Here is a 230,686-nt window from a genome sequence, read left to right as displayed (position 1 = left end):
ATAATACCAACTCCATTTACGAAAGATCGGTCGCCAGCCGGTATAACACCTACATTAAAACGTATCCCCTGCCTATGGATGTTGCCCTGCCCATATTTTCCTGGGGACAAACCATCCGGAACGGCAAAGTGGTGGAATTGCTGAACAAAACCAATATCACGCAGTTTGAAAATGACTCTAATTTCACCCGCCTTAATAAAACCCGCTTTATAACAAAGCATGCCTGTTTTAACGGGGGGTATTATTTTAAAGAAAAAGATGAAATTAAACTGGAGCAGGTATCGGCTGACGACCTGCTCGATATAACAACCCAGATCAACCAAAACACCAATCATCGCATTGGCAAGTTGATATTTTATGACCTCGACAGCACTAACCTCGTTCAATATGAAAAAGATATTTTCAAAAAAGTACTTAACCACTTTAATTAGTTCCTTCACCGTAGGTACCGGCATTATACTGGCTTGCGCCGGTGGCGACTGGGATGATGAATATGGCACCTCCAACTTTGCTCCTGAAGCATTTGTTGACAGCAGCTACCGGCCTTTCTTTTATTCGGGCTATAATTTTTATTATGGAATTGGGTACGACATGCAGCATGACTCCCGTTTTAATGGGTCGAATGTTGACGACTGGTCGTTATACCTGGGTAAAGAGGCACCTGCCACCGAGGTGGAATTCCTGTTGAAAACCGCTTCTGCTTCATCTATCGACAGTGCTAACCGGTTCCTGGCCGGAAAAGTAAAAACATTGCCTGCTGCCCTGCAAGCATTCCGCTTATTCAAAAATGCCAGTAAACAAACAACGGCATTTATTAATTATTTGTCACTCGCCAAAGCCTGTGAAGATTTTGCTACCAACAATTTCGAATACGCCTGGGATTACGATTCAAAGAAAAGCAAGACCCTGACCGTAAATACAAAACAGGTAAATGAAGTATTAGGGAAAGAATATAACCAAACAAAAGATCCTTTTTTAAAACAACGTTACTGGTTTCAGCTGGTTCGCTCTTATTTCTACAATGAACCGCCGCAAACAGCCATTGACTTTTTCGAGCGCAATCAGCAGTCGTTCCCCAAAAACGAACTGTATTATCGTACGATTGCCTACACCGCCGGCGCTTATTATAAATTAAAAAATTACAGCAAAGCCAACTATTACTACAGCAAGGTATATGATGGGTGTAATGCATTAAAGACGGTGGCCCATTACAGTTTTCACCCACAGGAAGAAAATGACTGGAAGGCTACACTGGCCCTTTGCGCTAATAACGAAGAAAAAATAACCCTTTGGCAAATGCTGGGTGTTTTTTACTCTGATGAAACCAGGGCCATGAAAGAGATCTACGCCCTGAACCCACGCAGTGAGAAACTGAACCTGTTGTTAACCAGAGCTATCAATAAAGAAGAGGTCCGCTTCAGTGGCTGGGAGCCCTATATGGGCGACAGTAAATTTTCAATAAAGAAAGACACCCTGAAAAGCGACCTGTACACCCTGAGTACCCGTATTGCACAGGCTGGCAACACCAGCGAGCCCTGGATGTGGTATATGGCAGCCGGTTACCTCGACATGCTGACCGGGAATACCCAAAAGGCTGCCGCCTCCTATAAACTGGCTGAAAAAAAATTACCCAAAGAGCAACTGGCACAAGCGCAACTGAGGTTGCTAAAACTGATAAACACCATCGCCGGCACACCAAAAGCAGATAGCAAATTCGAAAAACAGGTATTGACAGATCTTGAATGGATAACGAACGGAACATTTCCGCCTGATTTCAGACGCAACACTGCACTTAGCTGGATAAGAGAAACTTTGTCGAAAAGATACAAAGCGCAAAAGGAGTTGATAAAAGCGGTATGTTTCCGCGATTACAATGAATTTTATGCCAGTAATAACAACGTAGAGGCGATGAAAAGCTTTTTAAATAAAGCTGATAAAACGCCCTATGAATTGTATTACGCCAAATTATATGCTTTAACAACCTACGATCTGCTCGAATACCAGGCTGTTAACCTGGCCATGGAAGATAAACTGGAAGAAGCCATAAAAAAGCTGGAAGGCATCCCAGCCGCTGAACATGTATTGCCTGGCAATCCATTTAATGGCCGCCTGCAGGATTGCCACGACTGCGACCATGAAGCTGCTCAAAAAATAAAATACACCAAACTTTCATTGCTTAAAAAAATGAAAGACATGGAAGATAAAATAAAGACAGGTACGGAAGCATACAGTAATGCCATGCTGGTTGCCAACGCATTTTATAACATCACACATTACGGCAATGCCCGCGCATTTTATGAGGGCAGGATATTGGGTGAATTTCATTATTCCCCATTTTCAATTGACAGTTTATTCAGGGGTATGCTAACGGATATGAAAATGGCTACAAAGTATTATACCCTGGCGCTTGCTGCCGCCAAAACAGATGAGCAAAAAGCTAAATGCCATTTCATGCTGGCAAAATGTGAACGCAATCAATGGTACAATCAAACTTTTTATAACAATAGCAGCAATGAATATGGCGACCTGCAGGGGCAGGCTTTTTTACCCTGGAACGGTTTTAAATCTTTAAAACAATATTCCAACACGCAATTTTATAAAGAGGCTATCAAAGAGTGTGGATATTTCAAAAGTTTTACGGAAAAGTAATTGATCCTGACAGGTGTGGCCTCCCGCAGTGGACGCCACACTTGTTTTACTTTATTGACTTTCGCCCTTCGTACGAACTTTTATAGCCTTAACAGCCGCTATTACCTCAGCATAAAATATCGGCGGCAGCTTTCCTAATTGAATAAGCCGGTCATCCATTTCAGTATTTGAAACCCCGGCTTTATATGCCTTTTTAACGGTGGTATCAACAAAATACAATTGTTCCAGCTTCGCTTCATTATCAAAGCCATAAGCAAATACCCCTTCCACCTCAAGCACCGCTTCTATTTTATTGGCATTGTCTAAATAATGAAAAGAGCTGATATCACCCCCATCACCCGCTCCGCCTCTTCGCCAGCCATATTTTTCGAGGGTACTTTTTACAGAACCGGAGTCTGTTGACACATCAATATGTATTATTCTTCTTGCTTGATCTTCTTCTGTTACCGTGTAAACCGGGCGTTCGAGCTGTATACATTAGCAGTACTACTTTTTCAACACCAGGTCTTCTTTGGCTGCCCACAATGCAATATCCTGTTTGCTGAGGGCGGCGGCCATCATATCAGGGAATTTATCGGGCGTACAGGCAAATACCGGTATGCCGAGGGCCGAGAGAAATTGTGCATTCCGATGGTCGTAAGACGGTGCGCCGTCATCGTTCAATGCAAGCAGCACTATTACCTGTACGCCTGCAGCTACCAGTTCAACAGCACGTTTGCGCATCTTCTCCTGATCGCCGCCTTCGTATAAGTCGGTGATCAATACCAGTACCGTATCATTTGGCCTGGTGATGATCTGTTTACAATAAGTGAGCGCCAGGTTGATATCTGTTCCGCCACCCAATTGCACCCCGAATAATAATTCAACCGGGTCGGTCAGTTCTTCTGTAAGGTCAGATACAGCCGTATCAAACACCACCATCTTTGTTTTAATAGCGGGGATAGATGCCATCACCGATCCAAAAATACCGGAGTAAACTACTGATGCACCCATCGATCCGCTTTGATCGAGGCAAAGCACCACATCTTTTAAGGAAGTACGTTTGCGGCCATAACCGATCCTTGTTTCGGGAATAACCGTTTTATATTCGGGCTGATAATGTTTCAGGTTTTTGAGAATGGTAGCATGCCAGTTGATCTCATTATGCCGTGGCCGGCGGTTCCTGGCGCTTCTGTTCAAACTGCCGTTAATTGCCTGTTGTGTTGGCTGCGACAGCTTGCGCAACAATTCATCAACCACTTTGCGCACCACCATGCGGGCCGTTGCTTTCGTTTTGTCGGGTATCACCTTGCTCAGCGTCATTAAGGTTGCCACCAGATGCACATCGGGTTCTACATTTTCCAGCATTTCCTTTTCAAGCAACATCTGGGTCAGGCTCAGGCGGCTCAATGCATCCTGTTGCATCACCTGCACAACAGAAGAGGGAAAAAACGTACGGATGTCGCCCAGCCAGCGCGCCACATTGGGAGAAGAAGCCCCTAACCCACCCTGGCGGTCACTGTCGTACAATGCTTCGAGGGTATTATCCATTTGTTTATCACGGTCACTTAACGACATACCGGTGCCGTCGTTTTCCTGTCCACCCAATATCAGACGCCACTTGCGTATATGTTGTTCGTTGTTGTTCATTGCTTAACTTTTAATACCTAACAATTGCAGAATGACTGGTATACCCTGCTTCGCTCTTTCTTCCTGTATGCCGCTTTCGGCAACCCGTTTAACTGATATGCCACCGCCACCGCCGCCTTTAACTTTCTCGCCCAGCTTTTTTCTTTCGGGTGATGAAAAGCCGGCAAAGGTCCTGCGTAGCAAGGGCAATACCCGGGTAAAGGTTTCTTCATCAAGCGTGCCCACCCAATTGTTAACAAGGCCCCACAGGTCGTTATCAATTAACAAAATAGTTCCGCTGCCTTTCAAAAATCCTTCCAGCCAGGCAGCTGCCTTATCGGGTTCTGTTGCCGAAGACATGGCAAAATGAAATACACGCACCAACGCATCGCCCTCCAGCAATTTATAATCGGCCAGCAACCGGGTTGCATAACCGGCGATCACTGGCGTGGTATTACCCGCCGCAGTAATTGCCTGTAAGGTTTGCTGCCACTGCCGGGTAATATCGGATTGTTGTAAAACGTTGACTGCATCGTTCAGTTTAAAGAACAGACCAAGCAGTTTTTGGGCGGCATCATCACTCACTGCAATACAGGCGGCAGGCAGGCTTACGCAAATACGGGTAAGCATGCTGTTTACAATACCCAGCACCAGGTCGGCATCGGTCTTGCGCACGCTGCCATACCGGGTTGCCTGCACCAGTCCGGGCACTACTTCCATTAACTGTATCACATCGCCACTGGCGGCGGCCAAATTGTTAATGCATTGTATGCACACTTCCACCGCCTGGTGTAATTCGGCCGGAATGGTATTTTCGAGCAAACTGGTGACCGTACTTAATGAATCTGCTTTACTGGCTTTGTCAATCACAAATTTCTCAGCAGCTTCGCCCACCGTGTTACCCCAGTTCCCTTTTTCAATGATATTGATCGACAACTCGGGGTTCCATTGCAGGCGCCACAATTCTTTAAAGGTACCTTTACCCGACACATCCTGCCGTTCGCCCCATTCTATTTCGAGTAATTGCAACCGGTGAAGGAAAATACTTCGCTCCAGATCATTTTCCTTGCGCAGGTCAAGGGTGTAATCCTTCCAGTCGGCAGTTGCTGGTAAGCGTAATTTCTTTTGTATTTTTTCAATATCCAGCTGCAATGGTGGTTTGGGAATTTCCACCGGCACTTCTCCAATGCGGTTGCTGACGATGAGTTCATCGTGGATCAACTGCATCAAAATGTTTTCGCCGTTGCACAACACAGTACGGGCGGCTTCATTCAGTTCTTCCAGTCCGGCCTTGTACAGGTTGCGCATACTGGCCAGCGATTCTGCCAGGCGAACTGCCTCTATTACATGCGCCACGGAAGTATCCATTTGTTTTGTTCTGAACAGTTGCGCAACTTTTGCCATCCAGCGCGTGCCATCATCTTTAGGGAAATGCCAAATATGATCGTACCAGCCGGGTGATCCAATACCGGCGCCATAGCCGCTAAAATAACTCAGGCGGCTGAACGTCCACGGTATCCAGGTGCATTCAACTTTTACTTTGGGCAATCCTTTCAGCAGGTCATTGTCTTCTTTTTGTTTGGGCATTGAAACCAGGGCGGGCGCATGCCAGGCGCCGCAGATCACAGCAATGTTTTGAAACATTTCTTTTTCGGCCTGTCTGATGGTCTTACGCATCCAGGCTTCGCGCAACTGTTCTATCCGGTCTTCTTTTCCTGGATAAGTATCGCGCAATACCTGCATGGCCTCTGTTACTGCTTCAAATACCTGTTCATTATCCTGGCGGTGCTCAAACATATGTTCCCACCACTTCTCCCCATCTTCGTAACCGGCCGCTTCTGCCAGGTACGAGATCGGATCTTTTCTGAACGCTACTGCTTCCACCACTTCATTGTTTCGGAATGCATTATTATTAACCGATGGATCAGCAGCAGCAGGTGGCGGTTCCTGTTGTTCCTTCATTTCCTTCCACACGCCGATCTGATGGCCCATGGGAAGGTCCATAAACCGCACAGGAATATTGTTCCTGCGCGCGTAAGCGATCGCCTGCCATTCGGGCGAGAATTCTGCAAACGGATAGAAGGACGATTGCTGCGGATTATCGGGCTGATACACCAGTATGGCTACCGGTGGTTTTAATTCGGAATGATTTACCCATTGCAATAACGGGTCTGCTTCGGGCGGTCCCTCTACCAGTACAATATCCGGCTTCACTGATTCCAGGAACGCCGCAACGTTCCGTGCCGAACCGGGACCATGGTGCCGTATGCCTAATATGTGAATCATTGGTTGGTCAATGGTGAATGGTCAATGGTGAATAGGGCAACAATAAATTTTAGCCCCCTTACAAAATTCAGCCTCGCTTACATCAGGTCTCTGCAGGCACGATAGATATCTTTCCACTCATCTCTCGGCTTAACGACTGTTTCCAGGTATTCCTGCCATACGAGCTTATCCTGCACCGGATCTTTTACCACAGAACCAATAATACCGGCTGCCAGGTCCGCAGCTTTTAACTGGCCATCACCAAAATAGGCTGCCATTGCCAATCCATTATTTACCACCGAGATCGCCTCAGCAGTACTGAGGGTCCCACTCGGTATTTTGATCTTTGTTTTTCCATCGATGGTAACGCCGCTGCGCAATTCGCGGAAAATGGTCACAATACGACGGATCTCCTGCAAGGCCGGTGGCTCGGCAGGCAATTCCATCACTTTCTCAAAACTTTCCACCCTGCGTTTTACGATGTCAATTTCTTCATCCATTGAATCGGGCACGGGTAATATAACAGTATTGAACCGGCGCTTGAGTGCGCTTGACAATTCATTCACCCCTTTATCGCGGTTATTGGCAGTAGCAATTACGTTGAACCCTTTTACAGCCTGTACTTCCGTATTCAACTCAGGAATAGGCAGCGTTTTTTCACTCAGAATGGTAATGAGCGTATCCTGCACATCGGCGCCAATACGGGTAAGCTCCTCAATGCGAACGATCTTACCTTCTTTCATGGAACGCATAACCGGTGTTTCAACCAATGCATTCAGGGATGGACCTTCGGCGAGTAAGCGGGCATAGTTCCAGCCATACCGAATGGATTCTTCGCTGGTACCGGCAGTTCCCTGTACAATCATGGTTGAATCGCCGCTAACCGCCGCCGACAAATGTTCACTTACCCAACTTTTGGCCGTACCAGGCAATCCATATAATAACAAAGCGCGGTCGGTTGTAAGCGTAGCAACGGCAATTTCCATCAACCGTTTGTTACCGATGTATTTAGGCGACACTTCAAAACCATTCTTCAGTTTGCCGCCGGTAAGATAAGTCACTACCGACTGCGGTGTTAGCTTCCAGTTTTGCGGCCGCTTTCCCGAATCCTGCTTTTGCAATTCTTCCAGTTCCTGGGCAAATAATTGTTCGGCGTGCTGGCGTAATAAGGCAGACATATTGATAATAGTATTTAATCGTTAAAGGATTGTATGGTTTGTTTTTTCAGGTTAATGAGCTTTGTGATGTACTCGCTGGTATTGTTCCAGGTTGCTTTCAGGTGATCTTCAGCCGGTGCGCATTTATAGAGCTCGGTAACAATACCAACCGGTATGCAATGGATATAACGGCTGTAAAACGACCGGTTATACTGGTAAATGCTTTTGGCAGTATGAATAAATATTGCCCGGGCCAGATCGATGCTCCAGGTATCTTCGCGCTTAATAGCATGTTCAATAATGTTATCGGCAAACTGCGCTATAAACTTTATACTGTAATGCTCCTGTTCTTTAACCGGTAGCAAAGGAATGATATCTATGTAAAAAACATGGCTGTTCTGCATGAATGCCGTAGCCCAGCGCTGGTCTTTGAATGCCACCACCGCCTGAACGAGGGCCGGCAATAATTTTTTACCGGTAACATCCTTCTGCCATGCCTTGATAATTACATCTGGCGTACTTTGTAATTGCGTTTCCCAGAAAGAAGGGGGCGCCGCCTGCATCAATTGCATTACGATAAACTCTTCATCGGTATATTCCTTGTTATTGCTTAATTTCTCGATGCCGGTCTTGAAAATTGCCTCATCGATATCTGCCGGCAATTGTACCTGCAACCCTTTTTTGCCAACCGTTACCGAACGTTGCAGCACCTGCTGATATTGTTGTACAAGGGGCGCCTCAGGGATCTGCTTCAATAACCACCATGCAATGTCCTTTACCTTTTTACTTTTTTCTTTGGCGAGACTTTCCAGAAATTCAATATCGGCAGAACCGATATTTATTGCCAGCAGCAACAACAGTTCGATCTTCATATTCACATCTTCCTGCTGCCAGGTTTGCTGAACCCAACCTCTCGCCGCCGCCGCATCATCCTTGCGCAATTGCTCCAGCACCATTTTGCGTTGTTCGGGAGAACCGGTTTGCCATAATTCTTCATTTGTTGAAGCCGTTGAAAAGTTCCATTCATTATTGAAGCGGCTCAACCACTCGCCCCGCTTGCCACAACAGGCAACCACTGCATTTTGCAGCTTCTTTTGTTGAACACCTATATCAAGCAACAGTGGAACAAGATCAGGTGTTACAATGCGGCTTTTTTCATTGCATTGTTGCAGCCAGAACTGTAGCAGCGAATTACTTTCAGAATCGAGGATGTCTTTCAGCGTATGCATGGCCAGTACCGAACAGTATTGTTTTTCTTCAGCAGCTGCTTTGTCAATGGTGACGCCCTCCTTCTTCAATGGCTGTACGCCGCACTGCCGGTAATTAAATACCAGGGCGGCTGTTTGTAAAAACTGTTCTTCCTTATCCGTTGTATGGTGCTGGATCACGGCAGCTGCTTCCCCCAGCTCAGTAGGCAGGTCACTGGCAGCAAGCGGCCGTTTATCGGTACCCAGTAAGGCTGTATTTATAATTTGATCCCAGGTTTGCATATGCCCCGATTTGAATAGCAAAGCTATCCGTTATAAAATTTTATATTCCTGCTGGTACCAAACCCCAAAAGGCTCGTACACATTTTCTTTCCCAACCACGGCCATATTCAGTGCTTCGCCACCGCTTAATGACAATAGTTTCCAAATGCTTTTAAAACCGCTTTTAATACCCATGAGGGCATTGTTATTATCCTGCAGCCACCATTGCTGATCATAATAAACAGGGCGTACCTGCTCAATGATGAAGGGCCGTTCACTGCGGAACGGCAATGTACTGCTGTACGAAGTTTCCGCTTCCGCCACCTGTTGCCAGTTGGCAAAGCCTTTATACTGCTGCACTTTTTCTGTATTGAGCTGCTTTTTTACAATGGCGCGCAAAGGAAGAACGGAAGGATAAAAGACCAGTTCGGCCTGAATAAATAAACCGGGTGTAAAGGCCAGCTGCGCTCCCTGGCCACGCACCATAAATTGCAGCACCAGCGCATACTGATCGCTGCCTACACCATACAACCAGTTTCGTTCAACGGTTAAATTATCATCTTCCGTAACCTGTTTGCCCAGCACCAGCCAGGTATCGGTTATGCCTGATTGCTCTTTTAACTCCTCCTGATTTTGGGTAAACCCGATCCACGTGCGAAGGTCCTGTTGTAATAAAGGCGGGAGTGTATCATTGTTTTTAAACCCTGTTGTAACGAGGTACAGGCGCAGTAACTGGTCCATGAATTCAGTTTGCCAGCCATCGCGATAAAAGTTTATTTCAGAAAGATTCCTGATCATGCCGGCCAAACCGGGGGCCTGTGCATCTACCATGCGGCGCGCCATATTCCCGAACCAGGCAGATCCTTTTTCAGGTATGCTGATGATGCCGTTGCGGATAATATCTTTAACCCATTGTAATAATTCTTCGATGCCATCACTCACTTTTTGCTCGCGGGCCTGGCGGCGTTTGGCCTGTGCAGCCTCATCAACCGGTTTCTCTTTTTGGGTAGCTTGTTTTTCCTGCCGCTCAGATCGTTTGCTGATCCATTCTGCTACCCAGGCGGGCATATCCCTGTTGGTAAAATCAGCTTTATTGCGGGCATATAATAATAACAAACCAATTCCATGTTTGCAGGGGAACTTGCGGCTGGGACAACTGCATTTAAAAGCAATATTCACCAGGTCAACCTGGGCCTGATAAGGTTTACTACCGCTGCCCTGGCATTCACCCCAGAGGGCCAGTTCATTTACTCCTTTGCTTACCCATTTGGCCGGATTGGCGAGCTCCCTGCCTGACTTTTTGGACGATTCATCAGGCGCCAGGGCAAACACTTGTTCTTCGGATAATTGCAAGCGTAATTATTTAAGAATAAAGTTATCAATAAAATAAACGCCGGAAACATGGTTTCCTGACTGATGCACTTTTCACGCCATTGCCCTTATGCTGATTCCCTGAAATTATGCCAGGTTATTAATCCATTGGCTTCCAGTATCCCCAATTGATTACGGTTGGAACCGGAAAATACAGCGACCACGTCATTTTCCGTTTCAATTTCCCAATGTATAACTGACGGAGCGTTCTCTTCCAGATTATATACCTGTACTTTTTGCTTGTAGGCTACAACATACCAGACATCATCTAAAATAATAACGTCCTGAGGCAGCGTTTCATTAAATTCAATACGTTTTGGCGTGCGATCAAAACGATCAGCCGGCAAGTCGGCAAATAAAACGCGATCCTCAAAAGTCATAGCAATAGTTACACCACTCTCTTTAACGTTTACTGCAAATTTCCGAACAGGCTTCTCCGCATAATGCAGTACTCCCATTTTACCTTCTGCTGAGATCCGAAGCAGCATTTTATCACAGGCCAGAAAATATTCCTCCTCGCTACAGAGCATTTCATTTATTGTTACTGCCGGGATAAAATAGGCTTTATCGTTAAATGTACAACGAACCGATTTTAATAACTCTCCCTGCAGTGAATATGTGTTAAGAAAAGATTCTTCCAATTCATTGTGCAATGTAATGACCGCGCCTTTATGCATACAGCCCCCAATCAGGACTTGTGGCAAAAAGCCCGGACTGTAAACAAGCAATTCATCCTGGAAATGTTTATTCGCGGGCAGCTGTTTAGCGGTAAAAACCTGCTGTTCATTATATACCAACACCAGGTTGGTGTTAAAAGAGTCTGCCAGGGTTATAAGTGGCAAATTCGCTTCCATAGGTACATTCCAGCTAAAATACTCCACCTGCCTGTCGCCATTGATCCTCGCCAGTATAAGTCCCGACGATTTCATGCCAAATACCAGCAGCTGATTTTGCCAGGTAAGCGTTTGTTTCCAAATCACATCCTTTATTAATTGCAACTGACTGGCAGCCGGTTTTTGTTCGGGAACATGTTTAAAGGTATGAATGAACCGGTAGCAATCGGGCGTAAGCAACTGATCGCCCGGAACAAAATTCCGCAGTGAATGCAAGCTGCCTGCATTGCCTGCATTTACTTGTTCACTCACCACCTCATAGGCAATTTCTTTACAGGTATTTTCCATTTCAGGTGAATAGTATTTCTTGTTCACCTTATCAATTACATTCAGAAAGCTGAGTTCATTTTTGACGGGCACATGCTCCCTATAGAACGATAGTACAGCTGCATGAAAATGGGCATTGTTCTCATCGCTTACCAGGTCAAAATATTTTAACAGGCAGGCTTCCGGTTGTTTTACATCCTGCCAGCCATTCAACAAAACCTTTTTTGCGCGGGAACGATCGCCGATCTTATCGGTTATTATTCTTGCTTCTTCCAGGTAATCTTTGCTAACAGCAGCCCTATCAACACATTTCTCATAACATTGCAGGGCCGGCTCTTTGCGATCGAGCAGCATATACAGATCACCGGCCTTTTCATGCTGGTTCAAATCAGTATACAGTTCAATAGCTTCTATGTATATTCCGCCTTCTTCCAGGCAGGCTGCTGCCAGCGACATATTTTTCACATGCTCCTTATATAAAACGGCTGCTTCCCGGTAATGCTTTCCCTGCCGTAATGCAGCTGCCGCAGAAGCATAATCGCCCAGCAAATGGGCATACACATAAGCGGCCTTTTTAAAATCTTTTCTGCTAATAGCATCCTGGGCGGCTTTTAGGTATTTAGTCCGTAATTCATTGTAATAATTATCTACATTCCATCCATCTACAGCATAGCCACCGCCCAGGCGGCCCAAATTAAATTGCAGGGGATTTCTTGTTAAGCGCGCCGAAGGCTTTGACGTTGTTCCCCGGTTTAAATAAGGACTGTTTAACGGAATGGCGTATTGCAAAGCCTCGTCACTGTTCTTTTCAAACATATCTGTGAGCCGCTTCAGTTCATTGTCACGCTGCTTTTCCAGGTCCTCAATTTTTTCTTCCATCCAGTTAATGATACTGCTGAACCAACCTGAACCTGACCTTCCAGTACCTGCGCCATTCGATACATTGCCAGCATTAAAACCACCCGCCCCAAACAAACCGAACGGTATAAGTGCAAATAATCTGCTCAATAGCTTGTAGAGGCCTTTAAAAAGTGCTTCTGCAACCCGGTTATTTAACCAGCCGGGAACATCCTTTTTATTGGATTTCGGGATCTCGGTAAGAGGTTTATTGCTGATTGACTCTTTCACCGATTCAAACACCTGTTCCGTTGACAATTGTTGTATGCCTACCTGGTGTAAAGGGACCCAGGGTTGCTGCCCTGCATGCGCATATTCCCAGTTGACGGGTGAAGGTTCTAGGTATTGCAACAGATCGGCCAATACAATACGGTCTGATCTTTCAAAGCCAATAAACCCGATGGTTGGGTGAAACACCTGGCAATCCCATATCAGCAAAGATTGCAATTCCGGCTCGCTGATGGCAGGCGACAATTCCGCATCAATGGGAATATAAAGCTTACCACCCATAACGGTATAAGGATGCCGCACCTGGAACAGACCAGGCATTTGTTCTTTTTTGAAAATAACAAACAAACCGGCCGCTTCAAGCGGGTTATTGTTTTGTGAAATGATGAAACACACCAGTTGCTGCAAAGGAATATGCCAGGCATTCATTTCCTGCAGCCAAACATCCGGGGCACTACCCCGCACAAAAGCAGCGCTCAATGGATGCGTTGCACGCTCATTATATTTCAGTGACAGTCGCATACTTTTTTATCCTATCAATAAACCGTTGAATATAGTTGTAATAAAATCCGGTAATATCCCCGCTTTCCGCTGTATCTACTCCGGTAAAATAAATGGCCCCGCAAACCCGGCCATCGGCGGCCCAACAGGCAGCCGGCTTACCCATTACCATAACGATCGTTATTTCAGGGATCGTTTTATCGGCACTTCGCAAATGCAGCAGGCCCCTTGAATCTGCCAGTACTTCACTCCCATCATTCCAGACAAATTTTGAGAATTTAAGCGTTGTATTGGCCAGGCCCATATAGGGCACTTCCATATCATTCGCCCGCAGAATCCGCTCATTTTTAGTTTTCATCTCCCGATTATGATCAATGGAGATCACAATACACCCATTGTTCGAATTGAGACCAAGATGCCTGTCATCAAAACCTAATTCGCCGTCTCCATTTATATATACCTGCTTCACCGAATTGAGGGTTGTATACCCATCATTTATATACTTTTTAACGAAGTGTAAATTTGTAAACCTTTTCCTGTACCGGTCGATAATATTATCAAAACCAGCCTTACCATTACCCTCATTAACCTTACCGGTAGCAGCCTCTACGACAAACGGATTACCATAAGATTTAATATAAAAACACCCGGCGTCAAAACCCATGTCTGTTATCCCCTCCAGGTTCTCTGTTAATTTAGTGATTTCTGTATAATTTAAATCAGGGCTCACTTTGTACAACCGGAGCATTTTTGTAACGGCTGCATAGGCAAGAATGTAAAAAGACGATTCACTGGCTGCACCAAAGCAAAAGCGGCCCGGCTCCAACCAGGCAATGATCTCCTGCGCCCCCCTGGTTTTGCTGTTCCAGTATAAAACCCGCTGATCGATGGTAATACAGATCAAATGATCTTTCTTCAGCTCAAAAAAAGAATCTACATTGAATTTAATTTTTGAAGCCGGGAAAAACAAGGGGCAGGGTGTTTGCTTCATGATAGCAGGTACATTGCCCAATGGCTTGCTCGTATCTGTGCTCTTCTCTTTTTTATTCGTGTTGAACAATAACTCCTGCAAATTGAACCTGGCCTCACTTAACAATTTTCGTCGGCCATTGATAAATTCATAGAATTGCAGCTGTCCGGCCCTGTTAACCGTGACCAGAAAATTTACTGGCTTTTTTAATGAAGACAGGATCGACTGGAACAATACGTTGTGGATTGATTCTTCACCGGTCACTAAAAAAACTTCGTCGTCTGCTTTCACTACCGGCTGACCCATAAACAAAGTAAGCGCCCGGCCGCAATGGAGCGCAGCATCCAGTTGTTCCAGGGAATTGACCACTCCATTTTTGGTTAACAGATCAATTTCTGCAAAACTGTTCCCTGATAAAGCGTAAGAAAGGATGCGTGCTTTTGCTTTATTGTTATGGGCACAGGCCAGGGCCGCCGACACGGCAAACACGCGGGGCAGTCCCCACATTCTTAAGGTGATATCAATTAATAAGATCCGTTGCTTTTCAGGATTTGAGGGCAATTCTTCGCGGCGCAGGTACAATGCTTCATTATTAGCCAGCCGCGCCATTAGCGACAGGTCATCATGTGCCAGCTCGCTCAACAACAGGCGATCGAAATTTCCCCGGTTGGTAATGTCACTCACGCCGCCAAACAACTGATCGCTGCTGCCATGGGCATGCATGGGAATGTTCAGGGCGGCAATAAGGCGTTGCGTCAATTGCGCCAGGCCGGTAGTAGTGGGGTCCTGTTGTAATTGTTGCAGCAGATCGCCTGATTCCTGGGTTGGCACTTCGAGTTCGGGGGAGTTTGGCAATTCCTTCAGGCCGGTGCGCACGGCCAGCTCCAGTTCCTGAGCAGAAGGGAACACTTCACCTGCTTTTTGCAACCACTGCATGTCATCTTTAAAGATGCGGGCAGTAAAAGCGGGGCTATCCATTAAAGATGCACTGAAACGGTACCCCGAAGGTGGAGTATACGATTGATCTTTGAAAACGAAATGATCAACATTGCCTCTACTAAAAAAATCGATCATACTGGTAGCCTCGTCGCCCGAAAACTTGCTTTCAATTTTCGTAAAGATGACGTACAACAGCCAAACCCTATTGTTTCCCGAACGGAATTCCGTAGGCAAAGCAGCCACTATTTGCAGAAAACGTATAGCCGCAAGCATCATTTCCCTGAACTCCTTTAGATCCGGGCTGTTCTTTTCATAGAAATCGAGCAGCCGGAGCATTGGGTATAGAATGCCTTCTTTAGCAGCCGGCGTATTCAACTTTTCCCTGCAAGCACTAAAGACCAGCAGTATTGAACCAAATGCCGGGAGTCCTTCCGGAGATAATTTCTTTAAAATAGCCATCAACTCATCGCGGTAACAAATAGTATCTCCATCGCGCCACTCAATTACATTGCCTTTATCGGCCCACCGCCAGAAATAATTTCCCGGCGCCCTTAAACTATGCAATGTATTACTGAAAGCGCTATTCATAATTCCCTCCTTTTGTGAACCTGATCGCACTTCTGGTAGTATATACAAAAGCTGTCTTTGGAATTTTTTCCCAGGTACCATTGCTATCAAACAGCAACAATGCTTCTTTTGAAGGATCGAGCCGGATTATTACCAGGTTACTGATAGCCGGTGGATCAAATTCGTAACCACATGGCAACAGCAGAGTATCCTGCAGCACATATTCCTTTCCCGGCAGGGCCGGTAAGGGCGAACCAATGATCAATACTTTATTGTTTGCTGAAACGGCAAAACGGGTTTGCTGTAACCGTACCAATGGCGCCTGTTCGCCATAAGCCTTCCAGGTGTCCAGGTCAGTGAGCAAAGCATTACCTGCCTGTGACTGCCGGGAAGGTACCAGCCTGATGGTATGTTGTTGATTTATTTTACCCGGAAGCGCCGACACCGGCAGTTCTACCGTAATAAAAGCCGGCAGGGGAACCCAATTCAGCAATTGTAACCTGCCAACCGGTGTTAATGCACCCGGTGGAAATAAATGGTTGTCTGCATCCAGCAAATAGGTATGCACACCGGGCAATTGCCGTATGCGGATGTCAATATTTTCCTGAGCAGCAATACCCCGCACCCAAATGAACTCTTCAGCTTCGGCGGCCTGCAAACCGGGCAGGCAGCGTACTGTGCCCAGCGCTGCTTTATCGGCTTTCGACAGAACCATGATCATCTCCTTCATTCCCTATGCATTATTTGTTGCCACAATTCATCAATGGGTTTCAATAAAAAATTCTTTTGATCGGCATTCCTGATCCATTCACAACGGCCATTCAGGTAACGCAACCTGTCTTTAATGACCGAACGCTCGGCGCCGGTTGTTTCAGCATCTTTCCACTGCTCAGTCATTTGCATCACTTCTTTATAAATATCATCTGCATTGGGTGCGCTATTTATAGCAGCCCGCGGATGCAATTGTTCCTGTTCTTTTTCTTCCTGTAATGCGGCGTTCACGATACCGGCAATTACTTCCCGTTGTTCATCGGTATCCCAGATATAACGCAACACCCACATATCGCTGCGGTACGCTTTTGTTCGTTTACACAATAAAGCGCTGGCAGCGATCAACCGTTGCAGTTTTACTGCCCGTCGGTCACTCACCTGTACGCCGGCATTTCGTAATTGCTCAATAAGGTCAATATAGCAGGGGCGTATCTCCTGCATATCAACGATAGTTATCAAACTTTGCAACTGGCGGATCTCTTCGGTCTCAATACCAGGGATTTCGCCCGTCTTTTTTTGTTCCAGCAACCAACCGGCATCCAGCACATCATTCAGGTGATGCGGGTCAACATAATCGCAGCGTACCCGTATTAAAAAACGGTCGAACAAGGCCTGCAGCGCCTCTTCTTCGGGCAGGTGGTTACTGGCGCCTACGATCATCAGTGCAGGCAGGTTTTTCGATTCGCGTCCACGGCGGAAAATGCGTTCGTTCAGTACCATCAGCAAACTGTTCAGGATGGCGCTGTTCGCATTCAGCAGTTCATCTAAAAATATCAGGTGCGCTTCAGGCAACATGCCCTCGGTATTGGTCACCAGATCGCCATCACGTAAACGCCGGATGTCAAAAGGACCAAACAGCTCGTTCGGTTCGGTGAAACGGGTGAGCAGGTATTCAAATGTTTTTCCGTGCAGCAGCCGCGCCAGCTCGCGTACCAGGGCGCTTTTGGCGGTTCCGGGCGGACCTAACAGAAATAAATTCTCACGGCCTGCCAGGCAAATCCCCATCAGATCAATGATATCATCTTTACCAACAAAGGTGCTTTTAATGTGCTGCAGCACCGCATTCACCTTATCGACCAGTTGAAAATCGATAACCGTCTTGTTTTCCATGCTTACATTTCTTTTACTTCGGGCTCCCAACCTGGCCATAGCAGCTGGCCATGGTCGCCCAACGCTTCTTTTATATATTCGTTTACCTGAACATTGTTACATCGCCTGCTATCGCGCGCTTCAATTATGCGATCGATATAGGCGCGCCGTAAACAGGCATTATTCATAATGGCATCCATATTCATGATTCCTTCGACCTTCATGCCCACCGATGAAAAGGGCCATTCTGTGGCAGCTGCCTGTAACCGTTTTACAAGCACATCTTCCGGCGCCAGGCCTTTTGCCAACCCTAACAGGTTGGGCAAATTGCGAAAGCTAATATCAACCGACAAAATGGTTTCGGGTGAAACAGGGCCATTAAAAGGGAGAAGTAATCCATTTACCACATCTTCGCCCAGGTCGCGCAGCATGGTGAGCTGCACGGCACGGTACAAAAAGCCCGCCGCCCAAATGGCTGCCCCGGCATGAAAAGCCGGTATGGGCCCGGTTAGCTCCTGTGCCTGGTAGTTATACTGTTGGTGCAGGCATTGTGTGGCTGCTTCAATATCTTCTGCTGAAAATGGAATGACCTGGCCACCCACTATAACCTTTCCACGCTGAAAAATGTCCTGTATAAATTGAACTAGTTGCACCTTTCCAAAATACGCAGTGAAAGCGAAGACTGGAAATGAAAATGGGAATTATATTATTAATATTTGGTCACGACTTGCTTACCGTATTTAATTTTCTCATTTCGTCCTTTGCTTTATTGATCCACGCCTGGTTGGCCCTGCGTTCGCGCGAGCTTAAATGTCCGCCTTCATAAACGATCGCTTCCAGCAACTGCTTTGCCTCGTCGTAGCGGCCGGCCCTTAACAAAAAGAGGGTATATTGGTAGCGTGCTTCAAAATAAGCAAACCGGCCATTCATGGTTTTGAATTCTTTCTCGGCCTCCTCCTGCTTACCCGTTTGCTCAAGAGCCATGGCATACAAGATGTGCACCCGCGATTTGGCAAACTGGGGCGACCCATAGATCTTTTTTGCGAGCGGAAGAATATCGGCATAGCGGCCCACATTATAATAGGCAACGATCAGCTGTTTCAGCACATGTTCGTTCTCGGTAAAAACACCGGTAAGGCTTTGTTCATACAGGGCGATGGCCTCATTGGTGTTGCCCGCAGCCAGGTACCCATCGGCCAGGGCAACGCGATTATGAAACGTATCTGAAAAGCGCAATTGCTCTTCCAGTTTTCTGATGCTTCCACCGGGATTAAATACCGATCCCACACCCGATGTTACATTGTCGATCTCCCTTCCGGTAATCATTTCAGAAAAAATATACATCAGGCTTCCTATCACCGGCAGGAATACAATGATCCAGATCCATTTATTCTGATTGCCCTTTCTCATACAATGAATAACACAAATGGCCTGCAGGGCAATGGGAATGTAGTAATAATAGCTATTGGCAAAAAACATATGCAGTACGGGGTCGTTTCGTTTACTAGATTGCCAAAAATATAATTCTTTCCCGTTTATGCATAGTTTTTTAAGATAGTCACGTTACCTGCCTCAAAAAGAACATGTTACATTTTTTCGACATTCGTTTATGAGGGCTGCGGTTTTCTGCTGCCCGGTTCCGGTTACCTTTCAATTGACGAGGCAAATTTCATATTCACATAATATGCGGGGTCAATGCACTGTACACGGGCATTTTATGTAAAAACAGGGCACGCTCACCGGTAGTTCGTTTGCTATTTTTATAGATTTTCTATAACTATGAAAAGAAGGACCGGAAAGGCTTTCAGCAAATCATTTTTACTCTGTTAACTAATCAACAATATTCATTTAACCAAAAAAACAATCCTATGTATTTACGTAATTACTGTATTGCTGCAATCGCAGTACTGACATTGCATGCCTGCAAAAAACAAACGCAGCCTGCTTCTTCTGAAGAAAATAATTCAAATCGCACTCCGGTAGAAAATTCCATAGCCACCAACGTAACTGTAACCTATACTGATGAAAGCAGTTTTGTTAGCAGTCTGTCATCATATGGGTACAAAACCCCTGACCAGTTAAGTCTTAACCGGGTTGCAACCAGTAGCGGCTATACCGGCGTATACGGTTTTAATATTCCCAGCGCCAACCAGGTGAAAGGTTTTAAATGGAATAGCAGCGATGAATCAACCATTGAATGGCGTCCGCAGGGTATAACGGGTTTTACCTGGAGCGGAAGGAACTTCCTGCTGGTGACCTGGTATGCTATTGGTCCTTCTGATATTGATGGCGTAAACAATCAACACAAAGGTGTGCGGGTTTCGCTGGTTGATATTACCAGCATGAGCAATATTACCTACCGGCATATTCTGCTGGTGCAAAACAAGGCAAACATGTTGAACAGCGATCTGTACAAATCATCCAACCCGTACGTTCAGCTTGATTCCTATGCCCCGGTGACCATACATGCGGGTGGTATTGCCTGCTATGCCGGTAAAGTGTATGTAGCCGATACCAAACTGGGCATCCGGGTCTTTGACCTTTCCAAATTCATTGCTGCAGCCGGCGACGATACCGAAACCCGCATTGGTGAGGAAACTGATGGTACGCTGAAGGCCTTCAACTACGCATACATTTTACCGCAAACCGGTTATTACAAGATCACCAATGCCTCTCCTTTTTCGTGCATAGAGCTGGGCGAAGGTGCAACTGCCAGTGATAAAATGCTTTGGACAGGACAGTACATTGAATCTACAGAGACCACCGTTCCTAAAGTATATGGCTTTCATTTAAACGCATCGGGACAAATTGTAACCAGTCCGCAACCGGAAGTAATTACACCTATCGATAATGACAATACCAATGTGAATGGCATTCAGGGCGTATACCGCGCCGGTACAAAAACCTTTATGACCACTACCGGCAATTCAAGCTATGAAGGTTCAACCGCCAGGCTGGTACGGTATAACGATGGCGCTACAGCCGGTGTTCGTTATCGCTGGCCACATGGGGCCGAAGACCTGTATCTTGAACAAAGCACAGGTTATTTATGGAATTTAACCGAGTATGAAACACAGAAATACAGCACAGATAATCGTTGTGTGTTTGCCGTTCGGCTCACTGACTATGATTAATGGTTGCTGCTTCAATATTAGTAAAAGCCTCCCTGGCAACAGAGAGGCTTTTGCTATAACAATAGATCTTGTTACTTCATTTATCGTAAATGCGATCTTAACATCCAGGCCATTTTCTCGTGTTCTTCCATAAGACCGGTAATAAAATCGCTGGTACCTGCATCTTTGAATTCATTGGCAAAGCGATCGACATTTTCGCGCATGGCAATTATGATCGTTTCATGATCGGCCAGTAATTCCCTGATGAAACCGGCGCTGTCGTTCTTCTCCCGCATTTGTTCTGTTAAATGGGTAAGCTTCAGAAAATCTTTCAGGGTAGCCGGCGCATAATGTCCCAGCATGCGGATACGTTCAGCCACTTCATCCATGATCTCATCAAGTTGCTCATACTGCCCTTCAAAGAATTTGTGTTTGTCATGAAAGTCGGGGCCTTCTACATTCCAGTGTGCATTGCGGGTTTTGGTATACAGCAAAAATTCATCTGCCAGTATTCCACTAAGGATGTGCGATACAGCACTGAGACTTTCCGGTTTAATGCCAATGTTTGGTTGCATATGTATAATGGTTTTAATAACTTAAACTTCCGAACACGCCTTGTTTATAATCATTTATGGCCTGTTCCACTTCTTCTGCAGTGTTCATCACAAAATTATCCTTCGCCGCTACGGGTTCATCAATAGGTTCGGCACTTAAAAATAAAAGCTGCGCATCTTCTGTTGCCGAGATCAATATTGCTGACCCATCTTTTTCAAATACCACCAGGTTATGCTTTTCTACCGGTTCATCGTTCACAACAATTCTTCCTTTTGCCACATACAATAAGGTCCAGTAACCGGGTGTAGCCATTAATTCAATTTCCCTGCCGGCTGCCATTTCACCGATCATGGAGATCACGGGAGTGAAATTTTGAATGGGACCAGTTTGCCTGTCATACTCCCCGCTGGCCAGCCTGAACTGAACGCCCTCCTGATCAATGACCCGGGGCAATTGTTCGGCACTGGCCGACTGGTAAAAAGGTTTATCCCATTTGTTGGCGCGGGGTGCATTGATCCAGAGTTGTATGAATTCCTGCACACCGCCCTGCTGTAACAGCTCATTAGTTGGCCCTTCACTATGTAAAATGCCGCGGCCGGCAAACATCCATTGTACACCGCCTGCTTTTATCGTTTCATCGTTCCCAGCATTATCACGGTGAAAGCCTTCACCCTGCAGCATGAAGGTATATGGACTGAATCCCCGGTGTGGATGTGGATGGATGCGCGCATGCTGACCCGCCTGGTAATAAGTGGGGCCGCCGTGATGGATAACTATGAAGGGGTTGGCAAAACGGAAGTCCATATGCGGCAGCGGTTGCCGTACAGTCTCCTCTTCGGTGATCTTCTTTTCCCGGGCATACAGAATATGATCAATCTTCTTTTTCATCAGCAGTATTACTTCATTTTTATTTGGCCGGAAATAAGTCCACACCAACCTGCTAACATTAAAGCCAACGGGTTGATGTGGTTTTGGGCATTCAAGTTAGGAATAAAACAAAAGCATCCGGTTAACGGATTGCAAAGACCTCAAAAAATAATATGCCAAATAATTTACTGGTTAGCTTTAGCTTTCAAATAAATGAGCTGGCCGTAATGCGTGCTTTGATGATTGGTGCGGTTAATAAGAACGTTCAATTTGTTGCGTTGCGGCTCTTTGGCAAAATCTTCTGCCGAAACGGCCGTATGTTTCGATAACCATTCGTCGGGCGTAGTTTTCGCTATGCTTTCTGATAACCTTTTGTTTGCTTCTTTCCAATTCTTTTTCAATTCGGCCAGCGGGGGCATTTCCAAACCCGATTTATCGGGACTGGTTAAAAATACGGGGTCCAATTGGGGATATAAACGCTCGCCAAAACCCAGCAGTGGCATCATTCTGTCGGTAACAGCAGTCAGATGCCCCAATAAATAAATGCCGGTATTTCTTCCCGGGGCAGTTTCGGCAGCGAATTGCGCATCGGACAATTCATCAAACAATTTATTAACCTGGCCGGTAGAAGCATCCCAGGCGGCCACCACCATTTTAATGAACAGTTCTTTTACCGGTGTTTCGGTTGTTATGGCTACATCACTCATAGTTGTATTTTTTTGTTGTAAAATAACAATAACCAACTACGCGGCGATTTTGTTTAGAATTTTCAGCTTTACGCTTCAACACGTACAATCAACACATTTCAGCAGGAATGCAAAACGCTTCTCAATCAATTCCCAGGTCGTAGGCCAACCTTTTTTCGGGCGATATTTCATGCAGCTCAAGACCAATAGTTTCGGCGATAACATTATTAATGATCAGTTCAACCTCCTTCCTGTTGGTCCCATTCTGCTGAATAAGCGTGGCATAATTGAGCGACAGCACCTGTTGGGTATAAGCTTTTAAGGTGGCGGGGGTAAAAACAGTCCTTACTCCGTCGAGGACATTTGAAAAAAATATGGTTAACACGATGCCCAAACCCGGAAGTAAATACAGCCAACTGGTATAATGAAACATTCTTACCATTACCAACGAACAGGCGAGCGTTCCTGCAATGAGCACAAAACCAGTGATCCGTAAGGTATTTTCCCAAACTGGCGGCAGCACCAGCGGCGGTAACTTCAGCTGCACTTCTTTTTCCAGTTTGCGGTACAGCAAACGCCTGTTCATCAGGGGGAAGATCTCATTCAACGAAGCATTCAGCTCAATGGTATCTTTATGAACTCTGAATTTAGTAATGAGTATATGGCGAAGTTTATAATACAGTTGCTGCGATTTGCACCGCATGCTCTGCCTGCCCTGCACACTGCGCCACACGATGGAATGAATGTCGCCAACAGTGGCTATTTTTTCTGCTTCAAAATTGGAAATGGTGATGCCAAATGCATTTTCTACATTCACCAGAATTTCTACGGAATCGAGCCCCATGAAAAGTTTTGGTTGTTTAAGGTCTTAGGTGCTACCGTTTTTTAAGGGTCGGGGGCATTAAAGATAAAAAAATAACTGTGCTGTAAAGGAGGGGGCTAATTTTTTTTATAAATTTAATTTTCAATCTACACTTAACAACCTGCCTCGTTTTTTAACAGGAATTGCATTCCATTTCTGCCCTCCTGTAGTACGCGAAAACCTGCTGTAATATTTCCTGACAGATTATCTATGATCTGACATGGCAATTTATTCATTAAACTAAAGGTCATGCCCTCATTTTGCAAACGCCCCTGGTTCGCGACCCTATTGATTGGTATATGTATATGCCTGGTTTCCTGTAATCAGCACAAACAACCAGCGCCTTTACCACCGGGCGATCCGGATAATGGCGGCCTGTTCTTACCGGGCAATTTTGAGGCCGTTGTAGTTGCCGACAGCCTTGGCCGGGCCAGGCATCTTACGGTAAATACCAACGGGGATATATATGTTAAATTAACTTACAATGATATTATGCATGGCAGTGGAGGAACCGTAGGGCTCAGGGATGCTGATAACGATGGCAAGGCTGATATCATTACCTATTTTGGCAATTATAAAGATGAAGGCGGCTTACCGGCTGGTATTGCCGTGCATAATGGCTACCTGTATACAGCTACCGTAAAATATATTTTCAGGAATAAACTAAAACCGGGTGAGCTATTGCCCGAACGTGGAACCGATACCATTTTGATCGATGATGATGAAAATTTGAGAAAACACTGGCATACCGCTAAACCATTTGCGTTTGACCGGCATGGTAATATGTACGTGCCCTTTGGTGCGCCTTCCGATGCCGCGCAGGACATTAACGTGGCCGGTCCGGCCGGTATTCCCGGTGGCAAGGGGCTTGATCCCGCACCCGACCTGGAAAGGCATGCGGGCATCTGGCGATTTGATGAAAACAAAAATGGCCAAACACAAAAAGACGGTTATAAATATGCTACCGGTATTCGCAGTGTGCTGGCGATAGACTGGAATACCATGGACGATTGTTTATATGTTGCCATGAACGGGATGGATAATTTTCATACCCGCTATCCGCAAGTATATTCCGCCTGGCAGGCGGCGATGCTTCCCTCAGAACCTTTATTAAAAGTTACCGAGCATGCCAACTTCGGCTGGCCTTATGCTTATTATGACCATCTGCAACGAAAGAATGTTTTACAACCCGGTTATGGTGGCGATGGAAAGGTCATTGGCCGGGCATCCAAATTCAATATACCGGTAATGGGCTTCCCCGGTCATTGGGCGCCAATGGACCTGTTATTTTATACCGGCGATCAATTTCCCGAACGCTATAAGCAGGGCGCATTTGTCGCCTTTCATGGTTCTACAGATCGCTCGCCATACCCACAGGCAGGTTATATAGTATGCTTTGTTCCTTTTTCAAAAGGAAAACCAGCCGGTGACTGGGAGGTGTTTGCCGATGGTTTTACCGGGGTAGATACGGTGTTCAATACCAGCGATGCAAAGTACCGCCCCATGGGACTTGCTATGGGCCCCGATGGATCATTATATATTTCAGAATCGAACAAGGGAAGAATATGGCGGGTCATGTACAAAGGCGATAAAAATACGTTCAGGCCGGCACAGCTGACTGCCATGGAAAGCCGCAAATCGCGCACTTATATTAAAACACCCGATGAAGTGAAAGATAACCTGGGCCTGGGCGGCGTAATGAACGGACTCATTCTTTATAACAGTTATTGCGCCGGCTGCCACCAGCGCGATGGCAAAGGCGATAATAACCGCTATCCGCCTTTAGCCGCTTCCGACTGGATCGTTGGTAACAGGGAACGGCTGATAAGGGTAATGCTGCAGGGTTTGCAGGGAGAAATAAAAGTGAACGGCAAAACCTTCAATGGCGTAATGCCCGCCCATGGCAGTTTCCTCGATGACCACGCCATTGCCTCCATTGCTACCTATATCAATAAGGCATTCAATAAAGAAAACAGCCTGGTTTCTTCGGCCGAAGTAACCAAACTCAGGAATGCACCAACGGGCAATGCGGGCTCCATGGTGAGAACAAAACCCGTGAATTAAGTGAACAGGAAGATCAAACTTTATCTATCTTACTTATTATGAAGCTGTCCGTTTTTCTGATAACCCTCTTTTTTCTTTTGAAAATAGCGCCTGTACCGGCACAAACTTATATGGTAAAAAAAATACCGGGCAAGGTGATGCAGATTACCGGCAGGGGCGATAACCCAGCCTGGAAGAAGGCTGTTAACCTTACTGATTTTTCTTATCCCTGGGAAAAAGAAAAAGCGCCGGCCACTTCTTTCTCGGCATTGTGGGATGGGGACTGGCTGTATTGTTTATACCAGGCAAAAGACGATTCGGTGATCACAGTAATAAACAAAAACGATAAGCTGGAAATAGGCGCCTGTGACCGGGTTGAAATATTTATGATGCGCGATTCAACCATGCTGCCTTATTATTATTGTCTTGAAATGGATGCCACTGCCCGGGTGCTCGATTACCGGGCATCGTTTTACCGTAAAATGGATTATAGCTGGAAATGGCCCGGCGATCAGTTTATCATAAAAACAGCTGCTGTACCCGGTGGTTATATCGTTGAAATCGCCATCAGCATACAATCACTTACTGAATTGGGTCTTTTACAAAACAAACAGCTACTGGCTGGCTTATTCAGGGCCGAACGGAAGAGTATGAAAGAAGGAACGGCCGGTTTACACTGGATCAGCTGGGTGAAGCCCAATTCGGCAAAACCCGATTTCCATATTCCATCTGCATTTGGGATTTTGGCGCTGGAATAAGCGGTCAAATAAGTGTGTGTATTATTGTACCACTGCTGTTTACATGGCGGGCGTATTCGATCTTGTCGGTATAACCTATATATACTTTTGTGCCATCCTTCAGGTCATAGTAATAAATATGGATACCGCTGCCCAGATCTCCATCTGGTTGACCAAATGTATTTACAATATCTGTGTAGGTCATGCTCGCCTTCAGATTTGTCATAAAGTATCCAATGGTGTCCGGGTCCGAATTGTTATCGGTACCTTTTGAACAGCCCATCAGCACCGTTCCGGTAAACAGTATGGCAAAAAGGAATTTACTCATAAAGCGTTTATTGAAAGGAGAAAAGTAGCCATCCAAATTTACTAAAATAAAAGAACCGGCGCAATGGCTGCATTGCAATGTGGGACCACTCTTTATATTATAAATTATCGGCATACCGCCCTATACCTTACTTGCAGCAATAGCCTCGCTAATATGCCTCAGCCCCTGTTCAAAAGCAGCTTTATTTGGCCAGCCAAAACCAATACGCATATACGCATCGGGCATGGCAAACCAATGGCCGGGGCCAACCATGGTCTTGTATTCCTGCAAAAGGATGTTGTAAAAACGGGCAGCATCAATTGTTGCGGGCTGTTTAAACCTTGGAAAACATACAACCCCGCCTTGCGGCAATACATATTCAAGGTTGGTTTCCTGTTGCAACCAGGTTTTCAGTAACTGGAAATTCTCCAGGGCTTTTTGATTGATCGCCTGTGCAAAGCTTTCTTTCTGCCGGTAAAATTGCAGGGCCACTTCTTCGTCGAGCGCCGAATTGCTGATGTACATCATTTCCTTGGCAGCCAGCAATTGCTCCATGAGGTTGGTATCCTGCGTTATGAGCCAGCCCATTCGTAAGCCGGGCAGGCCAAATGCTTTTGATAACGACGATACACTGATGACCTTTTTACTGAAAGCGGCTGTTACATTGTATGGTGTTTTAAAACAGGTATCGCGGTAGGTTTCGTCAACCAGCAGGTAAAGATCATTCTTTTCTGCAATGGCTATCAGCGCATCGATCTCTTCCTGGGTTATTACCATACCGGTAGGATTATGCGGCGTGGTTATGCTAATGAGCCGGGTTGCGGGGGTAATCGCCGCTTCAATGGCCTTCGTATTCACGCGCCAGTTTTCCTCAAACTGCAGGTCGATGTAGCTGATTGAACAACCAATGGTAACCGGCACTTCAATATTGGTAGCATAATTGGGCCGAACCACTATTAAATGGTCCCGGCTGGTAAGCAGGGCGGTGTTTATGATGAACAGGGCGCCGGCCGCGCCATTGGTGAGCAATACCTGCTCACTATGCAAACCGCCGGCATCGGCAGCTATTAATTGTCTGAGGGTGGTATTTCCGCGGTGGGGGATGTATTCGAGTTTCAGATCCCCCAGCTGTATATTCAGTTCGTTAAAACGCAGATCGCTCACCGAACTTTCGGCCAGGTTATACAAAATGGTATCATAACCCTTTTCTTCAGGCGATTCCTTTTCTATAGGCATTCGTTTGTACAACATAGGCAGGGAATTTCTTCCCTGCTAAAATACCACAAAGGAATGCGGCAACTATGGTTTTCTTACACGTTAACCAGTTTTTCGCTGATATTTTTAACCTGGTTGGTATGGCGCAGGGTATGAAAAATGATGAACGCGATCAATTCCAGCCGGGTGGGTTCACCAAAAATGGGCAGGTGGCAGGTTGCGGTAAGGTCCAGTGTTTTTATGGCTTTACCTATTTGTTCGCGGCCAGCCTTGAAAAAGCTGATCAGGTCATCCTTATCGTGCGTGCCGGCATCGGGAATTATAAATTCGGGCGATGGCAATTTGGTGCTGAAATCAAGGAATATTGCCCGCAGGTTATTGACCATATCATCGGCCGGTCTGCTGGTTGGCTGAACCGGACCGTTGAGTGCCTGTATCATGGCATTGTCGCTCTTGCAAAGATGTTCCGTAACCTGGGCAGCTGTCCAGCTGCCCGGGAACGGAACGGTATTTATTTCATCCTGGCTTAAAGCCGCTACTAAGTCGAGGTAACCATTGGTAGCCGCTTCAAATTCCTGATATAATTCATTGGGTGTTTTCATGTTCCAGGTGTTACCGTTTATTTGTGTGAATAGCGATCGGTTTATCTCGGATTTTGATCAAAGTTGATCATCCAGTGAATGCCAAATTTATCAACGAACATTCCAAAATAGGCGCCCCAGAAAGCATCTGACATGGGCATTACCACATTTCCGCCGGCCGATAAGCCGTTGAATAATTTATCAGCTTCTTCCTTACTGGCAGGGCTAAGGCTGATCTGTACATTGGTACCTGTTACCACTTTGCCCATTTGTTCGGGCACATCGCTGCCCATTAACGTGTTACCGCCGCCAATAGGCAGGGCAATATGCATGATCTTGTTATCCTCATGATCGGGCCCTTTGAACTCTTTGGGAATATCCTTAAACTTCATTACCATGGCAAATTCACCGCCAAATACCGACTTGTAAAAATTGAATGCTTCTTCGGTTTGACCGTTGAAATTCAAATAAGGATTCATTGCAGGCATGTTCATTAATTTTAATTGTTTAAGAATAATTTGTTGATAGCGATTTGCGGAAATAAGCTATTTCATTTCCCGTGCAAAACAATTGCCAGGGCCTGGAATTCATTATTACTTAATCTAACACGGTGCACAAAAAGCCCTTTTCCATGACCAGCATCATTACTTTTTCAATCCGCAGGTTGCTGCCTTCTACCCGCAACACTTTATCACAATCATCCAGGTCAAAATTTATTTTGGTGCCGGGAAAGTGGCGCCTTAATAAAACGACCAGCTTTTGTGCCTCTGAAAACTCCTGCACATTTGTTTTGAAAACCTCAACCATAGTGCTTTAGTTTATAGTTTAACCGGTTGCCATTCGTAACCACTAACAGCCTGCTTCAATCGTATTTCAAAAGTACAGGGATGCCCTCACTTGAAAAGGGTGTAAATGCGACCAATTAAGGGGCCGATTGCGACCATCACTTCATTCCATAATTACGCTGCCGGTCAATTTGCTGCTTTATGCGGCATCTTTATTGCGGCAATGTTGTTTATCTTTATCGAGTGGGGAAGCTAGTATAAAACCGGGTGATACTATCCTGCAATTTTCATCCTTTATCGGGGTATTCTCCCTCTTAGTCGGTGGCAGCCGGCAGCAGGTCAAAAAATAGGCATAATTTACAAAAATGAAACACGTTTCGATACTTATTCCGCAAGGTCATACCAGCCTGGTGAATATAGAAGGAACGCACCAGATACTTTCCGAAGTGAACAACCTGCGGATGGGCATGGGCAAGGCCCCTCTATTTGACATTCAGCTGGTTGGCTTATCGAAGGAAACTACCCAGCGTGACGGGCTTTTCACCATTAAACCCGATTGTTTACTGAAGGAGGTTGTTAAAACCGATCTTATCATTATTCCTGCCATTCACGGCCAGTTCCCCAAAGTAGTGGAGGCTAACCGGGTCTTTATTCCATGGATCGTTGAGCAATTTAATAACGGCGCCGAGGTGGCCAGTCTTTGCATCGGGTCTTTCTTTCTGGCTGCAACCGGATTGTTAAAAGGGAAACAATGCGCCACGCATTGGCGTTTCGCCAATGAATTCAGGGCCCTGTATCCCGATGTGTTGCTGGTTGATGATAAAATAATAACCGATGATGAGGGCATTTATACAAGCGGCGGGGCTTATTCATACCTGAACCTGCTGGTGTATATGATCGAAAAAATGGCGGGGCGCGAAGTGGCTATCCTTATTGCCAAGGCATTCAGTATAGATTTTGACCGTACTGTACAGTCGCCGTTTATCATTTTCCAGGGACAAAAAGCCCATGAAGATGAAACTGTAAAGAAAGCCCAGGAGTATATTGAAAAGAATTTCGAAGAGAAAATAACGGTCGATCACCTGGCCGATACTTTTGCTGTAGGCCGCCGCAGCCTTGAACGCCGGTTCAAAAAAGCCACCTGCAATACGGTGTCGGAATACATTCAACGGGTTAAAATAGAAGCAGCCAAAAAAGACCTTGAGTCGGGCAGGAAGAATGTGCTCGAGGTTATGTATGATGTGGGCTATAGCGATGTAAAAGCCTTCCGGTCGATCTTTAAAAAGATCACCGGGCTTTCTCCCATTGAATATCGTAACAAGTACAACAAGGAGCTGGTGGTGCTGGATTAAAGTGAGTTTGCTCCCCATTCACCTCTACAGTGACCATTGCCAAATGCGTTAACCCAACACAGCAAATGTTATTCCCCAATAGCGCTCACTTCCTTTTACCCGGTCTTTTCTTTGGGGCATCCCCCTCACCGAGGTAATTTCCGAGGCTGTCGAAGCGTTCGGTCCAGATCTTTCGGTATTGTTCTACCCAGTCAGAAACCTCGTTCAGCCTATCGAGGCGGGCCTCACAATAGCGCTCCCGGCCAAATTGTGTAATTACCACCAACCCGCATTCAGTAAGCATTTTAATGTGTTTGTAGATGGCCGTACGGCTTACTTCGAAGTTCTCGGCCACGGCATTTACATTCAATGGATGGTGGGCTATCATGTTGATAATCTCCCGCCTTGTTGGGTCGGCTATCGCCTGAAATACGTCTCTGCGCATAGTTTTAAATAGGAAACCTTTAGGTTGCAAATATAATGCAACCCAAAGGTTGCACAAAAATTTTATCACAAATAGCTGGGGAAAATGGGGGTAATCATAAAAAAAGCGTCTTATGTTTGCAGCGGCTTAGTTAATTTCACTTAGGAAAATGGGCCAGTACAGGCGAGGAACGGAAAGATTTTAACAGCTGATATTTCGTTAATTCGTATTGTTATTTATAAATTTGATATATTCACAAATAAGTTTGGTGCCATTGGATACTTCAGGCACCCAATAAAATCAAACAAAACGCTTCATTATTCACTTTTTAAATTTTAAAACACTATGGCAAAAACAGCTAAGAAAGCTGCTAAGAAAGCAGTAAAAAAAGCAGCAAAGAAAGCCGCTCCTAAAAAAGCAGCAAAGAAAGTAGCTAAGAAAGCTGCTCCTAAAAAGAAATCTGCAAGAAAACCAAATGCAGCCTTCATGGCGCCGCTGACAGCCAGCCCTGCTTTAGCTGAAGTTATTGGCAGCAAACCTTTACCAAGAACAGAGATCGTTAAGAAGATCTGGGATTATATCAGAAAGAACAACCTGCAGGACAAAAAGAACAGAAGAATGATCAATGCCGACAGCAAACTGAAACCATTGTTCGGAAAAGATCAGATCTCCATGTTTGAACTGGCTAAAGTGGTTAACAAACACGTGAAGTAGTTCGTATATGCGAATTGAAGGAATTAAAGCTTTTGCAGAAGTTCAGATGGGTTTCAAAATCTGTAAAAGCCCGGGTTAGTAAGTACCTTCTTTTTCACATTTTTGTTCCTTCATTTCTAAAGTGGATATGGCCCTTCAGGCATCAACAGGGCCCGCAGACTTATACTTCAACCGAAATCATTAAGAATCCTGGTTACATAGGAACATACGATTGCTTTCTCCAGGTTTAACTGTCCGGGTCATTGCAACGTATGAAAATCACCTTCCATATACGTTTATAACGTACTATTGCGGGGTTTACGGGTATAACTGGCAGTTAACTTAAACTACGAGAGAGAATACACCAGTCATATTCATGAACCCCATTTTTATTGTAGCTACCCCATTCGAGTAACCTTTTATGCAAAAAACTATTTGTTTCATTGTCCTGGTAGGTATCTGGGGTTGCAGGGAATCAAATAACCGGTCAACTATCAACCGCAAAAAAGACTCCATCAGTAAAGTAGTGAGCGATGCGGCCCGCGACATTGCCGGTAATTTCAGCGACCAGAATACCCTGCATTTTTCTCCCGGTCAGCTCAGTGCATTCTTTACCAGGTACGATTCCCTTCGCCTTTTCCAAAACGACCTGAACAAATTTTACACAACCCGTAATTACGCTTTTGCCTGGTATAACGATACCGGCGCACTTACCGAACAGGCCAGCCACCTGTATATGCGGCTAGAGAACCTGCCCGAAGAAGGACTGAATGTGGTGCTGCCCTATAAGCGAACACTCGACAGCCTCATCAATATCAATAATGGCCAGGCCATTGAGCAAAAAAGCGAGACCGAGCTGCTGCTAACGTCCCTGTACTTCTTCTTTGCGCAAAAGGTTTGGGGCGGCCTTGAAGAAAACGCCACCCAGCAAATTGACTGGCTGATGCCGCGCAAAAAGCTTTCTTACAGCGCCCTGCTCGATTCTATGTTGAAACCGGGCAACAACACCTCCACGGTAAAAGAACCGGTTTACCGGCAATACAATCTGCTGAAGGAGTATTTGAAAAAATACAAGGCATTGCCCCCTGATAATATTACCATCAACCTTCCCGGCAATAAAGCTGTTCGTCCCGGCGATACTTCGCCCATGATCGGCCAGCTGCGCAAAAAGCTGTTCCTCCTGGGCGATCTTCCCAGTGCGCAGGACACGGCATCCACTACATACGATTCTACCTTATTGACCGCCGTTAAACGATTTCAGCGAAGACATGGCATGACCCCTGATGGCATTGCCGGTGGCGCCATGGTGCGGGAACTGAACATACCCTTGCAGCAACGAATTGAAAAAATTATGGTGAATATGGAGCGGAACCGCTGGCTACCCACCGACGTACGCGGCAGATACCTGGCGGTGAATATTCCCGAGTTTGTGCTGCACGCTTATAACGACGATTCGCTTTTATGGAATATGAATGTGGTGGTAGGTAAAGACGTGAACAAAACGGTGATCTTCGCCGGCACCATCAGCCAGATCGTGTTCAGTCCATACTGGAACGTACCCGCCAGCATCCTGAAAAAAGAGATCCTGCCCGGTATTCAAAAGAACCCGAATTACCTGGAATCGCATCATATGGAAAAGTTTGGCACCGGGGTACGTCAGAAACCCGGCCCCTGGAATTCCCTGGGCGCTGTGAAATTCTTATTTCCCAACAGCCATAGCATTTATTTGCACGATACGCCTTCCAAAAGCCTTTTCCAGGAAAGCAAAAGGGCGTTCAGCCATGGCTGTATACGGGTTGCCGAACCAAAGAACCTGGCCATGTACATGCTGCGCGAAGACCCTACCTGGACGGAAGCGCGCATCACCAATGCCATGAAAAGTGAAAAGGAACAATACGTTGCCATTAAAAATCCCATGCCGGTTTACATCACTTATTTTACTGCCTGGGTTGACCGGCAGGGTGACCTCAATTTCAGAGAAGATATTTATAAAAGAGACGCGCAGCTGGCAAACCTGCTCATGAAGCATTAGAAGGCCAGGAGGCGCATAAAAAAGGGCGGACGGCAATTTATGCGGTTCGCCCTTTTTCATTAAAGATCCGTTCTATAGCGGCTTTACGATAGCGGAACAGGGCCTCGATCTTTTTACGCACCAGCAAAGCATGGGTGAAGTTTCCCAAAACACCCATTGGTAATTCATACTTCACCACATCCTGCATCAGCACCCCATTCTCCTGTTGGGTAAATGTGTGGGTATGTTCCCAGCAGCGGTATGGCCCTTTTAGCTGTACATCGGTAAAGGCAAAAGGCTTTTGTGCATTCCTGATCTCTGTTTTCCAATTCATGGGAATGCCCCATAAGGGCTTCACCTTATAATCGATAAGCAGGCCATTGTAAATTTCACCGGCATCCAGGGCGGTCAGGGTTTTAAAATCCATTTCCGGCGGGGTTATCAACGCCAGGTTACCGGGAGTTGAAAAGAATGACCAGGCCGTTTGCAGATCAACCGGCAGTAACTGTTCTGTTTTAAAATAGAAAACACCCATTGCTATTAATTAAGAACTGGCGTTATTAATATAATAAATATTCAATGCCACATAGATCAGCAACAATACCTGGGCCATGATCATATCAAACCGGTTGGCTTCTTTTACCTTGCCTTTTTTAACAAGCTGCAATGACCAGGCAGTTGAGGAGATCACTGAAAAAATGAAGAACAGGGTAAGCCCGTGCAGGGTATCAACCAGCGTAAAGGAATTGGATTCGGGCAGCGAGGAATCGATGATATACTTATTACCGATCACCGCAAAAAGCGAACCTACACTAAGACCAAAACGCGAATCCATCCCATCGGAATGAATATAAAAACATACATAGGCGATGAGGAAGGCAATATACATGCCGAGGAACAGCTTCCAGAACATATCCATAGCATCGCGGTGTACGCTCAGCCGCACTTTGAAATTGCCATATTCAGTATGAGGTTTTTGAAATCTTTCATCGCCAAAAGCCGTTTCATACTTTTTGATGCCGGTGGCAATAATGCAGCTGTCGATCGCCCAGCCGCTCATGGCAAACTTTTTATCATAATGGTCGCCCACTGTGTCGGCTACAAAGACCAGGTACCGGCTATCGAATTGTGAGTTTTCAATGGAGAACCGCAGCTTTTGAACATCGAAAGGGAAGTTGCCGATCTTCCAGTTGTCTTTCATTACACACTGCAATTTCATTTGCATATATATTTTGTCGCCTGAACTATCAACGGTCACAAATGATTTGGTGACTTCTTTGGCGCCCGGTACTTCGAGGTTATCATAGAAGTTGAAATCCCGGTTGCGGTATTTCAGCCACAGCCATAAATTAACGGTGTATTCTTTTTGCTTGAAGTCGATATCGTGAATACTGGTGATATAAATGCCCGCCTTAACGGTATCGGGTTTTATATCGGGTGCATCTTTGGCCGAAGCGCATAAAGATGCAAAGCACAGGCTAACCAATAACAGGGAGTATGAGAACAAACGGTCTTTCATCAGAACATTTTTTCCTGGCCGAAGGTAAAAAATCAATCAGGAATATGCAAGGCACGCCCCGCATCTGTTCAACAACCACTATGTAGCAACGCTTTCTTTCAGGTAGTTGATGACCGTTCCCAAATCACTTTCTACGTATTTGTGGTTGTATTTTTCAATCCCGTGCCCATAAAAGCCAAGCGCGATAGGAATAACAGCTGATACAGGGGCGCCTTTGTCAACAAAATCGCCCATAGTTGAGATGTGTACATTCGATACCCACATAAAAGCACTGAATTGTGTCCATTTTTGCTCATACACCGTTCCGCAATGCGCACACCTGAACCGGTCGGTTTCCAGTTGCTGCAGCTTTTGCCTGAATGCTGCAAACAATAATTCCTGGTCAACAAAACCCACCGGGTTACTCCATTGAACGAGGTCCCTGAACCGTTCGTACCCGCAGGGGCAACCAGATTGATACATTTCTTCCACCAACTGTTCGCAAGCCACGGCGAATTCTTTTTTCAGGCGGTTGAATGCATTCAGGTGATCGAGGTTATTATTCCATACCACTCCGCCACCAATGGTGAGTTCACCTTCTCTATATTCTTCCCCTTCCAGCACCTGAACGGTTACGGTATTCCGGAATACCGGGCCTATGAAAACGTATTGCTGCGGAACAACGATGATTCCGGACTTATCGATCAAACCCCAGGTTTTGAGATCGCCGAATTTGGCATAGCCCCTTTCAAAATTGGTGAGAACCGGAAACCAGTAATCGATGACCAGATTGCCCTGTTCGTCGATTGCGCCATGCAGGTCGTTTTCATTTCGAACGATCGCCCGGCCATTGGCAAATTCCTCTGTGTAGTGAAACTGCAGCGGAATTACTTCCTCGCCGGCTTTATTGATGAAACCCCATTTTTCATGGGCCATTACCCGCGCCAGTCCTTCGGTAAACGCACCGTACGATTCGTATTTATTACTAAATGGCAGTACAATATTCCCCGCTTCATCGAAATAAGCAGTATACCCGCTTTCAGTAACCGTAAACAACCCGTCGGAAGGATGGGCAACAAAATCATAAACGGCGGGAATAATGATATGTCCGTCAACGGTTTTGACACCCATTTTATGGCCTTCGTAAAATTGAAGATATTCGGCTGGATCCATAAGTTTTCTGTTCTGGAGTCTGATACCAGTTTCCTGCCACAAGTTACAGGTTTCACTTTTCACCCCTTAAAACCACCTGAAAAAAGGCCGGCGGGTAAATGGCGAAAATGGCCAGGGTATAGATGTTAATATAACAACGAGGGCAATGGTGAACCAGATGGCCATTGTTTTAAATTTCTGTTGGCTCGCAGCCTGTTTTTTGGTTTTTACAGCGCCGATGGTGATCAGTACAATAGCGATCACCATCATGGTAACATGCTCCATACCAAAAAACCTGGTGGCTCGCTCGTGCACCGCCTTTTTGAAATAATTCAGAAAATACCGGATTACCGGACTGAGACAATACAGGCTGATGCCCAAAATAAGTTGAATATGCGCAATGGTAACCGTGGCAATCCGCAGGGAATTATCGGGTTTCGAAAAGGGTTTATTTCCCAGCCAGCCCTGATATGCCCTGAAAACAGCCATAAGCAAACTTATTAATACCAGCCAGCGGAACAGGGAGTGGAGCGTTAATAATATTGAAAACATGGATACTTCTTTTTTACAACAGGACCGGAGTAATAAAAGGTTAAAAATAAGCAATACCATTTTTTTAACCATCCCGATCAATTTTTAAACCCGGGGTACACTTTCAAAACAATAAATTTGTACTACTTCGAATCTGTTAAACTGTTACAAATGGCCAGGAATTGCATTGCCGGTAAATGGACCTCAATTTGCACAGGCGTGCTATCACTTTTTATTTCATTTGCTGCCTATACCCAGGCGAAGCATGTAGATGGCTTTTCGGCCTACCCCGACACGTCGTACACTACCTGGAGCGCCTTTGTGAGTACCCGCAAAACGCACCCGGAAATTCAAATAATTCCAGAGCTCAATTCAAAAAAGATAGTCAAAAAATGGTTTGAATATGGCGAATTACTGGGGGGAAAAATTGTGCTGAGTATGGAGGCCTTCTACCCGGCTCAGCAGTCATCGCAAAAACGTGCAGCGATCGTGATCATCCATGGCGGCGGCTGGCGTTCGGGCAACCCTTTTCAACATAATCCGCTTGCCCAACACCTGGCAGCCCGCGGCTATATTTGTTTTACGCCCGAATACAGTTTATCGACCCATTATCAATACCCGCAAGCTATATACGATTTGAAAAAGGCCCTGCGCTGGGTGGTGCAACACGCGGGTAAATACAATATTGATACTGCTAAAATTGCCGTGTTGGGTTTTTCAGCCGGCGGTGAGCTGGCAGCATTTCTGGGTACTACAGTGGGTGATCCAAAGTTTGAAGGTTACTTAAGACGTAAAGAAAAACCGGCGCCCGTTCATGCTGTAGTTGATATTGATGGAACACTTTCTTTTACCCACCCCGAAAGCGGGGAGGGCGACGACAGCAAAAAGATCTCTGCGGCTACCTATTGGCTGGGGTATTCGAAAAAGGATAGCCTGGCGTTGTGGGAAGAAGCTTCCCCGCTTACCCACGTTGGCCCGCATACGCCGCCTACCCTGTTCATCAACAGCAGCGTTGCCCGCATGCATGCCGGCCGCGAAGATTTTATCAGGGTGCTGAACCAGTACAAGATCTATTCGGAAATAAAGACCTTTGAAAACGCACCGCATTCTTTTTGCCTGTTCGATCCCTGGTTTCAGCCAACCGTAACCTATATTGACGATTTCCTAAAAAGAGTATTTAAATAATTTATGAAACAGCCTGCACTTTTCATTGCCATCGTCTTAGCCAGCATTACCTTTTCCTATGCCCAAACGGCCAATCCGCAACAGTATAAATATGTTTTCACGGTTGCCAAAGATGGTTCGGGCGATTATAAATACATTCAGGACGCCATCGATGCCATGCGGGTATACCCACTGGCGCCCATCACCCTGTACATAAAGAATGGCGTATACAATGAGAAAATTGACCTGCCTGCTACCAATACTGATGTGACCTTTATTGGAGAAAGCGCTGAAAAAACCATTATCGTATTCAACGACTATTCAGGCCGCGGCAAACTCAATACCTTTAACTCTTTCACCGCAAAGATCTCGGGCAACCGCTTCAGGGCCGAGAACATTACGTTTTCCAATGCTGCCGGTGCGGTAGGGCAAGCCGTAGCCCTGCATGTGGAAAGCGATCAGGCGATATTTGTAAACTGCCGTTTTCTGGGCAATCAGGATACTATTTTTACCGGTGGCGAAACAGCCCGCCAATTGTTCGTGAACTGCTATATTGAAGGTACAACCGATTTCATCTTTGGCCCGGCCACAGCGGTATTCCAGAACTGCGAAATACACAGCAAAACCAACTCATTCGTAACTGCCGCCAGCACCACGCAAGGCAAAAAATTCGGGTATGTATTTATGGATTGCAGGCTTACGGCCGACAGCGGGGTTAATAAAGTATACCTGGGACGGCCCTGGCGTGCCAATGCAAAAACAGTGTTCATTCGTTGTACTATGGATAAACATATTACGCCCGAAGGTTGGAACAACTGGAGTAACCCCGCCAATGAACAAACCACCTTTTACGCAGAATACAAAAACAGCGGCCCTGGCGCCGATATCACCAACCGGGTTAAATGGGGCCATCAGTTGACTGAGAAAGAAGCAGCGGGTTATTCGCTGACCACCATTTTTAACAATGAAGGATCGGCATTACCGGTGAACCCGAAATGGTACCAGGAACAAACCATGCGGGCTTTTCAGTGGCCTGAGAAGAGGTGAATGGTCAATGGTGAATGGTGAATTGCTCGCGATATTTGAGATTAATAATCGATCTTACGCAGCCTAAAATTCATTGACCATTGACCATTGACCATTGACCATTTCATTTATTCAACCAGTTCTTGAAATCACCCGCCTTGAGACGGCTGATGATGATCTCTTCGAAAGGGTCGGGTTTAATGATGAGCTTCAGCTTACCATCGAACCAGGTGATCACTTCTTTTACAGAAGTATAGTTTACGATGAACTGCCGGTTCACGCGGAAAAAGGTTTCGGGCGATAGCTGTTGTTCCAGCACATCGAGGTTGTTCTCGATAATATAATCGGCGCCATCGAAAGTTTTAATGTAATGCACCCGTTCGCGGGTGTACACATGGGCCACATTTTTGGCTTCAATGGAAAAATAGCGGCTTCCTTTTTTAACCAGGAAACGGGTCTTGTATTCCTTTTCTGCTTTGGGTTGCAGCTGTTCTATGAGGGCAGTGAGATCGACCGGTTTTATGGCGTTGGCCTGGGACTTATACTTATCCAGCGCAAAATATAGTTCTTCCTTTACCAGCGGTTTTAATAAATAGTCTACACTGTTGTATTTAAAGGCCTGAATGGCATATTCATTAAAGGCGGTCACAAAAATAATATGGCTTGTTACCTCCACTTCTTTGAAGATTTCGAAGCTCTTTCCATCGCCCAATTCAATATCAAGCAACACGAGATCGGGCGAGCCGTTCTCATCAAAATATTTTACCGCGCCTTTTACCGTATCGAGCCAGGCTTTTATTTCTATACCGGCATCATATTCCTTTACAAAGCGGGTAAGCCGTTCGGCAGCTAAAGCTTCATCTTCAATAATAACAACAGTCATACAAATTACACTTAATGGCCAAAGATAGCACCTATTCGTTTTTTATTTCATGCCATTCAACTAATCGGGTAACGCCACTGCTTTATACACGCTGGTCTCTATCAATGGCAAAATAATTTTAAACACCTGCCCATCATCGGTAATGCAAAGCTGCTCTTCTTTTTTGAGCAGCTGATACCGCGTGATCAAATTGGTAAGTCCCGTTTTCTCCGACGGCTCGGGTTGTCGTTTGCGCTGAATATTATTGGTGATAATGAGGTTGTGCTGTGCATCGTTCGTTATGGATACATACAGCGGCATTTCGCGCGAGACCACGTTGTGTTTTACCGCATTTTCAACCAGCAATTGCAATACAAAGGGCGGCAGCAGAAAGTCGAATTCCTTTTCATCAATATCGATCGTCATTTGCAGGGAATCGGCAAAACGGGTTTTTAACATCAGTACATAGGAGTTCAAAAAACGCAGTTCATCCCGCAAAAGGGCCAGCTCGGTTTCTTTTTTACTGAGCAGGTAGCGATACACGGCCGACATTTCCATCACAAACTTCTCGGCGCGTTCGGCATCGGTTCCAATCAATGAGGCCAATGTATTGAGGCTGTTAAATAAAAAGTGCGGTTTTACCTGGTCTTTTAAGAACTGGTATTGGCTGTTGACGTTTATGCGTTTGAGGCGTTCCGATTCTGCATATAGTACTTTCCAGTTCTGGATATAATATAGCCCTTCGAACAAACCCACCACAATGGCCGTACCCAGTACATTTAAACCAACCATAAACAGGTAATCTCCAAAAAGAGCGCCCCATTTGATTTTATAGGACGGAAAATAACCAATGAGGATGGTAAAGGCTTCTTCGAGCACAGGGACCAGGATCAAAAACGGGATACCAATCTTTAGCTCGTATAGCACGCGGCGCTTTGCATTCGTTAAGCCGGGATTTTTTTTACGCCCGAAAATAAAGATCAGCCGGGCGCTTTCACTGGTGAGCATGCAATAGAAAGCGCTCATCACCAGCACCAGGATGGCAGTACGCATATCACGAATGAACATGCCCATGAAGAACACGAGCGTAAATACAAAGAGAAAAACGGGCGTATACAACCTGATCTTTTTTTCGTTCATACTATAACTGAATATTGAGTTTGCAAACCGGCTTTCGTTCTGCAAATGTAGGCATACACTTCCACTACGCTCCCTGCGAGCCGTTCAGCGAAATGTTACCATGCATGCCCTTCGATCTTTCAACTGCACTCACATCGCTCCCGGTGCAAGCCTCATTACCGGGGCCATTTCAATACCTGCAACAGCAATTTCCAGCCATCGGGTTGATAGCCCCAAACGCGCAGGTAATTTTCTTTATTGCCGTTGTGGGTCACCAGCCCGTATACATAGAACAGATCACCGGAAGCAGCTATACCACCGCCCATAATGCTGAATTGCAGACCGGCCGGAATTTGCGCCAGCCCCGCTTCTATTTCTTTTACCGAATGCCAGGGTTGCCGGTCCTGCACATTGAACCAGGTATTATTGGTAACATATTGCAGAAATGCACGGTTACCTTTTTGCTTATGCTGATCAATGAAATCAAGTTCTGTTTTTTGCCAGTCGCATTTACCGGTAACAGGGATCAACTTCCCATTAACAGGCTGCTCCCATTGTTGTTGAAACAGGGAAGGTTTATAGGATACCGAAATATCGATCACCACCTTCCATTGGCCCTGTTTGTTTTTTGCCCAAATACTGTTGTAATTACCGCTTTCGCCAATGGGGCCGGCCGGTTGTAACCTTTGTTCAAAAGGACCGGTTGAAAAGCCTATTTCGCCTGAGCTGGCTACGCCTGTATATACCGGTTTCCAGAGCAAAAGGGTGGTTCTTTCGGGCACACTTTTCCAGTATGGCATGGCAGCATAGGAGTCGCCTTTATAGAAAATGAAGCTGCTATCTGCTAAAAAATGAAGGAATGCTTTTTTGGTGCCGCTGTCTGCTGCCATTTGGGCAAATGCCCGTTCGGCCTGCGCTACTTCATCGCGTTGCGCCGCGGCAAGCAGCCAGCAACAAGCCATTGGCAATAGCAAAATTCTTCTCATGTAGTTGGTTTTAACAACCAATGCTACAACAAAATGCAGGTTATTGCCTTTGCTTCTGACCGAAATGTAGAAACAGCGTATTGAAATGCAGATACCGGCAGCGCGTTATGCATCTGCCGAAGCGTCGAGCACCGGTTTAATATCCACTATTGGCGTACCGTCAATGGCTTCGAGCGGCCCAACCTGTAGCCTGTTTTTATCTATTTTCTTTACGGTGACCCTGTGCAAACCTAACGGATTGGGCCGGTCGGGCGAGCGGGTAGCAAAGACCCCGGTGATGGGGTTTTTGAGCTCACCCCGGGGATGTACCTGCAGCACATCGCGTTTTGACTGGTGGAACCAGGTGATAAGAATAATATCATCACCCACCGCCAAACCATGCAGGGCAGCTATATAATCAGCATTGAGCTCAATCCATACATCGGGTGCCCCTTCATACCCCTGCCGGGGCGCATCAGAACGATTGGTAATGGTTGACTGAACAAGGCCTATGGGTTGCAATGAAAAACCGGTTGTTGTTGTTGTCATGATGGTTACCTCCATATCAAAAATAAGGCAATAGCCAGAATGTCGCGATTCCCCCTGTTTTTGTCATTATCTCACCCCATGGACAAAAACCAATACCGGTACTTTTGGGACAACAAACCAATGGTCAAAAACAAAAACACATTATATGCAAAAGATCACGCCATTCTTATGGTTTAACGACAATGCAGAAGAAGCTGCCAACTTCTATACGGCTATCTTTAAAAATTCTAAAATAAAGCATATTGCCCGCTATGGCGAGGCAGGCCCCGGCCCAAAAGGGAGCGTTATGACCGTTAGTTTCGAACTCAACGGCAATCCATTTATAGCCCTGAACGGCGGGCCGCATTTTAAATTCAATGAATCCATTTCATTTGTGATTGACTGTGACAGCCAGGAGGAGATAGACCATTTATGGAATGCGCTGCTGGCTGATGGCGGACAACCCAGTCATTGCGGATGGCTGAAAGACAGGTTCGGTTTATCATGGCAGGTCGTTCCGCCAGTTTTAGGCGAAATGTTAAGCAATCAATCGGGCAAATCGGTTAAGGTTATGGAAGCCATGCTCAGGATGGACAAATTGGATATTGCTACGCTGAAGCAGGCTTACGATGAAGCATAATTACTCTGTAAAGTGTGGTGTGGAAGGAGTTTGAAATGGGGAGCCGGTTCCACAAATTAAAATAGCTTTTCTACAATCAATAATCATCAAATAAATAATAACACTTAGTTTTTCAAATAAACAAACCACTTACGGCCAGAACTATATGAAAAAATAAACGGGGGCATTGATGCCTCCTTTTTTTATAAACACCACCCTTATGCGGTACTTTTTTCATGGGTACAGGATTTGTAATATGTTTATAAATAATTGTGTACCTAGAGAATCTGTGAGCATGAAAGATAGTACGACCGATTATCTCATGCTTCTGCACAAACAATACATGGCAGAAGTTGGAAAGTTCCTGAAGGCATTGAAAGAAAATGCCCCTCGTAATGAACTTGTTATCATAAGGGCAAACGTTAAAAAATTACTGGCCGAGATCAGGCGATACGCGCCCCCCATCCCCTGAAGGTGGGGATAAAATAAAAATGGCTAAACATCATCTTGCTTTATCAATTCACTAAAGACATACTCCCACCCATAAGTAATATTATTTACCGGCTTGCCGGTAAGTATTCATTTACAACTCAAAAGCCAGTTACGTGTAGTAAAAAGGGGCCATGAATTGGTTTTAATTGTATAAATCTATTCCAACCACTTACCCTTTCCTACCATAAACCAGTGTGGCTGGCCCCAAATTTTCAATAATTCCCCTGGTTTATTAATCCTGACCGCTTTATTGGGCCGATGGGTTGTAAATACCGGAAAGTGGATGTTCCGGTGATCATTAAAAATTCTCCCGCCTTGCGGGATGGAATTTCTACCATTATTAACCCATAACTATTAATGAAGGAATCTATGAAAAATCAATCAACTATTGCAGTAGTAGACGATCATGCATTGTTACGTAAAGCAGTAAATTTCCGGTTAACCGGCATGGGGTACAAAGTAATAATTGAAGCCGAAAACGGTAAACAATTCCTCGACAAACTGGAAGATGCACCCTCTCCCGATCTTTGCCTCCTCGATATCAATATGCCAATAATGAACGGTTTTGAAACGGCTGTTCAGCTTAAGAAGAAATGGCCCGCGATCAAGATCCTTTTCTTTTCCATGCAAAACGGAAGCGTATATATGAACCGTGCCCGGGAACTGGGTGCCGATGGATATATTTGCAAGGACGCTTCTTCTGAAGAATTTAATAAAGCACTATACGCCTTACTTCCTCCTGTATACGAAGTATAATTATTTTTACTTCTTCTCAATCAGCCATTCAAAATAAACATGGGGCACTTTTTTATAAGATATGTGCCCCATTTCGGTGAATCCGCATTTTTCGTAGAACCCGCAGGCGCCGGCCACGCCTTCATAGGCATCGAGCCTGATAGAATCGCCAGCCAGTGCAGTGGCCAGGGCTTTTGCTTCTTCTATCAACGCCCGGCCAACACCCATCCGCTGATAACCTGGCCGTATGGCCATATCAACCAGATATATGGGGCGGGGAACCGGGGTAAAATAGGCAGGATCTATGACCCAGGGTCTTGAAGGGGTAAGGCGCACCGTGCCTACTACCTCCACTTCGCTTCGAACAACCAGCACTTTTGCTTTGCTCATGCCATTCAGCACACCTTTTTCAGAAGCTACGGCGCTCCAATGCCCCGTGCCAAATTTAGTCGTGAGGTCGTGGGCGGCTTCGCTGATCACATCGGCAATGGCCCATGCATCACCAGGCGTTGCCAGTGATATGGTAATATTTATATTCACCCAATAAAAATACGCAATCCCCTTCATTACAGTTTCTTGCAACCTGCATTCCTCAATTACTTAAATTACAGTAAAATGCCGCCAATGCCCGCTAACGATACGTTCAAAATAATGGTCAACGGGTTCGAATTTTATTTTTCCCAAACCGACCTGGAAACCCTTGACCTGGTTGCCCTGTCGCCCTCTGAATTCAATGTCATAAAGGACCACCAGAGCGCCAATGCCCGGCTGTTAAGCGCCAACGGACACACCAAAACATTTACCATTGAAACAGGCGGCGAAACCTTTGAGGTGGTCATCAAGGACGCACTTGACCAAAAACTTGAACAAATGGGTTTTGGCACCGCCAGCAGCAAACAGGTAAAAGAAATAAAAGCACCCATGCCCGGGCTGGTCCTTGAAATTGCCGTTACCGACGGACAACCCGTAAAAGAAGGAGACCGGATACTGATACTGGAAGCCATGAAAATGGAGAACAGCATTCTTATACATGCCGATGCTACCATCAAAAAGGTGACCGTGGTAGCCGGACAGGCCGTTGAAAAAGGACAGGTACTTGTAACGCTGGAATAACCATATACCAAAAGAAAGACGAACGATGCAAAAAATATTAGTTGCCAATCGCGGAGAAATAGCCTTACGGATCATGCATACGATACACAGAATGGGCATTCAATCGGTGGCAGTATATTCAGAAGCCGACCGGCAGGCGCCGCACGTATTATTTGCCCATGAAGCCGTTTGCCTGGGGCCGGCGCCAAGCAGCCAGAGCTACCTGAACGGCGATGCCATCATTGCCTTTGCCAAACAATTGGGTGTAGACGGTATACATCCCGGTTATGGTTTTTTGAGCGAAAACGCCGGGTTTGCCAAAAAGGTGGAGAAAGCCGGCATTACGTTCATTGGCCCCGGCGCCGAAGCCATGCGCATCATGGGCAGCAAGCTGGCCGCCAAGGAATGCGTAAAGAAATACAATATTCCCATGGTGCCCGGTATCGATAAAGCCATTGACAATATTGACGTGGCAAAAAAGATAGCGGGTGAAATCGGTTATCCGGTGCTTATAAAAGCATCAGCCGGCGGCGGCGGAAAAGGCATGCGTGTAGCCGCCAGGGAAAGTGAGCTGGGCGAACAAATAGAAAGAGCCACCAGCGAAGCCCTGTCGTCATTTGGTGATGGATCGGTGTTCATTGAAAAATACATCAATTCACCCCGGCATATTGAAATACAGGTACTGGCCGATAATTATGGCAACACCATTCATTTGTTTGAACGCGAATGCAGTATACAACGGCGGCACCAGAAAGTAGTGGAAGAATCTCCTTCAGCCATTTTAACCCCCGACGTACGAAAAAAGATGGGGGAAGCGGCCGTACTGGTTGCCAAATCGTGCAATTACAGAAGCACCGGTACGGTAGAATTCCTGGTCGATGAACAGCTCAATTTTTATTTCCTTGAAATGAACACCCGGTTACAGGTAGAGCACCCCGTTACGGAGATGATCACCGGCATTGACCTGGTTGAAGAACAGATCAGGATTGCCCGGGGCGAAAAGCTGCGGTACCAGCAGGAAGCCATTACCATCAACGGACATGCGCTGGAACTGAGGGTGTACGCAGAAGACCCGTTGAATGATTTTTTGCCCGCCACCGGCACGCTTACGAAATATCAAACGCCAGCCGGCGAAGGCATACGGGTAGATGGCGGGTATACCGAAGGAATGACCATACCGGTATATTATGACCCCATGATCGCCAAACTGATAACGCATGGAAACAACCGAACCGAAGCCATTCAGAAAATGAAAGGGGCCATCGCCGATTATAAGGTAGAAGGCGTACTAACCACCTTACCCTTTGGCCAGTTTGTTATGGACCACGAAGCATTTATAACCGGCCGGTTCGACACGCAATTTGTTCAAAAATATTATTCACCCGAAAAACTGTTAGTCCGGCAAAAAACCAAAGCCGAGCTGGCAGCGCTTGTGGCCTTACGATACTGGTTAGAAAAGCAAAAAGAAGTGCATGCTGTGGAACCGGTTGCAACCAACTGGACAAAAAGATCATAATAAAACGATCCCTGATGAAAAAAACAAAATCGGAAATATTACAACAGAAAATTGAGAAAGGTAAACTGGGCGGTGGGGCACACAGAAATGAAGCGCAGCATAAAAAAGGAAAACTTACGGCCCGCGAACGCATTACCCTGTTGATGGACCCCGGATCATTTGAAGAGATCGGCGCCCTGGTGCTGCATCGCACCAAGGACTTCGGTATGGATAGCCAGCAGTTTTATGGCGATGGAGTAATTACCGGCTATGGCACCATCAACGGACGCCTGGCCTATGTGTTTGCGCAGGACTTTACCGTATTTGGCGGCGCCCTGTCAGAAACCCATGCCGAGAAAATTTGCAAGGTAATGGACCTGGCCATGAAAACCGGTGCCCCCATGATCGGACTGAATGATTCAGGCGGCGCCCGCATACAGGAAGGCGTTCGCTCCTTAGGCGGTTATGCCGATATCTTTTACCGCAATGTACTGGCATCGGGTGTAATACCACAACTATCAGCCATTATGGGGCCCTGCGCCGGCGGCGCAGTGTACTCACCGGCCATGACCGATTTTACCCTGATGGTTGAGAACACCAGTTATATGTTTGTAACCGGGCCCAACGTAGTGAAAACGGTTACCAATGAAGAAGTAAGTCCGGAAGAACTGGGCGGCGCTTCGGCCCATTCAACCAAATCGGGTGTTACGCACCTTACGGCGGCCAATGATATGGAATGCATTGCCGAGATAAAAAAATTATTAAGTTATATACCGCAGAATTGTGAAGACACCACACCTAAAGTGCCCTACACGTTAGGCGATGAAACAAGACCCGCGCTGGAAACCATTATTCCCGAAAGCAGCAACCAACCATATGATATGCGGTCGGTGATAGAAGGAATTTGTGATGAAGGCTCTTACTTTGAAATACATCCCGATTATGCCACCAACATTGTTATCGGATTTGCGCGGCTGGCGGGAAGAAGCATTGGTATTGTCGCCAATCAACCCATGAGCCTGGCAGGCGTACTGGATATTGATAGTTCAAAAAAGGCCGCCCGGTTCACGCGCTTTTGCGATTGTTTCAATATTCCCTTACTGGTGCTGGTTGATGTGCCGGGTTTTTTACCGGGCACCGATCAGGAGTGGCATGGCATTATTACCAATGGCGCCAAGTTGTTGTATGCATTCAGCGAAGCTACGGTGCCCCGCGTTACGGTCATTACCAGAAAGGCCTATGGCGGCGCGTATGATGTAATGAACTCAAAACATATTGGCGCCGATATCAATTACGCATGGCCAACGGCAGAAATTGCGGTAATGGGCGCCAAAGGCGCCAGTGAGATCATTTTCAAGAAAGAGATTGCCGAAGCGGCTGACCCCGCCAGTAAGCTGGCCGAAAAAGAAGCGGAGTATGCCGCTAAATTCGCCACCCCCTACCTGGCAGCCGAAAGGGGTTTTGTAGATGAAGTAATAGAACCGAAATATACCCGCGCCAGGCTCATCAAGGCGTTTGCCATGTTAGAAAACAAAGTAGCGAAGCTTCCGAAGAAGAAGCATGGGAATATACCGTTGTAAGTGACAGTTATGGCTCTGGTTTCAGGCTTAATGCAAAAGGCTGCCTCAAAGATGAGGCAGCCTTTTGCTGATCGGTTTCTTTTATTACTTTTTATTATTTACTTCTTTTTTCAAGGCATCTATTTGTTGCTGCTGCGATTCCAGTTTTTTATTCTGTTCAATTACATACAAGGTTAACTCTTCAATCTTCTTCAGCAAGGTAGCCTGGTTATCACCAACATCCAGTCCATTCTTTTCCACTTCTTCAGTAGAAGGTACTTCGGGTAAATGATGGTTTTGATTAATATATTGTTCCACTTCAGAAAGCGGGCGCAAGCGGTAACCGGTATTAAAAACGTAATCGGCCCAGCAACCTGTTTGCGCAACCCTTACTTTGGTAGCGCAGATAGTACCATTTACGGCCAGTTTTGCCTGTGGATTGGTTGTACCAATACCGACATTATCTCCCAATACCGTCATGACAATATTTGCAGCCCCCGTCCCAAAATCGAGGCGGTTTGAAACATTTGCCGGCTGACCGATAAATGCCTGCTGCAAATTGTCACCATTAAAGGCAAAATAAAACTGTTTAGAAGCTGGCCCTTTATCAAAAATAACAGAAGCGCCGGACATCGGTTGCATACCACCGCTTATATGCAGTCGTGCCAGCGGAACACCCACTCCACCGATTCCTACATTACCCGATCCATCGATCCTGAAAGTTTCATTACCGGCAAGTTTAAATGAGTAGTAAGGACTGTTATTAGAATTAAATGTAAGTCCGTAGTATGAGGAAATGGAGGAGTATGCACTTCCATCCGCTGCTAACGAAAGCAAAGGGGTGCCATCGCCATTTCTAAGGGCCATATTAACTGCATTATTACCTGCAGCAGCCTGAATAGATAATTTTTCCGTTGGATTGTTAGTTCCTATCCCTACATTCCCATCTGAACTGATCCGCATTCTTTCAACACCGTCTACTCCGGAAATATCTGAGCCTGAAATGGTGTGAAAAACCATACCGGCACCCGATGTCCACGCCGTTTTGTCATATACGCCGGCAATAAAAGCACTGTTACCTCCGTAAGCTTGCCCATGTGCGAAGATCAGTTTACCCATCAGACTGTTATTAGCTCCGGCCGTGGAAGCCCTTATAGCTACAGCATCTTTAACCGTGGCGTTCCACCTAACCCCACTGGTTAGGCCAATACCTACAGTGCCGCCTTTAGGGTTGAGCACTAAGGGATTATCTTCGCTCGCCCCCCAATACACCGAACTAATATAACCGTAACCATTATTATTGCCACCAGCAGCTATATTACTTACACCTAATTGCAGACATTGCGAATTGCCAGCAGTTGCTGTATGCCGCAGCCGGATACAATTTTCTTCACCAACGCTTCCATCACCAATGCCCGTCACAATATCAAGTTTTGATATCGGAGCAGTGGTACCAATACCTAACAGACCTGCACTCGTTATTCGCATTTTTTCGGACCAACCGGCGGCTGATAAATTGGTGGCTGTTCCAAAACGCAATCCGTTCGAATTACCTTCCCTATAAACGATGGCATTGTCGCCCCACAACATTGTAAAACCACTTAAACCGCCGTATGAAGCTGCAATGTTTCCGTTAACATGAAGATCTGTTTCAGGAGTGGAGGTGTTAATTCCAACTCGTCCATTATAATAAGCATTGCCGTTGAGATACTGCCAGGTTTGCGCATGCAGTTGAAACGACTGGAACAAATTTAACAGAATGATGGCCGGTAAAATAAGAGCCCTTTTTCTTTTGGACAGGATGCTATTTTTACACATGAAGAGTACCAGAAGGGGGAATTTATCTTTTCTCATAGACGGGTCTGTGTTTGGTTTGGGCACGAAATTATAACTCAATCAATACGTAAAAAAGAATTGTTGGTCACATTTGATAGATGCGCATTTTTGCCAATAAGCGTGTTGATTTAGCCGATAAGTGTGCAGGAAAATCTGGTTTTTCAGGGGTACCACGCCGTTTGGGACAAAACTAAAGGGCCGCCCCTGATCTTGAGGCAGCCCTTCACAGCATTAAATTTCCGTATACTTAATCGTTACTACCGGCGTTGTTTGTGTTACTTTTTTCAAATAAGACTGATAAGTTAAAATATCAGTCGAATCCTTATAAGCAAAATCAAACTCCTGGATGTAACCCTGCGGAAAATTGCCAGACCTGTTCAGCAACTCGCTGAAGCGTTCTTTGTATTCCCGGCGTTCCTTTTCTTTCAATACTGTTTTCCAGTATTTCATGGCATCAAAGCGCGACAACCTTCTGCCAGCGCCGTGCGCACAGGAATTCAGTGCGTTTTTAGCAGCTTCTGCTGAAACAGCCTGAACCAGTAAGCTACCTCTCGACATCGAAAGGGGAATAACTAACAGAGTCCCTGTTTGGGTCGCCGACTCCCCACTGACCGCAATCAGCCTGTTCACCAACCAATATCAGTAACATTAACAAACTGTGCTTTTAGCTTTGTATGCAGTTAATCCTTACACTAAACATTAATAAAATGGATACTGCCCATTACTACGAAGTAAAGCTCAACTGGGAGGCCGATAGAAAGGGATTGATAAGCTCGCCCGTTTTACAATCGAACATAGAAGTAGCCACCCCGCCCGAATTTCCTAAAGGAATACCCGGCATTTGGTCGCCGGAACATTTACTGGTGGCCGCGGTGAACAGCTGCCTTATGACCACCTTTCTTGCCATTGCAGAAAACTCAAAATTTGAGTTTATAAGCTTTACAAGCAACGCTACCGGCAAGCTGGAAAAAGTAGATGGAAAATATATGATCAGTGAAATTGCCCTGTCGCCTGTATTAACTATTAAAAACAATGCTGAAAAAGAGAAAGCGCTGAAGCTGCTTGAAAAATCTGAAGCCGCCTGCCTCATCTCCAATTCAGTGAAGTCAACAATAGTTTTTAATGCAACAATCAATATTCAGAATAGTTGAAGATATTTCCGAACAAGCATCATTTCTCCTTCCGGTTTTTTTACCATTAATCCAATCCGTGAGACCGAAAGCTGCCTGTGACCGACCGGGTAGCTTTTTTTATTTATCTCATGACTGAACCTGGATTGCCCTTCCTCATTTATCAAAACAAATTTGCCCATACCACCTCGCTCCGCGCACGAAAAGGTATGGGCATTTGTACGGCATTGTTGCGGCATTTGCCAAAAACCCGTCATTAATGGCCTCTTTTAATCATGCGTTTGGGTATATATACCCCGGTCCATGGTAATATTTAGTCTTTTCATCATGGCTGGCGCATCAAAACCCGTTTTCTTATATTCAGCCTGTACCACTTCTTTGGCTGTGTTCAAAGCTTCCTGGTTTTTCCACAAGGCAACAGTTACCAAAATCAAATTCCCATCGTTATCGGTATACTCATATTCGACATCTTCTATAAAGCCGGGCAGGTTTTTGATAAAGTCACGGTTTATCTTCACTCGTTCCTTAAACTCTTTTATGGCAGGCGCCGGCACCAGGAACCTGTCGATGAAATTAACCTGTCCGTTCTGTGCTTTTTTACCCACCACTTTGTTTATATCAGCTGGCAAAATATTCATCGACTGTAAAAAACCCAGCCTGTCTGTCAACACCTGAATATGTGTGACCTTACTATTTGCAAGCGTAAATATGGCCATTCCATCATTGGTGATCGCTTTGCCTGTAGCTGGAATATTTTCATAATAAGGAGCCGTTTCGGTTCCTTTCCATTTCCAGCTCAATACCACTTTATCACCTTCTGCAATCGACTCCGTTATATTCCATTGAATATCAGGAAATGCTTTGATCAGTGGCTGCACTGGTTCCAGGAAGCCGGCAGCTCCTTTTTTACCCAGGAACCCTACATAATCATCAGCAATCAGTTCTTTTAACAGATCGGGGTTCCGTTTATTAATGCCTTCTTCAAAGATCTTTCTTACTACGTCCTTGTTTTGTTGTGTGGTGTTCATGATTATCTCCTTGTTTTTATAATTTTTTGTGATATTATTTGTTGCCTGGGCGTTAACCATGCCGGGGATGATCAGCATGCTCAACAGGTATGTTCTCGTATTTACTTTACTCATTGTTATTTGTTTCACACAAAACTATAACCCCCGGCACGCGGAGAATTGTAAAAAATCATTGATTTTGGACAGTAGAAAGCCTGGCCGTACAGATGGCCATTTCAAAATGGCAGAAATATAAATAGCAGAATTAAATACTCTAGAACGTTTTGTTGAGGCGTAATTGAACCAGCCTGATCTCTTCTGTTATACCATAGGTAGCAGAAACATTATATTTATTAAACGGCGCCAGCATGATGCCCGGCCCCCAGGAGATATGCATTTTGTTCGACTTTTCATCGGGCATCCATACGCGTCCCTGATCAAAGAAGGCGAAGGCGCCGATCTTGCCGGTCATGAGGTAAGAGCGGAAAGGAATAATATATCGCAATTCATTACTGTTGTAGAAAGCTGTTTTTCCCCAGAACCGTTCGCGCCGGTATCCACGTAATGTACGGGGACCACCAATGATAGCATGTTCATATGGCTGGCCCGAATTCAACACATCGTCATTTACAATTGTTTCACCACCCAGCCGCACAGCCAGCGACACATGTTGTACCAACGGGAACCAGGCAAACAATTGGGCATTGTAGCGCTGAAAAAATTCATTTTGTTTGAAGTTGTTTGCATAAATGGCATTCGCCAAAAAAGTAAAGCCTTTTTCGGGCACCACTGAATCTTTCAGCCTCACATACGAGTAAGTTAGCTGCAGTCCGGCATAAGGGTTTATTTCAAACACTTCGTCATTATGAGAAAACACTTTTGAAAAATACCGGTCGCTGTTGTATAGGGTCCTTACCTGCTGGTAATAACCTGTTACCTGTACCGCACTTCTTCCAAAATTCCGGTTCAACCCCGCACTGGCAAACCATTCTTCGCTTTGCATACGGTAATAATTGACATTGGTCGTCAACGATTTGGTTTCATTACCGGTGCCATAGAAGTTCGTCCAGCGGATGGCATCATAGTCTGCACGTATGGCCAGGTTCCACCTGCCTATTACATTTGGATACAGGCCTTCCCAAAAAACACTCATGGCATTCTGGGAAATAGAATACCGAACACCGAATGTATTTCTTGATGCATAAGGTTCATGCCGCCATTTATTCTTCAGGATCCTGTAGTTCAGGCCCACAAAGATCCTGTCGGCGTTATTATAAAATAATACTGGCTTAAACCCTTTCTTATTATAATTAAACCATTTGTAATCCCAGTTGTGAATGGAAGTATCCTTAGACAAATGCATGTGCGCTGCAGTGGTGTGAAATACATTATCAGCATCATCGTAAATATGCACCGGCCGTTTTGATTGAACAATGGAATCCTTGCCGGGACCGCCAATAATGCGAATAGTTATATCCTTTACCCTGTTATTCACCTCATATACGTCTTCTCCATTTATGCCAAACAACCTGATCTCTTTTGTTTCCGTTGGCTTAAAGCTTCTTTTATAGTATGGTGTTTTAGCTTTATCTCCGTGGTTGCTTATGCGAAACACGGTCACCACCGTTTCTTCACCTTTGCCGGTAACCTCAAAATACTCCCGTTCATTACTGCCAATCACCTCTACTTCTTTTGCAATAAAAAGGTAATGCTTTTTTGTAAAGGCGGGGATCTGTTCGCGCCGCGCCTTTAACCTGTCTACGATTTCCTCTCCTTTTAACGCGTACACTTCGGGCGGCAATTGCGCCACCGAATGCACGATCACTGAATCAGTTAACTCTTTTTGCAGCGCTTCTCCTTCGCGCAGCCAATCCTCCAGCGTAAGGGCATTGGTAAAGGCCCTGTCGATATACCTCGCCGAAGAGCTTAAGACATAAGGCTTCTCCAACTCATCATCAAAATGCTGCATAAAGCTTAATCCTGAACCCTGTATAATGCGGTCAATGATGAGGCCGTTATGATAAAAGAACGACTGATCGCGGTCCTTTGGAATTGGTTTGAATTGCGTGCCACCCCGAACCGTAACTTCACCCCAACTCCAGTTGCCTTCATGCCGGTCCCAATCACCGATCAGGATATCGAATAATCTTGCTTTTACAAAAGCACGCTGATCTACAGAATAGGTATTGCTCATCTTCAGTTTTGCCAATACTTCCTCGGTACTGTAAAAGGCGCGGAAATTACCCAGGTTACCGGCTTCATGCCAGTCGCCTTCCGGCTTTTGTTCCAGCATATACAGATCGTTCGCAAATTTCGTATTGAAGGTATCGAGGGCCTTTTGTTCGGGCAGATAAACGAGCTTTGGCCAGGTATGGTATAGACCCGCATGCTTCATCATGACAGGGACGGCAAAACCGCCGTAGGGATGCGACATGGAAATACCGTCATTGACAATATCTTCGAGGAAAGTGCCTTTGAAACCGGGTGGTATTACTTCTGTTCTTGATTTATTGATTGATCGAAGTACATATTCCTTCCCCTCTTTTGTATGCAGCCGGAGTGATTTGGATTCATTGCCGCCGCCAATTTTATAAGGTATTAAACCACCATATGCCGTATCTAACTTCAAAATGGGAACACAAACAGGTGTTGCCCATTCAACGCGGTGATTGCGGCCCCAAAGCTTTTGGAAAAGGGGTGGCCGTTGGTAGACAGGGCTGGCGGCAATGAGTTTATGAGTTGCAGTATCTGCTGCTAATTGCTGAGCTGTAGAGTTAAGGGATACAAGTATCAGCCAAAGATGTATGTATGACCTCACATGGCGGGGCATATATACTTTTAATATAAAATTATGCCACGGGGTAATACAGGGGTTTCGGGTAAAAAGCTGCCTAAAGACTTAATCTTCAGGCAGCTTCAGGGGTACTTTTCAGTACTCCTGCAATTAAAACCGAATTTGTTTGGCAGCGCCAGCCAAAGCTTTAAAGTTGGCCCTCACATTCACGAACCCGAATAAATTTCCATTCTTAGGGTCATACTTTATTTCGATCGGGATCCAGATATCATTAAATACTCTCAGCCGTACGGTAGCATTTGCCATTATCCTGTCACGTTCTTCATTAACATACAGGTAGCTGAAGTTGTGATACCAGGCGCCGCTGAATTTTATTTCGAGATAACTCTTCTTACTATACTTCGTTTTAAACGCAAGGTTAACGCCCGGCTCGAAGTTGAATACAGCCCGCTTTAGATCATGGCCGGCTTTAAGCGTATCATCAACCAGTTGCAATTGCGAGTGAATATTCAACTCCAGCTCGTTTTTGGCCCTGCTGTATTTATTCAACCCTTTTACCAGGTCTGAGCTGAATACTACGTTTGAAAAAATAAACTGGTCCTTGTAAGTGGTATCGGTAACCCCGGCGGTCCACAATAAGTTGCGATTGAAATTTTCCCTGAAATCCCTGTAAATACTATCGGCGGTTTTTTTCATATTAAATTGATCGTTGCCCTTCAGGTAATCATACAATCTTTTCGTTGAATCATTTCTGTTTAACACTGCCAGAATAGTATCTTTTGTAGCCTTACTAAGCTCGCCGAAATCTTTGATACCCTTTCTGAAATCGGTGTATTCGAGCATTGCGGCGTTTTGTTCTGCAGAACCGGGGGCGCCTATGTTCGAGATATTTGCCGAGATCAGCAGGTTAAGCATAGTAAGCTGTTTTACCAGGGTATCGTTTACTACCATCCCCAGAAATGTCTTCGACACTGTTTCATCTCTTCTATTGATAATGGCGTATTTGATAGTGGATGAAAAGCCATTGAACCGGTAATTGGTATCGAGTTTTAGCCCTACTGCATAATTCAAATTCCTTAATCCTGCGTAATGCCTGTAGATAGTATCTACCAGTAATGTGGTATCGAGTTTGGCCATTACGGCAAAAGGAGAACCGGTGAATTTAATTTCCTTATTAGGGCCGGCCAGATTTTCAAATGCCAACTGGAAGAAATTATTCAGCACATCTTTATAATTTCCGGTAACCAATGAATCGGCAGTTATAACAGGGTTGGGAGCAGTTTTCTTTTGCGCAAACACGGGTACTGATAAACATAGTAGTAATAGGATCCCGATTATAGAGATCTTGCCCATCTGGATTTCAGTTTAATTATTTTATTAAATAGGATGCAATGATCAAACCGGCAGTAAATTCTTCCGGGCTGTCAGGTACAGTATCGGTGTTAATGGCAACTACTGCTTTCCCGGCGCACACGCCGTTAACAGCAACCACATCTCCGGTTTGCACATTTGAAAAGTTTATATTTCCGCTGTTGCTAACACTTTGCATATTGATCAATACGCCTCGCCTGAAGAGCACTGCGGTGGCCTGTCCTAAACCACCAGTGAAAGTAAAGGCAATGTTTACCTGCTGCGAATGGGGGGCTTCTGTTGCAACCAGCGAACTGGCAGTGAGCGCTTGCGGTTTCACGGTCTCCCCTTTGGTTTTTATGGAAGGTTTAGGCTTTGGTTTTGCTTTTTTTGCACTTTTAGCCATGGATTGGTATTTAATGGGCTTAAAGCTACAAAAGATAGCAGGTATGAATGGCCGTTAACACGCCTATTTTTTCAATTTTTCTTCACAAGCCACGTAGTATAATTAACCATTATTTCATATAGAAAAGGAGCTGAACGGTAATTGTCACCGGGACAATCATTCCGTTCAGCTCCTTTGTAGTTTGGGTGTAACTTATACCCGTTATTGTTGTGCCAGTAACTCAAACTCCCCCTCAAACTATCCATGTGAAGGCTCTATTCCTTATTTACCATCCTTAAACAATAAACTACTTCAATTAAACGATAAAGAGCAACCTGTTAACGAATAGTAATACCCGAAAAATTATTACTATTTACATTACAGGATTGTCAAAGCCTTTTATACTTCATTAACCCCTAAAACAGTACCATGAAAAGATTTTCATTTCTGCCAGCCCTTATCATGATAACCTTATTTATTACTTCCTGCGGTAGCAGCCCACTGAATCGCAAGTACAGCGACGATAAATTCATGATGGATGTTAAAGCGATCAAAGAAAGCAAAAAACTGAGCGATGAAGACATGAGGCTTTTAGCTGGTTACATCATCAGGGCAAAGATCAGCGGCGAAAAACTGGAAACCATGACCTATGCCGAAATGCTCAAAAAAGCCCAGGACGCCGTGGCCGGGCAAAAAGCCCTGGCCGATAAAACCGCCAAAGAAGAAGCTGAAAAACGAACACGCCTCGGTGCTGCGGTAAACGTGGCCCTGTATAACATTGGTTATGTAAAAGGAGATTTTCAGGACCATATTCAATACGATCTTGCCTTTGAGAATAAAAGCGGAAAAGATATCAAAGCCGTTAAAGGATCGTTGTTAATTACAGATCTTTTCGATAAGAAGATAAAAGAACTGGATATCGTTTTTGACAATGGCGTAAAAGCCAGTGAAACATTTAAAAACAGCTATTCCACCGACTATAACCAGTTTATGGATGAAGACAAAGAATTAAGAGCCAAATCAATTAAAGAAGTAAAGTTTGTCTTCACCCCCGAAAAAGTATTGTTCAACGACGGCACCAGCCTGGAATAAAAAGCAGGAGGTATGAGGTAAGCAACCCGCTTACTTCATACCTCATCCTTAAGTATCTCTCTTCGGTTTCTCTTCATACCATTCCTTCGCCTTGCTCAACCGCGCTTTTATCTTTGATGCCAGCAGTCGTGGCGCCAATACCTTCATGCATTCGCCAAAACCCAGGATCTCCCTTTCCAGTTCAAAATTCATTACTACATCTATTCGAATTATAATACCGTTCTCTTCTTCTTTTAGCACCCTTTGCGAATGATGTAATGGTTTGGTAAGCACATAGGGCGCATTGTATTTGTCAACAAACAACACCACCTTATGAGCACGGTCTTTGACCGTTTTGGTTACCCCTATCAGGTCATCAAAATACTGATCAAAATCCAGTCCTCCATACTCTAAAAAGGGTTCTTTTATGAGCTCCTGAAATTCAATGATGCGGTCGAGTGCCATGGTAAGCAACAATTTTTTATTCTTTGTCTGGGCTATCAGGAACCAGCGGTTGCGGTATTCTTTCAGTAAATAAGGATAGCAGATCAACTGTTGCGAAGCGGCTGCTTTGAACGATTTGTATTCTATCAGCAATGATCGTTTGTTCAAAATAGATTGGTACAGGGGGTTGATATGCTGTAACCCTTTCACCAGCCTGTTATTTTCAAACTGAATATAATTGCGGCCCTGATGAGTTGAACGATATACGTTATTCTCCAACCGCGCGATCATCTCGCTCATTTCATCAAAATAGGTAAACCCGTTAAATTGTTTCAGCACCCCTACGATCTCCTTCATTTTCTCCACATCGGCTTTATTCACCGGGGCATTGGTGATACTGTAATCATTTTCGCTGTAGCAATAAAATTTGCGGTCAACTACAATGATCGGCGCATTGTAACCCAATTTGTCACTGCGCATTACCTGTATATCGGCCTGAATGGTACGCTTGCTTACGCCGGTGGTAATACCTTCGAGCTCGTACAGTACATCCGCTACTTTTTCTATCAGGTCGTCCAGGGTCCATTTACGATACCTGTTTCGCAAACAGTCATCGATGGTTTTATAACGAATAAGGGCCAGTTTATTTACAGACATATAAGGTTTTCGATGCGTAAAAATAGCACGCTAAATCTTGCTACGCAATAGAACTGCGCAGCAAGACAATATTTTTTATGGGAAGAAATTATTTCAGCGGCTAATAAACTGTGCACCAAACAATTAAAAACATGTTACAAAATAATTCATCGCTGCGCAAGTGTGCTGCGCAGTCGTATGTGCATATTTGCTGTATCAAAAACAGGTCAAGAATAAGTTACTTCAAAATCTTAAAGTTTACTTTTTCAATTACCGTTTTTGTCACGAAGCAGTAGCTCAGTGGTAGAGCACCGGAAGAGAGTATTAACGTGGGCGCGAAATACAGCGGCTGTAACATCGTTGTTGATAGATTAATTAAATTTTATAATAACCTCAAAGTAAAACAAGTGAAGTAAGATGCAGGAAGTAAAAGATTATGGAATAATCCTACTTCTTACATCTTACTTCCTAACCAGCCCCTGTAGCTTAAAAGGAAAAGCCTGCGGCAAAATTAGCTTACCGCAGCGTGTATGGAAATTCCCGTAATATCTGCGCGAAATTATGGGTAGAGTTTACAGTGCACCGAAATACCCTGTCGTAAAGTAGGGAAGCGTATTTACAGCCATACAGCTCAGTGATGGGTTTGTGAGTTCGAATCTCACCAGGGGAACCTTTTGTATTTTTTAATCAGAAAGGAAATGAACAAATATGAACGGCTAAAAAACGATTTGGATATAGCCGGAACCGGAAAACTAAAAGCATTCGGCAACTCCATGTTGCCCATCCTGAAAAATGGAAGCCTGTTAACTTTTGTAAAAGCAGCCAACTATGATATTGGCGATATTGTTTTTTGCAAAGTAAAGGGCAGGTATATCGATGCACATAAAGTAATAAAAAAAGACACCAACAAAGGATTCCTTATTGCCAATAACCATGGTTTTGAAAACGGGTGGACGAAAATAATCTATGGCAGGGTAGTGGAAGCAGAACACCAGAACAGGATCATTTATAAAGTGGAATAACATGCAACAAACAATAATCAACAAACTGGCAGCAATAGAACAGGAACAGCACATAAAGATCCTGTTTGCCTGCGAATCGGGCAGCAGGGGATGGGAATTTCCGTCGCCGGATAGCGATTATGATGTACGCTTTATTTATGTGCGTCCCTACCGGTTCTATCTTTCCGTGCTCGACCGCAAATACGATCTGAACTTTCCCATAAACGGGGACCTGGATATGTACGGCTGGGACATACGCAAGGTGTTGCAATTGATGCGAAAATCAAACACCACGCCTTTTGAGTGGTTGCAGTCCCCTATCATTTACAGGCAGGACGATGATTTTAGAAATGCCCTTTGGTCGCTGAGTCAGGCTTTTTTTGGCCAGCGATCGAATATTCATCACTACCTTGGTATTGCGCAGGGTGCGCTGGAAACCATGGCCAACGACAGCGAAATAAAGATCAAAAAGCTGTTCTATGTGCTACGGCCCCTGCTGGCAGCCAAATGGTGTTTGGAAAAAGAAAGCATTGCGCCTATGACCATTGGCCCTTTAATGACAGCACTGCCCGCCCACCTGCAAAAACAGGTACGCGAATTGATCACTTTAAAATCAACCGCGGCGGAAAGCTTTGTGATAAAAGTAAGTGCCGAACTGAAAACCTATATTGATAACGAATTCGCCCGCATCAGCGAAGCATCGACTCAATTGAAAAGAGATCATTTTGACGCTGATAAACTGGATGAATTCTTTGTAACAACCATTAAGCAGTATGACCATTAAGGAGATAAAAGAAAAAGGGTTGTTGCTCTTCGAGTGCATAAGCGGCAGTAAAGCGTATGGTTTGAACACCGCCAAAAGCGACACAGACCTGAAAGGCGTTTACTACCTGCCCAAAGCGCAATTCTATGGACTGGAATATATTTCGCAAATAAGCAACGAAACCAGTGATGAGGTGTACTATGAACTGGGGCGCTTTGTGGAATTGCTGATAAAGAACAACCCCAATATACTTGAACTACTGGCATCACCCGATGATTGCATACTGTACAGGCATGCCATCATGAGCAGGCTGCCTATCAGTATGTTCCTGAGCAAACTTTGTAAAGAAACCTTTGCCGGCTATGCCCTCACGCAAATAAAAAAAGCAAGAGGCTACAAAAAGAAGATCATAAACCCGGTTGAGGCCGAAAGGAAAACGGTACCTGATTTCTGTTTCATACTGCAGGGCCACAGCTCAATTCCTTTGAATGAATGGCTGGCGCAAAACCATTTTGTACAGGAACAATGCGGGCTTACCAGCATTCCCCATTCAAAAGGTTTATACGCCCTGTTCTATGATAAGGAAGCCAGGCATCACTACCGGGGCATCATGAGCAGCGAACTGGCCAATGATGTTTCCTTATCATCCATACCCAAAGGTGAAAAAGAAATGGCTTACCTCTATTTCAATATAGAAAGCTATTCTTCTTATTGCAAGGATTATAAGGAGTATTGGGAATGGGTTCAAAAACGTAACGAAGACCGTTACCTGGGCAATGCAGAACATGGTAAAGGTTACGATGCCAAAAACATGATGCATACCATAAGGCTACTGCAGGTAGCAGAAGAGATCCTGGCAACCGGAACATTGAACGTTAAACGGCAAAACCGGGAAGAACTGCTTTCCATTAAAGCAGGCGGGTTTCAATACGACGAACTGCTGGCGATGGCCAATGCGCTTATGGAGCGCATTGAAAAAGCGGAACTGAGCAGTTCCTTACCATCACTTCCTGATAAAGAACTGGTTGAAGGAATATTAGTACAAATGCGAGCCGAATTATACGGGTAAACACGTATTTATAAAAAGGCGCCCCTGGTATTTTTTGCCAGGTGGCGCCTTTCCTTTTTATCTCGATAACTATCCGTTAGTGCTAAACGCATTGACATAACACTTAGCGGGTATTTTTAATGAAAATAGGTTACTTTCCTGTAGTTTGCGGAATAAAGAAAGATCAATAACCTGTTTCCACATGAGGAAATTCCTGAAATACACTGGTTACACCCTTTTAACCATCATCCTTCTATTACTCGTGTACGTTGCTTCTGCATGGGCATTATCCCGGTTAACCGTAGCTGCTGAACCGAATACCGCACACCAGGTTGCCATCTATATTAAAACAAACCCGGTTCATACAGACCTCATTCTGCCTGTTAAAACAGCAACGAAGGATTGGAGCCAAAGCTTGTTGTATAAGAACACCAAAACCGGCGACAGCGCATTTAACTATATAGCAATAGGCTGGGGCGATAAAGGATTTTACCTGCATACCCAACACCTGTCCGATCTTACTGCAAGTACCGCCTTTAAAGCCGCATTCTGGCTAAGCAGCTCTGCGGTTCATGCCACTTACTACACCAAAGTAAAAGAAAGCAAGACCTGCGTACGGCTCAACCTCTCCACTGAACAATACCAACGGCTGATCAAATTCATTGAAAACAGTTTGCAAACAACTACTACCGGCAATCCGATAATGATTGAAGCACAACCCTACGGCGATCACGACGCTTTTTATGAAGCAAGAGGCCGGTACAGCTTATTTCATACCTGTAATACCTGGGCAAACAATGCATTAAAAGCATGTGGGCAAAAAGCCTGTTGGTGGACACCTTTTGCAAACGGCATACAGTATCAGTACCAACAATAAAAAACCCGGCAACAGCAACATTGGCTATCACCGGGCTATTATCATAAACCTTCAAACAACTATTTCGATTACCACTCCACGTCGTCGACCAGGGTTGTCCAGGTTCCCGAGCGGTTGGGCGAATTCGATGATAGTTAGGCCGTATTATTTTTTTAGGTATATCCTGGTCAAATTAATTGGCAGCAAAGATCTGGGTGAAATAGAGCGCACCCCTTCTGTCGGCGGCAATGCCAATACCAGTCACATTATACGGCCCCACAATATTTTCGCGGTGCATAGAACTTTCCAACCACTCTTCCACTACCTGCCTGGCAGTCATGTTACCATAAGCAACGTTCTCTGACATGGAACCGTTCCCGTTTATTTGAGGAATGATCCTTTTCATGCGGGTTTTGAAACCACTATGACCAAAATCGGTACGGTTCGAGGCCATATTTTCGCTGTGCTTTTGCGCTTCCGCGGTTATGACCGCATTCATTGCCAGGGCCGGCAATCTTTTTTTTCTGCGATATTCATTGATGTACTTCAGGATCTCATTGGCCATATTTGCATGCTGCAACGGCGCTTTTACATATACATGTGATGTGGGAGAGGAAACCGGTACAAACGCAGGACTGGCTTCAATAACAACACAAAACAACAGGGCGGGGGCAAGGGATAATAACTGCTTCATACTAATAGGGTTGATTGCTGGCCATTTATGCCAATTTCAAGCCATAAAAATATAAAGGATTACTAATATTTATGTTATCGACTTGTCAATTCCAGCTGTTAAGCACATTCTGTCTGTTCTTGAACCGGTCTTTAATACAGGTGATCAGCCAGTCGCCACCAAACGTAATTGTTTCTTCATGCGAACCGTAAATAGCCCATTTATAAGTTTCATCAACATAAATAACCTCATGGTTGCTATAGGACGACTCAAAACCTTCGAGGTCGGTTTCATAATCATCGCCCGTTTCATTGATCTCGTACAAATGGCTGATGCCTTTTTTGGCCAGCAATTGTTTTATAAAAACACTATCGTCATCCGTAATATGCTTTCTTAATATGAAAACCGTTTCGCGCTGGCATTTTTCCAACAGCGGTTCCCAATAATCGCCATCATACCCCCATGCATTCTGCAGCATATGACGAACAGATTGCTTTTCCTCAATTTTCAATCTGCGCCGTAAGGGTAATGGTTCCACATTTTTTACTTCCTTTTCTGTTATAGCTTCCACATGCGCCCTGAATTTTTTCCGCTCTTCCTGTATGGCTCTTGCTTCAATGTCGTTGTCGGGGTTGGAAATGGCGGCGGTTTCATTCTCTAAGCCAAATTGAATGATATCCTTTTTCAGAACATTAAAATCAGTATAATCGGCCGGAATAATTGTTTCAATGCCTTTTAATATAGCATCAATGGCATTGTACCGGGGGAATAAATTATAATCGCTATCAGAATAGGTGTACTCAGGAAAGTCGGAACCAGTCCGTTTTTCGGCATATTCTTTCTTCCAGAAATTGAACTCTTCTATACAATATTTTCTAACTAAAGTATGCAGCGCCTCTACTATTGTCATGGCCAGGATTTTAGGTTGCAAAGGTTATCCTACCCTTTACAACGAAAAATCAGTGAAAATTATTGAGGCAACCACCCCTCACATTAACAAATTGTTACCAAAACCTGACCCTCCCGCAAGCTTTTCATCCCGTTTTGGCAGCATCTCCGCAAGAAGTTCACCAAAGGTTACTCGCTTCTTAATGCTGCTACAGGGTTGGTGATGGCCGCTTTTATGGTTTGAAAGCTTATGACCACAAAAGTGATCGCTAATGTGCCCAATCCGGCTGCGGCAAAGATCCACCAGCTAATGGTGGTGCGGTATTGAAAATTCTGCAACCAGGTATGCATACAATACCAGGCAATGGGTGAGGCTATTAACAGGGAAATGCAAACAAGCAATACAAAATCTGCCGATAACAACTGCCAAACATTCAGTACCGATGCGCCCAGTATTTTTCGAATGCCTATTTCTTTGGTCCTTTGTTCGGCCAAAAACGAAGCCATTCCCAACAGCCCAAGGCAACTGATAAAAATAGCCAGCGCGGTAAAAGAAAAGGCCAGTTTGCCAATGCGTTCTTCCACAGCGAACTTCCCGGCAAAATCCTCATCTACAAATTTGTAATCGAATGGTGCGGCCGGCACATACTTTTTAAACACTTCCTGCACCTTATCCAGGGCTTCATTAACGCCCATGGCGGGATTTATTTTTATAAACAGGAACAACAGTTTTTCATTTTTCAGGGAATAAACGATCTGACTTACCGGCTCATAAGGCGACTCCATCAACATATCCTTTATTACACCAACTACCGTATAATTTCCATGGTCCCATTTTATTGTTGAACCAACAGGGTCCTTCAGTTTCATGAATTTTACTGCCGCTTCATTGAGCACCAGGGCAGAAGAATCCGTAGTAAACGCCCTTGAAAAATCTCTTCCTGCTTTGAACTGCCAGCCCATTGTTTTACCATACTCAGGCGTTACTGCCACAACCCCAAAATCGGGTTGCAGGGAAGGATCTTTACCCGGCCAGTCAAATCCTCCACGAAACACCCAAATTCCTGTTGCAGGACTCGAAGACTCTGCTACTTCCACAACGGCACCGGTCTTCAACAAATCGTTTCTCAATGCGGCCTCATGTTCATAAAACCCGGGCGTATTCATTTGCAACTGGATCAATCCATCCCGGCTGTAACCTACCGGGCGGTTCCTGGCATATTGAATTTGTTGAAAAACTATAATAGTTCCAATGACCAGTATAACCGAAACCGAGAACTGCAAAACCACTAACACCCTTCTTGGCACGGAGGTATAGCGGCCTGCTTTAAAAGTACCTTTCAATACTTTCACCGGTTGAAAAGAAGATAAATAAAAGGCCGGGTAGCTACCGGCAATAATTCCGGTAAAAACACTAAACCCTATAGCAGCCATCCAGAAATAAACATTGGTCCAGGGGATAGATAATCTTTTATCGGCAACCTGGTTAAAAACAGGAAGCGCCAATTGTATCAATAAAAGGGAAAGTGCAAACGCCAGCACAACAATCAACAATGATTCGGTAAAGAACCGGATAACCAGTTGTTTTCTCATTGAACCAATGGCTTTACGAATGCCTGCCTCGCGGGCGCGTTTTTCGGCGCGTGCCGTTGACAGGTTCATAAAGTTGATGCAGGCCAGCAGTAATACCAGTAACCCGATCAATGCAAATAACCTTACAAATAGAATGCTGCCACCCGTGTTTACGCCGTTTTTCCATTCCGCAAACAAATGCCACCGGCTCATAGGTTGCAACAGGATCCTGGGTTTATAAACAGATAATCCGGCATCGTTTTTAACTCTTTCCAACTTACTGTTCTTAATGCTTGCAGATGCCTTGTCCATATCAACCTTATCTGCAAGCTGCACAAATATCTCAGCCATCTCGAATCCCCAGTTATTTTTATGGGTTTTAGCAAGCTCATCATTGTTAACAAACAGTTGCCAGGGTGCAATAAACATAACATCTTTAAAACGGGAAGCATGGGGCAGGTCTTCATAAACACCGGTAACCTTTACAGGCAGCCGGTTATCGATCAACATCATTTTTCCCAGCGGGTCAGCATTTCCAAAAACTGCTTTCGCCACTGTAGCAGACAGTAGAATGGAGGAGGGGTCTTTCAACCCATCATGATCGCCTTTCAGCATATTCAATGAAAGCAGCCTGGTCGCTTCCGGTTCCATGAATTTCCCTATACGGGTGAATTTTGCATTACCGAAAGAAAGAATATGATCGCGGTTCCACCAGGATAGCACAACACGCTTGAATTCGCTACCATAATTATTACGCAATTCATCGGCTAATGGAATAGGACAGGAATAGCTGGTACCCACTTCTCCATTGAAAGTTATTTGCTCCATCACGGAAGCTATTCGGTCATAATTTTTATTATACTTATCGTAAAAAAGCTCGTCCCATATCCATAACCCAATCAGTATGGCAATAGCCATACCGGCAGCCAGTCCGGTTATATTAATAAAAGAATGCAACTTGCTTCTGAGTAATTGCCGGCCGGCGATCTTGAGATAACTTTTAAACATACCTGAATTTCGGATTAAAAAATATGCCAGTAATTAACCGTAAGATCCACAAATAAATACAATGAAAAAAACGGCGCCGCTTGTTCGCTTTTGATACAATCACCGGTCAGTTTTGAACAGATCACAAAAAATATCGCCTGTTTAACCACCATTATGTTCAAATGAATATTATGATTATTTTGCACGAAAATACCAATATGAACCCCGAAATGCCCGCACCCGCCTTTAGCCTGAAAGGAATGAAAAGAGCCTTCTACGTTTTTGTTACGTTCAATGTTATCATTGCTATTACGGCACTCGTTATGTATTTCGTGTTTGAGCCAACGGGCAATTACAACGTACTGGGCGCCACCAACCCCTGGTACCTGGTTGTTATGTATGCCGCTTTCGGTATTATCAATTATTTCAGCAGTAAAAAGGTCACTAAATTCATTCGCGAAACGGCCGATCCGATTAAACGGTTTTCGAAATACGAAAGCTTTTATAAAAAGAAAACGATCGCGAATGCATTCGCCTGCGCTACCACCCTGGTGCTGTTTATTATAACCGGCAAATACACTTTCCTTTATTTATTGGGCCTTCAAATGATCATCCCGGTTATGCTGTATCCGCGTAAAAAAATGTTGTCGGCCCTGTTTGAAGAAGGCGTTCAATTCTCCTGATAATAGCACAGCAACCTCTATAAATTATAAAAAACTCCCCCTGGCTAAGCCGGGGGGAGTTTTTTTATGTAGAAGCATATTGCTTTATGCCGCAACGGAGGCTTGCACCGGGCGTTCTTCCTTTTTGGCAGCCGCCTCTTCACTCACTTTCCATTTTGCTTTTACTATAATCGCCATCGTCCCAATTGCCAGCACCGCATAACCAATACCTAATACAGTTTGATTGGTTATGGTTAAAGTATTTACCAGCACTGAGCTTAAGATGGAAGTTACTACCGAGAACCCACCGCCTACCAAACCGGCCGCTTTTCCTGCATACTCCGGAAAACGGATCAACGTATACGACATCAGGTTATTAAATATAAACCCGGCCGTACTGTGCAACAGGAAAACATACAACAACAGGGTGGGCAGGCTTTGGTAAAAGAAGGTGAGGGTTATCAATAAAGATACCGCTACCAGTTGCAGACTCGAAGCCAGGACCAGTTTCTTTACAAAAGGCTTTTTGATCATTATTCTTGAAAGGGTGCCACCTGTTAAGACCGACACACCCGAAAACAGCGCACAGTAGCCGGTAACGTGTGGCGACAGGTGCAGGCGGTGCTCTATCAAAAACGGACTGGCCATTCCATACAATAAGACCATGGCATAGGCTAAACCAAGGATGACCATGCCAGCCGTAAAATCAGGCGTTTTCACCATTTTGCTGTAAGCGCTGGCAACCTGCCTTACGCTGAATGGCTGCCTGGCCTTTTGCGATTCACCGCCGATCATCAATTCTATCAGGAAAAAGATCAGACTGAAAAAGCCAAGGAAGATAAAATTTGAGGTCCAGCCCCAGGTTGTCTGGAAAAAGCCGCCGAGGAAAGGCGCCACAATAGGACCGATGGCCCAAATGACAGAGAAAAGACTGGTATATTTTTTCAGCTGTTCGCCCTTGTACATATCAACAAAGAACGATCGTTTGCCTACCACAATAACTGCTACGGTAAATCCCTGTACAACCCGCATGGCATAGATCACCTGCATATTTTGTGACCAGGCAATGGCAAAGCTGGCAGCACTGAATGACAACATCGCGAACAGCGTAGGCCAGTAACGGCCATAACTGTCGAGCAATCCGCCAACGATCAGCTGGGATATTCCATAACTGATAATGAAAAAAGAAAGGGTTAATTGAATTGCAGCCGGTGTTGTATGCAACTGCGTGGCCATATCGGGCAACGATGGAATGTATACATCCATTGCAAAACCGGAAAGTGGAATTAAACCCAGCGCAACAATAGTGTTTGAACGTATCTGTGATTCTTTAATATTCCTCATTGGTAAAGCCTTTAAAAATTGGCTTTGTAAAGGTAAACCGGCCCAACGGTATCAGAATTATACCTTTCAAAGGTATACTTATACAAATCAAAGGTGAACGGCAAGAGCGGTATTGCTCAGCCTGAACTCCACCGGCGTAACCGATGCAAACTGTTTAAAGTATTTGTTAAAGTGGGAAGGGTACTCAAACCCAAGTGAGTAAGCAATTTCGGCAATATTCCAGTTGGTGTTCCGCAGCAGTGTTTTGGCTTCGGCTACAATACGTTCGTGAATAATGACGCGGGTAGTTTTGCCGGAATATTTTTTCACCACGCTGTTGAGGTGGTTTACATGCACATGCAACAGATCGGCAAAATGGGCAGGTGTCAGCAGCTTCAGGGAATGCTCGGGCGAATCAACCGGAAATTGCTGGTTCAGCAGGGAAAAGAACTCATTTACCAGCCTGTCGCGCACCGCAGCCGTTTGCAGGAACTGTTTTTGCTGCAGCCTGATCCCTTCATGGATCAACAGCTGTAATATATTCCGCACCATATCCCATTTAAACGGGTAATCCGACTCCTGTAATACCTGCATTTCATTGAAGTAAACATGCAGGCGCTCCCTTTCTTCTTCAGTAAGCGCTACCACCGGGTATACCTGCGGATTGAACAGGGGGCTGGCATACTGCACATCGGGCGGAATGATGCTTTCTATAAATTCCTTATTAAATAAACAGGCAACACGGTTAACATTGCAATAGGTAACCTCAATAGAAGCCGGAACTGAAGGATTGGTAAAAATAAGACAGGGCCGGGGCAGATTTATTTCCTGGTCGTTGTAAATAAGGGTGCCATGTCCCTTGCCCGAACCGCTGCTTAAACAGATCTTGAAATAATCGCGGCGGTTAAAAGGTGATTTACGAATGGGAACAGTGGCCTTTCGTACACTGAAATGACCGTTGCCGCCAGTAAGCAGGCTCCTGGGCACCTCGTAACCTATTCGCTCATAGTACTGGATAAGACTTTCAGTGGGGATCTTCTTTTCCATTGTAATATTACAATTGAAATACGATAAATGTTGGTCTTATATAATTCAAAGGTAGTATATTTTACCGCAAAGATCAGCCAGGGTTCTTCCGGTAGCCTCATTCAATTTTCACAACTCCTTCTTTTACAGCGTGGAACTTTGTAAATATGGCGGCATCATGGCCGGGGATAATGTATTTTGGATCGGAGACCAGTGTTTTCATTCTCCGCATGGCATTTACATAACCTGCCGGGTCAAAAGTACCGCCGGCCGAAGCAGGCAGCAGATGTTCCAGGCTATAATACACCCAGATATTATCTGAGGCAAGGACTATTTTTTTCTTACCCGTTTCAACCAACACATATTGCGATTCGAAGGTGTGTTTTGAACCGGTAAAAACTTTTATACCGGGCATTATTTCCTGGTTATCGCCATCAACCAACGATAATTTGCCCGCCATGTTCTTATCGAGGATCTTATGTACATCTCTTTTATTAAACCCGCCATTAACGCCGCCCTTTTGCCAGGCAACGCCAATGAAGTAATAGAAATCCGTCTGTTGCATCCATACCTGTGCATTGGGGAACAGATCGATTCCATCTATATGGCCCCAATGCGGATGGCTTAATATAATGTCGGTAATATCTGTAGCTTTCAAGCCTAATGGTAGCAGTGCTGAATCGGGTCGCACATATTTCACCACGTCGAATTCCTTTGCATCGGGAATATCATTTAAAAACCCGGCATCTACCAGAATGTTCCTGCCATTCCCCTTGATAAGCCAGACCATGAAATTGATGTTTACACTATCCTTCTGAGGTCCTTTGTCGACCCACATAGAAATTGGCCATGCTGTATCTGATGAGGCAAATCTCACTGTATACACTTCATACTTTTCCGGTTGCGACCAGGCATTTATAGAAGCGATCAGAAATATTAATACAAACAGGATGACGTTTTTCATTAATGTATTTTAAAGGTTACAGGCGGTTAATATTACCTGTAACCGATAAATATACAAAACTGGTCATCTTATTTTAGCGAAATATTATGCATTATTATGGCTGGCCCGGCACAACGGTTTGCAGTTCGGTTGCTCCCGGTAATAATCCCGCTCCTGTTGCTTCAAACGTTACTGTGCCGCTGTGTTTGCCAGCCTGCATATCCCTTTTAATATGCTTACCGCAAAAAGTGCGGTGAAGTCGCAGGTAGAAGGGTTAGACTCCGGCGCCGATTATTATTTTTCGAAACCGCTGAAGCAATAGAATTTATTTATACAACCCTAAACAATGGTGCATAAGTGTTGTGCCAAGGCCGTAGATTTGCATTACCATAAAATCATATATTATGAGCGAATTAATTAACCAGATAGTAGAGAAAACAGGCATCCCTGCCGAACAGGCGCAACAGGTATTAGGGGTAGTGGCCGGTTTTATTAAACAAAAATTTCCGCAATTTGGCGGGCAGATCGATTCTGTATTAGGGACCAGCGGCGATGCATCAGACAAAAACACCGGCAGCAATATACTGGGCGACCTGGGAAGCAAACTTGGATTTTAACTTGATAACCTTTTTTACAAAAACCCGTTCAGGCTGAGCCGGAACGGGTTTTTGTTTTATTGGGGGAACAATTTTAATTCTTTTCTTCTTTTTCAGCAAAATGCTTCAGGAGAGAAAGCGCCCCTTTTGCTAAAAAGCTGGAGCCAAATCGAATACACGCCTCGTTTATGACCACTTTGGGATGATGCACAAAAAAACAATCGTCTGCCGTATCACGTGCACCCAAAAAATAGAACATAGACGGCACCGTACGTGAGAAAAAAGCAAAATCTTCGCCACCCATCAGGGCTTCGGTTTCTATAACGTTCTCTTTGCCAAATGCAGATGCCAATGCAGGAAGCAGTTGCTTATGAACTTCTTTATCATTCAGCAGACTGGGATAATCTAAAAGATATTCGATTTCAATAGTGGCCCCAAAAGTGACAGCTATGCCGTTGGAGATTGATTGAATTCTCTGTTTTAATTGTTGGTAGGTTTCCAGATCGATGGCTCTTAGCGTACCTTCAATTACAACTTTATCAGCTATAATATTAGGTGCATAGCCCCCATTTATCTGGGTAAACGAAAGCACTACCGGTTGCACAGGATCGGTATACCGCGATACAGTTGACTGTAAGGCCTGGATCAAACTGCTGGCAATATAAATGGCATCAATAGCTAAATGAGGTGCTGCTCCGGCATGCCCGGCTTTACCTTTTATCGTGATCTTTATAAAACCTGTACAAGCCAGCGCCTGCCCTAATTTGTAAGCGATTTTGCCTGCCGGAAGAAGCGGATGTACATGTAATCCTACAGCTGCCTGTACCCCTTGAAGAATATTTAACTCAACCATTCTTTCGCCGCCCGATTTCTTTTCAGGATCGTTATAACATCCTTCTTCTGAAGGTTGAAAGATGAACTTAACGGTTCCGTTAAAATTTTCGTGCGCCAGCAAATGTGCCGCCCCAATCAACATAGTAGTATGAACATCGTGACCGCATGCATGCATTTTACCATCGACCGTTGATTTAAAATCAAGGTCTGCTTCTTCCTGTATGGGCAGCGCGTCCATATCGGCCCTGAGCGCAACGCCAGGGCCATTGCCTTTGGTAAGGGATGCCACCACGCCAGTTTTGGCAACGTTATTTTGATAAGGTATTTTCAAAAGATCCAACTGTTCACACACGATCGCGGCCGTATTAAATTCCTGGTAACCCAATTCGGGATGTTGATGAATTCTTCTTCTTATCTCTATTAATTTTTGCAGCAGTTCGTCATTCATAACATTACAGTTTAAATTAATTGCAGGGTTTAAAATAAAGACAATATGCAATTATCCAACGAAATAAAAAACCGTTCTTTCACTGAAATTAAGAACAACAGGCTTACCTTAATAGTATTTTCTGGCATATTGCATCGCTTGCTCCAGGATGTAATCCCTTCTTTGCATGATGCCAGCCTGGTCAAGCGTGACCGGTATATCGAGTTGAACGCCTTTTACCTCGCGAAAACTCCGCTGCGCACCTGCTACCCCCACACCCGTATAACTTACTTCTATACCGCCGGGTAAAGTTAGCCAGGTGATATTACCTGTGGTGCCTGCTGTTTGCCGGCCCATGGTAATGGTATTAGTCCGCACTTTCAAAGCCGAGGCTACTGATTCAGCGAGGCTCTGCGTATGTTCATCTATTAAAACGATCAATGGTCCGTTATAGATCAGTTCCTCCCTACCTTCAGGTATAAAGTGCATGGGGCTTTTAACAAAAGTTCCCGGATAATAATCCCACGAATTCCTTAATTCAGCAAAAAGGGTTTTTGCCGGAAAGAAGTACTTATATAATTCTGTGGTAACCTTAAAATTGGGATAATCACGCATATCCCAGATAACCGCCTTTGCCTGGCGGATATCACTGAATAATTGACGTAAAGTATCGGCATTGGTGATGCGACAAAAACGCACGTACCAGATCCCTTTATCCAATTGCTGCCACAAAGGTTTTTCAGCTAATTTCGCGATCTGCAGGTACGCATCAAACCCCAGCATACCAACAGTTTTGGTAAAAACGTTACCGTTCCTTTTGAAGCCTACCTGCACAACAGAATCTTCACCCCTTAACAATTCATAGGCAATATTGCGGTATAATGAAAGCGAATTGGTGCCCGTTGTGACCGCTAACAACTCTTTTTCCCTTTGCCGGCAGTCTTTTCCATTAACAGCAATTATTTCATCACCAGGCCGATAATCCCATTTTTTTGCAATGCTGTCATTACAATCGGTGATGAGGTATTTTCTTTCAATATAATCAACATGGAAGGGGGTAAAATACAGGCCACGCGGTTGATAAAAGGAGTGGGAGTCGCGCAACTCATGTATGAGCTGCCGTACAACATACTGATATTGGGCAGCATTATCGGCCTGCAAAAAACGGGGAATATAACCTGTTAAAACAGTGTCCCAGGCAGGCAAATGATCCTTATGAGGATAAAAATAATTGATCGTATTCCAGTAACGGAACAGGGTGAGTAGCCGTACCGGTTGCATGGGACAGGCAGGCTTGTCGAAGGCAGCTTCATCATGAATAATATGATCATAATAATACCCACCATAATACCGGGTAGCATACCGGTTGGTATCGGGCATGTGGTATTGATATAAACGGACCAGTTCCTTTTTCAACCATGCAGAAACCCGGAACTGTTGAATGTCTTTTTCAGTAAAGATCCTGATTAACGAGTCGGCTTTCCAGTTTACCCGCGTAACAGACAAAGTGGCCGTGGGCAGGGAGCGATACCATGAATCGAACAATGAGTCTAACGCTTTGCCGGTTTTCACTTCCTCAACCAGGGGGATCATTTGCAACAGTACACTGTCCCAGTCAGGTTTTCCTTTGGCAACAGCAGGATGATAATATTTCAGAAAACCCCATACTTTACCGAGCGTGGCCAGTTGCGATATGCGGCTATTGGTTTGCGCTTGTGTATGTAAAGTGGCAACAAAAATTAACGCCCCGTAAACCAGCTTTTTCATGCAATCAATTTAAGCGCAAATTGCCTATAAAACAAGCCACTGATAAAAAAGAGCCCCCTGCTAACCAGGGGTTACTCTTTTCCTTTTCACATCTATAGGCACTAAGGTTAATTGCCCCAGAATTTATTTTCCTGGTCAATATCGGCCGAATACACCGTTGCCCTGATGATCTTTCCATTCTCTACGGTGTATTCATCTATATTAGCCACATCCAGCGTGGAGCCGTCTGCTTTTTTCGCGTTCCAGCGAACCAGGCAACTTACCCGGTTACCATTTACTGCCATTACACCAATCTCGGTTAAGGCAAGGGTATTGGCCGTTAACTGGAACATGCCACCCACCATTTCAAATGCTTCGGTTACCGACTTTTTAATTCCCGAGAACCGGTTATTACCTGGCTGGTTCCATTCAACCTGCGGATGTAATATAGCCCCCAACTGTTCTGTGTTTCCCTGTTGTACTGCAGTTAAAAAAGCGCTGACTGTTTGCAATGCATGATTTTCCATTTTCTTTATTTTAAGTTTTTTAATAAGGATGATCTTTTGTGTTGATCGTTATGCAAAGCTATTTTCCGATGGCTGGTTGGCTATTACCATTACACGACAAATCCTTATCATTTCGCGACAACCCGTGTGGTAAAAAGACCAGGGGCCCTAACTTTACAACATGAACAATCACCGGAAACTTTTTGTACAGAACCTGCTTGCTTATGCGGTGCAGCGGGATGTTTCGGCACAACTATTATGTAGTTTGAGTGGTATCGATATGGAGCTTTTGCAAAAGAGCGGCGAATTTGAACCAACGCCTAAACAAATGAATGATCTTTGGGTGAATGCCTGTCATGTAAGTAATGATCAATTGTTTGGACTGCATTTTGGCGAATCATTGCAGTTGACCGCCTTAGGGGTAGTGGGTGATATAATAAAAAGCAGCAGTACAATTGGAGAAGCCGTAACACTGTCAACAAAACTCACGCATTTATTAACCGACCTGTTTCATATTGACCTGGCGCGTACCAACGAAACCTTCACCATGCATTTTATTCCGCATGCCAGTGAAAAAGAAAAGCCTTCCTTTTCATTTCTGCAAACGATCGATTTTTTTATGGTATTTGTGATACATGAAATGAATGGCCTTCTATTAACCAAATTGAAACCGGTATCAGTATGTTTTCCTCATACGGTAAGCGATATTAATGAATACGAACGGGTATTGCGTTGCCGGCCTGTAAAAAAGCCCGGTGAATATTCCATCACTTTTTCAAACAGGCTTTGGGATGAACCGGTCATTACACACAATTATGAGTTGCAAACGCTCCTTCTTAAAAAAATAAACGATGAGTTACCATCGGCAAACAGGGAAAGCTATAGAAGTAAAGTGTATAATTATTTATTGACAAACTCGTATTTAGGGCTTGTATCACTGGAAGAAATTGCAGCCAATTTTAATGTAAGCGCCCGGTGGATGCAACGAAAATTGAAAGAGGAAGGAGTGAGCTACCAACAGGTGGCAGATGACATCAGAAAATCCCTGGCCCTGTATTACCTCAATGCAGGTAATTATCCGGTGAAGGAAATTTCCTATTTGCTGGGGTATAATGAGATCAGCGCATTCAGCCGTGCATTCAAACGATGGACGGGCACTACACCGGTGGGGTATCAAAAGGGTAATAAAAGTTAAGCAGGGCTAATAAGCCCGCCTTCACGAATGCTTCGGCGGGCTAACTCCTAAAAAAGAGGAAAAGGTGTAAGGCGTTTTTCCTCAGTTCTCTTTTGTTATTACATTCACGAGCCTTTCCTGTATATACTGCGTCCATGCCGGTGCGCAGGAATCGTAACATTCAAACTCAGGAACCAACCCTATGTGCGTGAACACAATTTTGGTTTTGCCAGGTTCCTGAGAAATTTCAAAACTTAATTTGGTTCCGTTCCATTCGTCGGTCTTGTCTACAAAGGAGAGTTTGGCCTCTGTTACCAACCAGACCACTTTTTTATTTGGTACCAGCTCTACCAGCTTTTGTTTGGTATAATGCGCATCACCACCTGCCAAAAAGCTAAATTCATCACCCAGTTTTTCTGAGCTTCCATTAAATGATTCGCCATATAAGCCCGACCACCATGCCCTGACATTTAAAATGGCATTATAGGCCTCTGCGGGTGTTTGTTCCACCAAAATTGTGGAAGTGAAATTTTGACTCTTCATTTTATTGTTTGTTTTTCAATTGCTAAATCTGTACTGATTGATTACAGAGCAAAAGTAGAGTCTATATAACAAACGTAAAGGGGGTGGAATAGACTTTATAGAGGGTTGATTTGGACGAACGCTCTTATATGCTGAAGAGCAAGGCAGAAAGCAGTGAGATTATCCGAAGATCAATCCGTATCGAAGGGCGTTTGGCAATCATTTCATCCCAGGCCATGATAATTTCAATTTATGTCAAATGGAAGTTATTGAAATAAGTTACAATTTAAGGAATGAACATTAAATCATCCGATTTTCCTGGCTTATATCTTTTCATTAAATTCGATCCACTTTAAACTTCTTCCATGCAAAAAAACCTGCTTATCATTGGCTGTAACGGATATGTGTCGGCCATTCTCGCCAGCAATGGCCAGGAGCTCTGGCGCACCAAACTACGCGACGGAATTTTGGGCGGCTCCCGTGGCAACGATGTGAGTGTACTCATTGACGGGGAACAGATCTTCGCCGGCTGCCACGGCCGGATCTATGCGCTCAATGCTTCAGACGGAGCTATACTTTGGCAAAATGAGTTAAAGGGAATAGGTTTTAATGAAGTTGCCATGGCAAGACAGGGAACAAATACCCAGTTTATTACAAGGGTAGTGGAAAGATCTTCGGGCAGTGGTAGTGATTAAATAGAAGTTAGTAATAGCCTGGCAGCGATTTACCGGTTTTCCTGTTCCCGAATATAGCTATCAGTAAAGGCAGACCGTGCCGAAAAATCAATCCCTTTTTCGCGCCAGCTTTGCATGATCTTAACCAATGTATCATAGTGCTTAAAAGTTCCCAGGTAAAACGTCAGATCATAACTTACACTGCGATAAAGGAATGAAATTGTGTTTTTATCCCCGTATTCTGTGGTAAATATCTTTCGTCCTGCAGAGATCATGGCAGGATGTTTAAACGTATCGAATGCATAAATATATACATCCAGTTTTTCCAATTCATGAATCGGCATTCGCAAGGTACCCCATATCAATTCATCAGGAGAGAACACGAGTTTTCGGTCATCAACAGAGCGAAGTGAGAAAACCGACTTTGGCCGCAGTACCGCATACACTGCAAGAAAAATCAATACGGCTATTCCCAAAGCATTTATAATCGGGTGAAAAGTACTGGAAAAGAAAAAAAACAATACTGTTGCCAGCACCATCAGCGCTATCATCCAGGGGGCGGAACGCTTGTATTTATATACTGTTGTGGTAAGTTTCATTATATATACCGCTATTTTACGTTTGTTTTTGGGAAGGTGCAAATGCCAATACTTTGCAATTTGTTAAATCAGAAGTGATCTGAAATTAACTTGCGCTGAAATTACGGTTTGGCAAACCGAAATCAATTAAAACCAATCGAATTTTCCTTCCAGGCGGTATGTATTCCTGATCAGGCTGTTTTGGATTGATAGCCTGAACAAATCTCGCTGCTTTCTTCACAGCAACAGGTTTCCAGCCTTTTTTTCATATAAGGGCTGCTGCAATTCCAACAGGTTGGTGACGTTTCTACAATACTAATAAGAAATTTCATCGTTTAATCATCCTTCCTTCTTGTTTTCCTGGATGGAGCAACAGGAGAAGGAGCTGGTTGTTTGGCAGGCGGCGAAATCTGTCCTGGCCTGGTTGGTCTTTGTATAACGGGCTTCGGCTTTTCTGGTGCAGGAATAGCACGTTTTTGAACTGGTTTTATTTCGGGTACTGGTCTTTGTTGTTTGGCCGGCGATGGAACCTGCACTGGCTTTCCAGCTGGTTTTTCAAAAACAGGCTTTTGTTTTTCTGCCCGTGCAGGAACGGGTACACGATTTTCAATTGGCTTATTTTCAGGTATTGACTTTTGTTGCTTCACCGGTGGCAATGCAGGCGGTGGCACCGGCGGTTGCGACGGGGTTGGCCCCTGGTCTGAAATAACTGCGGGCTTTCCTTCTTTTATTGCATCCGCCTGCGGCTTTTTGATGAGAGGATGATCGTTGTTTTTTACGCCTGGAGGCGCCGGCAGCTGATTTTTGTTTTCGGCACCCCTGAATTCCGGCCGGTAGATAGCTACGGTCCTTTCTTCAACTTTCGTTTTTTCGGGACGGTCATTATTATGAATCCGGTAAACTGGTACCTTCTCATGGGTAGCTCTGTTAATATCTTCTGCCTTTGGACCGGCAACATAGGTTACCTGGTTATTTATGTAAGTGTTTTGCACAAATTTTGTGACTTTGATAATATGATCATTGTTCCCGCGCCCTTCATGATACCGGTGAAAAGTTCGTGAATGGATATATTTTTCTGGTATAAATATCCACCAGTTTGGCGGGCAATTGTAACTACTGAACGATATGCTTATGTTGATGCCCGGCGTAAGGGGAGCCCATCCATAATAACCGCCGCCACTTCGCCAGCAAACCCAGGCAGGGCCCCAAATGGTATCGGGTATCCATATCCAACCATAGAAATCAGACCAGCTCCATCGCCCGTAATGGAACGGCGCCCATCCCCATGGATAATCAGATACCCACATTTGTCCGTATACTGTCATGATCCAATACCCGTTTGTGTAATAGGGTTGAAATCCGGCATCTACTGCCGGCACCCATATATAACCATAATCCGGATCATTAAGCCATTGGCCATAAGGCGTCAACTCGTTATAAAAAACCTGTAGCGACACTGCCGGCCGTTGCTGAGGGATAGTTTTGCATGCAGACATAAATAGTACCAGTAATGGCAGCATACCCCACATAACGCTACATTTGATAATTGCTTTCATCGTTATATGCTTTAACAGCAATGAACCCTGGAAACCACATTTTTCATTGCATAAAATAAAAGTGTGTAAAAGGTAATACAGGTAATAATATCTTTCGGGAACGACGGTCAATGATGAAGATGAGTTTCGTCATTAATTTATTTACCCCATTATCCCCTGCATTGACTATGGTCATTATTTTTCTATATCTGATGCAATAGCTTTGACAAGCCAATAATATCCTTTCACATTAATACCAGAATATGAAAGCAAGTTCTTTTATCCTGATGCTAACATCTGCATTTTTACTTTCTTCCTGCGTTAGTAATAAAAAATTCACAAGCCTGCAAACAAAGTACACGCAACTGCAGGGTGACCTAAGCAGTTGTAATGATGCCAAAACAGAGTTGGCGCGGCAAAAAGCTTCGGTGGAAAGTGATAAAGCCGGTCTTGAAACCCGCATCAGCGATCTGAACAAACAGATAGAATTTCTGAAAGAGAATAATACCACAGTGCTGAAACAGCTCCAGGATTTGTCGGTACTTTCATCTTCACAGGCGGAGAGTATAAAAAAATCATTGGAGAATATAGGTGCGAAAGATATTTATATTCAGAATTTGCAGACAGCTATGTCACGCAAAGATTCGCTGAATCTTGTGCTGGTGATGAACCTGAAAGGCGCCATCGGCGATTTGAATGATAAGGATATCAATATAAAAATAGACAAGGGTGTAGTATACATTGATATTTCAGACAAACTGCTTTTTAAAACCGGCAGATATGAAGTGACGCCAAAGGCACAGGAAGTACTGGGAAAGGTTGCGACGGTGCTCAAGGGCCATCCTGAAATTGAGTTCATGGTGGAAGGACATACGGATACGGTTCCTTATCAAAGCGGAGTTTTACTCGACAATTGGGATCTCAGTGTAAAAAGAGCTACATCGGTTGTACGTATTTTACAAAACCAATATGGCATGGACCCGGCAAAGATGGCTGCTGCTGGCCGTGGTGAATACAACCCTCTTTTAGATAACAGTACAGCGGAGAACCGGGCAATCAACCGCAGAACAAGAATTATCATTCTTCCGCAACTCGATCAGTTTTTTAAACTACTGGAACCGAAGCAATGATTATGTAAGCCGCCAAATAACCAAACCCGATGAAAGCTGCTGTTCATTTCACGAAGCAGGTCATACTTATTGGATTAATCTAACCAATGTTCCGATTTGTCGGCATTTGAAAATCTTATGTCCGAAGCTATTTACTGCTATAAAAGTCTTCGTCTAAAATTGCATAAAAATAATTGTCTTTCCATTCTCCTCTAATTGGTAATTTCTTTCTTTTCATACCTTCTTTTATCAAACCAACTTTTTCAAGCACTCTGCTTGAAGCAATATTTTCAACTGCACAACCGGCCTCAATTCTATGAAGTTTGAGTTCATTAAAACTAAAGTCCAAGAGTTTTATTAAAGCCTCTGTAGCATAACCTTGCCCCCAATAGTCTAAATGAATTTTATACCAAACTTCAGCTGTCTTATAATTCGGCTTTCCTATATTCAAAGCTATGAGTCCAATAAATTTATTTGTGTCTACTAAGTCTAAACAAAAAACATATGAAATCTGTGGTTTTGCATTTTGTTCAACCAACCATTCTTTGATAATTCCTTCTGTCTCTTGAATTGTTTCTGGAATTCCCAACGTGTTAAACTTGTCTGTTTCTGGCAAAGAATGTAATTCGTGAATATTATTTATATCATCAGTTGATACTTGTCTGAAATTCAGTCTGTCTGTTTGAAGTTTCATTGTAGTTGTATCGCATTACAGTCAACGTATAGGTATTTTCGGTACAAAAGCCGATTAGAATTACATATGCATTTAAGGCGATATTCTATCGCCCGTATTTTGCAAAACTCCTGTTGCCTGCAGTTATGCGACAAGTTTTTTAGTATCCAGAAGTCATTTTTTTATTTCGCAATTTCTGTCCAGGGCCTTTATTCCCGGTTAATAAAAATAAAATTTCTCACACCGGTACTTACGAATGTACCCATTTTTTGAGATCTAACCCGTATACTTAAAGTTATTTCCTTATCAGGTAAAGCATCCTTTATGTCCTGCGATTCATAAAAATGCCAGCTGATATCATTGGAAACAACCTGGCTTCCGGCTATGGGAACGCTATCTGTTACATTATATAAGTCAACAATGCAACTTACATTTTGATCTGAAGTATGCATGGAAGGACTGAAAATTATTGATTTGACTCTGTCGTAAATATAATTATGCTTATTAAACTTCACTAATTGATACGTCTCATAATAAGGCATATACCATGTTGTATCACTGGTTCCAACATCAAAGACGGCGCTTAGTTCGAGTCGAACCTGTTTGTCTATTAACGTGACAGTTTCCTTTTTACATGCTGTGAATGAAATGAGGGTACAGGCAAATAAAATTGCGTGTTTTAAGTTCATCGGTACAGGGTTTTTGGTTTCCTAACAGCAAACTTAAATTAAACTCTATGAACCTCATAAACGGATTCATAACTGTGTCAATTTTGACTATAACCGCGTTATTTTAGGTAATAACTGTGCATTAATTCTTCAGGCAATTGAATAAGTAATACCCAATAATTATAACTTTCGAAAACCAGGCGGCTTTTGCTCTCACTGCGTTGCACAACACAATAATAATTTACATATGTGTGCATTAAAATTAGTAATTCAACTATAGAAATGAAACAAATTCTGCCGTACCTGTTGTTTCTTCCTGGCTTACCAGTACTTGCCCCAAAAAAGAAAAACATAGACAGTAGTCCCGACAGGAAAATTATTTAATCGGTTATTAGCCGATGTTGTAACTTTTGCAATTTATGAGTAATAAAATATTATTTATTATTACAGTATTGTTCATGGGCTGCGGCGACCTAACGCCTTACTCTGGAGCGCAGGACAAAAACTCTAACAAAGAATCGGTATCCAGACCTTTACTAACAATAGATAGTAACAGGGTGAAAGATAATCCGGTACATCTTAAGCAGAAATCCGGATCCACTATAAACTGTCATGAATTGTTACATTCACTTATTGAAAAAAGCAGTTTTGACACTGAAATAAAGAAGGTAGGGTTTGGCGTATGGGTCGACACAGTGTACAGTGGAATAGCAATAATACAAATTACAGTACATAATACCGAACGTAATGATGATCCGGTAATAGGCAGTGTTAAAATTGATTTTAATGATCAGAAGTTATGGGATATTTCACCCGATCCTGCAAAAGAGTTAAGTTATGATACAGTTTTATTCAGAGAATTAGATGAAAAATGCCTGGTCAGGTAGTGATCGAATGTCGGCACCACCCTGGAGAATTATCGAACCAGGAGATCGAGGATTTAAGGCTTACTTCCCTAATTCGCATCATCTCTTTTACTGATTGTCATCATTTTTTTTAATTGATAAAGTTGTTTTCTTGCAGTTTAGCTCTTGCCAATAAAATAAATATTAAAATGACCAATTCAAATAAAATCGCCGGATTGGTTGGCCCCACTATTATCGCACTCACTCTATCCGAAGCGATGAATTTCCATATCTGGGCTGTCAACATCGCTCCTGTCACGTATCTCAATGGCACTTTATTATTTGTTGCAGGGTTGGCCATCATCCGGGTTCACAACCATTGGCGGGGTTGGCCCGTTTTGGTTACGCTTATGGGCTGGTTTTGTATTCTTGTTGGCCTGTACAGAATGTTTGTACCGGAGGCGCCGCAAGCACCCAAAAATTCAGTTACATATTTAGGATTGGCGTTTCTTTTTGCCATTGGAATTTTTTTGACCTTCAAAGCCTACGGCAGAAAAGAAAGCAATACCGGCACTTCAAAAATCAGGTATGCAGTTGTCGCTTGCTTATTATTGCTCTCTGTATTTCAGGTATTGTTATTAACCATTCACCTGCATGTGCCAAGAACCGTACAGTTTGATTCTTCGCTCCCTGCTGTAGAAATTAACGGGTACAAGTACCATGTGCAAACCGTTGGCTCTGAAGACGCTACGCCGCTCATTGTGGTACACGGCGGGCCGGGGCTTGATTACGAATATTTGAAACCTTTAAAGGAACTGTCGAATGATTACCGGGTTGTTTTTTATGACCAGCGGGGCACCGGGTTGTCGCCACGGGTGGATAAAAAATTTCTAACAATAGAACAAAACTTAGATGACCTTCATTCGATCGTGCAGCATTTCTCCAATGGCAAAAAAGTGAAACTCATTGGTCACTCTTGGGGTGCTACGCTGGTGGTTGGGTATTTATCAAAACATCCCGACATGGTTTCGCAGGCAGTAATTGTGGAGCCTTTTATTCTCTATCCCGGTGCTCCGGTAAAAGAATGGGTCGAAAAATTTAAGGGTGCGTCGAAGCTGGGATCAATTTGGAACATTGCTACAAATATTATGTATTACCCCTTTGTCAGTAAAGAAGACGGACAAGAGGGCTATGAGTACGTTGGAACTAAAATAGCCGGTCAGACGGAGCCGGGCCCGCCCTACAATTGCCCGGGACAGGACTTACCGCCCAATACATTTAAACGGATGGGATATGCGGTATACAACACGATTTTAAAACCTGTCATGGATAACCCGGGTTCTATGAAATATGATTTCACCAATGGAATGGCCGCCTATCATGGGGATTTGTTGTTAATGAGTGGCGAATGCAGTATTCTTGGGCCCGCCTACCAGGAAAAATATACAATTCCAAAGCTACCGCCACAGACTATTCACATAAAAGCCGCAAACATGGGGCATCACATGATTACACTTAATAAAGACTGGGCTGTTCAAACTATCAGGAAATTTTTAAACCATAATAATGGTGAAGAAACATTAAAGTGACTATTTTTCTTCAATACATTAACACGAACGCACAACATTGGTATTGCCAATAGCGGGGCTTAACATTGAAACAATCAGTAGAAGTAATTCTATTGTACTGTGGTTCGGGGCTGAACAAACAAAGCCCAACTTTAGTTCTTAATATTTAACTTTATCAAAAAGCCAAGCAACAGTTCCGAGCGGGCGAATATAAAATTCCCCACCATCGGCAATACTTGCACGTTGTGCGCAATAAACTGCTCAATAGAGATAGTGGCTTATGCGAATCATTGCCTTCAATCTACGGCTCGAAATATAATCACACTCTAAAGGAGGAGCGATTATGACAAAGACAAACTCTCGCTATGGAAAACGTGAATCGCGTACCGTGATCTCCAAGGATGGTACGATCGTCAGTTTCCTCTCGGTGGGCAAGGGAAACGGAGTAATCGTGCTCCCCGGCGTTCTTTCGATGGCGAGCGATTATGCCGCCTTCGCTTCGGCCCTTGCAGACAACTTCGCCGTCTATACCCTGGAGCGTCGAGGTCGCGGCAGGAGTGGACCGCAAGGCGATGGCTATGGCATTCAAAAGGAAATTGATGACGTGCTCGCACTGCAGCGGGAGACAGGCGCAAGTTTCTTGGTGGGCCATAGCTACGGAGGATTGGTTGCATTGGAGGTTGCCCGAAACAACAGTGCTTTCACAAAGATCGCCGTGTATGAGCCTGGTGTGTCTATCGACGGCTCGATGCCGGTTTACTGGATGCAAGGCTATGAGAAGAAGCTGGCGGAGAATAGGAACCTCGACGCTTTAGTCGAATTCACCCTTGCGGATGCTCCGGCTCGTCTGGCGAAGATCCCGGCCTGGCTAATGAAATTGATGCTGCGCCTTTTCTTCGTTCGCTACCCCGACTCCAAACAAATGCTAGGGCTTCTACAGCAGAATTTGTGCGAATGGCGGGAGATCGCGAGACTCGACGGCCATTACATTGATTACCGTGAAATATCTGCGGCCGTTTTGCTCCTATACGGTGGCCGCAGTGACAGTAGGGCCGTTGATTTAGTAATTGAGCGGCTTCCTGCAGTCATCCCATCCTGTGAAACGATGGTATTCCCCAAACTCGACCACTTCGGCATCGAACGAACAGCCCCAAGGGAGGTTGCCAAGGTGATTGGAGACTTCTTCTCTAGGTAGGGAGAAAGATTAGAACCAAAACTTACATGATAATTAAGATTAAAAAAGAAAATTTTGTCGAACATTTTTCAATAAATCAAACAAAAGAGAATGGAATAATATTGCCAATAGCGGGGCTTGACATCGGAGCAATCAACAGCGGTAATTCTGTTGTACAGTGGTTCAGAGCAGAAATTATCAAAACAGAATTTCAGGCATATTGCTCATCATGCCTGTTGATGATGATAATCATTGTTTGTCAGCACTAATATATTTTTCTTTGTAGACATAGAATATTCAATAAATGGCACGGAAGAGTTTACTCATTTGCGGTATTCTTGCGATGCTATGGTATGTAGCAATGAATATCCTGGTGCCGATGGAATACCCGGGCTATGACAGCGCTTCGCAAACAGTAAGTGAACTGTCGGCTATAAATGCACCCACCCGGACATTTTGGGTTGTGCTCGGAATATTCTATTCTCTTTTCTTTATCGCTTTCGGGTTAGGTATCTGGCTATCAGCAAATGAAAACCGGAACCTTCAGGTCGTTGCAGCCGTTATTCTTTTCGATGCAGTTTTGGGATTCTTCTGGCCGCCGATGCACCAGCGGGAGATCATTGCCGGAGGAGGTGGAACACTTACAGACACACTCCATGTTGTTTGGGCCTTTGTCCATCTTGTTCTGATGTTGGTAATGATCGGCTTTGGCGCATCAGTATTCGGAAAAGGTTTCCGGATCTTTTCAGTAGCTATTGTTTTACTCTTTATCGTGTTCGGCATATTGACAACAAAAGAAAGCCGCGGGCTTGAAGCTAATCTGCCCACACCCTACATAGGCATCTGGGAACGCATCAACATAGGTGCCTACATGATTTGGGTGATTGTATTTGCCATTATGCTGATGAGGAGAAATAATAAACCTCTCAACTACAGTCACATTGTTTGATCGTCCTTATCAGTCAAAAAATGATTCGCATGGAGATCGTTATAATAATAATTCAGTTTCTTGCCGCCCTCTTAGGATTTCCTACTGCGCTATTGAGCATCTTGCTTTTTCTCCAGTTGCATTGGCCTGCACCAGCTTTGTGGTTATTAAAAATATATTCCTCTGCATTATCGCCACTTTTTGTCTTAATTGGGGTATTCACCACCGTTGTAGGCCTGGCAACAGGTTCGGTCTTTATCAGTTTAATTGGAATTTATAACGTTTTGATTTTTTGTATACACATATTCAGTGTTACAAGACCACCTGATGCTTCAAGCAACTTTGACATGGCTTTCGGTTTGCATTGGGAAGACAAAATAAATCCCCAACTAAAAAATTCCTTTCTTCCAGGACGTACCGTATTAAAATTACCGGCTGTTCCGCATCCACGCATCGAACAAAACATTTCATTTGCAAACATACCAGGTACAGACAGAAAACTTTTATGTGATATATGGCAGCCACCCTCCACTGTTATCCCTTCAGGCCTGGCTTTTATCTATCTGCATGGCAGCGCATGGTATTTTCTGGACAAAGATCTAGGTACCCGTCCGTTCTTTAGTCATTTGACAGCACAGGGACATGTGATCATAGACGTGGCTTATAGACTCGCTCCTGAAACGGACATGATGGGAATGGTAAACGATGTAAAGCGGGCCATCGTTTGGATGAAAGAAAATTCGGGTAGGTACGGAGTTAACCCCGAACGAATTGTTGTGGGTGGCGGTTCTGCAGGTGGGCACCTTGCCCTGATGGCTGCCTATACCATTAACGATCTACAGTTTACACCAATAGAACTTGAGGGAAAGGATACCAGCGTATGTGCGGTGATCTCCCTATATGGTCCGACCGACCTGGAGCCCATGTATTACCACACTAACCAACATCTTACTACCCGATCCATTCCCGGCAGACAAAAAAAAACTACCCCCATTCAAATGCCGGCATGGATAATTAAAAAAATGGGAAAAGAATATTATCGCCTGGGAATGAATAAAAATGCAGTGACTTTTGCCCCTCTTTTAGGAGGGCACCCGGATGAGTGTCCCGAAACCTACGCTCTATTCTCACCAGTCACTCATGTGCATTTAAATTGTCCTCCCACCTTGCTGATACATGGAGAGCAGGACCTGATGGCCCCGGTAAAAACCACGCGTTCCCTGTACAATCGATTGGTAGAGAAAAAAAATAAAACGGTGATGCATATTTTGCCACAGACCGATCATGCTTTTGACCTCCAATTGCCCAAAATATCTCCCTCAGCACATAACGCAATTTTTGATGCTGAACGTTTTTTAGCAATGATGGTTTGAGAAAAGAACTACAGCCACCAACAAAAGTATTGGCAAAAGCAGGGCAGGACAATGAAACATCAGTTATGCGCAAGCATTAGCAGCGGTTCGGGCTCGACGTTCAATTTTCAGCTTTAGTTCATATTTTCAACACCATATTTTCAAATAAGCACTTGTACCGGGCTGGACAATCTATGAATTTCCGGCGTTCGCAAATACTCAAACGTATGCAACCTTATGAGAACACTAATTATCGGAATATTCCTTATTTCTTGCACAAGCCAATTTATACTTCTTTGCTCTGATCGGTAAAAGCCATCTTATGCTTTTATTCTGCCACTTATATACGTCTACCAGCAATTCATCAATAGTGTTTGTTTCCTTACCTGTAAATGAATAAATTTAAAGGGGTGAGCCAACTATTTTCTTTATACAACCAATACCAATAAAATTTGCGGCAATGAAGCATAAACAGGATTTTTCCAGGAGGGATTTTCTGCGACAAGCCGGTCTATCTGGCATTGCTTTAACAATTGGCTGCTATTGGCCTGTATCGGGAAAAAGTGTTGGCGAAATTATTCATGCGAATAATGCAGAAACGGAACTGATGTCATGGATATCAATAGACGATACCGGCAAGGTAACCATTTTTAATCACCGTTCGGAAATGGGACAAGGAACCTGGCAGGCGATTCCACAAATTATTGCAGAAGAACTGGAAGTTAGCATGGACCAGATAAGTATTCGGTCTGCGGCAGCCAACCCTCAAAAATATGGCCCGCAACCCCAGGAAGGAAGTTTTTCTATACGTGGCTGGTACCAGCAATTGTTACGTATAGGCGCCACAGCCAGGGAAATGCTTATTGAGGCCGCGGCAAAACAATGGGGTGTTGAAGCAACTGAATGTTATGCTGAAAATGGACAGGTAATACATCGTGGTACCAGCAGAAAACTCGGTTATGGTGCACTGGTAAAAGAAGCTTCGCAAATAAAACCGCCGCAGCAGGTCAAACTAAAGGAGCGTAAAGACTATAAAATTATTGGCAAACCCCTGCGCCGTAATGATACCACCGCTAAAATTAATGGCGCAGCCGTATTTGGGCTGGACAAAAAACTGCCGGGTATGTTGTATGCGGTGGTGGAGCGCAATCCGCGGTTTAGAGGGAAAGTAAAAAGCTTCGATGATTCGGTTGCAAAATCCGTTAGCGGTGTAAAACATGTTTTTACAGTGCAAAGAGCCGTTTTTGGTTTATTGTATGAAGGCGTGGCTGTAGTGGCAGATTCTTTATGGGCGGCTATGCAAGGCCGCAAACAGTTGAAAGTTGAGTGGAATGATGATGGATTCGAGCACCTGGATTCTGAAATTCTTCATGCGAGGATGCAACAGGATCTTTACAAGCCCTTACCATCAGCGCTTTTTGAAGAGGCATTAAAAAAAGCTTCGGCCAATATAGAGGCTGTTTATGAAACGCCTTACCAATCACATAGCTGTATGGAACCGCTCAACTGCATTGCCGATGTAAAAGATGACAGTATTGAGATATGGGGCCCCATACAGGAAGCCAACTGGATACAGGCAGAATTAAGCGAAAGACTGCATATCCCCATTAAAAATGTCACAGTGAATATGACTTTTCTCGGTGGCGGTTTTGGCAGAAAGGCGTTTACAGATTATCCGGTTGAAGCGGCACTTATTTCAAAAGAGATAAAGGCACCGGTGCAGGTGATGTGGACAAGAGAAGATGATATAAGCATGGGGCCTTTTCGTAGCGGGGCATTATACAGGTGCAGGGGCGGGGTGGATGCACAAAAAAAGATCTTTGCATTACAGATCATTTCCGCTTCTCAAAACATGGGCCCCGGACAAGACAAAGATGCAGAACCGAAACGGGTAACAGATAATCTTGGCGGGATTGGTGGCCTTCCCGGTGACTATTACAAATCAATACCACACTATAGTTTTGGAAACTTGCCTACTACATCTCCCATACCAACCATGTGGTGGCGGGCACCTGGGGCCAATACGAATGCATTTGCCAGTGAATGCTTTTTAGATGAACTGGCACATCTTGCTTTGCAGGATCCGCTTGAATTCAGAAGGGCGCATCTTACCTCTGATCGTTACCAGGCTTTGGTAAATAAACTGGCAGCTATCAGCAACTGGGAATCACGACACAAAAATGATGGCTGGGGCGTAGCAATCACCGAATGTTTTGGCAGCATGGTTGGACAAGTAGTGAAAGTATCGCGGGGGCAGGACAAAAAGATCAAGATCGACAAAGTATTTGCCCTGATGGATTGCGGCTGGTATGTAAACCCGGATATTATTCGTGCCCAGGTTGAAGGAAGCATTGTAATGGCACTGGGGGCATCAGTTAACCATGCAACACATTTTAAAGAAGGTAAAGCTGTTGAAAGAAATTTTAACACCTATTCCATGCCACGTATTAATGAAATTCCGGAAATAGAAGTACATGTTATGGAGAATGATGAAAAGCCCGGTGGCGTTGGTGAACCGGGATTACCTGCTTTTGCACCGGCGCTATGCAATGCTATTTTTGACCTTACAGGAAAACGTATTCGCAAATTGCCTTTTACGCTGGAAGAAGTATAAGTTTTGATGAGATCATGGGTTAAGTGGTTAGAAATTATGAAATGAGGAATTGTTTAAGAACATTTTCTTCCATGTTTCAAGATCTATTGCTGTTTCCTCATTTACATCATCAAAAACAATCCAGCAACCACATTTATCAGATAAAAATTGAAGTTGATCGAGTTCCTCTTGCGTGATTGCGTGGTGACCATACTTTCTATTGCTGCCATTTAGGATACGCCATAAATCGAATTCCAGCCCATTCATCCAACCAGCACAAAAGCCTTTTTCAGATAATTGACTCATCAATTCTGCTAATGCCAATTGATCATTTTTTAAATCTTGTAACATAACCTAAAACTAGCAACAAAGTAGCGAATAAGGTCCTACTTCTTTTTTTTGAAATAGAGGATAATTATAAAAAAGAAAACCTGAAAGCCGAATAGAATACGTATACTCCCAACGGTTGCTGCTAGTGAGCAAAAAGATGAAGGTTTATTCGCCTGCCAGCACAGCAGCAAGCGTTCGCTTTTTGTCGTTGCGTTAACTAATTCTTTTTCTTAAAGTTGTCAAGAATTGTTCTCATAGTCGTTGAGTCAAAAGAAGAATAATTTGTCTTTGACAAATGTACAATTACAAATAAATCCTTGTCAAACATTGTATAAGCATACATATGTTTCTGTCGAATTTTAATTCCTTCATACTCTGTAATGTCGTTTTGTCTAAACATAAAATCATCGGTCATTTTACCCCAATTCTCAACATTCGTTTCATATTTCTTTAAGTTTGAATTCTCTGAAAAATAAGCAAATGGGATTCCTGCATTTGTCATTCCTCCAAAAATGTCGACGTACTGTTTTTGCTCGTCTTTATTCAGCTTATAATAAAGGACCGAACAGATTATACTGTCGGTACTAATACCATAATAATAGTAGTCTGTTCCACGCCATTCTTTGTCAAAATTTTTAAAGTTGTCAAGCTTACTGGTAATAGTTGTCTTATTACGTTTCGGATAGCTAAACTCAAAGTCGTTTGGGTCTATTGTCGAAAAAGATAGTATACCAAAAGCAAAAATCGTCAAGATGTATTTTAAATGTTTCATAGCATGTTTTAAAGGGACGTACAACGTTTTAGGACTTTGTGCTGTGGCGGGAAATAGGGAACCGTCCGACCAACCATAACTACAAGCCCAATTGAAAAACTAAAGATAAGCCTTTGTTCGTCAGCCCAGCATAACACAAAACCTATGTAAGCGGCACGCATGGTATCAGGCTACTTTTCAGTAATTGTTTTTAAAGTAAATTTTGCTAATTCTACATTTCCTGTAGTCGCATCGGGTGAAAAAATGAGGTTTCCTAAAAGTTGTTTAGCATCTTCTGTCTTTCCCCTTTCATTCAATATAATTGCTTTGTTTATTTCTAAAATTCCTTTAGTGTCAGCATCAGGATTTTTTGAAAGCCCTTGTTCAATTGCTTTTAGTCTTTCTGTTTTGTCATTTAGCAGGTTTGCAAGTTCTTTCCAAGCAGGTGCAAAGTCTGGAGCTTTTGCAGTTAGAGCATTTGCAATTTCAAGTTTTTTGTTTGTGTCATTTGTCCACTCAATTTGCATGTAAGCTGTATACAAGCCTTTTGGGAATTTTCCTGATTGTTCTCCTTCCAATGAGTATAAAGCCGTCTTTGTTGTGAAAAATCCCTTTGGTTCTAATTCATCGGTCTTTTTGTAAAATTTTAAAGCGTTGTCAAAATCGCCTTTCAGTAAATATGTGTAAGCCAAATCATAAGTTGGGTATGCCCAAGTCGGCTGAATTTTTACTGCTTGTTCAAGTTTAGCAATAGATAAATCGTATCTGCCAGCTTGTCCAAATTCTCTTGCTTCCTTATGCAAAGCTTTAGCTGTTGCATCAATAGTTTGATTGCTCACAATTTCATAGTTTACTTGTCCGGTGACATTTGCAAGGTCACTCTTCGATAAAGAATGTCCCGAATTGTCCTTGAAAATTATATCTTCTTCTTCTGAATTGGCATTATTAGTAGTAGATTGGCAAGAGCATAAAATTAAAAATGTCAAACTGAAAATGCCTGTGGTTCGTTTCATTTGTCTAATTGTTACGTTGTGTTGGTAGGGTGTAAATGCTTGCCGCTTACAGATGTATTTCTGCTAAAATACGCTACTTATTGCGCAAATACAACTCAGGTGGGAATGGTTCAACATACCAACCCTTACTCAGTATTCTCCCGCAGATAATCACGTATGAGGTCTACTGGTGGGTCAATTGTCCTTTAGAGTTGGTCAGAGCCATTTGTATCAGCGCCTCAGCCTTTTCGTCATATGGAATTTGGAGCTGATCCCAAACCCCGAGCCCCCAACCTATAACATTTGCATCATTCAAAAACGCCTCTATCCACCGAAAAGAAACTGGATGCGCTAGCTGCTTAATTAACCAAACTGCGCTGTCAGCGTGTTCGTCGGTGGAAGATTTATATTTGCTATATGCAAAGATTGCGGCCTTGGAAGAGTGAATCAAACGCAAACAATCCTTGGCGACCTCACTTCCCGCCAATAAGAATTTCTCCTTTCCCCCTCGCGTCCCCCCTTCTAAGCAGTTGTATAAGCGGGTAATTATTTCTGTCAGGTCTTGTCAACCAAAAACAAAAAACCCGCATATTATCAACTTGTTACACTAAGCGCTTTTCGCTGCTCACCCGGCGCTCCCGCGAAAATCGGGTGATTTTGGGAGTTCTTGAGTGAATCGAAGGTAGAGAAATTTATTATTTGAGCTAGTAACCTATTGTAAAATAGTGGGCACTTAAAAAATTTGATGTTTCTGTGTCCATCGCCTGACTTTATAAGTTGTCAAGGTAACATTCGAAATATGGTTTTTCCCGATACACAAGACTTTTGTCAAACTCTTTGTAAACTTCGGGAACATGATAGCTTTTTAAATTCCCATCTTTGTCTAGGTAAGAATGATTGATAATTTCAATGATGTCATTTGGTGAATACCCTTTTGGCATTTCAAAGAAGTCGAACAAAAATGAAGTCCCAAACGAAAACTGTTTTCCGTCTTTCATTTTTGCAACAAAGCCTGTCCAGCCCATTTTCGTTTCGCCACGAATTTGTCTTAATGTTTGTTCCGGAAAGGCGAAATCGCTTTTGTCAACCTTTGCAATGTCGTAATAATTGAGGCAGTTGCCACTTGTTACAAATGTTTTTACGATTTCCCTGTATCCCAAGCCCGAGGATTTGCTGAAAATGCTTTTGCCTGATTGTTCTTCGTCAAAGCGTTTTATGGCTAAGTCAATAATCTTTGAGGTATTGCGAAATAGCACACAAGGCAAGTGAAGTCCGTCTGTCAGAGTAACAGACGCTCGATATCCGTTTCCATAAATTACATCAGTTAGTGGCTGAATGTTAGTCTTGAGGAACTTAATTATTTCTTCTATTGGTAGTGGTGTCATAGAATTTCTTACAACAGATTTATTTGTGCTAAAGTATTAATTGCTCACCCGGCGCCCGCGAAATTTGGATGGTTTTGGGAGTTCTTGAGTGTCTTGAAGGTAGAGGAAAATATGAAAATTCAAACCAATACCAATAACAAAAAAATTAAGGTTTTGACGAAGAGGAATTAGAATCATTTCTTTTAGCTTCTTCAAAATTGACTAAAAACGCCAACCAATCTTTAAATAAATCCAGGAACCATTGAACGGGTATGGGTCCCATCGTATCCTCACCAGAACAATAAATTAAACAACCATTTTTGGAACATTCCACATATGTTATATCATAACCTTCTATTTCAGCCTTTTCCACCTCATCATTTATTACCGACTCCAGATCTTTGATAATTTTCTTTACAATTCTAATGTCCCTTGTATGCAAGTCCATTAACATCCAGTATTTATTCTCAATTGCAAAACCAGGCAATCCTCCTTCATTAATACGAAATGAATGTTTAATCATATTTCAATATAAGACATTACGCTCATAGGAAATAAAAGTTACCCTTTCTACACGACTCTTCTATTTTCTCTGATTGCTTCTTTAAAAACCTGGGAGTCCTGTTTCCAAATATCGGCCGCCAATTCCTTAACAAAAGATTTACCGATATTTTGAAACGCCTCTACCTGGCTGTCACTGAGTTTAATTATTCGTATCTGTTCACAAATACCGCCTAAGTAAACAAATAAAAAAAATCCATCAACTGCTTTATCCAAAGTATAAAACCATTCTTCCTCACAGATACGCTGCGGTTTACTTTCACTACTACCGATATTTATATTTAATTCTCTAATTTGAAAGGGAATACCATCCGTAGAGAATATCAGTTCAACTGCATGCGTAGTATTATCAGACAAACCCTTATTAATTTTCTCAAAGTCAAGACTTGAAAGGTTGTAATTAATTTGAAGATATTCTTCTAATTCAAGGTTGCTATTAAAGGTTCTACTTGATTTGTAAAAAAATAATATCTCCTTCCATGACTTACTGTCTGAAGACTTTTTTGAAATAAATATCTTATCACCTGTTATAACTAAATCCATATTGGTTTAAAGTTTTATACCAAGGTATTTCCTTTGAGCAGGCCCTTTACTCCAACTCCAGCACAATATCTGAATAATTAGTGGCTGTTGAAATACTCCATTCTTTAAGTATTTCTTCAACGGTATTTTTATCTATTGCTGCCAACCCAAAGGTTCGGACTGCATCTGCTGATACTTTATTATCATGATCATGTTGTTCATGAGGCATTCCCTCGCTGCATTGCTTGCATAAGATTCTTACCGTAGTCCAATCTTCAAAACCTATTCCTTCCCTATTACACAATTGCCTTAATTGGCTTTTGATAGGGCTGGTGAGTATTTTCCATTTGTAACTAATGAGGATGCTAATATAATCCAAAAAAAATGTCCGGAAACGTAAACGCCAAACGTCTTAGTCATGCAGCGTGAAGGATTCACGTATAATTTCTCAACATTAAAAAGAAAAATAATGAATGAATTGAAAGACAAAATCGCAGTGATCTATGGGGCAGGTGGCGAAATCGGCGGCGCTGTCGCACGTGCTTTCGCATGCGAAGGAGCCAGGCTTTTTCTTACCGGGCACCGCCTGGCGCCTGTGGAAGCGGTTGCCAGGGACATCGTGTCTGCTGGCGGCGATGCCGAGGCAGCGGAGGTTGATGCCCTTGATGAGCAGGCTATAGATAAGCATCTGCAGTCTGTAGTGGCTAAGGCAGGCCGTATTGATATTTCGTTCAATGCGATGGGGAACTCGCCAACCAGGTATCTGGGGGCATCGCTGGTTGATATGGATCTTAAACAATTCTCCATGCCGATCACGAGCTATACCACATCATATTTTCTGACTGCGCGTTTAGCTGCAAGACGCATGCTCCCGAATAAATCCGGGGTAATCATGACTGTTACTGCGCCTCCCGCAAGAATAGGCACGCCAAACGGAGGTTATGGTCCGTCACAGGCTGCCAAGGAGGCGCTTACCCGATACCTGTCGGTTGAACTCGCGCCTCAGGGCATCCGCGTGGTCTGTCTGCAGCCGCACGGCATGCCGGAGACAGAGACAATAAGGGAAATATTTGAAAGTAAGGCCAGGCCAGCGGGCGTAACCTGGGAACAGTTCTCAAGTTATCTTGCAGGCATGAACCATCCCAAACGTTTCCTGACACTCGCAGAGATGGCTAATGTAGCGGCCTTTATGGCTTCCGATAAAGCAAGCGGAATGATGGGAACAACCGTCAATTTGACCATGGGAGCCCTGGACGACTAGTATCTGCAACCTGGTGGCAAGGTAGTCAACCCCGCATAAAATCAATATTCTATGCGGGTTTTTCGATTTATTTCTGACCGCCTTCACCAAGGCTTCGGCGCCGAAGTAGTTCCGACATGAAAATTATTTAATCGATTATTAGCCGATGTTGTAACTTTTGTCGATCTATGAGTAATAAAATATTATTTGTTATTACGGTATTGTTCATCAGCTGCGGCGACCTAACACCTCAGTCTGGAGCGCAGGACAAAAGCACAATCAAGGATTCGGCATCCAGGCCTTTACTAACAATAGATAGTAACAGGGTGAAAGATAATTCGGTACACCTTTCGCAAAAATCCGTTTCCACTATTAACTGTCATGATTTGTTACATTCACTTATTGATAAAAGCAGTTTTGACCCGGAAATAAAGAAGTTAGGGTTTGGAGTATGGGTCGACACAGTACACAGTGGTATAGCAATAATTCAAATCACAGTACATAATACCGAACGTAATGATGACCCGATAATAGGTTGGGTTAAAATTGATTTTAACGATAAGAAGCTATGGGATATTTCCATCGATCCTGAAAAAGAGTTAGGCTACGATACAGTTTTATTCAGAGAATTAGATGAAAAATGCCTGGTCAGGTAAGACTCGCGGTCAACCATAAATAGCGGAATCATGCCGTTAAAGATTTCTCTTCTTCAAAAATCTCCCCGTTACTTATGGGCATATTCAATTTGTCACTGGTGAAAATGAAGATAATAGCCTGCATTTATCACACTATTGAGATTTTTAGCTTGAACATTTTAGATTTAGTTTTCAAAATATCTTTTAAATAACCTGGTTGCTCTTTCCCAATTGGGTTGTTCGGGATCATCTTCATCAATAGTTTCATTAAACTGTTTAACCCTTAAAATACAGTTATGACAAAACTTTTCCGGATTATCATTTTTGCATTCCAGCAATTTGCAATAATGAAGTGCCTGCCTGATTTGCTGAAATGATAACTCAAAATCCTTCACGGTTACTATCGGTTAATTGATCGCCAGTAGTTTCATCCCATTCTCTTGTAAAATAGTGTGTTGATTCCATAAATACGTCTTAAATATCGCTTTCAGTTCTACTTTGTAGATAGCTATGTATGAAGTCTACCTGATCGGCTATTTGCCCTGCAGATTTAACCAAAGCTAATTGTAAAAGTTTCTCTGTTTTTTCATCGTATGGGATTTTTTTAGTTCATAAAAGCCTTTCATGATAGATTTAATTGATGGCAACTCTTTAATAAAAATAAGAGCTATTTAGAATAAATTATCCTGCAAATAGATAATATTATTATTTATGTCTCAAATCGATTGAATTAATGGGAAAGTATGAATGGAGTAGCAACCGCATTCCCCCGTCCTGTTAATTAGGGTGTTGGAGCTAGAGTGCCGATTTCCGGGATCTTCGGTCGATCAATTCCTCGAACAATTTAATTAACTCCTGAGGTTTCTGGCTTAGTGGAAACGGTACTAACGGTGCTTTTTGCGGGTAATTAAAAAGTATATAATACAAATTTATTTGCTGCTAAAAATTGTGTATACTAGCAGAATATATAATTGTACGCAAACTTTATGAAAAGTATAATCGTTATAGGAACTTTATTTCTCATTTGTAATTTTAGCTTTTCTCAGATGCCATTTGGGGGAATTGAGGGATTAAAAGACACTTCTAATTTTCGTGAACTTAGAAGTGAGCTGAAAATTCAATCTTTGGCTATAGAATTCGATAGTACTTATGTCCCAGCCTATTTTAAACATGCTGCACTTGAGTATCAATTGGGTAACTATGAGACCTGCATTAAGGAACAAAACGATATAATCAAACGGTTCCCTGATTATATTAAAGATGCTTATACTAATAGAGGCATGTGCTATTGTTTTCTTAAAAAGTATAATCAAGCTTTAGCTGATCTAAATAAGGCCAGGCAATTAAGTCCGGAAGACGCAATGAGTTATTTAAATTTAGCCTTTGTTAAAAGCCATATGCAAGAGTACCAGCTAGCGATATTTGATTTAGACACTGCCATCGCTCTGAGACCTGATTATGCCAAGGCTTTTGCCAATAGGGCTTTCGCTAAAGAGCAATTAAAAAAGTATAAAGAAGCCATTGAAGATTATAATAAAGCCTTAGAAATTCAACCTAATTATCCAGAAGTATATTTTAACAGAGGATATGTAAAATTTATAATGAATAAACCCGATGAAGCAATAGCAGACTATAATAAAGCTTTAGCGATTTTTCCTAACTTTTCGCTTAGCTATGACTTCTATTTATATCGCAGTAGGGCTTATGAAAAAAAAGGAGATTTAGTTAATTCAAAACTGGATCAGGACATTGCCAATGAGCTTAAAAAAGAATAAGTGCTGTTAAAGTAATTATCTACTCAACCAAAAACAAAAAACCCGCATAAAATCAATATTCTATGCGGGTTATTCGATTTATTTCTGACCGCCTTTGCCAAGGCTTCGGCGGTCGAAGTAGTCCCGACAGGACTGCTTTTATATCTTTAAACCCGCATATTATCAACTTGTTACACTAAGCGCTTTTCGCTGCTCACCCGGCGCCCACTCGAAAAATGGGTGGTGAGGGGAGTTCTTGAGTGACTTGAAGGTAGAGAATAAATGGGATATATATCTTGTAAAAGCAAGTAAAGATTTGCGAAAATTCCAAACGGTAGTTCTAGTGCCAATCATAAAAAAGGCCAACTATTCTCTTAAAGCTCTAATCTTACGCAACAGCATTTTGCGCATATAGAATTATTCTTTGATTTGGCTCAATCACCTTAGACTCCATATAAAAAGATTGCAATTCGTCGATCCTCAACCATCTAGATCCCACCATCTCTTCATTAAATAGCTCTTCAAATGTTTGAGCCTTTAAAGAAAACTTTCTAATAGAATCAATATCAATTTTATATTCAAATTCTCCTTCTCCAATCTTTTTTAGATTACATATAGGCACATGGTAGCCGGAGGTAATTAATTTCTGCGGATCTTGAAGTTTATCAGTAGGCCTTAAGAATGCAGAGCAAAATGGCATTCGGTAACTTTCATTATTATCAAAGTCTTCCGGAGATTTGCAAAAATCCTTTTCACAGAAACAACCTTTCATTTTTATTAATTGAGTTAAAATATTCCCTGCCCTTTTTATATATAACACTTCATTCTCCCAAATCTTATACTGAATAGCCGAAATCCTTACCATTTCTTTCTTTACATCATAATATTCATAAATCAAATCTGCTCCTGTTATAGCTTCCGAAGGATTGGGATGTAGTATATTGATTCTAAATACACTACCATTATCTTTATCAACGTACTGGTTAAATTTACCCAGATGACTATTTACGAATTGCTTATTAGCCCTAGTAACAATGGAGTCATATATGATTGCTTGATGTTCCGTAACTCTCTCAAGTCCTAAGATATTATCATTTGACTCCGCTAATAGTTTGCGTAAAGATTTTCTTTCTTTTTCTAATGCTTGTGGAGATTCATCTTCAGGATAAACGGATATTAGACTATCTAATTCGCTTATTCGTTCTTGGATAAGCATATCCGGAGAGACATCCTTTCCGATTTCAATGGATTTTGCAGTTGCTTCCTGTTTGAATTTGTCATAAAGCTTATCTAATACACTTTTTCTGAAAAAATCAGTATTCGAATATGCAAAAACTCGTTCAGCATTTTGCTTTGCAAATTTTATCGCATCTTCATAAGAAACGTTAGGCCTTTTCTTTACTATACTTAACAGTTCTCTGGCGGCAATTATTAGAATCCATTCTTTTTGTAACTGATCTAATTCCTCCATAAAAACTTTTAATTACTTTAAGATTAATTTGAGTCCTTAATGATATGTAACTTATAATCCGATGCACAAGTGTTAAATAATCTAACATTTGCTAGATTAAATGACCCTATTTTCCTTTCAGCGCAGCAATAATTGTTCTAAAGCTTTCCAGGCCCGCTTCCAGGTTGTCTACAATGTCTTGAGCTAATTCATCCGGATCAGGAAGGTTATCAAGGTCCGCAAGTGATTTATCCTTAATCCATGTAATGTCAAGAGATGTTTTGTCTCTAGATATGATTTCATCGTAAGAGAATTTTCTCCATCGACCGTCAGGATTTGATTCGCTCCATGTTTCTTTTCTCTTGTGTCTATTAGCCGGGTTATAACATTTAATGAAATCTTTTAGGTCATCCAGCTTTAACGGGTTCTTTTTTAGTGTGTGGTGTATGTTAGTACGATAGTCATACACCCATATATCTTTGGTCCAGGGATCTTTACTGGATGGTTTACCATCCCAGAACAGCACATTTGCCTTTACACCATTGGCATAAAAGATACCAGTGGGTAACCGTAATATTGTGTGAAGCTCAGTTGTTTCGAGTAGCTTTTTTCTTATAGTTTCACCAGCGCCACCTTCAAATAATACATTGTCTGGCAATACCACTGCCGCCTGACCGGTTGTTTTGAGCATGCTCTTAATATGCTGCACAAAATTGAGTTGTTTATTGCTGGTGGTTACCCAAAAATCCTGGCGGTTATAGGTAAGGTCTTCTTTTTCCTGTTCTCCATCTTCGTTGGTAAAAGTCATACTGCTTTTTTTACCAAAAGGAGGGTTGGCAAGTACGTAGTCATGTCTAGTGTCCGGTGCTCCAATTAAGGAGTCGTTAGGCGAAATGATGGTATCGCTGTCAATATCTCCGATATTATGCAGGAACAAGTTCATTAATGCCAGCCGACGGGTACTGGCTACAATTTCATTACCAGCAAACGTTTTATATTTCAGGAATTGTTTTTGGGCTTTATCCAGCAATGCGTTTTCTGTAAGCCAATCATAAGCAGCCAAAAAGAATCCTCCTGTTCCACAAGCTGGATCTGCAATGGTCTTATTGGGTTCGGGGCGAACACACTCTACTATTGCTTTGATCAACGCCCTTGGGGTAAAGTACTGTCCCGCGCCACTTTTAGTATCTTCTGCATTTTTCTCCAACAAACCTTCGTAGATATCGCCTTTATCTTTTACGCCCATAAGCACCCATTCTTCTGCATTAATGAGGGCTATGAGTTTATAGAGCTTAGCAGGATCTTGAATTTTGTTCTGGCTCTTAATAAATATCTGTCCCAGCATACCTTTCTCATTACCGAGCTCGCGAAGCAGTTTACTATAATGGGTTTCGAGATCGTCGCCACTTTTGCCTACCAGGCTTTCCCAATTAAATTTTTTGGGTATAGGCATAGTGCGGTTATGGGGAGGCTTACTATACTCGTCTGCCATTTTCAAAAATAGTAGATAAGTAAGCTGTTCTAAATAATCGCCATACCCGACGCCGTCATCTCTAAGTGTGTTACAGAATGCCCATATTTTCGAAACGATGCTAGATGTATTTGTAGTACTATTGTTGCTCATACTATTTTATTTATCCCAATCTTCTTTTTTCTTTAAAACGTCCCTGATATTAGTGGATTGTTTGGAGGAAGTGTTGATGAGATTTAATATGTGCCAATAATTTTTCCAAAACCGCTCGGTACAAATTTTATTTGTTTCATCCATTTATAAGTTGTCAATACTTCCTCCGGCTGAAATTCTTCCTTTTTCTTAGGTGACCAATTGAAGAAATCTTCTACTAGTAAATTAATTTTAACTGGCTTCTTCTTAATTAGCCGGTTGTTCCAAACCGCATATAAGGTTGCTATTAATTCAGACTCATGTGTTGATTTATCTTTCAGCTGTTGAATTACAAAAACAATTTGTTTTCCTTTTTCTCTGAAATAGACTGCATAGTCCTTTATCAAAGAACCAATATTATCACCGGGAGTAAACTTGGTAATCTTACCTCTTTGTTCTTCCTGCACCCAGTCTCTATCTTGCATTTCTTTACGAAATGCTATTGTAAATTCCTTATCATGAGGGCCAGCCCTATCCTGGAGGAAATTTGTTTCGTAGGTCACTTCTGCATAATTTTCGACCAGGTAAAGTGTTTTTTGAAATTTAGTTAACCCAAAGTATTTTTCGTCATGAAGTAAATGAATGATCTTTCCTGCCAGTACTTTTCGTTCTAATGGGATTACTTTAGCTTCTTGTTTGACTGTATCGATTGAATCGGAATCTATCAGTTTACCCTCGAACGCTTTTTTTAGAATACTCTGCCTTAATGCTTCTGCTTGTTGTAGGCTTTGCTTAATGGTTTCTTCAATTTTATCAGCTACGCTGAGGCGGCTTTCGATTTCTTGGACAATTAAGCTTTGTTCATTTAATGGTGCAATAGGTATTGGGTAAGTTTTAAGTTTCGTTCCATTAATATTTGATTGATTTACACCAAAAGTCCTTACAGTATTACCGTACTCCCTTGCCGCTTTTGAATTAAGATAATAATTTAGATAATCAGCGTCTACCAAGTTTTTGTCTAAGTTTATTCGAATAAGGTATCCTGCAAAAATCGCGGGTCTTTCTCCTTTATATATTGCAGTTTTTCCAACCAATTCTGCGCTATTTGTTCTATTGAATAGAACATCATTCTTTTTTAAAAGATATTTCTTTATCTCATTATCATCATCGGTGTATACCAAATCATTCCAGTCAAATCTCCCATTTTGAATGTTACCCATTCGAAGTACAGGTATTTTACCATGTTCTTTAGATTTTGCGGCTGACCCATATTCAACATTCGAACAAACATCATCTAATTTCACAAGCTTCCATCCTTCTGGCAATTTTCCATCTTTTACATTTTCATTAGTAAACCTTCCTTCAAATGCCCATTTCAATACAGCCTGGCTGTAGGTTTTCAATTGCCGCTGGGCTATTTTTAATTGTTCTATGCCTTTGTCTAGCTCACTAAAAAGCTCTTCAATTTTGGAAACAATTGCTTGTTGAATAGCTTTGGGAGGAAGAAAAATTTCAGAGTCTTCAAAATTTTTTTTTGTTATGTGGGCTAAACCTGCCGTGCCATGTGCTTTGTTTACAAATTCTTTTACCTTATTATTGAGCGCATATAAATAATACTTTTTATCAATTAGTTCTTCGATAATTTCAATTTTGAAAATGTGTTGGTTTAAAACAGCATTTTCTCCTTTCCAAATATGAGCGCCAAAAGATGTGTCAGGCGTACCAGACCAGGCAAATAATAAATCACCAGTTTTTACATAATATTTATCTTCAACCTTGAAGTTACAGTAGTTAAAATGTGAATTTTCTTTATTAAGATTTTGTATGCGAATTATTGGTAACCCTTCTTTACTCCAATCAATAGGTTTAAAAGCTTTTCCATTTATATAGGTGGCTATTTCGCCCAACCTTACTTTTTCCCAACTTTCTGGTAATTGCTTTTTATTTTTCGGTACGTTCATTCTTTAGTTAAGTTATGCAATACAAGTGTGCGAGGTAATGATGATTAACATTAGACCTACAACTTATCATATTAAATTAAAACATTATAAACACAGCTCCCTTAGGCCACCAACACCTCATTCAACTCGTCCAATATCTTTTCACTATTCTCCTTAAATAACTGGTAGAATCTGCCCAACCCGCCTTCCTTATTAAAGGGATCGAGTTCAAAATCATCTCTTTCAACATGAAAACTGCCTGCAATATAATCTTTTATCATGCGTAGCCATTTCATTTGGTCTTCAGTAAAACGATTATGTTGTCCGGCATTTTGCTTTAAAATCCATTGCTGGAAGTTTTTATCAACTATTCTATCGTATACTGTCAATTTTTTATCAATACCACTAATTTTACGGATAATGCTTACCAGTGCAGTAAGTTCGTTTTTGGCTGATCCTTCCGCCTGCTTCAGCTGTTCGTATGCTTTCCACACATGATCTGGAGCCAACAAAGGTTGCTCGGTTTTTATTTTTTCACAAAGATCTTTGATCATATTGTAGGTTAACTCGCGTCGACGGTATGGCTGGTTATAAAAGATTTGCAAGGCTGTAATTTCATCCTTATGTGCTTCAATCCATGTAGTAAAGTTGCTGATGGTGAGTTCGGCTGCTGCTTCCTGGTCTTTTACCCACCCTATATTGGTTATTTCATCTATATTGATATGGTCAATTACTTGGTTGTATTTTTTTCGAATATCAACAATGTAGTCCCGCAGTTCAGGGTTATTAAAAATAACAACTGCTTCATTAACTATTTCTGAATGCTGCGTGTTAAAAGTTGCATTGATTTCGTCAGGCGAAGCACCAGGCTTCTCTCTCTGAACACTGATTCTTAAATTTTCAATGGTGTCAGGGTCGTATGCATGTAACAATTGCTTCACTACCTGGCTTATGTTTTTTCCCCCTGCTTGCTCTGTAAATTGCTGTTTTTCCCTTTCATTGATCTGTTTATCCAAGCGTATTAAACGATTTGCCAGCGTAGAAAGAATGTCTTCCGTAGTGTTGCCCATCGCCACATTTTGCAACACATCCTTCAAACTCATACCGGGATTTTTTTCCAACGGTCGGCTGTCAGTTTTCTGGCTTTGTTCTACGCCAATCGCATCGATGATAACGAAATGATCTTTTGTATATTTTGCGGATGGCGTGCCAGTAGCTTTTAACTGCTCCAATGAACAAGTACGGGTGCCACGGCCTTTCATTTGTTCATAATAACTTTTGCTTTTTACATCCCGCATAAATAATAGTACTTCTAGCGGACGTATATCTGTTCCAGTGGCAATCATATCTACCGTTACTGCAATGCGTGGATAATAATCGTTGCGAAAATCACTAAGTATGTTTTTGGGATTCTCTTTGCTTTGATAAGTTATTTTTTTACAGAATTTATTCTCTTCACCAAATTCATCCCGAACGATTTCTATGATATCTTCTGCATGGCTATCTGTTTTGGCAAAAATGAGCATTTTGGGTACTTCAAATTTGCCTTCTTTATCTATACGGTCGGGAAACATAAGAGGCAAGTTTTCCTTCGTCGCCCTTATAATTGTTCTGATTTGACTTTTGTTAACTATGTCTTTATCAAGCTGTTTTCCAACATATTGAATGTCTTCATCAACCGCTTCCCAGAATTTTTTTCTTGTCAACCGTTCTCGTTTATCCACCATTTCTCCCATGGCAATGGCTGCTCCCTGTTTGGTTATTTTCGTTTCGATGGTAAATACATTGTAAGGGACAAGTACCCCATCTATTACTGCTTTTTCATACCCATAATCACTTACGAGATTTTGATTAAAATAACCAAAAGTACGGTTATCAGGAGTTGCTGTCAGGCCAATTTGAAATACATCAAAATAATCCAGTACCTGTTTCCACAAATTATATATACTACGATGGCACTCGTCTATCACTATAAAATCAAAAAATTCGACAGGAATATTTTCATTATACACTACGGGTATTGGCTCTTTCGGGGAAGACCGTTCGTTGGGATTTTCTTCCTCTGCACTTTCATCTAATTCCGTGCCCTTTAAAATTGAATACATCCGTTGAATGGTGGAAATATATACCTGATTATCGTCAGGAATATAACTGCTCTTCAGCCTCGTAACCGTATAAAGTTCAGTGAACTTTCGATTGTCATCATTGGGCACATAGGCCATAAATTCCTGCTCTGCCTGTTCGCCCAGGTTCTTGGTATCTACCAAAAACAAAATGCGCTTGGCTTTTGCAAACTTTAATAAACGATAAATAAAAGTAATAGCTGTAAAGGTCTTGCCACTACCGGTGGCCATTTGAATCAAGGCTTTGGGATGCGCATCTTTAAAAGATGTTTCGAGATTCGTAATGGCGTTTATTTGGCAATCTCTTAACCCATCTATGGGCAGAGCTGGAATATCATGGAGCCGGGAGCGTAGAGATTTGTCATATTTTAGCCATGAAGCAAAAGTCTCCGGACGATGGAACGTGAATACTGGCCTTGATCGCGGTTTTCTATCGCGGTAATCAGTAAAACGAGTAATTTCTCCAGTACTCTCATAAGCAAAGGAGAGTTTATCATTGTTTAAGTATTTGAGTTTTGCTGTAGCGTAACCTTCACTTTGCTCCTCATGTACGGTTAAATGTTCACCTTCTTCTTCCCGTTTGGCTTCGATGATACCCACAGGTATACTGTTTACGAACAACACATAATCCGCAGGCCCGATATCAGTTTGATATTCTCTGATCGCTACTCCCACACCTGCAGCCAGGTTAATTTTGGATTTGCTTTGAATAATCCAGCCACTGGCCAAAAGCAATTGGTCAATTCTATCACGGGCAAGTTGTTCAGGGTGCTGGTTCATAAATCAGGGTAAAGTACAATTTTACACTTGATGGCTAATGTAATAATAATTTTTATTAAATGTCAGCTATGTGTATGCGAGGCTCTTTCGTAAAAGAAAAGGAATAACATTCTAAAATTAAAAACATTCGGTTCATTATCAATAACTTACGATCGAACTTGTAAGCATTATAGGTTTAAAAATAAAGTATTGATAAAATCATAGGGAAGCGCTCGGCAGGCTATTGGGTGATGAATTGTGGTATTGCAATTCTAACTTGACGATCCCCAGATAAAATTTTGACCCTTACAAATTTTGAAGGGGTTACTTTACATAAACTGACATTTTATTCCTTATTTTTAAATAGAAAATTGTGAAGTATGGATTTAAGTGTGTTGCATCCCGTGAAATCACCTGATCGTGATTATAGCTGGAAAGATAAGTTGAATAATATAACTGGCCTGCTCGGTTGCCGGTTCCTGGAATGGTCAGGATGGTATAACCAGGACATATCCCAACGTTTACTAGGTCACTATAGGCTTTACCAACTCTTCAAGGCCAAAAGCAGGCACGATTCTCTGATTGCTTTACCGCTGGCATACATCACACATTACCGCACCTTGCACGCCATTAAGTACATTTTCTCTTGTATTACCGCTGTTTTGTATTACGTTTTTACCCTAGGTGACTGGTATTATCCATTGCTTGTCGAACAGCTAAATAAACAGCTGATCAACCGGCACCATACCATACTGCAGGATTTCTTAATCGATGTTGAGATCGACTTTAAAAAAGCCCTACATAATGCAATTGACCAAATTAACGGTTCTGGCAACATGCCAGCCCCGGAAATAACCATCGTTCAATGCCGTCTCGAAAATAAGGTATACAACAATACTTGCCATTACTTTACTGAATATAACGGTACCGTCCTTTCCGGTACAAATGAATTGAAGGGAAAGCAAAAGGGGGTGTTTACAAAAAGGCAAATTCTGATCCTTTTTGATCTGCTGGCTGAGAAAGGGAATTTAGAAAAGATCGATTACACAAAGCCGAATAAGTTTGAATCTGTAGCTGAGTTGTTTCATGCTGTGAACGGTAAAACTAAAGATACCTGGGTGGAGGAGATCAATAATTTTAAGGATAAAGGGCTATACCATTATGGTGATAAAGGTGAATTAAGACAGCTGCTTATTACACTTACCAATTTAGCCGAAACAGCACGACAGTCAGGATTTCGGCTCTTGGCAAAAGCTGTGGATAAGAAAATACGGGAATTAGAAATAGGCCAGAAATAAATCTGAAATATACCTTTTGAAAAGGGATCAGGCTTTAATTCCTGATAAAATTAATCCCAGCCTTCTTCTACAATCGGTTTATTAGGCATAAAGTCCTGAGGCGAACAGCCGAGCTCGTAAGCAAGTCTATTAAGGTGATTTATATTATATGTACTAGGGCTATTAGGACTTTCAATCTGGCCTATATATCCCCTGCTTAAACCTAATATGATGGCAATCTCATCCTGAGACAGGTTCTTTTTTCTTCGCATTTCCGTAACCTTATCGATCACAGCCATTTCAAACTTTGTTTTCTGCGGACTAGTCATATTAGTCCCAAGGAAAGAAATCTATAAAATTTCTTGCTTAGTAATACTAAGCATTGTAACTTTATAACAGATACCCTAAAAATAAACATACTGGGTACCGTTATTGGTATTGCGAATACTGAGTCTCACCCGACGAATCTGACAATTCACCACATGTGAGGCAAAGTAAGCGCCCAATTCCTATATTGCACTATAGGGTTGGGCCTACTTATGTCTTTTGAATGTGGCCGCGAAAGCGGGGGCTTTGTCAGAGCCCGTCGGACGAAAGGCAGGTAGGTTCCAACCCTTTAGTTTTTCGGCCCGTTTTAATCCGCCCCGGGAACCTTCCTTTCTTTTTAGGCTCATAAACTATTTCATTAACCTAAATTCTTTCACATGAATGAGCCATTAACCAATTCCCGTCCTGGGATATCCTTTTACGGTAAAGCCCACAACAATCACCCTCAATGGTACAACCAGCCGATACGCCTCACTGAGGAACAACTAAACAATCCCCTTCTTGTTTTTGATGATTTTTTTCAGGGTTATCATTTAAATGAAACCCGTGAAATATTATGGCAGTGGTTAACCACAATTATATCGAGTCCCGGGGGCATTGCAAGTGAACCGCTTGAGCGAAGCAATCATATTTATTTTTATGAAAAAATGGAGGAGGTTGTTGAAGCGGCGTTTGTGCTTAAATCTAAACAGCTCTCAACATCCCCTAATGGAATACCAAATGAGCATGATACTTCCACTTTCGCCAAAGATCCTGCGGCAAATGAAATCTCCGATCTAAATTTATGTAAGCAAAAAAGGCTTATAGAATATGCCGAAGAAGATCCTGTATATGTAATAAAGCAAGTGTTTAAACCTGAAGGGTTGTTCACCAGCGATCAGATAAAAGCCTGGTTGGTTATTGGCCTTTTGACTGAATGCTGCGCATATGATGAAGCTGATAAACGCGAACAGCTTAAGACATTTCATGACGATCTGCTTGTAATGGTCGATGCCCTATATATTATTCATGGAGATAATACTGAAACTACCGGGAAGAAGAACCCGTATGCGTATACAGTCTCTGTTTTAAGCCAGGAACAAATGAAGAAGCCGCAAAAAGGGGTTACGGATTTTTTTGAAAAGTACCCCACAACATACATCGATAGGGAATTGGAAGATTGGCTGGAAGCTGGCATTTGTTATACAGGTAATTGGCCTGATGACCTTTTTTGCCGAAGCCAGCTTTTAGATACACATCGTTATGTCTTATGCCTTATTAGGTCAGCGGCGCATCTTTATGCCCATGGATAGACAGTGTTTACCTAATCTTCAAACGTAATTTATGGGCAATAAAGACAAAGACAATGAACTTACAGAAGGTGGTGTATTAGATCTAATAGAAAAATATTTGAGTGAAGAAAGGGATGTTAAAAGCTATGATGAACAGATCGCAGTAGTAGTCTATTATCTTTTAGGAGGTACGCAATTTGACGATTTCATTGGATATTACCCAACTGCTTCTGCATCGGTATTGAGGGCCTTTGCCTCAAGTGATGTTGCCGACAAATTAAAACAGGAAGTAGGAACGTTCAATTTTGACACGTTGTGCAAAATGCTGGAAAGGATGGTTGAATTCTGCTGGGATATAAAAGGCAATCAAATGTTTTTGGCGCAACTGGATCAATTAATGTTCGGTACAAGTGTAAGAGCCTGGCCAGATTGCTATATTTTACATTATAAAAATAAATATGAGCGGCTATTGAAAAATGGTAGTGAGGATTAAGTTGGAAATACACACTGTTTCATTTAAAATATCACTAATCAGTACCATTACCAAAAGCCCCGATGTTTCTACATCAGGGCTTTTACATAAAGGTCTTTATGTTAGTTTTAACTTCCCAGGTAGTGGAGGCTAAACCAATATGAATAGGTAAGGAAAATAACAGTGATAACCATTATCACCGCCCATTTTTTGGCATCCGATTGAAAGAATACCTGTAGATTATTGGGTCGCTTATTCTGCAGGGCATTTTCAAACATAAAGTTTATCTTCAAAAATGCGCTGTCTACAATTTTCTGAACCGGCCGGGTATCAGCTTCAGCTGTTATCTTTTGGGTAGCCAGTTTTTCTGAAAAACTGCCTACGGTATCCTTTAAGATACTTACAATTGAAACAAGATCCTGTATTTGCTGGCTGAGCTTTGTCAGTTCCTCCGCTTGCTCTTTTACTGCCAGCTCCAATGTTTCATATTTATCTTCATTCATAAATAATAGTTTTTTGATTTAAATGATTCTGTTACAGCTGGTGTCCGTGTTTTTTCTTCTTTTTCTTTTTTTTGTATAAAAATGGACCAGGCGCATCTACCTGCTCAGACTTCAGCAATGCTTCGAGTAGCTGATTTTTATGCATACCGGGCAGCGGTATTTCGTTCTGCTTTTCCGGCATTTTTTCAACCACTTTTTGCACCCCCTTCCCTGAACTATTCGAGGCCCCGGTTTGCTTTTGTTTGGGCAACCCTTCCGGTTCACCTTGTTGCGCTTTCCGCACCAGTTTTTGTGTTTGTTCCTGACTGAGCAATCTCTCAATTGTCATTAATGAGTATCCGACTTCACTGCCCTTGATCTTTACTTTTTTATTGTCGATAAAAGCAATACCCCGTCCCTTTAATACCTGGTAGCCCAGGGAGTTCATTTTTTGCTCAAACTGTTCGATCGTTTTTACCTGCTGCAGCACCTGGCGGATGTTCGTTTTTAATCGATCCATCCGGGCGTTTTGCCGGGGAATCAATCGCTGTACTTTGGGTAAGAAGGGCCGCGGATTTAGCACCTGTTTTAACTGATGCTTTATTTCCAACTTCCGGCACAGGTTAGCCATTTGTCGATAGTTGTTGCTGTTGCTGGCCACCTTGCCATCATAACCCACCCGGTTGGCAACGATATGGATGTGCTGCGCATGTGTGTCTTTATGCAGTATGACGGCATACTGGTTTTGATCTACTTTAAATGACTCTGTACACGCCTGAGCAATTTCTATCAGCTGATTTTTGGAGAGATTTTCCCCATGTGCCAAACTAAGCGTGAAATGAAAAACAGGCTTTTCTACCCGGCGGCTTAATTTGCTGACTTCGCTGAACTGGCTGGTCAGCTCGTTTACGTTTCCAAAACAGTTATTATAATACAGCACTTCGGCCCGCTCCTTGTGTTGTACATTATCCTTTTTAGACAGCTCTAGCTTCTGTTCTTCAGATAAGTTTTTATTATCTTCCAGACAGTATTTAAAGCAGTGGTAAAAGGAATTTCCAGTGATGACTTTGCCGATCATTTCAGGTAGTTGTTTATGGTTTCAGTAAGCTGTTTCAGCGTGCCTGATTGAACGAGTAAATCGGCCCGGTCAAAAGCCGTTAACGGCTCAATACCATTTCGTTTTTTGGCGATCTGATTGAGGTTGGCAGCAGTGTGATTAAGTGTTCCAATTAACTGTAAAACTTCCTTTGGCAATACCTTTTCACGCCTGTCAATATTACCGGTCAGGCCCATTTTTAAAAGGTATTCCGATACAGAAAATTTTACCGATTTTGCTTTCGCCTGGATGGCCTTGCGCTGGATATAGGAACACCTAACGCTTACCCTGCAATCCTTCTTAAGGTGCTTTTTAGGGCGTCCGCCCTTGTTTTTGATCGTTTGATACATCTGCTTCATAATCCTTCTTCACTTTAGTTTTAAAAATGATTGTCTTTCAAATGATCCAGAATCCGCCGGCAGGCGGATGAGGGAAAAAGGTTTTGGTCCGACAAAACCATAGCTTGCTACTAAAAACTCAAAGCAGTCTTCCTGGTCTAAGGCTTTGCCTTAGGTTGTGGTTATTATGAATAAGCCATTCGTTTAAATCCTTATGGTTTTCATAATAGTTGCTACGGTTGATGTACTTCTCTTTATCCCATTCCAAAGCCTGAAGGGTATGCTTTTTACCTGCCGTATCCCGGTCTAAGAAAAAATGCACCTGCCTGTGTTTTTCCATTAATGGACGGCCCTTTTCAAGAAAAGCGAGGGAGTTTAATACCAGGCAATTTGTCAGTGTGGCTGTTTGATTTTTATTGACAGTGCAAAAAGAAAGGAAGCTGAAAAAGCCTTCAAATACGGCAACATTGTCTGTTCGATTGTCAATAAAAGTTACCTCTTTCGGGGAGCTGCTACCCTTGAAATTTTCGCTGCGTAATTCATATCCGCCAGCGTTATTTTTAAAGCCGATTACTGTATGTTTTTTGTCATACAAAAGGAAGTCTACTTCACGGCAAAAGCGATCTGCAACTTCCACGGGGATGCATCTCTTTTTAAGGTATTCTAACAACGGATTAGAGGCTATCGGATGGTCGTCAATAATGAGGATTTTACCGTCCCGGTTTTTTTTCTTTTCACCAGCAGAAAATGTATCACGAACGGGGAGCTGCAAATCTTCTTTTGAGGTCTGCATTGGCGGGTGAAAAGAAAGCGTATTCCGGTTCAGTTGCCCGGCTATACGGTGCAGGAATTCTGATACTGAACTGTTATAAAACCGGGTACCGAAATCTATCAGGTCACCGCCCATACCTGTACCATGATCGAAATACACATTCAGCTTTCGATTGACCTTAAAGGAGGCGGTCTTTTCTACCCGGAATGGTGACAGAAACCAGTAATCCGGGTGTGATACTTTTTGTGCGTGGTAGCCAAGGCTGGCCAGGTAATCCACCAGATCAATTTTTTTCGCTTCTGCACAAGTCAAAGCCCACGTAGCCATACGCGTAAAATTTACATGGTTAATAATGTTTACTGATTACCTGATGTTACCCATTTCTGTTGCAGGGCCTGCACCTGATCCCGGATGAAATACCGTCGGGATTTTATCTTGATGGAAGGCAGCAGACCGGACTTACGCCAGTCGTTTATTGTCTGGCGACTGACGTTGAAAATCTTCTGAATATCCTTGGTGGAAAGGAAGGGAGATTCACCAGCCACACTGATGGGCGGTGTTGGGGTTAGGGTACCGATTTCCCGGATCTTACGGTCAATCAATCCCTCAAATAATTTGATTAGTTCCTGAGGTTTCTGAATTAGCAAAAACGGTGCATTGTTATTTACCTCACTCATACATCACTGTTTACGTTCTCACAAATAGGTTTACCTGTACAAAGTAAAGCTTCGGGAAGGCGTGAAAAGAGGTGGGACGTCCTGGAAAGATAAGAGGTTAATAATGAAGACGATTTATGGTAAATTATGAAGTAAATAGTAACTTTTGAAAAATTAATTCACTGCTTATGGAAAAAAAATTTACTGACTTATTTAAGGAGGTAGGAGGCCGGTTAAGAAGTCCCTTGATTTATTCATTCATTATTGCATGGCTTGTTACGAATTGGCGAATCGTTATAGGGCTAATGTTTTATAAAAGTCAGCAATTGCAGCTCGATGGTTATACATCTTTTTTGGATATGATTGACAAGAACAGGACGTTTATAAAATTTTGGGGTCTACCAATAGTAGTGTCCCTCGTTTATACTTTTGCCTTTCCAATCATTCGGAATGTGATTTCAGCGTATAATGCCTGGAATTTTAGGTGGGGGAGCACCTGGGCGCTAGCTGTAGCAAAAGAGGGAGGGGTATCATTTAGTAAATATATTGAACTCAAAACTCGATTGCAACAAAGTATTGAAGAGGTAGAGAATATTCATAAAAGCGAAAGTCAAATAACTAATGAGAATGAAAAATTGAGGAACGATACGGAAGTGTTAAAAAGGCGGATTGAAAATGAGGTACAATCTCTAAGGGTTTCGGAAGATATAAAAGCTGCCCTCGTAAATGAACTGAGCATCTTGAAAGAAAAATCTGAAATCAAAACCTTTAATGGAGCCTGGAAAATGAAGTTTAAAAATGGGCTTGGGCAAGTAAAGACCGAAAGAATTACCATTTCTAACGGCGACGTTAGTTATAGTAATGCAGAAGCAAAGTATGAATCTTTGTTTAAACTTAAAACATGTGTTTACAACCCCAATACCAATGAGTATGTGGTTGTATTTGAAAGGGTGAAAGATCCTAATGCCTCTGGCTTTTCAGAAATCTTCCGACCGCAGGATGAGACTATGACTTTTTTGAAAAACTTCGAGGAAAAAGGTATTATATTGGAATTGGAAAAAATCATTATTTGATTTTGCCTATAAGTTTAACCCTCAGTACTGTAGTGAGTCAATATTTGTTTTTAACTGCGGACAGCATATAAACTCTCTTTTGATTCGAATAGAGGAGATTTATTAAAATGAAAATCTATTGCAAATAAGCATCATCCTCTATTAACTTTATTGAAAAATTTTTCTTCAAGATGATTGCCATCTGCTCGTAATGTTATCTGATTGTAATGAATTGTTGGTGATGTTCTTACCCTTTCAATAAAACCTAGAGATATTCGCCCTTGTCCTTCTTGAAGCTTTTTCAATAATGAACCTACTCCATGTATTGAAAGGTTAAGATTAAAAGCAATTTCTTTAAGTTCGATACCAAGATATGGACTTAATGAATGGACGGCTTCATTCCTTAAGGCTTTCAATTTCTTAAAATGGTCCCACATAAGATTTTGCTTAACTTCCGAAAATGGAAAAGAACAAAATTCATCTATAAATAGTTCTATTCTTTCTTCAGTGTTTCTTGATTCTTTCAGTAAGTGAAAATTAGTGGTATTACGACCTTTAAATGCATGAAAAAGAATATGTCTATTTATATAACTGTCAATAAGCGCTATCGTAGATAATAGATATCCTCTGTAATTTCGTGCACACATTACAAAATCATGGTTCGAACTTTCAATGCAAGTTTCTTCCTTGTAAAATTCGATATCTTCCGAAAATTCAATTTCACTTGGAACACTCCTACAAGGGCCATTTAGTGATTTTTTATATCCAGCCCATTCTGTAACTATAGATAGTTGCCAATTTGGAGTAGATAGTCCCAATGTTCCTCCAAAAATCAAGTCATTTTGATCTATCGGATCTTGAATAAATTTACAAATTCCAAGCGTTCTGACATCTTTTACTAATTCAAAATATCTTCTCTTTTCCTCTTTCTCTGTTCCTTGGTTTTTAATAATAAATTCCTTTTGCTTTCCTTTTGATTGAAGTTTAATACCCAATTTTTTCAAGATATTGTCAATGATTTTTTCAGCTTCTTTTGTTGAAAGCCTTGGTTCCTGTTGAATAAGAAATGAGGTGGCTTGACTCATTAGAAAAATGTTGTTATTGTAACTAATGCAGAATAGATATGATTTTAGGTGCTAAGTGTTTGATGCTTGCGGCTATTTTATTTTAACTATTATAAAGAAAAGACCTGCACGTAATGCAGGTCTTAATCTAGAATTGATTTTATTTCTTCTTCAAAAACTCTTTCGGAAAACCAACCCGCTCAACCATTTTTATAGCCATTTCGTTTTTCTTTATTACAAAAGGGTCATTACTGAGATCCTTTACGTCTTCGCTTATAATACCGGGTTTATATACTGGCTTAATCGTTTTCTTATCTTTTGACATATTTATGTATTTAAGGCATCTAAAGTTACAAAATATTAATTAGTGTAAAATACGCCTGGCATAAAAGCCATGGTAGTTTTCGTTTGGTCGAAACAACTCCATTATGCCATCTGATCTCACGCCATAAATTTGAAACAGCAATTTTACTTCATCCCATAGACGGTTAATATTCATTTGATAAAGCCGCGTTCGGGCGGGTGTACTTCCTGTAGCAAATATTAAAGCATCGGGAAAATGATTGGCAAAATCAATAACAATGGTGGCCACAGTAGCCAAAACCTTTTGCCTGTCTCCATTATTACTAACTGAATCGTCATTCAGTTTATTAAGCTCATCAATGTAATCGCCAAATGCCAGATTATAAAATAATATCCCTTTCCATTTTACCAGGCTAAATACCACCATCTTTTTTATCCGACCGCGCGGACCGTCACTATAAAACTCATACTCATGATAATCGGGTGCTATTTTAAATTGATAATGATCAAGATTCATACGGGCAATGATTAAGTGAAGGTATAGTGTAGGAAATAGAATTGCATACGGCCATAAACAGGCCCCTTCCATTCCTGAAAAGGAGCCTGCAATACAAACCGCAAATAATAATTGAACTATCCTTTACTTTCCTTCACCTCATTCATCCCAGCCAGCTTCTCCTTCAACATTTTCATATTCTGGCTTACCTTCTTCTGACTCACCTTGGCATATATCTGCGTAGTGCGGATACTACGATGACCTAATAGCTGGCTAACGGTTTCAATAGGAACATCCTGCTCCAGCAGAATTGTCGTAGCAAACGTGTGTCGCGCCATATGGGTGGTGAGGTACTTCTTAATTCCGCATAACTCGGCTATCTCCTTCAGGTAGCCATTATAACACTGGTTGGTGTTTACCGGTAGTAGGCGGTTCTTACTGCGGCACCAAAGATGGGTGCGGTACTTTTCGACAATTTCCAATGCAATAGGGAGCAGTGGTACCCGTTCGGGCGTACCGGTTTTGCGTCGGTCAGTGGCGATCCATTTTTCACCGTCGATGCCGGTTACTATATTATCGGATGTCAGGTTGTAAACATCCTGGTAGGCAAAGCCGGTGTAGCAACTGAAAATAAATACATCCCTTACCTCGGCTAACCGTTCAACCGCAAACTCCTTATGATACAGGGTCATTACTTCTTCCATCGTCAGCCGTTCTCTGGATGGTTCTACATACGTACATTTAAACCGCCCTACCGGGTTCGTTTCCAGCCAGCCCTGGTCAACCGCAAACTTTAGCACCCGCTTCAGGATGCGGATGTACTTCATAGCAGTGTTGTTACAGCCTTTTTCATGGGTTACCAGGAAATGCTCAAAATCTCCGGCAATGGCTGGTTTTATTTCCTTCAGCGGCAGGTCGGTTACTTTGTACTGATGTTTGGTGAACGCTTTTAACTTCTCCCGCGTGGTGTGTACACATTTCAGACTGTGTTTCGATTTCTGCCCACTGGCTACCTTTTCGGCAAACCGGTCGTAATAGATATCTATCGCCTCCTGTAGCGATTTCCGGTTTTCGTCAACTCCCAGGTACAGGTTCTTTAAGATCTCCGCAGTAATGGGTTTGCCCAGTGCTTCCAGCTGCAGATACTTTTTGTGCAGATCGCCTTTAATAAGCGCCAGGCGGCGATTAATGGTCTGCGCCTCGTCTGTTTTCCCCTTTACAAATTGCCCTTCGACATCCCAGGCAATAGCTGCCACATACTCATTAGTAGATAATTCAACCCTCTTTTGGTTGATTGTAAAACGCACATAAATAGCAAACTTGCCATTTTTGGAGTATTTCCGGTACAGCCGGAAACGAATGAATAGGTTTGTAATTCCCTTACTCATACAATCACATTTAAGTTAACCGAATATTGTTTCCTTCGCTCAAGTCCTCCACATCACTACTTCAATTCGGTGGAACCCAGTATCAGCAAGGGTTTCAGAATCTCGAGGGGGACAAAATAAGAATTTCTCTTTGTCCCCCTCGTGTCCCCCTTCAAGCGGTTGTATAAGCGGGTAACTCTTTGTCAGGTTGTGCCAACCAAAAACAAAAAACCCGCATAAAATCAATATTCTATGCGGGTTTGTAACTTTGTTGCTGACCGCCTTCGCCAAGGCTTCGGCGGTCGAAGTAGTCCCTATCGAACATTTCTCGAACCACTTTCTGGCTGATCTGAAGCGGCTGGCAAGCATTGTAGCTTGAAACTCAATGCCTGCCGGCCTTTTTTATTGTTCCTTTTTAATTGTGAACCGAAAATCATGTGTATGAAAAAATTAAAATGTGAACAAGCCAAAGAAATTGACCTTGTCAATTATCTGGCCTCATTAGGCCATCGACCGGAAAAGATCAGGAACCAGGATTTTTGGTACCTATCACCATTGAAGGATGAAAAAACACCTTCCTTTAAAGTAAACCGGCAAAAGAATTTGTGGTACGATCATGCTACCGGCAAAGGCGGTGATCTGATTGATTTCGGAACACTTTACCATACCTGTTCCGTTAGCGAGCTGCTTGATCGTTTGTCGGAGTACCAGGCTCGCCCGGTTCTTTCTTTTCACCCGCCTACTGTTTCTGGCAACTTTCCAGGTGCAAATTCCCGTTCTGCTGGTGAAAAGAAAGAGACCACAGACAGCAAAATTGTCGTGCTGGATTCCTGCCCCCTAGCAGCAAAAGAGCTTTTGAACTACCTGCAAGAAAGGTGCATCCCCTTAGAAATTGCCGGTCGCTTTTGTAAGGAAGTTGACTTCCTTTTGTATGGCAAAAAGCATACTGTTATCGGTTTTCAAAATAATGCCGGAGGGTATGAGCTGCGGAACGCACATTTTAAAGGCAGCAGCGCGCCAAAAGACATAACTTTTATTGACAATCGAACAGATGATGTTGCCGTATTTGAAGGCTTTTTCAGCTTCCTTTCCTTCTGCACAGTCAATAAAAATCTAACAGCTCCACTGTCAAATTGCCTGATACTAAACTCACTTTCATTTTTCGAAAAAAGCCGTTCCCTAATGGAACAATACAGCCAGGTTCATTTGATTTTAGACAGAGACACTGCCGGTATGAACTGCAAAAAACAGGCCTTGCAATGGAACCGTGATAAATACATAGATCGCAGTGATTTTTATCAGAACCATAAAGATTTAAACGACTGGCTTATTCATCACCAGCACAGCCAAAAGCAAAGCCTGAGATCAGGCAGGCAGCTTTGAATTTCGGGTAGCCAGCTATGTTTTGGTAATACCAAAACGCTGGCCGTTCATGCTATCGCATTCACGGGGATCCGCCTATCGGCGGATAAAAAACAAGGAGGAAAGATTATGGAGCAGTTGGAAAAACAAACAAAAAGTAAGGGTGGCCGTCCTAAAAAGGCCGTAAAAAAAGATCAGCTAATACCTGTTAAATGTAGCTCTTACGAGAGACGTGTTATAGTTGGAAAAGCTAAAAGTGCAAACGTTTCCACATCGGAGTATATGCGGGAAATAGCGCTGACCGGTAAAATTGACAGACGCGAAAAAGCATTGCCAAAAGAAGTTTTACAGTTAACTGCCATGCTTAATCACATCGCTGCATACCTCAATCAGATTGCCAAAAAACGAAACGGAATTGAAGAATTATCTGCGCTGGAACGCGCTAACCTGAAACTCCAATCGGTGGAATTAAAACAATTAGCTAAAACAATAAAATCGCATTTACAATGATTGGCTATGTGGGAACCGGTGCTTCTTTCTATGAATGTATCCGGTATTGTTTGGAAGATAAAATTGATTTAAGCGAAGAACAGAAGATTTTAAAATCTCTGAAAGATCAATTGCAACACAAAGACAGGGCCGAGATTTTGGAATTCAATAAATGTTTTGGCGACCTGGGTGAACTGACCAGCCAGTTTTTGGATGTAGCCAAATTGAGCAAAAGAGTTGAAAAGCCGGTGTTTCATTTTTCCCTTCGGCCTGCACCTGGTGACAAGGTTTCCCGGGATCAGCTTATAGAAATGGGGAAAGAGTGCGCAAGACAGTTTGGAGTTACGGACAATCAGTATCTCATAATACTACATAAAGATACCAATGAACCGCACATACACATCGTTGCCAACAGGGTCGGTTTTGATGGAAAAGTGGCAAAGGATAATCACAGTTACCGGAAAATGGATAGCCTATGCAGACAGCTAGAAAAGCAGTTTCAATTAAAGGAAGTATTAAGCGCCCGCCGATTTTTGCCTGAAGAGTTGAGACATCTTCCCCGCCTTGATAGCAGAAAAGAAAAGCTAAAAACAGATATCCGCGACACCTTGAAGCAGGTCAATACCTTCCAACAATTTGAAGAAAGAATGAAATCGCTCGGCTATGCTGTATTAAAAGGACGGGGTATTTCATTCATTGATGATAAAAAGGTAAAAATAAAAGGCAGCGAGGTGGGCTTTTCGCTGGCAAAGATTGAAAAGATTCTGCAACTAAAACACGACCTGGAATTGAAGCAGGAGAAACAAAGAATACGGGAAATAACCCTTCAAAGGGATATGGATAAACGTGGACATACACCTGTTCAGAAACTTTTATTGAAAACTGCGCATTCAGACCGGCAGGAAGATTTTGAGGTGTTAGAGTTGATAAAACAGCTTGACAAGCTGTTGAACGACTTGCTGAAATCGGAGTACGTAGACCAGTCAGTTAGCCCAGAATTATTAAAGGAGGCCAGACATAAAAGAAAGAGACATAAGCCATCATTGTAAACATTTTCTCATTAAAATTTAAAAAATATGGAGCCTGAAAATTTTGAAAAAATAGAAGCTGGCAGTTTAGAAATCGTGTTGAATGAATTTGCCGAAGAACAAAAGTCACACGCGAAATCAATAGGCGACCTGGTCATAGCTGTAAATGTCGTAACAGGGAAATTTATACAACTTGAAGAAAAGCTGGACAAGCCGAAGGAAGTAACGATTCATACTAATACCAAACCAATAGAAGAGATCTTAAAAAAAGCAGCGACCCAAATGCAATTAATAGTAAGCGGTCAGCCTAAAAGTATCACTAAGAAATATCAGTTATTGTTGTTTCCGGAGCAGGATGCTAACCTGTTCTATAAAATAGTTTTTGGCCGATGGTTTATGTGGCTGGCAATAATTGTATTTCTGCGTTTCCTGTATCTTTGGGCCGTCCATTGGTCTGATAATAATAAGCAGGTAAGGATGGAACAGTTGCAAGATGACAGATACACTAACGCCTGGAATTATTTGTATAAGGGAAGTAGAAAAGAGGTTAGAAGGTTGATGGATAGCGCATGGATAAAAAGCGACAATAAGTAATTTTTAAAAGCCCCGGTGTAGACACATCGGGGCTTTATGGTTATGGCACTGATTAGTATTTTTCTTTACAGTGGCGAAGAGCCTATCGACTAGAATTTAAATTGCGCAAGTTGATCTTTGACAAATGAAATCAATTCTTTTTGGGTTTCGACCAGGTTTTTAGATAAATCCAACTCTTTTTGCAAGCGATTATTTTCTTCAGTGACCCTTTGTATTTGAAGGTTTAATTTTGCAATCTCATCAGTACGTAAACGATTCATTGGTTCTTCATTATAAAAGACGCTTAAAAAATCCTTATTAAGCACAGCTGAGATAGTTATTAGTAAATCAATTGACATAGTAGTACGCTCGTAAATGTCTGGCACAGTCTTTTCATGTTTATGAATAAGTGCACCAAATGCTTTTTGAGTCAGCTTTTTGCTCTCTACTTCTGCCTGAATTATTTGACCAATGTGAATAGACACAAACTTTCTTATGAAATGTTATACAATCGCTATAAAACTTTCTTTTAACGGATTAAAACGGACTGTTATGAGATATGATTCTACATCGTACTCTTACTTATCTGAGTGTGCTCTTTTAAATGCTTTATCTTATAAAGATATCGAGTCTTTTCTTTTTCTATATCCTTGAGCGAATGATGGGAATTATGCCCTGCTTCCCATTTGCATTTATCTAATAGAGCTACATTGCATTCATTGGAACGGATATAGTCGCAGAATTCAACTAGCTTTTTAAGGAAAAGGCAAAGAAATTCGAAATTATCTTCGCTTATCTGTTCAAAGTGATGGCGTATTTTTTCGTGAGTGGCAAACATACACAAAGCTGTAGCAGCGGCATTCGAATAAACACTGAGCCCTGCGTTTAAATAATACGGTTCAAAAAAGTAATAGACCCAATAGTCAACATCCGGTTCACCGCCTATCTCTCTTGACGCGCTAAGAAATTCGTCGATTAGTTGTACCAGCTCATTCTTTGCTTTCCTCCATTCTTCTTTATCAATTGAATGTTTATTTTTAGTTTTGGACATATAGTGTTTATTCTATTAATATATGTTACAAACTTATTAGTATGTTTCTTAGGGTCGTAACAGTCGCTCGGCAGTCTTTATAAGACATAATACTTTTTCATTTACTCGTTGCGCGTGATAAGGACTAACTACATTATCACGCCAGTGACCCGGGTAAGTAAGACTTGCAGTAAACCAATCATCTAATTCTCTCATAATATAAGTTGTTGGAAATTGTTCAAAAAAATGCTCGATTATTTGTTTGGGATTCGTTCTCTGCTTGTCGCTAAGCAAATGAATCTTATATGGTGGAATCTTTTCTTTTTTATCAACATCCTCTAGGTTCCTCACGTAGATAATAATCAACGCTTCTATCAAGAATGCTAAATGGTCATGGAAGACAACCAAAGTAAGGCGCTCTCCCCAATCATCGTATACAGTGTTGTCAGATGATAGGCCGATAATTAACCAATCCCGTAATTCTTCAGTTATAAAATTCCATTGATCGCTAAATACTTCGCTTAGCACATAAAAAGGATCTTCATCTACATATTCAATTAGCCGCTTAGACTTATCCGATATATATAGTTTCCAAACCCCTTGAGAAAACTCATGGGTGAATTCTATAAGTGTTGACATGGCAAACAGTTTTTGGAATTAAATGCTTAAAAGCCGGTCAGCTGCAGTTATAAGACATAAAACATTGCGATAGATATTTAATGCTTGTAATTTGTCCATGTTATCAGGATAGGTACCCCCGAAACAAAAGGAAGCCTCCAGCCAATCATATAATTCTCTAACTATATATACCATTGGAAACTTTTCAAAGAAGCTGGTTATAACCTGCATAGGGTTGTCAATTTGATCCTGACTAAGTAATCTGGGTTTATCAGTATCGACGATTTCCTTTTCTGCTATCTTATTCTTATTCTGTATATAAATAACAAAAAGTGCTTCGACGATGACCAGTAAGTGATCTTGGAATGAAAGCAACTGCCTACGTTGCTCTCCATCGTCATAAATAGTGCTGTCAGCAGACAAAGCAACATGTAGCCAATCCCGCAATTGATCTCGAAGAAAGGCCAGGGATTCGCTTTTGAAAACTTGGGTAATTACATATATTGGGGCTTCGTCTACGAATTCCAGCAATTGCTTTGGTTTATTGAATACTTCGCCATTAACCACATTTTCGGCGGCAAGCCCGGTAGCGTTTGATTTAAAATGTTCGGGTGTTTTAACATACTGAATATTTTCAGGTTGGCTGCTTTTTTTTAATCTCCTTTTCTCTACTTTACGCCGGTGTTTAAGTAATTTTCTTTTCATCACATAAGCAGCCTCGATAATTCCCTCAATTTTTTCATAGAAATAAAGATGATTGTCACGGTCAAGCGCATCATTTGATATACTCTGATGGCTGGAAATAACGGTGGTAAGCCATTGCCATAATATTTGCCGGACATCATTTAGGTGATAACATTCAAAAAAGTCATCCAATACTGGTAACGGATCACGCTTTTGTTCTTTGGTAAGGCGTAACGGCTGATTATGCCAATGGGGATGATTGTTATAGGTTTTCATATTAATGTGTTTGATTAGATTCAGTTGTATGTTAATTACTCGCCGATAGGTGATTGTACATGGCAAAACAAATCCGGAACTTTACTTTCCTATAGGTGATTATGAAAAGCAAAATTGATCAATACGTTATCAATAAGGTAAGGGATAAACGACTTGAGAAAAACATTTCTCAAGCTGATCTTGCTTATGAATTGGGAATGTCTGTTGGCTTTATCGGTAAAGTTGAAAGTTCAAAATACCCTTCTCATTATAACATTAAACATTTAAATCTGCTTGCCAAAATCTTGGAATGCAGTCCTCAGGACTTTTTACCTAAAAAGCCTTTATAGAATAAATTTTCCTAGTCTTGTATAAAGTTAAGGGAATATTATTTACTCACCTATAGGTGATTGTACATTTTTTTGTATTTACCCACATTTGCAATCACCAATAGGTGATTAATGAGATCTGCCATAGACCTTTATGTTATTGAAAAAGTAAAAGAAAAAAGGGAAGCTGCCGAGCTTTCCCAGGAAGAATTATCTATTCGGGCAGGATTTAAATCAAATGGCTTTGTAGGGCAAGTTGAGAGCCCTAATTATACTAAGCGCTATAATATTCAACATTTAAACAAGTTTGCAGCCGTTTTTAATTGTTCCCCAAGAGATTTCTTGCCTGAAACAGCACTCTAGTTTAGACTTAAAAATTATTATCGGCTTGATTCTTGGGACTACCTAAAAAAGAACCATTCAATGCGAAATTTGGGATTCAATATTCTTCATAAGTGATTGATTATATATACATTAGAACCAAGCGAATAACGTCAAGTGATGTTACTTTTTAATTATTTGGTACTGATTGGTTAATTAAATTAAATTAGCTATTTATAATTCTACTTGTTTAATTGGTAAAATCACCATATCCTTTAAATTCGTAGAATGTCAGGAAATATCTCAAAACCTGTATTTTTATTTCGGATTACACATAGGTTGAACTTATCACATATTTTAGAGCATGGAATTTGCAATAAAAATCATCCAAATGCCGATCCTAAATATGTGAACATTGGTAACAATAGTATTATTGGAGTTAGAATTGTTCATCCTGTCAAAATTTTTGGTTATGGGAACATAGGTGATTATGTCCCTTTCTATTTTACTCCGTGCTCAATTATGCTTTATAATATACTCACTGGTTATGGAATAGATAAAGTAGCTCCTGAAGACATTATTTTCTTGTGTTGTACAGTTGAAGCCGTGACTAAATGCGGCAATGATTTTTTCTTTACTGATGGCCAGGCAAATACTGCGATCACTGAACATTATAATGACTTGGTAGATTTGGGAAAAATTGATTGGGATGTTATAAAATCTAAAGATTTTAGAAAAACTGCAGACGATGTTGATCGGCAGCGAAGATACCAAGCAGAATTTTTGATAAAACATTTTGTTCCAACAACTTGCATATCAGCAATTGTCGTTTACAATGAAAAGTGTGCTAATTTTGTCAAAAAAGAGTTAGAAAAAGCAGGCTCATTAATACCTGTTCATATAAAAAAGAGTTATTATTTTAATCGTTAAGATGCTAAAGTATATTACTGGAAATTTGCTTGATTCAAAAGCGGAAGCATTAGTTAATACAGTTAACACTGTTGGTGTTATGGGTAAAGGAATCGCTTTACAGTTTAAAGAAGCATTTCGTAATAATCTTAAAAAATATTTAGATGCATGTAAAGCAAAGGAATTACAACCAGGAAAACTCTTAGTTGTCAGGGATCAAAATGCTTTACTTGGTGAGAAAATAATAATCAACTTTCCCACAAAAACTCATTGGAGGCAACCTTCTAGATATGAATATATTGAAGCAGGTTTAATTGAATTAAGTAAAGTAATAAAGGATGAAAAGATAAAAAGTATTGCAATTCCTCCTCTAGGTTGCGGAAACGGTGGACTAGAATGGGATAGGGTAAAAAGTCAAATTGAAAAATATTTAAGTAACGTTGATGCTGAAGTTTTTATTTATCAACCTAACTCTGAAGTAAAAGCTATTTTACAAAAGGAAAATACCAAAAAAGATGCAAAGCTTACACCTGCTAGAGCACAGCTTCTCTATTTATTATTCTATTATGAAAGTTTAGGAGAATATAGCAGTCTTTTTTCTGCCAATAAATTAGCCTTTGTTTTACAAACTTTGGGGGAAGATCTTCGATTAAAATTTATTAAACATCATTATGGCCCATATTCACATCAAATTGGCCACGTCTTATATGCTTTAAATGGAATTTATATAACTGGCTTAGAGCAAAAGGAGGCCAAGCCTTTTGAACCGCTTATGTTAAATTATAAAAAGCTAAATGAGGTTCAGGAATATGTAAATAAAGAATTAAGTTTTGAGCAAAAAGAAAGATTAAAAAATTCAATTAAGCTTATTGACGGTTTTCAATCTGAGCTTTCATTAGAGATACTTGCTTCAGTTGCGTACATACTGTTAGAAAATCCTTCACTATCAAATGAAGAGGTATTTAATGAGGTGACCTGGACCGATAGAAAGAAGAAGTTGTTCAAAAAATCATATGTAGATATTGCTTATAGACATTTACATGATTACAGTAAAACTTCTGATATTTTGCTTAAATAGATAACTATTATTAAATATAGGGTGCAAATTCAAACTCTTTTGATACTACTCTTAAGATTAGGACTTTAAATAATCAATCATAAGCTTCAGAACTTACAAGTTTTGAAGCTTATGACTATACTAAGTTCTTTTCTCACCTCCTGTTCTCGATTGTTTGAAAATTGCCTGTAGATACCAGACCATGACACCCCATATCCCATTTTATGGTAATCCCCCTAGTCAAGAGGTTTATTACCCTGACAGGATGCGATACATAGACACACGGAAGCCTATAATATGTTGAATTTCAATACACTCTTGACTTTTATCCTCTTTCACAGATTTAACTAGAAAGGAAATCTAGTCAAAAAATTTTCAGCAGCATTTTAAGTAATTAGTAGCCTAGAAATCCAAGATTTTGACCAAATTCAAGTTTAAAAATTAGAATGGAAAGTCAAATAGACTTATATTTATGATGTCGGAAATATCGGATATTATATTTGTGTAGCAAATAATCAGGTGTTACCTTTGCGATCCGAAAAGAAAAATTACTCTTAGAAATACTACGTTCATTTACATTCACTTTATTTAAATAAAAAAGCCCGAGTCAGATGCAACTGCTCGAGCTTTCCGGGTGCGGCCGCCTGCACAATTGTGTTTTAAGGCCCGTCACTCCTACTGTGATTCGTCCAAAATCATTGCTTATTACCGTAAGCAATCTAGGCAGATGGGAAACCGTTTGCCTTTTTTAATGACCTCTCCGGTTAACCCGTCACGTTCTGCTTTAGTGCTTCGAAACGTTATGTGTTTGTGTTTCTTGCACTTGAAGCATACGCCATAGTAGGCTTTTGCCATTTTGTGAAATTTAAATAGTTACCTTTTAACGTTGCAGCCTACTCTCAACGTCAAATATCAAAGAGCTTGTGTTTCCTGATTATCGGCCTTCGGTGCTTTCTTTTCATTAACAATCCGAATCAACTTGTAAAATACCCCATCGCCATTTTCAACCTTGCTCATGTTGAAGGCGACAGATTCAGTTGTATACGGCACTTTCAAGTTATCCAGTAGCAATTTTATCGGCAGGTAATAATAGTCACCCGCTTTTGCTACTTTAAATGCTCCCGGTATAAGACTTTCATTGATTACCATATACAGGGCATTGTCATTCGGATCCTCATCATTCACTCCAATGGAAATGCTTTTCTCTTGGGATAATTCCAGAGCCTTAGCAGCATCCATTGGAAAACCTAGCTTACCGTTTTTATGAACCGAAAGCCGAAAAGGTTTTTCAAGCTCATGACTGACAAAGAACTTTATTTTCATTATTTGTAAAAATAAAGCATATGACCCTTCCCGCCAAATTCCCATCAAAAATCATATCTTTTTTTTAATCAACATCCATTTCACACCTAATATCGATATTGAATTATGCAATATATTTCATAACACTAACGCATGCATTCCTGTGTTTTTTTGTTCGAATTTGTGTGCAATTATAGGCGCATGTTTACATGCAAGTTTGCATGCAAGTTTGCATCCAAGTTTATATCCGTGTTATTGCTCAATTGACGCCCAAATTTATGGGCAATTTGAAGTGCAGGCTTATATACTGATTAATAGGTGAGTTACTGAGCACTTTTAATAGCTGACCTCGATTTATATGTATCTCAGACACTTAAAGGCAACTGATATTATTAACTTCTCTATAAGAAAACTTAGACAACCCATAATTACCATTGAAAATCAAACATTTATGCAATTTTCTTAAACCCAAAATTCCCTATGCATAGCCCACACATTCTCCATTTCTAACGCAAACAGAGCCCATCATAAATCCATCTCACGCCCATCTTACCTACATATCCTATTTAACTCTTTATCCACACACTTTTCCACAATTCTAATTCCTACTGTACTAATTTTCGCAGAAACCTCCCTTCCAATGGATACAAAGGAAGAATAAAAATAATTGAATCGCCTGCAATAGGTTGAATACCAAAATGTAACGCAGGTATTAGCAGAGAAGGAGATCTATCAAATCATAGCTTGGAAACCAATTTCTCAATTGAATTTAGCGTTTCGGATACATCATTGCCTGAATAATGCTTTTTGAAATATTCACTAAAATCCTCCTTTACCCCCACCTGCTCCCAATCCATCACCGTAAACGCCGTCACCATCGTCCGCTGCGGCTTTTCATTAAAAGCACACAATGGCAAATAAGGCGGACTGTAAAAAAATGAATTGTCCCACAGCTTTTGATATAGCTTAGGGCTTAAGCTCCTTTTAAAATCCTTAACCAGTTCGTACAGTTTGCACCCATAAGCACCCGCTTTTACCGTTTCGGCCAGATACGGCAAACCCTCATCATAGAAAAACGTATACAGGTAATCCAGGAACCCTTCTTCCATCATATCCAATAAATCCCGGCCATAGTAAACATACTCGCTTTTAAAATGGTCTAAGGAGAAGTCCTTTTGGTTTTTCTCAATTATGAACTCAATGAGAGTCTCTTCCTTTTTAATAATATCCTTTATATCAGGCCCGAATGTTTCACCTGCAATATGAACAGCATATTTAGGCTTTGAAAACAAGTCAAAGAAGTAACTTTTAAAAAAGACGCTCTTCCTGTCAAAGGTTACCTGCACATATAACGGGTAGGTTAGTTTGCTGTGAAAGTTAACCTGTTTTAACCTATCGTTATAGTATGTCTTATATGTTACTTTATATTCCTTGTCCATACTTTACATCAATTGACCTTATTTAACAACAAAGGTAATTAGCATATATTCCTGCTGGTATTCCAAATTTTCATGTCAATTCGTATCAAATTAATTAAAAGTTTTGACACTCTGATATTTTATCAAAACAAACCCGTATATTAGTATAGGAGTCTTACAAGAATAGGTGAGTGTGACTAAAATTGAGGGGGTAAGATGGAAAAGCTAACGCCGGAATGGGCAGCGGAATTGCTGCGTCAGCATGGCACGGAGGTAACTATTGAACAAGCTGCCGCTATTTTAGAGTTTTTACGCAAGATGGCTGCAATAGCCGTAGCACAATATTTGAGGGATGAGGATGATTACTTAAAAAAGACTGGTTAACCCAGTAAAACAACTTATCACAAATGAGGATAGCAGATTTGTACATCAGAGTTAGTACTGACGAGCAGGCAGATAAAGGTTATTCACAACGTAACCAGGAGGAAACTTTGCGCAAATACTGCGAGATAAACTCTTTACAGGTACGGAAAGTGATTTTCGAAGATCATTCAGCCAAAACTTTCATTCGGCCTGAATGGAATAAGTATTTAGCCGATTTACGTAAGAATAAAGGCAAGTCTGATGTTGTTCTTTTTACCAAATGGGATAGGTTTAGCCGTAATGCGGGTGATGCTTACCAAATGATCAGCACGTTACGCCGCCTGGGTATTGAACCGCAGGCAGTGGAACAACCGTTAGACTTGTCAATTCCCGAAAACAAAATGATGCTGGCTTTTTATCTGGCAGCCCCGGAAGTCGAAAATGACCGCCGGGCCTTGAATGTTTTCTTTGGTATGCGCAGGGCAAAAAAAGAAGGCCGGTGGATGGCAACCGCTCCCATCGGGTATATTAATAAATCAACTGACAACGGACGGAAATACATAGCTCCCAAAGAACCGGAAGCAAGCATCATTAAATGGGCTTTTGAGGAAATTGCAAACAGCCAGTTTGCGGCTGACCAAATAAGAAAAGAAGCGAATAATCGGGGGCTAAAATGCAGCCGGGCTAATTTCTGGAACGCCATTCGAAATCCCGTCTATTGTGGCAAAATATTCATTCCGAAGTATAAAGATGAAGAACCTTTATTGGTGCAGGGACAACATGAACCTATTATTTCTGAAGCCCTGTTTTATGAAGTTCAGGACGTATTGGAAGGACGAAAAAGGAAAATCAGGCAGGGCACTAAAATTATCACACATGATGCTCTTGCCCTTCGTGGTTTCCTGATTTGCCCGCATTGCGGCAGAATACTAACCGGTAGTGCATCAAAAGGAAGGCACAACCATTATTATTATTACCACTGTGTATCTTCATGCGGATGCAGATTTAAAGCGGAACATGCAAACGGTTTGTTCGTCCAGGAACTTAAAAAGTATGTACCCTATCCCGGCATGAACGACATATATGTTGCCACCATTGGTGAAGCTTACAATGACAAAACCAAACACCTGAAAAGCGACCGCACACAAATACTTTCCCAGTTAGATAATCTGAACACCCGGCTGAAAAATGCAAGGGAAATGGTGGCAGATCAGAAATTAGACCACGACGATTTCCGTGAACTGAAAGCAGAATGCACCACCAAAATAAATGAGCTGGAAGCAAAACTTGCCGGTCTATCTCAAAAGGAAAATAACATTGATGGGTTATTAAATATGGCGGTTAGCAATCTTTCCGCTTTAGACATATTATATGAAGAAGGAACAATAACAGAAAAGCGCCAGATCATTGGTTCGATGTATCCCGAAAAATTGACTTTCGACGGGTTTTCATATCGAACCGCTCGCGTTAATGAAGCGGCTGAGCTGATATTCAGTCTGGACGCGGGGTTCAACCAAATAAAAAACCGGAAAAACAACGATATTTCGTGTCTTTCCGGTTGGGTAGTCCCGACAGGAATCGAACCTGTATCAAAAGTTTAGGAAACTTCTATTCTATCCATTGAACTACGGGACCAGTAAAAATTCATGTCCTTTATACTCACTGCCCGAACGACTTTCAGTCGGGCGGGCATTGAACTACGGGACCAGTAATTAAAATTCCGTTTCTGCTCTCCGCACCCGAAAAACTCGGGCAACGAAACCACCCGGCAGCACCTGCCGCCCGGCGGATGGCAAAAATAGGAAGAAAACCATTAAACCGGAAGCCTAACCGGGCAAATACACTGGAAATCCTGCCTTTATATCTACAAACACACTCCCTAAAAAAATTTCTGCCCTTTTTTAACCCCTGCTGACATACTGTTGTCACTCCCCCCTGATAGCTTTGTGTTGTGCTAATTACAATACTTAAAAAATAATAATCATGTCAACAAAAGAAGTAACGCAAAATGCAATCGCCGGTATTTTCACTCCTGAAGCTGTGCTTAAACATTGGCAAGGCCATCGCGGGCTCACCCGCAGAATGATCGAAGCCTTCCCTGAAGACAAATTGTTTACCTATTCCATTGGCGGCATGCGTCCCTTTTCTGTCCTGGTTTATGAGTTTCTAGGCATGGCCGTACCCAGCCTCACAGGTTTCGCCACCGATAAATGGCAAAAGTATGCCGAGGCTGAAAAGGTAAGCACCAAAGAGGAATTGCTCGCACTCTGGGACCAGGCAACCGACGATATCAATAACATCTGGGCCACCATTCCTGCTGAACGTTGGAACGAGCAGATCCTGGCTTTTGGCCAGTGGCCGGGCACCTGTACCTCTATTCTTTTCTACGTTATTGATAACGAGATCCACCACCGTGGCCAGGGCTACGTATACTTAAGAAGCCTGGGCATTGAACCGCCTCCATTCTGGGATCGCGCCTAAAAATAATTGAACGAAAAAATAAGGAATTGCACGGCCCTCAGTGGCTGTGCAATTTTTGTTTACGCCCGTTCTGCCCATTTTACTAACTTCCCGAATAATTGTTTTCTATATGAAAAAAGCCTGTTATCTATTATCGCTTTCCCTGTTCCTGGTTTTTGCTTCGCATACTGCCATCGCTCAAAATAAACCCCGGCTCAACCATATCGCCCGCTATGTTGTAGACCTCAAAGAAAGCACCCTCTTCTACCATCAGGTGGTTGGCCTCGATACCATTCCCGAACCCTTTCACGATGGCCGCCATACCTGGTTTAGCCTTGGCACACCCGGCCACCTGCATATCATTTCCGGCGCTAAAGCAAAAACCCCGCACGATAAAAACACCCATCTCTGCTTCAGCGTTCCTTCCATCAATGAATTCATCGCCAATCTCAAAAAATATAATGTGGAATTTGAGAACTGGGCCGGCGAAAAAAATACCGTCACCAGCCGGGTCGACGGCGTAAAACAACTCTACTTCAAAGACCCCGACGGTTACTGGATCGAGATCAATGATGACAATAAATAATCAGAGCTAAAAACAGGAAATTTGTAATTTTGGCTGATTTACAACGCTTTGTGCAGAAATCTGATTGAAAGGAAAGTCAATTCCTTTTAACGCAAACACGTTTTAAACGATTTGTTCATTTCGTTTAATTCAAAGGCTTTTTAATTAAATCAAACGGCCATTCCTTTTAACGAAAACACGTTTGAATTAAATCGAAAGCCAATTCCTTTTAACGCAAACACGTTTCAATTAAACGATTTGCAATTTCGTTTACGCAAATCACTTTTAATTAAATCAAATGACCATTCCTTTTAAGGAAAAGGACTTTCAATTAAACGAAATGACTATTTCTTTTAACGAAAAAGACTTTTAATTAAATCGAAAGTTCATTCCGCTTAATCAAATGGACTTTTAATTTAACGAGATCCCCATTCCGTTTAACGGCCGTTTGCTTTTGCAATTGATCCCGGAAAAAATTAAATCATACCCTTCCAATTTGTTGCCGCAGCGCGTTTTTGCCCATTCCGGTTCGCAACCCAGGCCAACCAGGTGTGCCTGGGAAGCACCAAAACAGCGTAACCCCATTCCCCGCGGTACAACTGCTTTACCGGAAACCGCCCCCCGGTAACCAGTAACTGATTTTTTCAGCCTATCTTTGCCATCCTTAAAAAATCAAAGGTTTATGAAGTTTTATACATGGCTTATACGTTACCGCCTATACCTGGGACTGGCGCTGATAGCTTTGGGCGTACTGGCCAATGTCTACAGCGGCTTCTGGCCCGCTTTCCCCGCCTATTTGATCGGTGCAATTTTAGTCTTCGGCCACTTCTTTATTGGTCCCCTTCGCCTTATTCAGGAACACATGGAAACGGGTGATGTTGAAGGTGCTAAACGCGTACTGAATTCCGTAAAATATCCCAACCTGTTGTACAAACCCATCCGGTCGGCCTTTTTTACTTTTAAAGGTCAGCTGGCGATGATGGAACAGGATTTTGATACTGCTGAGAAGAACATGAAAAAAGGGCTCGATCTCGGTACGCCCATGAAAGAAGTGAAAGGCGCCAGCATGCTGCAAATGGGCATGATCTCCTTACAAAAGAACGACTTTAAACAAGCCGAAAAATACATTCGCCAGGCTATTCGCGAAGGGTTACCCGATAAAGAAAATGAAGCGGCCGCCTACCTGCAAATGTGTAATATCATGATGAACAAACGCGAATTCAGGGCAGCCAAGGAATTCTTCCGCAAAGCCAAAGCCCTTAAGCCCACCACCGCCGAACTCGTTAAACAGATCAAAGAAATTGAAAAATACATCTCCCGCCTGCCGGGATAAGCTTTCAGCCTTCGCCTGAAAGCTTAAGTAAGAAGCAAGAAGTCGGAAGTAAGAGGCTCAAAAAACCTCCAGCTTCCGACTTCCTTTTTATAAACTCAACATCTTTTTACTTCGTCTTCCTACTTCATACTTCTTACTTCCTACCTCTTACTTCAGCCCCAATGAAATCCTGAATATCCAATCTTACAATTCAAAGTCCCGTTTTAATTGATTCATACAAGCCTCCAGCACTTTAATTACCTCCTGCACCAACCCGGGTATTTTATCTACTTCCTCTCCCTTCTTTCCATTGGCTTCAACGGTTCTAACCACCTCTTTTATACGGGTAATGCCCATGCTGTCAATAGTCGCCTTTAACTTATGCGCCAGCTTGCTCACCTGCAGCCAGTTTTGCTGCCCAGTTTCTTTCTGCAGTTCGGTCATCGATGGCGGCACCGTATCAATAAACAACTGCACCATCCGTTTTACAAAACTCAAATCGCCGCCCGATATGGTTTGAACCATGGTCAGGTCGTACAACTTCTCCTCATTCCCCATAACAGGTGTGTTTGAATTTTTCATAGGCTTATCTTCTTGTGCTCGTGCACTGGTTTTTAAATTATTTGAGATCACTAAAAACAGCTTTTGCTCATTAAATGGTTTGGGCAGAAAATCGTTCATACCCGCCGCCAGGTACTTATCACTGTCGCCCTTGAGCGCATTGGCGGTAAGCGCTACAATGGGTATCCCTGCTTTATCGGGATCGCCTAATTGCCTGATGGCCCGGGTGGCCTCCATGCCATCCATTTCAGGCATCTGTATATCCATTAACACCAGGTCGTAATTATTTGCCTGTATCCTGTCAACAGCCTCGCGGCCATTGTTCACGACATCAACGGTAAAGCCCCACGACTCCATAATATGCCTGACCAGGTATTGATTCAACTCCACATCTTCAGCCACCAGAACATACCTGTTGCCCAGACTTTGAAAATTCAGTTCTTGTGCCACGGTCGATTGATTGAGTTTAGATGAACTAATTGCAAAGGGTAATTCAAAACTGAACGAAGACCCTTTTCCCGCTTCACTTTCAACATTTAATACGCCACCCATCATGGTTATTAATTCCCGGCAAATACTTAATCCTAATCCTGTTCCTCCATGCGTACGGGTTATGGCCACATGCGCCTGCATAAATGGCTCAAAAATCAATCCTAACTGGCTCTCGGTAATGCCAATGCCGGTATCCCTAACGGTAAATGCCACATGAGCCTCATTATCATTTTTTTGTACCAGCCGGGTTTCAATGGTTACGGCGCCAGCTTCTGTAAATTTAATGGCATTGTTTATAAGGTTATTCAATACCTGGCTTAACCGGTACGGGTCGCCCAGTACCACAAGGTCTTCTTTGATCAGGTTTTCATGCACCAGTCCAATGCCCTTTTCCTCAGCCTTATAAATGAACGACTGCAAACAAAGATCAATGCGATCGGCCAGCGAAAAAACCACATGCTCAAATTGCAGCTTGCCTAAAATGATCTTCTCCAGGTCGAGCACATCGTTTACAAGCAACAATAAATTATTGGCCGATTCCTGTATCAGCCGCAGGTAATTCTTTTGCTGGGCGTCGAGGCTGGTCTTGGCCAGCAACCCCGCAATGCCCAGCACCCCGTTCATGGGTGTTCGTATTTCATGGCTCATATTGGCCAGAAAAACTTCTTTTGCCCGCGCCGCTTCATCGGTCATCTTCTTCGCCTGGCGCAATTCGCGTTCGGCCTTTATGCGGTCTGAGATATCCTGGGCAAAGCCAATCACATAGGGTTCTATGCCCGGCACATCCATTTTATAGTTCTGATATAACAGGTAGGTGACCTTGCCTGTTTTTCCCTGTATCCTGAACACCCCTTCCGATTTTCCATTATGCAGTATCGGCTGCAGGTAGTTCTGTTCAAATAACGCTTTATCGTCTTCCGGTATAAACTCAATCATGTGCCGGCCTACCATTTCTCCGGCAGTATAATCCAGCGCCAGGCCGGCAGCCGGGTTCACCGACAATAATTTGCCGTTGAGGTCGTGTGTACAGATCCAGGCCTGGCTGTAATTAAAAAGGTCGCGGTACTTTTTCTCACTTAATTGTATATACTCTTCTGCCCGTTTTTGGTCGCTGATATCAATGCTGTAGGCAATGCAGAACTTTACCTGTTCCTGCGCATCCAATACCGGGTGTATATGTCTGATATGATATTTAACCTGGCCGTCAGGGTATTCATACCGCTCTTCCCATTTCTGCAGCTGCTTTGTTTGCACTGCTTCTTCTATCATCTCTTTGCGCCTGATGGCCAGTTCGGGTGGCTTTTGCCGTATGTGAAAATAATCTTCAATGGTCTTTCCTATTAACCATTCACGGGTAGTTGCTTCTTTTATTACGGCCGAATTAATGAACAGGAATTTCCCTTCCGTATCATATACGGCAATATCTACAGGAATATTCATGAGCACTTCTTCATAAAATGAAGCCGGCGTTTTTAACGCGTTGCTCCTGCCTTCCTCCGTTCCGCCGGGTGGAACTGCCTTCCCTTCGTCCTGTATGGTTTTCAACGGTTTCATTATTTCGGTAATCAACAGGGAATAAACGGTTGCCTTACGCTATTCGATTACCGGGCGTTTAATTCACCGGCCTGGATCATGCGATAAATAGTTGATTTACCTATATCCAGTTTCTTCGCTACCAGCAATACGTCCTTATCGTATTTGTCGAGATAGTGCTGTATGATCTGCAATTCAAATTCTTTCAGCGTTCGGTCTTTATTCATCAGGTCATTAACCGAGGAGTTGGAATTAAGGGTGATATGTTCGGGTAAAATAGTATCGCCATCGGCCATTACCACCGACAACTCTATAACCGACCGCAGCTCCCGCACGTTGCCGGGAAATGCATGATGTAACAATCTTTGCTGTGCTTCGGGCGACAATAATTTTTTATCAGTATTATTCTCCTTGCAGAACTGGTCCATAAAATGTTTGGCCAGAATAATGATATCATTGCCCCGCTCTCTTAATGGTGGTATTTGAATGGGTAAGCCTATCAACCGGTAATACAGGTCTTCGCGGAACCGCCTGTTCTGCACTTCCTCCAACAGGTTCTTATGGGTAGCTACTATAATACGTACATTTATTGGCACTACTTCATTCCCCCCAACCCGGGTTATTTCCCGCTCCTGCAACACCCGCAGCAGCTTGGCCTGCAGGTTGATGTCGAGCTCACCAATTTCATCTAAAAAAAGTGTACCATTATGCGCCTCTTCAAATTTCCCAATGCGGCGGGTGATGGCACCGGTAAAGGCACCTTTTTCATGGCCAAACAATTCACTTTCGATCAACTCCCTGGGAATGGCCGCCACGTTCACCGCCACAAATGGCTTCTTGCTTTTATCTGAATTATAATGAATGGCCCGGGCCACCATTTCTTTACCCGTTCCGGTTTCTCCGGTAATGGAAACGGTAATGTTGCTCTTACAGGCTTTTTCAATTAGACTAAACACTTTTTCAAAAGTGGGGCTCTTACCGATCAGGTATTTCGAGTAATCGTATTTCTTACCCACCTGCTCTTTCAAATGCTCAACCTCTTTACGCAACCCGTCAATTTCCTTTAAATGCAGCAGGCTGTTCCACAACCTGTCCTTGGCATCATCGTCTTTTACGATGTAGTCGAAAGCGCCATTCTTGATCAAATTGATGGCTGTCTTTATGTCTTCCTGACCCGAAATAATTATGACCTGAATGCCAGAGTCAACTTCCTTGATCTTTTTCAACACTTCGCTGCCATCCATATCGGGCATTGAATAATCAAGGGTCACAACTTCGGGCCGCTCGTGCAGCTGATTAAGGAAATCCTTGCAGTTGTGAAACCGCTTTACTTCGTAGTCAGGATTCAATGCCAGGTAATGCTGCAGCATGGAGCCATACCAAACATCGTCTTCGAGTATAAATATCTTTAATGGGTGCTGGTTTTTCATTATCGTGAAAATCTGTAATGTTAGAAACGCTGGGAATTTGATTTTATTCCCAAAAAAAGAACGATTCCAGCTTAGAAACCCCTATTTCTTTCTTCCTCATAAGCTACTTATTATCAAGCACTAGTAGTTTCTCCTTAGTGGAATGAGCGTATTCACGACACGAAAATGGGGCAAAATCCGATACAAACATTCAATTTGTTCACAATACGTGAATTAAAAAATTGAAAACTTTTGCACATTCAAAAGCTGTTTCTGAACATATGGCTTGTTTACATATTAGGCCCCGGTAAATTCATTGACCGTTCTTTATCTTTGATCTATGAGCGTGAATCGGGAGCGCCTTCACCAGAAATTCACAGAAGAATATAAGAGGCTGAACGATCAGCAGAAACTTGCTGTCGACACTATTGAAGGACCGGTTATGGTAATCGCAGGGCCTGGAACCGGTAAAACCCAGATACTTGCCAGCCGCATTGGCAAGATTCTGCTGGAAACAGATTCGCAACCCCGTAACATTCTGTGCTTAACATATACCGATGCCGGCGTGGTGGCCATGCGCAGAAGATTGTCGCAATTCATTGGCCCCGATGCATACCGGGTAAGCATCTACACTTTTCACGCTTTCTGCAACGACATCATTCAGGAGAATCTTTCACTTTTCGAAAAAACAGCACTCGACCCCATTTCAGAACTGGAGCGAATTGAACTGTTCAAATACCTGATCGATACTTTCCCAAAAAATCACCCGCTCAAACGCTACCGGGGTGATGTATACTACGAAATACATAACCTGCAATCGCTTTTCAGCACCATGAAACGCGAAGGCTGGTCGCCCGCATTTATCAATGAACGCATCGACGCCTGGCTGGCCGACCTGCCAACCCGCGATGAGTATATTTACAAAAGGGCTTATAAAGGCTTCAGGGCCGGTGATGTGAAGAAGGATAAGCTGGAGGAAGAGAAAGAAAAGATGGAAAAGCTGCGGGCTGCCGTAAACGAGTTCGACCGTTTTCAGGAGCTCATGCGCAGCCGCAACCGCTACGATTTCGACGACATGATCAATTGGGTGATCAGGGCTTTTGAAGAAAACCCGGCGCTGTTAACCCGTTACCAGGAGCAATTCCTGTACATACTCGTCGACGAATTTCAGGATACCAGCGGTACACAAAACCAGCTGGTAAAGCTGTTGATCAACTTCTGGGACTCCCCCAACATTTTTGTGGTGGGCGACGATGACCAAAGTATCTACCGCTTTCAGGGCGCCAACGTAGAGAACATGTTGCAATTCGCCCATTCGTACCAGAAAAGCCTGCTCACTGTAGTATTGACCAATAACTATCGTTCGGCCCAGCCCATTCTCGATGTTTCCATGACGCTCATCAATAATAACCAGGAGCGGCTGGTAAAACAAATAGCAGGACTTAGCAAGAACCTGAAATCATCGCACCCGCGGTTCTTTGCGCTTGAACCGGCCGATGCCATCCCCGAAATAAAAGAATACGAAACGCAGCGGCAGGAAATGATCGGCATCACCCTGCAGGTGCAGGAATTATTGTCGCAGGGCGTAATGCCGGGAAAGATCAGCATCATTTACCGCGAGAATAAATATGGAGAAGAACTGACCCGGTATTTCAAAACACTGGGGATACCTGTTTACAGCAAACGCCATATTAATTTATTGCAGGAACCGTTTGCCAAAAAAATTATTCTGCTCATCAAATACATCGCCGCCGAGCACGATATTCCTTATGGTGGTGATGAAATGTTGTTTGAAATACTGCATTTCGACTGGTTTAATATTCCCCCGGTTGAAATTGCCAAGCTAAGCATTGAAGTGGCCGACCGGCATTTTGGCAATGCCAAAACCTCGTTGCGCCGTTTATTATACGACAAGGCCAATACACCACCGGCCGATCTGTTCAGCAAAGGCTTGCACCCCGGTTTGCAGCAGGCAACCAAAGCACTGGAAAAGCTCATAGCCACCGTGCCCAATGTTACCTTGCTGGTTTTAGTTGAAAATATCGTTCGCCGTACGGGTTTGCTGAACATCATTATGCAAAGCCCCGAAAAAGCCTGGATGATGCAGGTGCTCACCGCATTGTTCGACTTTATAAAAGAAGAAACCCACCGCAACCCTTTACTGAAGCTGAATGACCTGGTCGATATTTTTGACCTCATGGAAAAAGAAGGGTTGCCCTTACCACTTGTTCAGGTAAGCGGTAACGATAAAGGCGTTAACCTGCTCACCGCACACGGTTCAAAAGGTTTGGAATTCGAATATGTATTCATTGCCGGTTGCAATGCTTCCTTCTGGGAAAAGAAACGCAAACCAGGCGGTGGTTACAAGATCCCTGATAATATTTTTATATCTCCCACTGGTGCCAGCCGCGGCGAAACCGGCGGCGCCGACCTGGAAGAGCTTCGCCGTCTTTTTTACGTAGCTATAACCCGTGCCGAGCAACACCTCTGCATTTCATTCAGCCGCTTTAAAAACGATGGTAAAGAACTGGAACCCTCCATGTTCCTTGCCGAAATACAGGAACAGCACATGCTGCCGGTTGAAAAAGTGTTCATGAGCGAAGAAACGCTTACAGAGTTTCAACTGGTGCAGTTCACAGAAGCCGAAGCGCCCGAGATCGGCCGTATTGAAGAAGATTTCATTACCGCCCTGCTCGATCGCTTTGTGATGAACGTAACGGCGCTGAACAACTATTTAAAATGTCCGCTCGAATTTTACTTCAAGAACCTGCTGCGCATTCCTTCGCCCAAAAACGAAGCCACCGAATTTGGTTCGGCCATTCACCACGCGCTGCAACGGTTGTTTGAAAAAATGCGGGAAAACAGGAATGTATTTCCCCGCATGGAAGAGTTTGTGGATGATTTTAACTGGTACATGCACCGCCATCGCGAAAACTTTACCCGCGAACAGTTTGACCGCCGTCTTGAGTACGGACAGGAAGTGCTGGCTAACTATTACGATAAATATATTCATAGCTGGAACCGCATTGTTACCGTGGAAAGGAATATCCGCAACGTTGTCGTGAACGGGGTTCAGCTCAAAGGAAAGCTCGATAAACTGGAATTTGAAGGCAAGCAGGTGAATATTGTTGATTATAAGACCGGCGACCCCGATAAAGCCAGGCCCAAACTGCAGCCGCCAAATGACAAAGAGCCAAACGGAGGCGATTACTGGCGCCAGGCCGTGTTCTATAAGATCCTCGTTGATAATTATGAAAGCAAGGACTGGCAGGTGGTTAGCACCGAATTTGATTTTATAGAACCCGATAAAAAGAAGGTTTACCGCAAGGAAAAGGTGATCATCAGGCCCGCCGATATCACCACCGTTTCGCAGCAGATCGTTACCGTATGGGAAAAGATCCAGAACCGCGAGTTTTATATTGGCTGCGGCAAGGAAGACTGCCATTGGTGCAATTTTGTAAAAACCAATAAGCTGGCCATTGAATTACACGACCTCACCTCTGAGGAGGAAGCCTGACCAAAATAGTTACCTGTTACCGGTTTCCCGTTACCAGGTAAAGAATTCGGACGTCCCGACCATAGGCAGAGCGACCGGTATTCAAGGCCCCGCAACTGGCAACTGGTAACCGGTTTCTCCCCGATTTAACGTCTTTTGAAGCAACATTTGCCAATAAACGGCTTAAGTTTGCGGCCTTATGAAGTACGCTTCTCTTTTAAAGATAGTTTCACCGTTTCTTTTGATCATTCTGCTGCTTCCACCGACCCTGGTGCAAACTGGCTGTGCCAATATAGTGCCTCCCATGGGTGGCCCCCGCGATTCCCTGCCTCCCCGGCTGGTAAGCGTTAACCCCCGCGATTCGGCCAGGAACTTTACCGGCAAAAAGATCGTACTTGAATTCGACGAATTCGTTCAACTTGATAATATACAGGAAAACCTGCTGGTATCACCAGTACCCAAAATAAACCCCACTGTTGACTCAAAACTGCGTACCGTAACGGTAACGGTGAAAGATACCCTTCAGCCAAATACAACTTATTCCATCGATTTTGGCAAAGCCATAAAAGATATAAACGAAGGCAATGTTTTAAAGAATTTCACTTACCGGTTCAGCACCGGCAACACCCTCGATTCACTGGAACTTACGGGTAAAGTGGTGGTTGCCGAAACCGGTAAAGCCGACAGCACTCTCATTGTTATGTTGCATCCCAGCACAGATGATTCAGCTGTTATCAAGGAAAAACCGCGTTATGTAGCCCGTGTTGATAAAGAGGGCAATTTTGCTTTCAGCAACCTGCCGTCAGGTTCTTTTGCGCTGTTTGCCCTCAAAGATGAAGGCGGCCAGCGCCGGTACCTCAGCAATAAACAACTATTTGCGTTTGCCGACGAAAGGGTAACCCCCGCCATTTCGCCAAAACCGGTTACCTTATACGCTTACACCGAAAAAGAGGAAGCAGATACAGCAAAAAAAGCCAAACCGGGCGCACCACCTGCCAAACCTGGTGCCGCACAACCCGCAAAGCCATCAAAAAAAGAAGAAAAGAAAGATACCCGCCTTCGTCTCGAAACCAACCTGTCCAATAACGAACTTGACCTCTTAAATCAACTTGAACTACGGTTTACTACCCCGCTTAAAAAATTCGATAGCACTAAAATTATCCTTGCCAACGAAAAGAACGAACCTCTCAGCAATTATCATTTTACAACAGATACCAGCAATAAAAAGGTTACCCTTTCTTACAGCTGGATCGAAAACACCGCCTACAACCTGATCGTTGATAAAGAATTTGCCGAGGATACGGCTGGCAATAAAATAGCCCGCACCGATACGCTATCATTCCGCACCAAAAAACAAAGCGAGTATGGCATGGTGCGTTTGCGCCTCATTAACCTTGATTTCACCAAAAACCCGGTACTGCAGTTTGTTCAAAACGATGCGGTGAAATTTGCCTATCCCATGAAGGGCAAAGAGTTTTATGCCAAACTGTTTACACCCGGCGAATATGACCTGCGCATCCTGTACGATGAAAATAAGAATGGCATCTGGGACCCGGGCGCTTTCTTCAATAAACACCGCCAGCCCGAAAAAGTATTACCCATCAATCGCAAACTAACCGTAAAAGCCAACTGGGATAATATAGTAGATATCACCCTACAGAAATGAGAAATAGTGAATTAAAGATTAGAAATAAAAAAGTATAAACTAACTCCGCCCGTGCCTAACCTTCGTCACGGGCGAACACAAAACCACAAACAGTTTGGTATCTTTACAGTATGGAATTTTCTTCTTCTTTGTTGGAAAATGCGGTGAGTGAATTTGCCAAACTGCCCGGTATTGGTAAAAAAACAGCATTACGGCTGGTGCTGCATTTGTTAAAGCAGGACCCCGGTAATGTAGAAACGTTCGGCGAAACCATTCTCAAAATGCGCCGGGAAATAAAATTCTGCGAGCGTTGTTTCAATGTTGCTGACGCTGCTACCTGTTCTATTTGCGCCAATCCGCTGCGCAAACAGGAGCTTATTTGCGTGGTTGAAAATATCCGTGATGTTATTGCCATTGAAAGCACCCAGCAATTCAGCGGCGTATACCATGTGCTGGGCGGCATTATTTCCCCGCTCGACGGTGTTGGCCCCGAGCAGCTTACCATAGAACCTTTGATACAACGCATTCAACAGGAAAAAACCGAAGAGCTTCTCTTTGCCCTGAACCCTAATATCCAGGGCGATACCACCATTTATTATATTCAGAAAAAGTTGCAGTCGGCACCGGTAAAGATCACGACCATAGCCCGGGGCATTGCCTTTGGCGGCGAACTGGAGTATGCCGATGAAATGACCCTTGCCCGTAGCATTACCAATCGCCTGCCGGTTGAAAGGTATGTGCAACATTAAAAAGTGCATTTCAAAACCTGCCCCCATTGCAGGCTCCATTCAATATCGGGTTTGCTATTAATCATAACAAGCTGTAAATTTGCACCCGCATAGGCGGATTTGTTTATTGTTCGGCCTGTGCGTCCTGAGCAGGAACCGGAACCAGGCGTCCTGATAACCAATTCGGGCCAAAGGCTTGCAACTGAACTAATAAACGACAAGAAACTCTCTCTACACAGTTTCCCAACGTTTACCAGTTCTGTATTGCGCCAGTCCTGTTAATGCTCATCAACATAAACCGCTATGCTAAACAAAAGGAGGGCAGCATGAAATCAATACAACAATGCCTGCAGGAACGCATCCTGATCATTGATGGTGCTATGGGAACCATGATCCAACGGCACAAGCTTGAAGAAGCCGATTACCGCGGCGAACGTTTTAAGGACTGGGCCAGCGACCTTAAAGGCAATAACGACCTTTTATGCCTTACACAGCCAAACATCATCAAAGGCATCCATAAATTATACCTTGAAGCCGGCGCCGACATCATTGAAACCAATACGTTCAATGCACAGCGCATTTCATTGGCCGATTACCATATGGAACCCCTGGCTTATGAGCTGAACTTCGAAGCAGCTAAAATTGCCAAAGAAGCGGTTCAGGAATTCTTTGCCGACCCGGCCACCAATAAAAATGGGCGGGAACGGGCTTTTGTAGCCGGGGCTATTGGTCCGCTCAATAAAACACTCTCTTTATCGCCCGATGTAAACAACCCTGGTTTCAGGGCCCTTACATTCGATGAAGCCATGAGCGCCTATTACGAACAGGTAAAAGGCCTGGTCGATGGCGGGGTTGACCTGTTGCTGATCGAAACCATTTTCGATACCCTCAACGCCAAGGCCGCCATTTACGCTATCAAAAAATATTTCAACGATATTGGCAGGGAAGCATTGCCCATCATGATCAGCGGTACCATTACCGATGCATCGGGCCGCACCCTGAGCGGACAAACACTGGAAGCCTTTTATACTTCTGTTATGCATGCCAAACCGCTTTCCATTGGCCTCAACTGTGCGTTAGGCGCTTCGGAAATGCGGCCACATATTGAAGAATTAAGCCAGATCGCCTCCTGCTTTACCTCGGCATACCCCAATGCGGGCTTACCCAATGCCATGGGTGAATACGATGAACAACCCGAACAAACCGCCCATTTCCTTGAAGAATGGGCCCGCGAAGGATTTGTAAATATTGTAGGCGGGTGCTGCGGAACCACGCCCGATCATATAAAACATATTGCCGACCACGTTCGTCAGTTCAAACCAAGACCCTTACCGGTTTTGGAAGCGACGTTATAGGCTATAAACCTGAAGTCGCAAATTGCGACTTCAAACATTAATAACAGGAAACTTGATATCACAAATTGTGATATCAAGTTTGAAATAGATCCAAATTTTGAGGTCACAAATTGTGACCTCAAGATGGCAACAGGAATGTTTGATATCGCAAATTGCGATATCAAACAGGATCAGCTCTGGTAGTAGTAACTCTTTAATGTAAACCATTAAACAAACTACTTATGAGTGAAAAACTGATCAACGCCATTGCAGATCAAGACATTATCGACTGTATTCGTATCATTCGCGGACAAAAGGTGATGTTAGACAGTGACCTGGCAAAGATGTACGGTGTGCCAACCAAACATTTGAATCAGGCTATAAAACGAAATATTACCCGGTTTCCGCCGGACTTTATGTTTCAGCTTACAGCGGAAGAGTTCAAAAACTTGAAGTCACAATTTGTGACTTCAAGTTCAGCGGATGGCACAAAAGAATGGGGCGGTATCAGAAAATTGCCTTATGCCTTCACCGAACAGGGCGTAGCCATGTTATCGAGCGTACTGAATTCGGAAATAGCCATTCAGGTTAATATTCAGATCATTAGAGTATATACCAGGTTACGGCAGTTCTTATTGAATAACCTTGACAATGAAGACTTAAGGAAGAAGATTGAGTCCATTGAAAAGAACCTGGTTAAAAAAGACGAAGAGATACAGACCATTTTTAAAATATTAAAGGAATTACTGGTGCAGGAACCACCGCCTGCCCGGGAACCAATTGGGTTTAAGATTCCCAAAAAGTAAACAAGGCATGTCAGCTAACACAACGATAAAACCATATTTGCGACTCTCGGGTTTAGAACCCCTGGTCATTCGCCCCGAAACCAACTTTGTGAATGTGGGGGAACGCACCAACGTAACCGGTTCAAAGAAATTTGCCCGCCTTATCAGGGAGAACAAGTATGAAGAAGCATTGAGCGTAGCCCGCCAGCAGGTAGAAAGCGGCGCCCAGGTACTTGATGTAAATATGGATGATGCCCTGCTCGATGGGGTAAAGGCCATGACCACCTTCCTGAACCTGCTGCAAAGCGAACCGGATATTGCCAAGATCCCCATCATGATCGACAGCTCAAAATTCGAGATCATTGAAGCGGGCTTAAAATGTGTGCAGGGAAAGTGTATTGTGAACTCCATTTCCATGAAAGAAGGGGTTGAAAAGTTCATTCGCGAAGCAAATATCTGTAAGCTGTACGGCGCCTCTGTTGTTGTAATGGCATTTGATGAAAAAGGCCAGGCCGATACCCTGCAACGCCGGGTAGATATTTGTACAGCCGCCTATAAGATTTTGACAGAGCAGGTAGGCTATGATCCGCAGGACATCATCTTCGACCCCAACATATTTGCCGTAGCCACCGGTATTGAAGAGCACAACAACTATGCGATTGATTTTATTGAAGCTACCCGCATCATAAAACAAAGAATGCCCCTCGCCAAAATAAGCGGCGGAGTTAGTAATATTTCTTTCTCTTTCCGCGGTAATGAGCCTGTACGTGAGGCCATGCATGCCGTTTTTCTGTACCATGCCATTAAAGCCGGTATGGATATGGGTATCGTAAATGCCGGTCAGCTGATCGTGTATGATGAAATAGAACCGCAATTGCGCGAGCTATGCGAAGATGTTATTCAGAACCGCCGCGAAGACGCCACCGACCGCCTGATCGTCTTTGCCGAAACGGTAAAAGCAAAAGACAAATCTGAAGTTAAGAATGAAGCCTGGCGCAGTAACTCTGTTGAAGAGCGGTTGAAACATGCGCTGATAAACGGTATTACAGACTATATAGACCAGGATACAGAAGAAGCCCGTCAAAAGTACCCCAAACCCCTTGATGTTATTGAAGGGCCTTTAATGAACGGAATGAACGTGGTGGGCGATCTGTTTGGCAGTGGTAAAATGTTCCTGCCGCAGGTAGTGAAAAGTGCGCGGGTTATGAAAAAATCAGTGGCCATTCTTACCCCCTATATTGAAGCTGAAAAAGAAAAGTTGCGTAATGCATCTGGCAATGAAGGTGCCGCCGTTTCTTCAGGCGCCGCCAGGATACTGCTGGCTACCGTGAAAGGCGATGTGCACGACATCGGAAAAAACATTGTAGGCGTTGTATTAGGCTGTAATGGCTACGATATTATTGACCTGGGTGTAATGGTGCCGGCAGACAAGATCCTCGAAACAGCACAAAAAGAAAAGGTAGACATCATTGGCTTAAGCGGCCTTATTACGCCTTCGCTCGATGAAATGGTGCATGTTGCCCATGAAATGAAACGCCGTAACATGAACCAGCCATTGCTTATTGGCGGCGCTACCACCTCACGCATGCACACCGCAGTAAAAATTGCCCCACAATACGACAACGGAGTGGTGCATGTGCTGGATGCTTCGCGCAGTGTTACTGTGGCCGGCTCCTTACTAAGTAAGGAACAGAAACCTGATTTCCTGGTCAATATTGGCAAAGAATACCAAAAGCTGCGCGATGATTTTGGCAGCAAGAAGACCGCCAAGCAATTTCTTCCCTTTGAAAAGGCCCAGCAAAACAAAGTAGCCATTGACTGGAACAGCTATACACCGCCGGTTCCACAATTCACCGGTACTAAAATATTCGATAATTATAACCTCAGTGAGCTTACCAACTATATCGACTGGGGTCCGTTCTTTATAGCCTGGGAACTGCATGGTAAATTCCCTGCTATTTTGAAAGATGAAAAAGTAGGAACAGAAGCTACCAAACTGTTTAACGACGCCAATGACCTGCTTAAAAAGATCATTGATGAAAAATGGTTAACAGCCCGCGGGGTCATAGGTTTCTGGCCTGCCAATGGCGATGGTAAAGATTCCATATTTTTATACGATGAAAGCGGGAAAGTGAATACCAGGCTTGAATCTTTACGCCAGCAATTGAAAAAAGCCGAAGGACAGCCCAACTTCTCTTTGGCCGATTTTGTAAAACCGGTGGCCAATGCAGCCGATGGAAAAAGTGGCGAAGCCACCGATTACATAGGCGCTTTCGCTGTTACTATACAGGGAATAGAGCCTCATTTAAAAAAGTTCATCGAAAATCACGACGATTACAACAAAATCATGTTACAGGTGTTAGCAGACAGGCTTGCCGAAGCATTTGCTGAACTGTTGCATGAACGTGTGCGGAAAGAATTCTGGGGATATACCAAAGATGAGCAGTTAACGAATGAAGAATTAATTAAGGAATCATATTCAGGTATCAGACCAGCGCCAGGTTACCCGGCCTGTCCTGATCATACTGAGAAGTATAAACTATTCAATCTGCTGGGCGGTGAGCAGGCAACCGGCATTACACTCACTGAGTCGCTGGCCATGTATCCTGCCTCCTCCATTTGCGGTTGGTATTTTGCCCATCCGCAAAGCCAGTATTTTGGATTAGGTAAAATTCAGAAAGACCAGGTGGTTGATTATGCCAACCGTAAAAATATGCCGCTTGAAGAAGTGGAAAGATGGTTGCGCCCGGTACTTGAGTATGATGTGTAATACTTTGTAAGGTCTGATTCACAATATTAAAACAAGCAATTTCGTTTGGGCAACGTTCCCTTGAAAATGCGATCTTAACCCGTAGCAACATGAGTAATTCCCGTAGAAATGCTATTATGGCAATAGCATTTTTGGTTAATCTTGTGCCTTTTTTTGTAGCAGCCCAATCAAAACATTCCAACCGCAAAGGCGAATTTTATTTCTCCTGGGGGTATAATACGGAATGGTATACACACAGTAACATCACTGTAAATCAGCCTGAGCTGGGCAATTATTATACATTTAATCACGTGCGTGGGCACGATCACAAAGGTTGGGATGAAGGCTTGCTTAGCAAAGCGCTCACCATACCTCAATACAACTACCGCCTCGGTTATTACTTCAATAAGAAAAAGGGCCTGGCATTTGAGATCAACTTCGACCACACCAAGTTTATTTTTGCCGATCAAGATGTTCGCGTTACCGGCAAACTAAATGGCAGTCCAAAATCGGTTGATACATCAATTGCTTTTAACCAGGCCAACGGATTTTATTATTACCTGAACAACGGCGCCAACTTCTTACTGTTCAACATTGTAAAACGCTGGCACTTATATGAAGATCACAACGAGAACATTAAGATCGATGTAATGGGCAAAGCCGGCATTGGCCCTGTTATTCCACACGTTGAGAACAGCCTGTTCGGACAAAAAAATGATCCAAAATTTCAATACGGCGGCTGGAATGTAGGTGTAGAAAACGCCATCAGGGCAACTTTTTTCAGGTATGCATACGTTGAGTTTGCACACAAAATAGATTATGCCCGGTATTCGCACCTTCAGGTATATAAAGGCCGCGCCCGCCAGGCTTTTGGCACCTACGAACTTATTTTAAGCCTGGGTGTCACGTTCCCTACTGGTAAGAAAATTTAAGTCAGTTAATCATACATAATCAAAAGGGTCAAATAGCGTAAATCGCTTATTTGACCCTTTTGATTTTTTAACCCTTAGCCTCATTCAACTTCTTTCAAAGAACCACCAGAAGCGTTTGCGTGGCCTTACTTTGTAGTTTTGACTAATATAGGTTCTAATATGTTCCATGGCTTCATCGATGCTATCGGTAAGCAGTACAAGCTTCATATCTTCCCGGTTAATGGTTCCCTGCTGCGCCATAAATTCGGCATAGTTCCACAGATCACTGTAGTATTCCTTACCAAATAACACAATGGGGAACTGGGAAATGGTTTTTGTTTGTATAAGGGTCAGTGTTTCAAAAAATTCATCCATAGTTCCAAAACCACCGGGCATAATGATGAACGCATAAGAATATTTAACCAGCAATACTTTACGAACAAAAAAATGTTCAAAGGTGATGCTCTTGTTCACGTACTTGTTGGCCTTTTGTTCAAAAGGCAGCCTGATGTTGCAGCCAACCGAAATGCCGCCATTTTCAAAAGCCCCGCGGTTAGCCGCTTCCATAATACCGGGCCCACCGCCGGTCATAGTGGTAAAACCGGAATCGGCAATGCGTCTACCGAATTCCCGGGCACTCTCATAATAAGGATGGTCTTCTTTAAACCGGGCCGAACCAAACACAGTGATACAGGGGCCCACAAAGTGAAGCATGCGGAAACCCTGAATGAATTGTTTAAAAACCCGCCAGGCAAAGGCCAGTTCATACGTACGGCTTTTGGGACCCTCCAGATAAATCTGTTCTTTAGGGGGAATAATGGGCTCAATCTTTTTCTTGGCTGAAGCTGCTTCCATAATATCAATAGTGTAAATTGCCAGCCAAATTAAACAAAAAATCATGCGCATTATTAGCTATAATGTGAATGGCATAAGAGCAGCCATGACCAAGGGGTTTTGCGATTGGTTAAAAACCGACCCGGCAGATATCATTTGTTTGCAGGAAACAAAAGCCACAAAAGATAATGTGAACCGCCAGCTGGTAACCGAATGCGGTTATGAAGATTACTGGTTCTCGGCAAGCAAAAAAGGGTACAGCGGCGTAGCCGTTTTTACCAAAATAAAACCCGATAACATTGAATATGGCAATCAACATTCCGTAAGTGATGATGAAGGAAGAGTGATACAGCTCGATTTCGGCGACATCAGGCTTATCAATGCGTATTTTCCCTCAGGTACAACAGGCGATGTACGGCAGGATTTCAAATACCAGTGGCTCGATGATTTTTATAATTATCTGCAAACACTGAGGGCGAAATATCCCAAACTGATATTGTGCGGCGATTACAATATCGCACATACTGAGTTGGATATTCACGATCCCAAAGGCAATAAGAACACTTCGGGCTTTTTACCCAATGAACGGGCCTGGATGGATAAATTCATGGGCAGCGGCTGGATTGACACATTCCGTGTTTTTCATCCCGAACCACACCGGTACAGCTGGTGGAGCCAGCGTTTCCCTACTGTGCGGTTGCAAAATAAAGGCTGGCGGCTCGATTATATAACGGCTACCGAACCCCTGCGCGCCCAGTTAAAGAATGCCGACATTTATCATGATGTAAAGCATAGTGATCATTGCCCGGTTTACCTGGAGTTGAATTAAGTGTTAAGAATTGTGATTTTTACATCTTATTCTTTGTTTGCCACAATATTCTTTCGTGTTTTTTGTTTTACCCAGTCTCCATGATCGTATATAACATTACTATAAAGATCGATCCGGCTATTGAAGAAGCATGGCTACAATGGCAACAGCAGGAACATATACCCGATATCATGGCATCGGGGCAGTTTTCCCAATGGAAAATGTTCCGTTTGCTGGAGCAGGATGATACGGATGGATTGACGTTCGTAATACAATATTTCGCGCCCACTATGGAAAATTACTATAGATACATTGATGAGTTTGCACCGGTATTAAGGCAGAAAGCCTTTGATAAATGGGGTAATAGTTTCATTGCATTTCGAACGGTAATGGAGGTTGTGAACTGATTGTGGATAAGAATATTTGATGGGGGCAGCGTTAAATTATTGTATACTCCACGAAACCCTTTACAGGCCAGCATTTCAGCCCGCAATGCATGAAACACAGGGCAGTACAGGGTTTCAGCGTGTAACATCAATTCACAAAACACATTAGAAACTATTGCAATTTGCTAAAAACCTTGCCCCAAGCGGATTTCAGCACTTTATCAAATGTTAATTTTTCGACCAAAAAATTTTGTTTCAAGCAAAAAGCGGCTAAATTTGTCGCTGCATAAATTCTTAAAAAATCACACTATGAACAAAGCTGAATTAATTGCAAAACTTGCCGATGATTCAGGCATCACTAAGACACAGGCTAATGCTGCTCTTGATTCTTTCATCGAAGCAGTTACCAAAACATTAAAAGGTGGTGGTAAAGTTACCCTGGTAGGTTTTGGAACTTTCTCAGTATCAAAAAGAGCAGCTCGCAATGGTCGTAATCCGCAAACCGGTGCTGTGATTAAGATTAAAGCTAAAAAAGTTGCCCGTTTCAAAGCTGGTAAAGAATTGCAGGCTAAATTATAATTTCTGCCTTACGCACGAAAGCTCCGTTACTGCATGCGAAGTATCGGAGCTTTTTTTATTTTTGCATCACTTTAATATTTCACTTTTAATAAACTAATAACATGGGTAGAGGAGATAAAAAAACGAAAAAAGGCAAAACCTTTAAAGGATCATACGGAAAAAGCCGCCCTGCACGGGTAAAAAAGGCTGCTGCCGCTAAAAAGAAGTAGGAAGTAAGAGGTAAGAAGTAAGAAACCCGGTAATCGGATTCTTACTTCTTACCTCGAACCTCTTTATATAATTGATTTCGTCTCTTACATTATACGTTCTGTTTCCCCATTCAGCCCTTTTACGGCGCCAAACGTTCAATTGTCCATGTATTGTCGCCCTGTAAAGAATACTGTATCCGGTCGTGCAGGCGGTTCGAACGGCCCTGCCAAAACTCCATACTGATCGGTTTTACCCGGTAACCGCCCCAATGGCCAGGTCTTTTTAATGGTTGGGCCGAAAAATCCCTGATATATTTTTTCTCCCGTTCTTCGAGCCATTCCCTGCTGGTAATTACCCGGCTTTGCGGCGATACCCAGGCGCCAATGCGACTTCCCTCGGGCCGGCTGTTAAAATAGGCATCGCTTTCTTCGGCACTAACCTTGTCAACCAACCCGGTAATACGCACCTGCCGTTCCACTTCCTTCCAGAAAAATACCAGGCACGCCCGCGGGTTTTCGGCCAGCTGCATGCCCTTAAAGCTTTCATAATTGGTAAAAAAGACAAACCCGCGTTCATCATAGCCTTTCAATAGAACGATCCGCGCCGCCGGTACCCCATCGGCCGATGCAGTGGCCAAAGTCATGGCATTCACTTCATCAATTTCACTGTGCAATGCTTCCTGCCACCAGGTATCGAACTGGCGAATGGGGTGGGTAGCTACATCTTTTTCGAGCAGGGACCGCAGCATATAGTCTTTACGTATATCAGCAATAGTTGATGGCATAGCCTGTATTTTTTGAGCTACAAAGGTAATATCACTGCAAATTATCCGCACTGATTTTGATCATAACCAATTGCCTGTTATTTTAGTTTTACCGTATGAGACAAATATTTACACTGGTGTGCATTTTTGCCTGCCTAACTGCAGCCTTTGCACAAAATGGCACGTTTATCACCTGAAAAATGAGGAAAAGATTTCTGAGCATATTTTTACTGAAACCATCCCCATCAGCGATAATTTTTTACTAACGTCGAAAGGCATTGGCTTTAGCTATCTTCCAAACGAATTGGGCGCATATGCCCTCGGTGAAGTGTTCTTATATATTCCTTTTAAAGAGTTGGATACTTATTTAAAACCGGAATTTAAGCAACTGATTGGCATAATGGGCCAGTAGAGGTGGTTATAACTGAACTTACAAACTAAATAACTAACTATTCAGGTGGGGCGTTTTCATCTTTACCGCTTTCTTTACCCTGTACCCTGGCCAGCATCACTTCTATTTCGCTCATGCGGCGCAGCTGGTTTTCGAGCTTTTTATTGTGCTCTGAGATCTGTTGCAGATCGCGGTTGAGCTCTTCCAGGAAACTGATCTTTTTTAGCAACTGGTTCCGCTGAAAGTTTGATTCGCGCAGCTTTTCTTCCGTATCGGCCAGCAGGCGCGACAGCCGTTGGTTCTCTTCGAGCAGGTCGAGGTGCTTTTGCTTGTATTCGTCGAACTCCCTGATGAGCTTGAAATGGTTTTGTTGCAATTCCTCGAATTCGAACTGGCGGCTGGGTGGGTTCGAAAGATTCTCTACTTTCAATAATTTTTCGCGCAGGGCATTGAACTCTTCATAGGCTTTTTGCAGGCGCTCTTCCATTTCGTCAGACAAAAGCCGGCTTTGCTCCAGCTCAATAATACGGGCGTCTTTGGTGGTGAGCACAGTAAGCATTTCATTCAGGCGGGCATTGAGTTCTTCATTGGCTTTAAGCGTATCAATATGTTTGAACTCTGTTTGTTTCAGCAGTTCTATCTGGTCGAGCAACAGAACGATCTGCTGGTTTTGTGCGGCCAGTCCTTCCTGGGTTTTTTGCAAACGCACCAGGTATTCTTCAGATTGTTCTTCCTGTGAAGCAGCAACTTTGGCAATGGGCGCCGGCGTTTCGGCCCGGCGTTTTAGCTCCTTATGCAGCTCTTCCACTTCAATGGTGAGCAATTCTTCATTATCCCGTACTTCATCGAGCTCGCGGCGCAACTGCATCTGCACTTTTTCCTGCAGCTCCATTTCTTCGTAATACTTCAGGCGCCATTCTTCATTATCTTGAAATGCTGTATCGGCAATGATGGGAGGTTCCCGTTCAGGTAATTTTAATGACAGGGTCTTACGACTGACCAAAAAGAAGTGAATAAAGAAGCCCAGGACCAAACCGCCCAGCAGGAAGAAAATGATCTCAAAAACCCCAACATACATCTGGTATCCCAGAATTACCAGTAAAAAATGGTTCATAACGGCTTCGGAATTAGAATATACACCCGCATCACAGATGGTAATCTTTCAATCACTAATTTTTCATGGGATCTTGAAAAGGAGGTAATGAAAAAACCACCATACTGGTGGTTTTTCTTATGGAAATTTAATACGTTAATTCGATAAATGCAAAAAGGCGGCCCAATAAATTTAACCGACTGTTAATCAGCTAATTATTACGCCTTTACCAGGGTGCCAACCTTTTCACCGCAAGCTACGCGGCGCAGGTTGCCCGGCTTGTTCATATCAAATACGATGATCGGCAGTTTATTCTCCATACACAGGGTGAACGCGGTCATATCCATTACCCGCAGGTTTTTAGAGATACATTCCTGGAAGGTGATGGTCTCATATTTTTTTGCGTTAGGATCTTTTTCGGGGTCGGCTGTGTAAATACCATCAACCCGGGTGCCTTTCAGGATCACATCGGCCTGTATTTCTATGGCGCGCAATGAGCCGGCTGTATCGGTTGTGAAATACGGGTTACCGGTACCGGCGCCAAAGATCACTACCCGGCCTTTTTCAACATGGCGAATAGCCCGGCGACGGATGTATGGTTCGGCGATCTGTTCCATTTTTATAGCGCTTTGTAACCGTGTAAAAACGCCTATTTTTTCGAGCATCGCCTGCATAGCCATTCCATTTATTACAGTGGCCAGCATACCCATATAATCGCCATGTGCGCGTTCGATACCAGTTTCTGCCTCATTCATACCGCGGTAAATATTACCACCGCCAATTACAATAGCCACCTGAACACCCAGATCTGCTACTTCCTTGATGTCGTGTGCATACTGCGCCAGTATAGCAGGGTCCATTCCAAAACTTTTATCGCCCATCAACGATTCGCCGGAGAGTTTTACTAAAATGCGTTTGTACTTAGGTAGCATGTATAATTGACCGTTTTTAATGTTCTTGAATCGTGTTCCGATAATTACCGGAAGGTCAATGGTGAAAGCGTACCCAAACCACCAACCCTTTCAACGCTGTGCAAAGAAAGGATTTTTTATTAAAGTTTTCCAGCTTTTGTAAAATGTGTTGCCCACATCCATAAAATGGGCCAGCCTGAAAACAAAAGGGGAAACCACCCAACAGCAGTTTCCCCTTTATATATATTGATTCGGTTATTGATCTTATCCTAAAGCCACGCGTTTGAATTCGGTAACAGCTAAGCCACCATCAACGCTTTTCAGGTAATCGGCAACGGTTTTTGAATTATCTTTTACGAAAGCCTGGTTTACCAGGGTGCTTTCTTTAAAGAATGCATTCAGTTTACCCTCTGCGATCTTGTTGATCATTTCATCGGGCTTACCGGCCATTTTAGGATCGGTCTTGATTTGCTCGGTAACGATGGCACGCTCACGCTCAATGGTAGCAGCAGGTACCGAGTTAGCGTCAACAGCAACGGGGTTCATGGCAGCAATTTGCATGGCCACGTCTCTACCCGCTTCAGCAGCAGCTTTGTTCAGTCCTACCAGTACACCAATACGGTTTGCACCGTGAATGTAAGAGGCTACGTAGTCGGCATCAACACGCTCAAATTTAGTGATCCCGATCTTTTCACCAATGCTGGCGAGTTTATCGTTCACCAGGTCGGCAACTTTAGCCCCATTGATAGAAATACCGTTCAGCTCATCGAGGCTTTTTACGTTGTTGGCAATAGCAGCATCGATAATACTTTGGGCGAAAGCCACAAAGTCAGCATTTTTACCAACGAAGTCGGTTTCGCAGCTTACGCAGAGCGTAATACCTGTTTTATTATCGGCTGTAGTTTTAGCCAGTACCACACCTTCTTTTGCCTCGCGATCGCCACGCAGCGCAGCAACCTTGGCGCCTTTTTTACGAAGCCAGTCGATAGCGGCTTCGAAATCGCCATTGGTTTCTGTCAACGCTTTACGGCAATCCATCATTCCTGCTCCAGTCATCTGGCGCAGTTTGTTAATATCAGCGGCAGTAATAGCAACACCTGACATAGTAATTTGAATATTTAAATATTATGAAAATTTGAAAATGCGTCACAAATAACCCGATTCTGTTTCAAATCATGTATTGGTGAAGCATTTTCATTTTATTAATTCTGCTCAGTAGCGAACTAAAAGAAAAACGGAGCGTCGCAACGGATGTTCAATAGTAATTCTTCAGCCGGGCAACCCCAAACCAAAGGAACTAAAACTATCTTCTACCGCCGCCGGGTCCACGGTTACCACCACCAGGACGACCACCGCCTCTGTTTTGGCCACCGCCCTGACGTCCGCCGCCACCATGACCACGGCCACCGCCGCCCTGACCACGTCCGCCACCGCCGGCGTTACCACCGCGGCTACGACCGCCTTCAGCTTCAGCTTCAGCCTGCAGGCGTTGTGCTTTCTTTTCTTTTTCGTCGTCTGTCTGCTCTTCAGTTTCTTCGTCTTTAGCAGCCTGTCTTTCAGCAAGACCTTCAGCTATAGCAGCAGTTATGTATTGAGTGATGATTGCGATAGATTTTGTAGCGTCGTCGTTTGCAGGAATTGCAAAGTCAACTTTATTAGGATCGCAATTGGTATCAACCATACCAAAAGTGGTAATACCCAATCTTTTTGCTTCAGCCAGGGCAATATGCTCATGGCCAATGTCGATGATGAACAAAGCGGCAGGTACACGGCCCAGTTGGCTGATACCACCCAGTACTTTATCCATTTTATCGCGGTCGCGACCGAGGGTTAATTTCTCTTTTTTAGTAAGAACATCAGCAGTGCTTTCGCTCAGCATTTTGTCAATGCTCTGCATTTTCTTAACGCTTTTGCGAACGGTGTTGAAGTTGGTAAGCATACCACCCAGCCAACGCTCGGTAACGAAAGGCATGTTCACTTTGCGGGCGCACTCAGTAACAATTTCTTTCGCTTGTTTCTTGGTGCCTACGAACATGATCTTTTTACCGCTGCGGGCAATCTGCTTTAAAGCAGCAGCTGCTTCGGTCAGGCTTTCGGTAGTTTTATTAAGATCGATAATGTGAATACCTTTCTTTTCAGCAAAAATGAAAGGCAACATTTTTGGGTTCCACTTCTTACGCAGGTGACCAAAGTGTACACCGGCATCCAGGAGCTGCTGTTGCAATGAAGTGTTATTTTCCATTTAACTAAGTTGAAAATGTGTTTGATAAATTTGATAATACCACAAGCGTTTCCAAAACGCACTCCGCCAGCTGGCGGAGGCGCCGGTATGGATTAACGTTTGCTGAACTGGTAGCTGCGACGAGCTTTTTTGTGACCGAATTTCTTACGTTCAACAGATCTCGGATCGCGTTTCAGCACACCAACTGCTTTTAAAGCAGGACGGTATTCCTGGCTTATTTCAAGCAAAGCGCGGCCGATACCCAGCTTTGCAGCTTCCGCCTGGCCTTTCATACCACCACCGGCAGCATTGATCTTCACGTCAAATTTATCCAGCGATTGAGTAGCTTTTAAAGGCAGTTCCACCTGGTTTTGTAAATAAACCAGTGAAAAATATTCTTTATAGTCTTTATCGTTAACGGTGATCTTACCGGTTCCGCGTGACAACCAAACTCTTGTCACAGCTTCTTTACGACGACCTACGGCATTTTTTTGCTTTTCCATGTATTATTTACAATTAGAAAGTTAATGATTGAGGTTTCTGTGCAGCATGCTCGTGTTGGTCGCCGGCATACACAAATAATTTCTTGAACATTTTGCGGCCAAGGCGATTCTTGGGCAACATACCTTTTACAGCTCTTTCAACTACCTGCTCAGGACGACGGCGCAGGAGTTCGCGGGCTGTTTCAGATTTTTGTCCACCAGGATAACCTGAGAAGGTCAGGTATTCTTTTTCCTCGGTTTTGTTGCCGGTGAATTTTACTTTTTCGGCATTGATAACGATGATGTAGTCTCCGCAATCAACATGTGGCGTATAGTAAGGCTTGTTCTTACCACGAAGAATAGCCGCTATTTTCGCGCACATGCGTCCCACGGTTTGATTGGTACCGTCTACAACATACCAGTTGCGTTTTACGGTAGCCGCATTCGCATGTTGGGTAGTGAAATGTAGTTTGCTCATTTTAAAAACTTTTGGCCGAAAGCTGTTTTTTAGTTTCAGCCGGTTAACAAATAAACAGCAACGCCATCCCGCTTGCTGTTTCCGCCAATAGTCAGGTAACTAAAAACGGGTCGCAAAGATAGGTTGTTGAAATTGGCACAACAAACATTTGGGCAACTAATTTTTTATCGCAGCTTTATAATTAATTGATTTTCAATAAATATTTTGACATATAAATTTTACTACTGCCTCAAAAGCAGCTGCAGCGGGCATTTTAGGGCAGCTATTTGGGGGAAACCGGGGGTTGGAAGGCTATTGGGCTGGGGTTGCGTCGCACACTTCGGCGTTCGGAAGGCGGTTGGGCAGGGCCTGCGCTACTGCTAAAGCAGGGGGCACTGCCCCCGCGTGACTTTAACCAGGCAGGGTGGCACACTCGCTCGCCAATGATTTACCCGGCGTACTTCGGGATCCGGCAGGCACCAGGACAGCCTATGCGCCTGTGCCGCAGTGGCAGATTGATGAGCCGGTCAACGAATGAATTAATAAACCTATGAACCCTTTCTCTTAATTTTCTTCCTGGCTTTTTGTGGTATTTTCCGCTTGCTTTTCTCCTGTTTTGGCTTCAGGACTTTTTCGGCAACTCCACAATCAGCCTCCTTCTTCGCCTTTCGTTCAATATTACCAGAGGTTACACACCGCATACCGGTAGATTGTAATCCATTCGTTGGCTCTCCATTAATACATCCTGTAATTCTTAAAAATACGGCATATGCCGAAGCGTAGGCAGGAACCGGTATCACAAAAGAAACATCCTTCGGATATCCAATAATGCTGAGAACATCACTTTTCAGTACCTCTTTTTCTATGCGATTAAGCGCCAAATCGGGATATATAACATGAACACTTAGGAGGAAACCATTCAGGTGCTTTGTGCGCCATCGGGGTGCTTTATCAATACATACAGAAATATGCAATTGGTTATCAACAATAGGAGCCACCTTAACAAAAACGTAAGTACGAAGTATATTACTCAACGTGTGTACGGCATGGCATTCCAGGTTAAGCAAACAGTGTACATCATTAAAGTTTTTTTCCTTTAGCTGCCGGCGAAGAAGGGACAGCAACCGGGTCCACAGTGAGCCGTCATTATGATTATCGCGAATGCTGCTGAAGATGAGGCTGGCCGTTTGATTTACCTGCAGCAGTCTGTTTTTGCTCGCTACCATGTCTTCGTTCAATACAGCTGGTGTGAAGGTGCCTCTGGGATTGCGTTCATGATCGCCATAGCGTTTGCTGCGAACAAGGACCATGCGTTTCTGCAAGTGCTGTTTGGCGCGCTTTTTTCCTTTGGCCATAATCAAAAAGTTTTATAGCTTTAATGAATACAGCTCATTCGCATTTCCCTAACCGGAAGATACAACAACTTCATCTAAAAACCCGGTGTTTTCTCCTTCCTTATAGCGTACTTTCAGCGACATTATAGCGAGTTTACAGCGACCTTATAGCGATATTATAGCGATAGGTGTTCGCACCTCCTTCCGTACTCCTTCGCACCTCCTTCGGGGCTTCTTCGGGTATAAAATCACCATCATATTACCTACATTTCAGCACCCTTTTAACATGCTTTCGCGGGTTCAAAACAAATTGCGAACGAAGGGCGAACGAGGTGCGCATCAGTATCGGATCAGGTGCGAAGCAATATGGGAGCGGGGTCGAAGAATGGGGGGATAGCTATAGGTGCCAAAGATAACCTATTTAAAATAAAAGTTGGCAATTTGCCAACTCTGCTTATATTTGTTGTAAATCCATGCCTTGAAAGGCAAGCTTCGAGACGAAGCGCATTATGAAATCAAGATAACATTCTCTGGTGGTCAAAAAATTTTTAAATCATCAATGATTTATAATGCGTATTGTCTATTTGTTAAAGCTTACTACTTTTGCTAAAACTCACGCTAATGCCAGAAAACACCTGGCAGCCTGGAAAACAATCGTAGAAAAAGCAGTCTGGAAAAAGAAACAGGATGTATTAGCCGATTTTCCGAATGCCAAGGTCATAAAGAACAATCGTGCCCGTTTTGAGATCGTGCACAATACCTACCGCATCATTGCCCAAATTGATTATGGAGATGGTATAGTTGAAATCCGTTTTATCGGAACACATAACGAATATGACGCCATAGATCCCGAAACAATTTAATACTATGAAGCAATGGTTTCTCATAGAAAATGAAAAAGAATACCAGGAGGCAACCAACCGCTATGAAGAGATCCATAATTCGAAAAAGGGTACCACTGAACATAAGGAAAAACTGCTACTGGCCCTCCTCATCAACCAATACGAGCAAAATCAGTGGAATTTGCCAGAGGTTGACCCTATAGAGCTTATCAAAATCCGCATGGAAGATTTTGGCCTCAAGCTCACCGACCTGGCTAAAGAATACGGCGACAAAGGCACCATCAGCAAAGTCTTAAACTATAAACAGGCGCTTTCCTTAACTATGATCAGAAAATTCAGCGAACTGTTACATATTCCCGTTGAAGCATTGACAAAAGAATATGAATTAAAAGGGTAAACACTATGGAATTAGAAAATATGAACCAGTATGTTCATACGTTATTTCTAATAGAAGACCTTAATGATGAAATTAAACGTCTTACTAAAGAGCCTGACCAATACCCATTAAGAAAAAAACTATTCCTTTCATCATACCACGCCTTTAGAGAAGATTTAAAAAATCAAGTCGTAACTTACGAGCTATCAAGAACTAAACAATCTTCCTAATAACCATGCCCGTACACACACTCGGCCGCAACACCTTTGGTGATATTGCCAACGCCGGCAACCTGATGCCTGTTGAGGAAGCCCATCAATTGCTTACTGAATGGGTGCCCAACGAACGGCTGCGCCTGCATATGAAACAGGTGGCTGCCGTTATGAAAGCCTGGGCGCTTGAAAAGGAACAGGCCGATGAGCTCACCGCCGGCAAATGGGAGCTGGCCGGCCTTCTGCACGATGCCGACTGGGAAAAACATCCCGATGATCATTGCCGTATTATCATTGAAGAACTCGAGCGCCGGAACATAGATCCCGAAGTTATCCATTGCATCGCTTCGCATGGCCCGCGGTATTTTGGGGTGGAACCTAACAATACTATGGATAAAATGATCTATGTGTTTGATGAACTATCGGGTTTTATTCATGCCGCCGCCCTTATACGCCCAACCCGCTATGATGGCATGGATGTTAAAAGCATATTGAAGAAATTAAAAACGCCATCCTTTGCCGCCCAGGTAAACCGGGATGATATTACCGACGCCATTTCACGTATCAACATTCCGCTCGAAGACATCATTCAGTTTATTATCGATCATCAAAAAGATGTTCAATAACTGGTATAAGCAATCGGGAATTGTTATTTTGCAATTACACATCGTTCCATTGGCACTATGAAAAAATGGCTACTGATTATCTTTCTCGTTATTGTTGCTTCCATCGCTGGTATTTATATTTTCATCCCCGCGCAATTGAACGTTGTTCAAATAACGCCTGTTAACTGTACCACACCCGGTGCATACCGCCATATGACAACGGTGGAGAAATGGAAAGCCTGGTGGCCGGGCAGCCAGTCACAGGGCAATATGCTGCGTTTTCAGAACAGTTCGTTTGTGATCACCAAAACGCTGCTGAATACCTTCGAGGTCCGCATTCTGCATAATGAACTGCCTGTAAACAGCACGCTGCATTTATTGCCGGCAGGTGGTGATTCCATCACCATGCAATGGTCGTGTAGCCTGGTTTCTGGTTTGAACCCTTTCAAACGCGTTCAACAATACCAGCAGGCCGTTGCCATAAAGAACAACATGGCAGCCGTGCTTGGCTTTTTCAAATCCTTTGCAGAAAAAAAAGAAAATATTTACGGTATATCTCTTCAGGAAACTATTTACAGAGACTCCCTGCTCATAGGCACCAAAACAAACATGTCTGCATACCCTTCGGTTGCTGTTATTTATTCACAAATAAACTCCCTGAAAAAATACAGTGCAACGTTCCAGGCTCAACCAGCCGGCAAACCCATCATGAGCATAACACCCCTGTATCCCTTCGGCTTCCAGGTTTTGACGGCGCTTCCGGTCAACAGATCGATCCCGGCTCGCGATCCATTCTATAACCAACGTATTCCCCTTAACCGTTTCCTGGTTACCCGGGTACACGGGGGTGATGCCACCGTTAACCAGGCATTACACCAGATACAATTATATATTCAGGATTATCACCGAACGCTGATGGCGCTTCCCTTTCAACAGCTCGTTACTGACAGAAGCGCAGAACCCGACACCACGCGTTGGGTCACCGATATCTATGTGCCATTATTTTGAAAACCGAACCACCATCACAGAGTCATTATTTCGGGCGAGTATAAATGCTTCTTTTTTTGCAATGTCGATCTTTTGGATATGCCGTACCTGCCCCTTTATCAAAACCCCATTGGGTTTTTCCACTTCAAAATGCCCCTTTCCTTTATTTAATAACAGCGTTCCCCAATCTGCATCATACCGGCCCATTTCTACATTGTTCTCGTAATAATTTCCGCCCAGCAACAGATCGGGCAGGCCATCATCATTGGCATTTACCACCACCGCATCGCGGTAACTCGTCAGTTGTGCCTGCCAGGGCAACGCCTCCGTGGTGAACTGCATATGGCCATCGTTTATAAGAACGGCATTGTAAAAATAGTCAGCGGTTAAAACTTCTGCCCCTTTCAACTTCGCAGGGGTAAACAGCTCATTCAACCGGGCTTTTGCAAAATCTTCGGCATACAGAAAACTTTTCTTCAACACCGGCATTTGCTTTTCCAGCTCCGATTTATTGGCAAATGGTATTTCACGGCCCTGTACATAGTATGTCAACACCTGCTCTTTTTTACCGTTGTCATCAAAATCATTGTAATACAAACGAACCGGTTCCTTCTCCGAAGCTTTCAACCGGCTGTTGGTACCCAGGTTTCCTGCCACCAGATCAATATCACCGTCGTTGTCAATATCGACTGGTAAGATAAAATTCCACCAGCCTTTTTTATCGGTAAGCACCTTCCTGGTAAACTCACCATTGTTATTGATCCAGGCATCTATACCGCCCCATTCAAATGAACACAACAGGTCCTGGTCACCGTCTTTGTCAATATCGAACCATAAGGCACGGGTTACAAAACCTGCATCGGATAAGTCCTTTGCATGCTGAGCGGTGACATCTTTGAACTTCCCGCTGCCATCATTTTGTAATAAGTATGACCGGGGCATTTGCCCGTAAGCCCAGGGTATGGCCCTGCCGCCAACAAACAGGTCAACAAAACCATCTTTATTAAAATCGTACGGCACTATACACGATACGGTTTCATATATTCCGGTAAAAGCATTGGGCAACCTGATAAATTGTCCTTTTCCATCGTTCAGGTATACCCGCGGCAACAGGTGTTCATCATTGCCATAAAATTCATTGCCGCCACTGGCTACTACCAGGTCGGCATAACCATCTTTATTCACATCCGTAATACAGGCATCTACATCTTCAAACGTACTGTCATTTTCTATTCCGGGTTGGGCGGTCCTCACAAAAGTTCCGCCTGGCTTTTGTACATACACGGCACTTTTTTGCCATTTGGCAGAACCGATGAATACATCCTGCAGACCATCATTATTGATATCTCCTACTGCAAGAGCAGGCCCCTCGGTAGAAAGCATATGGGGCATCAATGGCTCCCGGTCAAATTCAGGAAAATGATTCTCGCTATGCAGGTATTGCAGGTGCACACTGTCTGTAATATTTGAAAGGGGTAACGACCTGTTCTTTTTATAATTTGTGATGATGCGGTAATCGAACTGGGGCAACCCTTTTTGCCAGGTTAATGTAAGGTGTGGTGTATTTCCGGGAATGCTGACCGGTTGATAGGTATTATCGGGCCATATCAAAAATGCTGAATCAACTTTAACTTTGTCGAGACCGATATGCATAGGTATTTCTATACCCGACATAAATCCATGCACGCCTTCCTTTTCATACAGGCATAATTGCCCGCCCGCAAACAGTACTACTTTAGCCCCAATGCCATTGATATTATTTGAAGCACCTCTCAGCTTTATATCTACATATGCTTTGTCGTGTTTGTCGTTGCTTTTGTTTTCATACACCAGCGCCGGATCGTTGATATTATTTACTACTACATCCAGGTCGCCATCATTGTCGAGGTCGGCATAAACAGCACCGTTTGAGTAGGTGGGTTTGTTATCCGTTACCTGTTGTTCCAGGTCGGTAAAAGCCAGATCGCCGGTATTTTTGAAGAACTTATTGGGAATTTTTATCTGGGGAAATTTTTCAATGAGGGCCATGTCCTTTTCATTGCTTTTATCGACCCGCAACTTATTCTGGATCTCTTCATTGGAGATATAATTGATGTAATCGATATCATTCATCCGCTTGGGAATGCCATTCGAAATAAACAGGTCTTTCAATCCATCATTATCAAAATCCATCCACAGGGCCGACCATGACCAATCAGTAGCGAATACCCCACTGTACAGCCCCACTTCACTGAAAGCGCCATTCCTGTCATTCAACTGCAGGTTATTCCGCGTGTATTGATAATTATAGCCGCTTTTTAATTTCAGGTTGAAGATATCATATGCATCTTCGCCCAGCGATCTTTTCAAAATATACGGGTCGGCCGGTAACATATCCATGGAAATGACCTCCGAATAACCATCGTTGTTTACGTCGGCAATATCAACGCCCATCGTATACTGACTGGTATGCATCATGCAGTCATTCAGGTCTTCTTTAAAGGTGCCGTTGTGCTGATTGAGGTACAGGTAATCGTTTTCATGAAAATCGTTGCCTACGTAGATGTCAGGGTAACCATCGAGATTAATATCACTTACAGCAATGCCAAGACCGTACCCAATGGCCGAGCTGTTAATGCCCGACTGGCGGGTTATATCAGTAAAGTGAGGCAGTGAACCGGCTGAAGCTGTTGCCAGATCGTTGCGAAACAATCTGTCGCCCGATAAAGGGTCATAGGTTCCAAAAAATTCACCGCGCGGTCGAAAATTGCTGTTTGCATGTATAGAATGATTCAGGAGAAACATATCCAGGTCGCCATCTAAATCATAATCAAGGAAGGCTACCTGGGTACTGAAACCCGAAAAATCGAGCCCCATTTCTTTTGCTTTATCAACATAATGCGGAACACCATCCTTATCAATTCCGGTACAGATCAGTAACTGATTATGGCTTTTCAACGGACCATAATTGCCCACCCGGCACACATAAATATCCTGCAGGCCATCGTTGTTGATGTCAACAATAGACACACCGGTGCTCCAGCCATTGTCATTGGGTAAACCTGCTTCTTTTGTTACGTCCCTGAATTTTAGTTTACCGGTATTCAGGAACAATTTGTTTTGTACCTGGTTAGAGGCAAAGAAAAGATCAACCAATCCGTCATTATTAAAATCGGCAGCGCCCACACCTGCGCCGTTATAGAAATACATGTAATGAAATATATTGAAGGAGTCGGTTGGCGTCAGGATGTTGGTAAAGTGTAAACCTGTTTTGGCATCATCCAATACTTCAAACAACGGCGGTTGCTTATTCCGTTCTGAACATGCGGAAAAACCAAGTATGGATAAGATCATCAAACAAAAGCCTGCCCATTGTTTGTTTATCATAAATTACGATTCGCTTGTTTTACTTTTTTATACTGTATAGAACCGGATAATCATCATTTCTTGCAAATACAATATAATTCTCCCCCGTTCCGGCAATCAACGTGATATCGCGCACTTCACCTTCAACCAGCAAACCCGTTTGCCGCGAGGGCAACCAGGTAAAGCTACCTTTTCCATTATTTATCAATACATCGCCGTAGCTGGCATCGAGCTTGCCGAACTGGGGCGGAAAACCTGATTTATTTCCACCCAACACCAGGTCGGGAAACCCGTCTTTATTAATGTCGGTACACAATATTGCATTCGTTAGGGACAATTGCGCCTCATATGGCAATGGTTGAATGGTAAACTGGCCATTGCCGTTATTGATGGCCACTATTGTTTTAGTATAATTAAACAGTTTTACATTGCTTTTTTCGATCATTTCTTCGGGAAACAGCTCCTGTATTGATTTCCGTGCGTAATCCTTGTGCTGCAGGTTCTCCTTTTTTATAGAAGGGATCTCTTCCTGCATTTCCCGTTTTAAAAACACCGGCACATCGCGTTTTTCATAAGTGCGGGTCAGGATCTTATCTTCAGACCCATTGCTGTTAAAATCATTGATCCACAACTTTACGGGGTCTTCCTTATCGGGATGCAGGTAAAAATTATCACCAACATTCCCCAATACCAGATCGGTCTTTCCATCATTGTTTACATCTGCAGCAACAACTGTTTGCCACCAGCCATACAATTCGTTGAGATCGCTTTTTACTTCAATAAAATGATCGCCTTTGAACGTAAAGATGCGGGGCGCCATCCATTCGCCGGTAATGATCAGCTCTTTTGCTGCATCACCGGCCACATTGGCCCAAACCGCCCCGGTAACCATCCCAATATTTGCAATGTCAGCATTTTTTGTTTTCGCGATATCAGTAAAATGTCCTTCCCCATTATTCAGGTATATGTAACTGGCGGGTGCAATGCCATAATTACGGGGCGTACTTCTGCCTCCGACAAACAGGTCGAGGTCCCCATCCTGATCAAAATCATAAGCGATGGCAATCCCGGTGTTCATGCCATTATTTTGAAAAGCAGCTGCATCGAGGGTAAAATTTCCTTTCCCATCATTTTTTAGCAGGCGGCTTTGCATTTCCCGGCTATAGGGCGGGCTGTTATTTCCACCCGGCCCTACAAAAAGATCGGCATCGCCATCTTTGTCGCAATCAAAGAACAGCACGGCTTCATCTTCAAAATCCTTGAACTGGGCAAAAACCGGAACTTCCTTCTTTACAAAACCGCCGCCTTTTTGTTGCAGGTATAATTGCCCGGGGTGGCCTTTTGTTCCACCAACATACATATCGGTTAACCCATCGCCATTTACATCTGCAGTGGCTATTTTAGGCCCTTCGCGGGAAAGGATCTCGGGTATATTCCTTTCGTAATAAAAATCAACATAATCATCTTCCATGTGCTTTTCAAATACACTGGGCACCAGCATAAACAACCGGGAATTATTGGGTATTGCATACTGCAGGGAATCTTTTGCGCCATTTGTTTTTGACAACACCAGGGTTGTATCAATTGCCGGATGAATGATGGTAGTTACGCTGCGATCGGGCCACATGATGATCATTGAATCTATGACCGCCCTTTTTCCCAACCCCATCACCTGTTTGTAATCCATTGACGATTGAAATCCCCGGCTGGGCACTACTTCGCGGGTTATAATTGTGCCGCCAGTGTGCAGGGTGATCTTACTGCCAATAGCAAAAGTATTGTGGTCAGTTCCCTTTAGCAGTACGCTGAGGTAATGATTTGTATTCAGCTCGCGCGACCGGTTCTTATAAACAAAAGCCGGCTGGTTTATATTATTGACCACCAGGTCGAGGTCGCCATCGTTATCCAGATCGGCATAAGCTGCGCCATTTGAAAAAGAGGGCTGCGTAAATCCCCAGTCATGGCTCACATCTGCAAACTTCAGATTACCCAGGTTCTTAAACGCTTTATTGATCTGCGGCGTTTTGGGAATATGCTCTACCACTTCCTGCACCTTTTCTTTTTTACCGGTGAGCACCATTTTTTGTATAATATCATTGGCGAAGAATTCCATAAAGTCAAGATCGGTGACGTCGCGGTTAACGCCATTGCAAACGTAAATATCGTTCAGGCCATCATTATCGGCATCGAACAGCAAGGCGCCCCAACTCCAGTCGGAAGCGCACACACCACTGTAATTGGCTATGTCTGAAAATGTGCCATTACCATTATTCAACTGCAAACAGTTCTTCATGTACTGGTGATAGAATCCTATTTGCAATTTGTTGCGATACTGATCAATGTTATCAAACGCGCCCAATGTTTTAAGGCGGTAATCGTTGTCGGGCAGCATGTCGGTAGTGAAAATGTCGGCATAACCATCGTTGTTGATATCTCCTATATCGGCACCCATCGATGAAAAGCTGTTCTGCTTCATGCACCTTTCCATTTCATCTTTAAAAGTGCCATTGCGTTGGTTGATGTATAAATAATCGCGTTCGTACGAATCATTGGCCACATAGATATCAGGATAGCCATCGTTATTGACATCGCCCACCGAAACGCCCAGCCCAAAGCTCATTAAAGTGCCATGAATACCGGCTTCTTTATTCACCTCGGTAAAATGGCCGTTGTCATTTCTGTATAAATGATCGCCGCCATCTTTTACGAAATCAGCCACAGGCCACTCTTTTGCCGGCAGATCGCGCCGGTTGGTATAACCGAGGGTATTCACCGGCATGGGACTGTTATCGATCATAAAACAATCGAGATCGCCATCGAGATCGTAATCAAAAAAAGAAACCTGGGTAGTGTAAGCTGAAATATCCAGCCCATATTGTGCTGCCGCTTCTGTAAACGTGCCGTTATGGTTGTTGAGGTATAATTTGTTGCGCCGGTGGCCATTTTTCATGTGACCCGAATTGCAGATGTACACATCGAGCCAGCCATCATTATTAATATCAGCCATCACGGCGCCGGTGCTCCACATGCTGTCCTGCTTCATGCCACTTTTTGCTGTAATATCTTCAAACTTGAAATTGCCTTTATTCAGGTATAATTTATTCTCAGCCATGTTCGAGGTGAGCAACACATCGGCCAGGCCATCATTATTGATATCGCCAATGGCCACGCCACCGCCGTTATAAAAGTTTCTGAACAAAAAACTGTTATCATACTCCTGGTCAACCACCTGGTTATTAAAATTGATGCCGGTATTTTCCATCAACTCAAACAAGGTTGATTGTGCATCTTTTTTGTTTTTACAGGCTGTGCAAAAAAGACAACCTGCGAGCAAACAGCCAAGCAATCCTTTTAAATACATCCGGATAATAATATTATTGAATATAATGTATGCGTGCATCACCCTCATTGAAAGGACAAAGGTCATTATTGATGAATAATGACCTTTGTGTAGTACAATAAATTTAATCAATTATCTTATTCGCCATAGCCGGGATTTTGATGCAGGTTTGGATTAGCCAGCAGTTCATCTGGTGCAATGGGGAAAAGCAGGTTTCTTTGCGGATCGGGATCGGCATCTTTTAAAGACCATGCTTTAAGGAACACGCCAAACCGGATGAGATCTTGCCGGCGCCAGCTTTCCCAATACATTTCCCGGCCTCTTTCGGCCAGTAATGTGCCTGCATCATATACATTAGCCGGATTCACCAGCGTAATAGCTGTGAGCGCTGTGGCGCCACGGGCAGCCCTTAACTGGTTTATCAGTACCAGGGCGCCGGCCACATCGGGCGATGCCTGCCGCAATTTGGCTTCGGCCACCATTAACAGCACATCGGCATAACGGAAGATCTGCAATTGATTTCGCTGGTTGCCGGTATTATAAGCTGAATAATCCGGTGGATACTTAATAACACGGATACCTGCTACTTCCAGCCTTTTTTTATCGACTTCTATTAATTTCACATCGGTGGTAAATGAAAGCGGATTGCCCTGACGATCTTTTATCGGCTGGTTGGCTTCATTAACCTGAGGGCCTACTACCAAACCCGGTTTTAAGCCAGATTGGTCGGTTACACCGGGATAGGCGATTCCGCCCAATCTTTTATCGGTTGAACCAAAAGTATTATAAAATTCGGCCACGGTGGTAAAGCCATTCCAGCCTGCGCTTCCAAATGTATTGTTCTTATCCCAGGAGTTGTAATGCAGTGTCATCATCCAGCGGGCATTGATACCACCGCTGTTAATACCGTCATTTGCCGAAGCGGCGCCCGTATTGTGCCAGGCAAAGATCCTTTCTTTTGAATCCGTTGAATTGGTAGGACCGAAATTATCAAAGTAATTGGTGGTAAGACTGTACTTACCGCTGTTAATAATGGCATTTCCCAGCGTAACTACCTGTTGCATATCGGCATCGGCAAATGTAGGTGATTGCTTGTTTATGAAAGCGCCTTTATTTAACAGCACTTTCATCAATAAGAACCGGGCTGCATCGGGGCTTGCTTTATATGGAAGGTTTGCCTCTGGCAACTGTGGAATAATACCATTTAGTATAGTTGTTAACGTATCAACCGCTTCTGCCGGTGACATTACCGGGGCGGGTCCTATTGAGTTGTAATCAACTACCTGCCTGTAAGGCACCTGCCCGTACAGATCAAGAAAATAGAACTGGGCAAAAGAGCGAAGGAATAATGCTTCAGCTTTCTGGCTCGCATTGGGATTAAATGCCAGGGTTGTGATGGCGCCGCTTTCCAATTGTCCCAACAGGTTGAAAACAGTCTTGATTTGCGTGTGAATGGTTGTCCAGGTGTGCGCATGCAATACACGCCAAACACCGTTATCGTCCCAGTCGCCACCACGTACCGGAATCAATGCTTCATCAGTTGTTGTTTCCTGTAAGGAAAATAGCCGGTCCTGGTTATGCATTAACGGGGCCATGCTGTTATATGCACCGGTCAATAGCGCGTTCACATCTGAAGAACCGGTGCCACCAGGAGTGGTGAAACTATCATTTAATTTCTGATCCAGCTTAGTACAACCCAGCGACAGCACCAAACCAGCCGTGAAAATATATTTAAGTGTCATGATTTATTTTTTTGTAGTGACTGTTATAAAGAAAAACTAACCCCGCCTAAAAATGTTCTTTGTGTTGGATAGCCAATATAATCGACACCCAATGAAGGAATACCATTCAGGGCTTTATCAACATTCACTTCAGGATCAAAACCTTTATACTTGGAGATCACAAATATGTTATTGGCAGAAACGTATACACTAAAGTTTTTGAGTGCTTTCAGGTTGCCAAACGTATAGCGCAGGGTGGCACTGTGTAATTTAAAATAACTACCACTTTCGAGGAACCGGGTAGAAGTGGTGATCGGGTTTGCCGGGCTTTCAGAACTTGAAACAAGGCCCGAAGCGATATTTCTTCCACCAATTATATTTGAGATATTCAATACGCTCATGGCGGTATTGTTGTACAGCTTGTTCCCGAAAGAGCCGTGTGTACCCAGGTTAATGCTCCATTTTTTGTATGAAATATCAGTACTGAACCCTACATAGAGGTTGGGATTGGGATCGCCTACATAATCAGGTTGTGCTGAATAAATACCGATACCGTCCTTATCAAATCCCTGGAACGAGGGCAGGTAAAAAACATCAACCGGCTGATTATTTGCAATAGCTTCTGAGAAAGCGCCCGAAGTACCCTGACCGTGCAAACCACCTGTCAATGCCAGGGGCGCTTTGCCTGCTGCGGGGAATATAAATTTGTTCTTTACAAATGTTGCGTTTGCATTGGCGCTCCAGTTAAAATCCTTTCCAACAATGATATCGCCCCACAAACCGATCTCTACCCCGCTGTTCCGTACATAGGCGCCATCGAGGTTTTTATATTGTACACCACCGGCGCCGGTTGGTTGTGGCACCACAGCCAGAAAGATGGGGTCCTTGGTCTTTTTATAAAAATAATCAACTACGCCATTGAGCCGGTTGTTTAATAAGGTAAAGTCGAGCCCTATGTTATATGATTCAACCGTTTCCCATTTCAGGTTCTTATTTCCGAAGTGGTTGGTGGTAATTGAACCGTTGCTTGAATACCGGTATACATCGAGCGCAGCATCTGCCGCAAACTCCTGGTTACCGGTTTGGCCGTATCCTACCCGCAGCTTCAATGTATTGATGATTGGGTTATCTTTCATAAAGTCTTCGCCCGAAATAAGCCAGGATGCAGCCAGCGAGGGGAAGTAAGCATACCGGTTTGCTGAACCGAACTTGCTGGAACCATCGGCCCTGAAGGTACCTGTAAGAGAATATCTGCCCCTATAATTAAATACAGCACGGGCAAAATAGCTTTGAATTTCAACGATTGGGTCTCTGAATGCACCGGTGTTTAAATTAGCGCGTTTGCCATCATCCATATTATCATAATAATGATTGCCTACGCGGTTTGTCTGTTGCAGATTGTAGTCGAACCCATACACCGAGGTGCTGCTTCCCCAATATTCAGTTTTCCAGTATTCGTACCCCGCCAGCGCATTTATTGAAAAATCGCTACCCACGTCTTTATTAAATTGTAAGGTATGTGTAAGGGTTTGTGAGAACAGGTAATTATTCAATACAGCAGCCGCACCGGCGCCATCTGCATTACCACCTGTTCCTTTTATCCAACCCTGTATTTCACCTTTTCGATTACCTGAACCATAATTAAGCCCATATTTAAATGCGTATTCGAGCCAGTCAAAAATTTTATACGATGCGTTTACATTGCCCAGCACTGTAGTTATGTTCGAGATATCGGTATACGCATCTGACAAAGCCAGTGGGTTAACCTGTCCGCTGGGGTTTGTTTGGTTATACGTTCCGTCACTCCTTCTCAATACCAGGGTAGGGTTCCATATAAGGGCCAGCGAGATCAAGGTGCCGTTACTACCGGCATCCTGAGAAATAGGCGCTATATGTTCACCCACATTGGCAGCCGTGGTGCTAAAATCTATGCTTAATTTTTTATCGAGGAATTTAAACTGGCCATTAAAATTCCCTACATATTTTTTGAGGTTGCTCTTAACAATAATACCATCCTGATCGCCGGCAAAGAAGGAAGCCCGGTATCTGCCGTTATCGTTACCACCACTTAAGGCAACTGAATAGTTTTGGGTAACGCCATGGCGAATGATCTCCTTGAATGGGTTTATACTGGCGCCCGAATCTGAATTAGGGGCGCCATATTTTGCAATAGCTGCGCGATAACCGCCAGCATCCAGCACATCGATCTTCCGCATTTCATCGCTAAAACCAACGTTGGCATTGACCTCTACTTTGGCAGGACCAACGGCGCCTTTTTTTGTAGTTATCTGTATAACGCCATTGGCGCCGCGGGAACCGAAAATTGCAGCGGCTGAAGCATCTTTCAGCACCTGAACATCGGAAATTTCGTTGGGGTTAATAAACGTGAGCGGGTCACTGGTTGGGGTAGTACCTACACCGGAGGGGGCGAAGTTTGGCCGCGGTGTACGGCCATCCAATATAACGCCATCCACTACATACAACGGCGTGTTACCCGTTCTGATGGAGTTGTTTCCCCTGATCTTTACAATAGTAAGCCCGCCGGGCTGACCGCTACTATTGGTAATTTGCAAGCCAGGCACCTTGCCCTGTAATAACTGTTCGGGCGTATTGATCTGCCCGCGGTTAAAATCCTTGGCAGCTACTACCGCCACCGAACCGGTGATGTCTCTTTTTCGTACCCCACCATACCCTACAACCACCACTTCATTAAGACTACTTTGGCTTTCGACCAGTTTAACATCAACAGTAGCACTGGAAGAAACGTCTACATCCTGGGGTGCAAACCCTACGGCACTAATGGATAGTGTTTTGGTTGCTTCGGGCACCGTTAGCCGAAACGTTCCCTCAGCATTGGTGGTAGTACCACCTCTGGAACCTTTAATGACAACAGAAGCGCCTACAACACCGGCACCCTTGCTGTCTTTGATTGTACCTGTAATTTGCTTGGTTTGAGAATAGACGTTGAGGGAATAGATGACAGTCAATAAAGGCAGTATTGCCTTTAGCAATCGTTTTGAGGGCATAATAGTAAGTAGTTATTGGTTAAAAATCGTTGATACCAATTGTGTAACCTATACACAATTATATACAATTTCTATAACTCTAAAAAAAATAAATAAGTCGATTTAGCCGATCTTACCTAAAACTTACATGCTACGATTTATTGCCTTATCCAAGTGGTTATGAGCCAGTTAACATGGTTACTCAGATGTAGCAACCATGCACCGGACGGGTGAGATTAGTGCCTTTTCTAATTACTAGACACTACTTACATTAAAAAATGCTGCTTTATATCTTGCTTTTAAATTAAAAACGAATATTATACGGGCATCGGGGTCTTGGTTTTACCGTTAGAGAACCGGGAAGCATTGAACCGGTACAATTTTCCGGGCCGGTGCGGAACATCCTGTTCCAGCTCATTCATATCTTCAAGCCAGTTCATGAGGAAGAACTTCTTCCTGAAATTGCGGCGGTCCATTTTAACGCCGAGGATGGCTTCATACAGATTTTGTAACTCACGGAGCGAGAACTTTTCGGGCAACAGATTGAATACGATGGGGTGCTCTTCAATCTTCGATTGCAGCCGTTGCAGGCAGGTATCGAGGATGGTCTTATGATCAAAAGCCAGTGTATTGATCTCATTCACCGGGTGCCAGTGCAGCTCATTGTCACTCAACATAGGCTGGTGGTCTTTAATATTGATCAGCGAATAATAAGCGGTGCTGATAACCCTGCCGGCGGGGTGCCGGTTTACCTCACCAAAAGTATATACCTGTTCAAGGTATACATCATCGAGCCCCGTACGATCTTTCAATACGCGGTATGAGGCGGTGTCGAGGTTTTCATCGGGACGTACCAGGTCGCCCAGTAACGACCACTGGTTATTGAATTCTTCCAGGTCAGATTTAATGAGTAATACTTTCAGTTCGTTTTTGTCGAAACCAAAAATTACACAGTCAACCGAAATGGCGATCTGAAAGAACTCACGGTCTTCAGAACGTAATTGATAAATGGTTCTTTGTAATGCTGTTCCCATGGCTATTAGCAGATTGTCAGGGTTAAGAAATACTTGGTTAAATGAATGTACATCACCGGCAAACTGGCAAACCTAATACAGGCAGCCCTTTCCGGTTTTGAATTTGACGCTAAAGATATAGGGATTGTTTCACAACTGAACGCACCTGTACTTTTTCCCTTCACTTGTTGACAATGGACATGTTTCAAATACCATACCCCTTTTCTTAACCCTTCACACAACCGTAACTTATTAACTGTGAATAAGTTTTATACCAGTTTTTCGAACCACCCCATCGTGTTTTTTTGCCCAAAACAGGCTGTTTTGCCGCTTTTCGGCCGCTCACTTATTGATAATCGTCAATTCCGGGCATAGCCTAAACGGTTCCTCCCTGCACTTAAAACAGGGCATTGAATTAACTTCGCTTAAAACAGAATTATAAATTATGTATTCGCCCGACCAAACAAAGTCGTTACAAAAGGTAACTACCGGCTTAATGGATAAGAACTCTCAAGGTCACATAACCGATAAAGATATTGAGCAGCTACGGGATGTGCTTCGCTTTCACGAACACCGGTATTATATTTTGAATGATCCGCTTATTGCCGACTTTGAATACGACCAACTCTATAAAGCGCTTGAAAAACTGGAGAAGGAAAATCCTGCCCTGCGCACGCCCGATTCGCCTACGCAGCGGGTGGCCAAAGAGCTTACTTCCTCATTTCCCACCGTATCGCACCTGGTACCCATGCTATCGCTCGATAACTCGTATAATGCCGATGACCTTATCGACTTCGACCGCCGGGCAAGAGAACTGGCAAAAGTGGAAGAGCTGGAATATTGCATTGAGCCCAAGTTCGACGGGGCCAGCATTTCCCTTATATACGAAAACGACCTGCTTACACGCGGCGCTACCCGCGGCAATGGCGTACAGGGTGATGATATCACTGTCAATATAAAACAGATCAGGTCTATCCCATTATCGGCCGCTATTTCAAAATATGGCCTTGAACAGCTCGAGATCAGGGGCGAAGTATTAATGAGCAAACAGAACTTCAAAAAATACAACGATCAGCTGGCCGAGCAAAATCTGCCCCCCCTGGCCAACCCCCGTAATGCAGCCGCCGGCACTTTGCGCATCAAAGACCCAAAGGAGGTGAGTAAGCGAAACCTCGAAGCTTTCCTGTACCAGGTAAGCCATTATACCCAGTTACCCAACAAGGAACTGCATGATGAGCTGAATAGCCACAGCGGTTGCCTGCAAATGTTATGGGAACTCGGCTTTCGCAGCCCTATAAAGGAAAAGAAGGTATTGAAAGGAATTGATGCGGTTATTGCCTATTGCCATGAATTTGAAAAGCAGCGCGACGACCTGCCTTATGAGATCGACGGTATGGTAATCAAGATCAATGATATTCACCAGCAGGAACAACTGGGCATGACCACCCATCACCCCCGCTGGGCCATTGCTTATAAGTTCAAGGCCCGTCAGGCTACCAGCAAGTTAAAGGCCGTGGAGTTCCAGGTTGGCCGTACGGGTTCGGTTACCCCTGTGGCCAAGATAGATCCTGTGCCTATTGGCGGGGTTACAGTAGGTTCTGTATCATTGTTTAATGAAGAAGTGATCAAAGAAAAAGACCTCATGATCGGCGATACCGTACTGGTTGAACGGGCAGGCGATGTGATCCCCTATATCGTTAAATCCCTGCCCGAACTTCGTAACGGAACAGAAAAGAAAATTGATTTCCCCACCCATTGCCCGGTATGTGGCGATAAGCTCGAGAAGCCGGAGGAAGAAGCTGTATGGCGTTGCAGCAACATCAATTGCGAAGCCCAGGTCGTAGAACGCATCATTCACTTCACCCAAAAGGATGCCATGGACATCAGGGGACTGGGTGAAGCCAACATTCGTAAGTTCTATACGTTAGGTTTTTTGAAAGATATACCAGGCATATACCAATTGCCTTTTGATAAAATAGGGACGTTAGAAGGGTTTGGCAAGAAAAGCATCACCAACCTGCAAACCGCCATCGAAGCGTCAAAAGCGCAGCCTATACACCGGCTCATATATGCCCTGGGCATCAGGTATGTGGGTGAAACCACCGCAAAAACGCTTGCCCATGCTGTTAAGCATTTGTTAGATTTAAAGGGTTATACGATCGAAGACCTGCAAAACCTCGAAGATATAGGCCCCAAGGTGGCTGGCAGTGTACATCAGTTTTTCCAAAATTTGGACAATATTGAAACCCTGCAAAAGCTCTCAGCGCTGGGCCTGAGGCTGAAAAACGACAAAAAAGACCTGGTAACGGGAGGCAACCTGAGCGGTCAAACGTTTTTATTTACGGGCACCTTGCCCACGCTCAAGCGTAGTGACGCCGAGGCCATGGTAGAATCTAACGGTGGCAAGCTATTAAGCAGTGTAAGCGCCAATTTAAACTATCTGGTAGCGGGAGAAGAGGCCGGCAGCAAGCTGGAAAAGGCCAAAAAGATAACCTCAATCAAGATTATAACCGAAGCCGAATTCCTGTCCCTTATACATCATTGATATGATTCTTATCAATTGTTTGAATTTCACATTTGTTTTTTTGTAACTTTAGCCAAAAGGAAAAGGCGATGATAAAAAAACTCCCCAATGAGGTGTGGAAACCACTGCAGTTTCCAGGCTGGAAACACCTCCGTAAAAAGTATGCGTTATCTTCAATGGGACGCATAGCCAGCTACACAGAAGACGTTGTTGAAGACGGTAAATTGCTTCAGGGTTCCCTAACTACCGGTTACAGAACTTTGAATCTGCATCGTCCAGGCAACAACGGTACTCTGTACATTCACCGTGAGATTGCCCGTTTATTTCTCAAAAAGCCCTCACTGAAGAACAAGTATGTGATTCACATCAATCACAACAAGCTTGACAATGCGGTGAAGAACCTGAAATGGGCAACCCTTGAGGAAATGATCGAACATCAGCAACACAGCCCGGCCAAGATTGCGTACAAAAAAGTACAGGCAAACAGAACCGAAGGTCTGAAGCTGAACGCGAAACAGGTTCAAGGCATTAAAAAGATCCTAAACGACAAGAACCGGAAGATCACCATCAAAAAATTAGCGGAAAAATTTGGCGTCTCCGAGATGACCATGTACCGCATTAAGAGTGGTGAAAACTGGGGCAGGATAAAATAATGCCCGGTAATTGATGCAGACATAAGTGGTGTGATCGCATAAGGCTAGCTTTCACACCACTTATTTTTTTGCCCCATCCTCTCCATTAAGGGCTATTGAAGGGTGAATTACCCGCCACATTTGAAATTATTGCCCGAAATTGCGCTTCCGGAAATTCATTGCTCCCGGCTTAACCGGGCCCGGATAAAAACATTCGCTATGTTGCAACCCTCCACATTAAAATTCCTTAAGGACCTTTCCAAGAACAATAACAAGCCCTGGTTCGATGCACATCGTAAACAATACGAGGATGCCAAAAAAGATTTTGAGTCGTTCATTCAGTCTGTTATCGATAAATATGGGCTGAAAGATGATACCATACGCGACCAGGAAGCAAAAAAATGCGTTTTCCGTATCAACCGCGATATCCGGTTCTCAAAAGACAAAACGCCTTACAAGAACAATATGGGCGCCAGCATTAACCGCGGCGGCCGTAAATCGATCTTTGCAGGTTATTACTTTCATTGCGAGCCGGGACAAAGCTTTGTTGGGGGCGGCATCTGGATGCCCATGCCTCCGGAAATGAAAAAAGTGCGGCAGGAAATTGATTATTGCTTTGATGAGTTCAAAAAGATCGTTCAGTCGAAGAAGTTCACCACCGTTTACGGCGACCTGTATAAAGAAGAAGACATTAGCCTGAGCCGGGTACCGGCAGGCTTCGATAAAGACCACCCCGCGGCCGATTATTTAAAACTGAAAAGCTGGATCGCCATGCAGTCGTTGAAAGATGCCGACCTCACGGCCAAAGACCTCGTTAAAAAAACAATTACCGCTTTTGAGACCCTGCAGCCCATGGTACAGTTCATAAACCGGGCGCTTGACAATGTTGAATAAAGTACATTAAATGATGAATGTCGAAGTAAAACACCCCGACATTCATCATTATTCAATACCTGCCCAATGACAGGCAGGTTCAATATTATTTCAGCAGGCCTTTACCCATCAGGTATTCTGCGATCTGAACCGCATTGGTAGCAGCACCTTTACGCAGGTTGTCGCTTACGATCCACATGTTGAGGGTATTGGGTTGCGTTTCGTCACGACGCAATCTTCCTACAAACACTTCATCTTTTTCATGCGCGTCCATAGGCATGGGATATTGCTGGCTGGCAGGATCATCGACCAATACAACCCCAGGGGCCGATTGCAACAGTTGTTTTACTTCATTCAATTGATAATCCTTGTTGAACTCTACGTTCACGCTTTCACTGTGACCGCCCATAACCGGGATACGAACCGTGGTAGCGGTTACCCTGATGGCATCATCACCCATGATCTTTTTGGTTTCGTTCACCATTTTCATTTCCTCTTTCGTATAACCGTTGTCGAGGAAAACATCGATCTGGGGAATAACGTTCAGGTCAATGGGGTATTTATACGCCATGGGATATTCGCCGTTCGCATTTTGTACGGCTTTCTGGCGTTCGCCCATCAGCTGGTCAACCGCTTTTTTACCAGTACCGGTAACGCTTTGATAGGTAGAAACTACAATACGGGTAATGTTATATTTTTTATGCAAAGGCTCTAAAGCCACCACCATTTGAATAGTAGAACAGTTGGGGTTGGCAATGATCTTATCGTCCTTGCCCAGTACATGCGCGTTCACTTCAGGCACCACTAATTTTTTGGTAGGGTCCATACGCCAGGCCGAAGAGTTGTCAATAACCGTAATGCCTGCTTCTGCAAATTTAGGGGCCCATTCGAGGGAAGTGCTTCCACCAGCTGAAAACAGTGCCACAGCAGGTTTTGCGGCAATAGCATCGGTCATGCTAACCACTTTGAATTTCTTTCCTTTGAATTCCACTTCTTTACCTACTGATCTTTCTGAGGCTACTGGCAGTAATTCTGTAACCGGGAAATTCCTTTCGGCTAATACCTGTAACATTTTGGTACCCACTAAACCGGTGGCACCTACAACCGCAACTTTCATGTTTTGCTCCTTTTGTTTTGTTTTTTTGGTTGAACGCCCCTTTTCAGGCAGGGCGTTAAATTAAAAAAGCCTTCCCGTTTTGTGGGAAGGCCTCTGAATATGTTGATATACAAAGTAGTCCTCAACCTTCCCCGTGTATGGAGCCTGTCTTGGTAACCTTTGTATACTTCTTTATGTTTTGCATATCGAGGGTCAAAATTAATCTGCAAATGCTTTATATGCAAATTTAATTTTTCAGGCGCTTTTTGCGGCCCCGCTCTGCATGCCATGCACAGGGCACTTAACTTTTATCAATTAATAAGCACCTAAAGCGATAAGACTTCAATATTGCTGTAATTAGTAATAAGTTTGCGCAACTTATAGCATGGCTCTGTTTCGGTAGTAATTACCTAATTTAAAAATTACTACGATGCTGCCATCTATTCGCCTGCCATTACTGGCTTGCTGCCTGTTCTTTATTACAGGTGCCATAGCCCAAACCGCTAACCGCTTCGACGTGGTCATTGATGAACTGTTACCCGATCCCTTGCCACCGGTTCAGCTACCCAATACAGAATTTATTGAACTGAAAAATGTTTCTACAACGGCCTTTAATATCCGTAACTGGAAACTCAGCGATGGCAGCACTACCGCTACTATTTCGGCCAGCTTCGTATTAAAACCCGACAGCTTTGTTATTATTTGTTCAACCACCGCCGTAGCTGCATTTGCCCCATTTGGCAATACCATTGGCGTCAGCAATTTCCCTTCACTGAATAATGATGCCGATGTTATATCCCTTTATTCTGCCGAAGGCAGGTTGATACATTCGGTTGGCTATAACAACAGCTGGTACCAGAATGCCGTTAAAAGCGACGGCGGCTGGTCGCTCGAAATGATCGACACCAAAAATCCCTGTATGGGTATAAGCAACTGGAAAGCCAGTACGGCTGCCATCGGCGGTTCGCCCGGGAAGAAAAACTCCGTTGATGCTATCAACAAAGATGATCAATCACCGGCGCTGATCAGAAGCGCTACAACAGACAGCCTTACCATTTCGGCCCTGTTCAATGAGCCGCTTGACAGCGTTTCTGCCGTATCCACTGCCAACTACACTTTCAATAACGGAATAGCGCACCCTTTGGCGGCATCTGTTGTTATGCCCTCCTGTACTGAAGTAATACTGAAACTACCCACACCATTGAATCGCCAAGCCGTGTATGAGTTAACGGTGAATAATGTAAAGGACTGTGCCGGCAATGCCATTAACCAGTTAAACACCACCAAAGCCGGTGTGCCGGTTATGGCCGATAGCCTGGCCGTTGTTATCAATGAGATCCTGTTCAATCCCCAACCCGATGGCTTCGATTACATTGAAATTTATAACCGCAGCAATCGCATCATAGACCTGAAACAATTGTACCTGGCAAGCCGTAATGCTACTGCTCAGTTAACAGCCGTTACACCCATCAGTACTGTTTCCTGGCTATTGTTTCCGGGCGAATACCGGGTGCTTACTGAGAATAAATTGTGGTTGCAACAACAATACCTTATAAAAGATCCCTCTTTAATTATTGAATTGCCGGCCCTTCCTTCCATGCCCGATGATAAAGGCATAGTGGTGCTATTGAACCTGCAGGGCAATATTATTGATGAATTGCATTATGATCATAACTGGCATTTCGCCCTCATCAGCGATGAAGAAGGCGTGGCGTTGGAACGCCTTAATTATAACCAGCCCACCACCGACAGGTTAAACTGGTCATCGGCCGCTTCAACAGTTGGCTTCGGCACTCCTGGATATCCCAATTCCCAGTTAACGGCCGACGGCGGTTTACAAGGTGCGGTGGGTATTAGTCCGGCCATTTTTTCACCCGATAACGATGGGTTCAATGATTTTGCCACCATCGGTTATCAATTGCCCGAACCGGGTTATGTAGCCAACATCCGCATTTTTGACGCTAATGGTCATATGGTGCGCCAACTGGTACGCAATGCAACCCTGGCCATGACTGGGAAGTTCAACTGGGATGGGCTCGACGATAAACTCAGGCAATTACCTATGGGTATTTATATAGTATTAACCGAAGTCTTTACGCTGCAGGGCAAAACCAGAAAGTTCAAACAGGTGGTAACACTGGCGAGAAAATAAAAGCACAAACCCTGCCGGCGGCTGGTGCGGGCAGGGCTTGTTTATAATTTAAGAACCGGTATTTGTCCTTCAAACCAACTCAATATCAAAGTTCACCAGGTCAACGAACTGTTGAATACGGTTATCAATATCGGCGCGGGTAATTTCTTTCAGGCGTTGGGGACCAAACTTCTCCACGCAGAAGGAAGCCATAGCCGATCCTACAATGATGGCGGTTTTCATATTGTCGAATGAAATGTCTTTTGTGCGGGCGATGTGGCCAATAAAACCACCGGCAAAGGTATCTCCGGCGCCTGTGGGGTCAAATACATCTTCCAATGGTAAGGCCGGGGCAAAGAACACCTGGTCACCATGGAATAAAAGGGCGCCATGTTCCCCTTTTTTAATGATCAGGTACCTGGGGCCCATTTTCATAATTTCCTTCGCAGCCTTTACCAGGGAGAACTGGGCACTTAACTGGCGGGCTTCGCTGTCGTTCAGCATCAGCACATCAACCATTTTCAACACCTCTTCCAGCTCGGGCATGGTGCTTTCCATCCAGAAGTTCATGGTGTCCATTACGATGAGCTTAGGACGGGTCTTCATTTGCTTGATAACACTGATCTGGATCTTCGGATCGAGATTGCCCAGCATCAGGAACTCGGCACTTTGATAGGCTTCGGGCACCACCGGGTTAAAATCAAGCAATACATTCAGATCGGTCACCAGCGTATCACGGCTGTTCATATCCAGGTGATACCGGCCGCTCCAGAAGAAAGACTTCTTGTCTGGCACTACTTTCACGCCTTCCAGTTCTACACCTCTTCCTTCCAACTCCTGCATTTCATCTTTCGGAAAATCGAACCCGACAATAGATATCTGCTGAATAGGCTGAATAAAATTACTGGCCGCATAGGCTACATAAGTGGCAGATCCGCCTATAATACGGTCGATTTTGGCAAAAGGCGTTTCAATAGCATCAAAGGCCATGGTGCCCACAACGATCAAAGACATAAGCAAATTTTTAACCCTTTCGGTTCAGCCCCTAACAGGCGAACCCGGGCGACTAATTAATTATTAATGAAGTAATCAGTTGAAAGCCACTGCAAATCCGGCTTCCGCAGAAACGGATTGAGGCGGCGTGCAAACCTACGCGAAATTTCTTATGTGCTGAAACAACCAGCCGGTTTTGGCAGACAATTTATTAACTTGCCGGCATCTTATTAATTTCGATTGCTGGCTTTTAGCCCTGGAACTTTCGACCCAACAAACTACATTGACTACCCGCATGCCGTATATACGGCTGCCATGATTATGACTTTTATTAAGAAGTACTGCCCACTTAGTGTTATTGCCAATTAATCGTTAGTAAGTTAATTTTAAATTTTTACCTATAATTACTGTAAAATCAGCTAACAAATGTTAGCATTTTCATTATCTTTGACCCCCCATTCATATGGCTAAAATTAAAAGAAACAGGAACGGTACCAGGAAAGACGTAATCATCGCCAAAGCAGCCAAGCTGTTCCGCGAAAAAGGTTTCAGCGCCACCTCCATGCGCGATTTGGCCGAACATGTAGGTGTTGAGGCTGCCAGTTTGTACAACCACATTAGTTCAAAAGCCGAGATCCTGCAGGAGATCTGTTTTAAAACAGCTAACAATTTCATGTCGCAGATTGAGGAAGTGGATGCCACTCCCAATAAAACTGCCATTGAAAAAATTCAGGCCATCCTTCGTTTCCATATAAAGCAAATGCTGGAGAATTATGAAGAAGTATATGTAAGTGACCGGGAGTGGAAACACCTCACTGATCCTTACTTATCGAACATGCAAACCCAGCGCCGGGCTTACCGTCAACGCATTGCTTCCATCATTGAAGATGGTATCCGCAAAGGAGAGATCAAGCCAATTGATGCCCCCACCGCCGTGCTCATTATGTTGCATGCCGTTAGTGGCATTGAATCATGGCATCGAAGCAAAAAGAAAATTGCCGGGGAAGTACTGGAAGATAATATGGTGCAGATACTGGTAGATGGCCTTCGTAAACAATCATAGTATTTCACTAAAATTTCGCCATTGGCTACGCATTTTCATCAACTGACGATTGCTGATATCAGAAAAGAAACCCCCGATTGTGTATCTATCGCATTTGAGGTGCCTGATGAGCTCAAAACCGCTTACCAGTTCAAACACGGGCAAAACCTTACGTTACGCACCGTGCTCAATAACGAGGAGGTACGCCGTTCCTATTCTATCTGCAGCTGTCCTACCGATAATGAACTGCGCGTAGCTATTAAAAAAGCGCCTTACGGCAGGTTCTCTGTATGGGCCAATAATATGTTGAAAAAAGGCGATGTGGTGGAAGTGCTTCCGCCCACCGGAACTTTCTTTACAGAGCTTAACCCCGCGCATAATAAAAAGTACCTGGCCTTTGCAGCCGGCAGCGGTATTACGCCGGTGATCTCTATCATTAAAACCACGCTGTTAACCGAACCCGGTAGCTCCTTCACCCTGGTATACGGCAACCAGAACAGGAACAGCATTATTTTCAGGGAACAGCTTGAGGCATTAAAGAATAAATTCATGAACCGGCTGGCCATCCATTTTCTGCTAAGCCGTGAACAAACCGATGCCGTTATTTATTCGGGAAGAATTGACAAAGAAAAAATAAGCCTGCTGGCCGAAAAGCTCATCGATGTGCCTGGTATGGATGATATTTTCATTTGCGGCCCCGAGCAAATGATCTTTACCGTTAAGGATTGGCTGCAGGAGCAGGGGATCGAAAAAAAGAGGGTTCATTTTGAACTGTTCACCACCCCGGGCGAAAAAGCGGAAGTCAGAAGCAGGAAGCCGGAAACCGGAAAAGAAGAGGCCAACACTGAAAAAAGCAGGATCACGGTTAAGCTCGATGGCATTGCTTTTGACTTTGAGCTTCCCTACAATGGCGAAACCATACTGGAAGCTGCCCTGCAGCAAGGCGCCGATCTGCCCTTCTCCTGTAAAGGCGGCGTTTGCAGCACCTGTAAAGCCAAATTACTGGAAGGCAGGGTAGATATGGATACCAACTATGCCCTGGAACAGGAAGAAGTGGATGCCGGTTATATTCTTACGTGCCAAAGCCACCCGCGCAGTGAAAAGATTGTGATTGATTTTGATGTGAAATAAGTTTTATTAGAAAAGATAGAATGAGAGCTGCCTGCCGGTTTCATCGTCATAGTAACCTGCCGGGCGGTCATTCACGCTATTCTTCTTGAACACCCGCCAGGCTTTATAAAATTTGGCGGTATAGTATTTATCTGCTAATTGTTTATAAAATCCAAATTCAGCAATGAAACAAGTATCGCTATAATCAATGCGCTGAGCGTTGCTGTCGGTAGGAAAATACTTTTCCAGGTCATGTCTGAACAGCCTTCTTACCCGTGCTAACGACATCCTGGGAATAGTATCCAGATTCGATACGTTCACCCAGTTGTAACCTATAGTGTGCCAACCTACAGAGTTAAAGGTGTCATTATAAAATTGGAAAATCTGATCTCCATTAAAAACGCGCCGGTCGCGATCAAACTGCTCTACCCATATCAACTTTCTGTCAACGATTGTATATGGAGGACCGATTGCAACCGAGTCGCGCTTATACTGGTAATACCGGAACTTACTATTATCTATTCGATTGGCTGAAAACAGCTTATCAACGGTGGGCACATCGGCGCTGTTAATGGTATGGTCTTTTGTCTTAATAAACATCTGATCAATACACCCATAATCTTCCCCTGCCGGGATGCCATCATCATGGTCTTTTTTGCAGGACGCTATCACTAACAACGTGGCTATCAACAAGGATAGAAGGTATTTCATTTGGTCCTTTATTTAAAGACAAGCGGTCATACCTATTCGTTGCAAATTAAAAATTATCAACATAAGGAACGGGCCGGGGAAAATTGTAGCGTTCCGTAGCGTCCTAACCTTATCTTCGCGGCCTCAAAAAAAGGTTATGACCGGCATTGACAGCGTACAGTTGCAACAGGTTATTGTGCATAAAGTAGGTAATCCATCCCGCGGGGAAGACTTAAAGCTTTCCGTTAACCCGCTTACCCTCAATGATGATATAGTAAGGGCTCTCCTTACCAAATATTTCCTGGGCCCCTTTAACGAGAATGAATTATACCATTTTACCCATCTCAGTGATTTGGATATGAATGAGGTATACGCTTTTGTGCGCAAGATCTTCGAAGACCGCGACAGCTTTACCCAGCAGTCTGCATTACTGGCTCAATTCCTGTACAGCAAATCGACCCATGTAAAAGTAAAAGAAGGGGAGTTTTATGTGGTGTTGTTTGAAGATGTGCCGTTTGAAGGTGATTTTATCAGGGCGGTCGGTCTGTTCAAGTCGGAAACCAAAGAAACCTTCCTGAAGGTATTTCAACATGGCCAAAGCTGGGAAGTTATACATGAAGAGGGCGTGAACATTAATAAGCTCGATAAAGGCTGTCTTATCTTCCACACCAATACCAATGAAGGCTTTAAAGCCTGTGTGGTAGATGCCACCAATAAACAAAACGATGCCCAATACTGGGTCACCGACTTTCTGCAGGTTACGCCCTATTCCGACAGCTACCACCATACCGATAAATACCTGAGCCTTTGCAAGAGCTTTATCACTAATGAGTACGCAGAGAAATTCGATGTATCGAAAAGCGACCAGATCGATATGCTGAACCGCTCTATGGAATACTTCAAAACCAAGGAGAATTTCAGTATTGAAGAATTCACCAATGAGGTTATTCATCACCAGGAAGTGGTTGATACTTTCATGGACTATAAAAAGAATTTTGAATCCTCACGCAACTTCGAAATACAGGATGAATTCGCCATACACGTATCGGCAGTAAAGCAACAACAGCGTGCATTTAAAACCGTATTAAAGCTCGACAAGAACTTCCATGTATACATTCATGGCCGCCGTGACCTTATAGAGAAAGGCGTTGATGAAATGAGTGGTAAGAAATATTACAAGTTGTACTTCGATGAGGAAAGTTAGTAAGTTCATTAGTTCGTAAGTTATTGAGTTGTTTAAACCCGTGGGGCCGAAACCAAACTCAACAACTTAATAACTGAATAACTACTTTAATACTTTAGTGAACCGCTCAACCTCGAGGATCTCAGCCGGCGTAAGCGTTTCGTTATTGTCGTATTTCGCTTTTAAGAAAAGCACCCGTTTGTGCTGTGGATATTTGGCAAGTATAGCTTCCATCATTTGCCCAATACGCTCGTCTTTCTCATACATCGGTTTGGGTGGTGGCGGCGCCGATTTATACCGGGTAGGCCGTTTCAGGATCACTGCTTCGAGCGTAGCCAGTTTATTGGCCGGAATAGAATTTACCTTCAGTGACTTATTATATAATCCTTCCAATTGTTTTTTGCTCAATCCACCACGCTCCTGATACTGACGATACAGGCTTTGCACAAACGTAGAATGCGGCTGCGCTTCCAGCAGCGCCTCCAGCACATCCATGATAACATCAACATCAACTTTTTTTCTTTGCATATAAATTGGCTTACCTGATCAGCTTTTCGCTTTCCACAAAATTAGGGCACTGCATGAATCGTCCATCTGGCCAAACAAAATAATATCATCAGATGAAATAATTGTTAGATGGCGCTCGACTGCAGGTTTTTGCGGCTATAAAGTCCCGAAATATCGCAAACTTTTGCAACATAGGCCGTAAATTCGGCAATACCTGCAAAACTAACCATCATGCTTAAACATTTACAAGTTCTTTTTCTAACCTGTATTCTATGTTTTTCGGGAGTTGCACAAAATGCACCCAAACGCGAATTCAGAGGGGCCTGGATTGCCACATATACCAATATCGACTGGCCCAGCCGCACACAAACCCCGGCACAACAACGTGCCGCTTTACTAACCATTCTTGATCATCACAAAGCCACCGGATTAACGGCCCTGTTTATTCAGGTACGCAGCCAGTGCGATGCCATGTATGCCAGTGGTATTGAACCCTGGTCGGCCGACCTTACCGGTACACAAGGCAAGGTGCCTGATCCGTATTGGGACCCCATGCAGTTTGCCATTGAGGAATGTCATAAGCGGGGTATTGAATTTCATGCCTGGCTAAACCCATACCGCGCCGCAGGCAGTTCAGCCAGCATCCCGGGCTTTGCCGCCAATCACGTTACCAAAACGCACCCTGAATGGTTGCTTAGCCAGGGCACCCTGCGCATCCTCGACCCCGGCATCCCGGCCGTGCGTGATTACGTTACCAGGGTTATCACAGATATTGTACATCGTTATGATGTAGATGGTATTCATTTCGACGATTATTTTTATCCTTCGCCACCCGGAACCGGCGTAACGCCTTTCAATGATGACTCCACCTACAATGCCGATCCCCGTGGTTTTACCGTGCGGGCCGACTGGCGCCGCGACAATGTGAACCTGTTGATCGAAAGGGTGTACGACAGCATCAAAACCATAAAACCCTGGGTAAAATTCGGGGTATCGCCTTCAGGCATTTATCGCAACAGCACCAATCCGGCAATAGGTTCCGCTACCAGTGGGCTGGAACACTATACCTCCCTGTATGCCGACACCCGCAAATGGCTACAAATGGGCTGGATTGATTATTTATGTCCGCAGGTATATTGGTACATTGGCCAGGCCGGCGCCAACTACGCCGTTGTAGTTCCCTGGTGGAATAACAATGCCTATGGCCGCCACATCTATATTGGTTTGGCAGGTTATAAAGTAAACGATCCGGCACAGGGCACCAACTGGGCCAATCCGTCGATGATCCCTAATGAAGTACGGTTGAACCGGTCGCTTTCTAATGTATATGGCGAAGCGGTTTACAATACCAATAGCCTGCGCAGTACTACCAAACTGGGCTTCCGTGATTCGCTGCGTTTATATTTTTATAACAAACCCGCCCTGCTGCCTAATATGCCCTGGCGCGACAGCATTGCACCCGATAAACCTACCGATGTAACCGCTGTTAAATATGGTAACGATTCTGTTGTTTTAAAATGGAATAAACCGGCTGCCAGCGACGAATTGAACAAGGCCTGGCAATTTGTTGTGTACCGGTCAACCAACCCCGTCATTGATACCAGCCCGGCCGAAAACATGCTGTACATTACCACCAACGATACCACTGGTTATACCGACAAATCAGGTACGCCCAACACCACTTATTATTACGCGGTAACAACCACCGACCGTTTTCATAATGAAAGCGCCGCCTCCAATACCGTTTCGAACCTGGCGCCGGTTATTGAATGCCCGCACGATACCATGCTGGTGTTGAACGCCTCCTGCTCGGCCGTATTGCCCGATTTCACGCAGCAAACTGTGGTGCAGGCTTCTTCAACAGTTATCATTACACAACTACCGGCAGCGGGCAGCGTGCTTAATGGCCAACAGGATACACCGATCATCCTCATTGCAACCGATGCCGGTGGTAATGCCGATACCTGTAGCTTCCTGGTAAAAACAGTTGATCACCAGGCGCCGGTTATCAATGCACCGGTACTTACCGTGGCAAACGGCGGCACCATTATACTTTCCACCGATTCTGCTGTCTGTTCTTACACCGCAGGCAACCAGCTCGATATTACGGCCACCGATAATTGTGACGACAGCCTGTTGTATTCCTATACCTTAACCACCAATGGTATTGCAACTGCTCCTGTTCAAAGCAGTACTTTAAGCGGTGTGCTGTTCCCCAAAGGCTCTACCCTGGTTTCCTGGACGGTAGCTGACCATGCCGGCAACGCAGCTGCTTACAGCTATACCATAGTGGTGAACGATACTGAAAGTCCATTGATCACGAATGTATCTGCAACACCCAGCCAATTATGGCCGCCCAATCATAAGTTGCGTGATGTTACCATCGATTATACGGTTACTGATAATTGTGGCGCCGTTGCTTCTTCATTAGCTGTTACCTGCAACGAACAGGGCTTTGGCAACCAGGAACCCGATTGGGTTGTGGTTGATGAACACCATGTTAAGTTGCTGGCCGAGCGCACCCATATTAATAAAGACCGGATATACACTATCGCCATTACGGCTTCCGATAGCGCCGGTAACGCCACTACTCAATCCACGGTGGTTACCGTGCCGCTGTTCCCCGGCCAAGATGATGGCGTTTTAACGGTAAAAGCATTCCCGAACCCATCACCTGGTCGGTTCGTGATCATGACACTGAGCACATCACCCAAGCCATTAAGCCTGTCTGTTACCAACAATGCAGGCATGTTGGTTGAATTAAGGAATGGATTGCCTTCAACCGGCTTATTCTTCCTGGGTAACAACTATTTGCCCGGTGTTTATTATCTCGAAGTAAAACAGGGTAATATTAAAGAGACTATCAAGCTCATCAAGCTGGGACATTAATACTGCTATGCTCTCAAATGAAAAAAGAGCTCCGCTAATAACGGGGCTCTTTTTATGTATGGTTGCTTTAGGTATCAGGTCATTTACACTACATTCCACCAGGGCTTATCATCGTCTTTTTTGGCAGAAGGATCGTTGTTTTGCGCAGGTGGCGTTTGTATATTCTTTTTAGAAGAGGTTACTGCCAGCGGATATTGCAGCCGGTTTGTTTGCAACAGGGTTACGATCGTATTTTGCAAAGCAGCGCCCTGTACCGGTTTTATCATTTTTACAAAATTGGCATAACCGGTTACTGCGCTGGCCAGGTTGCCATGGCCCCATTTGAGCTCAGCGGCATCCTTTGTTTTTAACTGGTGCAATACGGCCCTGAACTGACGTAATTTTTTGCGGCTGATCCCTAACTTTTCATTTACCACCACACCCGTTACTTCCTGACAGGCGCCTTTACGCATAATGCGCACTTTATCGGGATGTACAGTAAAGCCTTCATCGGCCAGCACTTTCTTTATGCGCCATACCAATTGTTGCGCATTGGTAGTTTCATTATTGAATGAGAAAGTGATATCATCGGCATAACGGGTAAAGCTGCATTGGGTTTGTGTGGCCAGTCCCTGCAGGCGTTTATCGAGCTTGTAACACAAAATATTGGTAATGGCCGGCGAGGTTGGCGCGCCCTGTGGCAATACCCGGTTCCCTTTTTGTACAAAATAATTCCTGCCATCGATCTCCACTTCTTCTGTCACTGCTTCGGTACACAACAAAGCCATGATCACCGCTATTTTCTCTGCAAATCCTAATTGTTGCAATAGCCCTTTTACCCGTTTGTAATGGATGGAAGGAAAGAAGTCCTTTACGTCAATATTCACCACTACGCTTTTGCCAACATGCGGTTGTGCATTGCTGATAATAGAACGGTGCAGCGCAAAGCCGTGCACCGCAGGGTGAACCGCAATTTTATTAAAGATATTCTCCAGTAACCAGTACTGTACCTGTTTTAACCGGGGCATGGGCGCAGAGATCAGCCGTTTGCCACCCGATTTTTTAGGAATATAAAATTTACGGTAATGCGATACGGTAGATACTTTCCGGTTGAATGATAAAAAGCGCAGTTCTTTTAAAGGAATGCCAATGGCGTTGGCAAGTTCATTTTCATTATTAAAAACCGGCAGGTTATGTTTTTGTAAAGCCGCCAGGTTATTATCGGTATTGTTTAACCCAACCGAAACGCCTTCGCCCAGGTAAATGATCGCTGTATCCTTTTTCTTTTTCCAGGCCTCGGCTCTTTCAAGATGGGCCAGCTCTTTTTTCTTTTTATTTTCTTCCCGTTTTAACCGGCTTTCTGCCATCCGCTTCAGCCGCATTTCTTTTAATACAGCTTCCCGGTTCTGGTATTTCCGCTTTTCTTCGTACAGCTTATTCAACTCCCTGTTCAGCTCCACTTCCTTTTTTATCAGTAGCTCGGGAATAGTTGGTCCATTTTCATCTTTGGCCCAAAAGCCCATACGCTTCATTTCTTCGAGTACCACTTCGTCTTTTGAACTTTCGCGGATGCGGTCGTATAACTCCTGACGGATGTTTCTGTTATCTGCCATGTTGGGTGAAGAAAAGAGATCATGTTTTGACAGAGGGAAGCATGCTGCCTTCGTGCACACCAGTGACCAGATTAATCAACGCAAGGCATATGGGTACCAGTGTGCAATTAAGGCACATAGTGCCAGTCCTGATAATTGCACACTGGTACCTATATGCCATAGTAAAGATTACATTTGGTGATGCATGAAATATTCATGTTGCATGAGCGACGAAACATCGCTCTTTCCTTTCGGAAGCAAGGTGCATGTAATTTTACCCTCTGTCAAAGAACACGAAATGCGGTTAACAAATATAGATTCCTATTTTTTAATTTCTAAATAAATCCTGCTTTCTTTTTTTATTTCTTATTCACGTTTGCACCATCACTTGAATCCATTGTTCACTCTCGTTTTATTGAACGATTGCCTGATGGCCAGCATATGTTCGCACGGCCCTTTGTATAATTTATTTTCTATATAAAAACTGCAATCACAACTGGCTGCTCTCATCTTTTCATCGGCATCTATCTCCATTTTGATGTTATAGGTCTTACGCTTACCCTTTACATTACCCGATAACTGCATACCGCCATCAGCCAGTGGCTGAGATGCATATTGGATTTCCAATGTTCGCAAGATCTCCGCAGCATCTGCTTCACGCGGGTTATCGAATCGAAGTTTTTCAAACGGCAATGGTTCACGGCTCAATTCCCGCAGGCGGTAAACATTCCGGTTAAGGTCATAGATCACCCGGCCGGCTTGCGTATAGGCACTTAATGCTCCGGACACCTTCGCTGCTTCTATATTCAGTTTTTGTGCTAATTGCTGCGATGTGCCAAACCAGTCTTGCTGCATGGCAGCAAATACTTTTTGCTTGGTGGCATCATCTACTTCGAGCCGCGGCGCCAGCAGATCAAAATTGCCCGCATGGCTCCAGTCGTTGGTCGTCCAGCCGCTTAACCCTAAGGTAAAATTCATATCACCCAGGTCGGCTATATAAAATGAAGGCAGCCCAGTGCCCAGTAAATGAACAGTGAATCTTTTAGCTACAGGTATCAATCGCTCCAATATCAGCAGCCTTCGCCTTCCCCAGGTCCTTACTTCCTGCTTGGCGGGTCCCATATAAATGCTGCGGGCACAAATGATCTCTTTTCCCCAGGGTTCCAGAATAATTTTTACAGGATGACCGGGCTCCAGTACATACCGCAATGATCGCGGACCTCTTTTTTCTTTAAAGCGGCGCAGCAACAAACAGATATTATAAACATCCATCGGGTGCAGGTCGAATTGAATGGTAGGCAGGGTCATGGCACTGCTTACCTGTAAAAAACCGCGCACCCAGCTATCGGGCAAATCGATCTTTACTTCCTTGTATTGTTCTTCATGTGTGGTTTGCACCGTAAAACCACTGGGATCAACTTTTAATTCCGTTTCCTTATAATCGCGGATCTTCTGGAATTCTTCATACAATGCCGATGAATAATCAACATTGGTGGTGCCGCATTTATAATCGTCAATTTCCTTGAACACATTGTAATTGCAACCCAGCTTGCCGTATGTTGATTCGTCCTGGCTAAAGCATTCAAAGAACAGCTCATCGGGATGAATGGTGATAACGGGATCCAACACAATCCATGCTTCGCGGTTCTTTTCGTATAAATAATTGAAATATTTCTGCCGGGCTTTATAAAAAGGCGCCAGTAAATTTTCTTTCTTTGTGCGCACTTCCGTGAGTTCGGCCTTAATTTGTTCAATGCGGTTATTGGCGGCACTGGCATCGTACCCTTGCATAAATTCGGCCAGGAACAACGCTTCATTTTGCGCTACCCATTCCTTGTAAGCGGTTTTGTCTTTTGGTTTGAACCGCAGATCGCTTACCACCACATCGTGCAGGGCAGAGATAGCTTCGCGAAACGACAGCTTTTTATGCAGCTTGCCTACAAACCAGGCGCTTTCCCGAAGGGTATCGGGCGCAAACGACAATCCCGTCTTATGCGATGTACTCGTTACAGTACTATTACCGGCAAACTTATAATTGAATAACATGAATGGCTGTTTATAAAAGGATCAGATTTTTTTAGTTGTCACCGGTTCATGCCCTCGTTTCAATTTCTTTCACCACCAGCGGGCTTTCCACCTCATACAACGACTTCAATTGCAACAGTACTTCAATACATTTTGCCTTATCGCCAATGGCTGCAATGGCACTCACATCCGATAAAATGGCGCCGATCGCTTTGGCGGCAGCTTCCGATTTGCGGCCTTCGGTTAACAGGAAATGGTAGATGCGGTTTTTGGCAATGCGGCTTTTATTTACCCGCGTTAATACGGAACGGAAATAAAATTCCAGCGTTTGTATTTTCTCCACATCATCGGCAGCAAAGCGTTCCAGGTAATTAGTCGCGAATAACTGCATACGTTCGCTGGGGTGCTGGCTCAGTTTCAACAGGTAAGTAGTGCCGCGTTCACTCACAAAGAAACGGGTGATGAGCTCGCGGCCATAGGCCTCAATATCGGGTTTAACTGAATCGGCCAGCGAAATAAGCGCCTCGGGCGTCCAGTCATCTGCGGTGAACTGTTCCCTGAAGTATTGCATGGCAAACTGCCGCGTATCGGCCCACTTGCTGTCGAGCAATTTAACTGCCGCATCCTTTTCGAATTTAACGCGCGATACCTGCTCTTTAAAGAATTTCCAGCACCATGACCGTACGTTAAGGTTTTCGTGGCCGCCCAATGCAATTACCTGGGCAATGGTCAATTGGGCCGGGTCGGTATATTTTTCAAGAATAACAATACCTACATTTTGTGCCGCGGCATAATTGCCGTACAATAAATTCAGCGCCGTTTCTTTATTAGCGTTCTGCAGGTAATCGCTCAGTTCATTGCATAACAGGTTGCTGATGTCGTCATGCGCGCCTTCGCTGGTTTCTTTTCTCAACAGGTAGGGCATCAACAGATCGGCTGCCTTTTCGCCAAAGGAGCGGTCTTTTTTCGCCATGCGGGCTATTACCGGCGCCATTCCCCGTCGCACATCAGAAAAGGAGGAAGTACAGGAAACTATGATCTCGTCTGTATATTGTAATAATATTTCTTCGGGCAGTTCATTCAGTAATGACAATCCCATTTCGCGAACCGGAGCGTAGCTGTGTTGCAACAAACCAAACAACAGCGAGCGGTTCAACTCCTTCAGATCAAGTTGTTGTTTCTTTAATAACTGCAATCCGAACAACAGTACCGGTGGCACCTCATGTTGCAGCAGATCGCTTATTATTGAAAGCGATATATGTTGCAGTTCATTCTCAAATAATGTTAACAGGGTAATTGAAGCGCGATTGATGATCTGTTCATTCTCGCTGCTCATGGCCCTGTAGTCCATCATCTTCGCAACAGCTTTGCCTGCGGCCACTGTTTTTATCTCTGCATTGAGATTGCCACTTTTAATGAGTTCATTTGCCCAGTTCGAGATATCGGCATCGGCCACAAAGATGAGGTCTTTGATAAAATCACTCTGCTTCAGATAGTATTGCTGATAAGTGATAGTCCATTCCTTTCCCTTGTTACGGGCATCGGTATTGCGGGAGTTAAGCAGAGCGATCACCACCTCGGGGTCGGCCTGTATGCCGGCGAATTTTTCTGCCGTTAATCGCAAGCCAAAAGCAGCCGGTATATCGAATGGCGACTGCAATAAGTTTATACAATCATACTTATTCAGCTTTTCTTTGATCTCGTTCCAGGCAGGATGCGCGATCAATCCGCCCTGTGCAAATTCATGGATCTCATCCAGCGCTGCTTCCATCAGCAATTGAACATATGCCTGCGGCAGCTTGTTCCATAAATGCAGGAACGGGGTTCCATTTTCATTGACGGCGGCGACCTGCTGTTCGCCTGCTTTTTGTGGAAGGGGTTGGCCTTCTTTCTTCTTACCAAAAATACCCGAGATCTTTCGCAACAGTCCGCCTTCTTCTTTTTTGTTACTGGCAGCGGGTTGCTGTGGTTTGGGCTGGCTGGCTAATAATTCCTGTTCTGTTTTTAGCCGCCATACCTTATTACCGATCAATAACAGTTCGGGGTGTTCGCCACTTAATATGCGATGCAGGAAAACAGCGTGCGCATTTTGCGGATACCGTATTTCCGTGCGGGCATAGTTGCGGCCATTCCATCTGTAATCGGAGGTAGTGTAGGCTTCTTTAAAATCAAGTTCTCTATTATAAGCGATCAGGATACCGGTTGCCAGCTTCACATAATCGAGGCTATCAATTTGGCCATACATTTGCAATCGCCGGTTTACGCGCTGGCGCAAATACAGCCTTGTTTTTTGTGAATAGGCCAGCCGGCTGCTCTTCTTACTCAGTTCAATATGGGGGTTAACATATTCCTTCACCTGGGCCACATAACTCTTACTTACCCGGTTGTTGACGGGCATCAGATGCCTGAAGAATTCCGGTTCACGCTCAAACCGCAAGGTCAACAGGCTGGTGGTCTCAAAATCATCCAGCAGTTCGGCCAGTTTGAATACCGCGCGTATATGTTTGAAATAATTTGGTTTTAAAGGTACCTGTAATAATATCCGCTTTACAAGGGGATAAAAAAATTCCTGTTCAAGCGATATTAAATAAAGGTTCTCCAACCAGTTGTATTGCGGTTGGTGCTGGGCGATCCTTTCCAGCAATAAGCCCTCCAGTTCTTTTCCGGAGTTTAATGCGCCTTTTATAGGTTCGGGTAAAGAATTTATATACCAGGCAAGATGATCTTCTTTTGCTTTTCCACTCAAAAGAGAAAACAACCCTGCGCCCGCTATGCGGCTGATCACCGGTGATGAATGCTCGTTGAAGATCTGCTGTAATGCGGGGATGGCTGCTTCGGTACCACAACGCGCCAATGCCCAGGTACAACTGTATTGGTGCACCGCATCGCCGTTGTTATATAATTTGATAATGTATTGCGCCGCTTCGGGTATTTTATATTCACCGGCTTTCCAAATGATGCGGGAAAGCTTCCAGCTGGTTTTGTATGAAGTGGTAATACCCTGTACGGCATTGTATAATCGCTGCAGAATACCTTTGGTACGCCCCGGCGGCATTGACATCCAGTTGGTGCCAATGGTAGTAGTTTCATTAGCCAGCTTGAATGTTCCGGCTTTGGGAATGGAAGAAACACCGCTTTCGGAAGCTGTATAACCTTTTGAAATTTTTTCGCTCTCTATTTCATCGAAGATCTTTTCTGCATCGGGCAGGGAAACGGGCACCGGCGTTTTGCTGCCCTCTTTTAATTTTGCATACCTGCGACCATACCTGAAATTCACCACATATTTATCATTCCCTACATCGCAAAGGTCGATCTCATAGACTTTATCGGAATTCCCTTCCTTAAAATACAGAATACTTTGTTTAACAAGGCGCATGGATAAGCTACAAATTAGAGTGAGGTAAGATAGAGAAAATCATTTAATAAAACCAAGCCTGGTTATTTTTAATATGTTATTCTAATTAAAGGTGAATATAACAATTGCTATTCGATCCGTTGGCGAAAGAAAGTCACAATGACACACCCTCATGTAAGTGGGTAAAATAAGTGAAAGAATTTATACACATACGGGGAGATATTGCCCGGCGGAATTTGAATAATTGCCCTATTTTAGATGGTTGTATTAACCTGAAAACACTCAACAGGAGCTGTGAACATGAAACAGGAAGAACTTTTGTATTTATTGACTGCCAGTCCCGCCGTACTAATGCTCCGTTCACGGAGCGCCCGTTGGTATTTACCATTTTTATATCAGGTTTTCAAGGAAGAGAACCGTTTTGTTATTCCCGAAGACACATTAATACAATTATTAACAGAAACCCTGTCGCACCAGGAAGACGGGACCGAGGATTTTGAAGAAGCCAAAATTGTTTTCGGGGAAGATGAAGAAACCCGCAGCCGCAAATACATTTTAAACTGGGTGCAAAAAAGAATTTTGCAGGACCTGCAGGATGCTGAAGGCAATATTCAATACCAGTTGAGCGCACATACCGAAAAAGTATTTCAATGGCTCATTTCCCTGCAGGCGCGTAATCATGTTGGAACCGAAAGCCGGTTCAAGCTATTGTTCAACTCGCTGCAGGATATTGTTGAAAAAACGGAAGACGACCGGCCCCGCCGCCTGCAAATGCTGAAAGACCGCCGGGCCGAAATTGATAAAGAGATCAAAGCCATTGAACTGGGCGTGGCTCCCGATAACTACAGCAATGCACAGGTTCAGGAACGGCTTGAACTTTTTACCCGCCTAAGCTACGAGCTCATCAACGATTTCAGGGAAGTGGAAGATAACTTCAAGCAAATTCACCGCGCCATTGTTGAACAGCATACCAAGGCCGAACAGAACAAAGGCGCCATCGTTGGCTTTGCCTTTGCTGCGTATGATGCCCTGCGTAACAGCAACCAGGGTAAAAGCTTTTATGCCTTCTGGGACTTCCTGATCTCCCGCGCCGGTCAGCATGACTGGAAAGAACTGACCGAACAATTGCTGGAACTGTTGAAAGACCGCGGTATTGAAGCTGATGATCAGTTCCTGCAAAACATAAAATCGCTGTTGTTAGAACAGGGTAAAACCGTTTACGACGCCAATGATAAAATGGCCGAAAAGCTTAGCCGTATTATTTCTGAAAAAGAAATCGCCCGCCATAAGCGCCTGCGCCAGCAGATCGGCAATATCAAAGAACTGATCTTCGACCTTATGGATGAAGAAGTGAATGCCGGTATTTCGCTGGATGAAGGCGTTGAAATAAGAATGCTGATGGAACGGCGGCTGCTGTTTGAGCAAAAGAAAACGGCTGTAGCAGTAAAACAACCTTCAGCAGCCAGTGAAAAGATCACCGATCCCGAACGGTTCAGCCGCATTGTAAACACCACCCACATTGATAAAAAGAGGTTGTGGCAAAAAGTAGAGCACGCCCTGAAAGAAAAACAAACTGCCACCCTGAAAGAAGTGCTTGAACAACAACCGCTCGAGAACGGTATTGCCGAGATCGTAAGCTATTTTAGCTTTTTACGCGATAAAGCAAGCCGGGTTCAGGTGATCCATAATACCAGTGAGCATATTCCGTTAAATGAAGCCGCCACCAAATTTGTAGAAGTTCCTTATTTATTATTTAGCAAATAACTAATATGAGCGCCCAGCAAAGAATATTACCCTATACATCTGTATTTATAAAACTGCTGAAAGGACCCGTTGAATATGTTGAGAAAAGCACCTGGGAAAAATTGATCCAGTACAAGGTGGAGCTAACCAGCTTTCTGCTTCAACTGGGATTAGCCCTTGTACTCGATGAACAGGATGGCTATGCTTACATAAAGCATTACCCGTTTGAAGAAGACGAGAACCCGGTAAGCTGGATACAAAGAAGATCGCTCACATATGAAGAAAGTGTAATGTTGGTGCTTTTGCGCGAAATGATGGCCGAGTTTGAAGTAGGTGAAGCCACCAACCGCGAGCTCATAAAAAAACGCCGTGAAATAAAAGAGTATGCCGAGTTGTTCTTTAAAGAAAATGCCAGCCGGGTTAAGTTCCTGAAAGAAATAGACCGGTTGATTGACAAGGCCGAAGAAAATGGTTTCCTCGATAAAACAGAGCATAATGACCTGGCCGATGAACAAAAATTCCGCATCAGGAAGATCATCAAGGCCAAGGTCAGCAGCGAAGAGCTCGACCATTTTTACCAACAACTGGTACGGGTAAAAGAAGAGAGTGTAGAGAACAAGGCAGAAGAGTAAACCTTACAAAAAAACTGATCATTTATCATTATGCAGTTAAGCGTTTTTAGTACTGATAGTCAAAAGAGCGGTTTCCGGTTACAATACATGGAGATCTTCAACTGGGGTACCTTTGATGATGTGGTGCACAGCATAAGGCCCATGGGTGAAACCAGTTTGCTTACCGGCGCCAACGGAAGCGGTAAAACCACTTTTGTGGATGCGTTGCTTACCCTCATTGTTCCCGAAAAGCGATACCGCTTTTATAACCAGAGTAGTGGTAGTGAAAAGAAAGGCGACCGTACCGAAGAAACCTATGTAATGGGCGGCTACGGTTCAATGAACAGCGAAAGCACTGGTTCGCTCAAGACCCTGTACCTGCGCGAAAATAAAGAGGAGGCCTACAGCATTCTGCTGGCCCATTTTGCCAATGAAGCCGAGCAAACCGTTACGCTTTTCCAGGTGCGGTACTTCACCGGCGGCGATATGAAAAGGCTTTTTGGCATTGCCCATAAACCCCTGCGCATTGATGAGGATTTTAAACCGTTCGACCTGAACGGCCACTGGAAGAAATCGCTCGATCAGCGGTATAATAAAGGCCCCCGCAAACAAATAGAATGGTTCGATGCCGCCAGTAAATATGCCCAGCAACTGGTGCATGTGCTGGGAATGCAAAGCGTACAGGCCTTGCAGTTGTTCAACCAAACAGTTGGTATTAAAGTACTGGGTAACCTCGATGAGTTCATTCGCACTCATATGTTGGAACCGCGGAATATGGAGGAATCGTTCCAGGACCTCAAAAAGCACCTTGCCACCCTGCTGGATGCCCGCCGCAATATTGAAAAAGCGGAAGAACAGATAAAATTATTGCAACCCATAGAGCAACACTTCAATGCCTATAACACTTTAAAAAAGGATATTGATGTAACCGAACAACTGTTGCAAACCGCCCGCATCTGGAACAGCTACACGCGTAATGAACTGCTGCACCAGGCCATTGCAGAAAGCGACGCCACCATTACAGACACGCAGCAAAAACAACAGGTTGTAAAATTAACCTACGATCAGCTGCAGGAAGAAGAGCGCGTAATAAAGAACCAGATAGATCAGAACAAAGCCGGCCAGCGCATGCAACAGCTCGAAAAAGACGCGCAGGAACTGGAAATTGAAAAGCACGAAGCCACGGAGAACCTCGCCTTATTCACCAACTGGTGCACGGAGTTGCATATAGAAGAAAAACAGCCGACCGATGAAGCCAGTTATCACCGCATACTAAAAGAGGCCAACCGCAAAAACCTGGAGCTGGACACCAAGCAACGCATCAATGAAGAAGATGAATACGGCGCCAAACGCAACAAAGAGAAATGGGAGGCAGAGAAAAAGAAAGTGGAAGAGGAGCTGAATAACCTCATACATAGCAAAAACAATATTCCGGGCAACCTCATCGCGGTGCGAAAGCAGTTGTGCGACGCCCTCAACATTGATCAAAATGATCTTCCTTATTGCGGGGAGCTGATGCAGGTGCGAACCGATTGTATGGAATGGCAGCCCACGCTCGAAAAACTGTTACGCGCCTTTGCATTGCGATTGCTGGTACCCGATAAATACTATAAAAAAGTAAACAGGTATGTTAACAACAACCACCTGGGCATTCGGCTGGTGTATGAGCATGTGATGGATAACCCGCTCATGCAAAATCCCGAGCCCGATACCGTTGTTGAAAAGCTGGAATTCCACCCTGATAATAAATTAAGCCAGTGGGTTGAACAACAGGTCATCACCTTCTTTGATCATGTTTGTATCAATGATGAAAAAACCCTCGACCGCTACGACAAGGCCATTACCCTGAACGGACTGATCAAAAACAAATCGCGGCACGAGAAAGACGACCGGTCGGGCAAAAATGATCCTTCCAAGTATGTAATGGGCTGGAACAATGAAAAGAAAAAGGAATTCCTGATAAAGAAGCGGAACCAGGCGGCCGACCAGGCAGTGAAAGCCGGTGAAACGTTGGAGAAATGCAAACACAAAGATGAACGGCTGCAAAAGCAATTCTATGCCATTACCCGCCTTCGCGAACACAAGGGTTTTGCCATTCTCGATATTGCCGGCATTCAACGCAACATTCATAAAATACAGGAACAGATAAACGGCTTGCGCAAAGCCAATAAAGAACTGGACAACCTGAAAGCGCAGCTGTTGGATATTCAACAAAAGAAAGACGAAGCGGAAGAACAACGGGGTCAACTGCTGATTGAAGAAACCCGCCTGAAAGACCGCATGCAGCAATATCAGCAGCAACAGGAAGCCTTACAGCCTTTATTGCAACACATCAGCGAAGGCGATAAAGACGGGTTACTGCAATTTCAGCAACAACAGGCTGCTTTGTTATCGGAGATCACCCTGCAGAATATTGATGAAGTGTATGAGGGCCTGAAGCAAACCAATACACGTTTGCACGAAAAGCAGAAAGATGAGCTGCACCGCGAGGAAAACCAGTTGAACAAATGCATTAACCGGATCAAGAACCCTTCCACCGAATTAAAAACCAAATTCTCGCCCGAGTGGGATGGCGATGTGCAACACCTGCCCGAAGACGCGGCCTATGCCAATGAATACATCGACTGGCTGGCTAAGCTGGTGCATGAAAACCTCCCCAAATACAAACGCGATTTCGAGAGCTACATCAACGATACCATCACGTACAAGATCGGCGGACTGAATGAGGAAATGGAAAAATGGGAGCGTGATATCAACAACAGCGTACAGCGCCTGAACCAATCGCTGGGTGGCATTAACTTCAACCGCCTCCCCGATACGTATATTCAATTGGGTAAACGCCCCGTACCTTCGGGAACCGATATAAAAGAATTCCGTGGCCGGTTACTCGACGCCTTACCACAAGCCGCCAACTGGCAACAAAGCACATTTGAAGAGAAGTCGAAACATTTTACCCAGAAAGTACAACCACTCATCGATGAGCTGGATAAAAACGAAAGCTACCGCAACAAGGTAATGGATGTGCGTAACTGGTTCGAGTTTTGGGCCGATGAAAAATTCCGCAATACCGATGAACTCAAGAAAACCTACCGGCAAATGGGGCAATTATCGGGTGGTGAAAAAGCACAGTTAACCTACACCATTCTTTGTAGCGCCATTGCATACCAGTTCGGTATTACGCGCGAAGGGAAGAACAGCCGCAGCCTGCGCTTTATTGCGGTGGATGAAAGCTTCAGCAACCAGGACGAAGAAAAAGCCACCTACCTCATGGAATTGTGTAAACAGCTTCACCTGCAATTGCTGGTGGTAACCCCCAGTGATAAAATAGCGATCGTGCAAAATTTCATTGCGCATGTGCACCTGGTGCAGCGGGTAAACAACCGCCACAGCGTACTGTACAACATGACCATCAAGGAATTAAAAGAACGCGTTGAGGAAGTGAGTGCGGTGCTGGAATAAGCAGCAACTTATTGGGTCCTCAATACGCGAGGACCCAATAAAGTTGTATTAAAAGCTCATCTTCAATCCACCTGATATAATGTATTTTCCATAACCGGCTTCTACAAAAAATCCGCCATGTTTGGTAACATTGAACTGGCAGCCAAGTCCTACCTGGTAAGCCAGCGAAGTGCCATCATCACCATCTGCCGCCTTCGATCCGTCTGAGTTCAGGTATTTCGCCTGTCCGGTATTGATACCAATGGCCGTTCGCGTATAAGGCATTATCTTTTGCGACATGCCCATATAGCGGGTAAAACTCAACAACACCGCCGTATTGGTTAAACTGCCGGTAAAGCTTTGTTCGCCACTGTTGTCATTGTAATACGGCCGGCTCACCTTGCCATAATTCACCATTACGCCAATGGCCATACGGGGAGTAAAATGATAATCAATATTGGCAATGATGGGGCCGGTTTGGGTAGTGCTGCCGTGATAATAGTTATAAAAATCGGTGAGCAGGTATTTGTCGAGATTGGGAAACCCATAGCCGATAGAAACATCCAGCGTGGGTTTAAAATTCTGGTATTCCTCCATACGGTCACGGCGATATTGCCTGTTACGGCCCCAGCCGCCGCCACCATACTGGGCATTGCCGGCATAGGCGCAAGCCATCAGTATGAGCCCTAATAATATTCCTTTACGCATATGATTTTTGCATGGGAAGCCAGTTCGCGCAAAAGGTTTAAAAGGCGGGGGTGTCAAATGCGCCTTTTACAATCCAATAACAAAGCGGGAATACCGGTTCAACGCTTGTTTTAGCAGGATCAATGTGCGTTCAGGATAGACCAGGAAGCAATTTGGAAGATTTCTGATTTCGAGATTTTGAGATTTCTAGATTTTGGGATTGGGAATTTCGTTATTACCCTGAAGTCATGCGATTTTTTTTAAATCCCTAAATCACGAAATCCCGCAATCAGCAATCACTTCAATGGTGGCGGATTATCTTTCCATCGCCACAAATACATGCAGGCATAGGTTCTATACGGGCTCCATTTTTTTGAAATGCGCAGCATCTCTTCTTTGAATTGCTTTTTATCGGTACGGTCGAGTTTGTACAAACCGATCATGGCATTTTGAATACCCAGGTCATCAAGGGCAAATACATCGGGGCGGGCCAGCGCAAACATCAGCAGCATTTCAACCGTCCAGCGGCCAACACCTTTTATTTGTGTGAGGTATTCGATCACTTCTTCATTTTCCATTTTGTGCAGCTTGCGGTGGTCCATACCCTGCTCCAGGGCAAAGCGCGCTACATTCTGTACATAGCTCACTTTGGCATTCGATAAACCGATGGACCGTAACGTTTCAGGCGCAGTGGCTATTATTTGTTCGGGCGAGGGCCCTTTTCCTTCGTACAAATTCAGGAACCGCTGATAAATAACATCAGCGACTTTGGTCGATAGCTGCTGGCTCATGATAGAAGCGCAGAGATACGTGCATACATTCTTCTGCTTTTTGAGCGTGAAAATGCCGTTCTGCTCAACCAGCTTTTTTATTTTTTTGTCTTTGCAAAGGTGTAAGGTGTGTTCCATCGTCAAATGGTATTTGGGGGCAAGGTATTGCGAAGGTTGCTTTAGTGGTTACGATTTCCTGCTTTCTTTGCAATTTACCCGTTAATTTTGTTTCTATGCAACGAAATTTGATCGTTACAAAAGATGGTTCGCATTCCGTGTCCATTCCGGAATGGGAGGTATCTTATCACTCGGTACATGGCGCCATAAGGGAATCGTTGCACGTATTCATTGAAGCCGGATTGCATTACTGGTTACAGCAACATGCCACTGCCAGCCGCTGTGTGGTTTTTGAAATGGGGTTTGGAACCGGGCTCAATGCGCTGCTCACCTTACTGGAAGCGGAACGGTTACAACGGAATATACAATATGAAACGGTAGAGGCGTATCCACTGGAAGAGTCAATGGTTCAACGATTGAATTATTGCGATACCCTGCAACAGTCTTTCTGGAAACCTGTATTTGAATCGCTTCATACCTGCGGATGGAATAAACCTGAGCTTATTTCCCCTTTCTTTTCTTTTAAAAAAGTGAATGCCTTTCTTACTGAGTATGCTGCGAGCGAACCGGTTAACGTCATTTATTACGATGCGTTTGCCCCGAATGCGCAACCTGAATTATGGACCTCAGCAGTGTTCAAACAATTACTGCAAATGCTGGCGCCTGATGGTATTTTGGTGACCTATTGCAGTAAGGGTGATGTACGCCGCGCCATGCTATCGGCCGGGTTTCAGGTAGAAAAAATCCCTGGCCCACCGGGAAAAAGAGAAATGATAAGAGCAAGCCGGCAGCTGAACGCTTAAGGCCGAAAGCTTAAAACTATACAACAAACTTCAGGGAAAGCAACTGTATGCGCGTTAAAAAAGCGCATCACCGGTTATAGTAATGCGCTTTTAAATATGCTTCGTTCTGTCTTTCGAATGCTGCCTTAAGCATTCCGCTTTCTACGCAAACGAATAACTCATGCCGCCATCCTTTTCATCTTTTATCAAAATGCCCAGCTGTTGCAACTGCTGGCGGATCTTGTCGGAGGTAGCATAATCCTTTCTCACCTTCGCTTCTTTCCGTATTTCTATCAGCAGCCCGATCACGCCTTCCAGCTTTCCATCTTCCTTTTCTATATCGCCTTTAAACCCGAGAATATCTTCCATATAGGTTTTAAAATACTGCTGCAGTAATTGCATGGTATCGGCGCTCAGGGCATTGGGTGCAATATGTTTATCCTTTATGGAGTTGATCACCGGCACCAGCTCAAACATATTGGCCAGCACCTTGGCGGTGTTAAAGTCATCATTCATGAACTCGTCCAACTCCAACAACAACTTCTTTATCTTTTCATCGAGCCCGGCATCACCGGGTGTTGATTTCAATTCACTCACTTCAAACTTACCTAATGCCTCATACGCTTCCCACAGGCGTTTCAATCCTTTTTCTGAAGCCTGCAACGCTTCGTTGCTGAAATCGAGCGTGCTGCGGTAATGGGTTTGCAGTATAAAAAAGCGAATGGTTTGGCCACTGTACGCCTTTTCAAGCAAGGGATGCTGGCCACTGAACAGTTCTGTTAGCTTGATCACATTGTTATAGGCCTTACCCATTTTACGGCCGTTAATGGTGATCATGTTGTTATGGATCCAGTAACGGGCGGGCACATGTTTATTGCAGATAGTGCTTTGAGCAATTTCGCTTTCATGGTGTGGGAACTGAAGGTCCATACCTCCGCCATGAATATCAAATTCGGAACCGAGGTATTTGCTGCTCATGGCCGAGCACTCGATATGCCAGCCGGGAAATCCTACACCCCAGGGGCTTGCCCAACGCATGATGTGTTCGGGCGCTGCCGCCTTCCACAAGGCGAAATCCTGTTTGTTATGCTTTTCTTCCTGCCCTTCCAGTTCGCGGGTTGTCTCTAACAGGTCTTCCATTACCCGGCCACTGAGCTTGCCATAGGGATAATGCTCTGCATATTTTTTCACATCAAAATACACCGAACCGTTCACCTCATAGGCATAGCCTTCCTCCATGATCTTTTTTATCATTTCTATCTGCTCTACAATATGGCCGGTAGCGGTAGGCTCAATGCTGGGGTCAAGGTTGTTGAGCTGCTTCATACCCCAATGAAAAAGGTTGGTGTATTTTGTAACCAACTCCATGGGTTCCAGCTTTTCGAGCACGGCTTTCTTCGAGATCTTGTCTTCTGCTTCGCGTCCTTCTTCTTCAAAATGGCCGGCATCGGTAATATTGCGAACATACCGTACCTTATAACCAAGATGCATCAGGTACCGGTAAATGACGTCGAAAGTCACATACGGCCGCGCATGGCCGAGATGGCTTTCCCCGCTTACAGTGGGGCCGCACACGTACAGGCCCACATGGCCAGGGGTTATTGGTGTAAATACCTCTTTTTGCCTTGTATATGAATTCAGGACTTTCAGTTCACTCATATAAAATCATTAAATCAGTCTGATGATTATTAAAATTAAGCCGGTAAATGCAAAAGTAAATTTATCCCGCCAGAACGGCGAATCGAATCAGGGACAACAGGAAGTAAGTTTGAGCTGAATCATAGCGTAAATATAGCCATTTTGGATAATTTATGGCACCGGATGGCCACCCGTTTATTCCCTGGCCAACTTCAGATCGGCCACCACCGGATAATGATCGCTCCAGGGCACCAACGAACGATTGTATTGCAATACGTCGAATGCTTTATCGGCCATTATGTAATCAATGCGCAGGGTAGGCGATATAGCGGTAAAGCTGCGCCCGATACCGAAGCCCTTCTTCACGAATACATCCTGCCGGTTCCCCTTTATGTGAAAATAGGTGTAGGAATTAGGCACATCATTAAAATCGCCGCACACAATTTCGGGGTATGGACAGCTATCGAGTTTACTGCGCACCAGGTCGGCCTGGGTGCCCCGGAAAGTATATCCCTGCCGCAGCTTTTTTATAATTGACCGCGACGCGGTGACCATACTGTCATCGGCCGATTTAATGATCTCGAGGTTGCGGTAATCGTTCTTTTGAAATAATACCGATTGCAAATGGGTGGTATAGATCCTGATCCTTTTTCCATTCACCAGCATATCGACCCCGATCAAACTTTCTGCAGCCCGTAAATTGGCCGGATCGGGATACAGTACGCGCAATGTATCAACAATGGGAAAACGGGAAAAAATAGCTACCCCCGCCTGAAACCGGCCTCTGCTGGCCTGACCATAATCAATAACACGATAATAATAGGGGTAATTAAGTTGTATAATAGTGTTGGTATTGCTGTTGGCAAACGATTTTCCCAACTCAAGGAATTCCTGGAAACATAAGATATCGGCATTCTGCTCTTTTATGAACGCGATCATGTTTTTGCGGTAGTCCTTATGCTCCCTGATCTTTTTGTTATGTTCATCGAACCAGTGCACGTTCCAGGTAAGCAGCCGGATGGCGCCATCCGGCTTTTCCTTTTTATAAGAAGTAGCAAAATGAAAGCCCAGGAAAACGCGGATATTGCCGAACCCAAGCAACAGGGAAAGGGCAGAAAGAACGGCCCATTTTGATCGGAGCATGAGCCAGAATACCAGGAAACAGAATAAAAAGAGCAACAGTACCGGAAAGCCGAGCCCCAGTAAGGAGAAAAACCACCATTTTGAAGGATGCAGCCACGCATTGGCACAGGCTATCAGGAAAAGACCCGCGATAACCACGTTCAATATAATGCACAACCGCTTTGTGAATGTTCTAACAAACCGGGCCATAAATAAAATTACAATTCTTCATCTTCTGCGGCCCGTTTCAGAATGTCTTTTTCTTCATCGGTGAGAAAACGATAGCCTTGTTGATTGATTTTATCCAATATTTCATCAATCCTTTTCTGGGTTATATTCGGGATCTTTTTATACGGTTGGGTGCCTCTTGAATTATAATGCAGATCAGTTTTTGCAGTTTTCTTCCAGCTTTGCCTGTCGGGGTTGAACAGGTTGGTGATCCAGTCAAAGAAGTTATTCATCCAGTTGCTCCAGTCGCGCCCGCGGCGCATCTGATAAATGAATAAAAAGCCAACCAACCCACCGGCCAAATGGGCAAAATGCCCGGGCGCACCTTTATGCGCTGCTATTAGTGAAAAATCGATGATCAAATATATGACGGTCAGTATCCATAAGGGAACTCCGCCGTTGATCATGGGAAAGATGCGGTAATCGGGGGCCAGGGTAGTGGCGGCAATGGCAATGGCCGTAATACCGGCCGAAGCGCCTACCAGGGTAACCGTCGAAGCGGCTGGCGCCAGTTTGGGTATAAGATTATAACAGCCCGTAAAAAATAAAGCGGCGCCTACACTGCCATATATGAAAACAGGAATGAGCTTATTATTACCGGTGAGGTCCTGGAAAATATAGCCAAATGCCCACAACCACAATAAATTTCCCACTACATCCCAGGGATCGCTGTGCATGAACATGAAGGAGAGCAGCGTCCAGGGGCGGGACATCATTTTTTCAAAATCACCGGGCACCACCAGCCAGTTGAAAATGTTTTGATCGTACGCTGCCAGGTCTTTATCTGCAATATTATAAACCAGCCATATGAACTTGAAAATACAAAAGACAATGGCTATGATACCAATTAACAAAACCAGGGAATTCCCGTCCTGGCCCAGGCCAATCCTTTTCCTATACCTATCTTCTCTTAGCACGGAATAAATTTTAGTGAATTTAAAAAAATCATTCGACTCTTCCACGCGCACGCAGGGCAAGCCTGCCAAAACTTAACATCTTATAGGGCTTATCTTGTTTGCTATTTTAACAGATAAAGGGCTGTTAAAGTTGTAAGGGGATCAATAAAACGTACGCCGGTTCGTCCTGTTCATGGTAATTACCAAAATTAAACCAACAATTGCGCCTCCCACGTGAGCAAAATGGGCTACATTATCGCCACTGCCTGGGTTGATACCGCCAAACAGGTCAAGCAAAAAATACCCGATCACAATATATTTTGCTTTTACGGGAACCGGAATAAAGAAAAGGAACATGGGCGCATTGGGAAAAAGATAGGCAAAAGCGGCCATTACCCCATTGATGGCCCCCGAGGCCCCAACAATGGTGAGGTTGTAAATTGACCGGCCACGCATCAGGAATTCCTCCTGTGATATGGAGCCTGCATTTACCTTACTCGTCAAGATCTGCAGTTCTACGGCCATGGTACCCACCTGAAACAAAGCGGCGCCAATACCGCAGATCAGGTAAAAGATCAGGAACCGCTTACCACCCCAAACATCTTCGACTGTGCTTCCGAACATCCACAAGGCAAGCATGTTGAATAAAATATGCTCCCAACCTGCATGCATGAACATGTATGACGCAAGCTGCCAGAAATGAAACTCAGGATGGTCATAATAATGGAGGGAAAGCGTTTCAATAAACTGACCCCCAAAAGTCAATTCAGCCAGAAAGAACAATACATTAGCAATAACCAGGTTCTTTATAACCGGAGGAATACCCTGAAAACCTCTCATTCGAAAATCAGCCATTCTGACTATTTTAATTATGTGAATTTCGGCATGTTTCCTTGAAAATTGGAAACCAATAATGTTATTTTTAAACGGGTGCTATTTACGCAATCTCAATTGAACTACATTTTCAATATGATGGGTGTGCGGGAACATATCAACCGGCTGCACCCGGGTCACTTCATATTTTTCATCGAGCAGGTTCAGGTCCCTTGCCTGGGTAGCCGGGTTACAGCTAACATACACTACCAGCGGCGCGGCCGTCTCCAGTATTTTACGTACCAGCTTTTCATGCATACCGGCCCGGGGCGGATCGGTTATTATTACGTCGGGCTGCCCGTGCAACTGAAAAAATTCACTGGTACAAACGTCTATTACATCGCCTGCAAAAAACTTCGCATGTTCAATATGGTTAAGCGCTGCATTTTCCCAGGCATCGGTAATGGCTTCCTGTACGGTTTCAACGCCGATTATTTTTTTGGCTTTATCGCTTACAAACAACCCGATGCTGCCCGTACCGCAATACAGGTCGTATACAGTTTCGGCACCGGTTAAACAGGCCAGCTCCCGCGTAACCTGGTACAGGCGTTCGGCCTGACGGCTATTGGTTTGAAAGAATGATTTGGGACCGATCTTGAATTGCAGGGTATGCCCTTCCCGGGTAGTAAGGGTTTCAATAATATATCCTTTTCCAAAATAAGCCTGCGGTTGCAGGTCGTAAATGGTGTCGTTCTTTTTAGGGTTAATGGTATACAGCAAAGTGGTTATACCAGGCACCTGTTTCAACAGGTGATCGAACAGGCGGGTCCTTTCTTTTTCATCGTCGTAGCCGAAGCACACATTTACCATTACCTCGCCCGTGGTGGCCACCCTAACAATGAGGGTACGCAGCCAGCCCTGGTGAAACCGGATATCGTAAAAAGCCAGGTTGTGCTTTTGTGCATAATCGCGGATCGTATTCTTGATGGCATTTACCGGTTCGGCCATTAAATGACAGGTGGTTATGTCAATCACTTTATCGAACAACCGGGGCACATGGAAACCCAGGGCATTTTCCTGGTCAATGACCGAATCTTTGGCGGCCGCAATTTCTTCGGGCAATAAATACCGGCGGTTGCTGAAGGTAAATTCCAGCTTATTGCGGTAACGGGCTGTTTCGGTACAACCTATAATGGGTTGAATGGGCGGTAATTGCACTTTGCCAATGCGCCGCAGATTTTGCTCCACCTCATTCTGTTTGTATTGTAATTGTTTTTCATAGGGCAGCATTTGCCATTTACAGCCGCCGCAAACGCCAAAATGCTGGCAGAACGGCGTTACCCGGTCGGGGCTGAAGGCATGAAAACGAACGGCTTTTCCTTCGCCCCATTCTTTTTTACTCTTTGAAAGCTGCACATCGACCACATCGCCGGGAACAGCGCCTTCAATAAAAATAACTTTTCCATCGACCTTGCTGAGCGCCTTGCCTTCCGCTGCATAATCTTCAACAGTAACCTGTTGTAACACCGGTTTCTTTTTATTCATGCCGCAAAGATAATTCGAAGTAGGTAGTGGCAGGCAAACAAAAAGGCAGCCCCGTAAAACGAGGCTGCCACCTTCACGCTATTATTACAAGCAAAAATAGACCAGTGGCTAGAAAACCACAGTCGCTATTTCAATAACAATGACCCGCTGCAGAAGGTTGCTGTTATTTTCATTTTTGCTTTTTATTTTATATTTTCTAAAACATTTCCCCTTACCGGGATACTGAAAAACCCTGGTTATGCCCTGGTGAAACCACAAAACGCCCATTACCGGCCCCTGGGCACCTGAAATACAGCGCAACAAAAACCCAAAACTCAAAACCAGGCGCCCCTCCATACGGGCATTCAATTGGGAACCTGCTTCTGAATTTTGGGTTTTAAACAAATTTCCAGCGATCTTACTCACCTTTCTTCGCTTCCTTGCTTTGTTCGCTGCCTTCATTGTACTTTTTTTCTGCGGCTTTGGCCTTTTCAAAATCGAGCACCACCCCATTTATGCAATACCGCAAGCCGGTTGGGGGCGGACCGTCCTCAAAAACATGGCCCAAATGCGCCTTGCAGCGGCCACACTCCACTTCGGTGCGTTGCATACCGTGCGAGTTATCGGGTAAGTATATAATGCTGCTCTTGCTGATGGGTTGGTAAAAGCTGGGCCAGCCGCAACCGCTTTCAAATTTGGTATCGCTTTTAAACAGGGGGTTGCCGCAGGCGGCGCAATAATAGGTTCCAACCTCCTTTGAATCTTCAAACTTGCTGGTCCAGGGTCTTTCGGTGCCCTTTTCCCGTGCAATGGAGTATACGTCGGCCGGTAATATCTTTCGCCATTCTTCATCGGTGATATTCACCTTCGACGAGTCGGTGCGGGAATAAACCGGGTTCTTTTTTGATGTGTCCATATTTTCCTTTTTCGTTGTATTTGATTGAGAATAAGAGCATTGCTGAAATGACACCGTCAGTAGTAACAAAAACAGGATTTGTATAATGCGTTTCATAAAATTTAATTGTGTTTCCCAAATGTACGTAGGCGGGCAAGGGTTTGGATGTCTGCTTGCCGACACCCTTTATGAGCTTAACATTTTGTTTAGGCGATAGTTGCGGCACAAACGGTTGCGCCCTCATTCATACATTAACAAAAACGCGCAAACCCTTTGTATTTGCGGCATCCATAGCAAAAAAAGGGCATTCCCTTTAAAGAATTTTTAATCAGAAAGGCAATATTCTAAAGGGATTATTTCTGTGGTTGGTTTATATTTGCCGCCTCATAAAGGGACCGAAAAAACATGTTTAATCTTATATTATTTGGACCTCCCGGTAGCGGAAAAGGAACTCAATCGGAAAAGCTGATCGAAAAATTTGGTTGGATCCATCTTTCCACCGGTGATCTGTTGCGTAAGGAAATTGCGAATGCTACCCCGTTAGGGCTTGAAGCAAAATCATTTATGGATAAAGGCCAGCTGGTACCTGATGAAGTGGTTATTGGCATGATCGGTTCTGCCCTCGATGCCAACCCTGCCGCCAAAGGCTTTTTGTTCGATGGTTTTCCAAGAACAGTAGCCCAGGCCGAAGCCCTGGATGCCCTGCTTTCAGGAAAAGGCAGCGAAATAACCCTGGTACTGGCGTTGGAAGTTGGTCAGGAAGAACTGGTTGCCCGCCTGCTGAACAGGGGTAAAACTTCTTCCCGCAGCGACGACCGCGATGAAAACGTGATCCGCAAGCGTTTGGTTGAATACGATACTAAAACAGCCATTGTTGCTGATTACTATTCTCAGTTTGGTAAAGTAGCGAAGATAAAAGGCGAAGGCAGCATCGAAGATATCTTTCAGTCGCTGAGCGCTGAAATTGAGGCCAAACAACCTGCTTAAGGTTCCGGAAAAAATTCATTCACTGCCACCATAACGGTGAGCAGTAATAAATATTCAAAAGGCGTGTTACAGTCCCTGTAAACCCAGGGTCAAACTGTAACACGCTTTTGTATTTAATAACGTCCCTGGCCCAGCTTTTACCGCATTTCGCCCGGTATAACGGTAATGGTTGTTTTATGGCCGCCACGCAATACCTGCAGTTGCACCCGCTGGCCAATCGTTTTTTCGTTCAGTTGTTTGTGCAGGTCGTCAATGGTGGCCACAGGAAATTCATTAAAACCTACAATTATATCGCCAGCGTGCAGCTCGCTGTTATATACAGGTATGTCGGCCTCTATTTCTGAAATATATACGCCTGTATTCCGTTGCAGCCGGTTGGCCTGTATCATCCGTTCGGTGAGGTTCACCAGTTGCCCAGCCAAACCCAGGTAGGCCCGTTTCACCTTTCCATGCATAATGAGCTTACCACTTACATACGCAGCCAGGTTGCTCGATACAGCGAAACAAATACCCTGGGCCGTAGGGATCATGGCCGTGTTCACCCCAATAACCTGGCCCAGCGAATTCACGAGCGGACCGCCAGAATTACCGGGATTTAACGAAGCATCTGTTTGAATGACATCATCGATGAGGCGGCCGTCTGAAGCACGCAGGGTTCTGCCCAAAGCGCTTACCACCCCTGCAGTAACCGTATGTTGTAAACCCAGCGGGTTACCAATGGCAATGGCTATTTGCCCCACCTGCAGCTGGTCGCTGTTGGCAAATGACAGGGCTTTCAGGCTGTTCTCATATATTTTAAGAACCGCAATATCAGTGCTTCGGTCGCTGCCCTTCAGTTCGGCATTCACTTTACGCCCATCGGCAAGGGATACCTTTATTGAACCGGCATTTTCTATAACGTGATGATTGGTAACAATAAATCCATCAGAAGAAATAATAAAGCCCGAACCACTGCCTTGCGTTACCTGCTCCTTGCGGGTGCGGCGGTCCATAACCTTTTTGGAAACTTCAATATGTACCACGGCTTCGGCTACGCTGCCTACCACCCCGGTAATGGTTTTTGAATAAGCATCCAACAACGCATGGTCGGTATGCTGTATAAATTGAACGGGAGTTTGAGTAGTTTGCATGGCATATAGCCGGCAAATTATTTACCAGAAGCAAATTGTGACAGCTTGACACGATGAGGGCTATTTCTTCAACAAAGAATCTGCCTGTTGCAATGCAGAAAGGATATGTTCCTTTACCACCGTTACTTTTTCCTTTTCGGCTTGCAGGTATTTAAGACGTATTTCTTTATTGTTGCTCGCCGAATCAGGTTTAAATGCGTCCATCCAGCCCATCATTTCATCATTGGCATTTTTCAGGGCCGTTTGCACATCGGTGAGCGATGTTTTATACGCAGCCTTTACTTTTTGGGCGGGAACCTTACTGAGGCTGTCGAGCAGGCGTTGTGTTTCGTTTATATTTTTACGCAGTTTACTCATTTTTGCCATACCGGCATCATGCCCCTGCATTACATCGTGGTACAGGGAATCTTCTGCAGTTTTAGGAGCGGGGGGAAAACCGTTTTTACGATCAGTAGCGTCACTGGATGAAGCTTCGTTATTGCAGGCCATGGCAAACAGGCTTATGCTTACAAGGGCTATCATTAACCGCGACATAAATATGCTTGTTTTTACTATTTGAAAATTCGGGTCAAAGTTAACTTCTTTTATACGCTATCGTGTTTAAAATCCGTTTAATATCCGGGTTTAACTATTTTCGCACCATTAATCCTGCAGAACAATGGCTAATTGTTTCCGGCTTACCTTGTTAGCATGCTTTGTGTTGGTAAAAACCGGTACTGCTCAAATAAAACCAGGGCCCATATTCAGACTGGGGGCAACCGTTTCGTTTGGTTTGTCGAATCTTACTTCCAACCACGTTGGAATTGGCGGTATCGTGGGTGCCGAAAAAATGATCACTAAATATTTTGCTGCAGAACTGGAAGCCTCCTATAATTACTTTACGGGCGACAAAGCCATATATGCCGACGCTAAAAATAAATCATACGCCATTCCCCTGCTGGCCGGTATAAAATTGTATCCCCTCTCAAATGTGTACGCCTCACTACGAACAGGCGCCGTGTATTTTTTGTTGAATAATATGTCATCGCCCCGTTCCAGTTTAGGGTACGGTGCTGCCGGCGGTATTAACCTCCCCCAAAAAACAAACCGCCTTAATGTACAGCTGGCTTATACCGGTTTCAGGTATGATGGTATTAGCCGGGGATATGCTACATTAGCAGTTGCGATCATTATTAAGTGATCCGCCAGCTTGCGGACCATTTGAAAAAAACAAAAACTACATTTTGCATGAAAAAACTGGGTAATTATGTAACCGGCCGGTGGATAACCGGCGACGGGGAGGGGCAGGCATTGTACAATGCGGTGAACGGCGAGCCAATTGGCTATGCTTCAACCCGCGGGCTCGATTTCAATGCCATCCTTGATTATGGAAGAAAAACCGGCAACCCCGCCCTTCGTAAACTCACCTTTCACCAACGCGGCCTCATGCTGCGGGCCCTGGCCTTACACCTACGCAACCATTTGGATAAATTCTATTCCATCAGTTATAAAACCGGCGCAACCAAAGCCGATAGCTGGGTCGATATAGAAGGCGGCATCGGTAACCTGTTTTCCTATGCCTCACTGCGCCGCAAATTCCCCAATGAAACCTACTGCATCGATGGCGATCCGGTTCCATTAGGAAAAGGCGGAACTTTTATGGGCCAGCATATACTGGTGCCCAAAGAAGGCGTGGCCGTTCATATCAATGCATTCAATTTCCCTGTATGGGGTATGTTGGAAAAAATTGCGGTAAACCTGCTGGCCGGTGTTCCAGCCATTGTAAAACCAGCCACCATCACCTCTTACCTTACCGAAGCGGTGGTACAGGAAATAATTGCCTCCAACATTTTGCCCGAAGGCGCCCTGCAATTGCTCTGTGGTTCAGCAGGCGATTTACTCGATCATGTAACGGCACAGGATGTGGTCACTTTTACCGGATCGGCCACTACCGGCCTGCAATTGAAATCACATCCACGAATTCTGGCAGAGAACGTTCCCTTTACCATGGAAGCCGATTCGCTGAACTGTATTGTACTGGGTGAAGATGTTACACCCGACAAACCCGAATGGGATATCTTCATCAAAGAAGTTCGTAAAGAAATGACCACGAAGGCCGGACAAAAATGTACTGCCATCCGGCGCATATTCGTTCCGCAAAATAAAATGGAAGATGTGTGGCTGGCCCTGGGCAAAGCGCTCAGCCAGACAACCATTGGTAATCCTGAAAATGAAAAAGTACGTATGGGTTCACTGGCGGGGCAAAGCCAGCGCGAAGAAGTAAAAGCCCAGGTGCAAAAATTACTGGCCTCTTCCCAAATCGTATATGGCTCGCTCGATAGTGTGCAGGTAATAGATGCAGACTCCCAGAAAGGCGCCTTCATGAGCCCTCTGTTATTAAAGAATGACAATCCGTTCGGGAGCGAAGCGGTGCATAACGTAGAAGCATTTGGCCCGGTAAGCACCATTATGCCATATAATAATATCGACGAATCAATTGCCCTGGCTAAAAAAGGAAAGGGCTCGTTGGTTTGCTCCATTGTTACAGCGAGCAACAATATTGCCCGGGAATTTGTACTGGGTGCAGCAACGCACCACGGACGAATACTCGTGCTAAACAATGAATGCGCCAAAGAAAGTACCGGTCATGGTTCGCCGTTACCCCTGCTGGTACATGGAGGCCCTGGCCGCGCCGGCGGCGGGGAAGAAATGGGCGGTATACGCGGCGTTCACCATTACATGCAACGGGTAGCCCTGCAGGGATCACCTACAGCCATCACTGCCATTACCAACGTATACCAATCGGGCGCACAAACCCGTGAAGAAGAAAAACATCCGTTCAGAAAATATTTTGAAGAGCTGCAGATCGGCGATACCCTCATAACGCATAAACGAACCGTTACCGAAGCCGACATTGTGAATTTTGCCAATGTAAGCTGGGACCATTTTTATGCCCATACCGATCATACCTCGTTACAGGGCACCGTATTTGAAAAACCGGTCGCTCATGGTTACTTTATATTAAGCGCTGCAGCCGGTTTGTTTGTCGATGCGAAAAAAGGACCGGTGATGTTGAATTACGGACTGGAAGAATGCCGGTTTATAAAACCGGTATATGCCGGCGCTACCATTGGCGTACAGCTTACCTGTAAAGAAAAAATTGAACAGGAAAAGAAAGCCGGGGACGATATTGCCAAAGGCATTGTGAAATGGCTGGTGCAGGTAACTGATGAAACCGGTGAGCAGGTAGCTATAGCTACCATTCTTACCATGGTGGCAAAAAAAATACAATAATATGAAAATAACGACCCCGGATGAATTCCGGGGCCGCTTTTTAAAATAGTATTTTATAACTTTAAGGTACGAACCCCCTGAGATAAGACCTGTAAAATCCTCCTCTTTAAAAAGTATTATTATGTCTTTAGGATATGTAACATCACATATTGATCATAATGGTATTAACACCATTGAGTTCTTTCATCCGCAAAGTAATTCCCTGCCGGCAAAATTGCTCGAAGAGCTGGCGCAAACCATTCATGGCGCCGGAAATGATGACGACACAAAAGTGATCGTGTTGCAATCGGGTGGTGAAAAGGCATTTTGTGCGGGTGCTTCTTTTGATGAACTGGTGGCCATTAAAACACTTGATGAAGGCCTGCAATTCTTTAGCGGTTTTGCACATGTAATAAATGCCATGCGCAAATGCCCCCAGTTTATTATTGCCCGCGTACAGGGCAGGTGTGTAGGTGGCGGCGTGGGTATTGCGGCCGCAGCCGATTACGCCATAGCCAAAGAAGGCGCCGATATTAAATTAAGTGAGCTGGCCGTTGGTATTGGCCCCTTTGTTGTTGGCCCCGCCGTAGAACGCAAAATAGGCGTGGCCGCTTTTAACAACCTGGCCATCGATGCCACCATGTGGCGCAATGCCGAATGGGGAAAACGAAAAGGATTGTACAGCGAACTGCATGGTTCTACCGAAGATATGGACGAAAGCATTCAACGGTTATCGCATACGTTGGCCCACAGCAATCCTGCAGCAATGGAAGAAATGAAAAAAATGTTATGGCATGGCACTGAGAACTGGGACCAGTTATTGCTGCAAAGAGCTGCTATCAGCGGCAGACTGGTACTGGGGAACTTCACTAAAATGGCCATCGAAAAATTCAAAGCTAGAACAAAATAATTCTGCCGGCATGCGAGCCCATTGAAGGCCCCCATGCAACGTAAATCATGCAACAATTTACCAGCGATAACTTTCAGCTATTATGTAACGAACTGGCTGAAAGGGAACCTGTCTTTAAAGTGATCCTGCAACAACATAGCTATCCTCCTATGTGGACGAGGCCAGCCAGTTTTGCAACGCTGATCCATATTATACTGGAACAACAGGTATCACTGGCTTCGGCCCGGGCTGCATTCAATAAATTGAAAGAAAAGACAGGCACCATAACGCCGGCTAAATTGCTGCTGCTATCTGACGAGGAATTGAAAGCCTGTTATTTCAGCCGCCAAAAAACGGTGTACGCCCGGCATCTGGCAGAAGCATTTATTTCAAAAAAGATCCAACTCAATAAACTCACCGCCTCGCACGATGACCATGTGCGGGGCGTTTTAAAACAGGTAAAAGGCATTGGCGACTGGACGGCCGATGTATACCTGTTATTCGCCCTGCAACGCACTGATATTTTTCCAATTGGCGACCTGGCCATGGTAAATGCGTTGAAAGAAGTAAAGAAATTACCGGTTCATACAACCAAAGAAGATATGTTACTGCTGGCCGATGCCTGGCGACCCTACCGGTCAATAGCAGCTATGATGCTTTGGCATCATTATATAAAAAGCAGGAATATTAAATTCTGAGATTGCTGATTTCGAGATTTTTTGATTTTGAGATTTCCTTATTATCGGCCCTCACGGAAAATTGCAATATCAAAATCCCGAAATCTCTAAATCCCAAAATATCAAAACAACCGTTGTAACAAAAAAACTAAAATCCCTGCTATATAACCTACTAACGCCAACCACCCAATTTTTCGCAGGTACCAGAAAAATTCGATCTTTTCAATACCCATCGCCGCTACACCGGCTGCAGACCCAATTATGAGCATACTGCCGCCTGTACCTGCACAATATGCCATAAAATGCCAGAAAAAATGATCGGCCGGGTATTGCTGCAAACTATACATGCCCATCGATGCCGCCACCAATGGCACATTGTCAACAACAGATGATAAAAAGCCAATGATGATCACAATAACAATTGGGTTACCGATCTGCTGATCGAGCTGCTGTGCCACATTCGTGAGCGCCCCTATTGACTGTAAAGAAGCTACGCTGATCAAAATACCCAGAAAGAACAGAATGCTGGGCGTATCGATCTTACGCAATGCATATAATACAGAAAGAAAATGCTTATCCTGCGTGTCTTTCTGGTGGTGAATGATCTCTGTAATAACCCACATAATGCCGAGGCCCATCAACATGCCCATAAATGGCGGCAAATGGGTAACGGTTTTAAACACCGGCACCAGCAACAGGATCAGGATGCCCGTTACAAACACTATATTCCTGTCACGTACTGGTGTTTCCGGTTTGGAAGTCTTTGCTTCTTCGGTTCCGCCCACTTCCAACACGCCCCGCATACGAAAAGTGAGTAAGATCATGGGCACTACTGCACTGGCAACGCCGGGTAAAAACACATGGCCAATGATCTGTGAGCTGCTTACCTGCCCACCAATCCATAACATAGTAGTGGTAACATCGCCTATGGGCGACCAGGCGCCGCCGGCATTGGCCGCAATGACCACCATACCGCAAAAGAATAAACGCGCCTGTTTATTCCTGATCAGCTTTCTGATCAATGAAACCATTACAATTGCTGTGGTAAGGTTGTCGAGAATAGCTGAAAGAAAGAACGACAAGCCACCGATCAACCATATCAGGTGCGATTTTTTGGTGGTCTTTATGCGGCTGGTAATTACTTCAAACCCGTCATGCGCATCTATCAGTTCAACAATGGTCATGGCGCCGAGCAGGAAAAAAAGAATACCTGCAATTTCGCCCAGGTGCCCGGTGAGTTGCTCATTAACGGCATGGGTATCGGGTGTATAAAGTATGTAGATCGTCCAGCACAATACACCGGTGATAAGGGCCGAAGCGGCCTTATTCAGTCTGATGACATGCTCCATGGCAATAGCCACGTAGCCCAGCAAAAAAACGATGAGGATAACGGCAACCATCAGGGATCTTATTATTAAAAAAAGTGCCTTCTGTACAGAAGGCACTTAACTTAAAGATACGATTTTTACAGGCTGCCTCAACAGCAGCAGGACTGTATTAAATATTTAAACCGCCGCAGGCGCTAATAACCTGGCCGGTAATATAAGCGCTCATGTCTGAAGCCAGGAACAGGGTGGTGTTGGCAATTTCTTCTGCACTGCCAAAACGGCCCAAAGGAATTTTTTCGAGGAACGCCTTCGCGCCTTCACCATCTTTCAGGTAATGGGTCATATCGGTTTCAACAAAACCGGGCGCAATGGCATTGCAACGTACATTACGGCTACCCAACTCCAGTGCAATTGACTTGGTAAACCCGATGATCCCGGCTTTACTGGCAGCATAGCTGCTTTGTCCGGCATTACCACGGATGCCAATAATCGAACTCATATTTACGATGGAACCTTTTTTGGCTTTCATCATGGGGCGAATGACCTGTTTGGTCATGTTGTAAACGCTCTTCAGGTTTATATTTATTACCTCATCCCATTGTTCGGGCGACATGCGCAGCAATAAATTATCTTTTGAGATACCGGCATTGTTAACGCAAATATCAACGGTACCAAATTCCTTCACTACATCATTTACAAACGTTTCGCATTCGGCAAAATTGCCGGCATTGCTTTTATAGGCTTTGGATTTAACGCCCAGTGCTTTTATTTTCTGCTCCAGCTGCGCGGCCTTTTCGGCACTGCTGTCACTAACGTAGGTAAATGCTACGTGAGCGCCCTGTTCAGCCAGTTTATACGCAATAGCTTCACCAATGCCACGGGCTGCACCGGTTACAATAGCAATTCTTCCTTCTAATAATTTCATAGTATCGTATTTGGGTGAGCAAAATTACAGTAAATGCCAATGGAACAGTTGAAAAAATGAGGAATTCGGGGGAGATGCTTTTTTAGTTAGAACGCATTTCGACTGTGTTCAAGGCAATCTCCAAAGCCCTTCGACCACGCTCAGGGCTTTACAGGGAAAGGATCTCTTCAATATACTTCCTGTCATTGCTCAACCGGGGAACTTTATGCTGCCCGCCCAGCTTTCCCTTGCTTTTTAACCAGGTTGTGAACATCCCTTTCGACAGAGACCTTACCAGTGGTTTGCGCAGGGCAATATCTTTATGACGTTTGGCTTCATAATCGCTGTTCACGCTTTTGAGGGCGCTATCGAGCTCATGAGCAAAATGACCCAGATCGCCAGGTTCTTTTTCAAATTCTATCAGCCACTCATGACCGCCGTTGCCGCTATCGCTGAAGTATACAGGGCCGGCCGTATAATCATTTACTATAGCTCCGGTTTTTTCACTGGCCACTGCAATGGCTTTATCAGTATTATCAACGATCACTTCTTCCCCGAATGCATTGATAAAATGCTTCACGCGTCCGCTCACCTTGATCTTGAAGGGTTGTAATGAAGTGAATTGAACAGTATCGCCCAGTAAATAGCGCCACAAACCACCATTGGTGCTAATGACCATGGCATAGTTCTTACCCAGCTCCACTTCCTGTAAACCGATGGTTTCAGGATTAGCTTTGCCATACTCTTCAATTGGCATGAACTCCATAAAAATGCCGTGATCGGTGAACAGCAGCATGCCATCTTCACCCGGTATAGCCTGCGCAGCAAAAAACCCTTCGCTGGCATTATACATTTCAAGGTAATGAATAGGCTTGCCAATCAATTTCTGGAACTGTTCTTTATAGGGCGTAAACGATACGCCGCCATGCATATATAATTCCAGGTGCGGCCAAACTTCGGCCATGGTGCTCTTTCCCGTTAATTCAAGTATACGCCGGAACAATACCAGCGTCCAGGTTGGCACCCCTGAAATGGAAGTGACATTTTCTTTTATGGTGCTGAATGCGAGCTTCTCGATCTTGTTTTCCCATTCATCCATGAGGGCAATGCTGAGGTCGGGAACGCGCAGCCAGTGACCCCAGAAAGGCGAGTTTTGTAACAATACAGCGCTAAGGTCGCCATATTGGGCATCTGCATTCAATGGATTTATGGTATGGCTTCCGCCAATGACGAGTCCCTTACCGGTTAACAGGTCCGAATCGGGATTGAATTGATAGTACAAGGTCAATACATCCTTGGCTGCTTTGTAATGGCAATCTTCAAGGCATTCGTCGGTTACCGGAATGAATTTGCTTTTATCGGTGGTGGTGCCGCTGCTTTTGGCAAACCAGTACACGGGCGTATTCCATAACAGATTTTGCTCACCGTGCATAATGCGCTGGATGTAAGGCTGCAGGTCTTCATAATCATGAATAGGCACCGTTTGCTTGAATGACCTGATATTAAATAGCTGGGAAAAATTGTATTTCCGGCCAAACTCTGTGTATTGGGCAGAAGTGACCAGGTCCTGCAACACCTCCCGTTGGGCATCGGCCGGGTTATTTTTCCATCCCTCAATACGCCACAGGCGCATGCGGGCCAAAGATGATATGGCAGGCGATAATAGTTTCACTTTAGGATTTTCACTACCGGCAAAATAAAGAATTTGAGGGAATAAAAGTCAGTAGAATGCAGGTTAGCCCATTAATACCGTTAAACCGAACAAAATATGACTGTATTTATTAATACCTGACTGGTATTAGCCTTATCTACAGCAGGTTATTGTTCGCTGAAACGTCAATGGCCCTGATCGCTTCCTCATGTAAATAGTCCTTACGCCTCAATTCAAAATTGCGGCCAAGGTATAAGCGGCGCACCTGTTCGTTCTCGGCCAGCTCTTCAGCCGTTCCATGTTGAAAGATCTTTCCGTCAATGAGCAAATAGGCGCGGTCGCAAATAGAGAGGGTTTCGTTTACATTGTGGTCGGTGATCAAAATACCGATGTTCTTATATTTTAAGCGGGCAACCACTGCCTGAATATCTTCAACGGCAATTGGGTCAACACCGGCAAAAGGTTCATCGAGTAATATAAATTTGGGGTCTACCGCCAGGGCCCGGGCTATCTCGGTCCTACGCCGTTCGCCACCACTGAGCGAGTCGCCATTGTTCTTGCGAACATGGTGCAGGCGGAATTCATCGAGCAGGCTTTCCAGCTTTTGACGCTGCTGGGCTTTGGTAAGCTTTGTCATTTCAAGCACCGCCTTGATGTTATCTTCCACGCTTAGTTTGCGAAATACCGAAGCTTCCTGTGGCAGGTAACCAATGCCCATTTGGGCCCGTTTGTACATGGGTAATTTGGTGATCTCTTCCTGGTCAAGGAATACCTTGCCTTCGTCAGGTTTTATGAGGCCTACCACCATGTAGAAAGTAGTGGTTTTACCGGCCCCGTTGGGACCCAGCAACCCTACAATTTCACCTTGCTTTACGTTTACCGAAACATGATTTACCACGGTACGGTTACGGTAAATTTTTACCAGTTCCTGTGTATTAATCTCGCTGATCAATTGTAATTAAGGTTTCCGGCAAAAATACCAGAACTAATTCAAATAGAAGAAGGCAGAAACGGTAATTTAACAGGTATTTGCCATCCCGATTTCCTGACTTATGTTTGCAGGCCGGTTTTACGGCATAAATAAGCTATTTTTACTAATGTGCTTATTTTCAATGATCAGGAGCCATCAGGTTACAATATCACAATATAGAATTCTTGAAAGGTTACACCAATGTTCTGTTAAGACAATAAAATAATGGTGAGGCCTTTGAAAAACTGTTGTTAATTACATGAAAGTTATCGACCACATTCGCCAGGCAAAAGATTCGCTTATTTCATTTGAAATATTACCCCCGTTAAAAGGTAAAACCATTAACTCGATCTACGAGCATCTTGATCCGTTAATGGAATTCAAACCTGCTTTTATCAATGTTACATATCACCGCAGTGAGCATGTTTTCAAAAAGAAGGCCGATGGAACCTTTGAAAAAGTAGAAGTTCGTAAACGCCCCGGAACCGTTGGTATTTGTGCAGCGCTCATGAACCATTACCGGGTTGATGCAGTTCCCCACCTCATTTGCGGCGGTTTTAACAAACGGGAAACCGAAGACGCCCTCATCGATCTGCATTTTATAGGGGTCGACAATGTACTTGTGCTGCGTGGCGATGCGGCCAAGAATGAAACCGTTTTTGAACCGGAAAAAGGCGGTAACAGCTATGCGATCGACCTGCTGAAACAGGTGCAGAACCTGAATAATGGCGTTTACCTGGAAGAAGATATCCGCGATGGCTTCCGCACCAATTTTTGCATTGGCGTAGCCGGTTATCCCGAAAAACATTTTGAAGCACCCAATCTGCAAACCGACCTGGCCTTCCTGAAAGCCAAGGTAGCAGCAGGCGCCGAATATGTAGTAACCCAGATGTTCTTCGACAACCAGAAATATTTTGACTTTGTAAAGCGCTGCCGCGAGAGCGGTATTACCATTCCCATTATTCCGGGATTAAAACCGATCACCAGCAAAAAACAATTGTCGGTGATACCACGTACCTTCCACGTTGATATTCCCGATGACCTCAGCAACGAGATCATGAATTGTAAAACAGATGCCGACGTTGAAAAAGTGGGCACAGAATGGCTGTTACTGCAATCGAAAGAACTGAAAAAAGCCGGTGTACCGGTATTGCATTATTACACCCTGGGAAAACCCAAAGTGATCTATAATGCAGTAAAAGAGATCTTATAAATTCATTGGCATAAAAAAGAAAAAGGGTTTCGTGAACAATGCACGAAACCCTTTTTCTTTTATCTTACTTTACAATTAATACTCCCCAACATGATCCCAAAAACAGGCTTTGATAAAATAACAGCTGGCCTGTTTGCAATCGGTGCTTTTTTTGGCCTGTATTTTCAGCTCAGCTACCATAAGTTTTTAAATAATGACACCCTCGCCTATATCAATATTGCTGAACTTTATGCCACGGGCGACTTTCAACATGCCATCAACGGATACTGGTCGCCGCTGTATTCATGGGTATTATGTTTTTGTAAAATGGCAGGCTTGCCGTTGTTGCCATGCTGTTATGTGATCAATTTTCTGTCAGCTGGTTTCGGCTTGTACATACTTTGCAAACTTGCTCGCCGGTATTTAACACATCCAATTTTTTATAGGGCTTTCTGCCTGTATGCCCTGTTGCTGATGTTGTTTTATGCCATGTCTACATTAACACCCGATCTGACAGCAACGGTGTTTTGTTTATCGTTTCTATTACTCATAACTGACGACCGTTTTACATTCAATAAAAAAATACCCGGGCTGGCTGGCGCAGTGGCAGCTTGTGCGTATTTTTCAAAGTCGTATAATTTTGGGGTCGTGCATTTGTTCCTGGCATTTTTAATGCTGCTGGAGCTTGCGAAGAAAAACGGGTCCCGATCTAAACTTATCATCCCGGTCATTAAAACGTATGGTTCTTTTATAATTCTTTCTTTTGTCTGGATCGCCACCTTAAGCATACATGAACACAATCTGACATTTAGTACTGCAGGAAGGCTCAATTACAATTTGACAAATCCCAACTATGGCAAAGGTTTCCCTACCAATGAAGATCTGTTTCCGCCTCCTTTTGAAAATGCCTACAGCGCGCATACTGATCCGGCCCATTTGTTAGATAATTATAGCTGGTCGCCTTTCCGTGATGTAAATAGTTTTTTTTATCAGCTACAACTCGTTCAGAATTCCATTAAAAGCATGATCAACATGCTGGACAGTAGCGGCGCCAAGTGGCTGTTAATAGGCTGTTCTTTATTGATTCTGTATTTCAACAGGAAGAAAGGCACGCTGTTGTACAATGGCAGTATTCATAAAATTGGCTGGTTCTTTGTGTTTTACCCGCTCCTTTACCTGCCTTTATTTATTCTTGACCGGTATATTTTAACCAGTATCAGTCTATTTCACCTGCTTTTCTTTTTTATTATACAACTGGCATGGATATTTATCAATAAAAAGATCTTTGTGCCGATGGTGACAGTATTATTAGCTTTAAGTGTTGTTCCTTTTGTACTACTTGGCCAACGCAAATTGACCCGCAGCTCAAGTGAATATTTGTATTATAAAAGTTTTTATCAGCACCTGCCGCAGCTTTCATTCTTGCAGCATCAGCCAATCGCCTCCGATACTTATTCCATGGTAGAAGTAACGCAACTTTGCTATCACCTGAAATGCAGGTATTACAGCACCTGGAAGGATAAACAATACGAGTCGTTAAAAAAATACAACATTCACTTCCTGATCTCAAAAAAAGACCTGACGCCTTTTTCCTTCCTGCGTATCAGGGAAAAACTGTTGCTTAATAATAAAACGGTTTATATATATGAGGTACAATAAAAAAGAAAAACCCGGAAGTTTTGCATTGCGATAAAGCACATTCACAAAACTTCCGAGTCAATGATAAGAATATTATAATCTAAATCCTACGGAGATACTTAATACACGATGTTTGTTATTATTGTCGGCCGAGCTGTTTGTACCCGATTGCAGTTTGGCCAAACCATATCCATAATTAAGCGCTATCATGCCCTTACCTAACTGAAAACCGGCGATGCCATTCAAGCCATAATCAAATCTTCTCATAACGCCCAGGCCGGCGCCTTCTTCATTATTGAATGTGGAAGGATCGTCGTTGCTGTATTCAATTTTCTCGTTACTGCTGAATGCCACGCCCACAGTCTTTCCTTCAATTTTACGTTTGCCACCAACGCCAATGGCTATGTACGGACCAGCACCAAAAAAGAAATTTGATTCATCTGATGCCAGGGGCAGTTTGATCACCGCATTTACAGGCACCTCAATGTACGTTGGGTTAACAGTTGCTTTATAATAATTGAGATCGGTTGAGTTACCACTTTGAATTTTGGACCCTTTGCCGGTAAATAATATACCGGGTTGAATGGCCAGCACCTTTAAAATGGGAATATCGCCTACTATACCAACATGAAATGAAGTAAGTATATTGGCATTATCTACTTCGCCATTACTATTATAAGATACATTGGCAAAGTTTACGCCGCCTTTTAACCAGGCAGCTCCGTTCTGGGCAAAGGAAGTTACACTAATACAGCTGATAACGAACAAATAAATAAGTCGTTTTGCGATCATACGTAGTTGTTTTACAGGGTGTTTATAAATAAGCCCTGCTTTGACTGCTATAGTTGCATTAAGTTTAAAACTACTTTGACAAGCTTTTCAGAACGGCTTCATTTATTTTTACCGGATATTTCTTTTTTAATTCAGCGATCCACTGTTCTTCGAGATACAGCTGGTAATCGTTGATCACAAAACCGCGGGCATCAGCAAACCCACGTACTTCGCGATTGGGATATAATTTAACTATGTAAGCGAATGCAACGGTGTTATCGGTTTCATTTCTCACGTTGGCGGTTATAAGGCCTTCGGTGAAATTTGTTCTGTCAACAACAGGGATCTGGCCTAATTCAAACCGGCCCGAGTCGCCCTGTAAATGCCCGCCACTGAGGTCAATATATTTTTTCCAGTCTTTATAATTCTCCTTCACCTTATTCCTGTATTCTTCTGATGCCTTTTCATTGGTAGCGGTAAAAATGATAGCATCGGCGCTGCTTTCCCACCAGTATTTGTCTTTATGCGCCGTATAATATTTTTTCAAACCGGCCGAATCGGTAGATGCGGGGTCCCATATTTTACGTTGCATAATTTCAAACAGCAGGTTGCCTTCTTTAAATTCGTTCAACTGATAGGCAAACTCTTTATTGTATTCTTCGAGGTGCTGGCGGTAATAATCAAAAGCGCTCACTTCTATAAATTCATCATACAGCTGTTGATTGGTTTTACCGGCCCGCATGTTCTCATAGTTCCTGATCATTTCGAGGTTGGCCTGAAAATCCTTTACAGTAATCGTTTTTTTGGTAAACGAGAACAGGGGTGTTTTTGCATTGAGATCGGCAAACACAGGCAGGTGCTTATTGGCAAAAACACTGTCGGCCATAATGAACAGGAGTTGTTCATTTACCGGATACTTTTTAAACCCGGTGGTCTGGAGCACTTTTTTCAGCAACATTTTCTGGGATACCTGCATTCGGTCGCTTTGCACTATACGTTGCTTGAACTCCTCTCTCAACTGGGCATTCGCGGTATCGGCAACAGCAGGTTTGTGTTGCAGCCGCTTGATAATATGATAGCCGAAACTGCTCATTACGGGCTCACTGATATCACCATCTTTTTTAAGTGCGAAGGCGCCATTTTCAAACGGCAGTTCATACTGCCCAACCCCAAACTCAACCATTTCACCACCAGCCTGCCAGCTAATATTATCGTTGCTGAACTGGGTTACCAGCAATTTGAAATCGCTCCCTTTTGTCAATACGTTATAAATTGAATCGGCTCTTTTTTTAACTTCTGCCTTTTGCTCATTGGTGGCATTGGGGGGAAATGCTAATAAGATCTGAGCGGCCTTCATTCTTCCATATCCTTCTCTTTCGTCAAGGTTCTTGAAAATATGGAACCCGGCTTTACTGCGAACAGGAGTAGAAAATTTGCCAACCGGTGTTGTATATACTGCATTTTCCAGTTCGTAAGGCAGCACCAACGCTGTAACATACCCGACATCGCCTTTATTTACTGAAACGGATGGATCTTCTGAAAACTCAGCAGCCACCTTTGAAAAATCCTGGCCCTTTTGCAACTGGCTCAGGGCAGCATTGATCTTCTCTTCGGCTTTTTTTACTGCCTCGGGGGTTGCATTTTTTCCGGCTGCCACAAAAATATGGGCAATATGAATGTCCTTCCTGCTGCGGAGAATAGATTCGGTTACCAGTTCATTTATACTGGCCTCGTCGCGTACATACCCGTCGATGATCTGGTTGCGAAAACTGTTCAACTCCGCTTTTTGCGTGCTAATTGTATCCAGTTTTTTGTCAAGGGCCGCCTGCACCTTTAGCTTAAACCGCGTGTACAGCTCCAGATAGTCGCGGTACGATTTATCGGTGGGACTATTTTCAGTATTATTCTTATTGTACGCTTTTAAAAAATCGGTCTTTGTAACTGCCTTACCGCCGTACGTGAACAATACCTGGGCGTTTCCGGTGGCGGTCATGAAGATCAATAATGAAGCACCCGCTGCTTTACTGATAACACTCATAATGCTAGTTGGATTTTTTATTTTTAAGTTTAAGGTCAATCACTTCATCAATTTGCAGATAGCCGAGCTTTTTAGCTATGATATTCTTATTCTTATCTAACAGATACAAAATGGGCGTTTGATACACATCATATAACTGCCGGTAATTCGGTTTCCCGGCAGCTTCTTCTTCTTTTTGCT

Annotated in this window: 208 protein-coding genes and 1 tRNA gene (2 of these 209 only partly in view); 89 read left to right on the top strand and 120 right to left on the bottom strand. The window is 43.7% G+C overall.

Annotated features, from left to right (window positions below):
* Positions 1–431 carry the 3' end of a hypothetical protein gene (locus A3860_RS06825; RefSeq protein WP_081145801.1) on the top strand. 580 nt of this gene lie to the left of the window's left edge, so 431 of the gene's 1,011 nt are visible here — the last part of the coding sequence; its start codon lies beyond the left edge, outside the window; it ends in the stop codon at positions 429–431.
* Complete coding sequence (locus A3860_RS06820; protein ID WP_081145800.1) at positions 388–2,649, top strand: hypothetical protein; 2,262 nt, start codon at positions 388–390, stop codon at positions 2,647–2,649. Before A3860_RS06825 ends, A3860_RS06820 begins: the two co-directional genes overlap by 44 nt.
* 51 nt (positions 2,650–2,700) lie before the next feature.
* Here A3860_RS06820 and A3860_RS06815 read toward each other — a convergent pair whose 3' ends face one another.
* The 12 genes from A3860_RS06815 to A3860_RS06760 all read right to left on the bottom strand — a co-directional run bounded on the left by A3860_RS06815 (position 2,701) and on the right by A3860_RS06760 (position 19,120).
* Positions 2,701–3,054, bottom strand: coding sequence for a hypothetical protein (locus A3860_RS06815; protein WP_081145799.1), 354 nt, complete (start codon positions 3,052–3,054; stop codon positions 2,701–2,703).
* Between the two features lie 81 nt (positions 3,055–3,135).
* Positions 3,136–4,278: a vWA domain-containing protein gene (locus A3860_RS06810; protein ID WP_081145798.1), complete on the bottom strand. Its 1,143-nt coding sequence runs from the start codon at positions 4,276–4,278 to the stop codon at positions 3,136–3,138.
* Positions 4,279–4,281: 3 nt separating this feature from the next.
* The gene (locus tag A3860_RS06805) at positions 4,282–6,543 is read right to left on the bottom strand and encodes a DUF5682 family protein (RefSeq protein ID WP_081145797.1); all 2,262 of its coding nucleotides are present in this window, start codon (positions 6,541–6,543) and stop codon (positions 4,282–4,284) included.
* A gap of 77 nt (positions 6,544–6,620) precedes the next feature.
* Positions 6,621–7,700 (bottom strand): ATP-binding protein, encoded by a 1,080-nt coding sequence (locus tag A3860_RS06800; RefSeq protein WP_081145796.1) that lies wholly within the window; start codon positions 7,698–7,700, stop codon positions 6,621–6,623.
* Positions 7,701–7,714: 14 nt separating this feature from the next.
* Positions 7,715–9,169 (bottom strand): DUF5691 domain-containing protein, encoded by a 1,455-nt coding sequence (locus A3860_RS06795; protein WP_081145795.1) that lies wholly within the window; start codon positions 9,167–9,169, stop codon positions 7,715–7,717.
* Positions 9,170–9,199: 30 nt separating this feature from the next.
* Positions 9,200–10,501: an SWIM zinc finger family protein gene (locus tag A3860_RS06790; RefSeq protein WP_081145794.1), complete on the bottom strand. Its 1,302-nt coding sequence runs from the start codon at positions 10,499–10,501 to the stop codon at positions 9,200–9,202.
* An 86-nt stretch (positions 10,502–10,587) separates the two neighbouring features.
* A complete protein-coding gene (locus tag A3860_RS06785) occupies positions 10,588–13,326 on the bottom strand; it encodes a hypothetical protein (protein ID WP_081145793.1) in 2,739 nt (912 codons plus the stop codon).
* Positions 13,304–15,802: a hypothetical protein gene (locus tag A3860_RS06780; protein WP_081145792.1), complete on the bottom strand. Its 2,499-nt coding sequence runs from the start codon at positions 15,800–15,802 to the stop codon at positions 13,304–13,306. The genes A3860_RS06785 and A3860_RS06780 overlap by 23 nt, the downstream gene beginning before the upstream one ends.
* A complete protein-coding gene (locus tag A3860_RS06775; protein WP_081145791.1) occupies positions 15,795–16,511 on the bottom strand; it encodes a hypothetical protein in 717 nt (238 codons plus the stop codon). Before A3860_RS06775 ends, A3860_RS06780 begins: the two co-directional genes overlap by 8 nt.
* Positions 16,508–17,662, bottom strand: coding sequence for an AAA family ATPase (locus tag A3860_RS06770; protein ID WP_081145790.1), 1,155 nt, complete (start codon positions 17,660–17,662; stop codon positions 16,508–16,510). Before A3860_RS06770 ends, A3860_RS06775 begins: the two co-directional genes overlap by 4 nt.
* A 2-nt stretch (positions 17,663–17,664) precedes the next feature.
* Positions 17,665–18,294, bottom strand: coding sequence for a hypothetical protein (locus A3860_RS06765; RefSeq protein ID WP_143773977.1), 630 nt, complete (start codon positions 18,292–18,294; stop codon positions 17,665–17,667).
* 67 nt (positions 18,295–18,361) lie between these two features.
* The gene (locus tag A3860_RS06760) at positions 18,362–19,120 is read right to left on the bottom strand and encodes a PLDc N-terminal domain-containing protein (RefSeq protein ID WP_081145788.1); all 759 of its coding nucleotides are present in this window, start codon (positions 19,118–19,120) and stop codon (positions 18,362–18,364) included.
* 389 nt (positions 19,121–19,509) lie between these two features.
* On the opposite strand from A3860_RS06760, the gene A3860_RS06755 reads away from it, so the two are divergent.
* Entirely contained in the window at positions 19,510–20,775 is a 1,266-nt protein-coding gene (locus tag A3860_RS06755) for a hypothetical protein (RefSeq protein ID WP_081145787.1), read from the top strand.
* A gap of 80 nt (positions 20,776–20,855) precedes the next feature.
* On the opposite strand, the gene A3860_RS06750 is transcribed toward A3860_RS06755, so the two are convergent.
* From A3860_RS06750 to A3860_RS06735, 4 genes are all read right to left on the bottom strand, one after another.
* Positions 20,856–21,329: a Dps family protein gene (locus A3860_RS06750; RefSeq protein ID WP_081145786.1), complete on the bottom strand. Its 474-nt coding sequence runs from the start codon at positions 21,327–21,329 to the stop codon at positions 20,856–20,858.
* Between the two features lie 13 nt (positions 21,330–21,342).
* A complete protein-coding gene (locus tag A3860_RS06745; protein ID WP_081145929.1) occupies positions 21,343–22,197 on the bottom strand; it encodes a pirin family protein in 855 nt (284 codons plus the stop codon).
* A 164-nt stretch (positions 22,198–22,361) separates the two neighbouring features.
* A complete protein-coding gene (locus tag A3860_RS06740) occupies positions 22,362–22,883 on the bottom strand; it encodes a DinB family protein (RefSeq protein WP_081145785.1) in 522 nt (173 codons plus the stop codon).
* Positions 22,884–23,004: 121 nt separating this feature from the next.
* Complete coding sequence (locus A3860_RS06735; protein WP_081145784.1) at positions 23,005–23,706, bottom strand: acyl carrier protein; 702 nt, start codon at positions 23,704–23,706, stop codon at positions 23,005–23,007.
* A 267-nt stretch (positions 23,707–23,973) separates the two neighbouring features.
* Between A3860_RS06735 and A3860_RS06730 the strand changes: the two genes are divergently transcribed.
* Together A3860_RS06730 and A3860_RS06725 are read left to right on the top strand one after the other, a co-directional pair.
* Positions 23,974–25,788 carry a c-type cytochrome gene (locus A3860_RS06730; RefSeq protein WP_081145783.1) on the top strand — a complete coding sequence of 605 codons (1,815 nt, stop codon included), beginning with the start codon at positions 23,974–23,976 and terminating at the stop codon, positions 25,786–25,788.
* Positions 25,789–25,826: 38 nt separating this feature from the next.
* Positions 25,827–26,525 (top strand): carbohydrate-binding family 9-like protein, encoded by a 699-nt coding sequence (locus A3860_RS06725; protein ID WP_081145782.1) that lies wholly within the window; start codon positions 25,827–25,829, stop codon positions 26,523–26,525.
* A 4-nt stretch (positions 26,526–26,529) separates the two neighbouring features.
* Here A3860_RS06725 and A3860_RS06720 read toward each other — a convergent pair whose 3' ends face one another.
* From A3860_RS06720 to A3860_RS06700, 5 genes are all read right to left on the bottom strand, one after another.
* The gene (locus tag A3860_RS06720) at positions 26,530–26,832 is read right to left on the bottom strand and encodes a hypothetical protein (protein ID WP_081145781.1); all 303 of its coding nucleotides are present in this window, start codon (positions 26,830–26,832) and stop codon (positions 26,530–26,532) included.
* Positions 26,833–26,952: 120 nt separating this feature from the next.
* Entirely contained in the window at positions 26,953–28,062 is a 1,110-nt protein-coding gene (locus A3860_RS06715; protein ID WP_081145780.1) for a pyridoxal phosphate-dependent aminotransferase, read from the bottom strand.
* A gap of 59 nt (positions 28,063–28,121) precedes the next feature.
* Positions 28,122–28,628: a DinB family protein gene (locus A3860_RS06710; protein WP_081145779.1), complete on the bottom strand. Its 507-nt coding sequence runs from the start codon at positions 28,626–28,628 to the stop codon at positions 28,122–28,124.
* 41 nt (positions 28,629–28,669) lie between these two features.
* A complete protein-coding gene (locus A3860_RS06705; protein ID WP_081145778.1) occupies positions 28,670–29,095 on the bottom strand; it encodes a VOC family protein in 426 nt (141 codons plus the stop codon).
* A gap of 109 nt (positions 29,096–29,204) precedes the next feature.
* Positions 29,205–29,414: a hypothetical protein gene (locus tag A3860_RS06700; protein WP_081145777.1), complete on the bottom strand. Its 210-nt coding sequence runs from the start codon at positions 29,412–29,414 to the stop codon at positions 29,205–29,207.
* 343 nt (positions 29,415–29,757) lie between these two features.
* On the opposite strand from A3860_RS06700, the gene A3860_RS06695 reads away from it, so the two are divergent.
* Positions 29,758–30,744, top strand: coding sequence for a GlxA family transcriptional regulator (locus A3860_RS06695; protein ID WP_081145776.1), 987 nt, complete (start codon positions 29,758–29,760; stop codon positions 30,742–30,744).
* An 85-nt stretch (positions 30,745–30,829) separates the two neighbouring features.
* Here A3860_RS06695 and A3860_RS06690 read toward each other — a convergent pair whose 3' ends face one another.
* Positions 30,830–31,168, bottom strand: coding sequence for an ArsR/SmtB family transcription factor (locus A3860_RS06690; RefSeq protein WP_081145775.1), 339 nt, complete (start codon positions 31,166–31,168; stop codon positions 30,830–30,832).
* 324 nt (positions 31,169–31,492) lie between these two features.
* Here A3860_RS06690 and A3860_RS06685 point away from each other — a divergent pair, with 324 nt between their 5' ends.
* The gene (locus A3860_RS06685) at positions 31,493–31,861 is read left to right on the top strand and encodes an SWIB/MDM2 domain-containing protein (RefSeq protein ID WP_081145774.1); all 369 of its coding nucleotides are present in this window, start codon (positions 31,493–31,495) and stop codon (positions 31,859–31,861) included.
* A gap of 400 nt (positions 31,862–32,261) precedes the next feature.
* On the top strand, positions 32,262–33,872 hold the full coding sequence (locus A3860_RS06680) for a L,D-transpeptidase family protein (protein WP_081145773.1): 1,611 nt from the start codon (positions 32,262–32,264) through the stop codon (positions 33,870–33,872).
* A gap of 37 nt (positions 33,873–33,909) precedes the next feature.
* Here A3860_RS06680 and A3860_RS06675 read toward each other — a convergent pair whose 3' ends face one another.
* The 4 genes from A3860_RS06675 to A3860_RS06660 all read right to left on the bottom strand — a co-directional run bounded on the left by A3860_RS06675 (position 33,910) and on the right by A3860_RS06660 (position 37,053).
* The gene (locus tag A3860_RS06675) at positions 33,910–34,386 is read right to left on the bottom strand and encodes an SRPBCC family protein (RefSeq protein ID WP_081145772.1); all 477 of its coding nucleotides are present in this window, start codon (positions 34,384–34,386) and stop codon (positions 33,910–33,912) included.
* A 9-nt stretch (positions 34,387–34,395) separates the two neighbouring features.
* Positions 34,396–35,370: a ligand-gated ion channel gene (locus A3860_RS06670; protein ID WP_081145771.1), complete on the bottom strand. Its 975-nt coding sequence runs from the start codon at positions 35,368–35,370 to the stop codon at positions 34,396–34,398.
* A gap of 78 nt (positions 35,371–35,448) precedes the next feature.
* A complete protein-coding gene (locus A3860_RS06665; protein ID WP_081145770.1) occupies positions 35,449–36,522 on the bottom strand; it encodes a WG repeat-containing protein in 1,074 nt (357 codons plus the stop codon).
* A 66-nt stretch (positions 36,523–36,588) separates the two neighbouring features.
* Positions 36,589–37,053 carry a hypothetical protein gene (locus A3860_RS06660; RefSeq protein WP_081145928.1) on the bottom strand — a complete coding sequence of 155 codons (465 nt, stop codon included), beginning with the start codon at positions 37,051–37,053 and terminating at the stop codon, positions 36,589–36,591.
* Between the two features lie 150 nt (positions 37,054–37,203).
* On the opposite strand from A3860_RS06660, the gene A3860_RS06655 reads away from it, so the two are divergent.
* Both A3860_RS06655 and A3860_RS06650 read left to right on the top strand, forming a co-directional pair.
* A complete protein-coding gene (locus A3860_RS06655; protein WP_081145769.1) occupies positions 37,204–38,217 on the top strand; it encodes an alpha/beta hydrolase in 1,014 nt (337 codons plus the stop codon).
* Between the two features lie 3 nt (positions 38,218–38,220).
* Positions 38,221–39,243 (top strand): pectinesterase family protein, encoded by a 1,023-nt coding sequence (locus tag A3860_RS06650; RefSeq protein ID WP_081145768.1) that lies wholly within the window; start codon positions 38,221–38,223, stop codon positions 39,241–39,243.
* Between the two features lie 103 nt (positions 39,244–39,346).
* Here A3860_RS06650 and A3860_RS06645 read toward each other — a convergent pair whose 3' ends face one another.
* The 4 genes from A3860_RS06645 to tsaA all read right to left on the bottom strand — a co-directional run bounded on the left by A3860_RS06645 (position 39,347) and on the right by tsaA (position 42,717).
* Positions 39,347–40,105 carry a LytR/AlgR family response regulator transcription factor gene (locus tag A3860_RS06645; protein ID WP_081145767.1) on the bottom strand — a complete coding sequence of 253 codons (759 nt, stop codon included), beginning with the start codon at positions 40,103–40,105 and terminating at the stop codon, positions 39,347–39,349.
* Positions 40,106–40,165: 60 nt separating this feature from the next.
* Entirely contained in the window at positions 40,166–41,224 is a 1,059-nt protein-coding gene (locus A3860_RS06640; protein ID WP_081145766.1) for a sensor histidine kinase, read from the bottom strand.
* A 155-nt stretch (positions 41,225–41,379) separates the two neighbouring features.
* Positions 41,380–42,189, bottom strand: a complete 810-nt coding sequence (locus A3860_RS06635) for a Cif family virulence factor (protein WP_143773976.1) — start codon at positions 42,187–42,189, stop codon at positions 41,380–41,382.
* Between the two features lie 105 nt (positions 42,190–42,294).
* Entirely contained in the window at positions 42,295–42,717 is a 423-nt protein-coding gene (tsaA, locus tag A3860_RS06630) for a tRNA (N6-threonylcarbamoyladenosine(37)-N6)-methyltransferase TrmO (RefSeq protein ID WP_081145927.1), read from the bottom strand.
* Between the two features lie 145 nt (positions 42,718–42,862).
* Here tsaA and A3860_RS06625 point away from each other — a divergent pair, with 145 nt between their 5' ends.
* From A3860_RS06625 to A3860_RS06615, 3 genes are all read left to right on the top strand, one after another.
* A complete protein-coding gene (locus tag A3860_RS06625) occupies positions 42,863–43,336 on the top strand; it encodes a VOC family protein (protein WP_081145764.1) in 474 nt (157 codons plus the stop codon).
* A gap of 274 nt (positions 43,337–43,610) precedes the next feature.
* Positions 43,611–43,787 (top strand): hypothetical protein, encoded by a 177-nt coding sequence (locus A3860_RS40960; protein WP_158085155.1) that lies wholly within the window; start codon positions 43,611–43,613, stop codon positions 43,785–43,787.
* 389 nt (positions 43,788–44,176) lie between these two features.
* Positions 44,177–44,563: a response regulator gene (locus A3860_RS06615; RefSeq protein ID WP_081145926.1), complete on the top strand. Its 387-nt coding sequence runs from the start codon at positions 44,177–44,179 to the stop codon at positions 44,561–44,563.
* A gap of 6 nt (positions 44,564–44,569) precedes the next feature.
* Here the strand turns inward: A3860_RS06615 and A3860_RS06610 are convergent, their stop codons facing one another.
* Positions 44,570–45,109: a GNAT family N-acetyltransferase gene (locus A3860_RS06610; protein ID WP_081145762.1), complete on the bottom strand. Its 540-nt coding sequence runs from the start codon at positions 45,107–45,109 to the stop codon at positions 44,570–44,572.
* Between the two features lie 57 nt (positions 45,110–45,166).
* Between A3860_RS06610 and A3860_RS06605 the strand changes: the two genes are divergently transcribed.
* Genes A3860_RS06605 through A3860_RS06595 form a run of 3 tightly spaced genes read left to right on the top strand, consistent with a single transcriptional unit; the run spans position 45,167 to position 48,709 of the window.
* Positions 45,167–45,655, top strand: a complete 489-nt coding sequence (locus A3860_RS06605; protein WP_081145761.1) for an acetyl-CoA carboxylase biotin carboxyl carrier protein subunit — start codon at positions 45,167–45,169, stop codon at positions 45,653–45,655.
* A 25-nt stretch (positions 45,656–45,680) separates the two neighbouring features.
* The gene (gene accC, locus A3860_RS06600) at positions 45,681–47,150 is read left to right on the top strand and encodes an acetyl-CoA carboxylase biotin carboxylase subunit (RefSeq protein ID WP_081145760.1); all 1,470 of its coding nucleotides are present in this window, start codon (positions 45,681–45,683) and stop codon (positions 47,148–47,150) included.
* Positions 47,151–47,164: 14 nt separating this feature from the next.
* Positions 47,165–48,709: an acyl-CoA carboxylase subunit beta gene (locus A3860_RS06595; protein WP_081145759.1), complete on the top strand. Its 1,545-nt coding sequence runs from the start codon at positions 47,165–47,167 to the stop codon at positions 48,707–48,709.
* An 84-nt stretch (positions 48,710–48,793) separates the two neighbouring features.
* Here the strand turns inward: A3860_RS06595 and A3860_RS06590 are convergent, their stop codons facing one another.
* On the bottom strand, positions 48,794–50,542 hold the full coding sequence (locus A3860_RS06590) for a hypothetical protein (RefSeq protein ID WP_081145758.1): 1,749 nt from the start codon (positions 50,540–50,542) through the stop codon (positions 48,794–48,796).
* A 213-nt stretch (positions 50,543–50,755) separates the two neighbouring features.
* Positions 50,756–51,154, bottom strand: a complete 399-nt coding sequence (locus tag A3860_RS06585; protein ID WP_262497284.1) for an RtcB family protein — start codon at positions 51,152–51,154, stop codon at positions 50,756–50,758.
* Positions 51,155–51,231: 77 nt separating this feature from the next.
* On the opposite strand from A3860_RS06585, the gene A3860_RS06580 reads away from it, so the two are divergent.
* Positions 51,232–51,675: an OsmC family protein gene (locus tag A3860_RS06580; RefSeq protein WP_081145756.1), complete on the top strand. Its 444-nt coding sequence runs from the start codon at positions 51,232–51,234 to the stop codon at positions 51,673–51,675.
* A gap of 248 nt (positions 51,676–51,923) precedes the next feature.
* Here A3860_RS06580 and A3860_RS06570 read toward each other — a convergent pair whose 3' ends face one another.
* From A3860_RS06570 to A3860_RS06555, 4 genes are all read right to left on the bottom strand, one after another.
* Positions 51,924–52,796: an ester cyclase gene (locus tag A3860_RS06570; protein WP_081145754.1), complete on the bottom strand. Its 873-nt coding sequence runs from the start codon at positions 52,794–52,796 to the stop codon at positions 51,924–51,926.
* Between the two features lie 139 nt (positions 52,797–52,935).
* Positions 52,936–55,491: a ShlB/FhaC/HecB family hemolysin secretion/activation protein gene (locus tag A3860_RS06565; RefSeq protein WP_081145753.1), complete on the bottom strand. Its 2,556-nt coding sequence runs from the start codon at positions 55,489–55,491 to the stop codon at positions 52,936–52,938.
* A 114-nt stretch (positions 55,492–55,605) separates the two neighbouring features.
* A complete protein-coding gene (locus tag A3860_RS06560; protein WP_081145752.1) occupies positions 55,606–56,808 on the bottom strand; it encodes a hypothetical protein in 1,203 nt (400 codons plus the stop codon).
* Between the two features lie 16 nt (positions 56,809–56,824).
* Positions 56,825–57,211, bottom strand: coding sequence for a hypothetical protein (locus A3860_RS06555; RefSeq protein ID WP_081145751.1), 387 nt, complete (start codon positions 57,209–57,211; stop codon positions 56,825–56,827).
* A 408-nt stretch (positions 57,212–57,619) separates the two neighbouring features.
* Here A3860_RS06555 and A3860_RS06550 point away from each other — a divergent pair, with 408 nt between their 5' ends.
* A complete protein-coding gene (locus A3860_RS06550; protein WP_081145750.1) occupies positions 57,620–58,282 on the top strand; it encodes a hypothetical protein in 663 nt (220 codons plus the stop codon).
* Positions 58,283–58,330: 48 nt separating this feature from the next.
* Here A3860_RS06550 and A3860_RS06545 read toward each other — a convergent pair whose 3' ends face one another.
* Positions 58,331–59,362: a helix-turn-helix transcriptional regulator gene (locus A3860_RS06545; protein ID WP_081145749.1), complete on the bottom strand. Its 1,032-nt coding sequence runs from the start codon at positions 59,360–59,362 to the stop codon at positions 58,331–58,333.
* Positions 59,363–60,039: 677 nt separating this feature from the next.
* On the opposite strand from A3860_RS06545, the gene A3860_RS06540 reads away from it, so the two are divergent.
* The 4 genes from A3860_RS06540 to A3860_RS06525 all read left to right on the top strand — a co-directional run bounded on the left by A3860_RS06540 (position 60,040) and on the right by A3860_RS06525 (position 63,030).
* A complete protein-coding gene (locus A3860_RS06540; RefSeq protein WP_081145748.1) occupies positions 60,040–60,363 on the top strand; it encodes a S24 family peptidase in 324 nt (107 codons plus the stop codon).
* A gap of 1 nt (position 60,364) precedes the next feature.
* Positions 60,365–61,126 (top strand): nucleotidyltransferase domain-containing protein, encoded by a 762-nt coding sequence (locus A3860_RS06535; protein ID WP_081145747.1) that lies wholly within the window; start codon positions 60,365–60,367, stop codon positions 61,124–61,126.
* On the top strand, positions 61,116–62,174 hold the full coding sequence (locus A3860_RS06530; protein ID WP_081145746.1) for a DNA polymerase beta superfamily protein: 1,059 nt from the start codon (positions 61,116–61,118) through the stop codon (positions 62,172–62,174). Before A3860_RS06535 ends, A3860_RS06530 begins: the two co-directional genes overlap by 11 nt.
* A gap of 181 nt (positions 62,175–62,355) precedes the next feature.
* Complete coding sequence (locus A3860_RS06525) at positions 62,356–63,030, top strand: TIGR02117 family protein (protein ID WP_081145745.1); 675 nt, start codon at positions 62,356–62,358, stop codon at positions 63,028–63,030.
* 172 nt (positions 63,031–63,202) lie between these two features.
* Here A3860_RS06525 and A3860_RS06520 read toward each other — a convergent pair whose 3' ends face one another.
* The 3 genes from A3860_RS06520 to A3860_RS06510 all read right to left on the bottom strand — a co-directional run bounded on the left by A3860_RS06520 (position 63,203) and on the right by A3860_RS06510 (position 67,150).
* Positions 63,203–63,703 (bottom strand): CAP domain-containing protein, encoded by a 501-nt coding sequence (locus tag A3860_RS06520; protein WP_216823394.1) that lies wholly within the window; start codon positions 63,701–63,703, stop codon positions 63,203–63,205.
* Positions 63,704–63,788: 85 nt separating this feature from the next.
* The gene (locus A3860_RS06515) at positions 63,789–64,592 is read right to left on the bottom strand and encodes a hypothetical protein (protein ID WP_081145744.1); all 804 of its coding nucleotides are present in this window, start codon (positions 64,590–64,592) and stop codon (positions 63,789–63,791) included.
* Positions 64,593–64,759: 167 nt separating this feature from the next.
* Positions 64,760–67,150 (bottom strand): ABC transporter permease, encoded by a 2,391-nt coding sequence (locus A3860_RS06510; protein ID WP_081145743.1) that lies wholly within the window; start codon positions 67,148–67,150, stop codon positions 64,760–64,762.
* A 170-nt stretch (positions 67,151–67,320) separates the two neighbouring features.
* Here A3860_RS06510 and A3860_RS06505 point away from each other — a divergent pair, with 170 nt between their 5' ends.
* Entirely contained in the window at positions 67,321–67,812 is a 492-nt protein-coding gene (locus A3860_RS06505) for a hypothetical protein (protein WP_143773975.1), read from the top strand.
* Between the two features lie 84 nt (positions 67,813–67,896).
* Here A3860_RS06505 and A3860_RS06500 read toward each other — a convergent pair whose 3' ends face one another.
* The 3 genes from A3860_RS06500 to A3860_RS06490 form a co-directional block, all read right to left on the bottom strand.
* The gene (locus A3860_RS06500) at positions 67,897–69,135 is read right to left on the bottom strand and encodes an MFS transporter (protein ID WP_081145741.1); all 1,239 of its coding nucleotides are present in this window, start codon (positions 69,133–69,135) and stop codon (positions 67,897–67,899) included.
* Positions 69,136–69,222: 87 nt separating this feature from the next.
* Complete coding sequence (locus A3860_RS06495; protein WP_081145740.1) at positions 69,223–70,161, bottom strand: helix-turn-helix domain-containing protein; 939 nt, start codon at positions 70,159–70,161, stop codon at positions 69,223–69,225.
* 97 nt (positions 70,162–70,258) lie between these two features.
* Positions 70,259–71,104, bottom strand: a complete 846-nt coding sequence (locus A3860_RS06490; protein ID WP_081145739.1) for an N-acyl homoserine lactonase family protein — start codon at positions 71,102–71,104, stop codon at positions 70,259–70,261.
* A gap of 383 nt (positions 71,105–71,487) precedes the next feature.
* Between A3860_RS06490 and A3860_RS06485 the strand changes: the two genes are divergently transcribed.
* The gene (locus A3860_RS06485; protein ID WP_081145738.1) at positions 71,488–71,700 is read left to right on the top strand and encodes a hypothetical protein; all 213 of its coding nucleotides are present in this window, start codon (positions 71,488–71,490) and stop codon (positions 71,698–71,700) included.
* 73 nt (positions 71,701–71,773) lie between these two features.
* Here A3860_RS06485 and A3860_RS06480 read toward each other — a convergent pair whose 3' ends face one another.
* From A3860_RS06480 to A3860_RS06470, 3 genes are all read right to left on the bottom strand, one after another.
* A complete protein-coding gene (locus A3860_RS06480) occupies positions 71,774–72,961 on the bottom strand; it encodes a M20 metallopeptidase family protein (RefSeq protein ID WP_081145737.1) in 1,188 nt (395 codons plus the stop codon).
* Between the two features lie 108 nt (positions 72,962–73,069).
* On the bottom strand, positions 73,070–74,707 hold the full coding sequence (locus A3860_RS06475) for a S41 family peptidase (protein ID WP_081145736.1): 1,638 nt from the start codon (positions 74,705–74,707) through the stop codon (positions 73,070–73,072).
* A 107-nt stretch (positions 74,708–74,814) separates the two neighbouring features.
* Positions 74,815–75,213 carry a nuclear transport factor 2 family protein gene (locus A3860_RS06470; RefSeq protein WP_081145735.1) on the bottom strand — a complete coding sequence of 133 codons (399 nt, stop codon included), beginning with the start codon at positions 75,211–75,213 and terminating at the stop codon, positions 74,815–74,817.
* Positions 75,214–75,373: 160 nt separating this feature from the next.
* Between A3860_RS06470 and A3860_RS06465 the strand changes: the two genes are divergently transcribed.
* Complete coding sequence (locus A3860_RS06465; RefSeq protein ID WP_081145734.1) at positions 75,374–76,387, top strand: AraC family transcriptional regulator; 1,014 nt, start codon at positions 75,374–75,376, stop codon at positions 76,385–76,387.
* 81 nt (positions 76,388–76,468) lie between these two features.
* On the opposite strand, the gene A3860_RS06460 is transcribed toward A3860_RS06465, so the two are convergent.
* Complete coding sequence (locus A3860_RS06460) at positions 76,469–76,909, bottom strand: SRPBCC family protein (RefSeq protein WP_081145733.1); 441 nt, start codon at positions 76,907–76,909, stop codon at positions 76,469–76,471.
* A gap of 344 nt (positions 76,910–77,253) precedes the next feature.
* Here A3860_RS06460 and A3860_RS06455 point away from each other — a divergent pair, with 344 nt between their 5' ends.
* Complete coding sequence (locus tag A3860_RS06455; RefSeq protein WP_081145732.1) at positions 77,254–77,583, top strand: outer membrane protein assembly factor BamB family protein; 330 nt, start codon at positions 77,254–77,256, stop codon at positions 77,581–77,583.
* Between the two features lie 29 nt (positions 77,584–77,612).
* On the opposite strand, the gene A3860_RS06450 is transcribed toward A3860_RS06455, so the two are convergent.
* Together A3860_RS06450 and A3860_RS06445 are read right to left on the bottom strand one after the other, a co-directional pair.
* Positions 77,613–78,161 carry a hypothetical protein gene (locus A3860_RS06450; protein ID WP_081145731.1) on the bottom strand — a complete coding sequence of 183 codons (549 nt, stop codon included), beginning with the start codon at positions 78,159–78,161 and terminating at the stop codon, positions 77,613–77,615.
* 314 nt (positions 78,162–78,475) lie between these two features.
* Complete coding sequence (locus tag A3860_RS06445) at positions 78,476–79,696, bottom strand: DUF6600 domain-containing protein (RefSeq protein WP_143773973.1); 1,221 nt, start codon at positions 79,694–79,696, stop codon at positions 78,476–78,478.
* A gap of 242 nt (positions 79,697–79,938) precedes the next feature.
* On the opposite strand from A3860_RS06445, the gene A3860_RS06440 reads away from it, so the two are divergent.
* Positions 79,939–80,805: an OmpA family protein gene (locus tag A3860_RS06440; protein WP_081145729.1), complete on the top strand. Its 867-nt coding sequence runs from the start codon at positions 79,939–79,941 to the stop codon at positions 80,803–80,805.
* A 127-nt stretch (positions 80,806–80,932) separates the two neighbouring features.
* On the opposite strand, the gene A3860_RS06435 is transcribed toward A3860_RS06440, so the two are convergent.
* Both A3860_RS06435 and A3860_RS06430 read right to left on the bottom strand, forming a co-directional pair.
* Positions 80,933–81,478, bottom strand: coding sequence for a GNAT family N-acetyltransferase (locus A3860_RS06435; protein ID WP_081145728.1), 546 nt, complete (start codon positions 81,476–81,478; stop codon positions 80,933–80,935).
* 188 nt (positions 81,479–81,666) lie between these two features.
* Positions 81,667–82,146: a hypothetical protein gene (locus A3860_RS06430; protein ID WP_081145727.1), complete on the bottom strand. Its 480-nt coding sequence runs from the start codon at positions 82,144–82,146 to the stop codon at positions 81,667–81,669.
* A gap of 398 nt (positions 82,147–82,544) precedes the next feature.
* Here A3860_RS06430 and A3860_RS06420 point away from each other — a divergent pair, with 398 nt between their 5' ends.
* From A3860_RS06420 to A3860_RS06390, 7 genes are all read left to right on the top strand, one after another.
* Positions 82,545–83,012 (top strand): hypothetical protein, encoded by a 468-nt coding sequence (locus tag A3860_RS06420; protein ID WP_081145725.1) that lies wholly within the window; start codon positions 82,545–82,547, stop codon positions 83,010–83,012.
* A gap of 167 nt (positions 83,013–83,179) precedes the next feature.
* The gene (locus A3860_RS06415; protein WP_081145724.1) at positions 83,180–84,559 is read left to right on the top strand and encodes an alpha/beta fold hydrolase; all 1,380 of its coding nucleotides are present in this window, start codon (positions 83,180–83,182) and stop codon (positions 84,557–84,559) included.
* A 322-nt stretch (positions 84,560–84,881) separates the two neighbouring features.
* Entirely contained in the window at positions 84,882–85,733 is an 852-nt protein-coding gene (locus A3860_RS06410) for an alpha/beta hydrolase (RefSeq protein ID WP_081145723.1), read from the top strand.
* 26 nt (positions 85,734–85,759) lie between these two features.
* Positions 85,760–85,981: a hypothetical protein gene (locus A3860_RS41605; RefSeq protein ID WP_081145722.1), complete on the top strand. Its 222-nt coding sequence runs from the start codon at positions 85,760–85,762 to the stop codon at positions 85,979–85,981.
* Between the two features lie 35 nt (positions 85,982–86,016).
* Positions 86,017–86,661: a DUF998 domain-containing protein gene (locus tag A3860_RS06400; RefSeq protein ID WP_081145721.1), complete on the top strand. Its 645-nt coding sequence runs from the start codon at positions 86,017–86,019 to the stop codon at positions 86,659–86,661.
* A gap of 29 nt (positions 86,662–86,690) precedes the next feature.
* The gene (locus tag A3860_RS06395) at positions 86,691–88,013 is read left to right on the top strand and encodes an alpha/beta hydrolase (protein ID WP_245843488.1); all 1,323 of its coding nucleotides are present in this window, start codon (positions 86,691–86,693) and stop codon (positions 88,011–88,013) included.
* 439 nt (positions 88,014–88,452) lie between these two features.
* A complete protein-coding gene (locus A3860_RS06390; protein WP_081145720.1) occupies positions 88,453–90,606 on the top strand; it encodes a xanthine dehydrogenase family protein molybdopterin-binding subunit in 2,154 nt (717 codons plus the stop codon).
* Between the two features lie 27 nt (positions 90,607–90,633).
* On the opposite strand, the gene A3860_RS06385 is transcribed toward A3860_RS06390, so the two are convergent.
* From A3860_RS06385 to A3860_RS40955, 7 genes are all read right to left on the bottom strand, one after another.
* Positions 90,634–90,936, bottom strand: a complete 303-nt coding sequence (locus A3860_RS06385; RefSeq protein WP_143773972.1) for a hypothetical protein — start codon at positions 90,934–90,936, stop codon at positions 90,634–90,636.
* Positions 90,937–91,132: 196 nt separating this feature from the next.
* A complete protein-coding gene (locus A3860_RS06380; RefSeq protein WP_081145718.1) occupies positions 91,133–91,687 on the bottom strand; it encodes a hypothetical protein in 555 nt (184 codons plus the stop codon).
* 170 nt (positions 91,688–91,857) lie between these two features.
* Positions 91,858–92,679 (bottom strand): tetratricopeptide repeat protein, encoded by an 822-nt coding sequence (locus tag A3860_RS06375; RefSeq protein WP_081145717.1) that lies wholly within the window; start codon positions 92,677–92,679, stop codon positions 91,858–91,860.
* 749 nt (positions 92,680–93,428) lie between these two features.
* Positions 93,429–94,043 carry a hypothetical protein gene (locus A3860_RS06365; RefSeq protein ID WP_081145715.1) on the bottom strand — a complete coding sequence of 205 codons (615 nt, stop codon included), beginning with the start codon at positions 94,041–94,043 and terminating at the stop codon, positions 93,429–93,431.
* A 145-nt stretch (positions 94,044–94,188) separates the two neighbouring features.
* A complete protein-coding gene (locus tag A3860_RS06360) occupies positions 94,189–94,545 on the bottom strand; it encodes a hypothetical protein (RefSeq protein WP_081145714.1) in 357 nt (118 codons plus the stop codon).
* Positions 94,546–94,592: 47 nt separating this feature from the next.
* Positions 94,593–95,126, bottom strand: a complete 534-nt coding sequence (locus A3860_RS06355) for a hypothetical protein (protein ID WP_081145713.1) — start codon at positions 95,124–95,126, stop codon at positions 94,593–94,595.
* Positions 95,127–95,172: 46 nt separating this feature from the next.
* Positions 95,173–95,334 (bottom strand): hypothetical protein, encoded by a 162-nt coding sequence (locus tag A3860_RS40955; RefSeq protein WP_158085154.1) that lies wholly within the window; start codon positions 95,332–95,334, stop codon positions 95,173–95,175.
* Positions 95,335–95,523: 189 nt separating this feature from the next.
* Here A3860_RS40955 and A3860_RS06345 point away from each other — a divergent pair, with 189 nt between their 5' ends.
* The 3 genes from A3860_RS06345 to A3860_RS06330 all read left to right on the top strand — a co-directional run bounded on the left by A3860_RS06345 (position 95,524) and on the right by A3860_RS06330 (position 98,755).
* Positions 95,524–96,366 (top strand): SDR family NAD(P)-dependent oxidoreductase, encoded by an 843-nt coding sequence (locus tag A3860_RS06345; RefSeq protein ID WP_245843487.1) that lies wholly within the window; start codon positions 95,524–95,526, stop codon positions 96,364–96,366.
* Positions 96,367–96,533: 167 nt separating this feature from the next.
* Entirely contained in the window at positions 96,534–97,001 is a 468-nt protein-coding gene (locus A3860_RS06340) for a hypothetical protein (protein ID WP_081145710.1), read from the top strand.
* A gap of 965 nt (positions 97,002–97,966) precedes the next feature.
* Positions 97,967–98,755, top strand: coding sequence for a tetratricopeptide repeat protein (locus A3860_RS06330; RefSeq protein ID WP_081145708.1), 789 nt, complete (start codon positions 97,967–97,969; stop codon positions 98,753–98,755).
* Between the two features lie 367 nt (positions 98,756–99,122).
* Here the strand turns inward: A3860_RS06330 and A3860_RS06325 are convergent, their stop codons facing one another.
* The 4 genes from A3860_RS06325 to A3860_RS06310 form a co-directional block, all read right to left on the bottom strand.
* Positions 99,123–100,205, bottom strand: a complete 1,083-nt coding sequence (locus tag A3860_RS06325; protein WP_081145707.1) for a hypothetical protein — start codon at positions 100,203–100,205, stop codon at positions 99,123–99,125.
* Positions 100,206–100,311: 106 nt separating this feature from the next.
* A complete protein-coding gene (locus A3860_RS06320; protein ID WP_081145706.1) occupies positions 100,312–101,808 on the bottom strand; it encodes a class I SAM-dependent DNA methyltransferase in 1,497 nt (498 codons plus the stop codon).
* Between the two features lie 83 nt (positions 101,809–101,891).
* Positions 101,892–103,748: a restriction endonuclease subunit S gene (locus A3860_RS06315; RefSeq protein WP_081145705.1), complete on the bottom strand. Its 1,857-nt coding sequence runs from the start codon at positions 103,746–103,748 to the stop codon at positions 101,892–101,894.
* A gap of 101 nt (positions 103,749–103,849) precedes the next feature.
* Positions 103,850–106,630, bottom strand: a complete 2,781-nt coding sequence (locus A3860_RS06310; RefSeq protein ID WP_081145704.1) for a type I restriction endonuclease subunit R — start codon at positions 106,628–106,630, stop codon at positions 103,850–103,852.
* A 359-nt stretch (positions 106,631–106,989) separates the two neighbouring features.
* Here A3860_RS06310 and A3860_RS06305 point away from each other — a divergent pair, with 359 nt between their 5' ends.
* Positions 106,990–107,907 (top strand): hypothetical protein, encoded by a 918-nt coding sequence (locus A3860_RS06305; protein WP_081145703.1) that lies wholly within the window; start codon positions 106,990–106,992, stop codon positions 107,905–107,907.
* A gap of 50 nt (positions 107,908–107,957) precedes the next feature.
* On the opposite strand, the gene A3860_RS06300 is transcribed toward A3860_RS06305, so the two are convergent.
* Complete coding sequence (locus A3860_RS06300) at positions 107,958–108,185, bottom strand: helix-turn-helix domain-containing protein (RefSeq protein ID WP_158085153.1); 228 nt, start codon at positions 108,183–108,185, stop codon at positions 107,958–107,960.
* Positions 108,186–108,590: 405 nt separating this feature from the next.
* Between A3860_RS06300 and A3860_RS06295 the strand changes: the two genes are divergently transcribed.
* Positions 108,591–109,505, top strand: coding sequence for a hypothetical protein (locus A3860_RS06295; protein ID WP_081145701.1), 915 nt, complete (start codon positions 108,591–108,593; stop codon positions 109,503–109,505).
* Positions 109,506–109,536: 31 nt separating this feature from the next.
* A complete protein-coding gene (locus A3860_RS06290; protein ID WP_081145700.1) occupies positions 109,537–109,977 on the top strand; it encodes a hypothetical protein in 441 nt (146 codons plus the stop codon).
* Between the two features lie 107 nt (positions 109,978–110,084).
* On the opposite strand, the gene A3860_RS06285 is transcribed toward A3860_RS06290, so the two are convergent.
* The 5 genes from A3860_RS06285 to A3860_RS06265 all read right to left on the bottom strand — a co-directional run bounded on the left by A3860_RS06285 (position 110,085) and on the right by A3860_RS06265 (position 113,321).
* Positions 110,085–110,459 carry a tropomyosin gene (locus tag A3860_RS06285; protein ID WP_081145699.1) on the bottom strand — a complete coding sequence of 125 codons (375 nt, stop codon included), beginning with the start codon at positions 110,457–110,459 and terminating at the stop codon, positions 110,085–110,087.
* Between the two features lie 31 nt (positions 110,460–110,490).
* Positions 110,491–111,516, bottom strand: a complete 1,026-nt coding sequence (locus A3860_RS06280) for a relaxase/mobilization nuclease domain-containing protein (protein WP_081145698.1) — start codon at positions 111,514–111,516, stop codon at positions 110,491–110,493.
* On the bottom strand, positions 111,513–111,893 hold the full coding sequence (locus A3860_RS06275) for a plasmid mobilization protein (RefSeq protein WP_081145697.1): 381 nt from the start codon (positions 111,891–111,893) through the stop codon (positions 111,513–111,515). The genes A3860_RS06280 and A3860_RS06275 overlap by 4 nt, the downstream gene beginning before the upstream one ends.
* 118 nt (positions 111,894–112,011) lie before the next feature.
* On the bottom strand, positions 112,012–112,971 hold the full coding sequence (locus A3860_RS06270; protein WP_081145696.1) for a toprim domain-containing protein: 960 nt from the start codon (positions 112,969–112,971) through the stop codon (positions 112,012–112,014).
* 29 nt (positions 112,972–113,000) lie between these two features.
* Positions 113,001–113,321 (bottom strand): helix-turn-helix domain-containing protein, encoded by a 321-nt coding sequence (locus A3860_RS06265; RefSeq protein WP_081145695.1) that lies wholly within the window; start codon positions 113,319–113,321, stop codon positions 113,001–113,003.
* A 167-nt stretch (positions 113,322–113,488) separates the two neighbouring features.
* On the opposite strand from A3860_RS06265, the gene A3860_RS06260 reads away from it, so the two are divergent.
* Positions 113,489–114,373: a CCDC90 family protein gene (locus A3860_RS06260; protein WP_081145694.1), complete on the top strand. Its 885-nt coding sequence runs from the start codon at positions 113,489–113,491 to the stop codon at positions 114,371–114,373.
* A 131-nt stretch (positions 114,374–114,504) separates the two neighbouring features.
* Here A3860_RS06260 and A3860_RS06255 read toward each other — a convergent pair whose 3' ends face one another.
* From A3860_RS06255 to A3860_RS06245, 4 genes are all read right to left on the bottom strand, one after another.
* Positions 114,505–115,437, bottom strand: a complete 933-nt coding sequence (locus A3860_RS06255; protein ID WP_081145693.1) for a hypothetical protein — start codon at positions 115,435–115,437, stop codon at positions 114,505–114,507.
* 139 nt (positions 115,438–115,576) lie between these two features.
* Positions 115,577–115,741, bottom strand: coding sequence for a hypothetical protein (locus tag A3860_RS40950; protein ID WP_158085152.1), 165 nt, complete (start codon positions 115,739–115,741; stop codon positions 115,577–115,579).
* 39 nt (positions 115,742–115,780) lie between these two features.
* On the bottom strand, positions 115,781–116,236 hold the full coding sequence (locus tag A3860_RS06250) for a DUF6934 family protein (RefSeq protein WP_081145692.1): 456 nt from the start codon (positions 116,234–116,236) through the stop codon (positions 115,781–115,783).
* Between the two features lie 116 nt (positions 116,237–116,352).
* Positions 116,353–117,603: a site-specific integrase gene (locus A3860_RS06245; RefSeq protein ID WP_081145691.1), complete on the bottom strand. Its 1,251-nt coding sequence runs from the start codon at positions 117,601–117,603 to the stop codon at positions 116,353–116,355.
* Between the two features lie 420 nt (positions 117,604–118,023).
* On the opposite strand from A3860_RS06245, the gene A3860_RS06235 reads away from it, so the two are divergent.
* From A3860_RS06235 to A3860_RS06220, 4 genes are all read left to right on the top strand, one after another.
* Complete coding sequence (locus A3860_RS06235; protein WP_245843486.1) at positions 118,024–118,965, top strand: toprim domain-containing protein; 942 nt, start codon at positions 118,024–118,026, stop codon at positions 118,963–118,965.
* A gap of 108 nt (positions 118,966–119,073) precedes the next feature.
* Positions 119,074–119,454, top strand: coding sequence for a plasmid mobilization protein (locus A3860_RS06230; RefSeq protein WP_081145688.1), 381 nt, complete (start codon positions 119,074–119,076; stop codon positions 119,452–119,454).
* Positions 119,455–119,504: 50 nt separating this feature from the next.
* Positions 119,505–120,482: a relaxase/mobilization nuclease domain-containing protein gene (locus A3860_RS06225; protein WP_245843485.1), complete on the top strand. Its 978-nt coding sequence runs from the start codon at positions 119,505–119,507 to the stop codon at positions 120,480–120,482.
* A 27-nt stretch (positions 120,483–120,509) separates the two neighbouring features.
* Entirely contained in the window at positions 120,510–121,055 is a 546-nt protein-coding gene (locus tag A3860_RS06220) for a hypothetical protein (RefSeq protein WP_081145686.1), read from the top strand.
* Between the two features lie 89 nt (positions 121,056–121,144).
* On the opposite strand, the gene A3860_RS06215 is transcribed toward A3860_RS06220, so the two are convergent.
* The 4 genes from A3860_RS06215 to A3860_RS06200 form a co-directional block, all read right to left on the bottom strand.
* On the bottom strand, positions 121,145–121,519 hold the full coding sequence (locus A3860_RS06215; protein WP_081145685.1) for a hypothetical protein: 375 nt from the start codon (positions 121,517–121,519) through the stop codon (positions 121,145–121,147).
* An 80-nt stretch (positions 121,520–121,599) separates the two neighbouring features.
* Entirely contained in the window at positions 121,600–122,085 is a 486-nt protein-coding gene (locus A3860_RS06210; RefSeq protein WP_081145684.1) for a hypothetical protein, read from the bottom strand.
* Between the two features lie 48 nt (positions 122,086–122,133).
* A complete protein-coding gene (locus A3860_RS06205) occupies positions 122,134–122,703 on the bottom strand; it encodes a hypothetical protein (protein ID WP_081145683.1) in 570 nt (189 codons plus the stop codon).
* A gap of 18 nt (positions 122,704–122,721) precedes the next feature.
* Positions 122,722–123,642 (bottom strand): hypothetical protein, encoded by a 921-nt coding sequence (locus A3860_RS06200; protein ID WP_081145682.1) that lies wholly within the window; start codon positions 123,640–123,642, stop codon positions 122,722–122,724.
* A gap of 101 nt (positions 123,643–123,743) precedes the next feature.
* Here A3860_RS06200 and A3860_RS06195 point away from each other — a divergent pair, with 101 nt between their 5' ends.
* The 4 genes from A3860_RS06195 to darG all read left to right on the top strand — a co-directional run bounded on the left by A3860_RS06195 (position 123,744) and on the right by darG (position 126,258).
* Positions 123,744–123,971: a helix-turn-helix domain-containing protein gene (locus A3860_RS06195; RefSeq protein WP_081145681.1), complete on the top strand. Its 228-nt coding sequence runs from the start codon at positions 123,744–123,746 to the stop codon at positions 123,969–123,971.
* 111 nt (positions 123,972–124,082) lie between these two features.
* The gene (locus A3860_RS06190; RefSeq protein WP_081145680.1) at positions 124,083–124,313 is read left to right on the top strand and encodes a helix-turn-helix domain-containing protein; all 231 of its coding nucleotides are present in this window, start codon (positions 124,083–124,085) and stop codon (positions 124,311–124,313) included.
* Positions 124,314–124,559: 246 nt separating this feature from the next.
* A complete protein-coding gene (gene darT, locus A3860_RS06185; RefSeq protein WP_081145679.1) occupies positions 124,560–125,201 on the top strand; it encodes a type II toxin-antitoxin system toxin DNA ADP-ribosyl transferase DarT in 642 nt (213 codons plus the stop codon).
* 1 nt (position 125,202) lies between these two features.
* The gene (gene darG, locus A3860_RS06180; RefSeq protein WP_081145678.1) at positions 125,203–126,258 is read left to right on the top strand and encodes a type II toxin-antitoxin system antitoxin DNA ADP-ribosyl glycohydrolase DarG; all 1,056 of its coding nucleotides are present in this window, start codon (positions 125,203–125,205) and stop codon (positions 126,256–126,258) included.
* 891 nt (positions 126,259–127,149) lie between these two features.
* On the opposite strand, the gene A3860_RS06175 is transcribed toward darG, so the two are convergent.
* Both A3860_RS06175 and A3860_RS06170 read right to left on the bottom strand, forming a co-directional pair.
* The gene (locus A3860_RS06175; protein WP_143773971.1) at positions 127,150–127,560 is read right to left on the bottom strand and encodes a hypothetical protein; all 411 of its coding nucleotides are present in this window, start codon (positions 127,558–127,560) and stop codon (positions 127,150–127,152) included.
* A 716-nt stretch (positions 127,561–128,276) separates the two neighbouring features.
* Positions 128,277–128,978: a hypothetical protein gene (locus tag A3860_RS06170; RefSeq protein WP_081145676.1), complete on the bottom strand. Its 702-nt coding sequence runs from the start codon at positions 128,976–128,978 to the stop codon at positions 128,277–128,279.
* A gap of 195 nt (positions 128,979–129,173) precedes the next feature.
* On the opposite strand from A3860_RS06170, the gene A3860_RS41475 reads away from it, so the two are divergent.
* Positions 129,174–129,341 (top strand): hypothetical protein, encoded by a 168-nt coding sequence (locus A3860_RS41475; RefSeq protein ID WP_173820182.1) that lies wholly within the window; start codon positions 129,174–129,176, stop codon positions 129,339–129,341.
* A 23-nt stretch (positions 129,342–129,364) separates the two neighbouring features.
* Entirely contained in the window at positions 129,365–130,921 is a 1,557-nt protein-coding gene (locus A3860_RS42240; RefSeq protein ID WP_081145923.1) for a recombinase family protein, read from the top strand.
* On the opposite strand, the gene A3860_RS06160 is transcribed toward A3860_RS42240, so the two are convergent.
* Positions 130,884–130,955, bottom strand: a tRNA-Arg gene (locus A3860_RS06160). The genes A3860_RS42240 and A3860_RS06160 overlap by 38 nt on opposite strands.
* 348 nt (positions 130,956–131,303) lie before the next feature.
* Here A3860_RS06160 and A3860_RS06155 point away from each other — a divergent pair.
* From A3860_RS06155 to A3860_RS06145, 3 genes are all read left to right on the top strand, one after another.
* Complete coding sequence (locus tag A3860_RS06155) at positions 131,304–131,801, top strand: DinB family protein (RefSeq protein WP_173820180.1); 498 nt, start codon at positions 131,304–131,306, stop codon at positions 131,799–131,801.
* Positions 131,802–131,910: 109 nt separating this feature from the next.
* The gene (locus A3860_RS06150) at positions 131,911–132,366 is read left to right on the top strand and encodes a VOC family protein (RefSeq protein ID WP_081145674.1); all 456 of its coding nucleotides are present in this window, start codon (positions 131,911–131,913) and stop codon (positions 132,364–132,366) included.
* A gap of 661 nt (positions 132,367–133,027) precedes the next feature.
* A complete protein-coding gene (locus tag A3860_RS06145) occupies positions 133,028–133,678 on the top strand; it encodes a tetratricopeptide repeat protein (RefSeq protein ID WP_081145673.1) in 651 nt (216 codons plus the stop codon).
* Between the two features lie 183 nt (positions 133,679–133,861).
* Here the strand turns inward: A3860_RS06145 and A3860_RS06140 are convergent, their stop codons facing one another.
* Together A3860_RS06140 and A3860_RS06135 are read right to left on the bottom strand one after the other, a co-directional pair.
* Positions 133,862–136,264: a PAS domain S-box protein gene (locus A3860_RS06140; RefSeq protein WP_081145672.1), complete on the bottom strand. Its 2,403-nt coding sequence runs from the start codon at positions 136,262–136,264 to the stop codon at positions 133,862–133,864.
* Between the two features lie 47 nt (positions 136,265–136,311).
* Entirely contained in the window at positions 136,312–137,673 is a 1,362-nt protein-coding gene (locus A3860_RS06135) for a sigma-54-dependent transcriptional regulator (protein ID WP_081145671.1), read from the bottom strand.
* A 319-nt stretch (positions 137,674–137,992) separates the two neighbouring features.
* On the opposite strand from A3860_RS06135, the gene A3860_RS06130 reads away from it, so the two are divergent.
* The 7 genes from A3860_RS06130 (at position 137,993) to A3860_RS06095 (ending at position 149,321) form a co-directional block, all read left to right on the top strand.
* On the top strand, positions 137,993–141,169 hold the full coding sequence (locus A3860_RS06130; RefSeq protein WP_081145670.1) for an ATP-dependent helicase: 3,177 nt from the start codon (positions 137,993–137,995) through the stop codon (positions 141,167–141,169).
* 178 nt (positions 141,170–141,347) lie between these two features.
* Positions 141,348–142,814, top strand: coding sequence for an Ig-like domain-containing protein (locus tag A3860_RS06125; protein ID WP_081145669.1), 1,467 nt, complete (start codon positions 141,348–141,350; stop codon positions 142,812–142,814).
* Positions 142,815–142,924: 110 nt separating this feature from the next.
* Positions 142,925–143,542 carry a recombination mediator RecR gene (recR, locus tag A3860_RS06120; protein ID WP_081145668.1) on the top strand — a complete coding sequence of 206 codons (618 nt, stop codon included), beginning with the start codon at positions 142,925–142,927 and terminating at the stop codon, positions 143,540–143,542.
* A gap of 305 nt (positions 143,543–143,847) precedes the next feature.
* Complete coding sequence (locus A3860_RS06110; RefSeq protein ID WP_081145922.1) at positions 143,848–144,876, top strand: homocysteine S-methyltransferase family protein; 1,029 nt, start codon at positions 143,848–143,850, stop codon at positions 144,874–144,876.
* A 221-nt stretch (positions 144,877–145,097) separates the two neighbouring features.
* Entirely contained in the window at positions 145,098–145,661 is a 564-nt protein-coding gene (locus A3860_RS06105) for an ORF6N domain-containing protein (RefSeq protein WP_081145666.1), read from the top strand.
* Between the two features lie 7 nt (positions 145,662–145,668).
* Positions 145,669–148,410, top strand: coding sequence for a methionine synthase (gene metH, locus A3860_RS06100; RefSeq protein ID WP_081145665.1), 2,742 nt, complete (start codon positions 145,669–145,671; stop codon positions 148,408–148,410).
* An 89-nt stretch (positions 148,411–148,499) separates the two neighbouring features.
* Positions 148,500–149,321 (top strand): hypothetical protein, encoded by an 822-nt coding sequence (locus A3860_RS06095; protein ID WP_081145664.1) that lies wholly within the window; start codon positions 148,500–148,502, stop codon positions 149,319–149,321.
* Between the two features lie 84 nt (positions 149,322–149,405).
* Here the strand turns inward: A3860_RS06095 and A3860_RS06090 are convergent, their stop codons facing one another.
* The gene (locus tag A3860_RS06090) at positions 149,406–150,155 is read right to left on the bottom strand and encodes an LOG family protein (protein WP_081145921.1); all 750 of its coding nucleotides are present in this window, start codon (positions 150,153–150,155) and stop codon (positions 149,406–149,408) included.
* Positions 150,156–150,198: 43 nt separating this feature from the next.
* On the opposite strand from A3860_RS06090, the gene A3860_RS06085 reads away from it, so the two are divergent.
* The 4 genes from A3860_RS06085 to A3860_RS06070 all read left to right on the top strand — a co-directional run bounded on the left by A3860_RS06085 (position 150,199) and on the right by A3860_RS06070 (position 152,116).
* Entirely contained in the window at positions 150,199–150,963 is a 765-nt protein-coding gene (locus A3860_RS06085) for an exodeoxyribonuclease III (protein ID WP_081145663.1), read from the top strand.
* An 80-nt stretch (positions 150,964–151,043) separates the two neighbouring features.
* Positions 151,044–151,349 carry a DUF4286 family protein gene (locus A3860_RS06080; RefSeq protein WP_081145662.1) on the top strand — a complete coding sequence of 102 codons (306 nt, stop codon included), beginning with the start codon at positions 151,044–151,046 and terminating at the stop codon, positions 151,347–151,349.
* Between the two features lie 204 nt (positions 151,350–151,553).
* Entirely contained in the window at positions 151,554–151,907 is a 354-nt protein-coding gene (locus A3860_RS06075; RefSeq protein WP_158085151.1) for an HU family DNA-binding protein, read from the top strand.
* A 101-nt stretch (positions 151,908–152,008) separates the two neighbouring features.
* A complete protein-coding gene (locus tag A3860_RS06070) occupies positions 152,009–152,116 on the top strand; it encodes a 30S ribosomal protein THX (protein WP_081145661.1) in 108 nt (35 codons plus the stop codon).
* A 119-nt stretch (positions 152,117–152,235) separates the two neighbouring features.
* On the opposite strand, the gene pdxH is transcribed toward A3860_RS06070, so the two are convergent.
* Positions 152,236–152,880, bottom strand: coding sequence for a pyridoxamine 5'-phosphate oxidase (gene pdxH / locus A3860_RS06065; RefSeq protein ID WP_081145660.1), 645 nt, complete (start codon positions 152,878–152,880; stop codon positions 152,236–152,238).
* Positions 152,881–152,998: 118 nt separating this feature from the next.
* On the opposite strand from pdxH, the gene A3860_RS42235 reads away from it, so the two are divergent.
* Entirely contained in the window at positions 152,999–153,271 is a 273-nt protein-coding gene (locus A3860_RS42235; protein ID WP_394334788.1) for an RsiV family protein, read from the top strand.
* Positions 153,272–153,308: 37 nt separating this feature from the next.
* On the opposite strand, the gene A3860_RS06055 is transcribed toward A3860_RS42235, so the two are convergent.
* The 7 genes from A3860_RS06055 to A3860_RS06020 form a co-directional block, all read right to left on the bottom strand.
* The gene (locus A3860_RS06055; RefSeq protein ID WP_081145658.1) at positions 153,309–154,364 is read right to left on the bottom strand and encodes a coiled-coil domain-containing protein; all 1,056 of its coding nucleotides are present in this window, start codon (positions 154,362–154,364) and stop codon (positions 153,309–153,311) included.
* Between the two features lie 197 nt (positions 154,365–154,561).
* Positions 154,562–155,275, bottom strand: a complete 714-nt coding sequence (gene pyrH / locus A3860_RS06050; RefSeq protein WP_081145657.1) for a UMP kinase — start codon at positions 155,273–155,275, stop codon at positions 154,562–154,564.
* A 243-nt stretch (positions 155,276–155,518) separates the two neighbouring features.
* Positions 155,519–156,358 (bottom strand): translation elongation factor Ts, encoded by an 840-nt coding sequence (gene tsf, locus A3860_RS06045; RefSeq protein WP_081145656.1) that lies wholly within the window; start codon positions 156,356–156,358, stop codon positions 155,519–155,521.
* A 199-nt stretch (positions 156,359–156,557) separates the two neighbouring features.
* On the bottom strand, positions 156,558–157,496 hold the full coding sequence (rpsB, locus tag A3860_RS06040) for a 30S ribosomal protein S2 (protein ID WP_081145655.1): 939 nt from the start codon (positions 157,494–157,496) through the stop codon (positions 156,558–156,560).
* A 92-nt stretch (positions 157,497–157,588) separates the two neighbouring features.
* The gene (rpsI, locus tag A3860_RS06035; RefSeq protein ID WP_081145654.1) at positions 157,589–157,978 is read right to left on the bottom strand and encodes a 30S ribosomal protein S9; all 390 of its coding nucleotides are present in this window, start codon (positions 157,976–157,978) and stop codon (positions 157,589–157,591) included.
* A 13-nt stretch (positions 157,979–157,991) separates the two neighbouring features.
* Positions 157,992–158,435: a 50S ribosomal protein L13 gene (gene rplM / locus A3860_RS06030; RefSeq protein ID WP_081145653.1), complete on the bottom strand. Its 444-nt coding sequence runs from the start codon at positions 158,433–158,435 to the stop codon at positions 157,992–157,994.
* 527 nt (positions 158,436–158,962) lie between these two features.
* A complete protein-coding gene (locus A3860_RS06020; protein WP_081145651.1) occupies positions 158,963–159,769 on the bottom strand; it encodes a hypothetical protein in 807 nt (268 codons plus the stop codon).
* Between the two features lie 548 nt (positions 159,770–160,317).
* On the opposite strand from A3860_RS06020, the gene A3860_RS06015 reads away from it, so the two are divergent.
* From A3860_RS06015 to A3860_RS05995, 4 genes are all read left to right on the top strand, one after another.
* On the top strand, positions 160,318–160,611 hold the full coding sequence (locus A3860_RS06015) for a type II toxin-antitoxin system HigB family toxin (RefSeq protein ID WP_081145650.1): 294 nt from the start codon (positions 160,318–160,320) through the stop codon (positions 160,609–160,611).
* Between the two features lie 4 nt (positions 160,612–160,615).
* Positions 160,616–160,987, top strand: coding sequence for a helix-turn-helix domain-containing protein (locus tag A3860_RS06010; RefSeq protein WP_143773970.1), 372 nt, complete (start codon positions 160,616–160,618; stop codon positions 160,985–160,987).
* 214 nt (positions 160,988–161,201) lie between these two features.
* Positions 161,202–161,804, top strand: a complete 603-nt coding sequence (locus A3860_RS06000; RefSeq protein ID WP_081145647.1) for an HD domain-containing protein — start codon at positions 161,202–161,204, stop codon at positions 161,802–161,804.
* Positions 161,805–161,861: 57 nt separating this feature from the next.
* A complete protein-coding gene (locus A3860_RS05995) occupies positions 161,862–162,791 on the top strand; it encodes a GyrI-like domain-containing protein (RefSeq protein ID WP_081145646.1) in 930 nt (309 codons plus the stop codon).
* On the opposite strand, the gene A3860_RS05990 is transcribed toward A3860_RS05995, so the two are convergent.
* From A3860_RS05990 to A3860_RS05970, 5 genes are all read right to left on the bottom strand, one after another.
* Positions 162,783–166,136 carry a VCBS repeat-containing protein gene (locus A3860_RS05990; protein ID WP_081145645.1) on the bottom strand — a complete coding sequence of 1,118 codons (3,354 nt, stop codon included), beginning with the start codon at positions 166,134–166,136 and terminating at the stop codon, positions 162,783–162,785. The genes A3860_RS05995 and A3860_RS05990 overlap by 9 nt on opposite strands.
* Before the next feature lie 19 nt (positions 166,137–166,155).
* Positions 166,156–169,515 (bottom strand): VCBS repeat-containing protein, encoded by a 3,360-nt coding sequence (locus A3860_RS05985; RefSeq protein WP_245843484.1) that lies wholly within the window; start codon positions 169,513–169,515, stop codon positions 166,156–166,158.
* Between the two features lie 77 nt (positions 169,516–169,592).
* Entirely contained in the window at positions 169,593–171,197 is a 1,605-nt protein-coding gene (locus A3860_RS05980) for a RagB/SusD family nutrient uptake outer membrane protein (RefSeq protein WP_081145643.1), read from the bottom strand.
* A 23-nt stretch (positions 171,198–171,220) separates the two neighbouring features.
* Entirely contained in the window at positions 171,221–174,202 is a 2,982-nt protein-coding gene (locus tag A3860_RS05975) for a SusC/RagA family TonB-linked outer membrane protein (RefSeq protein ID WP_081145642.1), read from the bottom strand.
* Positions 174,203–174,498: 296 nt separating this feature from the next.
* Positions 174,499–175,215: an NUDIX hydrolase gene (locus A3860_RS05970; RefSeq protein WP_081145641.1), complete on the bottom strand. Its 717-nt coding sequence runs from the start codon at positions 175,213–175,215 to the stop codon at positions 174,499–174,501.
* Positions 175,216–175,690: 475 nt separating this feature from the next.
* Here A3860_RS05970 and ligA point away from each other — a divergent pair, with 475 nt between their 5' ends.
* The 3 genes from ligA (at position 175,691) to A3860_RS05955 (ending at position 179,244) form a co-directional block, all read left to right on the top strand.
* Positions 175,691–177,739 (top strand): NAD-dependent DNA ligase LigA, encoded by a 2,049-nt coding sequence (ligA, locus tag A3860_RS05965; protein ID WP_245843483.1) that lies wholly within the window; start codon positions 175,691–175,693, stop codon positions 177,737–177,739.
* A gap of 68 nt (positions 177,740–177,807) precedes the next feature.
* The gene (locus A3860_RS05960; RefSeq protein ID WP_081145639.1) at positions 177,808–178,371 is read left to right on the top strand and encodes an NUMOD4 domain-containing protein; all 564 of its coding nucleotides are present in this window, start codon (positions 177,808–177,810) and stop codon (positions 178,369–178,371) included.
* A 198-nt stretch (positions 178,372–178,569) separates the two neighbouring features.
* Positions 178,570–179,244 (top strand): DUF2461 domain-containing protein, encoded by a 675-nt coding sequence (locus A3860_RS05955; protein WP_081145638.1) that lies wholly within the window; start codon positions 178,570–178,572, stop codon positions 179,242–179,244.
* 85 nt (positions 179,245–179,329) lie between these two features.
* Here the strand turns inward: A3860_RS05955 and A3860_RS05950 are convergent, their stop codons facing one another.
* A complete protein-coding gene (locus tag A3860_RS05950) occupies positions 179,330–180,340 on the bottom strand; it encodes an aspartate-semialdehyde dehydrogenase (RefSeq protein WP_081145637.1) in 1,011 nt (336 codons plus the stop codon).
* Positions 180,341–180,749: 409 nt separating this feature from the next.
* Between A3860_RS05950 and A3860_RS05940 the strand changes: the two genes are divergently transcribed.
* The gene (locus tag A3860_RS05940) at positions 180,750–182,471 is read left to right on the top strand and encodes a lamin tail domain-containing protein (protein WP_081145635.1); all 1,722 of its coding nucleotides are present in this window, start codon (positions 180,750–180,752) and stop codon (positions 182,469–182,471) included.
* Positions 182,472–182,540: 69 nt separating this feature from the next.
* On the opposite strand, the gene A3860_RS05935 is transcribed toward A3860_RS05940, so the two are convergent.
* Complete coding sequence (locus A3860_RS05935; protein ID WP_081145634.1) at positions 182,541–183,464, bottom strand: PfkB family carbohydrate kinase; 924 nt, start codon at positions 183,462–183,464, stop codon at positions 182,541–182,543.
* 442 nt (positions 183,465–183,906) lie between these two features.
* Between A3860_RS05935 and A3860_RS05930 the strand changes: the two genes are divergently transcribed.
* Both A3860_RS05930 and paaE read left to right on the top strand, forming a co-directional pair.
* Positions 183,907–184,506: a TetR/AcrR family transcriptional regulator gene (locus tag A3860_RS05930; protein WP_081145633.1), complete on the top strand. Its 600-nt coding sequence runs from the start codon at positions 183,907–183,909 to the stop codon at positions 184,504–184,506.
* A 21-nt stretch (positions 184,507–184,527) separates the two neighbouring features.
* The gene (paaE, locus tag A3860_RS05925) at positions 184,528–185,616 is read left to right on the top strand and encodes a 1,2-phenylacetyl-CoA epoxidase subunit PaaE (RefSeq protein WP_081145632.1); all 1,089 of its coding nucleotides are present in this window, start codon (positions 184,528–184,530) and stop codon (positions 185,614–185,616) included.
* Between the two features lie 6 nt (positions 185,617–185,622).
* On the opposite strand, the gene A3860_RS05920 is transcribed toward paaE, so the two are convergent.
* Positions 185,623–186,306 (bottom strand): hypothetical protein, encoded by a 684-nt coding sequence (locus A3860_RS05920; protein ID WP_081145631.1) that lies wholly within the window; start codon positions 186,304–186,306, stop codon positions 185,623–185,625.
* Positions 186,307–186,442: 136 nt separating this feature from the next.
* Between A3860_RS05920 and A3860_RS05915 the strand changes: the two genes are divergently transcribed.
* Positions 186,443–187,489, top strand: coding sequence for a nucleoid-associated protein (locus A3860_RS05915; RefSeq protein ID WP_081145630.1), 1,047 nt, complete (start codon positions 186,443–186,445; stop codon positions 187,487–187,489).
* Positions 187,490–187,570: 81 nt separating this feature from the next.
* Here the strand turns inward: A3860_RS05915 and A3860_RS05910 are convergent, their stop codons facing one another.
* A complete protein-coding gene (locus A3860_RS05910) occupies positions 187,571–187,996 on the bottom strand; it encodes a hypothetical protein (RefSeq protein ID WP_081145629.1) in 426 nt (141 codons plus the stop codon).
* A 210-nt stretch (positions 187,997–188,206) separates the two neighbouring features.
* Between A3860_RS05910 and A3860_RS05905 the strand changes: the two genes are divergently transcribed.
* Positions 188,207–190,864 carry a family 10 glycosylhydrolase gene (locus tag A3860_RS05905; RefSeq protein ID WP_081145628.1) on the top strand — a complete coding sequence of 886 codons (2,658 nt, stop codon included), beginning with the start codon at positions 188,207–188,209 and terminating at the stop codon, positions 190,862–190,864.
* Positions 190,865–190,947: 83 nt separating this feature from the next.
* Here the strand turns inward: A3860_RS05905 and A3860_RS05900 are convergent, their stop codons facing one another.
* The 3 genes from A3860_RS05900 to A3860_RS05890 form a co-directional block, all read right to left on the bottom strand.
* Positions 190,948–192,456, bottom strand: coding sequence for a reverse transcriptase family protein (locus A3860_RS05900; RefSeq protein WP_081145627.1), 1,509 nt, complete (start codon positions 192,454–192,456; stop codon positions 190,948–190,950).
* A gap of 363 nt (positions 192,457–192,819) precedes the next feature.
* On the bottom strand, positions 192,820–194,481 hold the full coding sequence (locus tag A3860_RS05895; protein ID WP_081145626.1) for a hypothetical protein: 1,662 nt from the start codon (positions 194,479–194,481) through the stop codon (positions 192,820–192,822).
* A gap of 46 nt (positions 194,482–194,527) precedes the next feature.
* Positions 194,528–197,836 carry a hypothetical protein gene (locus A3860_RS05890; RefSeq protein WP_081145625.1) on the bottom strand — a complete coding sequence of 1,103 codons (3,309 nt, stop codon included), beginning with the start codon at positions 197,834–197,836 and terminating at the stop codon, positions 194,528–194,530.
* A gap of 279 nt (positions 197,837–198,115) precedes the next feature.
* Here A3860_RS05890 and A3860_RS05885 point away from each other — a divergent pair, with 279 nt between their 5' ends.
* From A3860_RS05885 to A3860_RS05875, 3 genes are read left to right on the top strand one after another with little or no spacing between them, the layout of a single operon-like run.
* Complete coding sequence (locus A3860_RS05885) at positions 198,116–199,579, top strand: DUF3375 domain-containing protein (RefSeq protein ID WP_081145624.1); 1,464 nt, start codon at positions 198,116–198,118, stop codon at positions 199,577–199,579.
* Positions 199,580–199,584: 5 nt separating this feature from the next.
* Positions 199,585–200,190 carry a DUF4194 domain-containing protein gene (locus A3860_RS05880; protein WP_081145623.1) on the top strand — a complete coding sequence of 202 codons (606 nt, stop codon included), beginning with the start codon at positions 199,585–199,587 and terminating at the stop codon, positions 200,188–200,190.
* Between the two features lie 30 nt (positions 200,191–200,220).
* Entirely contained in the window at positions 200,221–203,628 is a 3,408-nt protein-coding gene (locus A3860_RS05875; RefSeq protein WP_081145622.1) for an ATP-binding protein, read from the top strand.
* A gap of 48 nt (positions 203,629–203,676) precedes the next feature.
* Here the strand turns inward: A3860_RS05875 and A3860_RS05870 are convergent, their stop codons facing one another.
* Together A3860_RS05870 and A3860_RS05865 are read right to left on the bottom strand one after the other, a co-directional pair.
* Positions 203,677–204,315 (bottom strand): hypothetical protein, encoded by a 639-nt coding sequence (locus tag A3860_RS05870; protein WP_081145621.1) that lies wholly within the window; start codon positions 204,313–204,315, stop codon positions 203,677–203,679.
* Positions 204,316–204,590: 275 nt separating this feature from the next.
* On the bottom strand, positions 204,591–205,202 hold the full coding sequence (locus tag A3860_RS05865) for a DNA-3-methyladenine glycosylase family protein (protein WP_081145620.1): 612 nt from the start codon (positions 205,200–205,202) through the stop codon (positions 204,591–204,593).
* Positions 205,203–205,297: 95 nt separating this feature from the next.
* Between A3860_RS05865 and mnmD the strand changes: the two genes are divergently transcribed.
* Complete coding sequence (gene mnmD / locus A3860_RS05860) at positions 205,298–205,984, top strand: tRNA (5-methylaminomethyl-2-thiouridine)(34)-methyltransferase MnmD (protein WP_081145619.1); 687 nt, start codon at positions 205,298–205,300, stop codon at positions 205,982–205,984.
* Positions 205,985–206,125: 141 nt separating this feature from the next.
* Here mnmD and cysS read toward each other — a convergent pair whose 3' ends face one another.
* The 6 genes from cysS to msrB form a co-directional block, all read right to left on the bottom strand.
* Positions 206,126–207,622, bottom strand: a complete 1,497-nt coding sequence (gene cysS, locus A3860_RS05855; protein ID WP_081145618.1) for a cysteine--tRNA ligase — start codon at positions 207,620–207,622, stop codon at positions 206,126–206,128.
* A gap of 174 nt (positions 207,623–207,796) precedes the next feature.
* Positions 207,797–208,933 (bottom strand): endonuclease/exonuclease/phosphatase family protein, encoded by a 1,137-nt coding sequence (locus A3860_RS05850; protein ID WP_081145617.1) that lies wholly within the window; start codon positions 208,931–208,933, stop codon positions 207,797–207,799.
* A gap of 8 nt (positions 208,934–208,941) precedes the next feature.
* Positions 208,942–209,868 (bottom strand): rhomboid family intramembrane serine protease, encoded by a 927-nt coding sequence (locus A3860_RS05845; RefSeq protein ID WP_143773969.1) that lies wholly within the window; start codon positions 209,866–209,868, stop codon positions 208,942–208,944.
* A 141-nt stretch (positions 209,869–210,009) separates the two neighbouring features.
* The gene (locus A3860_RS05840) at positions 210,010–210,702 is read right to left on the bottom strand and encodes a rhomboid family intramembrane serine protease (RefSeq protein ID WP_216823393.1); all 693 of its coding nucleotides are present in this window, start codon (positions 210,700–210,702) and stop codon (positions 210,010–210,012) included.
* Positions 210,703–210,780: 78 nt separating this feature from the next.
* Positions 210,781–212,205 (bottom strand): 23S rRNA (uracil(1939)-C(5))-methyltransferase RlmD, encoded by a 1,425-nt coding sequence (gene rlmD, locus A3860_RS05835; protein ID WP_081145614.1) that lies wholly within the window; start codon positions 212,203–212,205, stop codon positions 210,781–210,783.
* A 397-nt stretch (positions 212,206–212,602) separates the two neighbouring features.
* Positions 212,603–213,100: a peptide-methionine (R)-S-oxide reductase MsrB gene (msrB, locus tag A3860_RS05825; protein ID WP_317043482.1), complete on the bottom strand. Its 498-nt coding sequence runs from the start codon at positions 213,098–213,100 to the stop codon at positions 212,603–212,605.
* A 384-nt stretch (positions 213,101–213,484) separates the two neighbouring features.
* Between msrB and A3860_RS05820 the strand changes: the two genes are divergently transcribed.
* A complete protein-coding gene (locus A3860_RS05820) occupies positions 213,485–214,066 on the top strand; it encodes an adenylate kinase (RefSeq protein ID WP_081145611.1) in 582 nt (193 codons plus the stop codon).
* Between the two features lie 137 nt (positions 214,067–214,203).
* On the opposite strand, the gene A3860_RS05815 is transcribed toward A3860_RS05820, so the two are convergent.
* Both A3860_RS05815 and A3860_RS05810 read right to left on the bottom strand, forming a co-directional pair.
* Positions 214,204–215,196 (bottom strand): S1C family serine protease, encoded by a 993-nt coding sequence (locus A3860_RS05815; RefSeq protein WP_081145610.1) that lies wholly within the window; start codon positions 215,194–215,196, stop codon positions 214,204–214,206.
* A 60-nt stretch (positions 215,197–215,256) separates the two neighbouring features.
* Positions 215,257–215,730, bottom strand: a complete 474-nt coding sequence (locus tag A3860_RS05810) for a hypothetical protein (RefSeq protein WP_081145609.1) — start codon at positions 215,728–215,730, stop codon at positions 215,257–215,259.
* Between the two features lie 124 nt (positions 215,731–215,854).
* Here A3860_RS05810 and A3860_RS05805 point away from each other — a divergent pair, with 124 nt between their 5' ends.
* The 4 genes from A3860_RS05805 (at position 215,855) to A3860_RS05790 (ending at position 220,035) form a co-directional block, all read left to right on the top strand.
* Complete coding sequence (locus A3860_RS05805; RefSeq protein WP_081145608.1) at positions 215,855–216,376, top strand: hypothetical protein; 522 nt, start codon at positions 215,855–215,857, stop codon at positions 216,374–216,376.
* 47 nt (positions 216,377–216,423) lie between these two features.
* The gene (gene paaZ / locus A3860_RS05800; RefSeq protein ID WP_081145607.1) at positions 216,424–218,469 is read left to right on the top strand and encodes a phenylacetic acid degradation bifunctional protein PaaZ; all 2,046 of its coding nucleotides are present in this window, start codon (positions 216,424–216,426) and stop codon (positions 218,467–218,469) included.
* Between the two features lie 121 nt (positions 218,470–218,590).
* The gene (locus A3860_RS05795; protein WP_081145606.1) at positions 218,591–219,358 is read left to right on the top strand and encodes an enoyl-CoA hydratase/isomerase family protein; all 768 of its coding nucleotides are present in this window, start codon (positions 218,591–218,593) and stop codon (positions 219,356–219,358) included.
* A 47-nt stretch (positions 219,359–219,405) separates the two neighbouring features.
* Entirely contained in the window at positions 219,406–220,035 is a 630-nt protein-coding gene (locus A3860_RS05790; RefSeq protein ID WP_081145605.1) for a DNA-3-methyladenine glycosylase family protein, read from the top strand.
* A 101-nt stretch (positions 220,036–220,136) separates the two neighbouring features.
* Here the strand turns inward: A3860_RS05790 and nhaD are convergent, their stop codons facing one another.
* The 4 genes from nhaD to lptB all read right to left on the bottom strand — a co-directional run bounded on the left by nhaD (position 220,137) and on the right by lptB (position 224,849).
* Complete coding sequence (gene nhaD / locus A3860_RS05785; RefSeq protein ID WP_081145604.1) at positions 220,137–221,414, bottom strand: sodium:proton antiporter NhaD; 1,278 nt, start codon at positions 221,412–221,414, stop codon at positions 220,137–220,139.
* A 97-nt stretch (positions 221,415–221,511) separates the two neighbouring features.
* A complete protein-coding gene (gene fabG / locus A3860_RS05780) occupies positions 221,512–222,267 on the bottom strand; it encodes a 3-oxoacyl-[acyl-carrier-protein] reductase (protein ID WP_081145603.1) in 756 nt (251 codons plus the stop codon).
* A gap of 148 nt (positions 222,268–222,415) precedes the next feature.
* The gene (locus tag A3860_RS05775) at positions 222,416–223,918 is read right to left on the bottom strand and encodes a GH3 auxin-responsive promoter family protein (protein ID WP_081145602.1); all 1,503 of its coding nucleotides are present in this window, start codon (positions 223,916–223,918) and stop codon (positions 222,416–222,418) included.
* Between the two features lie 136 nt (positions 223,919–224,054).
* Complete coding sequence (lptB, locus tag A3860_RS05770; protein ID WP_143773968.1) at positions 224,055–224,849, bottom strand: LPS export ABC transporter ATP-binding protein; 795 nt, start codon at positions 224,847–224,849, stop codon at positions 224,055–224,057.
* A gap of 277 nt (positions 224,850–225,126) precedes the next feature.
* On the opposite strand from lptB, the gene metF reads away from it, so the two are divergent.
* Positions 225,127–226,080, top strand: coding sequence for a methylenetetrahydrofolate reductase [NAD(P)H] (gene metF / locus A3860_RS05765; protein ID WP_081145601.1), 954 nt, complete (start codon positions 225,127–225,129; stop codon positions 226,078–226,080).
* A 90-nt stretch (positions 226,081–226,170) separates the two neighbouring features.
* Positions 226,171–227,718, top strand: coding sequence for a hypothetical protein (locus A3860_RS05760; RefSeq protein ID WP_081145600.1), 1,548 nt, complete (start codon positions 226,171–226,173; stop codon positions 227,716–227,718).
* 72 nt (positions 227,719–227,790) lie between these two features.
* Here A3860_RS05760 and A3860_RS05755 read toward each other — a convergent pair whose 3' ends face one another.
* The 3 genes from A3860_RS05755 to A3860_RS05745 all read right to left on the bottom strand — a co-directional run.
* Positions 227,791–228,489 (bottom strand): porin family protein, encoded by a 699-nt coding sequence (locus A3860_RS05755; RefSeq protein ID WP_081145599.1) that lies wholly within the window; start codon positions 228,487–228,489, stop codon positions 227,791–227,793.
* 70 nt (positions 228,490–228,559) lie between these two features.
* Positions 228,560–230,506: a peptidylprolyl isomerase gene (locus A3860_RS05750; protein ID WP_081145598.1), complete on the bottom strand. Its 1,947-nt coding sequence runs from the start codon at positions 230,504–230,506 to the stop codon at positions 228,560–228,562.
* A 4-nt stretch (positions 230,507–230,510) separates the two neighbouring features.
* A protein-coding gene (locus A3860_RS05745; RefSeq protein WP_081145597.1) for a redoxin domain-containing protein crosses the window boundary here: on the bottom strand, positions 230,511–230,686 show its 3' portion. Its footprint extends 1,267 nt past the window's final position; the window shows 176 of its 1,443 coding nt (coding positions 1,268–1,443); its start codon lies beyond the right edge, outside the window — the gene reads right to left on this strand; its stop codon occupies positions 230,511–230,513.

The sequence above is a fragment of the Niastella vici genome (assembly GCF_002077945.1).
Taxonomy (GTDB): Bacteria; Bacteroidota; Bacteroidia; order Chitinophagales; family Chitinophagaceae; genus Niastella; species Niastella vici.
This window is presented reverse-complemented; position numbering and strand designations above follow the sequence as displayed.

Coding starts and splice junctions, on each gene's coding strand:
- A3860_RS06820 (WP_081145800.1), top strand. CDS start 388: ATGAAAAAGATATTTTCAAAAAAGTACTTAACCACTTTAATTAGTTCC.
- A3860_RS06810 (WP_081145798.1), bottom strand. CDS start 4,278: ATGAACAACAACGAACAACATATACGCAAGTGGCGTCTGATATTGGGT.
- A3860_RS06805 (WP_081145797.1), bottom strand. CDS start 6,543: ATGATTCACATATTAGGCATACGGCACCATGGTCCCGGTTCGGCACGG.
- A3860_RS06800 (WP_081145796.1), bottom strand. CDS start 7,700: ATGTCTGCCTTATTACGCCAGCACGCCGAACAATTATTTGCCCAGGAA.
- A3860_RS06795 (WP_081145795.1), bottom strand. CDS start 9,169: ATGCAAACCTGGGATCAAATTATAAATACAGCCTTACTGGGTACCGAT.
- A3860_RS06785 (WP_081145793.1), bottom strand. CDS start 13,326: ATGCGACTGTCACTGAAATATAATGAGCGTGCAACGCATCCATTGAGC.
- A3860_RS06780 (WP_081145792.1), bottom strand. CDS start 15,802: ATGAATAGCGCTTTCAGTAATACATTGCATAGTTTAAGGGCGCCGGGA.
- A3860_RS06775 (WP_081145791.1), bottom strand. CDS start 16,511: ATGAAGGAGATGATCATGGTTCTGTCGAAAGCCGATAAAGCAGCGCTG.
- A3860_RS06770 (WP_081145790.1), bottom strand. CDS start 17,662: ATGGAAAACAAGACGGTTATCGATTTTCAACTGGTCGATAAGGTGAAT.
- A3860_RS06760 (WP_081145788.1), bottom strand. CDS start 19,120: ATGTTTTTTGCCAATAGCTATTATTACTACATTCCCATTGCCCTGCAG.
- A3860_RS06755 (WP_081145787.1), top strand. CDS start 19,510: ATGTATTTACGTAATTACTGTATTGCTGCAATCGCAGTACTGACATTG.
- A3860_RS06750 (WP_081145786.1), bottom strand. CDS start 21,329: ATGCAACCAAACATTGGCATTAAACCGGAAAGTCTCAGTGCTGTATCG.
- A3860_RS06745 (WP_081145929.1), bottom strand. CDS start 22,197: ATGAAAAAGAAGATTGATCATATTCTGTATGCCCGGGAAAAGAAGATC.
- A3860_RS06740 (WP_081145785.1), bottom strand. CDS start 22,883: ATGAGTGATGTAGCCATAACAACCGAAACACCGGTAAAAGAACTGTTC.
- A3860_RS06735 (WP_081145784.1), bottom strand. CDS start 23,706: ATGGGGCTCGATTCCGTAGAAATTCTGGTGAATGTAGAAAATGCATTT.
- A3860_RS06730 (WP_081145783.1), top strand. CDS start 23,974: ATGCCCTCATTTTGCAAACGCCCCTGGTTCGCGACCCTATTGATTGGT.
- A3860_RS06725 (WP_081145782.1), top strand. CDS start 25,827: ATGAAGCTGTCCGTTTTTCTGATAACCCTCTTTTTTCTTTTGAAAATA.
- A3860_RS06720 (WP_081145781.1), bottom strand. CDS start 26,832: ATGAGTAAATTCCTTTTTGCCATACTGTTTACCGGAACGGTGCTGATG.
- A3860_RS06715 (WP_081145780.1), bottom strand. CDS start 28,062: ATGTTGTACAAACGAATGCCTATAGAAAAGGAATCGCCTGAAGAAAAG.
- A3860_RS06710 (WP_081145779.1), bottom strand. CDS start 28,628: ATGAAAACACCCAATGAATTATATCAGGAATTTGAAGCGGCTACCAAT.
- A3860_RS06705 (WP_081145778.1), bottom strand. CDS start 29,095: ATGCCTGCAATGAATCCTTATTTGAATTTCAACGGTCAAACCGAAGAA.
- A3860_RS06700 (WP_081145777.1), bottom strand. CDS start 29,414: ATGGTTGAGGTTTTCAAAACAAATGTGCAGGAGTTTTCAGAGGCACAA.
- A3860_RS06695 (WP_081145776.1), top strand. CDS start 29,758: ATGAAACACGTTTCGATACTTATTCCGCAAGGTCATACCAGCCTGGTG.
- A3860_RS06690 (WP_081145775.1), bottom strand. CDS start 31,168: ATGCGCAGAGACGTATTTCAGGCGATAGCCGACCCAACAAGGCGGGAG.
- A3860_RS06685 (WP_081145774.1), top strand. CDS start 31,493: ATGGCAAAAACAGCTAAGAAAGCTGCTAAGAAAGCAGTAAAAAAAGCA.
- A3860_RS06680 (WP_081145773.1), top strand. CDS start 32,262: ATGCAAAAAACTATTTGTTTCATTGTCCTGGTAGGTATCTGGGGTTGC.
- A3860_RS06675 (WP_081145772.1), bottom strand. CDS start 34,386: ATGGGTGTTTTCTATTTTAAAACAGAACAGTTACTGCCGGTTGATCTG.
- A3860_RS06670 (WP_081145771.1), bottom strand. CDS start 35,370: ATGAAAGACCGTTTGTTCTCATACTCCCTGTTATTGGTTAGCCTGTGC.
- A3860_RS06665 (WP_081145770.1), bottom strand. CDS start 36,522: ATGGATCCAGCCGAATATCTTCAATTTTACGAAGGCCATAAAATGGGT.
- A3860_RS06660 (WP_081145928.1), bottom strand. CDS start 37,053: ATGTTTTCAATATTATTAACGCTCCACTCCCTGTTCCGCTGGCTGGTA.
- A3860_RS06655 (WP_081145769.1), top strand. CDS start 37,204: ATGGCCAGGAATTGCATTGCCGGTAAATGGACCTCAATTTGCACAGGC.
- A3860_RS06650 (WP_081145768.1), top strand. CDS start 38,221: ATGAAACAGCCTGCACTTTTCATTGCCATCGTCTTAGCCAGCATTACC.
- A3860_RS06645 (WP_081145767.1), bottom strand. CDS start 40,105: ATGACTGTTGTTATTATTGAAGATGAAGCTTTAGCTGCCGAACGGCTT.
- A3860_RS06640 (WP_081145766.1), bottom strand. CDS start 41,224: ATGAACGAAAAAAAGATCAGGTTGTATACGCCCGTTTTTCTCTTTGTA.
- A3860_RS06635 (WP_143773976.1), bottom strand. CDS start 42,189: ATGAGAAGAATTTTGCTATTGCCAATGGCTTGTTGCTGGCTGCTTGCC.
- tsaA (WP_081145927.1), bottom strand. CDS start 42,717: ATGACAACAACAACAACCGGTTTTTCATTGCAACCCATAGGCCTTGTT.
- A3860_RS06625 (WP_081145764.1), top strand. CDS start 42,863: ATGCAAAAGATCACGCCATTCTTATGGTTTAACGACAATGCAGAAGAA.
- A3860_RS40960 (WP_158085155.1), top strand. CDS start 43,611: ATGAAAGATAGTACGACCGATTATCTCATGCTTCTGCACAAACAATAC.
- A3860_RS06615 (WP_081145926.1), top strand. CDS start 44,177: ATGAAAAATCAATCAACTATTGCAGTAGTAGACGATCATGCATTGTTA.
- A3860_RS06610 (WP_081145762.1), bottom strand. CDS start 45,109: ATGAAGGGGATTGCGTATTTTTATTGGGTGAATATAAATATTACCATA.
- A3860_RS06605 (WP_081145761.1), top strand. CDS start 45,167: ATGCCCGCTAACGATACGTTCAAAATAATGGTCAACGGGTTCGAATTT.
- accC (WP_081145760.1), top strand. CDS start 45,681: ATGCAAAAAATATTAGTTGCCAATCGCGGAGAAATAGCCTTACGGATC.
- A3860_RS06595 (WP_081145759.1), top strand. CDS start 47,165: ATGAAAAAAACAAAATCGGAAATATTACAACAGAAAATTGAGAAAGGT.
- A3860_RS06590 (WP_081145758.1), bottom strand. CDS start 50,542: ATGAGAAAAGATAAATTCCCCCTTCTGGTACTCTTCATGTGTAAAAAT.
- A3860_RS06580 (WP_081145756.1), top strand. CDS start 51,232: ATGGATACTGCCCATTACTACGAAGTAAAGCTCAACTGGGAGGCCGAT.
- A3860_RS06570 (WP_081145754.1), bottom strand. CDS start 52,796: ATGAGTAAAGTAAATACGAGAACATACCTGTTGAGCATGCTGATCATC.
- A3860_RS06565 (WP_081145753.1), bottom strand. CDS start 55,491: ATGCCCCGCCATGTGAGGTCATACATACATCTTTGGCTGATACTTGTA.
- A3860_RS06560 (WP_081145752.1), bottom strand. CDS start 56,808: ATGGGCAAGATCTCTATAATCGGGATCCTATTACTACTATGTTTATCA.
- A3860_RS06555 (WP_081145751.1), bottom strand. CDS start 57,211: ATGGCTAAAAGTGCAAAAAAAGCAAAACCAAAGCCTAAACCTTCCATA.
- A3860_RS06550 (WP_081145750.1), top strand. CDS start 57,620: ATGAAAAGATTTTCATTTCTGCCAGCCCTTATCATGATAACCTTATTT.
- A3860_RS06545 (WP_081145749.1), bottom strand. CDS start 59,362: ATGTCTGTAAATAAACTGGCCCTTATTCGTTATAAAACCATCGATGAC.
- A3860_RS06540 (WP_081145748.1), top strand. CDS start 60,040: ATGAACAAATATGAACGGCTAAAAAACGATTTGGATATAGCCGGAACC.
- A3860_RS06535 (WP_081145747.1), top strand. CDS start 60,365: ATGCAACAAACAATAATCAACAAACTGGCAGCAATAGAACAGGAACAG.
- A3860_RS06530 (WP_081145746.1), top strand. CDS start 61,116: ATGACCATTAAGGAGATAAAAGAAAAAGGGTTGTTGCTCTTCGAGTGC.
- A3860_RS06525 (WP_081145745.1), top strand. CDS start 62,356: ATGAGGAAATTCCTGAAATACACTGGTTACACCCTTTTAACCATCATC.
- A3860_RS06520 (WP_216823394.1), bottom strand. CDS start 63,703: ATGAAGCAGTTATTATCCCTTGCCCCCGCCCTGTTGTTTTGTGTTGTT.
- A3860_RS06515 (WP_081145744.1), bottom strand. CDS start 64,592: ATGACAATAGTAGAGGCGCTGCATACTTTAGTTAGAAAATATTGTATA.
- A3860_RS06510 (WP_081145743.1), bottom strand. CDS start 67,150: ATGTTTAAAAGTTATCTCAAGATCGCCGGCCGGCAATTACTCAGAAGC.
- A3860_RS06505 (WP_143773975.1), top strand. CDS start 67,321: ATGATTATTTTGCACGAAAATACCAATATGAACCCCGAAATGCCCGCA.
- A3860_RS06500 (WP_081145741.1), bottom strand. CDS start 69,135: ATGAGGAATATTAAAGAATCACAGATACGTTCAAACACTATTGTTGCG.
- A3860_RS06495 (WP_081145740.1), bottom strand. CDS start 70,161: ATGGAAAAGAAGATCCCCACTGAAAGTCTTATCCAGTACTATGAGCGA.
- A3860_RS06490 (WP_081145739.1), bottom strand. CDS start 71,104: ATGAAAAACGTCATCCTGTTTGTATTAATATTTCTGATCGCTTCTATA.
- A3860_RS06485 (WP_081145738.1), top strand. CDS start 71,488: ATGAGCGAATTAATTAACCAGATAGTAGAGAAAACAGGCATCCCTGCC.
- A3860_RS06480 (WP_081145737.1), bottom strand. CDS start 72,961: ATGAATGACGAACTGCTGCAAAAATTAATAGAGATAAGAAGAAGAATT.
- A3860_RS06475 (WP_081145736.1), bottom strand. CDS start 74,707: ATGAAAAAGCTGGTTTACGGGGCGTTAATTTTTGTTGCCACTTTACAT.
- A3860_RS06470 (WP_081145735.1), bottom strand. CDS start 75,213: ATGGAAAATCATGCATTGCAAACAGTCAGCGCTTTTTTAACTGCAGTA.
- A3860_RS06465 (WP_081145734.1), top strand. CDS start 75,374: ATGAACAATCACCGGAAACTTTTTGTACAGAACCTGCTTGCTTATGCG.
- A3860_RS06460 (WP_081145733.1), bottom strand. CDS start 76,909: ATGAAGAGTCAAAATTTCACTTCCACAATTTTGGTGGAACAAACACCC.
- A3860_RS06455 (WP_081145732.1), top strand. CDS start 77,254: ATGCAAAAAAACCTGCTTATCATTGGCTGTAACGGATATGTGTCGGCC.
- A3860_RS06450 (WP_081145731.1), bottom strand. CDS start 78,161: ATGAAACTTACCACAACAGTATATAAATACAAGCGTTCCGCCCCCTGG.
- A3860_RS06445 (WP_143773973.1), bottom strand. CDS start 79,696: ATGAAAGCAATTATCAAATGTAGCGTTATGTGGGGTATGCTGCCATTA.
- A3860_RS06440 (WP_081145729.1), top strand. CDS start 79,939: ATGAAAGCAAGTTCTTTTATCCTGATGCTAACATCTGCATTTTTACTT.
- A3860_RS06435 (WP_081145728.1), bottom strand. CDS start 81,478: ATGAAACTTCAAACAGACAGACTGAATTTCAGACAAGTATCAACTGAT.
- A3860_RS06430 (WP_081145727.1), bottom strand. CDS start 82,146: ATGAACTTAAAACACGCAATTTTATTTGCCTGTACCCTCATTTCATTC.
- A3860_RS06420 (WP_081145725.1), top strand. CDS start 82,545: ATGAGTAATAAAATATTATTTATTATTACAGTATTGTTCATGGGCTGC.
- A3860_RS06415 (WP_081145724.1), top strand. CDS start 83,180: ATGACCAATTCAAATAAAATCGCCGGATTGGTTGGCCCCACTATTATC.
- A3860_RS06410 (WP_081145723.1), top strand. CDS start 84,882: ATGACAAAGACAAACTCTCGCTATGGAAAACGTGAATCGCGTACCGTG.
- A3860_RS41605 (WP_081145722.1), top strand. CDS start 85,760: ATGATAATTAAGATTAAAAAAGAAAATTTTGTCGAACATTTTTCAATA.
- A3860_RS06400 (WP_081145721.1), top strand. CDS start 86,017: ATGGCACGGAAGAGTTTACTCATTTGCGGTATTCTTGCGATGCTATGG.
- A3860_RS06395 (WP_245843488.1), top strand. CDS start 86,691: ATGGAGATCGTTATAATAATAATTCAGTTTCTTGCCGCCCTCTTAGGA.
- A3860_RS06390 (WP_081145720.1), top strand. CDS start 88,453: ATGAAGCATAAACAGGATTTTTCCAGGAGGGATTTTCTGCGACAAGCC.
- A3860_RS06385 (WP_143773972.1), bottom strand. CDS start 90,936: ATGTTACAAGATTTAAAAAATGATCAATTGGCATTAGCAGAATTGATG.
- A3860_RS06380 (WP_081145718.1), bottom strand. CDS start 91,687: ATGAAACATTTAAAATACATCTTGACGATTTTTGCTTTTGGTATACTA.
- A3860_RS06375 (WP_081145717.1), bottom strand. CDS start 92,679: ATGAAACGAACCACAGGCATTTTCAGTTTGACATTTTTAATTTTATGC.
- A3860_RS06365 (WP_081145715.1), bottom strand. CDS start 94,043: ATGACACCACTACCAATAGAAGAAATAATTAAGTTCCTCAAGACTAAC.
- A3860_RS06360 (WP_081145714.1), bottom strand. CDS start 94,545: ATGATTAAACATTCATTTCGTATTAATGAAGGAGGATTGCCTGGTTTT.
- A3860_RS06355 (WP_081145713.1), bottom strand. CDS start 95,126: ATGGATTTAGTTATAACAGGTGATAAGATATTTATTTCAAAAAAGTCT.
- A3860_RS40955 (WP_158085154.1), bottom strand. CDS start 95,334: ATGCCTCATGAACAACATGATCATGATAATAAAGTATCAGCAGATGCA.
- A3860_RS06345 (WP_245843487.1), top strand. CDS start 95,524: ATGCAGCGTGAAGGATTCACGTATAATTTCTCAACATTAAAAAGAAAA.
- A3860_RS06340 (WP_081145710.1), top strand. CDS start 96,534: ATGAGTAATAAAATATTATTTGTTATTACGGTATTGTTCATCAGCTGC.
- A3860_RS06330 (WP_081145708.1), top strand. CDS start 97,967: ATGAAAAGTATAATCGTTATAGGAACTTTATTTCTCATTTGTAATTTT.
- A3860_RS06325 (WP_081145707.1), bottom strand. CDS start 100,205: ATGGAGGAATTAGATCAGTTACAAAAAGAATGGATTCTAATAATTGCC.
- A3860_RS06320 (WP_081145706.1), bottom strand. CDS start 101,808: ATGAGCAACAATAGTACTACAAATACATCTAGCATCGTTTCGAAAATA.
- A3860_RS06315 (WP_081145705.1), bottom strand. CDS start 103,748: ATGAACGTACCGAAAAATAAAAAGCAATTACCAGAAAGTTGGGAAAAA.
- A3860_RS06310 (WP_081145704.1), bottom strand. CDS start 106,630: ATGAACCAGCACCCTGAACAACTTGCCCGTGATAGAATTGACCAATTG.
- A3860_RS06305 (WP_081145703.1), top strand. CDS start 106,990: ATGGATTTAAGTGTGTTGCATCCCGTGAAATCACCTGATCGTGATTAT.
- A3860_RS06300 (WP_158085153.1), bottom strand. CDS start 108,185: ATGGCTGTGATCGATAAGGTTACGGAAATGCGAAGAAAAAAGAACCTG.
- A3860_RS06295 (WP_081145701.1), top strand. CDS start 108,591: ATGAATGAGCCATTAACCAATTCCCGTCCTGGGATATCCTTTTACGGT.
- A3860_RS06290 (WP_081145700.1), top strand. CDS start 109,537: ATGGGCAATAAAGACAAAGACAATGAACTTACAGAAGGTGGTGTATTA.
- A3860_RS06285 (WP_081145699.1), bottom strand. CDS start 110,459: ATGAATGAAGATAAATATGAAACATTGGAGCTGGCAGTAAAAGAGCAA.
- A3860_RS06280 (WP_081145698.1), bottom strand. CDS start 111,516: ATGATCGGCAAAGTCATCACTGGAAATTCCTTTTACCACTGCTTTAAA.
- A3860_RS06275 (WP_081145697.1), bottom strand. CDS start 111,893: ATGAAGCAGATGTATCAAACGATCAAAAACAAGGGCGGACGCCCTAAA.
- A3860_RS06270 (WP_081145696.1), bottom strand. CDS start 112,971: ATGGCTACGTGGGCTTTGACTTGTGCAGAAGCGAAAAAAATTGATCTG.
- A3860_RS06265 (WP_081145695.1), bottom strand. CDS start 113,321: ATGAGTGAGGTAAATAACAATGCACCGTTTTTGCTAATTCAGAAACCT.
- A3860_RS06260 (WP_081145694.1), top strand. CDS start 113,489: ATGGAAAAAAAATTTACTGACTTATTTAAGGAGGTAGGAGGCCGGTTA.
- A3860_RS06255 (WP_081145693.1), bottom strand. CDS start 115,437: ATGAGTCAAGCCACCTCATTTCTTATTCAACAGGAACCAAGGCTTTCA.
- A3860_RS40950 (WP_158085152.1), bottom strand. CDS start 115,741: ATGTCAAAAGATAAGAAAACGATTAAGCCAGTATATAAACCCGGTATT.
- A3860_RS06250 (WP_081145692.1), bottom strand. CDS start 116,236: ATGAATCTTGATCATTATCAATTTAAAATAGCACCCGATTATCATGAG.
- A3860_RS06245 (WP_081145691.1), bottom strand. CDS start 117,603: ATGAGTAAGGGAATTACAAACCTATTCATTCGTTTCCGGCTGTACCGG.
- A3860_RS06235 (WP_245843486.1), top strand. CDS start 118,024: ATGAAAAAATTAAAATGTGAACAAGCCAAAGAAATTGACCTTGTCAAT.
- A3860_RS06230 (WP_081145688.1), top strand. CDS start 119,074: ATGGAGCAGTTGGAAAAACAAACAAAAAGTAAGGGTGGCCGTCCTAAA.
- A3860_RS06220 (WP_081145686.1), top strand. CDS start 120,510: ATGGAGCCTGAAAATTTTGAAAAAATAGAAGCTGGCAGTTTAGAAATC.
- A3860_RS06210 (WP_081145684.1), bottom strand. CDS start 122,085: ATGTCCAAAACTAAAAATAAACATTCAATTGATAAAGAAGAATGGAGG.
- A3860_RS06205 (WP_081145683.1), bottom strand. CDS start 122,703: ATGTCAACACTTATAGAATTCACCCATGAGTTTTCTCAAGGGGTTTGG.
- A3860_RS06200 (WP_081145682.1), bottom strand. CDS start 123,642: ATGAAAACCTATAACAATCATCCCCATTGGCATAATCAGCCGTTACGC.
- A3860_RS06195 (WP_081145681.1), top strand. CDS start 123,744: ATGAAAAGCAAAATTGATCAATACGTTATCAATAAGGTAAGGGATAAA.
- A3860_RS06190 (WP_081145680.1), top strand. CDS start 124,083: ATGAGATCTGCCATAGACCTTTATGTTATTGAAAAAGTAAAAGAAAAA.
- darT (WP_081145679.1), top strand. CDS start 124,560: ATGTCAGGAAATATCTCAAAACCTGTATTTTTATTTCGGATTACACAT.
- darG (WP_081145678.1), top strand. CDS start 125,203: ATGCTAAAGTATATTACTGGAAATTTGCTTGATTCAAAAGCGGAAGCA.
- A3860_RS06175 (WP_143773971.1), bottom strand. CDS start 127,560: ATGAAAATAAAGTTCTTTGTCAGTCATGAGCTTGAAAAACCTTTTCGG.
- A3860_RS06170 (WP_081145676.1), bottom strand. CDS start 128,978: ATGGACAAGGAATATAAAGTAACATATAAGACATACTATAACGATAGG.
- A3860_RS41475 (WP_173820182.1), top strand. CDS start 129,174: ATGGAAAAGCTAACGCCGGAATGGGCAGCGGAATTGCTGCGTCAGCAT.
- A3860_RS42240 (WP_081145923.1), top strand. CDS start 129,365: ATGAGGATAGCAGATTTGTACATCAGAGTTAGTACTGACGAGCAGGCA.
- A3860_RS06155 (WP_173820180.1), top strand. CDS start 131,304: ATGTCAACAAAAGAAGTAACGCAAAATGCAATCGCCGGTATTTTCACT.
- A3860_RS06150 (WP_081145674.1), top strand. CDS start 131,911: ATGAAAAAAGCCTGTTATCTATTATCGCTTTCCCTGTTCCTGGTTTTT.
- A3860_RS06145 (WP_081145673.1), top strand. CDS start 133,028: ATGAAGTTTTATACATGGCTTATACGTTACCGCCTATACCTGGGACTG.
- A3860_RS06140 (WP_081145672.1), bottom strand. CDS start 136,264: ATGAAACCGTTGAAAACCATACAGGACGAAGGGAAGGCAGTTCCACCC.
- A3860_RS06135 (WP_081145671.1), bottom strand. CDS start 137,673: ATGAAAAACCAGCACCCATTAAAGATATTTATACTCGAAGACGATGTT.
- A3860_RS06130 (WP_081145670.1), top strand. CDS start 137,993: ATGAGCGTGAATCGGGAGCGCCTTCACCAGAAATTCACAGAAGAATAT.
- A3860_RS06125 (WP_081145669.1), top strand. CDS start 141,348: ATGAAGTACGCTTCTCTTTTAAAGATAGTTTCACCGTTTCTTTTGATC.
- recR (WP_081145668.1), top strand. CDS start 142,925: ATGGAATTTTCTTCTTCTTTGTTGGAAAATGCGGTGAGTGAATTTGCC.
- A3860_RS06110 (WP_081145922.1), top strand. CDS start 143,848: ATGAAATCAATACAACAATGCCTGCAGGAACGCATCCTGATCATTGAT.
- A3860_RS06105 (WP_081145666.1), top strand. CDS start 145,098: ATGAGTGAAAAACTGATCAACGCCATTGCAGATCAAGACATTATCGAC.
- metH (WP_081145665.1), top strand. CDS start 145,669: ATGTCAGCTAACACAACGATAAAACCATATTTGCGACTCTCGGGTTTA.
- A3860_RS06095 (WP_081145664.1), top strand. CDS start 148,500: ATGAGTAATTCCCGTAGAAATGCTATTATGGCAATAGCATTTTTGGTT.
- A3860_RS06090 (WP_081145921.1), bottom strand. CDS start 150,155: ATGGAAGCAGCTTCAGCCAAGAAAAAGATTGAGCCCATTATTCCCCCT.
- A3860_RS06085 (WP_081145663.1), top strand. CDS start 150,199: ATGCGCATTATTAGCTATAATGTGAATGGCATAAGAGCAGCCATGACC.
- A3860_RS06080 (WP_081145662.1), top strand. CDS start 151,044: ATGATCGTATATAACATTACTATAAAGATCGATCCGGCTATTGAAGAA.
- A3860_RS06075 (WP_158085151.1), top strand. CDS start 151,554: ATGTTAATTTTTCGACCAAAAAATTTTGTTTCAAGCAAAAAGCGGCTA.
- A3860_RS06070 (WP_081145661.1), top strand. CDS start 152,009: ATGGGTAGAGGAGATAAAAAAACGAAAAAAGGCAAAACCTTTAAAGGA.
- pdxH (WP_081145660.1), bottom strand. CDS start 152,880: ATGCCATCAACTATTGCTGATATACGTAAAGACTATATGCTGCGGTCC.
- A3860_RS06055 (WP_081145658.1), bottom strand. CDS start 154,364: ATGAACCATTTTTTACTGGTAATTCTGGGATACCAGATGTATGTTGGG.
- pyrH (WP_081145657.1), bottom strand. CDS start 155,275: ATGCTACCTAAGTACAAACGCATTTTAGTAAAACTCTCCGGCGAATCG.
- tsf (WP_081145656.1), bottom strand. CDS start 156,358: ATGTCAGGTGTTGCTATTACTGCCGCTGATATTAACAAACTGCGCCAG.
- rpsB (WP_081145655.1), bottom strand. CDS start 157,496: ATGGAAAATAACACTTCATTGCAACAGCAGCTCCTGGATGCCGGTGTA.
- rpsI (WP_081145654.1), bottom strand. CDS start 157,978: ATGGAAAAGCAAAAAAATGCCGTAGGTCGTCGTAAAGAAGCTGTGACA.
- rplM (WP_081145653.1), bottom strand. CDS start 158,435: ATGAGCAAACTACATTTCACTACCCAACATGCGAATGCGGCTACCGTA.
- A3860_RS06020 (WP_081145651.1), bottom strand. CDS start 159,769: ATGGCCAAAGGAAAAAAGCGCGCCAAACAGCACTTGCAGAAACGCATG.
- A3860_RS06015 (WP_081145650.1), top strand. CDS start 160,318: ATGCGTATTGTCTATTTGTTAAAGCTTACTACTTTTGCTAAAACTCAC.
- A3860_RS06010 (WP_143773970.1), top strand. CDS start 160,616: ATGAAGCAATGGTTTCTCATAGAAAATGAAAAAGAATACCAGGAGGCA.
- A3860_RS06000 (WP_081145647.1), top strand. CDS start 161,202: ATGCCCGTACACACACTCGGCCGCAACACCTTTGGTGATATTGCCAAC.
- A3860_RS05995 (WP_081145646.1), top strand. CDS start 161,862: ATGAAAAAATGGCTACTGATTATCTTTCTCGTTATTGTTGCTTCCATC.
- A3860_RS05990 (WP_081145645.1), bottom strand. CDS start 166,136: ATGATAAACAAACAATGGGCAGGCTTTTGTTTGATGATCTTATCCATA.
- A3860_RS05985 (WP_245843484.1), bottom strand. CDS start 169,515: ATGCACGCATACATTATATTCAATAATATTATTATCCGGATGTATTTA.
- A3860_RS05980 (WP_081145643.1), bottom strand. CDS start 171,197: ATGACACTTAAATATATTTTCACGGCTGGTTTGGTGCTGTCGCTGGGT.
- A3860_RS05975 (WP_081145642.1), bottom strand. CDS start 174,202: ATGCCCTCAAAACGATTGCTAAAGGCAATACTGCCTTTATTGACTGTC.
- A3860_RS05970 (WP_081145641.1), bottom strand. CDS start 175,215: ATGGGAACAGCATTACAAAGAACCATTTATCAATTACGTTCTGAAGAC.
- ligA (WP_245843483.1), top strand. CDS start 175,691: ATGGATAAGAACTCTCAAGGTCACATAACCGATAAAGATATTGAGCAG.
- A3860_RS05960 (WP_081145639.1), top strand. CDS start 177,808: ATGATAAAAAAACTCCCCAATGAGGTGTGGAAACCACTGCAGTTTCCA.
- A3860_RS05955 (WP_081145638.1), top strand. CDS start 178,570: ATGTTGCAACCCTCCACATTAAAATTCCTTAAGGACCTTTCCAAGAAC.
- A3860_RS05950 (WP_081145637.1), bottom strand. CDS start 180,340: ATGAAAGTTGCGGTTGTAGGTGCCACCGGTTTAGTGGGTACCAAAATG.
- A3860_RS05940 (WP_081145635.1), top strand. CDS start 180,750: ATGCTGCCATCTATTCGCCTGCCATTACTGGCTTGCTGCCTGTTCTTT.
- A3860_RS05935 (WP_081145634.1), bottom strand. CDS start 183,464: ATGTCTTTGATCGTTGTGGGCACCATGGCCTTTGATGCTATTGAAACG.
- A3860_RS05930 (WP_081145633.1), top strand. CDS start 183,907: ATGGCTAAAATTAAAAGAAACAGGAACGGTACCAGGAAAGACGTAATC.
- A3860_RS05920 (WP_081145631.1), bottom strand. CDS start 186,306: ATGAAATACCTTCTATCCTTGTTGATAGCCACGTTGTTAGTGATAGCG.
- A3860_RS05915 (WP_081145630.1), top strand. CDS start 186,443: ATGACCGGCATTGACAGCGTACAGTTGCAACAGGTTATTGTGCATAAA.
- A3860_RS05910 (WP_081145629.1), bottom strand. CDS start 187,996: ATGCAAAGAAAAAAAGTTGATGTTGATGTTATCATGGATGTGCTGGAG.
- A3860_RS05905 (WP_081145628.1), top strand. CDS start 188,207: ATGCTTAAACATTTACAAGTTCTTTTTCTAACCTGTATTCTATGTTTT.
- A3860_RS05900 (WP_081145627.1), bottom strand. CDS start 192,456: ATGGCAGATAACAGAAACATCCGTCAGGAGTTATACGACCGCATCCGC.
- A3860_RS05895 (WP_081145626.1), bottom strand. CDS start 194,481: ATGTTATTCAATTATAAGTTTGCCGGTAATAGTACTGTAACGAGTACA.
- A3860_RS05890 (WP_081145625.1), bottom strand. CDS start 197,836: ATGCGCCTTGTTAAACAAAGTATTCTGTATTTTAAGGAAGGGAATTCC.
- A3860_RS05885 (WP_081145624.1), top strand. CDS start 198,116: ATGAAACAGGAAGAACTTTTGTATTTATTGACTGCCAGTCCCGCCGTA.
- A3860_RS05880 (WP_081145623.1), top strand. CDS start 199,585: ATGAGCGCCCAGCAAAGAATATTACCCTATACATCTGTATTTATAAAA.
- A3860_RS05875 (WP_081145622.1), top strand. CDS start 200,221: ATGCAGTTAAGCGTTTTTAGTACTGATAGTCAAAAGAGCGGTTTCCGG.
- A3860_RS05870 (WP_081145621.1), bottom strand. CDS start 204,315: ATGCGTAAAGGAATATTATTAGGGCTCATACTGATGGCTTGCGCCTAT.
- A3860_RS05865 (WP_081145620.1), bottom strand. CDS start 205,202: ATGGAACACACCTTACACCTTTGCAAAGACAAAAAAATAAAAAAGCTG.
- mnmD (WP_081145619.1), top strand. CDS start 205,298: ATGCAACGAAATTTGATCGTTACAAAAGATGGTTCGCATTCCGTGTCC.
- cysS (WP_081145618.1), bottom strand. CDS start 207,622: ATGAGTGAACTGAAAGTCCTGAATTCATATACAAGGCAAAAAGAGGTA.
- A3860_RS05850 (WP_081145617.1), bottom strand. CDS start 208,933: ATGGCCCGGTTTGTTAGAACATTCACAAAGCGGTTGTGCATTATATTG.
- A3860_RS05840 (WP_216823393.1), bottom strand. CDS start 210,702: ATGGCTGATTTTCGAATGAGAGGTTTTCAGGGTATTCCTCCGGTTATA.
- rlmD (WP_081145614.1), bottom strand. CDS start 212,205: ATGAATAAAAAGAAACCGGTGTTACAACAGGTTACTGTTGAAGATTAT.
- msrB (WP_317043482.1), bottom strand. CDS start 213,100: ATGGACACATCAAAAAAGAACCCGGTTTATTCCCGCACCGACTCGTCG.
- A3860_RS05820 (WP_081145611.1), top strand. CDS start 213,485: ATGTTTAATCTTATATTATTTGGACCTCCCGGTAGCGGAAAAGGAACT.
- A3860_RS05815 (WP_081145610.1), bottom strand. CDS start 215,196: ATGCAAACTACTCAAACTCCCGTTCAATTTATACAGCATACCGACCAT.
- A3860_RS05810 (WP_081145609.1), bottom strand. CDS start 215,730: ATGTCGCGGTTAATGATAGCCCTTGTAAGCATAAGCCTGTTTGCCATG.
- A3860_RS05805 (WP_081145608.1), top strand. CDS start 215,855: ATGGCTAATTGTTTCCGGCTTACCTTGTTAGCATGCTTTGTGTTGGTA.
- paaZ (WP_081145607.1), top strand. CDS start 216,424: ATGAAAAAACTGGGTAATTATGTAACCGGCCGGTGGATAACCGGCGAC.
- A3860_RS05795 (WP_081145606.1), top strand. CDS start 218,591: ATGTCTTTAGGATATGTAACATCACATATTGATCATAATGGTATTAAC.
- A3860_RS05790 (WP_081145605.1), top strand. CDS start 219,406: ATGCAACAATTTACCAGCGATAACTTTCAGCTATTATGTAACGAACTG.
- nhaD (WP_081145604.1), bottom strand. CDS start 221,414: ATGGTTGCCGTTATCCTCATCGTTTTTTTGCTGGGCTACGTGGCTATT.
- fabG (WP_081145603.1), bottom strand. CDS start 222,267: ATGAAATTATTAGAAGGAAGAATTGCTATTGTAACCGGTGCAGCCCGT.
- metF (WP_081145601.1), top strand. CDS start 225,127: ATGAAAGTTATCGACCACATTCGCCAGGCAAAAGATTCGCTTATTTCA.
- A3860_RS05760 (WP_081145600.1), top strand. CDS start 226,171: ATGATCCCAAAAACAGGCTTTGATAAAATAACAGCTGGCCTGTTTGCA.
- A3860_RS05755 (WP_081145599.1), bottom strand. CDS start 228,489: ATGATCGCAAAACGACTTATTTATTTGTTCGTTATCAGCTGTATTAGT.
- A3860_RS05750 (WP_081145598.1), bottom strand. CDS start 230,506: ATGAGTGTTATCAGTAAAGCAGCGGGTGCTTCATTATTGATCTTCATG.